General features: G+C 46.6%; 184 protein-coding genes, 2 tRNA genes, 1 other RNA gene and 2 pseudogenes (1 of these 189 cut by a window edge). 102 read left to right on the top strand and 87 right to left on the bottom strand.

The window, feature by feature from the left end:
• A protein-coding gene (gene katG, locus H8K52_RS07015; protein WP_186922172.1) for a catalase/peroxidase HPI crosses the window boundary here: on the top strand, positions 1-458 show its final stretch. It extends 1,759 nt beyond the left edge of the window; 458 of the gene's 2,217 nt are visible here — the last part of the coding sequence; the start codon falls outside the window, past its left edge; it ends in the stop codon at positions 456-458.
• Between the two features lie 111 nt (positions 459-569).
• Here katG and H8K52_RS07010 read toward each other — a convergent pair whose 3' ends face one another.
• Complete coding sequence (locus H8K52_RS07010) at positions 570-1,550, bottom strand: Stealth CR1 domain-containing protein (RefSeq protein ID WP_186922171.1); 981 nt, start codon at positions 1,548-1,550, stop codon at positions 570-572.
• A gap of 289 nt (positions 1,551-1,839) precedes the next feature.
• On the opposite strand from H8K52_RS07010, the gene H8K52_RS07005 reads away from it, so the two are divergent.
• The 8 genes from H8K52_RS07005 (at position 1,840) to H8K52_RS06970 (ending at position 10,286) form a co-directional block, all read left to right on the top strand.
• On the top strand, positions 1,840-2,541 hold the full coding sequence (locus H8K52_RS07005) for a pirin family protein (protein ID WP_186922170.1): 702 nt from the start codon (positions 1,840-1,842) through the stop codon (positions 2,539-2,541).
• Between the two features lie 61 nt (positions 2,542-2,602).
• A complete protein-coding gene (locus tag H8K52_RS07000) occupies positions 2,603-3,013 on the top strand; it encodes a DoxX family protein (protein WP_186922169.1) in 411 nt (136 codons plus the stop codon).
• Positions 3,014-3,164: 151 nt separating this feature from the next.
• Positions 3,165-3,950, top strand: a complete 786-nt coding sequence (locus tag H8K52_RS06995; RefSeq protein ID WP_186922213.1) for a LysR family transcriptional regulator — start codon at positions 3,165-3,167, stop codon at positions 3,948-3,950.
• Between the two features lie 142 nt (positions 3,951-4,092).
• Positions 4,093-4,674, top strand: a complete 582-nt coding sequence (gene ruvA / locus H8K52_RS06990; RefSeq protein ID WP_186922168.1) for a Holliday junction branch migration protein RuvA — start codon at positions 4,093-4,095, stop codon at positions 4,672-4,674.
• 193 nt (positions 4,675-4,867) lie between these two features.
• Entirely contained in the window at positions 4,868-5,935 is a 1,068-nt protein-coding gene (gene ruvB, locus H8K52_RS06985) for a Holliday junction branch migration DNA helicase RuvB (RefSeq protein ID WP_186922167.1), read from the top strand.
• Between the two features lie 272 nt (positions 5,936-6,207).
• Positions 6,208-7,326, top strand: coding sequence for an alanine racemase (alr, locus tag H8K52_RS06980; RefSeq protein ID WP_186922166.1), 1,119 nt, complete (start codon positions 6,208-6,210; stop codon positions 7,324-7,326).
• Positions 7,327-7,371: 45 nt separating this feature from the next.
• Positions 7,372-8,649 (top strand): D-amino acid dehydrogenase, encoded by a 1,278-nt coding sequence (locus H8K52_RS06975; protein WP_186922165.1) that lies wholly within the window; start codon positions 7,372-7,374, stop codon positions 8,647-8,649.
• 80 nt (positions 8,650-8,729) lie between these two features.
• A complete protein-coding gene (locus H8K52_RS06970) occupies positions 8,730-10,286 on the top strand; it encodes a sigma-54-dependent transcriptional regulator (RefSeq protein ID WP_186922164.1) in 1,557 nt (518 codons plus the stop codon).
• Positions 10,287-10,298: 12 nt separating this feature from the next.
• On the opposite strand, the gene H8K52_RS06965 is transcribed toward H8K52_RS06970, so the two are convergent.
• The 7 genes from H8K52_RS06965 to ispB all read right to left on the bottom strand — a co-directional run bounded on the left by H8K52_RS06965 (position 10,299) and on the right by ispB (position 17,121).
• Positions 10,299-10,490 (bottom strand): DNA gyrase inhibitor YacG, encoded by a 192-nt coding sequence (locus tag H8K52_RS06965; protein WP_186922163.1) that lies wholly within the window; start codon positions 10,488-10,490, stop codon positions 10,299-10,301.
• 27 nt (positions 10,491-10,517) lie between these two features.
• Positions 10,518-11,273, bottom strand: a complete 756-nt coding sequence (gene zapD, locus H8K52_RS06960; RefSeq protein ID WP_186922162.1) for a cell division protein ZapD — start codon at positions 11,271-11,273, stop codon at positions 10,518-10,520.
• Positions 11,274-11,372: 99 nt separating this feature from the next.
• Entirely contained in the window at positions 11,373-12,011 is a 639-nt protein-coding gene (coaE, locus tag H8K52_RS06955; RefSeq protein ID WP_186922161.1) for a dephospho-CoA kinase, read from the bottom strand.
• 1 nt (position 12,012) lies between these two features.
• Positions 12,013-12,879, bottom strand: a complete 867-nt coding sequence (locus tag H8K52_RS06950) for a prepilin peptidase (protein ID WP_186922160.1) — start codon at positions 12,877-12,879, stop codon at positions 12,013-12,015.
• Positions 12,879-14,111 carry a type II secretion system F family protein gene (locus H8K52_RS06945; protein WP_186922159.1) on the bottom strand — a complete coding sequence of 411 codons (1,233 nt, stop codon included), beginning with the start codon at positions 14,109-14,111 and terminating at the stop codon, positions 12,879-12,881. The genes H8K52_RS06950 and H8K52_RS06945 overlap by 1 nt, the downstream gene beginning before the upstream one ends.
• Before the next feature lie 18 nt (positions 14,112-14,129).
• Entirely contained in the window at positions 14,130-15,857 is a 1,728-nt protein-coding gene (pilB, locus tag H8K52_RS06940; RefSeq protein ID WP_186922158.1) for a type IV-A pilus assembly ATPase PilB, read from the bottom strand.
• A gap of 334 nt (positions 15,858-16,191) precedes the next feature.
• Positions 16,192-17,121 (bottom strand): octaprenyl diphosphate synthase, encoded by a 930-nt coding sequence (gene ispB, locus H8K52_RS06935; RefSeq protein ID WP_246464336.1) that lies wholly within the window; start codon positions 17,119-17,121, stop codon positions 16,192-16,194.
• Positions 17,122-17,447: 326 nt separating this feature from the next.
• Here ispB and H8K52_RS06930 point away from each other — a divergent pair, with 326 nt between their 5' ends.
• The 5 genes from H8K52_RS06930 (at position 17,448) to proB (ending at position 22,049) form a co-directional block, all read left to right on the top strand.
• A complete protein-coding gene (locus tag H8K52_RS06930) occupies positions 17,448-18,479 on the top strand; it encodes a glycosyl hydrolase family 18 protein (RefSeq protein WP_186922156.1) in 1,032 nt (343 codons plus the stop codon).
• A gap of 177 nt (positions 18,480-18,656) precedes the next feature.
• On the top strand, positions 18,657-18,968 hold the full coding sequence (gene rplU / locus H8K52_RS06925) for a 50S ribosomal protein L21 (RefSeq protein WP_186892095.1): 312 nt from the start codon (positions 18,657-18,659) through the stop codon (positions 18,966-18,968).
• 52 nt (positions 18,969-19,020) lie between these two features.
• Entirely contained in the window at positions 19,021-19,275 is a 255-nt protein-coding gene (gene rpmA / locus H8K52_RS06920; protein WP_186892094.1) for a 50S ribosomal protein L27, read from the top strand.
• Positions 19,276-19,638: 363 nt separating this feature from the next.
• Positions 19,639-20,748, top strand: coding sequence for an Obg family GTPase CgtA (cgtA, locus tag H8K52_RS06915; protein ID WP_186922155.1), 1,110 nt, complete (start codon positions 19,639-19,641; stop codon positions 20,746-20,748).
• A 179-nt stretch (positions 20,749-20,927) separates the two neighbouring features.
• A complete protein-coding gene (proB, locus tag H8K52_RS06910; RefSeq protein ID WP_186922154.1) occupies positions 20,928-22,049 on the top strand; it encodes a glutamate 5-kinase in 1,122 nt (373 codons plus the stop codon).
• A 77-nt stretch (positions 22,050-22,126) separates the two neighbouring features.
• Here proB and rocF read toward each other — a convergent pair whose 3' ends face one another.
• Positions 22,127-23,047, bottom strand: a complete 921-nt coding sequence (gene rocF, locus H8K52_RS06905; protein ID WP_186922153.1) for an arginase — start codon at positions 23,045-23,047, stop codon at positions 22,127-22,129.
• A 317-nt stretch (positions 23,048-23,364) separates the two neighbouring features.
• On the opposite strand from rocF, the gene H8K52_RS06900 reads away from it, so the two are divergent.
• From H8K52_RS06900 to H8K52_RS06875, 6 genes are all read left to right on the top strand, one after another.
• Positions 23,365-23,820: an Lrp/AsnC family transcriptional regulator gene (locus tag H8K52_RS06900; RefSeq protein WP_186922152.1), complete on the top strand. Its 456-nt coding sequence runs from the start codon at positions 23,365-23,367 to the stop codon at positions 23,818-23,820.
• Between the two features lie 181 nt (positions 23,821-24,001).
• Entirely contained in the window at positions 24,002-24,574 is a 573-nt protein-coding gene (locus tag H8K52_RS06895; protein ID WP_186922151.1) for an outer membrane beta-barrel protein, read from the top strand.
• A gap of 154 nt (positions 24,575-24,728) precedes the next feature.
• A complete protein-coding gene (locus H8K52_RS06890) occupies positions 24,729-25,034 on the top strand; it encodes a hypothetical protein (RefSeq protein WP_186922150.1) in 306 nt (101 codons plus the stop codon).
• Between the two features lie 537 nt (positions 25,035-25,571).
• On the top strand, positions 25,572-28,517 hold the full coding sequence (locus tag H8K52_RS06885) for a TonB-dependent receptor (protein ID WP_186922149.1): 2,946 nt from the start codon (positions 25,572-25,574) through the stop codon (positions 28,515-28,517).
• Between the two features lie 185 nt (positions 28,518-28,702).
• Positions 28,703-29,974 (top strand): pectate lyase family protein, encoded by a 1,272-nt coding sequence (locus tag H8K52_RS06880; RefSeq protein ID WP_186922148.1) that lies wholly within the window; start codon positions 28,703-28,705, stop codon positions 29,972-29,974.
• A gap of 158 nt (positions 29,975-30,132) precedes the next feature.
• On the top strand, positions 30,133-30,759 hold the full coding sequence (locus tag H8K52_RS06875; RefSeq protein WP_343044143.1) for a sulfite exporter TauE/SafE family protein: 627 nt from the start codon (positions 30,133-30,135) through the stop codon (positions 30,757-30,759).
• 84 nt (positions 30,760-30,843) lie between these two features.
• On the opposite strand, the gene H8K52_RS06870 is transcribed toward H8K52_RS06875, so the two are convergent.
• The 3 genes from H8K52_RS06870 to H8K52_RS06860 all read right to left on the bottom strand — a co-directional run bounded on the left by H8K52_RS06870 (position 30,844) and on the right by H8K52_RS06860 (position 35,633).
• Positions 30,844-32,679 (bottom strand): glycoside hydrolase family 28 protein, encoded by a 1,836-nt coding sequence (locus tag H8K52_RS06870; RefSeq protein ID WP_186922146.1) that lies wholly within the window; start codon positions 32,677-32,679, stop codon positions 30,844-30,846.
• Positions 32,680-32,959: 280 nt separating this feature from the next.
• Positions 32,960-34,195, bottom strand: a complete 1,236-nt coding sequence (locus H8K52_RS06865) for a DUF4861 family protein (protein ID WP_186922145.1) — start codon at positions 34,193-34,195, stop codon at positions 32,960-32,962.
• Positions 34,196-34,217: 22 nt separating this feature from the next.
• Positions 34,218-35,633, bottom strand: a complete 1,416-nt coding sequence (locus tag H8K52_RS06860; RefSeq protein WP_186922144.1) for a glycoside hydrolase family 88/105 protein — start codon at positions 35,631-35,633, stop codon at positions 34,218-34,220.
• Between the two features lie 269 nt (positions 35,634-35,902).
• Here H8K52_RS06860 and H8K52_RS21035 point away from each other — a divergent pair, with 269 nt between their 5' ends.
• Positions 35,903-36,049: a hypothetical protein gene (locus H8K52_RS21035; protein WP_222613712.1), complete on the top strand. Its 147-nt coding sequence runs from the start codon at positions 35,903-35,905 to the stop codon at positions 36,047-36,049.
• On the opposite strand, the gene H8K52_RS06855 is transcribed toward H8K52_RS21035, so the two are convergent.
• From H8K52_RS06855 to H8K52_RS06840, 4 genes are all read right to left on the bottom strand, one after another.
• Complete coding sequence (locus H8K52_RS06855; protein WP_186922143.1) at positions 36,038-36,736, bottom strand: FadR/GntR family transcriptional regulator; 699 nt, start codon at positions 36,734-36,736, stop codon at positions 36,038-36,040. The two genes, H8K52_RS21035 and H8K52_RS06855, sit on opposite strands and share 12 nt — an antisense overlap.
• Positions 36,737-37,786: 1,050 nt before the next feature.
• On the bottom strand, positions 37,787-38,452 hold the full coding sequence (locus tag H8K52_RS06850) for a hypothetical protein (RefSeq protein WP_186922142.1): 666 nt from the start codon (positions 38,450-38,452) through the stop codon (positions 37,787-37,789).
• Positions 38,453-38,579: 127 nt separating this feature from the next.
• Positions 38,580-39,134: a hypothetical protein gene (locus tag H8K52_RS06845; RefSeq protein ID WP_186922141.1), complete on the bottom strand. Its 555-nt coding sequence runs from the start codon at positions 39,132-39,134 to the stop codon at positions 38,580-38,582.
• Positions 39,135-39,224: 90 nt separating this feature from the next.
• Positions 39,225-39,293 (bottom strand) — tRNA-Phe (locus tag H8K52_RS06840).
• Positions 39,294-39,618: 325 nt separating this feature from the next.
• Between H8K52_RS06840 and abiEi the strand changes: the two genes are divergently transcribed.
• The 6 genes from abiEi (at position 39,619) to H8K52_RS06810 (ending at position 44,559) form a co-directional block, all read left to right on the top strand.
• Entirely contained in the window at positions 39,619-40,158 is a 540-nt protein-coding gene (gene abiEi / locus H8K52_RS06835; RefSeq protein ID WP_186922140.1) for a type IV toxin-antitoxin system AbiEi family antitoxin, read from the top strand.
• Positions 40,158-41,060, top strand: a complete 903-nt coding sequence (locus H8K52_RS06830; RefSeq protein WP_222613711.1) for a nucleotidyl transferase AbiEii/AbiGii toxin family protein — start codon at positions 40,158-40,160, stop codon at positions 41,058-41,060. Before abiEi ends, H8K52_RS06830 begins: the two co-directional genes overlap by 1 nt.
• A 633-nt stretch (positions 41,061-41,693) precedes the next feature.
• Positions 41,694-42,143, top strand: a complete 450-nt coding sequence (locus H8K52_RS06825; protein ID WP_186922138.1) for a hypothetical protein — start codon at positions 41,694-41,696, stop codon at positions 42,141-42,143.
• A gap of 337 nt (positions 42,144-42,480) precedes the next feature.
• Positions 42,481-42,735: a helix-turn-helix domain-containing protein gene (locus tag H8K52_RS06820; RefSeq protein ID WP_186922137.1), complete on the top strand. Its 255-nt coding sequence runs from the start codon at positions 42,481-42,483 to the stop codon at positions 42,733-42,735.
• A 3-nt stretch (positions 42,736-42,738) separates the two neighbouring features.
• The gene (locus tag H8K52_RS06815; RefSeq protein ID WP_186922136.1) at positions 42,739-44,064 is read left to right on the top strand and encodes a type II toxin-antitoxin system HipA family toxin; all 1,326 of its coding nucleotides are present in this window, start codon (positions 42,739-42,741) and stop codon (positions 44,062-44,064) included.
• A 108-nt stretch (positions 44,065-44,172) separates the two neighbouring features.
• Positions 44,173-44,559 (top strand): antitoxin Xre/MbcA/ParS toxin-binding domain-containing protein, encoded by a 387-nt coding sequence (locus H8K52_RS06810; protein ID WP_186922135.1) that lies wholly within the window; start codon positions 44,173-44,175, stop codon positions 44,557-44,559.
• A 380-nt stretch (positions 44,560-44,939) separates the two neighbouring features.
• On the opposite strand, the gene H8K52_RS06805 is transcribed toward H8K52_RS06810, so the two are convergent.
• Positions 44,940-47,627, bottom strand: a complete 2,688-nt coding sequence (locus H8K52_RS06805; protein ID WP_186922134.1) for a hypothetical protein — start codon at positions 47,625-47,627, stop codon at positions 44,940-44,942.
• 155 nt (positions 47,628-47,782) lie between these two features.
• On the opposite strand from H8K52_RS06805, the gene H8K52_RS06800 reads away from it, so the two are divergent.
• Positions 47,783-49,549, top strand: coding sequence for an MBL fold metallo-hydrolase (locus tag H8K52_RS06800; RefSeq protein WP_186922133.1), 1,767 nt, complete (start codon positions 47,783-47,785; stop codon positions 49,547-49,549).
• A 392-nt stretch (positions 49,550-49,941) separates the two neighbouring features.
• On the opposite strand, the gene H8K52_RS06795 is transcribed toward H8K52_RS06800, so the two are convergent.
• From H8K52_RS06795 to H8K52_RS06780, 4 genes are all read right to left on the bottom strand, one after another.
• On the bottom strand, positions 49,942-50,343 hold the full coding sequence (locus H8K52_RS06795) for a hypothetical protein (RefSeq protein WP_186922132.1): 402 nt from the start codon (positions 50,341-50,343) through the stop codon (positions 49,942-49,944).
• A gap of 481 nt (positions 50,344-50,824) precedes the next feature.
• The gene (locus tag H8K52_RS06790; RefSeq protein ID WP_186922131.1) at positions 50,825-52,477 is read right to left on the bottom strand and encodes a hypothetical protein; all 1,653 of its coding nucleotides are present in this window, start codon (positions 52,475-52,477) and stop codon (positions 50,825-50,827) included.
• Complete coding sequence (locus H8K52_RS06785; RefSeq protein WP_186922130.1) at positions 52,474-52,797, bottom strand: hypothetical protein; 324 nt, start codon at positions 52,795-52,797, stop codon at positions 52,474-52,476. Before H8K52_RS06785 ends, H8K52_RS06790 begins: the two co-directional genes overlap by 4 nt.
• A 282-nt stretch (positions 52,798-53,079) precedes the next feature.
• Positions 53,080-53,316, bottom strand: a complete 237-nt coding sequence (locus H8K52_RS06780) for a thioredoxin domain-containing protein (RefSeq protein ID WP_186922129.1) — start codon at positions 53,314-53,316, stop codon at positions 53,080-53,082.
• 195 nt (positions 53,317-53,511) lie between these two features.
• Between H8K52_RS06780 and H8K52_RS06775 the strand changes: the two genes are divergently transcribed.
• Positions 53,512-53,844: a hypothetical protein gene (locus tag H8K52_RS06775; protein WP_186922128.1), complete on the top strand. Its 333-nt coding sequence runs from the start codon at positions 53,512-53,514 to the stop codon at positions 53,842-53,844.
• Between the two features lie 184 nt (positions 53,845-54,028).
• Here the strand turns inward: H8K52_RS06775 and H8K52_RS06770 are convergent, their stop codons facing one another.
• The 3 genes from H8K52_RS06770 to H8K52_RS06760 form a co-directional block, all read right to left on the bottom strand.
• Positions 54,029-54,940, bottom strand: a complete 912-nt coding sequence (locus H8K52_RS06770) for a hypothetical protein (protein WP_186922127.1) — start codon at positions 54,938-54,940, stop codon at positions 54,029-54,031.
• Positions 54,941-55,076: 136 nt separating this feature from the next.
• Positions 55,077-55,553: an ATP-binding domain-containing protein gene (locus H8K52_RS21800; protein ID WP_222613710.1), complete on the bottom strand. Its 477-nt coding sequence runs from the start codon at positions 55,551-55,553 to the stop codon at positions 55,077-55,079.
• A gap of 111 nt (positions 55,554-55,664) precedes the next feature.
• Positions 55,665-56,705 carry an AAA family ATPase gene (locus tag H8K52_RS06760; RefSeq protein ID WP_186922125.1) on the bottom strand — a complete coding sequence of 347 codons (1,041 nt, stop codon included), beginning with the start codon at positions 56,703-56,705 and terminating at the stop codon, positions 55,665-55,667.
• A gap of 334 nt (positions 56,706-57,039) precedes the next feature.
• Between H8K52_RS06760 and H8K52_RS06755 the strand changes: the two genes are divergently transcribed.
• The 9 genes from H8K52_RS06755 to H8K52_RS06715 all read left to right on the top strand — a co-directional run bounded on the left by H8K52_RS06755 (position 57,040) and on the right by H8K52_RS06715 (position 70,620).
• Complete coding sequence (locus H8K52_RS06755) at positions 57,040-58,041, top strand: helix-turn-helix transcriptional regulator (RefSeq protein ID WP_186922124.1); 1,002 nt, start codon at positions 57,040-57,042, stop codon at positions 58,039-58,041.
• Between the two features lie 280 nt (positions 58,042-58,321).
• A complete protein-coding gene (locus H8K52_RS06750) occupies positions 58,322-58,519 on the top strand; it encodes a type II toxin-antitoxin system antitoxin (RefSeq protein WP_186922123.1) in 198 nt (65 codons plus the stop codon).
• A complete protein-coding gene (locus H8K52_RS06745) occupies positions 58,516-61,641 on the top strand; it encodes an anti-phage-associated DUF499 domain-containing protein (RefSeq protein ID WP_186922122.1) in 3,126 nt (1,041 codons plus the stop codon). Before H8K52_RS06750 ends, H8K52_RS06745 begins: the two co-directional genes overlap by 4 nt.
• Before the next feature lies 1 nt (position 61,642).
• Positions 61,643-62,269 carry an anti-phage-associated DUF3780 domain-containing protein gene (locus H8K52_RS06740; RefSeq protein ID WP_186922121.1) on the top strand — a complete coding sequence of 209 codons (627 nt, stop codon included), beginning with the start codon at positions 61,643-61,645 and terminating at the stop codon, positions 62,267-62,269.
• Complete coding sequence (gene darT / locus H8K52_RS06735; protein WP_186922120.1) at positions 62,266-62,916, top strand: type II toxin-antitoxin system toxin DNA ADP-ribosyl transferase DarT; 651 nt, start codon at positions 62,266-62,268, stop codon at positions 62,914-62,916. Before H8K52_RS06740 ends, darT begins: the two co-directional genes overlap by 4 nt.
• Positions 62,917-62,933: 17 nt before the next feature.
• Positions 62,934-63,992, top strand: coding sequence for a type II toxin-antitoxin system antitoxin DNA ADP-ribosyl glycohydrolase DarG (darG, locus tag H8K52_RS06730; protein ID WP_186922119.1), 1,059 nt, complete (start codon positions 62,934-62,936; stop codon positions 63,990-63,992).
• Positions 63,993-64,006: 14 nt separating this feature from the next.
• Positions 64,007-66,961 (top strand): anti-phage-associated DUF1156 domain-containing protein, encoded by a 2,955-nt coding sequence (locus H8K52_RS06725; RefSeq protein WP_186922118.1) that lies wholly within the window; start codon positions 64,007-64,009, stop codon positions 66,959-66,961.
• Positions 66,962-66,972: 11 nt separating this feature from the next.
• A complete protein-coding gene (locus tag H8K52_RS06720; RefSeq protein WP_186922117.1) occupies positions 66,973-69,726 on the top strand; it encodes a phospholipase D-like domain-containing anti-phage protein in 2,754 nt (917 codons plus the stop codon).
• A 3-nt stretch (positions 69,727-69,729) separates the two neighbouring features.
• The gene (locus H8K52_RS06715) at positions 69,730-70,620 is read left to right on the top strand and encodes a GIY-YIG nuclease family protein (RefSeq protein WP_186922116.1); all 891 of its coding nucleotides are present in this window, start codon (positions 69,730-69,732) and stop codon (positions 70,618-70,620) included.
• A 39-nt stretch (positions 70,621-70,659) separates the two neighbouring features.
• Here the strand turns inward: H8K52_RS06715 and H8K52_RS06710 are convergent, their stop codons facing one another.
• Complete coding sequence (locus H8K52_RS06710; RefSeq protein WP_186922115.1) at positions 70,660-71,697, bottom strand: metallophosphoesterase; 1,038 nt, start codon at positions 71,695-71,697, stop codon at positions 70,660-70,662.
• A 33-nt stretch (positions 71,698-71,730) separates the two neighbouring features.
• Positions 71,731-72,081 carry a hypothetical protein gene (locus tag H8K52_RS06705; RefSeq protein ID WP_186922114.1) on the bottom strand — a complete coding sequence of 117 codons (351 nt, stop codon included), beginning with the start codon at positions 72,079-72,081 and terminating at the stop codon, positions 71,731-71,733.
• A 135-nt stretch (positions 72,082-72,216) separates the two neighbouring features.
• On the opposite strand from H8K52_RS06705, the gene H8K52_RS06700 reads away from it, so the two are divergent.
• Both H8K52_RS06700 and H8K52_RS06695 read left to right on the top strand, forming a co-directional pair.
• The gene (locus H8K52_RS06700) at positions 72,217-73,623 is read left to right on the top strand and encodes a DUF2130 domain-containing protein (protein ID WP_186922113.1); all 1,407 of its coding nucleotides are present in this window, start codon (positions 72,217-72,219) and stop codon (positions 73,621-73,623) included.
• Between the two features lie 309 nt (positions 73,624-73,932).
• Complete coding sequence (locus H8K52_RS06695) at positions 73,933-75,468, top strand: hypothetical protein (RefSeq protein ID WP_186922112.1); 1,536 nt, start codon at positions 73,933-73,935, stop codon at positions 75,466-75,468.
• Positions 75,469-75,914: 446 nt separating this feature from the next.
• Here the strand turns inward: H8K52_RS06695 and H8K52_RS06685 are convergent, their stop codons facing one another.
• A complete protein-coding gene (locus tag H8K52_RS06685; RefSeq protein WP_186922111.1) occupies positions 75,915-76,313 on the bottom strand; it encodes a hypothetical protein in 399 nt (132 codons plus the stop codon).
• A gap of 1,453 nt (positions 76,314-77,766) precedes the next feature.
• On the opposite strand from H8K52_RS06685, the gene H8K52_RS06680 reads away from it, so the two are divergent.
• The 4 genes from H8K52_RS06680 (at position 77,767) to H8K52_RS06665 (ending at position 80,397) form a co-directional block, all read left to right on the top strand.
• Positions 77,767-78,060 (top strand): hypothetical protein, encoded by a 294-nt coding sequence (locus tag H8K52_RS06680; RefSeq protein ID WP_186922110.1) that lies wholly within the window; start codon positions 77,767-77,769, stop codon positions 78,058-78,060.
• Complete coding sequence (locus H8K52_RS06675; protein ID WP_186922109.1) at positions 78,047-78,943, top strand: site-specific integrase; 897 nt, start codon at positions 78,047-78,049, stop codon at positions 78,941-78,943. Before H8K52_RS06680 ends, H8K52_RS06675 begins: the two co-directional genes overlap by 14 nt.
• A 162-nt stretch (positions 78,944-79,105) precedes the next feature.
• Positions 79,106-79,315, top strand: a complete 210-nt coding sequence (locus H8K52_RS06670) for a DUF4224 domain-containing protein (protein WP_186922108.1) — start codon at positions 79,106-79,108, stop codon at positions 79,313-79,315.
• Positions 79,294-80,397, top strand: coding sequence for a tyrosine-type recombinase/integrase (locus H8K52_RS06665; protein WP_186922107.1), 1,104 nt, complete (start codon positions 79,294-79,296; stop codon positions 80,395-80,397). Before H8K52_RS06670 ends, H8K52_RS06665 begins: the two co-directional genes overlap by 22 nt.
• Positions 80,398-80,498: 101 nt before the next feature.
• Here H8K52_RS06665 and H8K52_RS06660 read toward each other — a convergent pair.
• Positions 80,499-80,574, bottom strand: a tRNA-Phe gene (locus H8K52_RS06660).
• A gap of 171 nt (positions 80,575-80,745) precedes the next feature.
• Between H8K52_RS06660 and H8K52_RS06655 the strand changes: the two genes are divergently transcribed.
• The 5 genes from H8K52_RS06655 to H8K52_RS06635 all read left to right on the top strand — a co-directional run bounded on the left by H8K52_RS06655 (position 80,746) and on the right by H8K52_RS06635 (position 85,795).
• Positions 80,746-81,951, top strand: coding sequence for an FAD-dependent monooxygenase (locus H8K52_RS06655; protein WP_186922106.1), 1,206 nt, complete (start codon positions 80,746-80,748; stop codon positions 81,949-81,951).
• A 30-nt stretch (positions 81,952-81,981) separates the two neighbouring features.
• Positions 81,982-82,731 (top strand): DsbC family protein, encoded by a 750-nt coding sequence (locus tag H8K52_RS06650; RefSeq protein ID WP_186922105.1) that lies wholly within the window; start codon positions 81,982-81,984, stop codon positions 82,729-82,731.
• Positions 82,732-82,754: 23 nt separating this feature from the next.
• A complete protein-coding gene (locus H8K52_RS06645; RefSeq protein WP_186922104.1) occupies positions 82,755-83,339 on the top strand; it encodes a nucleotidyltransferase family protein in 585 nt (194 codons plus the stop codon).
• A 165-nt stretch (positions 83,340-83,504) separates the two neighbouring features.
• Positions 83,505-83,960 (top strand): DUF3429 domain-containing protein, encoded by a 456-nt coding sequence (locus H8K52_RS06640; protein ID WP_186922103.1) that lies wholly within the window; start codon positions 83,505-83,507, stop codon positions 83,958-83,960.
• Positions 83,961-83,974: 14 nt separating this feature from the next.
• Entirely contained in the window at positions 83,975-85,795 is a 1,821-nt protein-coding gene (locus tag H8K52_RS06635; RefSeq protein WP_186922102.1) for a M61 family metallopeptidase, read from the top strand.
• Between the two features lie 259 nt (positions 85,796-86,054).
• On the opposite strand, the gene H8K52_RS06630 is transcribed toward H8K52_RS06635, so the two are convergent.
• Genes H8K52_RS06630 through H8K52_RS06620 form a run of 3 tightly spaced genes read right to left on the bottom strand, consistent with a single transcriptional unit; the run spans position 86,055 to position 89,073 of the window.
• Positions 86,055-87,209, bottom strand: coding sequence for an FAD-dependent monooxygenase (locus tag H8K52_RS06630; RefSeq protein ID WP_186922101.1), 1,155 nt, complete (start codon positions 87,207-87,209; stop codon positions 86,055-86,057).
• 52 nt (positions 87,210-87,261) lie between these two features.
• Complete coding sequence (gene murU, locus H8K52_RS06625) at positions 87,262-88,008, bottom strand: N-acetylmuramate alpha-1-phosphate uridylyltransferase MurU (protein WP_186922100.1); 747 nt, start codon at positions 88,006-88,008, stop codon at positions 87,262-87,264.
• A 12-nt stretch (positions 88,009-88,020) separates the two neighbouring features.
• On the bottom strand, positions 88,021-89,073 hold the full coding sequence (locus H8K52_RS06620) for an aminoglycoside phosphotransferase family protein (RefSeq protein WP_186922099.1): 1,053 nt from the start codon (positions 89,071-89,073) through the stop codon (positions 88,021-88,023).
• Between the two features lie 347 nt (positions 89,074-89,420).
• Between H8K52_RS06620 and H8K52_RS06615 the strand changes: the two genes are divergently transcribed.
• From H8K52_RS06615 to H8K52_RS06585, 7 genes are all read left to right on the top strand, one after another.
• Positions 89,421-91,640, top strand: coding sequence for an LPS-assembly protein LptD (locus H8K52_RS06615; protein ID WP_186922098.1), 2,220 nt, complete (start codon positions 89,421-89,423; stop codon positions 91,638-91,640).
• A 90-nt stretch (positions 91,641-91,730) separates the two neighbouring features.
• Entirely contained in the window at positions 91,731-93,179 is a 1,449-nt protein-coding gene (locus tag H8K52_RS06610) for a peptidylprolyl isomerase (RefSeq protein WP_246464330.1), read from the top strand.
• Between the two features lie 21 nt (positions 93,180-93,200).
• Complete coding sequence (pdxA, locus tag H8K52_RS06605; RefSeq protein ID WP_186922097.1) at positions 93,201-94,265, top strand: 4-hydroxythreonine-4-phosphate dehydrogenase PdxA; 1,065 nt, start codon at positions 93,201-93,203, stop codon at positions 94,263-94,265.
• Between the two features lie 55 nt (positions 94,266-94,320).
• Positions 94,321-95,094, top strand: a complete 774-nt coding sequence (rsmA, locus tag H8K52_RS06600) for a 16S rRNA (adenine(1518)-N(6)/adenine(1519)-N(6))-dimethyltransferase RsmA (RefSeq protein ID WP_186922096.1) — start codon at positions 94,321-94,323, stop codon at positions 95,092-95,094.
• A gap of 13 nt (positions 95,095-95,107) precedes the next feature.
• On the top strand, positions 95,108-96,754 hold the full coding sequence (gene pgi / locus H8K52_RS06595; RefSeq protein ID WP_186922095.1) for a glucose-6-phosphate isomerase: 1,647 nt from the start codon (positions 95,108-95,110) through the stop codon (positions 96,752-96,754).
• 336 nt (positions 96,755-97,090) lie between these two features.
• A complete protein-coding gene (locus H8K52_RS06590) occupies positions 97,091-97,483 on the top strand; it encodes an EamA family transporter (RefSeq protein ID WP_343044142.1) in 393 nt (130 codons plus the stop codon).
• A gap of 38 nt (positions 97,484-97,521) precedes the next feature.
• Complete coding sequence (locus tag H8K52_RS06585) at positions 97,522-98,967, top strand: UbiA family prenyltransferase (protein ID WP_186922094.1); 1,446 nt, start codon at positions 97,522-97,524, stop codon at positions 98,965-98,967.
• 65 nt (positions 98,968-99,032) lie between these two features.
• Here H8K52_RS06585 and gloA read toward each other — a convergent pair whose 3' ends face one another.
• The 6 genes from gloA to glyQ form a co-directional block, all read right to left on the bottom strand.
• Positions 99,033-99,431, bottom strand: a complete 399-nt coding sequence (gloA, locus tag H8K52_RS06580; RefSeq protein WP_186922093.1) for a lactoylglutathione lyase — start codon at positions 99,429-99,431, stop codon at positions 99,033-99,035.
• Between the two features lie 236 nt (positions 99,432-99,667).
• Complete coding sequence (locus H8K52_RS06575; protein WP_186922092.1) at positions 99,668-100,573, bottom strand: M48 family metallopeptidase; 906 nt, start codon at positions 100,571-100,573, stop codon at positions 99,668-99,670.
• Between the two features lie 100 nt (positions 100,574-100,673).
• Positions 100,674-101,408, bottom strand: a complete 735-nt coding sequence (locus H8K52_RS06570; protein WP_186922091.1) for a lysophospholipid acyltransferase family protein — start codon at positions 101,406-101,408, stop codon at positions 100,674-100,676.
• Between the two features lie 34 nt (positions 101,409-101,442).
• Complete coding sequence (gmhB, locus tag H8K52_RS06565; RefSeq protein ID WP_186922090.1) at positions 101,443-102,012, bottom strand: D-glycero-beta-D-manno-heptose 1,7-bisphosphate 7-phosphatase; 570 nt, start codon at positions 102,010-102,012, stop codon at positions 101,443-101,445.
• A 221-nt stretch (positions 102,013-102,233) separates the two neighbouring features.
• Entirely contained in the window at positions 102,234-104,318 is a 2,085-nt protein-coding gene (glyS, locus tag H8K52_RS06560) for a glycine--tRNA ligase subunit beta (protein ID WP_186922089.1), read from the bottom strand.
• Between the two features lie 31 nt (positions 104,319-104,349).
• Positions 104,350-105,312, bottom strand: a complete 963-nt coding sequence (gene glyQ, locus H8K52_RS06555; protein ID WP_186922088.1) for a glycine--tRNA ligase subunit alpha — start codon at positions 105,310-105,312, stop codon at positions 104,350-104,352.
• A gap of 252 nt (positions 105,313-105,564) precedes the next feature.
• Here glyQ and H8K52_RS06550 point away from each other — a divergent pair, with 252 nt between their 5' ends.
• The 7 genes and pseudogenes from H8K52_RS06550 to H8K52_RS06520 all read left to right on the top strand — a co-directional run bounded on the left by H8K52_RS06550 (position 105,565) and on the right by H8K52_RS06520 (position 113,396).
• On the top strand, positions 105,565-106,425 hold the full coding sequence (locus H8K52_RS06550) for a c-type cytochrome (protein WP_186922087.1): 861 nt from the start codon (positions 105,565-105,567) through the stop codon (positions 106,423-106,425).
• A 195-nt stretch (positions 106,426-106,620) separates the two neighbouring features.
• Positions 106,621-106,974, top strand: a complete 354-nt coding sequence (locus H8K52_RS06545; RefSeq protein ID WP_186922086.1) for a hypothetical protein — start codon at positions 106,621-106,623, stop codon at positions 106,972-106,974.
• A gap of 32 nt (positions 106,975-107,006) precedes the next feature.
• Entirely contained in the window at positions 107,007-107,780 is a 774-nt protein-coding gene (locus H8K52_RS06540; RefSeq protein WP_186922085.1) for a head GIN domain-containing protein, read from the top strand.
• A gap of 192 nt (positions 107,781-107,972) precedes the next feature.
• Positions 107,973-108,655 (top strand): annotated as a pseudogene (locus H8K52_RS06535) (ABC transporter substrate-binding protein).
• A gap of 34 nt (positions 108,656-108,689) precedes the next feature.
• On the top strand, positions 108,690-109,301 hold the full coding sequence (locus tag H8K52_RS06530) for a 3'-5' exonuclease (RefSeq protein ID WP_186922084.1): 612 nt from the start codon (positions 108,690-108,692) through the stop codon (positions 109,299-109,301).
• Between the two features lie 164 nt (positions 109,302-109,465).
• Positions 109,466-110,239 carry a hypothetical protein gene (locus H8K52_RS06525; protein ID WP_246464328.1) on the top strand — a complete coding sequence of 258 codons (774 nt, stop codon included), beginning with the start codon at positions 109,466-109,468 and terminating at the stop codon, positions 110,237-110,239.
• 34 nt (positions 110,240-110,273) lie between these two features.
• On the top strand, positions 110,274-113,396 hold the full coding sequence (locus tag H8K52_RS06520) for a S9 family peptidase (protein ID WP_186922083.1): 3,123 nt from the start codon (positions 110,274-110,276) through the stop codon (positions 113,394-113,396).
• A 109-nt stretch (positions 113,397-113,505) separates the two neighbouring features.
• On the opposite strand, the gene H8K52_RS06515 is transcribed toward H8K52_RS06520, so the two are convergent.
• Complete coding sequence (locus tag H8K52_RS06515) at positions 113,506-114,039, bottom strand: DUF6265 family protein (protein ID WP_186922082.1); 534 nt, start codon at positions 114,037-114,039, stop codon at positions 113,506-113,508.
• A 36-nt stretch (positions 114,040-114,075) separates the two neighbouring features.
• Complete coding sequence (locus tag H8K52_RS06510) at positions 114,076-115,218, bottom strand: site-2 protease family protein (RefSeq protein WP_222613709.1); 1,143 nt, start codon at positions 115,216-115,218, stop codon at positions 114,076-114,078.
• A 286-nt stretch (positions 115,219-115,504) separates the two neighbouring features.
• Here H8K52_RS06510 and H8K52_RS21230 point away from each other — a divergent pair, with 286 nt between their 5' ends.
• The 4 genes from H8K52_RS21230 (at position 115,505) to H8K52_RS06495 (ending at position 118,338) form a co-directional block, all read left to right on the top strand.
• Complete coding sequence (locus tag H8K52_RS21230) at positions 115,505-115,843, top strand: hypothetical protein (protein ID WP_246464326.1); 339 nt, start codon at positions 115,505-115,507, stop codon at positions 115,841-115,843.
• Positions 115,741-116,838: an APC family permease gene (locus H8K52_RS06505; protein WP_343044145.1), complete on the top strand. Its 1,098-nt coding sequence runs from the start codon at positions 115,741-115,743 to the stop codon at positions 116,836-116,838. Before H8K52_RS21230 ends, H8K52_RS06505 begins: the two co-directional genes overlap by 103 nt.
• Positions 116,839-116,994: 156 nt before the next feature.
• Positions 116,995-117,360 carry a hypothetical protein gene (locus H8K52_RS06500; RefSeq protein ID WP_186922081.1) on the top strand — a complete coding sequence of 122 codons (366 nt, stop codon included), beginning with the start codon at positions 116,995-116,997 and terminating at the stop codon, positions 117,358-117,360.
• Between the two features lie 408 nt (positions 117,361-117,768).
• Entirely contained in the window at positions 117,769-118,338 is a 570-nt protein-coding gene (locus H8K52_RS06495; RefSeq protein WP_186922080.1) for a hypothetical protein, read from the top strand.
• 186 nt (positions 118,339-118,524) lie between these two features.
• Here H8K52_RS06495 and H8K52_RS06490 read toward each other — a convergent pair whose 3' ends face one another.
• Positions 118,525-120,648, bottom strand: coding sequence for a sulfatase-like hydrolase/transferase (locus H8K52_RS06490; protein ID WP_186922079.1), 2,124 nt, complete (start codon positions 120,646-120,648; stop codon positions 118,525-118,527).
• Positions 120,649-120,920: 272 nt separating this feature from the next.
• On the opposite strand from H8K52_RS06490, the gene H8K52_RS06485 reads away from it, so the two are divergent.
• A complete protein-coding gene (locus H8K52_RS06485) occupies positions 120,921-121,394 on the top strand; it encodes an FKBP-type peptidyl-prolyl cis-trans isomerase (protein ID WP_186922078.1) in 474 nt (157 codons plus the stop codon).
• Positions 121,395-121,517: 123 nt separating this feature from the next.
• Here H8K52_RS06485 and H8K52_RS06480 read toward each other — a convergent pair whose 3' ends face one another.
• The 7 genes from H8K52_RS06480 to H8K52_RS06450 all read right to left on the bottom strand — a co-directional run bounded on the left by H8K52_RS06480 (position 121,518) and on the right by H8K52_RS06450 (position 132,112).
• A complete protein-coding gene (locus H8K52_RS06480; RefSeq protein ID WP_186922077.1) occupies positions 121,518-123,164 on the bottom strand; it encodes a methyl-accepting chemotaxis protein in 1,647 nt (548 codons plus the stop codon).
• Positions 123,165-123,670: 506 nt separating this feature from the next.
• On the bottom strand, positions 123,671-125,320 hold the full coding sequence (locus H8K52_RS06475; protein ID WP_186922076.1) for a sensor domain-containing protein: 1,650 nt from the start codon (positions 125,318-125,320) through the stop codon (positions 123,671-123,673).
• 15 nt (positions 125,321-125,335) lie between these two features.
• Positions 125,336-126,154 (bottom strand): alpha/beta fold hydrolase, encoded by an 819-nt coding sequence (locus tag H8K52_RS06470; protein WP_186922075.1) that lies wholly within the window; start codon positions 126,152-126,154, stop codon positions 125,336-125,338.
• Between the two features lie 1,415 nt (positions 126,155-127,569).
• Positions 127,570-128,547, bottom strand: a complete 978-nt coding sequence (locus H8K52_RS06465) for an alpha/beta fold hydrolase (RefSeq protein ID WP_186922074.1) — start codon at positions 128,545-128,547, stop codon at positions 127,570-127,572.
• 134 nt (positions 128,548-128,681) lie between these two features.
• Complete coding sequence (locus H8K52_RS21950; RefSeq protein ID WP_425507527.1) at positions 128,682-129,149, bottom strand: Mov34/MPN/PAD-1 family protein; 468 nt, start codon at positions 129,147-129,149, stop codon at positions 128,682-128,684.
• Positions 129,142-130,968 carry a ThiF family adenylyltransferase gene (locus tag H8K52_RS06455; protein ID WP_186922072.1) on the bottom strand — a complete coding sequence of 609 codons (1,827 nt, stop codon included), beginning with the start codon at positions 130,966-130,968 and terminating at the stop codon, positions 129,142-129,144. The genes H8K52_RS21950 and H8K52_RS06455 overlap by 8 nt, the downstream gene beginning before the upstream one ends.
• Positions 130,961-132,112 (bottom strand): ComEC/Rec2 family competence protein, encoded by a 1,152-nt coding sequence (locus H8K52_RS06450; protein WP_186922071.1) that lies wholly within the window; start codon positions 132,110-132,112, stop codon positions 130,961-130,963. Before H8K52_RS06450 ends, H8K52_RS06455 begins: the two co-directional genes overlap by 8 nt.
• Before the next feature lie 735 nt (positions 132,113-132,847).
• Here H8K52_RS06450 and H8K52_RS06445 point away from each other — a divergent pair.
• The 4 genes from H8K52_RS06445 to H8K52_RS06430 all read left to right on the top strand — a co-directional run bounded on the left by H8K52_RS06445 (position 132,848) and on the right by H8K52_RS06430 (position 136,196).
• Positions 132,848-133,429, top strand: a complete 582-nt coding sequence (locus tag H8K52_RS06445; protein WP_186922070.1) for a GNAT family N-acetyltransferase — start codon at positions 132,848-132,850, stop codon at positions 133,427-133,429.
• A gap of 523 nt (positions 133,430-133,952) precedes the next feature.
• Positions 133,953-134,357 (top strand): TspO/MBR family protein, encoded by a 405-nt coding sequence (locus tag H8K52_RS06440; RefSeq protein ID WP_186922069.1) that lies wholly within the window; start codon positions 133,953-133,955, stop codon positions 134,355-134,357.
• Between the two features lie 20 nt (positions 134,358-134,377).
• Positions 134,378-134,776, top strand: a complete 399-nt coding sequence (locus H8K52_RS06435) for a DUF2177 family protein (protein ID WP_186922068.1) — start codon at positions 134,378-134,380, stop codon at positions 134,774-134,776.
• A 319-nt stretch (positions 134,777-135,095) separates the two neighbouring features.
• A complete protein-coding gene (locus H8K52_RS06430; RefSeq protein WP_186922067.1) occupies positions 135,096-136,196 on the top strand; it encodes an SRPBCC family protein in 1,101 nt (366 codons plus the stop codon).
• A 182-nt stretch (positions 136,197-136,378) separates the two neighbouring features.
• On the opposite strand, the gene H8K52_RS06425 is transcribed toward H8K52_RS06430, so the two are convergent.
• Positions 136,379-137,269: a hypothetical protein gene (locus H8K52_RS06425; RefSeq protein ID WP_186922066.1), complete on the bottom strand. Its 891-nt coding sequence runs from the start codon at positions 137,267-137,269 to the stop codon at positions 136,379-136,381.
• A 256-nt stretch (positions 137,270-137,525) separates the two neighbouring features.
• Between H8K52_RS06425 and H8K52_RS06420 the strand changes: the two genes are divergently transcribed.
• Together H8K52_RS06420 and H8K52_RS06415 are read left to right on the top strand one after the other, a co-directional pair.
• Positions 137,526-138,320 (top strand): hypothetical protein, encoded by a 795-nt coding sequence (locus tag H8K52_RS06420; protein ID WP_186922065.1) that lies wholly within the window; start codon positions 137,526-137,528, stop codon positions 138,318-138,320.
• A gap of 62 nt (positions 138,321-138,382) precedes the next feature.
• A complete protein-coding gene (locus tag H8K52_RS06415; RefSeq protein WP_186922064.1) occupies positions 138,383-138,961 on the top strand; it encodes a DUF2272 domain-containing protein in 579 nt (192 codons plus the stop codon).
• 38 nt (positions 138,962-138,999) lie between these two features.
• On the opposite strand, the gene H8K52_RS06410 is transcribed toward H8K52_RS06415, so the two are convergent.
• The gene (locus tag H8K52_RS06410; protein WP_186922063.1) at positions 139,000-140,118 is read right to left on the bottom strand and encodes a hypothetical protein; all 1,119 of its coding nucleotides are present in this window, start codon (positions 140,116-140,118) and stop codon (positions 139,000-139,002) included.
• 290 nt (positions 140,119-140,408) lie between these two features.
• On the opposite strand from H8K52_RS06410, the gene H8K52_RS06405 reads away from it, so the two are divergent.
• The 12 genes from H8K52_RS06405 (at position 140,409) to H8K52_RS06350 (ending at position 155,559) form a co-directional block, all read left to right on the top strand.
• A complete protein-coding gene (locus tag H8K52_RS06405; protein WP_186922062.1) occupies positions 140,409-140,549 on the top strand; it encodes a hypothetical protein in 141 nt (46 codons plus the stop codon).
• An 857-nt stretch (positions 140,550-141,406) separates the two neighbouring features.
• A complete protein-coding gene (locus H8K52_RS06400; RefSeq protein WP_186922061.1) occupies positions 141,407-141,544 on the top strand; it encodes a hypothetical protein in 138 nt (45 codons plus the stop codon).
• A gap of 22 nt (positions 141,545-141,566) precedes the next feature.
• Positions 141,567-144,566, top strand: coding sequence for a TonB-dependent receptor (locus tag H8K52_RS06395; RefSeq protein ID WP_186922060.1), 3,000 nt, complete (start codon positions 141,567-141,569; stop codon positions 144,564-144,566).
• Between the two features lie 199 nt (positions 144,567-144,765).
• Positions 144,766-146,664, top strand: a complete 1,899-nt coding sequence (locus H8K52_RS06390; RefSeq protein ID WP_246464325.1) for a beta-galactosidase — start codon at positions 144,766-144,768, stop codon at positions 146,662-146,664.
• A gap of 327 nt (positions 146,665-146,991) precedes the next feature.
• Complete coding sequence (gene dgoD, locus H8K52_RS06385) at positions 146,992-148,140, top strand: galactonate dehydratase (RefSeq protein WP_186922059.1); 1,149 nt, start codon at positions 146,992-146,994, stop codon at positions 148,138-148,140.
• A complete protein-coding gene (locus H8K52_RS06380; RefSeq protein WP_186922058.1) occupies positions 148,140-149,117 on the top strand; it encodes a 2-dehydro-3-deoxygalactonokinase in 978 nt (325 codons plus the stop codon). Before dgoD ends, H8K52_RS06380 begins: the two co-directional genes overlap by 1 nt.
• Positions 149,118-149,269: 152 nt before the next feature.
• Positions 149,270-150,160: an SMP-30/gluconolactonase/LRE family protein gene (locus H8K52_RS06375; protein WP_222613708.1), complete on the top strand. Its 891-nt coding sequence runs from the start codon at positions 149,270-149,272 to the stop codon at positions 150,158-150,160.
• Between the two features lie 83 nt (positions 150,161-150,243).
• A complete protein-coding gene (locus tag H8K52_RS06370) occupies positions 150,244-151,242 on the top strand; it encodes an arabinose ABC transporter substrate-binding protein (RefSeq protein ID WP_425507526.1) in 999 nt (332 codons plus the stop codon).
• 13 nt (positions 151,243-151,255) lie between these two features.
• Positions 151,256-152,755: an L-arabinose ABC transporter ATP-binding protein AraG gene (gene araG, locus H8K52_RS06365; protein WP_186922056.1), complete on the top strand. Its 1,500-nt coding sequence runs from the start codon at positions 151,256-151,258 to the stop codon at positions 152,753-152,755.
• Positions 152,756-152,778: 23 nt separating this feature from the next.
• Entirely contained in the window at positions 152,779-153,780 is a 1,002-nt protein-coding gene (gene araH / locus H8K52_RS06360) for an L-arabinose ABC transporter permease AraH (RefSeq protein ID WP_186922055.1), read from the top strand.
• Between the two features lies 1 nt (position 153,781).
• On the top strand, positions 153,782-154,582 hold the full coding sequence (locus H8K52_RS06355; protein ID WP_343044144.1) for an SDR family oxidoreductase: 801 nt from the start codon (positions 153,782-153,784) through the stop codon (positions 154,580-154,582).
• 23 nt (positions 154,583-154,605) lie between these two features.
• Positions 154,606-155,559 carry a LysR family transcriptional regulator gene (locus tag H8K52_RS06350; protein ID WP_186922054.1) on the top strand — a complete coding sequence of 318 codons (954 nt, stop codon included), beginning with the start codon at positions 154,606-154,608 and terminating at the stop codon, positions 155,557-155,559.
• Between the two features lie 124 nt (positions 155,560-155,683).
• Here the strand turns inward: H8K52_RS06350 and H8K52_RS06345 are convergent, their stop codons facing one another.
• Positions 155,684-157,015 carry an MFS transporter gene (locus H8K52_RS06345; RefSeq protein WP_186922053.1) on the bottom strand — a complete coding sequence of 444 codons (1,332 nt, stop codon included), beginning with the start codon at positions 157,013-157,015 and terminating at the stop codon, positions 155,684-155,686.
• 372 nt (positions 157,016-157,387) lie between these two features.
• On the bottom strand, positions 157,388-158,470 hold the full coding sequence (locus H8K52_RS06340) for a MerR family transcriptional regulator (RefSeq protein WP_186922052.1): 1,083 nt from the start codon (positions 158,468-158,470) through the stop codon (positions 157,388-157,390).
• Between the two features lie 265 nt (positions 158,471-158,735).
• Here H8K52_RS06340 and H8K52_RS06335 point away from each other — a divergent pair, with 265 nt between their 5' ends.
• A complete protein-coding gene (locus H8K52_RS06335) occupies positions 158,736-159,581 on the top strand; it encodes a helix-turn-helix transcriptional regulator (protein WP_186922051.1) in 846 nt (281 codons plus the stop codon).
• Between the two features lie 74 nt (positions 159,582-159,655).
• A complete protein-coding gene (locus tag H8K52_RS06330; RefSeq protein ID WP_246464323.1) occupies positions 159,656-160,762 on the top strand; it encodes a serine hydrolase domain-containing protein in 1,107 nt (368 codons plus the stop codon).
• A gap of 393 nt (positions 160,763-161,155) precedes the next feature.
• On the opposite strand, the gene H8K52_RS06325 is transcribed toward H8K52_RS06330, so the two are convergent.
• Together H8K52_RS06325 and H8K52_RS06320 are read right to left on the bottom strand one after the other, a co-directional pair.
• The gene (locus tag H8K52_RS06325; protein ID WP_186922050.1) at positions 161,156-162,430 is read right to left on the bottom strand and encodes an RNA polymerase sigma factor; all 1,275 of its coding nucleotides are present in this window, start codon (positions 162,428-162,430) and stop codon (positions 161,156-161,158) included.
• Positions 162,431-162,441: 11 nt separating this feature from the next.
• Entirely contained in the window at positions 162,442-162,789 is a 348-nt protein-coding gene (locus H8K52_RS06320) for a YciI family protein (RefSeq protein WP_186922049.1), read from the bottom strand.
• A gap of 1,410 nt (positions 162,790-164,199) precedes the next feature.
• Between H8K52_RS06320 and H8K52_RS06315 the strand changes: the two genes are divergently transcribed.
• The gene (locus H8K52_RS06315; RefSeq protein WP_186922048.1) at positions 164,200-165,621 is read left to right on the top strand and encodes a glycoside hydrolase 64/thaumatin family protein; all 1,422 of its coding nucleotides are present in this window, start codon (positions 164,200-164,202) and stop codon (positions 165,619-165,621) included.
• A gap of 235 nt (positions 165,622-165,856) precedes the next feature.
• The gene (locus H8K52_RS06310; protein WP_186922047.1) at positions 165,857-166,144 is read left to right on the top strand and encodes a hypothetical protein; all 288 of its coding nucleotides are present in this window, start codon (positions 165,857-165,859) and stop codon (positions 166,142-166,144) included.
• Between the two features lie 70 nt (positions 166,145-166,214).
• Here H8K52_RS06310 and H8K52_RS06305 read toward each other — a convergent pair whose 3' ends face one another.
• Complete coding sequence (locus tag H8K52_RS06305; protein WP_186922046.1) at positions 166,215-168,590, bottom strand: M1 family metallopeptidase; 2,376 nt, start codon at positions 168,588-168,590, stop codon at positions 166,215-166,217.
• A gap of 798 nt (positions 168,591-169,388) precedes the next feature.
• On the opposite strand from H8K52_RS06305, the gene H8K52_RS06300 reads away from it, so the two are divergent.
• A complete protein-coding gene (locus H8K52_RS06300; RefSeq protein ID WP_246464321.1) occupies positions 169,389-170,708 on the top strand; it encodes a DUF3472 domain-containing protein in 1,320 nt (439 codons plus the stop codon).
• A 316-nt stretch (positions 170,709-171,024) separates the two neighbouring features.
• On the opposite strand, the gene H8K52_RS06295 is transcribed toward H8K52_RS06300, so the two are convergent.
• Positions 171,025-171,564, bottom strand: coding sequence for a DNA-deoxyinosine glycosylase (locus H8K52_RS06295; RefSeq protein WP_186922045.1), 540 nt, complete (start codon positions 171,562-171,564; stop codon positions 171,025-171,027).
• 841 nt (positions 171,565-172,405) lie between these two features.
• Between H8K52_RS06295 and H8K52_RS06290 the strand changes: the two genes are divergently transcribed.
• Together H8K52_RS06290 and H8K52_RS06285 are read left to right on the top strand one after the other, a co-directional pair.
• Positions 172,406-173,677: a porin gene (locus tag H8K52_RS06290; RefSeq protein WP_186922044.1), complete on the top strand. Its 1,272-nt coding sequence runs from the start codon at positions 172,406-172,408 to the stop codon at positions 173,675-173,677.
• 12 nt (positions 173,678-173,689) lie between these two features.
• Positions 173,690-174,112 (top strand): type 2 periplasmic-binding domain-containing protein, encoded by a 423-nt coding sequence (locus H8K52_RS06285; protein WP_186922043.1) that lies wholly within the window; start codon positions 173,690-173,692, stop codon positions 174,110-174,112.
• A 93-nt stretch (positions 174,113-174,205) separates the two neighbouring features.
• On the opposite strand, the gene H8K52_RS06280 is transcribed toward H8K52_RS06285, so the two are convergent.
• Entirely contained in the window at positions 174,206-175,237 is a 1,032-nt protein-coding gene (locus H8K52_RS06280; RefSeq protein WP_186922042.1) for a Leu/Phe/Val dehydrogenase, read from the bottom strand.
• A gap of 623 nt (positions 175,238-175,860) precedes the next feature.
• Here H8K52_RS06280 and H8K52_RS06275 point away from each other — a divergent pair.
• The 4 genes and pseudogenes from H8K52_RS06275 to H8K52_RS06260 all read left to right on the top strand — a co-directional run bounded on the left by H8K52_RS06275 (position 175,861) and on the right by H8K52_RS06260 (position 182,767).
• A complete protein-coding gene (locus tag H8K52_RS06275) occupies positions 175,861-176,316 on the top strand; it encodes a fasciclin domain-containing protein (protein WP_186922041.1) in 456 nt (151 codons plus the stop codon).
• Between the two features lie 351 nt (positions 176,317-176,667).
• On the top strand, positions 176,668-177,867 hold the full coding sequence (locus H8K52_RS06270) for an efflux RND transporter periplasmic adaptor subunit (protein ID WP_186922040.1): 1,200 nt from the start codon (positions 176,668-176,670) through the stop codon (positions 177,865-177,867).
• Between the two features lies 1 nt (position 177,868).
• Positions 177,869-181,075, top strand: coding sequence for an efflux RND transporter permease subunit (locus H8K52_RS06265; RefSeq protein WP_186922039.1), 3,207 nt, complete (start codon positions 177,869-177,871; stop codon positions 181,073-181,075).
• A 129-nt stretch (positions 181,076-181,204) separates the two neighbouring features.
• Positions 181,205-182,767, top strand: a pseudogene (locus tag H8K52_RS06260) (POT-type proton-dependent oligopeptide transporter).
• Between the two features lie 73 nt (positions 182,768-182,840).
• Here H8K52_RS06260 and H8K52_RS06255 read toward each other — a convergent pair.
• The 3 genes from H8K52_RS06255 to H8K52_RS06245 form a co-directional block, all read right to left on the bottom strand.
• Positions 182,841-184,550, bottom strand: a complete 1,710-nt coding sequence (locus H8K52_RS06255; RefSeq protein ID WP_186922038.1) for an alkaline phosphatase family protein — start codon at positions 184,548-184,550, stop codon at positions 182,841-182,843.
• A 264-nt stretch (positions 184,551-184,814) separates the two neighbouring features.
• A complete protein-coding gene (locus H8K52_RS06250) occupies positions 184,815-186,146 on the bottom strand; it encodes an acetamidase/formamidase family protein (RefSeq protein WP_186922037.1) in 1,332 nt (443 codons plus the stop codon).
• A gap of 201 nt (positions 186,147-186,347) precedes the next feature.
• Positions 186,348-187,232 carry an MBL fold metallo-hydrolase gene (locus H8K52_RS06245; RefSeq protein ID WP_186922036.1) on the bottom strand — a complete coding sequence of 295 codons (885 nt, stop codon included), beginning with the start codon at positions 187,230-187,232 and terminating at the stop codon, positions 186,348-186,350.
• Positions 187,233-187,353: 121 nt separating this feature from the next.
• On the opposite strand from H8K52_RS06245, the gene H8K52_RS06240 reads away from it, so the two are divergent.
• Complete coding sequence (locus H8K52_RS06240) at positions 187,354-188,265, top strand: LysR family transcriptional regulator (RefSeq protein ID WP_186922035.1); 912 nt, start codon at positions 187,354-187,356, stop codon at positions 188,263-188,265.
• 85 nt (positions 188,266-188,350) lie between these two features.
• On the opposite strand, the gene H8K52_RS06235 is transcribed toward H8K52_RS06240, so the two are convergent.
• From H8K52_RS06235 to H8K52_RS06115, 25 genes are all read right to left on the bottom strand, one after another.
• Positions 188,351-189,124, bottom strand: coding sequence for an enoyl-CoA hydratase (locus H8K52_RS06235; protein ID WP_186922034.1), 774 nt, complete (start codon positions 189,122-189,124; stop codon positions 188,351-188,353).
• Positions 189,125-189,432: 308 nt separating this feature from the next.
• Positions 189,433-190,629, bottom strand: a complete 1,197-nt coding sequence (locus H8K52_RS06230; RefSeq protein ID WP_186922033.1) for an acetyl-CoA C-acyltransferase — start codon at positions 190,627-190,629, stop codon at positions 189,433-189,435.
• 14 nt (positions 190,630-190,643) lie between these two features.
• Positions 190,644-193,043, bottom strand: a complete 2,400-nt coding sequence (locus tag H8K52_RS06225; protein ID WP_186922032.1) for a 3-hydroxyacyl-CoA dehydrogenase NAD-binding domain-containing protein — start codon at positions 193,041-193,043, stop codon at positions 190,644-190,646.
• 263 nt (positions 193,044-193,306) lie between these two features.
• On the bottom strand, positions 193,307-195,097 hold the full coding sequence (locus H8K52_RS06220; protein WP_186922031.1) for an acyl-CoA dehydrogenase C-terminal domain-containing protein: 1,791 nt from the start codon (positions 195,095-195,097) through the stop codon (positions 193,307-193,309).
• A gap of 77 nt (positions 195,098-195,174) precedes the next feature.
• Positions 195,175-195,777 carry a TetR/AcrR family transcriptional regulator gene (locus tag H8K52_RS06215; RefSeq protein WP_186922203.1) on the bottom strand — a complete coding sequence of 201 codons (603 nt, stop codon included), beginning with the start codon at positions 195,775-195,777 and terminating at the stop codon, positions 195,175-195,177.
• Between the two features lie 297 nt (positions 195,778-196,074).
• A complete protein-coding gene (locus H8K52_RS21545) occupies positions 196,075-197,778 on the bottom strand; it encodes a methyl-accepting chemotaxis protein (protein WP_186922030.1) in 1,704 nt (567 codons plus the stop codon).
• 210 nt (positions 197,779-197,988) lie between these two features.
• A complete protein-coding gene (locus tag H8K52_RS06205) occupies positions 197,989-198,381 on the bottom strand; it encodes an RNA-binding S4 domain-containing protein (protein ID WP_186922029.1) in 393 nt (130 codons plus the stop codon).
• Positions 198,382-198,387: 6 nt separating this feature from the next.
• Positions 198,388-199,548: a cardiolipin synthase ClsB gene (clsB, locus tag H8K52_RS06200; RefSeq protein WP_186922028.1), complete on the bottom strand. Its 1,161-nt coding sequence runs from the start codon at positions 199,546-199,548 to the stop codon at positions 198,388-198,390.
• Positions 199,541-200,368, bottom strand: coding sequence for an endonuclease/exonuclease/phosphatase family protein (locus H8K52_RS06195; RefSeq protein ID WP_186922027.1), 828 nt, complete (start codon positions 200,366-200,368; stop codon positions 199,541-199,543). The genes clsB and H8K52_RS06195 overlap by 8 nt, the downstream gene beginning before the upstream one ends.
• A 43-nt stretch (positions 200,369-200,411) precedes the next feature.
• Positions 200,412-200,876 carry a dihydroneopterin triphosphate diphosphatase gene (gene nudB / locus H8K52_RS06190; RefSeq protein ID WP_186922026.1) on the bottom strand — a complete coding sequence of 155 codons (465 nt, stop codon included), beginning with the start codon at positions 200,874-200,876 and terminating at the stop codon, positions 200,412-200,414.
• A 207-nt stretch (positions 200,877-201,083) separates the two neighbouring features.
• Entirely contained in the window at positions 201,084-202,886 is a 1,803-nt protein-coding gene (aspS, locus tag H8K52_RS06185; RefSeq protein WP_186922025.1) for an aspartate--tRNA ligase, read from the bottom strand.
• Between the two features lie 38 nt (positions 202,887-202,924).
• Entirely contained in the window at positions 202,925-203,557 is a 633-nt protein-coding gene (locus H8K52_RS06180) for a DUF502 domain-containing protein (protein WP_186922024.1), read from the bottom strand.
• Between the two features lie 23 nt (positions 203,558-203,580).
• A complete protein-coding gene (locus H8K52_RS06175; RefSeq protein ID WP_186922023.1) occupies positions 203,581-203,928 on the bottom strand; it encodes an FmdB family zinc ribbon protein in 348 nt (115 codons plus the stop codon).
• 289 nt (positions 203,929-204,217) lie between these two features.
• Positions 204,218-205,651 carry a high affinity choline transporter 1 gene (locus H8K52_RS06170; RefSeq protein ID WP_186922022.1) on the bottom strand — a complete coding sequence of 478 codons (1,434 nt, stop codon included), beginning with the start codon at positions 205,649-205,651 and terminating at the stop codon, positions 204,218-204,220.
• A gap of 194 nt (positions 205,652-205,845) precedes the next feature.
• Positions 205,846-206,247, bottom strand: coding sequence for a response regulator (locus tag H8K52_RS06165; protein WP_186922021.1), 402 nt, complete (start codon positions 206,245-206,247; stop codon positions 205,846-205,848).
• Positions 206,248-206,425: 178 nt separating this feature from the next.
• Positions 206,426-211,243, bottom strand: a complete 4,818-nt coding sequence (locus H8K52_RS06160) for a PAS domain S-box protein (RefSeq protein ID WP_186922020.1) — start codon at positions 211,241-211,243, stop codon at positions 206,426-206,428.
• An 88-nt stretch (positions 211,244-211,331) separates the two neighbouring features.
• Positions 211,332-212,483 carry a methyl-accepting chemotaxis protein gene (locus H8K52_RS06155; protein ID WP_186922019.1) on the bottom strand — a complete coding sequence of 384 codons (1,152 nt, stop codon included), beginning with the start codon at positions 212,481-212,483 and terminating at the stop codon, positions 211,332-211,334.
• Positions 212,484-212,695: 212 nt separating this feature from the next.
• Positions 212,696-213,346, bottom strand: a complete 651-nt coding sequence (gene pcp, locus H8K52_RS06150) for a pyroglutamyl-peptidase I (protein ID WP_186922018.1) — start codon at positions 213,344-213,346, stop codon at positions 212,696-212,698.
• A gap of 10 nt (positions 213,347-213,356) precedes the next feature.
• Complete coding sequence (locus H8K52_RS06145; RefSeq protein WP_186922017.1) at positions 213,357-214,346, bottom strand: DUF979 domain-containing protein; 990 nt, start codon at positions 214,344-214,346, stop codon at positions 213,357-213,359.
• Positions 214,343-215,050: a DUF969 domain-containing protein gene (locus H8K52_RS06140; RefSeq protein ID WP_186922016.1), complete on the bottom strand. Its 708-nt coding sequence runs from the start codon at positions 215,048-215,050 to the stop codon at positions 214,343-214,345. The genes H8K52_RS06145 and H8K52_RS06140 overlap by 4 nt, the downstream gene beginning before the upstream one ends.
• A 40-nt stretch (positions 215,051-215,090) precedes the next feature.
• A complete protein-coding gene (gene pxpA / locus H8K52_RS06135; RefSeq protein ID WP_186922015.1) occupies positions 215,091-215,864 on the bottom strand; it encodes a 5-oxoprolinase subunit PxpA in 774 nt (257 codons plus the stop codon).
• Positions 215,857-216,831 (bottom strand): 5-oxoprolinase subunit C family protein, encoded by a 975-nt coding sequence (locus tag H8K52_RS06130; protein ID WP_186922014.1) that lies wholly within the window; start codon positions 216,829-216,831, stop codon positions 215,857-215,859. The genes pxpA and H8K52_RS06130 overlap by 8 nt, the downstream gene beginning before the upstream one ends.
• Positions 216,821-217,483: a 5-oxoprolinase subunit PxpB gene (pxpB, locus tag H8K52_RS06125; RefSeq protein ID WP_186922013.1), complete on the bottom strand. Its 663-nt coding sequence runs from the start codon at positions 217,481-217,483 to the stop codon at positions 216,821-216,823. The genes H8K52_RS06130 and pxpB overlap by 11 nt, the downstream gene beginning before the upstream one ends.
• Before the next feature lie 34 nt (positions 217,484-217,517).
• Complete coding sequence (locus H8K52_RS06120) at positions 217,518-218,240, bottom strand: hypothetical protein (protein WP_222613707.1); 723 nt, start codon at positions 218,238-218,240, stop codon at positions 217,518-217,520.
• A gap of 117 nt (positions 218,241-218,357) precedes the next feature.
• Complete coding sequence (locus H8K52_RS06115) at positions 218,358-219,605, bottom strand: MFS transporter (protein WP_186922012.1); 1,248 nt, start codon at positions 219,603-219,605, stop codon at positions 218,358-218,360.
• A 263-nt stretch (positions 219,606-219,868) separates the two neighbouring features.
• On the opposite strand from H8K52_RS06115, the gene H8K52_RS06110 reads away from it, so the two are divergent.
• Positions 219,869-221,665, top strand: coding sequence for a S10 family peptidase (locus tag H8K52_RS06110; RefSeq protein ID WP_186922011.1), 1,797 nt, complete (start codon positions 219,869-219,871; stop codon positions 221,663-221,665).
• Positions 221,666-221,710: 45 nt separating this feature from the next.
• Here H8K52_RS06110 and H8K52_RS06105 read toward each other — a convergent pair whose 3' ends face one another.
• Complete coding sequence (locus tag H8K52_RS06105) at positions 221,711-223,129, bottom strand: MBL fold metallo-hydrolase RNA specificity domain-containing protein (RefSeq protein WP_186922010.1); 1,419 nt, start codon at positions 223,127-223,129, stop codon at positions 221,711-221,713.
• Between the two features lie 122 nt (positions 223,130-223,251).
• A complete protein-coding gene (locus H8K52_RS06100; protein WP_186922009.1) occupies positions 223,252-224,961 on the bottom strand; it encodes a thiamine pyrophosphate-binding protein in 1,710 nt (569 codons plus the stop codon).
• Between the two features lie 296 nt (positions 224,962-225,257).
• Here H8K52_RS06100 and H8K52_RS06095 point away from each other — a divergent pair, with 296 nt between their 5' ends.
• From H8K52_RS06095 to H8K52_RS06085, 3 genes are all read left to right on the top strand, one after another.
• Positions 225,258-225,872, top strand: coding sequence for a chalcone isomerase family protein (locus H8K52_RS06095; RefSeq protein WP_343044137.1), 615 nt, complete (start codon positions 225,258-225,260; stop codon positions 225,870-225,872).
• Positions 225,873-225,939: 67 nt separating this feature from the next.
• Positions 225,940-226,319, top strand: an RNA gene (gene rnpB, locus H8K52_RS06090) — RNase P RNA component class A.
• Positions 226,320-226,530: 211 nt separating this feature from the next.
• Positions 226,531-229,704: a bifunctional diguanylate cyclase/phosphodiesterase gene (locus H8K52_RS06085; protein WP_186922008.1), complete on the top strand. Its 3,174-nt coding sequence runs from the start codon at positions 226,531-226,533 to the stop codon at positions 229,702-229,704.
• A 31-nt stretch (positions 229,705-229,735) separates the two neighbouring features.
• On the opposite strand, the gene H8K52_RS06080 is transcribed toward H8K52_RS06085, so the two are convergent.
• Positions 229,736-230,455, bottom strand: a complete 720-nt coding sequence (locus H8K52_RS06080) for an ABC transporter ATP-binding protein (protein WP_186922007.1) — start codon at positions 230,453-230,455, stop codon at positions 229,736-229,738.
• Between the last annotated feature and the right edge of the window lie 231 nt (positions 230,456-230,686).

Raw genomic sequence — 230,686 nt, 5'->3', positions numbered from 1 at the left:
CCGCGGCAGATGGTTTCCGCAATTATGTTCGCCCGGGCTTGGAAGCGCATGCAGCTGAACTCTTAATCGACAAGGCGCAATTACTGAATTTAAGTGCACCAGAGATGACGGTATTGATCGGTGGCTTACGTTCCTTGAATGCTAATTTTGGACAAACATCACATGGCGTTTTCACTAGTCGCCCAGAAACCTTGAGCAATGACTATTTTGTGAATTTGCTTGATATGGGCACAAAGTGGCAAAAATCCAGCACAGCAGGCGTGCTTGAAGGTCGTGATCGTCATACTGGTGAAGTGAAATGGACAGGCACGACGGTGGATTTGGTCTTCGGTTCGAATTCGCAATTACGTGCGGTGGTTGAAGTGTATGCAAGCAGTGATGCGAAGGCGACTTTCGTGAATGATTTTGTAGCCGCTTGGAACAAAGTCATGAACGCTGATCGTTTTGATTTGGTGTAATTTAACAGCACGCATGCTGGGTTTTTAAATTCAGCATGCGTGATTGAGTGAAAGCAAACACTGAGTAACCATCGAGCGGCCGCTACTTACTAAGTCTCGCTTGACCCTTCACTAAGTGAGATCATCTTTTTCAAAGCGTGAAGCTAAGGGGAGTAATTGCGCCAAAGTCTCAGGAATTCTCAATAACTGCGGGTCCCCAGGATCCGCATTGTCACTTGTGTCGTTGATGCAGAAAAAAGCCAAGTTGCCAAAGCAGGCAAGCAAATTGTCAAATTGCTGCGCAGCATCGGCATCCCCACTGCAAATATAGCGATAGTCAATTTCGTGTAAATTGGCAAGGCCACGGTATAGCATCCAACGCGGCACCAGATCCGGCACGATGGGTGGTCGCTCCCAGTCACGAAAGACGGTTTGTCTGACTAATTCAAACAACTCAGGTGCTTCCCTTTCCAATTCGATCATGACGCTTTTTAACATCGGCCGCGGCGCATGGGCAAAAATGCGATGCACGTGTTGATACTGTGGGTAGCGTTGCTGCAGCCATTGTTTAGATAAGATCGAGGCATTGACTAATGCGGTTTCGTTTTTTTGCAGAACGCCGTAATCTGGGACCGCATTTTTTTCCTTAAATACTGCCACCCCGTCACTGCTAAACCAATGGTCGATATGCACCGGGGCACCAAAAAACACATCGTCATTGAGATAAATGAATCGCTCTGACAAATTGGGAATGTGATGCAGATAAGATTCGATATGACCGGAATCAAAAACTGGCAAAGCCTCAGTCGGCATGATGCTGGCATGATCGATCAGTGTTATATCCTGATTGCAGACTAACCAAGCAGGAATTTGTCTATCCGTTACGAGATAAATATGTCCGTGATCAGGAAAGAATTTTTCTAATGCGCGCAGATTAAAGCGCAGCTCTTGATTGTCACGATAACGTCCGGCGACATCGCCATGCATGGTCAATTGTTGGCGTTCTGGATCCGATGACCCTAATAGCGCGAGTTTGCGTTTTGCTCGCCAGACTGGATCCGCACCATCTACCCATAAATACACAATATCGATTTTTTTCGCAGACAAGTTCACGAGTACTTTTCCAAATTGACAACGGCAGAAACTTACTGGTTACGAGGTAAACAATGTTGCTGCGAAAGAGGCGCTACTTTACCCTATTTTTAGTAAACCATTTTCTGCTCTTCAGATAGTGAAGTGACTACAAACGCATGTTTAAACTTCTGATCATTCAGAAAATTTGAATGTTGCCGACAATTCTCTTTGACCTTTGATGCCATCATTGGTCGCATACTCTCTCATATCGCATCACGCCATTGGTACCAACAAGGATGCGTTGATTTATTCAATAGGAGAGAGAAATATGCTGACGTTAAGAAAATCCCAAGAGCGCGGACATGCTGATCATGGCTGGTTAAAAAGCCAGCATTCATTTTCATTCGCCAATTATTACGATCCGGCACATACGGGCTGGGGTAATTTACTCGTCATCAACGAAGACCGCATCGCCCCAGGTACAGGTTTTGGCACGCATGGTCATCGCGATATGGAAATTATTAGCTATGTGTTGTCAGGTGAGTTGGCGCACAAAGATAGCATGGGTAATGTCAAAGCGATCCCACCAGGCGATGTGCAACGTATGAGTGCTGGTACTGGTGTGCGACATAGTGAATTCAACCATGCAGAAGGTCAGCAAACCCATTTTCTGCAAATCTGGATACAGCCTAGCCGCCTCGGTGTGGTGCCGGGCTATGAACAAAAAACCATCCCCGTAGCCAGCAAACGCGGCAGCTTAGCTTTGGTTGCGTCGCCGGAAGGCCATGGCGATGCGGTGTCGATGAACGCTGATGCTGCTTTATATGCAGGCCTATTTGATGGTGAAGAGCATGCCGAACTGAGCTTAAATCCTAGCCGTAAAGCCTATGTGCATTTGATTCGAGGCGAGTTAAGCGTGAATGGTCACAGCCTAAGTAGCGGCGATGCTTTGCGGATAGAAAATGAAAGTCAATTAGTGCTCAGCGACGGTAAAGATGCCGAAGTTTTGGTGTTTGATCTGGCTGCATAATTTGTACTTAATGACCGCAAGCATAATTCAAGAAATTTTTATAATCTCATAAGGAATCATCATGTTCACGCAATTACAAAACCCATTGTCTTTGATCGCCCGCTTGCTTATGGCAGCTTTGTTTTTACCAGCTGGCATCGCTAAATTAACAGGGTTTGAAGGAACCGTTGGTTATATCACTTCAGTCGGCTTGCCAGCGCCGACCCTAGCTGCCTTAGCAGCCTTAGTGCTGGAAATTGTTGGTGGTGCTGCATTGATTGTCGGCTTAGGCACACGTTTCGCCGCATTGGCTTTAGCTCTCTTTACATTGGTTGCTTCATTCATTTTTCACGCATACTGGTCGGTGCCGGCAGATCAGGTTTTTGTCACACAATTGTTGTTCTTTAAGAATATCGCGGTGGCTGGCGGCTTGATGGCATTGGCGGCATTTGGTGCCGGAACTTGGAGTTTGGATGCGCGTCGTGGGAGTTGAGCTGACCGAATCCGTCGCGGGAACAAAGTTTAACTACAAATCCAAAATACTTTTCGTTGAACATCAACAGTAATTGAGAAATTTATGCCTCTTGAAGCATACAATGGCTGATGCAAATCAGCCTGATCAATTCAAAGACAAATCCAACAATATGAACTCTCCCCGCGATGTTCTAACTCCGGCATCATTGGCGATGTTACAAGCGATTGCCGACGAAGGAAGTTTTGCTGCTGCTGCGCGTAGTTTGACGATAGTGCCGAGCGCGCTGACATATCGTGTCAGGCAGATTGAGGACGCACTCGACGTCCTGTTGTTTGATCGCAGTTCGCGGCAGGCTAAATTGACTGAAGCTGGGGCGGAATTACTGCGTGAAGGGCAGAACCTGTTGGCGGAAGTTGATGCGATCGCCAACCGGGTTAAGCGGGTGGCAACGGGATGGGAGCCACAATTGACGATTGCGATTGATAGCATTATTGATCGTAGTACGGTGATGGAATTGTGTGAAAGTTTTTTTCAACTCAATCCACCGACGAAACTTAAATTACGTGCTGAGACTTTATCCGGAACCCTAGAGGCTTTGATCTCAGGTCAGGCCGATTTGGCCATTGGCGCGGTGATGGATGCGCATGCTAAAGGAGGCTTGCAGCGTGAGTTGTTGGGCAGCGTTTATTTTGCCTTTGCGGTGGCGCCACACCATCCTTTAGCGCAGTTTGAAGAGCCGTTGTCCGATCAGGTAATTCGTAACTATCGAGCGGTGGCGATCGCTGATAGCATCCAGCGTGGGACTAGTATGTCGATCGGTTTATTGACCGGTCAAGATGTGTTTACGGTGGCGGATTTGTCGGCCAAACTCGATGCACAGGTGCGCGCTTTGCAATGGTGGTTGGACCAGTTGCATGCGCCTGTGACGCGGGCGGCATTGTTGGGCGTGCGTTGATAGCTCAGATGTAGTTTACCCTATCGTCTCAAAAACTTGGTACAAGATTAATGAAGTCGCAATCACTAGCATCGTATCCTTCCCACAAGCCTTTGAGAATAGTTTACTATCACTGTTTATTTATACAGTGTGAGGTTTGAGCATGATAGGACGCATTGCGGGAAGCTTAATCGAAAAAAATCCTCCTCAAATCATGGTCGATTGCCAAGGTGTCGGTTATGAAATCGATGTGCCTATGAGCACTTTCTATAATTTGCCCGCAATCGGCGAGAAGGTGGCCCTATTAACTCATCTGGCGATTCGTGAGGATGCCCATGTTTTGTTTGGCTTTGGTACAGCCGAAGAACGCACGACCTTCAAACAGTTAATCAAAATCAGTGGCGTCGGTGCGCGCACTGCTTTATCGATCTTGTCTGGTATGTCGGTGGCGGATCTTGCCCAGGCGATTACTTTGCAAGAAGCTGGTCGTTTGACGCGCGTACCTGGTATTGGAAAAAAAACCGCCGAACGTTTATTGTTGGAGCTCAAAGGTAAGTTGGGAGCCGATCTTGGTGCAGCGGGAGTTGCCGCTGCGGCCGGCGATCATAGTTCGGATATTCTGAACGCCTTATTGGCTCTTGGCTATTCTGATAAAGAAGCACTGGCTGCATTGAAATTAGTGCCTGCTGGATCGGGTGTTTCGGATGGGATTAAAGCGGCATTGAAAGCTTTATCGAAGAGCTAATGCCGATGAACCTAGATAGGTTTTTGAGCTGTCATTCCCGTGAAGGCGGGAATCTAGCGACGTTAGGGGCTTTCGATGGTCAAGCATCAAGATAATGGGCTCCTGACTTCGCAGGAGCAACGCGAGAAGTTGTGTAGTCTCGATGAAATGACAAGAAATATTGTGGTCGCTACTTTATGTAGTAAAGAAAATTATGAGCATACAAACCGACAATCTCACCTCGCAACTCGTTGACACGCGCATCATCGCGGCGACGCCGACTTCGCCAAATGAAGAAGCGATTGAACGTGCCTTGCGTCCTAAGCAGCTCGATGAATATGTGGGGCAAGAAAAAATCCGGGATCAGCTTGAGATCTTTATCGGTGCGGCGCGCCAGCGTAAAGAAGCGCTCGATCACACGTTGTTGTTCGGTCCACCGGGCTTGGGCAAGACAACTTTGGCGCACATTATTGCGCGCGAGATGGGCGTGAATTTGCGTCAGACCTCTGGGCCAGTACTGGAGCGTGCTGGTGACTTGGCTGCTTTGTTGACCAATCTCGAAGCCAATGATGTTCTATTTATCGATGAAATTCATCGTCTCTCCCCGGTGGTGGAAGAGATTTTGTACCCAGCTTTAGAAGACTACCAAATCGACATCATGATCGGTGAAGGCCCAGCAGCACGCTCGGTTAAGCTCGATTTGCAGCCATTTACTTTGGTTGGTGCGACCACCCGCGCGGGGATGTTGACCAATCCTTTGCGTGATCGTTTCGGTATCGTAGCGCGCTTGGAGTTTTACACTTCAGAAGAGTTGAGCCGCATCGTGACCCGTTCGGCGTCATTGCTGGAGGTACCGATTAAAGAAGATGGTGCTTTCGAAATTGCCAAACGTGCACGTGGTACACCTCGGATTGCCAATCGCCTGTTGCGTCGCGTACGTGACTATGTACAAGTTAAAGGAGACGGTGAAATTACCAAACCGATGGCCGATGCAGCGTTGAAGATGCTTGATGTGGATACAGTTGGTTTTGACCTGATGGATAGAAAACTTTTGGAGGCGATCTTGTTCAAATTTGGCGGTGGCCCCGTCGGCTTAGATAATGTCGCCGCAGCGATTGGCGAAGAACGCGATACCATTGAAGACGTGTTGGAGCCATATCTGATTCAACAAGGCTATCTACAGCGCACACCACGTGGGCGTATTGCGACGGCTAGTGCCTATGAGCATTTTGGATTGACCGCGCCGCGCACGAATCCGAATGGGGATTTGTGGGGCGGATAACAAGCTCTTTATACTAGTTGTAGTTATTGGTGTATCGAAATCCATACTTTGTATTAATTCTGATACATCTAGCTAAATTTTCTGTCCCTCATAGTAGAAGTGATTTCTTTCTGAAGCTTCTGTTTTATTCTTGTATTTATTTCGATACAGTCTATTCTGTTAAAATTGTCGCGTGTAATGCTAAGTCCTTGATTTTGCAGCTTGTGCTGCGATTGAAAAACTTGGCATGGCAATTGCTAATTCACAGCAATTGATGATTTTTCGAGGTGACTATGCTGCAAGAAGCCGGGCGCGCTGGGGCGCTACTTACGATCGATTTGCGCGCATTGCGTGCGAATTACCGTTATTTGCAAGGGCGCTTGGGTAAAGCGGCCTGTGGTGCGGCGGTGAAAGCCGATGCTTATGGCTTGGGTGCGATTCCCGTTTCTAAAGCTTTGGTGGATGAAGGTTGCCGCCATTTGTTTGTCGCGCAACTGGAAGAGGCGATTAGTTTGCGCGCCCACATTCCAAGTGATGTGGCGATTTATGTCATGCACGGTTCGCCAGTTGGCTATGAAGCCGAGTTTATCGAATACGGCTGTACGCCAGTTTTGAATAGCCTTGATCAAATTGCTGCTTGGCGCAAGCTAGCCCATACACGTAAAGAAAATTTACCCGCTGTGATCCAGATCGATACGGGCATGGCTCGCATGGGACTGTCACAGGCGGAGTTGGTTACGTGGTTGAATGATTTCAGCATCACTGAAGGCATCGATGTTCGTTACGCGATGAGTCATTTGGCCTGCGCTGAAGATCAACTCGACCCCATGAATCAAATGCAGTTAAAGGGCTTTCAACATTTGTTGGAGCAATTGCGTCAACAATACCCGGGCTTAAAAGCTAGCTTCTCCAATTCTTCAGGCATCTTCTTGGGAACCGATTTCCATTTTGACTTGGCACGTCCAGGTGCGGCTTTGTATGGTGTTGCCCCAGTGGCGGGGCAGGCGAGTCCTATGCATTCCGTAGTGCAGCTGCAAGGACGGATTATTCAGACGCGTGAAATTCCGATGGGCGCGAGCGTTGGCTATAGCAAGACTTGGCGCGCTACTCAACCCTCCAAGATTGCCACCGTTTCAGTCGGTTATGCCGATGGTTGGTTGCGCAGTTTGAGTAATTGCGGCGTGGCGCATATCGCCGGCGTCGAAGTGCCTATGGTGGGTAATGTGTCCATGGATACGATTACCTTAAACGTCAGCCACGTCGATCCCCAGCTGTTATATCCGGGTGCCTTGGTGGATTTAATTTGTCCCAATAACACCGTTGATCAAGTCGCGAAACGCGCTGGCACCATCGGTTATGAAATTTTGACCAGCTTAGGTCCGCGCTACCAACGTCACTACATCGACGCTTGATCCCACTACCGAATTCACGCAATTAATTTATACAGGAACATACAAATGAAAATAGTCATCTTGGGAGCAGGCGTCATCGGTACTTCCACCGCCTATTACCTCGCCAAAGCTGGACATGAAGTCACCGTGATTGAACGTCAAGGCGGTGCTGCCTTAGAGACCAGTTTTGCGAACGCAGGAGAAGTCTCTCCTGGTTATTCTGCACCGTGGGCTGGCCCTGGCGTGCCGATGAAAGCGGTTAAATGGTTGATGATGGAACACAGTCCTTTGGCAATTCGCCCAAGCACCGATCCTGCGATGTGGCGCTGGGTGTTTCAGATGTTAATGAACTGCACAAGCAAGCGTTACGAAATCAATAAAGGTCGTATGTTGCGCATGGCGCAGTATAGTCGCGATGTCTTGCAGCAATTGCGTGAAGATACGGGCATTTCCTATGACGAACGCACTCAAGGGACTTTGCAGTTGTTCCGCAATCAGCAACAACTCGATGGATCGCAAGCCGATATCGATATTCTCAAACGCTATGGCGTGCCGTATGAAACCTTGAGCGGCGATGAATGTTTGCGGGTTGAACCTGCGTTGAAAAACGTGCGTGAAAAATTTGTTGGAGCCTTGCGTTTGCCAGGTGATGAAACTGGTGACTGCTTTAAATTCACGCAAAATCTGGCGAAATTGGCAGAAGGCTTGGGCGTCAAATTTGAATATGGCGTCAGCATAGAACGCATCATTGCCGAAGGTGATCAAATCAAGAGCGTGCAAACGTCCAAAGGTCAATTCACTGCGGATAAATTTGTGTTGGCACTAGGCAGCTATTCGCCAATTTTGTTGCGCGAACTAGGTATCAAGATTCCTGTGTACCCAATCAAAGGCTATTCAATCACAGTACCGATTACTGACGCTTCAGGAGCACCTGAATCGACGGTGATGGATGAAACATACAAAGTCGCGATCACGCGCTTGGGCGATCGTATCCGCGTTGGTGGTACTGCTGAAATCACTGGTTACGACTTACGTTTGCGTGAATCACGTCGTAAGACTTTAGTGCATTCGGTAACAGATTTATTCCCGCAAGGTGGTGATGTCAGCAAAGCAGAATTCTGGACTGGCCTGCGTCCAATGACACCGGACGGCACGCCGATTGTCGGTCCAACGCCTTATCGTAATTTATTCTTAAATACCGGTCATGGAACTTTGGGATGGACGATGTCATGCGGTTCAGGCCAATTCCTCGCTGACTTAATATCTGGCAAGAAACCAGCGATTTCGACTGAAGGCTTGTACATGGATCGTTATGGCAGCATGAATCGCCCGATTGCGATTTAAGATGAAATTCAAATTCCCTCATGGTCTCGGTATTGAGGGATTTAGTTTGGTATTGAAACCTGTAACAAGAAAGTCTAAGCATGCGCGTCAACATTCCCTTTGAAGATCGAGTCGGTATCGCTCACGAGATTCTCGCGGTATTGGCGCGTCAGGGCTTGAACGTGCAGGCGGTTGAAGTTGATCCGCCTAATATCTATATCGACATCCCCGAATTAAAACAAAGCATGCTCGCCAGTTTGCAAGCCGATTGTGATCAGGTCGCTGGGGTTGGGACGATAGAAGTCGTCGATATTTTGCCGGGTATGCGTCGCAGCCTTAATCTCGACACGATTATGGCGGTGATGGAAGATCCGGTGCTGGCGATTGATGCGCTTGGGCGTATCGTGATCGCGAATGCCGCTGCCGCTGAAGTAGCGCGTTGCAGTGAAAAAGAACTCTGTCAAAAATCCCTCTATCAAGTGCTGCAAGACAGTACGATTCAGCATGAATTGATCGCTAACGAGTTTTGCGCACCAACGCGCGAAGTGCTGTTGAATGGCGAGCCTTTCATGATGGATGTGACGCCTGTGTTTGAGCCACTGTCGGCAGGCACAGCCAGTGATGGTAAAGCGGTTGGTGCTTTATTGACACTGACTGCGCCTAAACGCATAGGCGAGCGCTTACATGCGATTTCACGTGCTGAGATTGGCGGCTTTGAAGCCATCATTGGCGACTCAGAACAAGTTCGTGTATTGAAAAAACGTGCTGCGCGAGTCGCTGTGGTGGATGCACCATTGTTGATCACCGGTGAAACAGGCACTGGTAAAGAATTGCTGGCACAAGCCTGTCATGGTGTCAGTGCACGAAGTAATGCACCGTTTCTTGAATTAAATTGCGCTGCCTTGCCTGAGAGTCTGGCTGAGAGTGAGTTGTTCGGTTACATGGCTGGCGCATTTACTGGTGCGAATCGTGGCGGTAAGCCAGGCTTATTTGAAATGGCCGATGGTGGTACGGTATTTCTGGATGAAGTCGGCGAGATGTCGCTGTACTTGCAAGCCAAGTTATTGCGCTTCTTGAACGATGGAAAGTTCCGTCGTATCGGCGGTGACAAAGAAATTCAAGTCGATGTCCGCATCATTAGCGCGACGCACAGGAATCTACGCAAGATGGTGCAAGAAGGAAGTTTTCGCGAAGATCTGTTCTATCGCTTGAACGTCTTGCACTTAGAAATGCCACCATTGCGTGAACGTTCCGACGATATTTTATTGTTAGCCCGTCACTTCATTGAACGTGCATGTACGCAAGCGCAGAAGCCCATTTCACGCCTCAATCAGGCGGCAACGACGGCGATGCTCAACAACCGTTGGCCTGGCAATGTACGGCAGCTTCAGAATGTGGTGTTCCGTGCGATTACCATGGCCGATCAGCGCGTGCTCGATGCTGCTGATTTGGATTGGGCGGAAGATTCTATGCAGGCGGAAGCGGTGGTCTTTGAAGAGGCAGAGACTTGGGAGGCCTCGGTCAATCAATTTGAATCGGCATTGCTTAACAAGCTCTATCAGGAATATCCATCCAGCCGAAAACTAGCTGCGCGCCTAGATACCTCTCATTCCATGATTGCCGCAAAATTGCGCAAGCATGGGATTCCTAAGAAATAGATCTGTTTGGATTTAGTTTAGATTGCCTAAATCGGGATTCTCAGGGTCTTCTGGTAGATTAACCGCGGGAATTGTATATTTTTCTTCAGCCCAAGCGCCTAAATCAATTTGCTTGCAACGTTCTGAACAAAACGGACGAAACGTGTTTTCATGAGACCAAACGACTTTCGCCGCGCAGGTGGGGCAGGATACGACAGTTGCCATAATTGGGTAAATTAAAAGTTACGTAGTTCAGAAGTTGCAGAGAGTCAGATCGAAAGGCACATCGCCTTCGTAAGGCTTTGGTTTCATATCGCCATCTTGTGACATGATGCGTATCCACAGCATGTACTTATTCGCTGAAATTTCGGGAATAGCGCCCATACCTTGATCGATTGAGACGCGCAGGAGTTGATAGACTTTGCCTTGTAACATTTGCTGATAGCTGCCAGCTTGTGCGATCACCTTGGTGGTGCCACCAGATTCACGCAGTAATCTTAAAACGACATTGATCGCGTCAAATAAGGGGGCAATCGGTGCAAACCAAGTGGAAATATCAGCAAAGCGTTTTTCTGCAGGCAGTTTTTTCCAGGCGTGATAACTCGGTAAATCAAATTCGCAGGCACCACCAGGAATGATGGTCCGACCACGAATGCTCATTAACCATTCATTATCCCGAATGTGTTGCCCAGTTTTTCCTGTAGATCCCATTAAATTGCCACTGGCACGTTCGACGTCACTGATGACTTGATCAAGCATATCGGCTTGCACGTTTGGATTTGATTTAAAGCCGATTAAGGTATTTTTCTGCCTATCCAATTCCTGCAATAAATCGGATTTTAAGTCAGCGCGGCCTGCCACTTCGAGCATCTCAAAAATGGTGGCAATCGCGACGTGATGTTGCAGTGGATCTGACTGGTGCAAGAAAAACGAAAACTTTTCGTACAGGTCTTCTAACCGCAATAACGTGCGAATACGCTCGTTGAAAGGGTATTCGTAAACAATCAAAATAAATTCCCTGGAAATATGGTGCTTATGCAGTGCGCAATGAGTATCTCGTGATTCTGAACCAAGCTGAGGAAAATTACAAACATTGCGTGTGTTTGTTTAGGCATGTTTGCATAATTTTAGATATTTTTGATGTAGTTGCTCGACTTGCTGCCTAACCAAACTTAAATCTTGCTCAGAATTGATCACATCGTCCGCATGTTCTAAGCGCTTTTCGCGCGTCACTTGCGCGCGCATGATATCCAAAACTTGTTCGCGATTAAATCGATTGCGCTTGATTACCCGATCTATTTGTGTTTCTTCGGCGCAGTCGACTACTAAGACTTTTTGTACTCGTTCTAACCAGTTCCCAGACTCGATTAGCAAAGGAACGACAAACATCAGATACGATCCTTGAGCCATCTGAGCTTCAGCTTCACATGACTGACGAATCTGTGGGTGCAGGATCTTTTCTAATTGCTGTTTAGCGTCAGGATTTTTGAATACGTGCTCGCGCATTTTTTGTCGGTCCATTGCGCCATCCTCGGCAATAAACTCGACACCAAACTCTTTTTGTATCGCAGGGATTGCCGCGCCGCCTCGTATAGTCAAGTTATGCGCAATCAAATCGGTGTCAATGATACTGACACCTAGTTCGGCGAAAAAATTGGCGACGGTAGTTTTACCGCAGCCTATTCCACCAGTTAGCCCGACACTGAAGCTGCTATTGACTGATATTGTCTTAGTGGTGTTTGACATCTCAATTGATTAAGCCCAAATACTGACTATTGATATGATGTCCCCAGACGAGAGCGATCAGTCCTGCAATGGCAAGATACGGGCCAAAAGGAATCGGTTTGCCTTTGCCAAGTTTGCCCAACACCATCATAGAGATCCCAATGACTGCGCCCACTGCAGAAGATAATAAAATAATCAGCGGTAACATACCCCAGCCCATCCAGGCACCAAGTGCAGCGAGTAATTTAAAATCACCATAGCCCATACCTTCTTTGCCGGTGACGAGTTTGAAAATCCAATAGACTGACCACAAAGAAAGATAACCAGCGATTGCACCGATGACAGCGCTATCAAGTGAAGTAAACGTACCATGTAGGTTAATTAAGAGACCCGCCCACATCAATGGAAGTGTTAGATCATCTGGCAGAAGTTGGGTGTCAGCATCAATGAACGTCATGGCGATCAAAAACCAGACGAATACGACTGCACCCATTCCCGCAATGCCGCTACCAAAATGCCAAACCATATAGCCACTTAGCAAACCAGTAATAGCTTCTATAATGGGATAGCGCTTTGAAATCGGCGCTTGGCAGCCACGGCATTTGCCCGCAATCATCAAATAGCTAATGACAGGAATATTTTCTAGCGCACTGATTGGATGTTGACAATGCGGGCAAGCTGATCGCGGTACGATCAGGTTATAGCGGGTGGTATGAACTGGCTCCTTGCCAGATTCACTGGCAACGTAATTGTCCGATTCTCGTTGCATCATAATCGGTAGTCGATGGATTACGACATTTAAAAAACTACCGATCAACAGCCCTAGTACGGAAAAGGCAATGGTGCTGGCCAGATTTTCTGGAGCAGCAAAAAAAATTAATTCAAGCATTAGACCACCGAACCAAGTTTGAAAATTGGTAAATACATCGCAACGACCAAACCGCCAATGATGACACCTAAAATCGCCATGATCATCGGTTCCATCAATGCAGATAAGTTAGCAACTGCCTCGTCGACTTCTTCCTCGTAGAAGTCTGCGACTTTGCCAAGCATGCCATCTAAAGCGCCGGATTCTTCGCCAATTGCAACCATTTGTGTAACCATGCTAGGAAAAACTCCAGAATTTTGCATGGCGACGGTTAGACTAGTCCCTGTGGTCACCTCAGTTTGAATTTTGATTGTGGCATCGAGATAGACTGCGTTGCCAGAGGCGCCACCGACAGAATCAAGCGCTTCCACTAATGGAACACCGGCTGAGAACATTGTCGCTAAAGTCCGAGTCCAGCGGGCAATGGTCGCCTTGCGTATGACCACACCAAAAATTGGGGCCTGAAGTAAAATTCTATCCATAAAACGCTGCATTTCGAGTGAGCGCCTCCACGATTGAATGAAAAAATATATTGCGCCAAAAATACCACCGAAAATGAAATACCAATTCGTCACAAAGAAATCTGATATCGCCATGACCATTAGTGTAGGCGCTGGTAAGTCAGCGCCGAAGCTTGTAAAAACTTCTTTAAATGCTGGCACGACCCAAATCATAATGACAGCAGTTACGATAAATGCGATCGAGAGAATCGCAATTGGGTAGGTGAGCGCGGATTTGATTTTTGCTTTGATTGCGAGTGTCTTTTCTTTGTAAATCGCTAATCGGGTCAGCAAGTCTTCCAAAATACCAGCTTGTTCCCCTGCTCCCACTAAATTGCAAAATAGAGGATCGAAGTACAATGGATATTTGCGAAAAGCCTGATTTAAGCTGGTTCCTGTCTCAATATCCCCACGAATATCTAGCAATAATTTGGATACCGAAGGATTGGCGTGACCTTTACCGACAATATCAAATGATTGCAGAAGTGGTACACCAGCCTTCATCATCGTCGCCAGCTGTCGGGTGAATAAAGTGATGTCTCTATCTGTGATTTTTTTACCTGAACTATAGTTTTTCTTTTTAATTTTCGTAACCATTACACCCTGACGGCGTAAAGTCGCACTGACAATCGCTTCACCGCCGGCACGCGTTTCTCCCTTGACGACTTTGCCTTGTCTATCCTTGCCTTCCCAGGAATACAGATGTTCTTTGATTTGTGCAGGTTTCGTACTTTTAGGTGCTGGCGTTGCCATCTCCGGTTCCTTTTATTGTTATTCGTTTGTACAGCCGAGAACTTCTTCCAAGCTCGTTAAGCCTTGACGTACTTTTTGCAATCCAGATCGGCGTAAACCTTTTACTCCTTCGGATTCTGATTGCTTACGTATCTCTAGTGCCGTGCCATTCGCTAATATAATTTTTTCGATCGCCTCGGTGATGGGCATAATTTGGTAGATACCAACCCGCCCTTTGTACCCAGAGCCATTGCAACGCTCGCAGCCAACAGGACCATTGGCTTTCCAAGTACCATCCAATTCTTCCTCTAAAAAGCCAGCTGCTAATAAAACTTCATCAAGGATTTCGACAGGTTTTTTGCAGGTGCAAAGGCGACGAGTGAGGCGTTGCGCTGTAATCAAAATAACGGAGGAGGCGATATTAAATGGAGCCACCCCCATATTCATCAGGCGCGTCAAGGTTGAAGGGGCGTCGTTGGTGTGTAAAGTGGAAAATACCATGTGACCAGTTTGCGCAGCCTTGATGGCAATGTCTGCAGTTTCTAAGTCGCGAATCTCACCCACCATAATGATGTCAGGATCTTGACGTAAGAATGACTTGAGGGCGACTGGAAAAGTCAAACCAGCCCGGTCATTAATATTGACTTGATTCACACCCGGTAAATTAATTTCAGCAGGATCTTCCGCGGTCGAAATATTGATACCCGGCTTATTAATTACATTTAAGCAAGTGTACAGAGAGACGGTCTTACCAGAGCCTGTAGGGCCAGTGACCAGTACCATTCCATAAGGACGCTGAATTGCCTCCATCAATATTTCTTTTTGGTCTGGGTCGTAGCCTAGTGCATCAATACCCATCTGCGCTTGTGATCCATCCAAAATACGCATAACGATTTTTTCGCCGAACAGTGTAGGCAAAGTGCTTACCCGGAAATCGATCGCTTTATTGGCCGATAATACTAATTTCATTCGACCATCTTGCGGCACACGTTTTTCAGAAATGTCGAGCTTGGAAATAACTTTAATACGTGAAACCAGTTTGTCCTTAATAGCCAATGGTGGTTGCGCAATCTCCCGCAATTCGCCGTCAACTCGGAATCGAATCCGATAAAATTTTTCAAATGGCTCGAAGTGAAGATCGGAAGCGCCTAGGTTAATAGCGTCGACTAACATTTTTTGCAGGAATTTAACGATCGGTGCATCGTCGACTTCCGCTGCTTGTGCGTCGGCGACGCCGGAATTGAGATCTTCTTCTTTAAATTCAATGTCGAAATCATCACCGCTAAGATCGGTGATCGATTGCTCCGAAGTTTTATTGATTTTCTCTATGAGCTTTTGCAACAGGTCGTGTTGCACGATCACAATATCAACGCTTAAACCAGTTTGAAATTTGATCTGATCGATAGCGATGGTATTTGTCGGGTCAGAAATACCCACCGACACTTTGTTACCCTTCTTAGAGAGTGCAATCACCCTTTGTGTTTGCATCATTCTGGCGTCAATGATTTTGTCAGGCAACATAGACTCATCAAAGACACTTAAATCTAATTGTGGATAACCAAAAGTTTCCGAGCAAAAAGTCGCTAAATCTCGTGCGTTGATCGCCCCATTCTGTAGCAAACCATCGAGAAAATTAGCTTTTTCGATTTGTACCTTTTTCTGTACAGCTTCAAGTTGTGCAGGTGTAAGTAAATTTGCCTGTATGAGTGCACGGGCTAAACCCGAAGCAGGTGGTGCGGAAGCAGAATTTGGTGGGACAGCTGACATAGTTTCTTTGTATCGAAGAGGATGTGTAAATGCTTGCTTTGTGATAATGCAACTAAGTAAGACTTTTGTAAACAGGCATCTTACTTGGTAATTAGGAGCGAAGCTCTGCCTAGTGCTGTCTTTATGTTGTAATTGGCGTCCTTCTCTTTGGAAAAGTGCTTAATTTTCAACTTTTCCCTGAAATATTGAGAGCTGGGGGGAGGTGTTACGTGAGGATGAATGTTTGAGATTGTCGTATAAACACGATAAATGCGCTGGTGTCCGCAGACCGGGTATTTGATGGGAGGTAAGAGTTGGCTGCAGCCAACATGGTGTTGGCTGCGCGCTGAGTATGTCAGTGATTGCGATTGACCGCCAGAAGTGCCAAATCGGTTAGAGCTTGCTTGAAGGCGGAATCAGGCAAATCTTGAATTGCCATTGCCGCACTTTGCGCAGCCTTTTTCGCTGCGGCTATAGTGTAATCGAGTGCGCCAGAATTCGTGATCGCGCTCAAGATAGCGTCAAACTTGGATTCATCGCCTTCTTTAATACAGGCTTTGACTAATGCTCGTTCTTCAGCATTGCCGTTTTTCATCAAATGAATCAAAGGCAGAGTTGGTTTGCCTTCGCGTAGATCATCACCGACATTCTTCCCGATTTCATCCGCTTTGCCAGAATAATCCAAGACATCATCAATGAGTTGAAATGCGGTTCCTAATGAACGGCCATACTCCCCGGCAGCTGCGATTTGTGTGGGGTTGGCGCCACTGATTAAGGCGCCAATTTCGGCAGCTGCCTCAAAGAGTTTTGCTGTTTTGCAACGGATGACTTCGAGATAGCGTTCTTCTGTGACATCAGGGTCATGCATGTTAAGTAGTTGTAAAACCTCACCCTCAGCGATGACATTCGTAGCATCAGCCAAAATGCGCATAATTTGCATACTATCGATCGATACCATCATTTGGAAGGCGCGTGAATATAAGAAGTCGCCAACTAAAACGGACGCAGCATTGCCAAATAGAGCATTTGCCGTTTGACGTCCGCGACGCAGTGAGGATTCATCCACGACATCATCGTGTAGCAAGGTTGCTGTATGAATGAATTCAACAATGGCGGCTAAATCGTAATGATGCTTGCCTTGATAGCTGTAGGCATTAGCCATCAATAGGACCAGCACTGGCCGGATGCGCTTGCCTCCCGCATTAATGATGTATTCCGAAATCTGGCTCACTAGCGCCACATCAGAATGTAATTGTTGGCGAATGACCAAGTTGACCGCATCCATGTCGGGCGCGATCAATTGATTGATGGTGTTTTGGTTAGGCGTGGCAGACAAGGGCGTATCCTGCAAAAGCAAAGTTGAAATGTGGCGTGATTATACGATGCCGTAAGAAGGCTGCACAGACAATGACCATTTCTGCACTTGCTGACTTTCATTTGCTCAGATTTGTTGACGTATTTAGCGTTGTTTCGACATGAGTCAGAAGGGTTTGGTGTGAATGCTAAGTGATCTTCCTTTGATCAATACAATAAAACACCAATTGCAAGTAATAGTTATTGGCGCAGAATGCATCAGTCGCTTTAATCTGCTTTGTATTGAAAAGGTACTGTATGTTGCTGAATCGAACTGTTATCGGTGTTTTCTTCTTGTTTGCCGCAATCCTGTCAAATACCTCTACCGCCAGAACAGTTGTTAGGGCACATGTGACTGGATGGATTCCAGTTTATGGCCTAGAGAAAACGACGCAAACGCTAGATAAAAATCCACATGTTTTGGCGGGTCTTACAAGGGTTGGTCTGCAGTTTTGGAATCCTTCCAGCGATGGCAAAAGTGTGGTGTTTGCTCCAACCAATAACGTTGGCGAACTATTACGTACGGAAGATGTCAGACGAGTCATTGATTTATTAAAGGCTCACAAGATACAAGTACTATTAACTGTTTATAACAATTCGCAGATCATTCAGCATTGGGACTGGGACTGGGCAAGACGGGCATTTAAAGATAATCCCCAGGATTTCATTACTTCTCTTATCGTCACCATGCAAGAGTACGGTTTGGACGGTATTGATCTTGATCTAGAGGGTGAGGGGGATTTCGATGTTGACAGAGTAGCTTATGCGCAGTTTGTCAAAAACTTAAGTGCGCAACTCAAACTGAAGAAAAAAATTCTTACCGTTGATAGTTTTCATAGCCCTTGCGCGAATGCGCCAAACATGAGTTGGTGGCGAGATTGGCAAGGTCAGATTGATGCCATTCATAGTATGGGATATCAAGATTTGTATGAGGGTAGTAACGCTAGTTTTACACCAAAGAATAAGTCGGTTTGCGAGGGCGGTGCGCCTATTTTTAAATACAGTTGGCAATTGGCTTATGGCAAGAAAGCAGGATATCGGGCTGATCAAATCTTGATGGGCATGCCAACTTGGTTAGATACGTGGGGTGAAGGAGGCTTGGGTTCTAGTATCTCAGCACACTTGCAAGAGGCTAGGGTGCTGGGAGTGGGAATCGCACTTTGGGATCTACAATTAAGTGCTACACAATGGCGTAGCGCCCAAACTTGGGCCGAGATCCAGCGACTGCACGGTGTTAAAGGCAAAGTGAAAGGACAAGCCAAGATCAATTTGAAAACAACCGTGCCTTAGTCGCTTGATATTTAAGTAATAAATTGAATACGACTGCTGAAAAATTATGCAAAAGTCTTTGACCGACCTCGCTAAGCTATGTATAATCCTCAGTTCCCTTGATTTTTTGTTGATAATTTCAGTAACTGTCAGTAAAAGCACTCGGGAATCCCTATTATTTATTTGATGAGGTTTCACATGTACGCGGTCATAAAAACCGGTGGCAAACAATATAAAGTTGTCGCTGGTGAAAAACTTAAAGTAGAACAGATACCTGCAGACATTGGCTCCGAATTCACTATCGATCAAGTACTCGCTATGGGTGCTGGAGAAACCATTAAATTTGGTACTCCATTGGTCGCAGGTGCAACGGTGCTGGTTAAGGTAATCGACCAAGGTCGTCACGACAAAGTTCGCATTTTCAAAATGCGTCGTCGTAAGCATTACCAAAAGCGCCAAGGTCATCGCCAAAACTACACTGAACTGCAAATCGTTTCTATCAACGGTTAATTCCGTTAAGAACGACGTAGAGCATATTCACTAGAATTCAAGGAGCTATTAAATGGCACATAAAAAAGGCGGCGGCACCACGCGCAACGGCCGTGACTCAGAGTCAAAACGCTTAGGCGTTAAAGTTTACGGCGGCCAAGCTATCAATGCTGGCGGTATCATCGTTCGTCAACGCGGTACTAAAGTACACGCAGGCGAAGGCGTTGGTATGGGTAAAGATCACACTTTGTACGCTCTGGTAACAGGCAAAGTACAATTTGCGATCAAAGGCGCGTTGAAGCGTCAAACAGTAATGGTTGTTGCTTAATTTATTAAGTTGACAATTTGCTGAACAAAAAGGCTCTGCCATAGGTAGAGCCTTTTTGGTTTTCAGAGGATTTAGAAGTAAGCATCACAATCAAGTGCTAAAAATTAGTATTAATTAACTGCCTTGTGAAAAACGATGATCGTAGCGATCGTCAAGCTTAATTGCCTTAGCCAATTAGCATATTTTGTCTTAGAACATTGTCTATTGCTGCTGGTGAAATAAAACAGCACAATAGCCCGTTCAGACTCTCAATTCGTAATCACCCAGTGTTCAGTTTTTAAGCGCGTCTAGATCACACCAGATGCCACCAAAAAGAAAGACTGGGAATCAAGGCTGAAAAGCCCTTTCGTTTAGGCGGCAAACATGAAATTTATTGACGAAGCAAGAATCGAAGTCATCGCAGGTGACGGCGGCAACGGTGTCGCATCCTTTTGTCGTGAGAAATTCCGCCCGTTCGGTGGTCCGGATGGTGGTGATGGCGGCAAAGGCGGCAGTATCTACGCTGTCGGCGACCGTAACATCAATACCTTAGTCGATTTCCGCTATTCCAAATTGCACAAAGCCAAAGACGGTGAAAACGGTCGTGGCGCAGATTGCTACGGCAAAGGTGCGGACGACATTCGCTTGCGCATGCCAGTCGGCACTTTAATTATGGACAGAGATACCGATGAAGTTATCGCCGATATCACTGAGCATGGCCAAGAAGTTTTGTTAGCGCGTGGCGGTGAAGGTGGTTGGGGCAATATCCACTTTAAATCTTCAACTAATCGCGCACCACGCCAACGCAGTGATGGTAAAGAAGGTGAACGCCGCGAACTGAAGCTGGAATTAAAAGTTTTGGCAGACGTGGGTCTCTTGGGTTTGCCAAATGCAGGTAAATCGACCTTCATCACGGCTGTTTCCAATGCGCGTCCAAAGATCGCCGATTATCCTTTCACCACTTTGCATCCAAACTTGGGCATGGTACGTGTCAGTCACGAAAAGAGTTTCGTGATCGCCGACATTCCAGGTTTGATCGAAGGCGCAGCTGATGGTATTGGCCTTGGCGTACAATTTCTCAAGCATTTACAACGCACCGGTTTGCTCTTGCACATTGTTGACTTAGCACCGTTTGATGATGATGTTGATCCAGTTAAAGACGCAAAAGCTTTGATTAAAGAATTAGCCAAGTACGACGAATCGCTGGCAGAAAAACCACGCTGGTTAGTCTTGAACAAGCTCGACGTTTTGAATGCAGAAGATCGCAAAAAACGCGTCAAAGATTTCGTTAAACGCTTCGGCTGGAAAGGCCCAGTATTTGAAATCTCGGCCTTGAATCACGAAGGTTGCCAAGCTTTGGTTAACGACATCTATGCGCATTTAGCAGAGAAGCGTCAAGCAGAGCAACGCTCACAAGAGACCCAGATGAAAGAAGAAGCTCAGGGGATTTTGTCGATTGATCCAGATGATCCGCGTTTTAAAGTGATTGATTAATTCGACTATTTCGAATTGATGCAAATGTAAAAAGAGCCGACTTGTTCGGCTCTTTTTACGTTTACTTTCATTTTCCTATAATATTTATTCAGAATAAAATTCTGGAAATTAAAATAAATTCAGAATAATGTATAATATGCGCGATTCAATTCCGAATGAAAACGCGATACAAAACCCCCATGCAATCCCTAATCCAAAACGCCAAACGCCTGATTATCAAAGTCGGTTCTTCTCTCGTCACCAATGAAGGGCGTGGTCTCGACCGAGTTGCTATCGCCAATTGGGCGCAACAAATTGCTGCGCTAAGAGCGATGGGTAAAGAGGTCGTGCTGGTCAGTTCCGGCGCGATTGCCGAAGGGCGACAGCGTTTGGGTTTTGAAACGCGCCCTACCGGCGTGCATGAGTTGCAAGCTTGTGCGGCGGTCGGGCAGATGGGTTTGGCGCAGATTTATGAGACTAGCTTTCGCGCGCATGATTTGGGAACCGCACAGATCTTATTGACGCATGCGGATCTGGCGGATCGTGAACGTTATTTGAATGCACGTTCCACGTTGTTGACCTTGCTTGGTTTCGGCATCGTGCCGGTAATTAATGAGAACGACACGGTGGTGACTGATGAAATTAAATTTGGCGATAACGATACGCTCGGTGCTTTGGTTGCGAATTTGGTTGAAGCCGATGCATTAATCATTTTGACTGATCAAAAAGGTTTGTACACTGCGGATCCGCGCAAAAATCCCGATGCGCAATTTGTACATGAGTCGCGGGCTGGTGATGTGGCGTTGGAGGCGATGGCAGGTGGTGCCGGTTCTAGTCTTGGGAGTGGTGGCATGTTGACCAAGATTCTTGCGGCAAAACGCGCTGCACGTTCTGGTGCGCATACCGTGATTGCTTGGGGGCGTGAAGACAATGTGCTGGTTCGTCTGGCGAACGGCGAGGCGATAGGTACGCAATTGAGTTCGGACATGGCGCCGCTGGCCGCACGTAAGCAATGGATGATGGATCATTTGCAGACTTCGGGGCAAATCGTATTAGATGCAGGTGCTGTGAGTAAACTGCGCGACGAAGGTAAGTCTTTGCTGGCAATCGGCGTGTCTGATGTGCGGGGTGAATTCGGTCGTGGTGCTGTGGTGAGTTGTGTAGACGTTGGTGGTCAAACCATTGCGAAGGGTTTAAGTAACTACAGCAGTGGTGACGCGCGTCGCATCATGCGCAAGGCGTCTTTTGAGATTGAAAGTATTTTAGGGTTTGTGGAAGAGCCGGAGTTAATTCATAGAGATAATCTGGTCTTGGTTTCCTAAGTGCCGATTGGTAGTTATTAACAAAAAAGCCCGCAAAACGGAACATTCTGCGGGCTTTCTTATTTTATGGTGATGATTTATTTATCAGCCATCCGTACCAAAGTGGATTTGCCGAACAAACTTTCAATTAAGTCGACCGCCAAGATCGCCGTTTGATTGCGCAAATCCAATGCAGGATTAAGTTCCACAATATCGAGCGAACCCAGTAAGCCAGTATCCGCAATCATCTCCATACACAATTGCGCCTCACGATAGGTTGGGCCACCAAGTACCGCAGTGCCAACACCTGGTGCGATGTCTGGATCGAGACAATCGAGATCGAAACTAACGTGGATATGGGTATTGTCATCAACACCTTCGAGTGCTTTTAACATCACCGCACGCATGCCATGTTCGTCGATATAGCGCATGTCGAAAACAGGAATGCCCATGTCGTGAATGAACTGACGTTCGCCATCATCGACACTGCGAATACCGATTTGACGGATTTCATTCGGCTGCATGGCAGGAGTGTAACCACCATAGGCGATTAATTGTTCTGGACCGTGGCCCATCAGGCAAGCAACCGGCATGCCGTGAATATTGCCAGTCGGGCTGATGGTAGAGAGATTACTATCGGCATGCGCATCAAACCACAAAACGCGCAATTTTTTGCCAGTGTCTTTGCAATGTTTTGCAACAGCGCTGATTGAGCCTATCGCCAAGCAATGATCGCCACCTAACATCATTGGCATATGGCCAAGCTTCAAGGAGCTGCTAACCTCATCGTAGACCGCTTGATTCCAGTCAATCGCTTCGTTCAGATGGCGCAAGCCATTGATCGGTGCTTGCCATGGATTTGCCGGACCATGCAAATTGCCGTGATCAATCACCGCTAATTCTCTGGCTTCCAGCGCTTGTACCAAACCCGCTACGCGTAGAGCGTCAGGGCCCATGCCCGCACCTTTAACACTAGCGCCAACGTCGGTTGGTGCGCCTATGAGTGAGATCGTTTTCATTCTTGGTTGTCACTTTCAAAAAACTGAAATGTAATTCTTAGTTTGATCATTAGCGCTTTATGTGTGATTGCGCTGACGGGCGTAATAGTACTGGCTTGCTGAACGATTGCGAACATTTTTTGCATAGTTTGGCGGTAAATTATGGCTATTTCACATCGATCAGGTGCACGAATTATAGACGTTCAGATAAAAATATGATTTCGTATTTGTCAGTTATAATCAAGATTATAGAAATTTAAAGTCGAATATTAGTATATTTTAGAAATATAGTGTCTAAATATCGAATTTTGGTAAAATTTGTGGGGGATTTGGGAAATATGGATAATTATGATCTGAGTATTTTGCGGCATTTACAAGTCGATGGCCGTATCAGCAATTTACAACTGGCAGAGAAGATACATTTATCACCACCGCAAACCTTGCGACGGGTGCGCGCCTTAGAAGAGGCTAACGTGATTCGAGCTTATACAGCGCAAGTGTCACCGGAGGCGATTGGTCTAGGTGTGATGGCCTTCGTTAGTCTATCGCTCGACAGAGAGCAATATCGTAATGTTCGCGAGATTGAACGTAACCTGATGGCTTTTCCTGACATTATTGAATGCCATACCATTTCCGGAGACTTTGATTACTTGCTCAAGGTGGTTGCTAGCGATCTGAAAGGCTTGTCGCAGTTTCTGACAGATAAATTGATGCAAGTGCCGGGTGTAGGGAATCTTCGTTCGATGATTTGCATGGAAGAGATCAAGCCGGTTAGTAGTTTGCCGATACGCTAACTCTAACTTTACACAACGAAACGTAAAGTTTTGCTGCGCATTGCGTAAGCATGCAGGTAGAATGCCAAATTAATACGAAATGCAGTGCCAATGGCGCTCGTGTCGTTGGTGATTCTGCCCGTAATTGATGCGTAGCGCATCATGAATCGGGTTTTTAAAACTCATTGAAAGGTGATCCTTCATGTTAAAGAAAAATATTCTGGCTGCGGCCTTGGTTATGGGTAGTGCATTGTTGAGTGCGCATGCCGCAGCGCAGACTAGCTATTTTGGTGGTTCTGTAGGCCGTTCTAAATGGAATTTTGATTGCGCGGGTGCAAACAGTTGCCATACAGCGGCTGGTAGCTGGAAGCTATTTGGCGGCTATGACTTCACACCTAATTTTGGCGTTGAAGGCAGCTATGTTTATTTAAATGAAGTTGGTGCGACTGCATCGTCTTTGAAGGCGACTTTTAATGGCCGTGGTGCCGATGTTGCGGCAGTTGCGAGAACGGCCCCAATGAATAATTTCATCGGCTTTGCCAAACTTGGTGTGGCATTTATGAAAGGTGAAGTCGTTGCTAGTGTGGGAAATCGTGCTGGTTCTGAGACGCATTATTCTGGACAGCCTTTGATCGGTTTGGGAGTTATGTATCAGATCGATAAAAAAGTGGCGATTCGTGCTGAGGTGGATCATCGCAATGTGAAGGTCGCTGGTATTGCTGAGACAACTTCCGGTGTCACGAGTTTTACTATCGGATTGCAATCTGAATTCTGATTGTGCTGATGGCAGTGAAGTTTGTTAGGCTGATCTTGATGGTCAGCCTTTTTTTTTGCTTTATTCATTTTGCTTCGATTTGAAACGGGCGTACAGTCTGTATTTATTTTGATGACGGTCCAGTTTTTTTAGGCCTCACTTCTTGGAGGGCAATATGCCAATTACCCCTGAATTGTTGCAGGACTTAATGCAGGCAATGGAGAGCGAAGGCGCTATTGATTTTGCAGGTTTGCCGTTTAAGCAAGATGAATTGCGTGAAATTGTTGCTAGTCACGTGTGCGAGCTTGCAATGAACATGGACAGCTTTAACGAGAGTGAGCGTTTCCTTATGTTGTTGGCGATCGTCGCCAAATTAAACTTAGAAAATCTGGTTTTGCATATGCAGCTGCAGCATGATCATCATATCCCCAGCAAGATTGCAGTCAATGAGCTAATGTTGAAATTCCGTAAAGCAGATTAGTACCTCAGTGTTCTGACGACTTTCTGCTATCAATCGAGGTGTAGTTGCTGCCCTTTTTATGCCGTATTCAGTACATTTTGGTATGACAGTGATGTAATCTGGATTGACCAAATTTGCTGTTTTGGTGAACCAAATTTATTATGTGGTAAGACCAATTGTTGTTTTTTGGCGTCTACAGGCAAAATATTTTTTCTCCTAAAAAGTGCTAAAGTCGATTTTCATAAGTAATTCTGGAAATGAGTTATTTCCTGTTTTTGTCTATTTTGGCGCGCTTTAGCCATTTTTTAGGCGAAATTTGTTGATTAATTAAAATTTAAGCTACTTTGCAAAAAGCACAATTTCCTGCTTTTCGATTGGGTATTGATAAATTGTCTATGTGAATAGTTCTCGCGTTGATCGCCCAATTACTTCTAGAATCGGTTCAAAGATAGTCGGACTGGAAAACCTTAGCCTTGTTTGTATTGATCGTTTTCAATCACCAGTGCTGTTTCCTGTGCCAACTAACCAAAAATTATCCGAGACAAAAGGAAGACGATCATGCGCAACAAAAATCTGCAAAAAAACATCAGACAGTTAGCATTCACGAGTTCGGTTTTAGCATTGGCGATTAGCAGTGCTTATGCCCAGGACGCAAAGTCAAAAGTTGACGAACTTCCCACCACCGTCACCATCACTGGTTTGCGCGCTTCTTTAGAGAATGCCTTGAATAAAAAACGGGATGATAACGGCATTGTCGATGTCATCAAATCGGAAGATATGGGCAAGTTTCCCGACACGAATCTGGCAGAGTCACTGCAGCGTATTCCGGGTGTGGTGATTGATCGTGATGCTGGCGAAGGTCGAAGCGTCACTGTGCGTGGTTTGGGGCAGGATTTTACTCGTGTTCGTATTAACGGCATTGAAGGTTTGGCGACTACTGGCGGCACCGATAGTTCAGGCGGCGCCAATCGTTCACGGGGTTTCGACTTCAATGTATTTCCCTCGGAATTATTTAATTCTCTGACCGTGCGTAAAAGCGCATCTGCCGATGTGGATGAAGGCTCGCTCGGGGCGACGGTAGATTTACAAACGATGCGCCCGTTTGATCTGCGCGGTTTCAATGCGACCGTAATGGCGAAGGGGCGGTACAACGATCTGTCACAAAAGACGGATCCACGGATTGGTTTCTTAATTTCGAATACGACGGCTGATAATTCTTTCGGCGTTCTTTTGTCTGGGGCATTTTCTAAGCGTCGTGTGTATGAAGAGGGTTTCAGTACTGTGCGTTGGGACAATGGACCCTCCTCTGGTGGTTGGTGCGCACCGATAGGTGTTACACCTGCCAATCCGACAACGTCGACCGCGACTACCTGCGGGCCGGCGGCGCAAGGCGTGTCGCGTTTGCCAAATACGCCCGAGAATATTGCGGCCTACAATCTCGCCAGTTCTGCGAATAATTTTGTCCCCCGCCTGCCACGTTATGGCCGCTTAACGCATGATCAAGATCGCCTCGGTTTAACAGCATCGCTGCAATATAAGCCGCAACGTGGCACGGTTTTTTCTTTAGATTTGCTGTACTCAAAATTGGATGCAACACGCCAAGAAGACTTTCTGGAAGCGATCTCGTTTAGCCGCAGCGCTAGCCAAGGTGGCAAGCCGCAAACGAGTGTGGTGAAAACAGAATATGCCTCGAATGGTGCCTTATTGTATGGCTTGTATAACGGTGTTGATGTCCGTGCTGAATCGCGTTTTGATGAGTTATCGACCACCTTCACGCAACCGACCTTAAGTCTTGATCATCAATTTAGTCAAACTCTGCGTATGAGTGCCAAGCTAGGTCGCGCTACCTCCAAGTTTGCCAATCCGGTGCAGACGACGACGACCTTGGATGCGATCAATGTCAATGGCTATGCCTTGGATTTTCGTAATAATGATCGCCTGCCCGTGATTACTTATCCGTTTGACCCTGCGTCTAGCACTGGCCCCATGACCTTGGCTTCGGTGCCGCAGGTAACCAGCGGAACACAGGCCGCAACCGTCGCTAATACAACGACCAGCGAAATTCGTATCCGACCACAAGGTGCGAACAATCGCAACGATGTGGCGCACGTCGATTTCGCCTGGGATGCGATCGAAGATAAGTTGACTTTGCGTGCTGGTGTTGATGTGAAGAAGTATGCTTTCGATTCGTATGAGTCTCGTCGCGTCAATCAAAATGACACCATTTTTGCACCTGCGGCTGGAACGACGATTGCCAGTTTAACGACACAACTCACCGGCTTTGGACGCGGGCAAAATTTGCCAGCCGGCACACCCACATCTTGGCTGATCCCTGATTTAAACGCCATCGCCAAAGCTTACGATATTTACTGTAATTGTTTAAAGAGCGGACCTGCTGGCGGTCCTGGTGATTTCACCTTGTCCTCCATTACCAATGGCAATGCACGTGGTAATAATCGTGCTGTCACTGAGAACGATAAGAGCGCATTTGTGATGGGTGACTTCACGAATAATATTGCAGGTTTCCCAGTGCGCGGCAATGCCGGTGTGCGCTATGTACAGACCGAGCAAATTGCAACTGGCTATCAAGCAAATGGTGGCGGTACCCAAGTCACGGTTCGTAATTCTTATATCGATGTTTTGCCATCCGTGAACATCGCTGTCAATTTATCAAAAGATGTCATTGCTCGCTTCGCTGCCGCAAAGGTGATGGCGCGTCCGCAACTAGGTAACCTCAATCCCGGCGGAACTATTTCCACCACCGGAACCTTGTCTGTGACCAGCGGCAATCCCTTGTTGGAGCCTTTCCGCGCGAATACGTTTGATTCAAACTTCGAGTGGTACTTTGGCAAAAATGCCTTTCTCGGTTTAGGACTATTCCAGAAGAATATCAACACCTACATCCAAAGCATACGCACCAACGTCGCATTTAAAGACACGGGTTTGCCTATGTCGTTATTGCCAGCCAATTTCACTGGGGAAGAAGTATTTCAGGTCACTGCGCCGATTAATACCAAGGGCGGTAAATTGAGTGGATTTGAATTGAATTACCAACAACCCTTCACTTTCTTACCAAGCTGGGGTAAGAATTTCGGTACGCTGCTTAACTACACTTATGTGAAATCTAAGATTGAATACGTGGTGTCACCAACGAGCGCAATAACGATCACCGATGACTTGTTAAATCTGTCGCCGAAATCTTGGAACGCAACGCTCTATTATGATGATGGTGCTTTCAGTGCGCGTGTGTCAGCATCCAAGCGGTCGTCTTTCTTGACTCGTGTTCCCGGGCAGAATAATAACGACGTCGAAGGCAAAAATAGTACGCTCAATGTCGACATGTCGGTCACTTATAAAATCAATGATAAGTGGGAAATCAGCTTCGAAGGTTCGAATTTGACCAATCAAACCAATGACCAATTCATCAGCCGTGCCCGCGATAGTGTGGTGGTGAATAACGTGACAGGACGTGAATTTTTAGTCGGAGCACGTTACAAATTTTGATATCGGCTTGGCGATCTAATTTGACTAGTCTGACGTAAAAATTACGCGGCTTAACGATACCTTGTTATGCCGCGTAATTTTTTTATGGGATTAATGTGCACGAAGGAATGACGATGTTTCACTTGTATTCAGCGAATAGAATTCATTGGCAGCGATGGCGCCTATTATTTTTTTGTTTCGCTCTCTTGATATCAGCCCACGTCAGTGCCGCCGATTTTTTATCGCAACAAAAGCAATATGCGTACTCCGCCGATATGCCGTGGCTAGCGTCTATACAAGGCGGGCGCGGTGGACAAGTATTACGTGTCACGAACTTGTACAAAGAGGGGCCAGGTTCTTTGCGTGCCGCGCTCGAGACGAAAGGGCCACGGATTGTCGTCTTTGAAGTTGGCGGAGTGATTGATCTTGAACGCAGTGTTTTGCAAGTGACTGAGCCTTACTTGACGATACTTGGGCAAACAGCACCAGCCCCTGGTGTGACTTTGATTCGTGGTGGTATCAATATACGTGCATCACAGACCATCATTCAACATTTGCGCGTGCGTACTGGCGCAGACGGCCAATCCAAAGCGAGCGGCTGGGAAGTGGACGGCATCAATATTTCGGCCGCGCATCATGTGTTGATTGATCATTGCAGCATCAGCTGGGCGATTGATGAAAACATGTCGGCATCGGGCCCGCGTTTTAAAGGCGAGACACCGAATGATTGGCGTAGCGGCACCAGCCACCACATCATGTTTTCGAACAATATCGCGGCAGAAGGACTAGCTGAGTCCAGTCATAGCAAGGGTGAGCATTCCAAAGGCAGCCTAGTGCATGACAATGTCACGCAGATCGTTTTTTACCGCAATATTTGGGCACACAATGTAGAACGCAATCCTCTACTCAAAGGCGGTGTACAAGCGAGTGTGGTGAATAATCTCATCTACAATCCGCGCGCAAAAGCGATTCATTACAATCTAATGGCATTGGAGTGGGGCGAGCATGCGTATCAGTTGGGTAAATTGAATGTGGTCGGCAATGTGATGCGCGGCGGCCTTTCCACAAAAAAAGGACTGCCTTTGGTCAGCCTCGGTGGTGACGGCGATTTAGCGTACTTTGAGAAAGACAATATCGCGGTCGATCAATTCGGTGTGCCTTTACCGATGTTGGGGCGCTATGGCCAGACGCGTGCACAATTATTGGTGAAAGAAGCGCCTATCGAGTGGCCAGAAGGTTTGCTAACAATGCCAACCAAAGATGTCGAAACAGAATTGCTACGTTATGCTGGCGCTCGTCCTTGGGATAGAGATGCTGATGATGTCCGCATACTTTTTTATATCGCCGAAGGTCGTGGAACGATTATCAATGACGAACGCGAGGTCAGTAGCTATCCGAAAGTCAAGATGACGCAGGCGGCGTTCAATGAACAAGATTGGGATATGGTTAATGGAATACCGAAAGCAGCATCGCGATGAATGAGCGCAAGTATCAACTCGCTCGTGGATGCCTGTTATGCATGAAATGAGTTTGCTAGCTTGGATAATTTGTGCCGCCGCTATTTTGATCACGGGTATTTCGAAATCTGCATTTGGTGGCGCATTGGGAGGAGTGGGCGTACCTTTGATGGCGATTTTTGCCACCGCGATTGGTTGTCGCAGTTTTATTGCCAATCCTGTGTGTGATGGACGTGTTCGGCGTGAAAGCGTATTGGAAAAAGTGGTCACTCGCGGAGTTAAAAGTTATCTTACCTGGTGGAATACTCGGTATCGTTCTGGGCTCGTTCGCGATGGGCGTGTTTTCTGACAAACTTATCAAAGGCATGATAGGCGTGATCGCTGTGGCGTTTATGTTGGACAGGATGTTTCAACTGCGCCAACGTCTGCGGTGGCAACAACAACCCGGTAAATTTTTTGCACGCGTCTGTGCCACGGTTTCGGGTGTGACCAGCACGGTGGCGCACGCCGGTGGGCCGCCCATTTTGGTTTATTTGATGGCGAAAAATTTGGCGAAGGAGCAATTCGTCGCGACCACAGCAGTGTTTTTTACCGTGGTGAATGCAGGTAAATTACTACCTTACTTCGCACTCGGTTTTTTCACTTTGGATAGTTTGCAAATCGCCGCTTGCCTGGCGATTTTTGCACCGCTCGGTGTATGGATGGGTTTGCATGTGCTGCGAGTGATTCCTGAGCGCTATTTCTATTCCTTGGCAACAGGTTTGCTAGGAATTTCGGGCATCAAACTGATTCACGATGCGCTGTGATTTGTTGAAGATTAGACTTTAGCCACTTTTATATCTTCATCATCGGACCGTGCGAGGTGCACGATCCGATGATATCGAGAGAAACTAAGTCGATAAAGTCTCGGTGTAAGTTTTACCGTTAATCTTGATGTTTTCCAACTGTAGATTCTGCACATGATGCAAGAACCAAGGTGCATTTTGATTACGCACGGTACCGAAATCACAGTTGCGTATACTGACATTCTGTATCGGTAAAATTGCTTGTTTCGTCTTGCCGTTATAACTCGATGCGACAGGGCCTAATAAGACGAACGCTTGGTAAGCAGAGTAATTACCACCATTGATATTCACCGTGCCGACTTTGACGTTGGAAATGTGAATATCGGAAATCACAGGAGGACGTATGCGTACGCTATCGTCAGCGGGTGCGTAATCGCAATCGATAGTGATGACTGCACCTGCACTAGAGGAAACCGTCTGCGCTGGAATTTGCGAATCGGGCAAAGGCTTATAGAATCCTGCAGTCGTTTTTACGCCATTCGGTATCGTGATATTGCGTACATAAAAATGTCGCAAAAAGCCACCGCGATTCATATTCGTTTTCATGCGGATCGCTGTATTTAAAGCATCCTTATCCCAATGCATATTGCGGAAGTCTAAATCTTGCGCGTAGATATGTTCGATGCCAGCCGCCATTTCACTGCCCAAGGTGACGGCGCCATGCCCGCTATTCATAACGCAATGTTGAATGACGATATTGCGCGTCGGGCCAAACTGGGTGTCGCGGTTTTTACCAGATTTGATCGCGATGCAATCGTCGCCCGTATTGAAGGTGCAATGATCGACAAGTACTGTGTCGCAAGCTTCAGGATCGAAGCCATCACTATTTGGACCCATGCTGTCCATGTTCACTTTACTGATGTGCACATTGCGGCATTTGACTGGGTGATGCAACCAGAATGGTGCTGCTTGGATCTTGTAGCCTTTCAATTCGACATTGGTACAAGATATCAGTTCTATCATGCAGGGGCGCAGGTAATGCCCGATGCCGAGAATACGCGCAGAAGTCGGGATGCCAAGTTCAGACAATGCCGGTAAAAAGCGCGAATCTGTGCGCCATTTATCACCGACGCCTTGTACTAGTTTTTTTGCTTCTTCGGTCAGCGATGGTGCCAATAGATCGAGATTTTCTGGATTGTTCGGGTTCACATTCACTTCAGAATTGAGGATAGGCTTCTTAGGATTTTTTCTCCCTTTCCAATCCCACCAATTGCCAGAACCATCTTCAAACAAAGTGCCACCTTGACCATCTAAAATACTGCTCCAATCTTCGCCCGTAATCGCAATATTGTTTTCACCGTAGGCATACACCATAGGTGAATAATTTAAACAGTCATTGCCTTGCCAACGCGAGATGACCAGCTTGCCATTTTTACCGCAATCGATATCGCCATATTTTGCATAGTCGGCTGGGTTGGCGCTGAAGAACACATGAGCATTCGCCGCCAGATGCAAGTGCACGTTGGAGCGCAAACGGATGGGACCTGCGCAATACCAATTCCCTGCTGGGATCAGAACGCGACCACCGCCCGCTTTATTGCATGCCTGTATCGCATGTTTAATCGCTTCGTAACAATCGTGGGAGTTAGGTTTTGGTGTCAACACTTCGCCATCAATAGCGCCTTCGGTATCGGATGCGATTTGCGCATTGACAGTGATGACGTCACAAGTCTTTGCGCCAAATTTCGTAATCGGAAAATCACGTTTGGCGAATTTGATTGGTTTAGAAAACTGTTTAACGATGCTCGCAGCACGCTGCCATGGATCGCTTTCTGTTGCTGTTGTCAGTTGCGACAAGCTGAGTGCTGGGATGCCAAACAGGCTGGCGGCGCTGGAGAAGCGCAGTATGCTGCGGCGTTTTATATTGATAGAGGTAGTCATGTTTTTTGAGTATTTATCTTGTTAAGTATTCTGTGGTGTTCAAAACTCCCTTCTCCCGCAAGCGGGAGAAGGGAAGGGGATGAGGGGTGTTCAGCATAGCTTTGAAAGAATTCCCAGCGTTAGAATGCTGAAGTTTTTGGTCTATGGTTAATTCGAGATTTTGCATCACTGAGCCACCCTCACCCTAACCCTCTCCCGCTTGCGGGAGAGGGAACAGTTCAGCGTTAATTTTATGAGTCGCGTATCGAGAAGTTTCAATTTCTGTCACGATGAAAATTGCTCATTTCTTACCACCACGCAAACTGACCTTAATCGGATCTTGATAACGCGCAGCCATCTTACTCAGATACGCATCCCACGCTTCTTTAGTTTTAATATCACCCCAACGCTCCCAAATCGCACCTGCGTAATAGGTCATGGTTTTGCCGCTGTGCACAGGAGCCAAAATTAAATGATTCAAATTGTCTTCGGCATATTCATTGGCAGCCGGCAAAATAATCGCTGTGCCGAATGCACCTTTAGTTGACTGTTGTATCCATTGTGAGAGTGAGGTTGATTTTAGATTTTTCTCTACGCTGATTGTTGGTTCTTGACCTTTGTCCGATGGGGTCTTATTTAATCCCACAGCCGCGGTCAATGCGGCACCACCTGTGTACTGAAAAGTGCTTTCTATTTTGTCGAGATAATGACCAGCATCTACTGTAAATCGTTTGGTTTCTGTGATCGCTACGCCCGCTGCATCCCAGCTTTGATAGCTGAGTTCGAACACGGTGCGTACCGGACCATTGGCCAGAATTTTCCATTTTTCATAATTGATGCTGGTATGGAGCTGCTTGCCATCCCAAATGCCAGTGCCGCCGCAACCGCGTGACTTACCGACGTTGTACATGTCTAAGCCTTCGCCTTCATCTTTATGATAATGGTCATGCCCTTTGTTGTACCAACGATCCACGATAGGGTAGGGCACGCGCTTAAACCAAATGTCGATGCCGCTAGTGATTAAGACTTCTTTGGTCACGCCCACTGGCGCTGGTGCGGCTAAGGCCAGACCATAGGTGCGATGGCCGATTTTGTCGTTTTCCCAGGCAAAATCATCGAGTCGTTCAGGTATATGGCGACCAAAAGCCTTGGTTTCAAACACCGGCGCTACCGTATCAATTTTCTCTATCGTGAAAACCGTTGTTTTTTCACCGGCGGCGAAGTTGTGTTGAAAGATCAATTCACCATAAGCGATACCCACGCCTTGCGGGTCTTTCGCTTGAGGCGCGACATTGGTAACTTGATAGGGCAATACTTTGCCGTTTTTATCCTTGACGGCGATTCTTTGAATTAAAGCATGAGGCAAATATTGATTCACCTGCGACCATGGAATCGTGATGGTTTCGGATGGGCGCGCATCGTTTAATTGATGCGTGACTGTGACCGTCAATTGTTCTTGTGCTTGGCTGTGCAGGGCAAATAAGCTAAGAGGAAGTAGACCTAAGCTGAGTACAATGGCTTTACATTGAAGACGCATAATGATTATCCTAAAGTGTGATTTAGTGATGTTCGCGATAGTCTGTCTTATCCGCACCAGTCGGTACGTAGTGATACGTTCTGACTTTATGCTCGACATTGAAAGCCGGATTTTTCAGCATCTGCAAAATCTCCGCGCCCGCCATCAGCATAGGTCCATAGCCGTGTAATGCTTCGACACTAGTCGGACGGTGATAGTAGTAAGTCTGATCGCTGGCAAAGGTCGTGCCGACGCAGATTCCTTCGATCTCACCTTTCTCGGTAATGCGAGTAGATAAACCTGTCCAACCCGCTTGGGCAATAGAACCCCAGGTACTAGGACTGATCCAGCCCTGATTCACTGCATGCGCAATCGCGTACACAAACATGGCACTAGCGGAAGTTTCCAAATAGGAGTCATGCCGGTCTAACATCTGATGCCACAAGCCTTGTCCTGATTGCTGTTCGGCGATGCCTTTCAAACTCAAACGCAATTGGTTTAATACTTTCGCGTAACCAGGATGATCTTTCGGTAAAACATCGAGTAAATCTGACATTGCTAACACCGCCCAACCGTTAGCACGTGCCCAATAGAAACGTGGTGCGTCGGGATTGTTTGCATTCCAGCCGTGCGTGTATAAGTTGTTTTGTTGGTTGAACATGTAAGTGGACATTTGCAATACATTACGCACTGCATCGTCAAAGTAGGATTTGTCGCCGATTAAACGACCGATTTCTGCCAATGCGGGAATCCCCATATACATATCATCCGCCCATAGAGAAACCGCTTGCGGACGTTTGCGCGCTAGCGTGCCATCACTTAAACGGAATTGCTGTTTGCTGACCCAATTGCTGCAAGTTTGTATCATGTCATTCAAATCTGGGCCAATTTTTGCAAGTCGAACGCGTATCAACGCGGCACACATGGAGCCGGCATCATCTAATGAGCGTGGATCTAAAAAACGCGAAAAGCTATTGCCACGTTCTAGGTGAAATTGATCTTCTTGGGCTTTGAAATAAGGCTTAGTTTGCGCAAAGAAGCTAAGATGACGCTCAGTCATATCTGTAAAGCGTTTGTCATTAGTCGCAGCACGCACCTTCAAGAGTCCCGAATGAACTACGCCCATCTCATAGACCATGATGCCGTAGTCACCTTTGCTCGGTTCGAAGATTGCTTCCTTAATTGGTTTTTTAAAATCAGTGATCGCTGCACCAGTGGATTTATTGATTACGCGGGTCGGTGTAGTCGACTCCAGATAAGTGCGAATTCTATGCAGAGCATCCGTAACTTCCTTCGCGACAGGTTTCTTGTATGGCACTGGGTAAGTGCCTTCGCCAGAGTCGGCCAAGTTGGGATTGTCGGGGTTGCGGAACTTGCGTTCCTTCTCATCTGCCAGCGCTGCATTCTGGATAAACAGAGTGCAAAGCACGGCGCACAACAATTTTGCTTGAAGTTTCATAGTCGTCTCGAGTTTAGTTTTTGAAATCGGTGAGATATAAATATTTGGTCAGGCCATTTTAATGTGGTAAGACCAAATATGCAATGTGGACTAGCCGAATGTGGTCTTTTTGAGGAAGAATATTTTCAAATAAGTATCTGATTTCTAAGCATAAGAGGCTTAGTTGTCATGATAGTCAATTTGCTGTCGGTGTGAGAGTCGGACTGTGCGAACGCTGCACAAATGGTGTCCCGAGATGAACGTTATCTGAGATTGATTGAACGGCTGTGATGAATGTTGACTACGAAGAAGCACAGGATGGTCGGGAAAATTGTAGGGCGGGTACAACCCGCGCCGCCAGCCCATCGAGCACCCCAGCAGCGCGGGTTGTACCCGCCCTACGAGATAATGTCTGTGAACTAAATTTAACCGCGTGAGAAAGTCCGGCTAACACGATCCAAATGGGCACGCATGGCTTGTTTCGCGCCGTTCGCATCATGCGCGGCAATTGCTTCTAGAATAGCTCGATGATCGAGCAGGGTTTGCTTGCGTAATTCTTCCGTCTGAAAATGCTCTTTCAACTTGTGCCACAAGCTGCCGCGTTGATTCCAAAGGTATTCAATCACACCCACCAGTGCACTATTACCCGTGGCACGCGCAATCGCGAGATGAAAATTTCTATCTGCCATTTCGTTCTCATTGCGATTATCGTGATGGCGTTCCATTTCAAGAACGGCTTTCAGGATGGCATCTATCGCCGAGTCAGTCGCATTTTTGGCAGCAATCGCCGCAATCTCGGATTCAATCAGACGGCGGGCAGACAGTACTTCAAAAGGACCGGGGCCGACTTCCAAAACATCTGCATCAGCCTTCACCTGCTCACTCACATACACACCAGAACCGCCACGCACTTCGACGATGCCACCCAGCTCTAAAGCGATCAAGGCTTCACGTAAAGAGGCGCGGCTGACATTGAGTTTGCTGGCTAAATCACGTTCAGACGGCAAGCGTTCACCGGCGGCGATGTTTTCCTCTTTGATCAGTTGTTGAATGCGGGCGGAGACAACGCGATACAAGCGTGGTTCAGGGGCAAGTGTTTCGACTGCTGCAGCAACTTTTTTCATTGAATCTAAGAAGGTAAGTGAGGTAGATGGGGATAAAAATGACAAGGTTTATTCTAAATTGGTCTGTCCAATGTCGCAAGCAATGTCGTCGTCTTGGGACGTCAATTCGCTATTAAATCAGTGTTTTATCCCTGTTATGCCGCTCCCGCTCCGATTCATGCAGATTGGCGACCCAGTTCTTGACGTCGTATAGCATTTTTTAAAAACGTACGTGCTGGTAGGATTTACCCGTATTTACTCCAAACAAATAAACGCGTGGCTTGGCTATTTTTTAAAGGCTGAGTATTTAAGACTAATAAATGAACTAACCCTTTTCATGCTCACATTTCCGCTTTACCGTTCACATGGGAAGTGGGGTGTCGGATGATAAATATGCGGCCGTTTGGAGCGTTGCACATTCAACAGTTTAGGACGCAATGGATTTGGCGTTGTGTACAGGCCAGCGCGCTGCTGACGTGCTTAAGATCGTTGTTTCAGATATAGCGGATGGGAATTTATCGATTTCACGAAACAAGACCGGGAAAAAAGCTGAGAATTATGATAGAGGGCGAGCTTAACGCTATGATCGACCGGATTCTGGCGAAACCTAGAGGCAAGATAAATCAAGCACTCTTGCAAGATCATTGTGGTCAAACTTTGACATATTTTGCCCGACGATCAAGATTTGACAAAGCGCGAGAAAAAGCCGGAGTGAGTTTTTAGATTCGTGATTTGCGCGCCAAGACCGCGACGGATACTAATGACTTGACACATGCTCAACGGTTGCTCGGGCATAAAAATCGAACGACCACCGAAATCTATACGAGAGATAGAAAAGTTGACTTAGTACAACCGTTGAAACGAAGTCAAAAAAAGGCGACTGTTTAAAGTAACTACGTGAGTTTTTGTGCAGTTTTTGTCGGCATATTTTCAGGGAAGCCACATACACAATTCAATCTAGGATGGATGTATTTTTTTGTCAATATTCGCAATTATACCGACCTTGCTGGGGCGCATCGCTTTACTAGCTATTAAAATGTGTTTGTATATACTTGTTTGGCGAAATTAAAATCATAACCCTGCTTGTTCAGAATACTTAGCGAGAACAGCATTTTGAAGATTTAACGCAGCAGTTCGAAACACAAGCAGCTCTTCTTTTTCGAATTTTTGAATGTCAATCTTATCTAAGTCGATAGTCGGATCCGTTTTAGATCGCCTCAATAAATATAATACATTGGAATTCCATTTCCATACTGCGTTTGCAGAATCGTTAAACTGATTCAGTTCATGCTCAATTTCAGGAAAGTAGGTCATTTTATAGACCAAAAGGCGGGACATTTGCGAGTTACTGAATTCAAGAATTTTTTCTTCGTTTTTCAATTGTTCATTGCGAGATTTTTCGAGCCAATGTTCAACGAAGAATGTTGTTTCAATAAAATTTTCCAGTTTCTCTCTGATGAGTGCTTTTCGTGCTGATGCTTCTGCAAAGTCGGAAGAGATTTTAACTTTTATGCTCTCAGTTGCTGTGGTGTTTATTTTTAGCTGTTGCAGTAAGTTATCGAAGTCTTCTTTGGTGGCTAAATTTTCACCACGTTTTTTTAAATAAGCAACACAAAATGCACTAATTGCGCCACTCACGATAGACACCGCAATAAGGGCTAAATAAAAAAAGGAATTCTTAAATAATGCATTTGTTATAATCTCTTCCGCAATTTTTTTTATTAATTCTTCAGGCATAGGTCTAGATCCAAGGAAAATTGTAGAGCAAGGCCGGTAATTGTAGAACAAATAATCAAAAAATAAGGCTTAGGCTTACATCACTGTAAGCCCTGGAATTTTTACGTGTGAGTCACATACGGTAAGATCAAGCTTTTCTAGACGTCAGCACAGAAGTAGTTTTCTTTGCTGCTGATTTGCCAACGGCTTTCGTTGCAATTGGCTTGGTAGTCGCTGTCTTCGCAATTGGCTTGGTAGTCGCTGTCTTCGCACTTGGCTTGGGAGTCGCCTTCTTCGCAATTGGTTTGGCAGCGGCTTTCTTCGAAAATATTTTAGCGGTAGCTCTCTTGTCGCCTTCGAACCTAAATGCATCCCCCCGTGGTGACGAATTTAACCCTTTTCGAATATCAGTCGAAGTGCTGACACTGATAGATCTTCTATTTTCTGCCTTTCGTAAATCCATTTTGATTTCTTTTGGGATGTTTAGTTCCGAAATGTCAATACCCCAATTTTTCAGATACGATAAAATCGTTTGTATTACAAGTGACTGAGCATCATTTCCTTGTAAGTATTCCGCTTGAATTTGTACGGAAAATTTCTTAGCCTGTTTTTCTTTTTCTTCTGATGTAATGTTTGCTTCTAGTTTTTCTAGTAGGCGATAAGAAGTTTTTAGGAGATTCCAAGTTGCGCTTAAAGGAAACATGATTGCACCACCCAGCTAAGAATTGTAGAAAAACGGTGAGAATTGTAGAAAAGCCGCTTAACAAATTTCTTCGTTAAGCGGCTTCTATATTGGTGGCCCGGGGCGGAATCGAACCACCGACACAAGGATTTTCAATCCTCGATTAAATCATTTAAAAACAACGGGTTAGATCTATTTTTGCTCCGCAATTCGCTATTTTTGATAAAAATTTTTACCCAGAGAAATTAGAGTTTTCCAAGAATTGCGGAGCAAGAAAAATATACTTTTGTATCGGGAAAAAAAAGCCCTGATTTTGAAGGGGGAAATCTACGTAACGATAAGGACTCTTATCAAATTTAAGAGAATGATGCTACAAATTTAATTATTCATGTTTTTACCCCATAAAAGTAGGGTTTATCATCACTTAATTGACATTTTTTGAATCTGACATATAATAAGTTTCATGTAACCCTATAAATAAGTAGGGAATATTGAGATTTCCATTATGAAATTACCTGAAGCCATTCGAAAATTTCAAGAGCTCGATCAAGCTGGTGTTTATGTCTTTTCCCGCGATGACATTCAAAAAATGTTCCCCGATGAAAAAGAGAAAGCATTAGAGAAGTCATTAGAGCGTCTGCGCGGTGCCGGCATTCTTGAATATCCGTGCAAGGGTGTGTATATCAATGCGCTGGCCAAGTCGAAGAAAGCGCGTGTCATTGAAGATATTGCCGCGGTATTGCGGCGAGGATCCTACTCGTATGTAAGCCTAGAATCGATTCTTTCGGAGTATGGAGATATTTCACAGATTCCAGTCAGCATGCTTACCCTGATGACGACTGGCCCGCGCGGTGTCTATAAAACAAATTATGGGACGGTGGAATTTACTCACACGAAGCGATCGCTTTCTGAGATCGCGCAGCGCACTGTTTTTGATAAAGAACGGCGGCTGCGTATTGCTACTCGTGAAGCTGCGCGCCAGGATCTACGGCGCGTAGGGCGTAACCTCTCGCTATTGGCACAACCTGAATATGAAAGATCATGATGAAAAGGGAAGACTTTAAGGCGCTGGTTGATCTCGCTATGACGCAACCAGGTCGACAAGCCATGCGACCAGTTGTAGAAAAAGAGATCCTTCATTACGATATTTTTGCCGCACTGGAAAAAGAAAATCTCTTATCCAGATTGGTATTTCAGGGAGGGACTTCTCTACGCTTGTGCTGGAACTCAAATCGTTTTAGTGAGGATCTAGATTTCGCTGGCGGTCGTGACTTTGATGCTGCCAAACTTAGCGCAATTAAGTCGGCAATCGAATCTCATATTGGCGAAAGGTATGGATTGTTAGTCGAAGTAAAGGAGCCAAAAGAGTCTTCTTTTGTCAGCAAATGGCAAGTGACCGTTGAAACCTCGCCTGGTGAGCGAAATTTACCTCGGCAGCGGATCAAGATCGAGATCGCAAATATCCCGGCCTACACCGAAGAGCTGCGGCCGGTCCTGCAAAATTATGATTTTCTGATGGGTTATGGCGCCAACATTTTAGTCCGTGTTGAGACGCTCGATGAAATTTTGGCAGATAAGGTTTTGGCCTTCCCTGCCAGCACAAAACATATCCGGTACCGCGATATTTGGGACATTGCATTTTTAACGCAGCGTGGTGCGCGCCTAAACTCAGATCTTGTCGTGAAGAAGATGGGGGACTACAGAACAGAAAATTACGAGGAATTACTCCAAAACGCGATCGTAGCACTTCCAGAGATCATTCAATCTAAGCGCTTCTTAGATGAAATGCGCCGCTTTATCGACGGACAGACGCTCGAAGGAACATTAGAGAAGCCAGGGTTCTTGACTTACCTTGAAACGACCGTTGGGGGCGTATTTAAAGGTATGCAACAGGCTTTAAAACTTGATCCCAATGTGGAAAACGAACGACAGACATTTCGAATGTAGTCTCTGTTTCAGAGTTAAGCTAAATAATCAGGGTTAAAGAATTTTTTAATATCCGCTGGAGGCATGTCCCCCTCTGGAAGCTTTGTAAGAAGGAAAGAGATCGGGGTCGACAAAGATAAGAATTTGAATAAGTACGTGATTAACGAAATCATATGTCGAAATTCTTTTGTCTCGTATTTTTTTCGGGGTGTCCATTTATGTGGAAACCCGGCACGCTATGGGACGATATTCGTAGACAGAATACGAATTGGTTATCAGATCGAAAAATACACACGTTACACCTTTAAAGTCTTCAGTCTTGCTGAAATCTGGCGCATCCATTTTTCGGCCGGTTACATGTGACAAAACTATTGCACAATTTCCTCGATTTGAATCGAGAATTGCTTGCAACAGCATAACCCAAGTGGCGAATTGTCGCTTTACAGCTGCTAGCAAGATTCAAATGAGTAAATGGACTCTCCTAAAATTAATCGACGATTTTATCCAGCCCCCTGATATTCAATTTTGAGTGCGCGCCAGCATTAAATAGACCATTTTTCGCAGTTTATACGATAGTGGCTTTTGAAAAAATTGAGATAGACTGGATTTGCTCTCTAAACAAACCGCAGGTTGTCGCTTGGTTTTGAGACAAACTTGAAATTTTCAATAATATTTTTAGGACAAATGAAAATGATAAATCGCACTGTAGTTAACCCTAGCATCATTAAACGTGAGTTGAAAAAATTTGTCACATCGTTGCGAGACGCTGAAGTACTTAGACTTTGCAGAAATGGCTCAATTTGGTTAAAGGTCGAATCTGTTTCGAGAGATAAGGTCACGCAAGATGACTTTTGTGCCTTGGGCTTAGCGCAGGACCAAAATACTATCCAACTTGGTGCCAGAAATAATTTGGTGTTGATGTCTAATTTTGATGGTTTGGCTGATGCTTTTTGTGAAGACCATTTTGGTAACGAAAATGACGCATTTTATGAGTCGCCTTCGCTACCAAAATACAATCCTGAATTTGGGAAGATACTTTTAGCTAATTGTATTGAATCGAGTTTTGATTCTGATTTTGACTCTCTTCTAGATAGGTTACTGTAAAAAGTTGCTCATTGAAGGCCTAAGGGCGCTAAATTTCTTGGCGCGCACTCAAATTCGACCTAGTCAATTTTGAATGCGCGTCAAGGGGGGGCGAATAAAATTTTTTCCTCGAGAATCTCGTTTGTTTGGGGAATTACAGAGCAGAAAAATGCCGATTTTTGGGTGCAAAGGTTCACTTTTTCGCTGCCCCTTCGCGTTAAAAATACCATTTAAACAAATAATTTGTATTTACCACTTATGGGAGTAAAATAAATTTATTCGTTAAACAGCTAAAGAGGGCTGGTTTTCCATGAGGGCGGTCCTTTGTATTGATCGCAATAACCAACAAGAGGTCGCAATGAAACAAGTGATAAGTGTACCCGATCAGCTCGGCCACATCCTGCAATCAAGCCGAAAATCAGCCCGAATTTCGCAAGCGCTCATGGCGGACAAATTGGGGATTAGCCAAAGCCGTATTTCGGCGATGGAGCTTGATCCAGCCTCAATCAGCCTCGGACAGTTACTCACAATGATGGCAGCACTCGACCTCGAATTGATCGTGCAATCAAAACCTTCTGTGACTCAAATCAGTGATCAAACAGCGGAGTGGTGAAATATGGGACGCAAATCGCATTCGAAGGGACTTTCAGCTTGGATTAACGGTGAACGTGTTGGTGTCTGGCTTATTCCAACACGAGGTCCGTCACAGTTCATCTATGAACAGTCGTGGATTGATTCGCCGAGCGGTCGACCCTTATCGCTATCCCTCCCATACACTAGCGGCGGTCAAGCTCTGAAGGGAGAGCGAGTCGATCATTACTTCGATAATTTATTACCCGATAGCGAAACGATCCGGCGGCGGATCGCGACGCGCATGAAAACCGCATCCACCGCTACCTTCGATTTGCTCCAAGCGATAGGGCGTGATTGTGTCGGCGCGGTTCAACTTTTGCACGAAGACGAAGTACCTTCAAATGTGAAAACAATCAGCGGAACTCCACTCACAGAAGATGAAATTGAGAGATTGATTAACTATACGGTTAGCGATAATCCTGGTTGGCGCGATGATGAAGATGAATTGCGGGTTTCGCTTGCCGGAGCGCAGGAGAAAACCGCATTGCTGTTTCACGATGGTCGATGGATGCGACCTCATGGGGCGACGCCGACCACACATATCTTGAAATTGCCATTGGGATTGGTCGGGCAAAGACGGGCGGATTTTAGTTCTTCAGTAGAAAATGAGTGGCTGTGCATGCATTTACTAGCTGCATTTGGTTTGCCCGTAGCTGCTACCAATCTACTTCAGTTTGGTGAACAGAAAGTGTTGAGCGTCGAACGTTTTGATCGTCGTCTGCATTCATCCGGGCAGTGGATCATGCGATTGCCTCAAGAAGATTTTTGTCAGGTCAAAGGACTACCTTCTTTCCTTAAATACGAAAGCGATGGTGGGCCTAGCCTCGCTGATTTGGCTACAATTCTTGGAGGATCAGTGCGCGCAAGAGAGGATCTCGATACGCTCTTAAAAACACAGATTTTATTTTGGATGTTTGCTGCTCCGGACGGGCATGCGAAGAACTTCAGTATCCGTTTGTTGCCAGAAGGGCGTTACTCACTTGCTCCCTTATATGATGTGATGTCGATTTGGCCAGTAGAGGGAGAGGGGGCAAATCAATTTGCCTATCATAAGACGAAAATGGCAATGTCGATCAGCGGAAAGAATAAGCATTATCACTTCAAAGATATCTTGCCACGCCACTTTCACCAAATGGCAGCGAAACACTTTCAGCGAAGTGATGCGACCGAACTCATCGACGAAATTATCTCAAAAACATCGGATGCGATTACGCAAGTTGCCAGTCAACTGCCGAAGACGTTTCCTGCTAAGGTAGCCGAATCAATTTTTGCGGGCGTTCAAAAATCTGCGAATCAACTAAAATTGTAACGAGTCGGCACGTTTCGATTGTCGCAATTGAAGACTAAAGTTGACCGTAGAACGCTTAGCCGTGTATCTACGTCGATATGAAAGACGGACGAAACATATGAGGTCACAATGAACAAATCGTATCTATCAGATAAACGCATCACGTCAGACTCGGTAGGTGTAAGGGTATTCCGTGATATTTGTAAACTTTGGGGCCTGTCTTACGAGCAATCGTTGATTCTGCTGGCAGGTCATCAGGAGCGCAAGAATCATCGGGAGGAAGCATTTCCTGAGTTGACTACCGAGTCGATGCAGCGTATTTCCTATATCTTGGGAATTTATGAAAATTTGCAATTGCTTCTTCCAGATTCGACGGCATCAGACAAGTGGATGTCTGCAAAGAATAATGCTCCTATTTTTAATGGAAAGTCGGCACTCGAAAAAATACTGTCTGGCGATATTCAGGATCTTAAGCAGGTTCACCAATATTTATATGCACTAAGCGTGGGCAATTGATGTAGAGAAATTATGGCTGAGATTTATTTAGTTCTCTGGCTTTCAAGTAGCAATAATCTGTAAGTTAAGAGTTGTCTGCAAAATTAGGGGAAGTCCACACCAACTACTATCATCTCCAGCGTATCTAACGCCGACACTGGTCGAGTATGGCAAAACAAGTAGGCCTTGGTGCGACCAATGCTGAAGAAATAATCGAAGAGGTAATTGCACAGGTCCCAAAGGTGGTTGAGTCCGTGTATGGAAGATTGCCCGCAAACTTCCCTCCTTCCCTTGTTGGGTCGATAATTGAGGGGCTACAAAAACAGGCAGCCATTCTTGCTAGTCAATCGAACCTCAGTGCAACGGCAAGTTAAATTTTGTAGGTGAAAAATAGTCAAGATCTAATAGACCTTAGATGTTATAGACCACGAATTGCCGCTTATAACAGACAATATGTGTCGAGCTCGGCGCCCCGATGTGCACAAATGTCTTTTGACCCAGCGAATGCGCTCCTCCTGATCCAGTAATTCGTGGCGCTTACAAAGTATGGATGAAATTTCGTATGCAAACTCCGATGGCGCGCAATGAATCATCTTTTTGGCAGCATCGATACTTAACGCATCAACGTCTTCAAGAATCCTTAATGCATAGTTGGGATTCGCACTCCAAATTTTCTTTTCAATATCAATATTAATACCATTATCAATGTCATAAAAAGAAATGCATGCTTCCATCCAACGGAGCAGCACGTCACAGCGCTGCTCCGGGCACCATTCAATTAAAGGTTTTACATGTTTATTCCATTCTATCGGAAGGGTATTCAATAAATGAATCCTAATGCTAGGGGGGAGGTCGGGTGCCCAAGCGCACAGATGTGCGATTTCTTGATCAGATCTTCCTTCAAGTATTTCTTCGGGCGATAATGTTGACATAATCCATTGCCAAACCTCGGACAAACACGGCCTATTGAATAATTTTTCTCTCCTAGTCAAAGCCGAAATAAACGAAGGCCATAACCATCCCGCAGCCTTTTTGTCTCCCGAAGTGACTGTGTGTACTAACAATTCTTCGGCCCATCGATGGTAAATTAAATGTTCCCACCACTCTGTTCGTGGTGTCCATTGTCCTTCCCATGCAAGTGTCAATGCAAAAAGAGGATCGCTACTTTCCTTTGAGCAGTGAATCCATATAGGATCGAACTTGTCACTAAGATCTATTGCCAGACGCATGAACTCTTTCCACTCAAGTGCCAAGGATGTATTTTCTTTATCACTTTCAATACTGGGGATGCTAGGTAGAACGGCTGGCCATATTGCCGAATCTGACCAACCGGGAAAATAATCAGCAGTGAGTCCTTCAATTCTAAGCGAGGCAGGACGCTGTGCTCCTAAACTCCAGCGCCAGCAGGTTTGCATCCAACGCCACTCTCCCAATTTATCCGAGTAAGGACGTGACCAGAGCCGCGGAGCATCGAATTGTTCGAAGGTTGTTTCGCGAGCCCAAATTGCTTTGAGTATGCGATCAACGATACTTTGTTTTAACTCGCTCTTCCAAGCATGACGGGAAAGCGCCTGAAAGAACGTTTCCTCTACCCCTATTGAAGCTGGTGACCATGGATCGCTTGTCGTAAGTCGGTCGACAGCCGATTCGAGGTCAGTAGTCTGTAGCGAATTGATAACCGTATCAATGATTTTCCTGCGTGGCTCATCAAAAACAGCGGCTCCCCACATTTCGATATTGCCATCGGCGATTGCTGATCGAACGAGATCCCGGGCAAGTAAAGAGGCGTGTAACGGCGTCGCAAACTCAAACAATCCGTTCGCCTCTTCATTTATAATACCAGCATCTAATGAGCGCTGGAGATCAATCTCAGTAAGCTGATCGCTGAGCACATTGAGGTTCTGATCGATTAAACTACGCCACTCATCCCAGCTTAATGCCCCATTCCAAGCCGTTTCAAGATTGAGCCAACGCGACGCTACTAGTCGCCTAAGGATGCCTAAGTCTCGACTGTTTAAGTCATGGCGAAATTTGTCGAGTAGTTTGTTTCCGGCACCTAATTCGATGAAATTTGGCAGTGCCCTTTCGCCACTATGATGACAAAGCCTCGCTAACGAAAAGATATCCAATGATTGACAAAACAAATTGCCATCGTTATCGAATCGGTTGAGCCAATCCATAATTTGGGAGACGTTGATTAATGAGTCCAGACCAAAGTGGCTAACGCGTTTTTCTATCCATGCCAACAAGTCTGTCCGCCAGCCTGTGTTGAACTGCCATACGAGGGGTTTAATATAATCGTGAAACCCTAATTTCGACGTTAGGCACCTTAATGCGCGCTCATCCTCCGAAGCTTGTCTTGCCTCCCAACACGCAACGTCATCACCATATCGACTGTCAGCCCGCAGTGGTGGGGGAAAAGGGGAAATGATCAATACCGCGCCCTGTTCATGGAGAGCCATTAAGGGACGTAGGTCTTCAGCATTCAGCCGCCGACTGAGGTTGATCACAACAGGAGTCGGGCGGCGGAGTCGAGCCACGATAGAAGACAAATCTGCTGTACAAAGAACTTCTCTTTTGAAGCGGATTTGCAAAAAATTAGTGAGAAGCTTGGTACAAAATTGATCAGAAATCTCAAGCCACGTTACGCCCGAAGGTGGGATAACGCGGCCAGATGAAGGTCGTAATTGATACGGCACCCAATTTTCAATTACGTCTGAGCCTACATATTTTCTTATTTCTATTTCATCGCTACTTCTTGCTTGCCCTAAGTTGGGCAATTCTTCTGTTAGGAAGTCAATGGGAGGAAGTTCTGGAAACTCTTGAACTTCGAATGAATGAGTTGACGTTGCCGTATGTAAACCGAGATCGGTAACATCGATCATTAAAATCGAAGCTAGTGCTTCGGCCCACTGAGGTCGCGTTCTCCACCAACCTGTATCACCCTTATCGAGTAAGCCGATCTTGGCCGACAGTGAACGCGATTTCATAGGGGGAAGTTCAGGATGTGCCTGAATGACCTCATGTGCGAGAGCATCATTAGAAGTAATGTGCTGCCTTTCGCGTGCTTGAGTAATAAGATTTTGCATGGTGCAAGCTGATGATGGCAATCCCATAGCATAAATCAAAAACCAAAATGCATGCAACGAATTATGCAACGATGCAATGCATTGCAAGGCTCGTTGCTTAACTTATCCATGTCTTTTACAGTATCTCCAGAAATTTTTTTATTGAGGAGATTGAAATGGAAGTTTGTTTTGTTGGACCGCTAGGAGTAGTGACTGGATCTTGCACATGGCTGCGCGACATCGAAAAAAATTGGAATTTTCTGATTGATTGCGGAATGCAGCAAGGTGAGACGACGGCAGATAAATGGAATTCTGGGGAATGGCCCTTTGATCCTGCCGAGATCAAATTCGTTGTGCTGACGCACGCTCATATTGATCATTGCGGTTTGATTCCCTTGCTTTACAGGAAAGGATTCAAAGGGCAAATTTATTGCACCAAGGAAACTGAAGAAATTGCCAAGTTTCTTCTGAAAGATGCTGCTGGTCAGCCAGGTGCGCCATTCAATCGATCTGATGTGGATGTAATCAAGTGGCAAGAGCCAGGTAGCGAGAAACAGCTTGGAACCTTTCTGCCGATCGATACCAATCTATTCCTTCAATTTTATCGCACTGGCCACGTAATGGGCGCGGTGTCAGTTGTTGTTCGTTGGGGCCCGCCGGGTGACCAAAAATCCATGGTTTTCTCTGGGGACTTGGGCCCAAGTGGCGAAAACGAAGAAGGCTTACCTCTTTTGCGTTTTAGAATGAGTCCAGTAGCTTGTGATTATGCTGTGGTCGAATCAACATACGGCGGAGTTGTGCGCGATAGTGTGCAGTCGCCAAATGAGATTCGGCGTTCTGAACTCAGGCAATTGCTGGATAAAGTGATCGAATCAAAAGGCACATTGATCCTCCCTTCGTTTTCCTTCGGACGAACGCAAGATGTGCTTTTTGATCTGCACTGGATTGTTGCCGAGAATCCAGAAAAATACCGACAGGCCACCTATATGCTGGACTCACCACTTGCTTGCAAACTCCAAAAAGTAATGTTGAAGGGTTTTGAAAGGCAGGAGCGCACAGTGTCGGGCAAGGTGCGTCCACGTTGGCTGGGAAAGCAGGTTTTTGACATATTCGGACTGGATGGCAGCGATGCATCTCAATATAAAGAATGTTTGCGCTTATTGACGGTAACCTTCGCTAGTAACACTACTTCTTCATTTATTCCATCGACTGCAGGTAACATAATTGCAAAGAACTGGCGTCCTATTCTTTCTCCGCTACCTAGCCGAATATCCGAATTGGAAGGACAGGCGGCGGGGCCACGTGTCGTAATAACCAGTTCGGGATCATGCGACGGAGGACCGGTTGCATCTTGGCTTCCCAAAATATTAGGTGCTTCGCAAAATATCGTGGCCATGACCGGGCATGTCGCGGATGCGTCTGTTGGTGGGCTACTTGCCAAAGTAATGAAAATGCCGCCATCAGAACGTACACGTGATACCGGAAATTTAGTATGGGCAAACGGTATAAATTTCCCTATTTCCAGAATTAAGGCGAGCATTACACTACTACGCGGGTATTCCGCACACGCAGATCAAAAAGGCCTTCTTGATTGGCTTTTCTGGGAATATAAGGGACAGCAACACGTTGCAGGACGGGCTATATTTATACAACATGGAGGAAATACGCAGAGGGAAAAGTTGGCTCGAGCAATACATGAGCGAGCATATTTGCATGAGACTAGCATTGATATCTTCCAGCCTTCGAACCCCCGAGATTGGTGGAATCTCGAGGACGGCGCCAGTATTATGTCCACTGAAGCAGAAGCGATTAAAATTGATGCTGAAATTGCTCGATTGACGAGGGCCAAGCAACGTTTGCAACTTGGGGGGGACTGTCAACTTAGTTGGCAGGGAATTGCACGTAAGGTCTTTGGTGGGATAGCGCAGCGGACATTCAAGTAGTGCACAAATTGGTGCCACCAATAATTTGGTGCTGATTTCTAATTTTTTCAAAGGATTGGCTGACACTTTCTAAGAAGATTGTATTGATGGCGAAGATGAGGAATTTTATGCGCCGTCTTCACTACAAAAATAAAATACAGCATACGGCGGAAGACTTTTAACTGACTGTATTGAACAGGATTTCGACTCAAGTTATGATTCTTTGTTTATGAGATTTGTAGCGAATAAGGGTCTGAACGACGCTCTGGCAAATCATTGAAGTGGACTTCCCCAAGCTTTCAAGCAATTTTAACTTGAATGATAAAAATTGTTTTAGAAAGTCAGGAGAAGTCCGCTCTTTATTAGTTTAGACAGTTGCGTCAATCTACGTTACGTGTATTGAAATTTATATTTCAACGATCACGCTCAGCTAAATAGAAATCGGCTGATTTGACCATGCCAGGTTTGTTCAGCCAAAGGCAAAGAATCTTGATGGCGTCTAATTTTCGATCAATATCGCGAATGGATTCCCCATCGTCGTACCAAAAAAAGACAAGTGCCTTCACATGCTTTGTTTTGATGTTACGTGGTTCCACAATGCCAAATTTGAGTGTTCTTCTCAATGTGTGAAATGAGTCGTCCAGAGTTTTGGCAAGCATAAATTTGTTAGGAAACTGATCGATTTCAGGACAGAAGATAACTGTCGACTCGTTTTCCTCGATGATCCACTTGAGTTTTTGGTGAAACGGAACGAATTGAGATTTTTTAACTAAGTTGGTTGGATTCAGCACTAGATTTTGTTTATCGGTTTTCATTTGTTGCTCCATATTCAAAAAAGTAAATTTTGGTTCGGTAAAAAAAGGGGGCGCGAGGCGTGCACGATTGAGCCGCAGGGCTTTTCGTGTGGGATTGATTGCAGAAGGCAATAGTTGATCAGGCAAAAACAAAGAAGAAAAGATGAGTGCGTTCAGCGAACACCACGAGTTTGTTATTTTTGCTGTGAAGATCGAATTTGAATGTCGACCCAAATGAAGATGCAGTGTGTATCGAACACGACTGGCGCGACCATCACTTGGTTAAGTAGAAGCCATAGAGTCGATCGCAGTGAAATCTGCAATCTGAAGTAGGCGACTTGATGAAATGATTTTGATGATAATGCTGATTACGTCAGCTCGTTTTCCCAAGAATAGTCCTGTCCCGCAAATTTCGCAACGTTGGTGTCGTGTTTTTCGCACATACTACGTTGAGAATGCTCGTCTAGCGAAGCGCGTGAACATCTCTAGAGATGGGAAGATCCTATAGCGCTAAAAAGAAAACCACCAAAAATGTCAATAAAGCGATAAAGAATCTTGAATGAAATGCTCCCAGTGTAGCAATCGATTGAATCTGTCGCGCCAACAAATATTGATTGCAAAAGACTTGTTTCATCCGCCTACTGTTTAGAAAATTCTCACACACCAGAATGCCGAGCAGCACGCATGGGAAGTAAGTGATAGTAGTGAAGTTGAAAACAATGTTTTCGCCGAGCTTGCTAAACACTGACTCAAGGTGATGAACACGCTGATTGAAGAAAAGTGACAACCCGAAAAGGATATATCCCAGTAGGCTACCCAACGTTACGAGCGTGAATCGCCGCAGGTTAATGAAGGCAAAAAGCGTTTTTGTATCGGCAATCATTTTTTCGATCAAATCAGGCGCGACGCTGGATTGAACTAATTTTGAGATGGTCTCATATGATTTAGCCTGATCCTCGGAGTGAAGCATAAATATTTTTTGCACAATCGGGAGCGAAAGCATTTGTGCAATTGCGTCATAAAGTGTTCTTCGACTCTGATTGTGAAACGCATTTCTTAGACCCTTGCGCGATCTTGCAAGATCAAGAGATCGACACATGACTGTTGGTCCAAGGATGTTATCTGCGTCCAGAAGAAAGTACTTTGCGCCAAAAATCTCGACGGTAGCATTCTGCCGGTGATCGCCGTGAGCAACCGTCGTGCAAAGCGTTATTGACGGTGCCGCAAAATGGGATATCAGCCGAATTGTAGTTTGCTCCTTGTCTATAACAAAAACTCGATCCAATAATTGCGCATGGTCAGCTGAGAGAGACTGAAATCCAAGATTGTCGATAAATTGGTTGGACAGGCAATTAATGCGATCAAGTACGCTGCCTGTTGTATCGCGGTGAGAGATTTCGTAGTTTGCGCGAGTACTAACTGAGAAAACTTCCGATATCCATCCAGTAGAGTCGCAATTGGTGCAGCTTACATAGCCGTTGGAGCAAGTAGTGCAAGGAGTTTCTCCGCATCCTCCACAGCTAGAACAGGTGTTTCGCCCACCATTGCAGTAGCACGACACGACCATCTCTTGGCGCACTGATTCCCCTCTTGAATCTCTATCGTACGCTACCTCAATATGATATCCACATCCGCCACAGTGTTGACATGTGCGATTGCCGTGACCTCCGCAGGAGTAGCATTGCTCGTATTGTGTAGTGTCGCACGAAGGGCAGGCGATCGCGCCATCGCCCGCGCAGATGTGACACGTGCAGTGATGCACAATGCGATGTTGATTGTGATGTACGGAAATCTCTCGCCGTTGAGATGAGAACTGTGCAAATGCGAATTTGCTGATTGTCGTTTTGCACTCGTTCAGAACTTCAGAGCTGGACTGCTCAAATTGCAGCAAGTCATTGCAGAGATGATGATAGCGATCAATGTTATTGACTACAAAGCTATCATATTCATCGACAGCAACTCTGCCAGTAAAGCATTTGGTGTTATTCAAAAGATAGAGTTCGAATTCTTCGATGACTTCGAAGCTAACAGAATGAAAGTCAAAGTCTTCAATGTAAACAATGGCGCCTACTGTTCCTGTTGATTGCGATACAAACTCGGTCAAAGTCGTGACTGCGTTTGAAAGATACATTTGTGAGTCGTAAGTCTGGTTCATTTTTTCTTTCCCTTTAGTACGATAAAGAGCAGTACAAATCCATAGTGTAGAAATACTAAAGGTCCAAGATGACGGCGATCTGTATTAAATTTTTGAAGGCGCTGCGAACTTTGAAGAACATCTGCATAGCGAGACATTGTCTGCTCCATGCTTGGTGGCGACTCGACATATCGACTGATTAGTAAGAAAGTGAGGTAGATCAGATGCCTACCATCGCCAGCACCACGCACCATGGCAATGACACTTCTCGAATCATTCTCAACCCAAAAACTGGCAGGTAACTGACTGATTTTCAGATGTTTTGTAAGTGCTTCATTCATAGATCAACCTTGAAATTGTCGAGATGGTTGATCAAAATTAACACGAGACGATTACTCGTCAAGTGCTAAGTCATGAAGCGTAGAAGTAAATTTCCCAGCACGACTATAGATAGTCTTGATTGTCCTATTAGGACATTCTAGGCAATAAATTTGTGAGCGCTTTGGGCGAATGGTTCCCGAGACTCGATATTTTTTATCACATCGTTAAACAGCGCATAGATCCCCACCCATCCTGATCACAATACGAGCAGGATATGATGCAATTTGTGAGACTAGATTCATCTAGTCAAATAAGGATTGAGTGAATACGACAGGGTGCTTCATTTCTTTATCTGCGCGCTCTTGCAAATAAGCACGATACTCGTCGGATAACGGACCGTCATCTGGCTCTTGTTTGATAAAGACCTCGTTGTGAAGCCGTTGAATCGCGATTGCTAAAATCTCGGTTTCTGATATTTTCAGATTCTCGGCGAGGTGGCGTAAAAGCTCTTTAGAATAATCGGATAGAGGCAAGGACATATTTTTATCTTATATATTGATTCCAACATTAAGAATGTACTCTGGTTTGAGGCCAAATCAAGTGCAATAGGAGTTGCGAAAAGTTTGCGTTGTGAGAAAGTATTACCTATTAGGGGTCATTAGCTACCCGACCATTGAGAACGTTAAACCTCATTTTGATAGTACTCATTTTCGAAGATAAAAAGGGAGAATCGTATGACTCAAATTTGGCAAACAATTAAGGAATCGGCGGTTGAGGCTTGGGATGAGTATTGGCGTCCGTTTCTCTGGTTGCTGCCAGTGAGCTGGCGATTAAAGCTATCAGTTTCGAATGCAGAAAATTCGCAGAAATTTTCGAGATCTGTTTTGTGGCTGATAACAACAACACTCGCTTCGGCGACGCTCGCTGGAGGCTTTCTGTATGCCCTCGTTACTTATGTTCCACTAGGAGTCTTGAGTGCGTCCCGAGCGAGTATCTTTGTGATAGTTGGAGCCATTGCAGTACTACGAATCGCGTTCTATCTTTTGATTATTGTTCTACGTAGATGAAACGAGCTGATTGTTATTCGTTCCTTCTGCATCATTCGATCAAATAGGCATCGTGGTAAAGAATGCTGTTGCTTTTGTGACGACATGACACTTCCAGATACTTGGAGAGCGTCGATGGTCATTCTCACCTGGTCAAAATTCGATGCGCATCAATGGACTTGTTTCCTAAAATTGGGCATAAAAATCAGTTTGTGTGAGACACCATTCGTCCCTCTGGCACGAATAATGCCGATTCTTTACCCAATTGCATGCGCCAGATACCCGTAATGAATTTCTTAAATCCAAAGAAAAAGAGAATTGGCAAAAGTATTGTCTTTAGAAAGAACAGTGTCATTAGTTGCAACATGCTTTCCACAGCCTTATCAAGGTTTGCTTTGATCTTTTGAAAATCAAATTTATTCCATATGTTCAATATTGGATCTATTGTTACTTGTTTTATTTCGGCTAGCACTCTTCCTGCGCTTTCTAGGAGACTATTTGGCTGAGGGCTATTGGCTGACAGCTGCGCAACCGAAGACTTCGAATCGACGAATTTTGTGGTTTGTTCTTGGATTTGAGCCACGTTCTTAGCCTCGACTTCAATCTTCTTCGTTATGAATGTCTCCGAGATAAGGCCATTGAGTAGTAATACGGCAAGGATAGAGAAGCGGCAAAAAACTAGTGTAAAAAATATTCTCGATGTAGCAGATCGAAGGAAGGGCTTGAATGCGAAGAGGCTTAGGATGAAGAAAAATCCAGAGCAGGCAAGCGCGTAACTAAACGCTATATGGCTTGTGATTTCAAGTAACATCTTTTGGAGAATCAATGAGCCGATTGAAATTTCTAAGAGAGTTGAAAATCTCTCGACTAAATCATCAATCGGGTCGAGCATCTCCCCAAAATCCGCGATTGGGGTATGAGCTGTTTTTGCAACGGAAATAATGGCATTTGTGGCTCTAGCAGTCGCGTAGACAGAGACACCTTGTTTTAGAGATTGGTTGACGTATTCATCTGCATCGGCTCTGAAAGTCCCCCTAAACGATGTGACAACAAGTCCTGCGACGATTAAGATTAAGGTGACTTTGAAAAAGCGGACCCAGCTTGGGGAAGTTGTCATTTCTTTGCTTACCTTTTTTTGTTTATAAGTTTTAGATACTCTACGAAGTTATCTTTTAAGATTGAACATCATATAGCGTACATTGAGTGGCCAATTCGTTTTCCATTTGGAATATCGTTGCGCTTTAACATTAAATTCAAGCGATCTGTGCCGCAAGCACAGCCTCCGCCTGTTTCGTCAATACAAAACTCAAACTCATTTGCGCCCTAGTGATGCCAACGAAAAGTTTGCGTTTTTCCATTAGGGTCAACTCGCTAAAATCAAGTTCGCTGATAATAACAGCAGCGGCACTACGGCCTTTGAATCGATATATCGAATCTACTAAGATCTCGCCTTCGTTCCAAATCGGATCACCGTCCATAGTGTATTTCCCGGTGAAATGCTGTAAGCGATATTGACCAATTGTCTCTAAGGCCAATAACTGTGAGCGTTGACGTCCTCTGCTGCTGAGTACAACGATATCTTTGGCATCGAAGCCGCGTTGCAGTAATTTATTAATGGCATTTTCGGTTTGCTTGATTAAGTCGCGCTCGTTACTGTAACGATAAAACTCAGGAACTTCGCCCTTAAACGGATTCTTACTGTTGATGGGACGTGCCGATAGTCTCCACACATTAATCAATGCACACAAGATCTGCGGACTACGATAATTGTCATCACATGTGATCTGCGTGGTGTTGGGTAAATCAAAAGAAGGTCTTTTATATAGTCGCTGATCATCGTCCTAGAGCACATAGAGGCGGCCATCGTCTTTTAGTTGTGCGCACAGTGCAGTCATCCAATCAGGATCGAAATCCTGTGCCTCGTCGATGATGAGAAGATCCCATCGTGGCGAGAAGTTTTCACTTTGTTCGATAAAGCTAACGACCGCCTGATCAAAGAAATCTGCCGATAAGAAGTTAGGTACTCCAACGTGACGCCGATAATGTTCGACGCATAGCTCGTGAAAATTGGTGATCAGCGGTCGCGTCGGAGCAATCGTACGTAGATGATCGGCCAAAGGACGGTTATAGCAAACGTATGCAGCACTTTGCATCTTGACGCAGGATTCTTCTAATAGGCTGAGAGCCAATTGGGTCTTTCCTGAGCCAGCAGTGGCTGAAATCCGATAGATCTGTTCTGGAGCTTGAATACGAGGCACCCATGTTGCCAGCCCATCAGATAAGTGGTGTACTGTGTTTGAAATTTGTTCGTGTAGTACATCTAGGGATAAGGAAACGTGAAATTCGTTGCGTAAGAAATGACGAAGTTTCTCAATATCGTTGCAGCCATGGCCTGCATTTAGAAACTCGCGTACGTAGTGACCGATCAGCTTAAATCGTGATGTATCGATAATCCTATCGTTTGGCATCGCAACAATATGGTCGTCGAGAAACGTGTAGTCTGGCAATACCAAGCACGAAGTCATAGTCGTTGAGAGGCCTGCCGCATCGAGTCGTGATCGCATTGCGCTGTATTGATAGTGGCGCTGTCGCGAAATATCGCGCTCTTCGTTGTCGTACAATTTGAATAGACTGCCGTTTCGCACAGCAACATCGCCGGCTTTTACCTCCATCAAAAGCAACTTGCCGATGGGGTCCACAATGACTATATCAATCTCATTGAATTGGTCGTAAGAATTAGTGATGTTATGGGTAATAACGGAGTGATAGATTTCGAAGCCATCAGGTAGCGCGCTTGCTAAATGTTGAACCACTTCGATTTCTCGAAATATACCGCCATGTGCGCGTTGATACTTTAAGTTTGTCGGAAAAATTACTGCCATCTTTTATCATCTCTCATCTACGGCATGCGACATTATTTGTCGCAACTATCGATTATCGTTGAACTTTTTTCTGTTTCAATTGACATAGTTCAAGCTCGCGCTATGCAACCATAATGACATAAAAAATCACATACGTGATTTACGCGTAAACACTAATTTGTATTGATTTTTTACGTGTAAAAATAGAGTGGAAAATGACCTGATCTGATCTATGAAAAATAATTGTCAGATAACTGCAAATGCGTCTAGTCAACACGTGGAGTCATCGCCTATGATGAGCGGCGATTTTTGGTTTGGTATGTATTTTTGTTGAACACTATGTTTTGGAGAGTGCATGTCAGAAGCATTGAAGCGCCAGTTTGATATTTTGAAGATGCTGTCGAAAGACCGCGCGCTCAAAACAAGTGAAGTGCACCAAAAATTAGAGCAACTCGGTCACACCATGTCGAAGCGTACGGTGGAGCGTGACTTGCAAAGCCTCTCATGTGCGTATCCCATCATCACCGACGAAAAAGAAAACTCCTTGTGGTGGAAGTATTCGCAAGGCGTGGCGATCAACCTCTTTCCTGGATTGAGTGAAGCAGAGGCGGTGAGCTTCATCATGCTCAAACAATTTGCTGAGCAATTGCTGCCTCAAAGCTTGGCGCAGGACCTCGGGCCGTATTTTCAAGAAGCCAAACGCACACTATCAAGTGGCATCACCAAAAGTGCAATTCGCTCGTGGCCCGACAAAATACGCACCGTGCCAGCAAACCAACCATTGATGAAGCCGCACGTGCCTCACGAGGTGCAAAAAGAAGTGCACGCGGCGCTGCTGCGTGATCATCAATTACGCGTTCACTACCAAGCCCAAGGTAAGCCAGAGCCGAAAGAATACGTCATCAATCTATTGGGTTTAGTCGAGCACGGCGCAGCGCAGTATTTAGTGGTGAATTTTGAAGGCCGTGAAGCGGAACGTATCATCGCACTGCACCGTATTCATAAAGCAGAAATGCTTCCAACTAAGACCAACAAGCCCAAAGACTTCGACCTCGACGCCTACATCGCCAGCGGCGCGTTCGGCTTTAGTGGTGACGCGCCAGAGATCAAGGTTGTGCTGCGCTTCTATAACGGTGCAGGGTTTCATCTTAAAGAGACGCCTCTTTCTGCCGATCAGCAAGTGAATGAGATCGATGAGCAGACTTTGGAAGTGACTGCGACGGTACTTGATAACCGGCGGTTTCGTTGGTGGTTGTTGGGGTTTGGGGAGGATGTGGAGGTGCTTGGGCCTTGTGAAATTAAAGCGGAATTGGGTCGGATTTTCGCGAAAAACACTTTGATATATTCGCAATTATGATTACCCGTTTGAGCTAACTAGTTAAGTGAGTTGGCTGTTTAATATCGCAGTTGCATTCGTTGTTATGAGGTGAGCGTACTTGTGTGTTTTGTGACTTGAAGTAAAGCTTTTGGTTGTTTTGTTTCTTGCGGAATTTCTAAATTGAAAGATGAATGAATGTTTAACTTTTTTGTGTTTTTTGATTCGCTGGTCGGTGTATTCAGACGGCCTCACCGAATTTGCCAAAGCTTATGGGATACTGTAAAGTGCAGTACATTTTTCAATGGTTTCCGGAGAAGCTATGGCTACCAGTAAATCCGCAACACTAACATTTCGAATCGCACCCGCTCTCAAAGAGGCGCTGCGTATTGCGGCTGAAAGGGAGCATCGTTCCATCGCTAACATGATTGAAATGCTAATCAAATCTCACTGCGAAAGCCATGGCATTGCAATTTTAAATTCAAACGAAACTGAAAGAAAGAACGGGCAAAGTTTATGATCAAGACGGTTAAGCAAGCTTGTAGATTTAATCCTGTTATTCGTGATTATCGAATGAGTCAAGGTATCGAAAATCTCGCTGACCTCATCAATGATGAGGGTGATGGTAGTGAATTTTTTACCAGAAATTTTGTTACACACGGCATGGATCAACTATTTCGTGAAGGATTATTGCGTCTGTCCGGGAAGTCTGACCAGGCGGTTTTCGAGCTTACGCAAGCGATGGGTGGCGGTAAAACTCACATGATGGTTGCTCTCGGCCTGCTTGCCCGCCACTCTCAGTTGAGAAAAAGTGTTCTCACCAACGAGCTAGCTGCACGAGTAGATTTTGGAAAGGCTAGAATTGCCGCTTTCAACGGTCGTAACAATCCAGATAATTTTATTTGGGGTGAAATTGCGACTCAGCTTGGTGCAGCTGAGGCTATTAAGCCATATTGGGCGAATGGTCCCAAAGCCGTAGATCAGCGCCAATGGAAAGAAATAATTGGCGATCAACCAACGCTAATTTTGTTGGATGAGTTGCCTCCATATCTTGACAACGCTAGCACACAGGTATTTGGGCAAGGAACACTGGCCAACATGGCTGTATATAGCCTCTCAAGCCTAATGAGTGCAGCGTTGGAGTTGCCGAATTGCGCCATTGTCGTGGCTAATCTATCAGGTAGTTACAAGATGCAGACGAAAGCCCTTGCAGACGCAATTTCTAACCTGCAACAGGAAACCCGTCGTCAGGCTATGACTATCACTCCTGTTCAGCTTGGAGGTAATGAAGTTTATGAGATCTTGAAGAAACGGCTGATTGATCAGTTGCCCGATGAGCGAGTCATTTCCGAAGTTGCAGAGGAGTACGCACAGCAAATCAAGAAAGCAGAAGATGGTGGATACATCATCGCGAGCAGTATTGAACAAATTGCAGAACAGGTGCGCGAAACTTATCCGTTTCATCCCTCCTTTAAACATTTGGTCGCGCTTTTTAAAGAGAATGAAGGTTTCCGTCAGACGCGCGGGTTAATGCAGTTCACAGCGCGTCTTTTGAAAAGTGTTGATGAGCGAGAAAACGATGATGTATTCTTAATCGGCACCCAACACCTTAATTTGAACGATGAACAAGTTAAAGATGAAATCGAACGAATAGCTCCCAAACTGATTCCTGCTATCACGCGTGACATAGCCGATTCAGGTAACGCTATTGCTGAAAATTTGGATGTTGAGTTGGCTGGGGACGCCGCGCAACAGCTTATGACACTCCTTTTGTCATCGAGCTTGTCTCGTGCTGTAGGCGGACGCATTGGACTCTCCGAAAGTGAATTGATTGAATTTCTGGCTGCGCCACAACGTAAGCCTGATGAGTTCTTACAGGCCCTCCAACGACTGCGTGAGTCGGCATGGTATCTGCACCGCGAAGATCAAAGATTCTTTATCAAAGAAACAGAGAATCTTTCTCGTCAAATAGAACGAAATGCAAAAGAAGTGCCTCAACCGAAAGTTGATCAAGCCCTGATCAACAGGTTAAGTGGAATACTCTCGCCAGTGAATCGCATCGCATATCAAGATGTTCAAGTGTTACCAAAGTTCGATGAGCTTAAGCTTGGTGGTCCTCGCACTCTTATTGTGATCAAGCCTGACGGCAAAGTACCACCAAATGAGCTACAAAACTTTTTTGATTATCAGCAGGAAAAGAATAATTTATTGGTTCTGACAGGCCAAGATAGTATGCTCGCTGATGCAGTTGAGGAGCGATTACGTGAACTGTACGCTATCGAGCAAATCCATAAGCGCCTGAGATCTGGCGATACGTTATTTGAAGAAGCTCGTGATCGTTTTGAAGATTCAGAAGATCGATTTAGTAAATCATTGTCTGCTGCGTATAATCGGCTTTATTTTCCCGCTAACGACCCGGTCGACGGACGTGATGTTCTTGCTGCAGTGACGATTGATCAAGGGCTTAAACTTGGTGAAGGTGAGCATTCAGCTGAAACGCAAATCGAAAAACTGTTAGCAAGTCCACGTGCTGACTATAAGCTTGTCTCTGATCTCGATAAAGATAATTTTGATGAGTATTTTGCACAAGCGGAAGAGTATCTTTGGCCATCAGGTAAAGAAAATCGCCGGATTCCGTGGAAAGATTTGGTAACGCGAGCAAAGTGTTCGCCGATCTGGCCTTGGATGCCAGGTGCTAGCGGTTTAGATGGGCTTAAAAGTGAGGCCCTGAAGCAAGGTCGTTGGCGATTGGGCGAGGATGGATATATCGAAAAAGGTCCATTCCCTAAAGACAAATCGACCGTGAATGTCTCTGTGGTGACAGTAAAACCGGACACAGGCGAGACCGTGTTGAGTCTGACACCAAGACATGCAGGTGATAGTCCAGTTGTCTATTACTCAAAAACTTCAGATGTTTCGGATTCAAGTAGTAGGGTCGACGATTTAGATAACTTCGTCACTGGCGAGGGCACTGTGTACTTTTTGGTCAAAGAGCCAACCGGTCGTTATGAAGTTGGAGCACCAGTTCGTTGGCTTGCTGACCTTAAGATTCGACATCAAGTTGAGCCAGCGGGCGACAAGCGGCGTGTGACCATTGCCACGACGCCGAGCGCCGAGATTTTTTATACGCTTGACGGTTCTAACCCGAGAGATGGGAAGCGCTACGACGCACCATTTGAGATAAGTTCAGCTAATTGTCGATTGTTAGTGTACGCTCGAGCAGGTGAAGCAAATAAGACCGCCGATTTTTCAATTCCGCAAAGTGGCGATAAGTCCGTGCAAATTGAAGATACTAGACCAGCACGTTTGCAAAGTAAGCGCGTCGCCCTTGATACAACTGAACGGGTATTTGGCGTGATAAACCGTTTTCGAGATCAGTCGAATGTTCGCTTTAAAGGGGTGCGAATCGAGATTGGTGAGGGTGAGAATACTGTAACCGTGCGCTTTCAAGAAAGGGAAGTCACTGCGGTCCTAATTGAGGGGGTGGTAAACAGCATGCGTGATGTACTCAATGAGCCAGACGCACAATTGAATATTACCATCGCGGATGGCATCTATTTCGATTCCGGTTTTGCACTCAAAGAGTTCGCACGTCTTGCCGAAATCGATTTGAAGCCGGGTGAAATCAATCAAGAGGAATAGAATGGCAAAGAAAGCAGGTCAACAAACGGTGTCTGAAGCGTCGGCAAAAGTCGTGCATACGCTCGGATTCGGTGTGCCTGCAATTTCCGATCCACATCATTTTAAAATTGTGATCCCAAAAGCTAACACTGGAAAGGTGCACATCAGTGAATATCTTGGTATGCAGGCTGCTAGCAATGAAAGTTCCATTGTAGATAGAGTGTTGTTAGAGCGGCAGCGATGGACTGTCATTCGATCTGAGGTACAGCGTGCATTTAATGCGCGGCTTGCGGCGCACGGTATAAAACCTAATGCATGGAAGGTCGGCGAGAATCTTGTTGATCGCTTACTCGGTAAAGAATTGTGCGTCTTAGCATGGGCAGTGGAGCAAATGGAACTTGAAAAAATTCCAGTTGCGACACGTAACTGGCTGGCACTGCGCCCAGAAGAGCGCTGGTGGCTTTTTGGAATGACTGCCATGAGCACCGGTGGGGTCTTGGATGCTGGGAAAGGCTGGCGTGAGGCACTTAAACATGCATTGGGTGATGTCGCTCAGAGCGAATTACTTTCACCTCGTGCTCGTTCAAGTAAACCGCAAACAGAAGTTACAAACGTATCTTTAGGTTTGTTTGGGGATGACACGATATGAGTGCCAATAATGTCCCGTTGCAACCAAAGATCTACCACATTGCTCACGTCGATCGTCTGCCCTCCATCGTGGCAACAGGTGGCCTATTGTCGGATGCAATGGTACAAGCGCAGGCGCTGGGCGGGACGATGATTGGGATGAACCACATCAAGCGGCGTCGTTTGACTGAGCTTCAGCTTGCAAGTCATCCCGGCTTGTTCGTCGGTGCCTGCGTGCCGTTTTACTTCTGCCCTCGATCCGTGATGCTTTATTTGATTCACCGACGCAACGAAGAACTGGCTTACCAAGGTGGGCAAGCGTCCATCATCCACTTGCAGGCGGATTTAGGCGCAGTTGTGGCCTGGGCCAACGCGCAACCCTCTCGCTGGGCGTTCACACTATCAAACGCCGGATCGTATTTTTTTGAAGATCGAAATGACTTGACGCATCTTGGTGAAATTAACTGGACGGCGGTGCAGGCGAACAACTGGAGTGGCGCCCTGAAAGAAGGCAAACAAGCCGAGTTCTTATTGGAGCAACATTTTCCGTGGCACCTGATCGAACGCATCGGCGTGCAGTCGGCCACAGTCTATCGACAAGTTGTAAACGCCCTTCCGACACACGGACACCGGCCTCTGGTCGATGTGCGCCCGGAATGGTACTACTAAATGAGAGGAGCACAGTCATGATTGAGTACACCTCAGGCGACATCCTTCAGTGTGAGGCCGACGCACTGGTTAACACCGTCAATTGCGTTGGTGTGATGGGGCGCGGCATCGCCTTGCAGTTCAAGAACGTCTACCCCGAAAACTTCAAGGCTTATGAAATGGCCTGCAAACGCGAAGCTGTGCAACCTGGTCGCATGTTCGTTTTTGAGACGGGGCAGCTCACCTTGCCGCGCTTCATCATCAACTTTCCGACCAAGCGCCACTGGCGCGGCAAGAGCCGTATTGAAGACATCGATGCGGGCCTTGTCGATCTGGTCAATGTCATCCGCGACAAGAGCATTCGCTCCATCGCCATTCCGCCCCTGGGCGCAGGCCTGGGCGGGCTGGACTGGAACGAGGTGCGACCACGCATCGAGCACGCACTGGCAGAGCTTGCCGAAGTGCGCGTGCTGGTGTTTGAGCCCAAGGGAGCCCCTGCCAACGACAAGATGGCACACGTGCGCGAGGTACCCAAGATGACGGCGGGTCGCGCCGCCTTGGTGGAACTGATGCAGCGCTATCTTGGTGGCCTACTTGACCCCTTTGTCACCCTGCTGGAAGTCCACAAGCTGATGTACTTCATGCAGGAAGCAGGCGAGCCGCTGCGTCTCCAATACGTCAAGCATCACTATGGTCCTTATGCCGAAAACCTTCGACACGTGCTGAAGGCGGTAGAAGGTCATTTGATCGCGGGTTACGCTGACGGCGGCGATGCGCCGGACAAGCCGCTCACGCTGGTGCCAGGTGCGGTGGAAGACGCCAAGGATTATTTGGATCAACATGACATCAGCCGCGCCCGTTTCGAGCGAGTAACCAAGCTGGTCGAGGGCTTCGAGTCACCTTACGGACTAGAACTCCTGGCCACAGTGCATTGGGTGATGAGCCGCGAGGGGGCCACCCAACACGACAGCGTTGAACGTCAGGTCTATAACTGGAACGCACGCAAGCAGCAGTTCACCCCACGCCAGCTTGCCATTGCCGAAGAGCGGTTGCGTTCGCACGGCTGGCTATCGCCAAGCATGGCTTCGGCCCATTAAGGATTTATCAGAGAATGCAAAAAACTAACATCACTCTCACACCTTTGTCCTTGAAAGATGCACCCGCGCTGATCGAAACGGTTTTCCCGGCCCAGAAAGTGTCGTTCGAGGCACAAAGCGAACGCAAGGCGGTTCAGAGCCAGACACTGACTGGGCTTGGCTCCTACTGGAAAGGCCGCAAGCCGCTGATTCTGGTGCGCGCCATCGTGCTGGCCAGCCTGCTGCCCGCCACTGACGATGCGGAGGCCGATCTCGCCATTTTCGAGAAGCTCATGGCTTTTGATGATGAGGGCTTGGCGCGACGGGCGCTGGCAGCCAACGCTTTCTCGGCATCCAAGTTGCAAGAGATGATCCCTATCTCGGACCCAGAACGCTACTTTGGTGGGCGTGGCTGGCGGCGGGATATTACCGACGACGACAAGCTGGCGCTGTACCGGGTGGCTCTGGGGACACTATCTAGCTATGAAGAAAAAGCAGGTATTGGCAAACGTCCAGAGGAAGTCGAACATAGCTGGCTTTATGCCCCGGTATGGCAGGCAATCAATCGCCACTACGCGCATTTGGGCATAAGCGTCCACTCGCTCCCGGAACTGGTCGAGCAACTCGGTATTCTGCGGTTCGGTCATCGCGCGCGCGTAGGCGATACCTTTTCGGGTGGTGGCTCTATCCCCTTCGAGGCTGCGCGCATCGGATGCGATGTCTATGCTTCTGATCTTAACCCTATTGCCTGCATGCTGACTTGGGGAGCCATGAACATCATTGGCGCCAGCCCCGAGCGGCGTGCAGAAATCGAGCAAGCGCAGAGTAAAGCTGCTGCAACGGTGGATCGGGAAATTACTGAGCTAGGCATTGAGCACGATGAGCAAGGTAATCGCGCAAAGGCTTTTCTCTACTGCTTGGAAAGCCGTTGCCCAGAAACCGGCTGGATGGTACCGATGTCACCGACTTGGGTTATATCCAAGACTCGCAATGTCGTCGCCAAGCTAAAGCCCGACTTCGTAAAAAGGCGATTCGACATCACCATCGTCAGCGGCGTATCAGTAGAGGATATGAAAGCCGCTGAGCAAGGCACTGTGCAAAGTGGTGATCTGGTCTACGAACTGGATGGTAAAATTTATAGAACGCCCATCAAGACGCTACGCGGTGACTTTAGGCAAGCGGATGGAACAACGGGCAATCGGCTGCGTCACTGGGAAAAGAGCGACTTCAAGCCACGTTCGGACGACATTTTCCAAGAGCGCGTTTATGCAATCCAGTGGATCAGCAAAAAAACACTCAATGCGGGCCGTCAGGAAACTTGGTTCGCTACGCCGACCGATGCCGACCTAAAGCGCGAGCAGCGAGTAGAAAAAATTGTCGCCGAAAACATGAGCCGCTGGCAGGACGAAGGGTTGGTGCCAGATATGGCCATCGAGCCGGGCGACGAAACTACCCGTCTATACCGCGAGCGAGGCTGGACTTATTGGCATCATTTCTTTAATTCGCGGCAGCTACTCACACTGGCTTATTTCAAACAGGCACTTCTTGAGTCGCAAACTCCGGCATATTTAATGCCATCTTTCGCGAAAGCCCTCGACTGGATCAATCGAGGCTGCTATTTCGGCACAGGCGCCGCGCGAGAATCAATTAGCCACCTCTTTGCCAACCAAGCATTGAACGTTTTCTGGAATTATGGGTGCCGTAGCGCTTATGCGTCCCTTCCACTGTGGGGAGTTACAAATACCGTACATGGCGAGATTTCAAGCCCTTGCATTACTGTAAAGTCTTTGGCTGCTGACGGGATAACGGAGGATGCTGATCTCTGGATTACCGACCCACCCTATGCCGATGCGGTGAATTACCACGAAATCACCGAGTTCTTTATCGCCTGGCTGCGCAAGAACCCGCCCCACCCCTTCGATGACTGGGTGTGGGACTCACGCCGCGCGCTGGCGGTCAAAGGCTCCGGCGAGGACTTCAGGCGTGGCATGGTCGCGGCCTACAAAGCGATGGCCGAGCACATGCCCGACAACGGCGTGCAGTGCGTGATGTTCACGCATCAGGACACCGCAGTATGGGGCGACCTGATCGGCATTTTCTGGGCGGCGGGTCTGCAAGTGATCGCTGCCTGGTATATCGCCACTGAAACCACATCCGAGTTGAAGAAAGGCGGCTACGTCCAGGGCACCGTCATCCTGATGCTCAAAAAACGCGCTGCGGGCGAGCGCACCGGCTTCAAGCAGCGCCTGCTGCCCGCAGTACGTCAGGAAGTGGCACGGCAGATCGAAACCATGATGCACCTGAACGACGCTGTGGAAGCGCACCACGGCGAGCCGGTATGGGGAGACTCCGACCTGCAGATGGCCGGGTACGCGGCAGCACTCAAGGTGCTGACTGCCTACACCCGCATCGGCGACGAGGACGTCACCACCTTCGCCTTGCGCCCGCGCGCACGCGGTGAAGTTACGGTGGTGGACGAAATCGTCCAACAGGCGGCGGAAACCGCATCCAGCCTGCTGGTGCCCGAAGATCTCACCGCTGACGCCTGGGGCCGCCTCACTGGCATCGAGCGATTTGTACTGCGAATGATGGACATGGAAACCGCAGGCGCGGGCAAGCTGGATAACTACCAGAACTTCGCCAAAGCATTCCGCGTAACGGATTACACCCGTGTGATGGGCGACATGCGGCCTAACAACGCACGTCTCAAGCGCGTCAGCGAATACGCTTCACGCGATTTGACCGATGCCACCGAGATCGGCGTGACGCGGCTGGGACAGCTCATCATCGCATTGCAGCAGCTGCTCAAGGACACCGAAGCGCAAGTCATCGTCGAGCAACTGCGCGCCGAGATGGCAGACTTCTTGGAAGTCCGCACCCTACTGGTAGACATGCTGGCCTTCATTGAGCGCAAAGCGCCTGAATCTGAGGTGCGCTCTGCCGCCGAGGTACTGGGTGCGCGCCTCAAGAACCTGCGCTTCGGCGACTGAGGTATTGAGCCATGAGCATTCGGCGCTTCTCTTCGCGTACCCATCGGCTGGATGCCAGCTTCCTGATGAAGCATCTGGCTGGGGCGCAGAGTTACAAGCGGATCGCGGGCTATTTCACCAGCTCGTTGTTTGAGGTGGCAGGCGAGGCGCTGGAGCACATCCCCGAGGTCAAGATCGTCTGCAACGTGGACATCCACCCAGATGACCTGAAAGTAGCACAACTGCGCGAGAGTCAGATGCTCGGTCGCTGGAACGAGCGCGCCATGGAAGCCGAGGCTTTACTAAACCGCGAACGCTATCGGCGGTTAGACGCCTTCCTTGCCAAGCATGGACAGGCGGTGCGGATCGCACCGGATGACATCTGCGGATTTGTGCACGGCAAGGCCGGTGTGATTACCCTGGCTGATGGCCGTAAACTGGGCTTCATTGGGTCGATGAACGAAACTCGTAATGGCTGGCAGCGCCACTACGAAATTTTGTGGGAAGATGAATCCCCGGACGGCGTAGATTGGATAGAAAAAGAATTCGACTTTCTGTGGAACGCAGCAAAACCATTGCCTCAGGCAGTGATCCGCGAGGTGCATCGGCGCGGCTATCGGCGAGAGATTGAATTCGTTGAGATCGACGATGACGCAAATCTTGCCCCTGCGGCGCTGATTGAGTCGCCTCTCTACCGAGAAGGCCAGCAGCTGCAGCCGTGGCAACAAGGGTTTCTGACCGAATGTCTGCGCCATCAGCGGCTTTACGGCACGGTGCGCCTGTTGTTGGCCGACGAAGTCGGGCTGGGCAAAACGCTGTCGCTGGCGACGGCCGCACTGACGCTCTGCCTGCTATCCGACAAAGACAATGGGTCACGCCGCCCGGTCGTTATTTTTGCCCCGGCCACACTGACCGAACAATGGCAGATAGAAATGCTGGACAAACTAGGCATCCCCACCGCGCGGTGGGATACCGTGAGCAAGGTCTGGCTGGACTCGGACGAGCGAGTGCTGTCGCCTCCTGGGCGCGAGCAGATTGCTCATTGCCCGCTGCGCATCGGCATTGTCTCGACGGGCTTGATGCTGCGCGATTCGCTGGAGAAGCAGCATCTGCTCGGTATGCGCTTCGGTGTGGTGATTCTCGACGAAGCGCACAAAGCTCGAACCCGTCAGGGTTTTGGTAAGGAAGCTGGAACACCGAACGAGCTATTGGCCTTCATGCGTGAGATCGCCGCGCGTGCCGATCACGTTCTGCTGGGTACGGCCACGCCGATTCAGACTAATCCCGTTGATCTATGGGACTTGTTGGGCATCCTGCACCAAGGCCCAGGCCGCTTCGTGCTTGGCCACGACCTAGCGCCGTGGCACCGACCTGACGACGTGCTCGATATTCTTGCGGGCCGAGTGGAAGTAGAATCACTCACTCATGCGTGGGAACTGTTGCGCTCGCCGCTCCCGCGCATGGAATCAAGTAGCGAGCCTCGTGCCCGACGTTTGTTCTCAGCTATCCGGCAAGACTTGGGATTGCAGAACGGGGAGTGGCAAACTAACCGTTCGCTTGCCGATCTGACGGAAGAAACACGGGAGATTCTAGAAGAGGAACTGGAGCGCCGCATATCAGGTGCAACGCTGTTCCAACGCGAAAATCCGCTGGTACGTCATGTAGTTTTACGCAAGCGCCAACAACTAGAAGAGGCTAAGGACAAAGATGGCAAGCCGTTGTTGTCTCCTGTAGGAGTGGATGTCCATCCTGAACGCGATCAAGTGTCAGATCAGCGAGCCTTCGATATGTTATTTGAAGGTAAGGCGCTGCGTACCTCCGAAGATTTTCGGCAGGCCTATGGCGAGGCCCGTGCCTTCAGCAAGGCACTTGCAAAACGCGGTAAAGGCAGCGGGTTCATGAAAAACCTCATGGAACAGCGAATTTGTTCTAGCGTTCACGCGGGACTCTCTACGGCCCGACGTTTGCTGGCGGGTGACACGGTGCATGAAGTAGATGAAGAGCAAGAAGTTGATCTTCAAGCCGAGACTGGTGAAGAACGAGAAGTTCTGCAACGCCTGATTAACCGACTCGAGCGGATGGAAGCCGATCCCAAGATGGAGGCGGTCGTTCACTTTCTTGACCAGGAGAAATGGCTGGAATTGGGTGTCATCATCTTCAGTCAGTACTACGATACAGCGAAATGGCTCGCAGATTCTCTGGCAGCGCGCTATCCGGAAGAGGCTGTCGGCCTGTATGCGGGTGCTGGTCGCAGTCGTTTGTATCAGCGAGGCGACAGCGTGAGTGTCGAGCGTGAAACTTTAAAGCGGATGGTGGCCGAACACCAGATTCGTGTGATGGTGGCGACCGATGCTGCGTGCGAAGGTTTGAACCTGCAAACACTCGGAACTCTGATCAATGTCGATCTACCTTGGAATCCTACACGCCTCGAACAGCGGATTGGCCGCATCAAACGTTTTGGACAAAAGCGCGAAATTGTCGACATGCTGAATCTCGTGTTTGAACAAACGGTAGATGAAAAAATCTATGAGCGTCTATCAGAGCGGATGAAGAGTCGATACGACCTCTTCGGCTCACTGCCGGATACCATCAAGGACGAATGGATCGATGACATTGAAGCACTCGGCGAAAGACTGGATGAGTACATCAACGCACAGAAAAAAGCGACAGGCTTTGATTTACGTTATACCGGTACCATGATGCCACCCGACAAAGATTGGCGCGAATTCACAGAAGTACTTTCACGACGGGATCTCACAGATCTTATGAGCAGCTCTTGGAATTAATCAATGCAACCATTCTCAATTACATTGTTCGCTACAACCGGAGATCCAGAGGGTATTCGACATTTGGATAAGTCTAATTGGTCTGGTTTTGGGGTCGTTTTTAACAAGGAACTTTTCGCCTCGTTGAAACACGAACCGGGCTTTAATCAAGCTGGAATCTATATTTTGTTCGGAGATGCCGCTGAAGAGACCATTTATATTGGGGAGGCAGATCCTGTCGGTGATCGTTTGAAGACACACGTTTCGAAGAAGGAGGGCTGGAGCTGGGGTGTTTATTTTGTCGACCGGAATCACAAGATTGGCAAAACAGAAGTGCAATATCTTGAATCGGAATTGATAAACCTTGCGAAGAAATATGATCGCGCAATTCTGATGAATAAAAATATTCCAAACCCACCGACTATGTCGCCTGTAGCAAAGGCAACCGCTCAAGCTTTTTTGAATGATATGTTGTTGATTCTTCCTATGCTTGGGATTAATGCCTTCACGCCGGGCCAGCAAAATGAGCAATTGGATGAAGTGCAACCAGTAAGCGAAGAAAGCGATGTATTTGATACGATTGTGGTGCCGGCAAGATCTGATGGCTTCAATAAGCGCTTCATAGAAGAGAACTGCTGGTTTGCTATTCGAATCGGCGCGAAATATATCCGGAAAATCAAATACATCGCTGCATACCAAGTGGCGCCCGTTGGCGCAATTACTCATTACGCTGAAGTGGACTCAATTGTGCCCTATGGTGAAACAGGAAAATTTCAATTGAACTTCAAGGGCAAGGCGATTGCGATAACCCCTATCCCTCGAACTGAGTCGAGCGAAATCAATATGCAATCACCGAGGTATGCGGTGCTCGAGAAAATTCAACGTGCGAATTGTTTGGATGATGTTTGGAAGTAGAAATTTGAAAAGCTCGGTGTATGCTCGTTCGAACATCGATTATTTTTCTGTTTCGCTAAATAAGAGGTTACCTTCAGGCCACCTCAAAGCCCCCAACCGAAAATGATGCGCGGTAGCTATATCATACTTCCGTGCAGACCATTTTCCACCAACTGAAAAGTCCACACAAAACACATTCCGATGTTTGCCATGCCAAGCATCAGGTTCAATATCCGCGAAGAGGTTGGCATCACCTTTGCCAATGATCGAGCGATCGATTTTGTGCGGTTGCCGCCAATAATGGCCAATCACGACGGGCGTGTCTTCGTTATATTCATTCCACCATTGCACACGCTCGGCGAAGCGCCATTTGCCGCTGGTGTAGAATGACTCTTCTGCTTCACGTTCTAAACCTGACGTCAGTACGCGTAATGGGTTGTGGTTTTGGTTGATGACGTCTTTTTGTGCATGCGCGTGCAGCATTGGTGGCGCATGATGCTTATGCTTAAGGTCGTGTGGCCATGTTTGTTTCTCTTGCTCGACTAAAGGCTTGATCTCCGTAAGTTTTACTTGTGTTGCGCTATGCCATTCTTGATAGAGTTCGAGTAGCGGTTTGTCTTTGGTGGCCCTCACTCGCGCTATCGCATCGCTGTCCCATGCTGCATGCACAATTCGAATATCGTTACGCTCGAGAGCGATGGGCAAGCTGAGGAGAAAGTTACGAATCTCTTGCCGTTCTTGTTCGCTTGCGCGTTGATAAGGGGCGAACTTTTCTTGATCGTGCGCGTCTTGCGAGTCAAAGTACCAACCCGATCCATCTTTTGCATCGTTGCGTAAGAGGTTGAGTTCATGATTGCCGAGTATGGCAAACGCACGTTTAGCTTTCACCAGCTTCGCCACCAATGCGATTACGGCTGGGCTATCTGGCCCACGATCGCAATAGTCTCCAACGAAGACGAGTAGCCGATTGTCTGGGTGGTTTCCTTCTTCGTCATAGTCTAATTCTTTGAGGAGCTGCCGCAGTGAGTCGATTTCGCCGTGGATATCGCCAATGATGTCGAGTGGGCCTAGTGGAAGTGTTTGGATAAGTTCTTGCATAGTCTTTTTTTTGTAGGAACTGTGGTTTTGATCTTAATACAGGTCAAGCGCCATGGATTGCAATTTGGCGAGCATTCCTGCAACGCTCATGGTGTTGCCTTCAAACTTCGCGTCACCCGTTAAGTCTAATCGATATTTGCCGCCACGATAGAGTCCAACCAGCGCTACCCCGATCAATTCTCCTGATTTCGCTTGCATTAGTAGAGTTTCGATGAGTGTGATTGTTTCTTGACAGCTCTGTGTTGGGAGCGGTGCGGGTTTGCAGAGACGCAGGACTCGCTCGTCTGGCGGTGTTCCAAAATCGCCGTTCTCGAGATCTATCGGGGCGACCGAATCATTATTTGAGTTAGGGGGATGATTAGTAGGGATCCAGCGGGATTCCATTGCTGCCTCCTTTGATTTGAATTCATTGGCCGCGGTTTGCGACCAATAATGTGTTCATTTTAGGGCATCATTGCGACAGCCCATGTCGCGTAGTTTGTGTATAGTGATCGTATTAACATTATTGAGGTGCCAAGAATGAACGAAATCATCTGCCCCCACTGCAGTAAAGCTTTTAAGATCGATGAAACCGGTTACGCCGATATTGTGCGGCAGGTGCACGATGCGGAGTTTGAGCAGGCTTTGCATGAGCGTTTGGCTTTGGCTGCGCAAGAGAAACAGACCGCGGTGGAGTTAGCGGAGGCGAGAAGTGCGAGTGAGGCGCAGCGTTTGGCAGCGAGTAAGGATGCTGAGATTTTGACTTTGAAGGCGAAGCTCGATGCTGTCGGTGTGGAGAAACAGTTAGCGGTGAACGAGGCTTTGAGCGATGTGCAGAAGCAGCGCGATGCTTTGTCGAATGAGCTAGCGCAGGCTAAGCGTGATAAAGAAGCGGCGGCGGCTTTGTTGGAAGCGAAGCTGCAGAACGAAGTGCATAAAGTCGCTGCGGAGAAGGAAGCGCAAATTCAAAATTTGAAGGCGCAGTTGGATGCGACGGAGATGAGCCAACAATTGACGATTAAAGACGCGGTGTCGCAGGTCGAGAAGCAGCGTGACGAGTTGAAGAATGGTTTGGAGCGTTCGCAGTTGGAACGCAATCTGGCGGAGAATGCGCTTAAAGAAAAATACGAAACGCAGCTCAAAGATCGTGATGAAGCGATTGAACGTTTGAAGGACATGAAGGCGCGTTTGTCGACCAAGATGGTGGGCGAAACTTTGGAGCAGCATTGTGAGATCGAGTTCAATAAAATTCGCTCGATGGCATTCCCGCGTGCAGACTTTGAAAAAGACAATGACGCCCGTAGCGGCAGTAAAGGTGATTTCATCTTTCGTGATTTCGATGACTCGGGAATCGAGATTGTGTCGATCATGTTCGAAATGAAGAACGAGAATGAAGAAACGGCGACTAAGAAAAAGAATGAAGACTTTTTGAAAGAGCTTGATAAAGATCGAAATGAAAAGGACTGCGAATACGCAATCTTGGTATCGATGCTCGAACCTGACAACGAGCTTTACAATTCAGGCATTGTCGATGTATTCCATCGTTATCCGAAAATGTACGTAGTGCGTCCGCAGTTTTTTATCCCGATGATCACCCTGTTGCGTAATGCGGCGATGAATTCGCTGCAGTATAAAAATGAGTTGGCGCTGGTGAAGTCGCAGAATATTGATATCACGAATTTTGAGAGCGAGCTCGATAACTTTAAGGCTGCTTTCGGTAAAAATTATGAGTTGGCTTCAGCGAAGTTTCAAAAAGCTATCGAGGAAATCGACAAGTCGATTGATCATTTACAAAAAACCAAAGACGCCTTGCTGGGCACTGATCGCAATTTGCGCTTAGCGAATGACAAGGCGCAGGATGTGACGATTAAGCGGCTGACGAAGGGGAATCCGACCATGGCGCAGAAGTTTGTGGATTTGCGTAGTGGTGGTGATTTGTTGGGATAGCTTTGCGCTTATTAAAACTCAAGTACATTCGTTTTGATTTTTATAGGCAGATCTAATTTGGCATGTTCGATTGGTCAATTTTTACATATAAAAGTGGAATCGATAGCTTCTTTGTTTTTGCGCTATTGCCTTATGCATTGAGTTGTTACTAGAATTGGCGTTATCTCAAATGTCACAAAAAGAATGTGTCGCTAGAAATGAGAGGTATTGTGAGCTTTGATTTAATCTGAATTTATCGGATCGCCCTTGGGAAAAATTGCACGGCGAGATGAAATTACATTTGAAACTGTTTCGTTAGGAAATTGAAATATGCCGTATGAAAGACTCTCCTCTCTTTTGTCTCAGCCGAGCAAAGAGCGATCTGCTTATAACAAGCTAAGGGAAACCTATTTGGATTTGGCAAGCCTGAAGAAGAATGAGTTCACGTCCTTGTACCGATCTTCCATATCAAATTTCGATGAACTTATTCAGCAGTTAGATTCGATTATGAGTCAATTGCTCGCCTCATCGGTAGATCATTGCATGACCGATTTGGTGAGCTTGGGTATTTACGACGTTAGTGACGAGACATTTATTTCCAAATTTTGGAGTAAATATAATACATGGGAGTCGGATACTTTCGAGGTCAGGAATATTTATGCGCAATTTATGCAGGCATCGGACTCATTTGAAACAGGGCGTCGTCTTGAAGGACAGGGTGGGCCAACGATTGTAGGCGGAGGATTTGGTGTCGACGGAGCAGTGCAAGGAATGGCTGTTGCAGGCGCAGCGAATCTCGCTATTTCTGCAATCAATAAAGTCGGAAATTCCATTGGTAGTGCAATTGATGGTGCAGAGTTAAAGGGTGAGAAAGAGAAGTACTTTAAGAATCCAGATCTGATCAAACATTTATCTGATCGTTTGGAAGCGATCGTTTTCTCATTGCATTTGGCGGTTGTTGATTTGGTCAATAGCCGTAGTTTTCCCGAGATCGTTTATCAGTTTCCTACGGAAGTTGATGTTGATCGTTCAAATGCTATATTGGCGAATTTAGAGAGTGGTCGCGTCGCAAATGATCAAGCAAAAATTTTGATTCCGCAAGCTTTGGAATTGAACCCGCACAATCCCAACATTTACAAATATTGGATCAGACAGTTCGGTGACGACGAGAACGATGTGGAGCAGGTCTCGATTGCGAACGTAGCGCCTGGCATTAAGGAGTATAAGATTGATTTGATAAAAGGCAAACTCAAAAGCTTGTCACTAGATACTCCTGAGGCATGCATCGATGCTGAGATGCAAATTACAGAGTTAGCACATTCGATCGGCATAGTGGAGATTGAAGGAGTCGTTTCTGAAATTCGAGGTCGCCTCGTGGCGCTCCAAGAACAGGCTGTAAAAGTGGCGGAGGCCGAGCGAATTGTTGCTAGCAAAGGTGTACAAGTTCCTATTAAGGAGATAGCACAGATTTCAATTGGAAGCGCATCCATGATTGCTAATGCGGCGATTGAGAAAGAGATTACGAGAAGAATGAAGCTTGAAGGGGTCAAGCTCCTCTATTTCTATGGAATTTGTGGAGTGATTTGCTTACTCGCAGGTTCTCCTCTTATGGTCATATTTGCTGCATTGTTTTTGTTTCGCTACTTTTCGACGAGACGTAGAATTTATCGTGAATTAGTTGCCGAAGAACAGGTGCAAAGAGAGTACTTGAGTTTTCCTAAAGGAATGCAGCATAAACAATATCCGAATGTCGTATGGGATGGCAAAGGAAGACTCGACCCAGCAGATGGATTTGAGTGGGTGAACGAGCAATCTGAGAATGACTATTCTGTTAGGCCAACCTCAGCAGGGATTGCTCATGACTAGTCTGATCATGACTTAGGTTTCAGTTACTTTGTTTGTTGTCGTAACCTATTTCTACGTCTTGAATTTCTCATACGGCGATATTGCTCGACGCCGAATTGCAGCGTATCCGAATAACTAGAGATATGTACCTATATAACTGTATGAGGTAATCAACGAAAATCGTGTCGATTACGTTCGAGATGAAGAACGAAAACGAAGAGGCCGCGAGCAAGAAAAAGAATGAAGATTTTTTTGAACGAAGTTGTTGAGCATTGCTGCATGCTAAGAGGGTTCCGTGAAAGAGCAGTGCATAAATAGGATCTCTGGGATTTCAAACTCAGTTACCACCGATCGAGGTGAAAATTTCTTTGGCTAAATCTTGCAAAGAAGGATGTTGAGTTTTGGTGTGTTCAACATCCTTCGGGTTTTAGCGATTCTTCGGGATGGCACTACTGCGATCAATATGACTATAGAGTGATTTCATTGCAAGACCATATATCCACGCCCTGCAAGGCAGCGTCGAATAATGTTGCGTTGATCCGTTTCGCCTTCTGCGGCACCGCTAACCGCGCCACTGAGAGCGCCAACGCGGGCAACTGCGCTGCGGTCGTTTCTAACACCAGCAGCCGCGGCCAGTCCAGTAATGCTCCAAAGATCGCGCCCGCAGCTGCACCAGCCGCGGCACGTTCCGCAGCGCCTGCTGTTTGTGCAGCGTATTGTCGGCATTCGCCCAAGTCTGCTTCGAACTTATTCATATCGACATTTTTGGTATCGACTATCGGGCGATAGTTCACTCCTGTTGTTGCGCAAGCGCTGAGTGTAAAGGCCGCGATCAGAGCGCAAATAGCGAGGCGGTTTTTCATCATAATTTTTCCTTTCGCAAAAACTGAATCCGATAAGACCATAGATATTTGTGTGAAACACTAAGGCCGCTTATACCCAGCTCAAATGGCACACTGGCTGGCGCAGAATTCGAAAGATAAGCGTTGTTCGCGACAAGCCATGTCGTGATAAATAGTTCTTGCTGAAGAGATTCAACTATTCGTGAAGAAACGTCGACTTTAGTTTCGGAGCAACTATGAATTTTTCGAATAAAGACTATCGCCAATATTTAATATGTGATTTGGGCGAACTTCAATGCCTAACTAGACCGGGCGAATGAGCCTAATGTATGAAATCATACCAACCTTTATTCCAACCAAAGGAGGGCGTCTTGAGATCTTGACGGTACGGGTTCGTCAGTCATTCAAATTGGGTGATGAGGGAAATTGGGGAATTCTAATGTGGGATCTTCAGTAAATTCGAAGGGATATTAATTTGATTTTAGAAAACCATTTTCTCAGCACTTTTCGGATTCTTTTGTAAAAGCAAATCTAGGTTTCGCAACAAAATTTTTTCTAAACCAAGTTGGTTTCTGAAAGCAGGTGGAAATGTCTATTTTTTTAGCGGAACGCTGCTCTGTAGCTCTAGAAAATTTGAGGAGAGCCTTACTGGACTTGGTTTTTCGCATTCTTTTACCCAAATCGCACGCCCGAAATTCAGCCTGGTTTACGCCCAAAAATATGCCCAAAATATGTTGTATACATCGTTTTTTTGCTTGAACTTCGCAGAAAAATGATCCAATATGGATCCAAGGAAAACACTTTGATGTGTTAAAAACGAATTCCAAACCATCTTGTATGGTTCCCCGCTGGGGGTACCCAGCATAATCAGACAATATTTTCAAACCTAAATAATTGCACTAGTTTCTCGCAATTTTTTAAAGTTAGTGTGTTCTAGCTAGAGTTAACTAGCATTTTCAGTGTCCCAAGAAAATTTCTGCATGCGAGAGTCTACCCAGATTTGGCTTGCTTATTTTTTTCGACTTATGGTACAGACATTTCTTTTATGGGAGGCTTTAATGCTCTCACAAAGAAAGTAACATTCATTTTTCTTATCACACTGGTTAGATCAGAATCTACTACCTGGTTCTGTGCTCTTTCCTATCAACTGCTGCTTTTCGACGACAGGTATTCTGTGACAAATATCTTGGTCTGACGTCTTCTCGCACGCTCAACGAAATGCTCAATCACCAATCATACCCTCTGCAATGCAAATCATTGCACGAAAGTAATTTGAAGCCATTTTTTTAAGAAATCTATTCTCCGTATCAAAAACAAGGCAGATGAGTCCGAGCCTTTTCCGTATCTCTTATGGAGCAAATGGGGGCCAGTCGCATTACCACATGCGCCAGTGTTTAGACATTGATGATCTTACTTTGAGCTAAATAATAAACTTAATTCATGTGTTTTTAGGTTATGACTAACTTTTGAGGATGCTATGAAAAAAATTTGTGAACTTCTTTGTGATGAGCAAATCGAGGAGATTCGTGTGCAAATGAAAATTGCAAAAAAGCCGCGGAAATCTCAAACAACTGAGTTATACCAATACAAAACCCAGATTTTGTCTTGGGCCAATCGAAAAAATGTGTCGAAGAAGATGTTGGTTTTACTCATTCAGAGGCATTTAAACGTTACGGTAACAACAGATAGGGTCTACCACTTTGTGAAAAAAAGTAATGGTGGGGTTTGGCCAAACTCAAGAAAAAAGGAGTTGAGTGATGACAAGTTTTAGACCAATCGAAGAGCAGGCTAAGTCTGCTGTAATTAAGCGCACTCGACATCATGTCTCACGCAGCCAAGAAATGCATTTCCTCGGTCGGAAGTTTATAAGATCACTTGGCACGGAAAACAAGTATAAGAGTTGCATATTGACTTTTTTAAAATGGGTGAGCAGTAGTGGATTTAATACCAGCCGAATTACGATTAATGTCGCACAACTTTTCTTATTGCAGGGTGCAACCAAATGGAGTCAAAAAACTTTGGACGGGTATCGGCAAGCGATTTGTTTAGTTTTTGATCTGCGTCTTGATTTTGTTGTAAGCGAAAAACCCACAATTTTGCTCCCACGTGCGTACCGTGACCAGCAAATTCAATTCTTGATTGAATCGTGTTCGATTCGTCTGAGTCTTGCTATCGAAATTGCCGCATTTGCAGGGCTGCGCGCTGTGGAGCTTGACACGATTTCGGCTGTCACAGAGTCCCGTGAAGATAAACGCAGTTGGCTTAGCGAGCGATTTGAAGGAATGAACGATGGTGTTCCTTATATCGTGATTGGAAAGGGCGGATTGAAGCGAACAGTATTTCTTAGTGTTGCACTTTCGAACCGTTTGGAGGTGTTGGCGTTTGAAAAGCCGATTCAAAAAACAAGTCGAAAAATCCATTATCTGAAACGTTATGACTTGATTGGAGGACAAATTTTCTCTCAACAATTTTCTCGGCTCTCAAAAAAGAAATTCGGGTGGTCTACCGGAGCGCACGGACTACGACATACGTATGCTCAACGTCGACTGAATCATCTGCAATCAAACGGATTCCTTTGGAAAGATGCTGTAGAAATTGTTAGTCAGGAAATGGGGCATTTTTCAATCTCAAATACATTGACCTATTTTCGATAATTCTCATTAATTTATTAAATAAACTTTTTTTGGCTCCGTATTTTAGCAAATTGGGTCGAATGATGTTCCTGTGTGTAGGTGTAGGCGCGAAATTGGGATTGACGTGTGAACGTTGTGTGGCATTCTCTTTTTGGGAGTTCAAAATATTTTGAGGTGGTATATATGGATAATTCTATTCTGCCTGAATCTGTGGTGTCAGACTTGACAGGCTATAAAAGTGCAAGAAAACAAATTGAGTATTTAAAAAAACAGGGTATTCCTTTTATCTTATCTTCCCGAGGCCAACCTAAAATCTTTCGTTCTTGGGTCGAAGGTGCGCCGATTCAAAGCGCCCTTAAAGACCATAAAAAATGGAGCCCGAGCCTGGGATAGATATGGGACGGAAAAGACATAAGAATTTGGATCTATTGCTTGGGTTAAGGCGCCGAGTCCAAAAAAGTGGGCGTGTCTATTATTACTTTGATGTAGGTGGGAAGCCTCGGAAAGAAATTCCGCTTGGATCAAATCTGGCGATTGCTATGCGAAAATGGGCCGAGCTTTGTCATCCGACAGAAGTGATCGTCGAGGTCGATCGAGCAACAATCGAGCAAGTCTGGGAACGTTTTTCACGTGACGAACTATCTAAGTTGGCATTGAACACGCAGCGTGATTATTCACGTCATATAAAAAACATTTTGAAATTTTTTGAGAGCGCGCCTCTCGATGAAATTGAGCCTCAGCACATATCGCGATATTTGCAGTGGAGGAAGGAAGCGCCAATCCAAGCTAACCGTGAAAGGGCTTTGTTTAGTTCCCTTTTTAATTCCGCGCGCGCCTGGGGGATGACTAAAAATGTGAACCCATGCATGGGAGTCAGGGGACATAAAGAAACAGGTCGAAAAATTTACGTTGAGGACAATGTTTTTCAATATGTTCTGAACAATGCTGATGCAGTCCTTCAGCGATATATTAGACTTTTATATTTAACGGCACAGAGAAGTTCTGACATATTTTCTATGTCGATTTGTGATCTAAGCGATGCTGTAATTTCTTTTGAACAAAACAAAACTGGCCAGAAGCTTAGAATGAATCTGCAGAATGAAAAAGGAGAGACCTACGAGTTGGGGGTTCTCATAAATGAGTTAATGGAGCTTCGAAAAAATACGAACTCGAAAGTTGATCAACTATTCGTTGATGAGGCCGGCAATGAAGTCACTTATTCAATGATGAGTCAACGATTTCGCCGTTTACGTAAGAAATTGGTGACGCAGCTGAAATCAGAAGGAAATGAAAACATGGCTGCTGCCGTTGCCTCATATCAGCTACGAGATCTTCGTGGAAAAGCGGGAACAGATACTGCACTCGCATCTGGTGATATTCGAACAGCGCAAAAGCAGTTAGGTCATAAAAATTTGGCAATGACTGAACACTATATTAAGAATCGGCGCGGCGATCGGGTAAATCCAACTAAGTAGAATTAAGTTGGAAATGGTGTAGAAAATGAAGAATTGCGGAGCGAGCGAAAAATTGCGGAGCAAAACAAAACGGCCCACATCGCTGTGAGCCGCATTATTCTTGGTGGCCCGGGGCGGAATCGAACCACCGACACAAGGATTTTCAATCCTCTGCTCTACCGACTGAGCTACCAGGCCAAGACCAAGAATTATAGACACCTATTCGGGAAAAAGCAAATATTTTCTGTTTTGACCTCATTGATGGCCTCACATCAAGACAAATCAAGGGGTTCTTAATAAGAGAATCAGCTCACGTATAATAGGCAGCTTGGGTGGGTTTTGCTGGATTCCGTTATATAGAGGTTAGCCATGAGTCATCAAATGATTCGTTCGGATATTTGTGTGGTTGGCGATGGGGTTGTTGGTAAGGCTGCCGCTTTGGGCTTGGCGCAGGCTGGGTTGTCGGTGACTTTGTTAAGTGCTGCGAAGACGCCCCCGAATGTTGGACGGACGCTTTCTAAGGAATGGGATGTGCGCGTGTTTGCTCTGAATCATGTCGCACATGCCTTGCTTGATAGTCTCAAAGTCTGGGGTGCCTTGGATGCGTCTCGGATAGCGCCCATTACAGGTATGGAAGTGAAAGATGCGGCTGAGGCGGTGGATGGTAAGCTCGACTTTGATGCCTATGGTGCGTATATCAATGAGTTGGCGTGGATAGTTGAAGATAGTAATTTGAACCATGCTTTGGATGCCGCTTTGGGTTTTGCGCCAAATATTCAATATGTCGTTGGTCAGGCAGAAAAACTTGTTACCGATTCAAGCGGCGCGCAGATTCATTTATCTGATGGTCGGCAAGTAGAAACGCAGTTGATTGTCGGTGCCGATGGAGCGCAGTCTTGGGTGCGAGGTCAGGCTGATATCGGTTTGGATTATCGTTCTTACGGACAGCAAGGCGTGGTGACCAACTTTGCTTGCGAAAAACCGCATCACGGGATCGCCCGTCAGTGGTTTGTAGAAGAGCAGGGCATCATTGCTTTGTTGCCGTTGCCTGGCAATCAGGTGTCCTTAGTGTGGTCCGCACCCGATGCCTTGGCTGCGGAGTTGATGGCTGGGACTTTGGATGCGTTGACACATCGACTTGCGCCATACGCGGCGTCAGATTTGGGGCAATTAACGCCTTTGCAGCCAGAATCGATTAAGTCTTTTCCATTGCGCTTGATTCGTCCGCATAGCATGGTGGCCGAGCGCGTCGCATTAATTGGTGATGCAGCTCATGCGGTGCATCCTTTGGCTGGACATGGAATGAATCTGGGCTTTGGTGATGTGCAGGTATTATTGAAAATTTTGAGTGAACGTGAAGCGCATCGAGATTGTGGAGACTCGCGACTATTGAGTCGTTATCGTCGAGCCCGCAGCGAAGAGGTCGCATTGATGCAAATCACAACAGACGGCTTGGCGCGTCTCTTTGGTAGTCCATTTCCTGCCGTTCGTCTGGCGCGCAATGTGGGAATGAACTTACTAAATAGCTTACCTGTCTTAAAAAGAAAATTGATTTCCCATGCCATGGGAAAATAATCTGAATATGAAATTATTTTGAAAGCGATTATGAAAAAGAGTGTTTTTGCATTGGCCGTATCGGCTCTTGTTTTTGTTGGAGCGATTGAATCAGCGTTCGCGCAGACACAAACTGAAGCCTACATAAAAAAAATGATTACGACCAATATTGCCGGTGGTGCCACGGTCGATTCTGTCACGAAAACACCGTATGGTGGCTTGTATGAAGTGCGGATGGGTAGTGAAATCGTCTACACCGATGAAAAAGCGAAATACGTTTTCGTTGGCAGTATTATCGATGTGAAGGGGACGGTTAACTACACGAAGCTACGCACCGATGAATTGAATCGCGTGAACTTTTCTGAGTTGCCTTTAGACGCTGCGGTGAAATATGTCAAAGGTGATGGTAAGCGCGTGATGGCGATATTTGAAGACCCTAATTGCGGCTATTGCAAAAAATTCAGGAAGTCTTTGCAGGCAATTGATAATGTCACTATCTACACATTCATGTATAACATTTTGTCGGATGACTCAGCCACTAAATCGCGTGATATCTGGTGTTCTGCTGATCGTAGCAAAGCTTGGGATGATTGGATGATGAATGGCAAAGTGGCGAATGCAGCCGCGGCTAGTTGTACGGCACCACATGAAAGAGTCTTGGCATTGGGCAGAAAGCTGAAGGTGACTGGAACGCCAACTGTGATTTTTACCGATGGATCGCGGTTGCCAGGCATGGTGGATATGAAAGCCTTAGAAGATAAATTTGCCAGCATCAAAAATCCATCGGTCGCGGCAAAGTAGTATCACCTATTTGATCAATCACGATGAACAACGCTTTTCTATGCTGCGGCATACTCCTGGCAGCCGGGCGGGGGAGGCGTTTTGATCCGACAGGTCAACAGCATAAATTGTTGCAAACCTTGAGTTCGGGTACTTCTGTTATCACGACTAGTGCACAGCATTTGCAACAAGCTCTGCCATTGAGTATTGCTGTGATTGCTCAAACCCCTGATGCAATCCGCTTGGCACTTGATGCGCTGCAAGTCCCTACTTATCCTTGCCTTGATGCCGATCTAGGTATGGCACATTCGCTACGTACAGGGCTGCAACATCTACCAGATGGTGTGGATGGATTTATCATCGCGCTGGCAGATATGCCTTTTGTGAGTGTGCAGAGTATTGAGGCCATTCGCGATTGCCTATCGGCTGGAGCTGAGATTGTGGTTCCCGTGTATGCCGGCCAGCGCGGCAATCCTGTTGGTTTTTCAAAAAAATATGTGGATCAATTACTTAGATTGGAAGGTGATCGTGGCGCCCGTCAACTATTGCAAAGCGCACCAGTGACGGAGATCGTTTTACATGATGCTGGTATTTTGCAAGATATCGATAGACCCGAAGATATGCTGTGATGCGTGTGGTGATGCATTCATAAGGTCGCAGTGTCAGGTATGTCAGTAAAAAGTTACGTCATTTTCATTGCTGTTCCTAGCAACTTCGAAGTATTCCCCTCAAATTTCGCCTAAAATAGCGTCTTTACTTCACTTTCGCATTTTCTGCGACCATCTCTTGTCTGTATGAATAATATTGATAAACAATTTGCCACGCGACTTGGTTTGCTTGGCCTGGTTCCTTTTGTCTTGCTGACTTTGTTATGTTGGATTGTGCATCCGGAATGGATGCAATTCTTCGTTGAAGCGCAGTTAGTTTATGGCATTGCCATTTTAGGATTTTTGGGCGGTTTGCATTGGGGACTGGCGCTGATTGGTAAAGACCGTAGCGCACAAGATGCGAAACGTGATTTGCTATCTGGCGTACTGCCAGTGATCATTGCGTGGTTTGCTTTGTCGCAAATCACTGTGGTCGGATTCTTGATTCAGATGGCGGCATTTATCTATTCCTATCAATACGATAAGCGTATGTATCAACGCTTTGCGATGCCATCTTGGTTCGTCGAGCTGCGTTTTCGTTTGACGGCAGTGGTGGTGACGACGCAAGTGTTTACCTTCCTAGCCGCCAATATTCGTTTGTAATCGTGGAGCTAAAGATGACTAAGCAACTCGCCGCTGTGCATTACAGCATTACCTCCGATGATTTAGCTGCCCATGTATTTCATGTGACTTTAACGATCACAAATCCTGATCCGAATGGACAAGTCCTGTCCTTGCCAGTGTGGATACCTGGCAGTTATATGGTGCGTGAATTTGCGCGCAATATTATTCGTATTAGTGCGCAAGCGAATGGCAAAAAAATTGCATTAAAGAAATTAAATAAGACCAGTTGGCAAGCCCCCGCTTGCGATGTTAACGCCAGTTTGCAAATCAGTTACGAAGTGTATGCGTGGGATCTATCGGTGCGCGCCGCGCATCTGGATCAATCGCACGGTTTCTTCAATGGCACCAGCGTGTTCTTGCAAGTGCATGGACAAGAGCAGCTTGCGCATATCGTGGATATTCAAAAACCAGAACATGCCGCAGCCAAGACTTGGCGTGTCGCCACTTCTTTGCCTGAATTAAAAGCCAAGCGTTATGGCTTCGGTACTTATATCGCGAGTGATTATGATGATTTGATGGATCATCCGGTTGAGATGGGTGATTTTGCGTTGGTGAGTTTTAAAGCGCATGGTGTGCCGCATGATTTTGTGGTCACAGGCAAAGTGCCTAATATCGACTTGGCGCGCATCGCTAAAGATGTGCAGAAAATTTGCGAAACCGAGATCGCATTTTTTGAACCGAGAACCAAGCAAGCACCGATGGATCGTTATGTGTTTATGACGATGGCAGTGGGTGAAGGTTATGGTGGTTTGGAACATCGTGCGTCAACCGCTTTGATTTGTAATCGTGCTGATTTGCCGACCAAAAATGATGCTAGTTTTAGCGATGGTTATCGTGGGTTTCTAGCACTGTGTAGCCATGAATATTTCCATACTTGGAATGTCAAGCGGATCAAACCAGCCGTGTTTGCCAACTACGATTTGAGCCAAGAAAATTACACCAATTTGCTGTGGTTGTTTGAAGGCTTTACTAGTTATTACGACGATCTGTTCTTGCGTCGCTGCGGTTTGATTGATGAAGCGGCGTATTTGAAATTGATCGAAAAAACTGTCAATGCGGTACAGCGTGGATCAGGACGTAAAAAGCAAAGTGTCGCCGATTCTAGTTTTGATGCTTGGACTAAATATTATCGCCAAGACGAAAATTCGCCGAATGCGATTGTCAGTTATTACGCTAAGGGTTCCTTGGTCGCACTCGGCTTGGATTTGACTATACGTCATGAAACCGAAGGTAAGAAATCACTCGATGATGTGATGCGCGCGCTGTGGAAAAAATACGGTAAAGATTTTTACGAGAAAGCGAAGTCTGGTAAGCAACAAGGTCTCGGTGAAGATGAGTTTGAAAGCTTGGTCGAACAAGTGACTGGCGTGAAGATTAAGCGCTTTATCGACAAGTACATCAAAGGTATAGAAGATGTGCCGCTGGCGAAATTGTATGCGGACTTTGCGGTGGATGTGAAAGATCAATCGACTGCGAAAAAAGCCTCTTTGAATGCGCGCTTAAGTAAGAGCGGTGCTGATTGCAAGTTGGCGCATGTGTACGAAAATGGCGCCGCGCATCGTGCTGGTTTGTCCGCTGGTGATGTCCTGGTAGCGATCAATGGTTTGCGTGTTACTGCTGCCGATGCGGGCAATGGTTTAGCGAATTTGCTCGCTGCTTATAGCGTTGGTGAAACAGTGCAGGTACATGCTTTCCGACGTGATGAATTATTGACAGTTAATGTGAAATTGCAGGCGGATGATGTGCCGACATTGACGTTTGCATTTGCTGCGAATCAGAAATTGGCTGGGGCTAAAAAGCGTCCGTCTTTGTAGTCCATTTGTAAGATATATAAATAGACTTAATGGTTAAAACCCCTCAACGCCGAGACTCGGAGGCGCAGAGAAGCGCAGAGAAAACCTTGATGCCTGTTTGCTTCCTCTCTTTTCGTTTTTTCGGCGTCTCAGCTCCTCTGCGTTGAGGGGTTTTGAATTTGAGATTTAGAGTAAATGGCTGTGATAGAAAATGAATACTAAGCGGCTTAATGATTCAGTTTTATCTTGAGTGAATAGCATGGTCTTTCATCGCGACGGCTCACCGCCAACCAAACATCATTTGTTCTGCGAGCGTCTTTTTTGCAGCTGGCAGCAAATCGACCGCGCCTAAACCCAAGCCGACCAAAGCCTGCATCAAGCTACCATCCGGACTGCTGGCAAATATTTTTGCCATAGTGTCGGTGAGTCTGATCGTAGTCTGTCTGTCTGTTTTGCGTTGATTTAAAAATGTCTGCAAAGCTAGTGAAGAGAAATCGCGACTCAGGCATTGCGCCAGACAAAATGCGTCGCGTAATCCCAAGTTGAGGCCTTGTCCTGCCACGGGGTGTAAAGTCTGTGCGGCATTACCTATGCGTACCGTACGTTGCCCTGCATGTGCTTGGGCGTTTAAGCCAAGCGGGTAGGAGACGCGTTTGCTCACTGAAGTAAATCGTCCTAGACGTTCACCAAACCCTTGTTGCAGAGCCTGTAAAAAGTCGGCGTCATCCATGGCTAGCATCGCTGGCACGATATCTGGGCGCATACACCAGACTAAGGAATAACCCTCATCTTGCGGTAACAAGGCAATCGGTCCTTGATCGGTAAAACGTTCGAAAGCGCGATGCGCAATCGGACTATCTACCAACACGTGGGCAATTAGCGCGGTCTGCTGATAATCGTGATGTTGCTGTCTTTGTTCTTGATCCGTAAACGTACCGCCTTCAGCTTGAATCACAAAGTCAGCACTATGCACGCTGCCATCTTGCAAATGAATATTGGCAGATTGATCGCCGTCATTGATAGCGATAACTTGTACAGGGCGATGAGTGATGATGCCAGCTTGCGCTAAACTGTTTTCTAAAGGACTAACAATATCGCCATATCGAGCTACATAGCCGAGTGCTGGTAATTGATAATCGGCTGCAGTCAAAAAACTACGTCCAAAATGACGACGGCGCGATACGTGAATTTCTGTGATCGCAGTCGTCTTTAGTGGTCGTGCATGTAGCTTACTGAGAATCTGATCGCTGCCATGGGAGAGCGCAATACTGCGGGCATCCTGGCTGGCTTGGTCACTGGTTTTTGCGTCGAACAAAACGATATCAGCAGCTGCAAATCCATGTTGGTGCAACATCAGAGCTAAGGCCTGACCAACCGGACCTGCGCCGCAGATTGCGATTTTGCTGCGTCGGTTTTTGGAGCTTGGATTCGACATGCTTTGCGTGTTTACTCAGTGTGACTTTAAAAAATCTAATCGGTGAATTAATTTAATGCGGATTATTTTGTGCTGTGATGGCGATCGGTGGCGCATTCAAAGCAGCCAATTGCTCTGGCGTCCCGACGTTATGCCATTCTCCGCGATAAAGCTCGCCACCGAGTTGGCCTTGATCAGCATATTTACGCAAGATGGGAGCGAGTTTAGCGTAGTCACCTGCTTGAATGCCAGCGAACATTTCGGGACGATACACACCGATGTTCCCAAAAGTGACGCGTTCTGCACCGGCATTGTCTTCGTTTGATAATCCCATTAGGCTTAAAGAAAAATCGCCTTTAGGATGAAAGCTAGGATTCTTCACCATGTACAACCAAGCCACATCGCGCTTGTCTAAAGGATGCGGATTGCCCCACATGTCTTCGGCTTCTAAGGTATTTAAACATTCAGCAAAGTTAAAGTGCGGAATGTAGATGTCACCAGAAACTACGATGAAGGGCTCTTCGCCATCCGTCAGTAGTGGCAATGCTTTGGCGATACCACCTGCGGTTTCTAAGGCAGTTTCTTCAGCGGAGTAAGACACCTGTGCCCCAAACTTGCTGCCATCACCGATCGCATCGACGATCATTTGTCCCAAATGCGCATGGTTGATGACGATCTCGGTAATGCCGGCTTTGACTAAATTCAAAATATGCCAAACGATTAGCGGGCGACCACGTACTTTCAATAGCGGTTTAGGACAAGTGTCGGTTAACGGACGCATGCGTTCGCCACGACCAGCTGCAAGGATCATTGCTTTCATGCTGCGATCCTTTTAAAAAGTGTAGCCGAATTGGGGAGCGGTTTCTTCCAACACATCCAATAAGCGCAACAGCGGGATCAGATCTTTATAGCGATGGGAAGTCTTGCGTACATAATCCATCACTGTTGGCATGTCGGCGAGATAATGCTGCTTGCCGTCGCGGTGGGCGAGACGGGCGAAGATGCCGAGTATCTTTAAATGACGTTGCAAGCCCATGAATTCGAAATCACGATAGAAACTATCGATATCGGGTGCGACTGGCAGGCCAGCTTTTTTCGCCTTTTCCCAGTAACGAATCGCCCAATCCAAGACCATTTCTTCATCCCATTGCACATAAGCGTCACGCAATAAAGATACCAAATCATAAGTCAGTGGACCGTACAAAGCCCCTTGAAAATCCAAAATGCCGGGATTGCCTTTGTCCATCAACATCAAATTGCGAGAATGATAGTCGCGATGCACGAAGACTTGTGGCTGCGCCATGATATTCGCCAGCAATGCGTCGAAGACTTTATGTAAATTGGCGTTTTGTTCGTCAGTGAGCGTCACGCCCAAATGCTTATTGATATACCACTCAGGGAATATCATCAATTCGCGTTTGAGAAATTCTCTATCGTATTCGGGCAACACATCAGGCTGGCTTTGGGTTTGCAGCAGTACCAAAGAATCGATCGCATCCATGTACAGTTTGTGTGCAGTGTCGCTGTTGAGCACGTGCGAGTACATGGTGGTGCCGAGATCGGTTAACAGCAAAAATCCTTGCTCGGTATCTTGCGCCAACACTTCTGGCACTGTTAAGTTGATCTGCTTAAACAATTGCGCGACCTGGATGAAAGGTTTGACATCCTCTTGCGGTTGCGGTGCGTCCATCACGATGAAGCTGTACTTTGTGCCTTCGGCTTCGCCGTCGATGCGGAAATAGCGGCGGAAGCTGGCGTCGGCGGAGGCGGGGCGTATGCTGCTTAGATCTAGTTTTGGGCTAGCGATGTTGCTTAGCCAGAGATGTAAGTCTTGCAGGCGCTGTGCGTCTTGCTCTGTTGTGGTGGTTTGAATTGGCAACGTCATTGGTGAGCTCGTATAACAAAAATAATCGGTGGTGTTGAAGAATGCGCTATTTAATCTTTAATAATTAATAACGAATGGAGTTCCTCGCTTGCTAATCTAGTCATGAAAATTCTTTGACCCAGTGTTTCCGCCTATAATAGACGCCTTATTGGCTATCGGATTTATTCGCTTCGCTCGCAGCTCAGTTGGTAATATTGGCAACGGCAAGTCGGCATGGGTATTATCCTTAGTATCTTTAGCGCAATCGCTATGAAACACTTAAATTAATGTCATCAAACAATCATTTCAGGCGTCGTAAAAGCCCTTCAACAAAAGCGCTATTATCGCATTCATCGCCATCGGTCGCTATGTTTCCAGCAAGTCCGGTATTTGCCAAGACGCTTATTACAGGCTGTTTGCTCGCCGCATTTGCACCAGTTCAGGCACAAACGCAATCAGCAAATCCGATTTCTCTTGTAAAAAATTCAGACAGTCTAGTTCTCAAAGTCGATCCGCAATTGACACTTAAACCCGGCACGACCGTCATTCAGGCGGAGCAAGTGAGTGGTCAGCCAGATCGCGTCGTGCATTTGGATCACCAGGTTGAGGTGACTCGTGGTGATTTGAATTTCACTGCCGATAAAGCGACTTATTTGCAAATTGAAGATCAACTAGATGCCAGCGGCAATGTCCAACTTCGACGCAATGGTGATTGTTACAGCGGCGATTTGATGCGCTTTATTTTGGAAACTGGGGTTGGTTATGTTCACAATCCTAGCTATTTTCTAGCCAAAAATAATGGGCAGGGACGCGCCGAAAAAATTGAATTTGAAAGCGAAGAAAAAGCCAAAATCACCAACGGTACTTACAGCACCTGTGATGGCTTATCGCCGGACTGGTATCTCAAGGCGGATACCATGAGTTTGGATACGGGGATCGATACTGGGGTTGCTGGTAAATCGGTCTTGTACTTTAAAGGTGTGCCAATTATGGGCACGCCGTCGTGGTTGAAGTTTAGCTTTCCTTTATCTGGTGCCCGTCACTCAGGCATCTTGCCACCAACGGTTGGGCACTCGAATAAAGGCGGCGTGGAATTTGGCGTGCCGTATTATTTCAATATCGCGCCCAATCGTGATTTGACTTTGCACCCTAAATTCATTGCCCGACGTGGTTTGCAATTGGGTATGGAAGGACGCTATTTAGGTGAAACCTACGCGGGCGAATCTGCGGTCGAAATTATTCGCGATAAATTGACGGAAACGACGCGTTATTTTGGGACCTCGATTCACCGACAAGCGGTAATGCCAAATTTAGTATTGTCATGGAACATGAATAAGGCATCGGATAATGATTATCCTGCTGATTTTTCGAATTCGACCAACAAGACGGCGCAGCGCTTATTAGTGCGTGATATTGGTTTTGATTACTACGGTTCTTTTTGGAATGCCTCATTGCGCTCTACTAGTTTTCAAGTGTTGCAAGATATTACTGCACCGATTACCGCGCCGTATGAGCGATTGCCGCAATTGACTGTCCATGCAGGGCAAAGCGATGTGTGGGGTATGGATTGGTCAATCGATGCTTTGGCAACCCAATTTTGGCACCCAACTTTGACTCGCGGAATCCGGACAGTGGTCAATCCACAATTATCCTATCCGTATATTCAGCCGGGGTTTTTTGTCGTTCCTAAAGTATCTTTACATGCAGCCAGCTATCAAATTGAAGATCCGCTGACCTCCAAAACGAATCGTTTGCAAAGAACCGTTCCCAGCGTTTCTTTAGATAGTGGTTTGATTTTTGAACGTCGTGCTAGTTTGTTGGGAACGAAGATGACGCAAACGCTAGAGCCGCGTTTGTTTTACGTGAATACGCCATATCGTGATCAAAGAGATTTTCCTTTATTTGATACGGCATTGGCTGATTTTAATTTTGCACAAATTTTCAGTGAAAATCGTTTTACCGGACATGATCGCATCGGCGATGCCAATCAGGTCACAACCGCGCTGGTGTCGCGTTTTATTGAGGATAATGGTGCTGAACGATTTAAATTTGCGCTCGGCCAACGATTTTATTTTAATACGCAAAAAGTCAGTCTGGATGGTAAAACCAATCCTAGCCGCTCCGACTTATTATTGGCAGGTAGTGGACAAGTTTCCGATACCTTGAATGTTGAAGCCGCATTACAGGTGAGTCAAAGTGACCGCCAAACCGAGCGTTCGAGTTATGGAATCCGTTGGCAACCCGCACCGAAAAAAATTCTCAACTTGCAATATCAATTTCAACGTGAGGTCTTAAAGCAATTGGAGTTATCCGGTCAATGGCCAGTAGCTCACCGTTGGTATGTGGTTGGTAAAAGCAATTACTCTTTGCAAAATAATAAAATGGTTGAGGGTTTAGCGGGATTTGAATATCGTGCAGATTGCTGGGCTTTGCGTTTTGTGGCACATCGCTTTGCCACCACCAATCTTTCGAATAATTCGGGGTTTTCTATCCAGCTAGAGCTAAATGGCTTAGCGAGAATTGGCTTCGGCTCAAATCCTGTGGAAACTTTGAAAAAGAATATTTCAGGTTATCAGGCCACGAATTAGCGTGTATATTGCAGCTTTCGCCAGAAAACGGCGATAAAAGACGGGGTAACTTAGCAAGCGCCTCATTTTTATTATGAATTTTGGACCACTATGCGACACAATTTGCACATGAATCAATGGAAACGCCCAGCAGCACTCTGTGTATCTGTATGCCTGACGGCTTTGTTCGGGCTCTCTTTTTCTAGCTCTGCTTGGACACAGTCAGCGACCGCTGCCCAAACGCCGGTCAATTCACCGGTGGCACCAATTGAAGACCCTTTGGCAAATAGCGCCAAAGCTGCCCCGAAAAAAGTCTCAAAAGCCAAAATAATTAACGGTATCGCGGTTGTCGTCAATGATGAAGTGATCACCAAAATGGAGGTAGAAGATCGTATCACTTCCATTGAGCGTAGTTTGAAAGCACAAGGCACACAATTGCCAGCGCGTGCAGATCTGGAAAAACAGGTTTTGGAGCGTATGATTATCGATCTTTTGCAAGTGCAATTGGCGAAAGAGCAGGGGATGCGGATTGACGACCTGATGCTTGATCGTGCTTTGCAAAGAATGGCGGAACAAAACAAGACCACCATGCAAGACATGCGCAATCAGATTGAAAAAGACGGCACGTCTTTTGCTGCCTTCCGTGAAGAAATTCGCAATGACATCATGATGCAACGCATACGTGAGCGTGAAGTGGAAAGCAAGTTGCAGGTATCCGAACTCGAAGTCGATAACTTTTTAGCGGCAGAAGCAGTCGCACCAAGCAAAAATCAGGAAATTAATCTGGGGCACATCATGGTGCGTATTCCAGAGAATGCAACCCCAGAAATCATTGCGCAACGAAATGCACGGATGCAAGAAGTGTATAAGAAACTGCGTATCGGCGATGATTTTGCCAAATTGGCCGCAACATATTCCGATTCGAATGAAGCCTTAAAAGGTGGCGAGGTCGGCTGGCGTGAACAAGATAAAATCCCACCGGTATTTATCGAGGCTGTGAATAAAATTAGTTTCGTCGGTGGTTTTTCTGAAATCGTGCGCAGCCCAAATGGTTTTCACGTTTTTAAATTGTTGGGCAAGCGTGATATCGCTCCAGTGGCAGCAACAGGAACGGTACAAGAATCCAATGTACGTCACATCTTGATGCGTCCTACACCGCTCTTAACTGCGGCGCAAATTAAAAATACCTTGGCAGAACTCAAGCAAAAAATCGTCAACAAAACCGCGACCTTTGAGGAATTAGCTAAAGCCAATTCCGTTGATACGTCTGCAGCTAAAGGCGGTGACTTAGGTTGGGTGCATCCAGGTGACACCTTCCCTGATTTTGAAGCAGCAATGAATAAATTGGCGATCAATGAGGTCAGTGATCCTATCGAAACGCAAATGGGTTTTCATATTTTGCAGGTCTTGGAACGTAAGGTCAGTGATGACTCTAAAGAGCGTAAGCGCGTTGCAGCGCGTCAATCCGTGCGCGCACGTAAATCCGAAGACGCTTTGCAAGACTGGTTGCGTCAATTGCGCGACCGTGCCTATGTTGAGTTTCGCAACGAACAGAAATAATCAGAGTCATCATCAAACATAATGGGATCGCGTCTACCTGTCATTGCAATTACGGTTGGTGAGCCAGCCGGCATCGGTCCAGAAATATCCTTGCTGGCGGCTTGGGAATTGCGTGCGCAGGTGCGGCCCATATTGATTGGTGACGCCGCTTATCTGGCGATGTTGGCGCATGATTTGGATAAAAATATTCGACTCATGGGCATCTCGCAGGAGGCGCTACGCAATAACGGTTTGCCCGGTTGTGGTAAAGATCAAATCACCGTTATCGACAGTCCACTCTCTGCGCATGTCGTCGCAGGTCAACTGGATCCACGGAACGGTCGCTCAGTGTTAGCGACTTTGGATTTAGCCATCGAATGCATACAGCAAGGCTGGTGTGATGCCATGGTTACCGCGCCGCTGCAAAAAAGTACGATCAATGATGCTGGCGTTGCATTTACCGGACACACTGAATACTTGGCACAACAAACCCATACGCCGCAAGTTGTCATGATGTTGGCGTGTGAAGCCTCGGCCCATTTGCCGCAGCCTTTGCGTGTTGCATTAGCCACTACGCATTTGCCCTTGCGTGAAGTTCCTGATGCGATCAAATTTGATGACCTGCTACGCAGCTTGCAGATTATTCACCGCGATTTGCAAGACAAATTTGGTATTGCCAAGCCCAAGATTTATGTCACTGGTTTGAACCCACATGCGGGTGAAAATGGTTACCTTGGACAGGAAGAAATTGACGTGATTAATCCTGTGATTTTACATGCACGTAATTTAGGGATGGATGTCCATGGTGCATTTCCCGCCGATACATTGTTTCAACAAAAGTATCTGAAAGACGCCGATTGCGTGCTAGCGATGTATCACGATCAAGGTTTGTCAGTGTTAAAGCATGCGAGTTTTGGTTTGGGTGTGAATATCACTTTGGGTTTGCCACTGATACGCACCTCGGTCGATCACGGTACCGCTTTAGATTTAGCAAAATTAGGCACAGGTTTAGCCGATGCAGGCAGTATGAAAGTCGCGATTCGTATTGCGGCAGAAATGGTGGCACGCCAGCATGCCAACTCCAATCCGGCGAATAGCCATCACTAAGTTATCCTCGCGTGTGAATGACATCGCTACGCCATAACGAAACAATACAAATAATATGAAACACATCGCCCGTAAACGCTTTGGTCAAAACTTCCTCACTGATCAGCAGGTCTTGAGTGACATTATTAGCGTCATTAGTCCCAAACCTGGTGAGAGCATGGTGGAGATTGGCCCGGGTCTGGCAGCGATGACACGTCTGTTGCTAGAAGGTTTGGATCAACTGCACGTGGTCGAACTCGATCGTGATTTAGTCGCACGTTTGAAGAAAAGTTTTGATCAAACTAAATTGATCATTCATGAAGGTGATGCCTTGCAATTTGATTTTGCATCGATCCCGGTGAACGAAGGCAAGAAGCTGCGCATCGTTGGCAATCTCCCATACAATATTTCTAGCCCCTTGCTATTTCATCTTGCCGAGTACGCCGAGCAAGTGGAAGACCAACACTTTATGCTGCAAAAAGAAGTCGTTGAGCGCATGGTGGCAGAGCCGGGTGGTAAAGAGTACGGTCGTTTATCGGTAATGCTGCAATGGCGCTATCACATGGAACTGCTCTTCATCGTCCCACCGACGGCGTTTGATCCGCCACCGCGCGTCGATTCTGCGATTGTGCGGATGATTCCCAAAAAAGAAAAACTGCCGTGCAAATTACAGAACTTGGAACAAGTCGTGACCAAGTCGTTTTCGCAACGTCGTAAGACCATACGCAATTGTGTCGCCGGTCTATTCACCGAGCAGCAATTGATGGAGGTCGGGATCGATCCGCAACTGCGTGCGGAAGCGATCCCATTAGAGCAATACGTTGCGCTTGCTAATCTTTTGCCTGCATAGACTGAACATAACAATGAATCTCACCAATACTCCTGAATGGCAAGCTTTATTGGTTCACAAAGCGCGCCTGCAAGATCAACATCTGCGCGATTTGTTTGCCGAAGACGAGGAACGGTTTAAGCATTTTTCCTTGGAACTTGATGGTTTATTGGTCGATTATTCCAAGCAGAGAATTGATGCCGCAGCTTTGAAAGACTTATTGGCATTGGCCGAACATTCCGAAGTCGCTGCATGGCGTGATCGTATGTTCGCTGGTGAAAAAATTAATTTCAGCGAAAACCGCGCGGTTTTACACACGGCTTTGCGTCATACCGATTTCACACCATTTCCCAATGCCGAAAATGATGTGATGCCTGAAGTCCATGCGGTGCGCAAACAAATGCGCGATATCGTTGAGCGCGTACGTAGTGGTTTGTGGCGCGGTTTCAAAGGTGACGCGATACAAACGATCGTGAATATTGGGATCGGCGGTTCAGATTTAGGGCCTAAGCTGGCAACCCGCGCGCTCTCTGCCTTACAACATCCGGGATTGAATTTCTATTACGTATCGAATCTCGATAGCGCACATTTAGCGCCGTTACTTGAGAAGCTCGACCCGCATACGACATTGTTCATCGTCGCTTCGAAAACCTTCACCACCCAAGAAACCAGTATCAATGCGCATACCGCGCGCACTTGGTTGTTGGCATCCGCGATGGAAGAGTGGGCCATCGCCAAGCATTTTATTGCGGTCACTTCCAATCCAAGTAAAGCACAAGAATTTGGCATTCCAGAATCGAATATCTTGCAGATTTGGGATTGGGTAGGCGGTCGTTATTCCTTGTGGTCAGCGGTCGGCTTGTCGGTTGCATTGGCGATCGGCATGCGTGGGTTTGAGCGCTTGTTAGAGGGCGCTGAAACCATGGATAAACATTTTTGCAGCGCACCGCTAGAGAAAAATTTGCCCGTCTTATTGGCTTTGATTTCTATTTGGAACACGAATTTTCTTGGTGCCGAAACCACCGCAGTTTTGCCCTACAACGAATCCATGCGTCATTTGCCAGGATTCTTGCAACAGCTAGAAATGGAATCGAACGGCAAGACAGTCGGGCGCGATGGCGCAGCTCTAAATTGCCGTGCAAATCCTATCGTTTGGGGTGAAATTGGCGTCAATGGCCAACATGCATTTTTCCAATTACTGCATCAGGGCGGTTGGCTAATTCCTTGTGATTTTGTGGTGGCTGCGAGCAGTGATTACCCATTGCCCGGACACCAAGCGCCGTTGTTGGCGAATTGTTTGGCGCAAAGTTCGGCCTTAGCATTTGGAAAAACTGAGCAACAAGCACGCATAGAGTTAGCGGCGACCGGTTTGACGGACGTAGCGATTGCGAAGTTATTACCGCATAAAGTCTTTGCTGGCAATCAACCATCGACGACGATCCTAATGCCGAGTCTCGATCCCTTCCAACTCGGTATGTTATTAGCTCTGTACGAGCACAAAGTCTTCGTGCAAGGTGTGGTGTGGGGACTGAATTCGTTTGATCAATGGGGCGTGGAACTGGGTAAGCAATTAGCCAATAGTCTATTGCCAGCCTTGGAAGGGAATCAAACTTACGACGCGCAACTTGATGATTCCACGCGGGGGTTGATCGCATATTTCCGGCGTTATGGGAATAACTAAACCCTTTATTGACTTAACTTGACTCGCCTTTGATGGATGGTTGGAGGGACGTCAAATGTCAAATCGATCCTGTCGCCAACTAAGTGTAATTTACACGCGATGATCAATTCAACTATATGGATTGTCACATTAAGACAGTATCATGCTGGCAATGCTGTTCAGTTAAGCTCAAAATATCGAGGCGTCATCGCTGCGAAGGCAGGGATCCAGTGTCTTTAGGCTTTTACGTCGCTGTATTCCCGCCTTCGTGGGAATGACGGTACGTGGAATTAGGCTTAACGGAACAGCATTAGTATCATGCTGGTTTCTTTCTTTTATTCATCCTAGGTGATTGCAGTGCTCAGTTCCCAATTTCAGATTTATTTTCTCATTTTGTTTAGTGTTTCCTCGTCTGCAGTGGCGCAACTATTGCTCAAAATAGGCATGTCTCAGCCCAGTATGCAAAACAGGGCGGCCGACGCCAATTGGCTCACATCGATACTCGCCCTGATGCAAAATTACTGGGTAGTGGGTGGACTCGGTCTCTATTTTTTTGGTGCTTTGGTTTGGCTCAAAGTCTTAGCGAAAGTCGAGTTGAGTTTTGCTTATCCTTTCGTAGGTCTAGGATTCATTTTGACCATGGTGTTTGGTAAATTATTTCTCGGCGATGCGATTACTTTGCAGCGCTTTCTTGGTACCTGTCTGGTGATCTCTGGCGTGTTGTTAATCGCGATTGATAGCAAAGCGTAGTGGTGTTTTTTCTCGCAATTTAGTTTCTCTTTTTCATAATGACTATTCATACCTCGCCTAATTTATCTACCGAAGTCCCATTAGTAGTCGATCTTGATGGCACTTTGATTCGCAGTGACATGCTACTTGAATCCGCGATTCGATTGGTTCGTCGTAATCCCTTGTATGTGTTTCTGATTTTTCTCTGGTTATGCCAAGGTAAGCGCCAATTGAAGACGCAAATTGCCCAGCGTGTAGAGATCCCTTGTGCCTTGTTGCCCTACCATCTGGAGTTTCTTAGTTATTTACAGGAACAGTTTCGCGCTCATAGAAAGTTGGTGTTGGCAACCGCCACTGACATGCGTTATGCACAGCAAATTGCCGCACATTTGGGTATTTTTTCTGATGTTTGGGGTACAACCGCTGAGCGTAATTTAGCCGGAGAAGAAAAGGCCAAAGTCTTGCTGCAAGCCTATGGTGAAAAAGGGTTTGACTATGCAGGCAATGCGACACCAGATTTGAAAATTTGGCAGCATGCGAGACGGGCCATTGTGGTGAACGCCTCAGCAGGACTTGAACAAAAAGCCAGATCAATTGCGGAGATCAGCCATGTATTTTCGTCGCCGAAGAATGTCGTCAAGTCAGTTCTCAAAGCAATTCGTGTCTATCAATGGGTTAAGAATTTGCTGATTTTTGTGCCGCTATTTGTCGCCCACCAGTGGTATCAAACGACAGCGATCTATTTTTCCGCAATGGCTTTTGTGGCCTTTTCATTGTGCGCTTCGGCAATTTACTTGATTAATGATTTGCTTGATTTGGACTCTGATCGCGCCCATAAGAGTAAGCGAAATCGTCCAATTGCCAGCGGCAATTTATCGATACTTACAGCGGTCTTTCTAGTCTTTGTGTTATTGCTGGTAGGGTTGTTAGTAGCTCAGTTAGTCTCAAATGAATTTTGCTTAATTCTTGGTACTTACCTGATTTTGACTAGTGCTTATTCTTTTTATTTGAAGCGCATCGTCTTAATGGATGTCTTGTTATTGGCTTTCCTGTACACCATTCGCGTGATCGCCGGTGCTATCGCGATTCAAGTAGAGCCATCCTTTTGGCTATTGGCTTTTTCTATGTTGATCTTTACCAGCTTAGCGTTGATTAAGCGTTGTGCTGAATTGAAATCCTTAAAATCACAAGAAAAGCATGCGGCACACGGGCGTGATTATGTTGTTAGTGATATTCCGCAGCTCACTAGTTTGGGGACTGCAGCGGGATATGGTGCGGTGGTGATTCTAGCTTTGTATATCAACAGCCCCGATGTCGCGCGACACTACCAGCACCCTAAATTTTTATGGTTACTGTGCCCATTATGTTTGTATTGGATAGGTCGAATGTGGATTACGACTGGCCGTGGGCTGATGCATGACGATCCTATCGTTTATGCAGCCAAAGACAAAGTGAGTTTGGTGATTGGCGCTTTAGGCGTGGCGATGGTGTTATTCGCTTTGTGATGAGGTAGAGATTCACGATTGAAATACGCCACCATCGTTGTTGATGCGACGGTGGCGTATTTGGTTCAGAGTTTGACTTCGCTTAGTCGTTCAATTAATTCGATTTTGTAGCCATCTGGATCTTGTACAAAGGCGATCACGGTGCTACCACCTTTGACAGGCCCAGCTTCGCGCGTGACGTTCCCACCACGCGCTTTGACCGCAGCACAAGCCGCTGCGGCATCTGGCACAGCAATTGCAATGTGTCCATAGGCGGTGCCCATCTCATAAGATTCAACGCCATAGTTATAGGTCAATTCTAATTCCGCATGCTCGGGATTGCTGCCAAATCCTAAGAATGCAAGTGTGTATTGATACTCTGGATTGTCAGAAGTTCGCAATAATTTCATACCTAAAATTTCGGTATAAAAATCAATTGAGCGTTGCAGATTGCCGACGCGTAGCATGGTGTGGAGTAGGCGCATGGTGAGTTTACCGTTAAAGTGAAAACGCTATTGTAACGCTGAGTTTGATGAAACGTTTTTGGACGCTCATTTCATAAAAATCCAATTACCTTGTCGAATATCTTGCGGACGCCAATTCATGCTTCGTCAGATCCAGTGTAAGAAGAGGATACACTTGATGTCAGAGCGATTTCTGCGATGTCCATCATAGAGAGTCGTGTAGAGGGCCAGTGTGTTTGGCCATGAAAGTGGCGTACTTAAAAGACAGGTAAATCAGCGCTCGCATGTTGACGCAATTTGCGTTTGGCGTGTTCATATTCAGGATAGATAGATTCCACAGTCGCCCAGAATTTAGCGCTGTGATTCATTTCGCGCAAATGCGATAGTTCGTGCGCAACTACGTAATCTATTATGTCAGGAGTGAAGTGAATGAGTCGCCAGTTTAAACGTATCTTTCCTTGTGATGTGCACGAACCCCAACGTGTCCCTGCCGATGACAAACTCATGGAGTGATAACTGACACCTAAGCGCTGCGCAAACACAGGCATGCGTTGATTGAAGATGTACTTCGCTTCTTGCTGCAACCAATGTTTTATCCGGTCTTTTAGCTGTTGCTCTTGAAAATCAGGCGGTAGAGTGATGTGTAAGATGTCTAGCTCATCGTCGTGCTTAATCGATACGCGAGCTTGATGCGTGATACGTAACGTCAGTTGCTTTCCCAGAAAGGGTAAACGTGCACCATCTTCCCACCGCATCGTGCTTAGTCTGCGCTTGTTTGTCTGCTCGCGTTTTTCACGTAGCTTACTGATTATCCAGTGCTGTTTTTCGTGAATCGCATTTTCAATATCCTTTAATGTGACCCAACGTGGCGCGGTAATGCGCAAGCCATCATCAGCAATTAAAAAGCCTATGCTGCGACGCTTCGAACGGCGTAACTCGTATTCGAGCACTTGATCTTGAATCAGGATTTGACGCTTGCGTGCTTGTGCAGTGCTGTCGGTGGCGTCGTTAGATGCATTTGGTGAGACAGCGTGATTGTCAATGATCACGTCATTGCTACCAAACAAATCGTTAAAGAAATCCAATTGCAGAGCACGTTGCAGACCTTCGATGAAGGAAGACTTGGTGGGTTTTGCTGCTTTAGGAAGAAGTGCGGCGGGCATAAGGATCTCTCAAAACGATCAAACTGTCGCGCCCTGAACCTTGAGTAATCAGGAGTTCAGAACGCGCGTTAAGAGTGTAGCACGGCTTTGATTTTGCGATTTATTTGTAGACTTGTGGCGAGATGACGCGCATTTCGGCCTCTATCCATTCTTCGACCTTGGCCATTAATTCCGTCGCATTCATGTTGCCAGGCGCAATGGGCTTGCCCACCGACACGGTGATAACGCCAGGTCGTTTAATGAAGGAATTTTTGGGCCAGCATTCGCCAGAGTTTAAGGCGATAGGAATTACTGGTGTGTTGGTTTCAATGGCCAGACGAGTACCACCACCTTTGTAATTACCTTTTTGACCAACTGGAATACGTGTGCCTTCTGGGAACATGATTACCCATTGACCATCAGCGAGGCGTTTGCGACCAATGGTCACGACTTGTGCGAAGGCGTCTTTGCCTTTGCTACGATCAATAGGAATCATTTTCATCAAAGAAATTGCCCAGCCAAAGAAGGGGATGTAAGTAATGGATTTTTTAAAGACAAACACCAGCGGACGTGGCGTCGACATTAATAGGAAAATCGTTTCCCAAGCGGATTGATGTTTGGATAAAACGATGACCGGACCATCTGGAAAATTCTCATATCCACGGGTTTGATAGCGTATGCCGCAGATGACTTTGGCCGCCCAGATGATGAACACGTTCCAGCGTGCTGTTGCCCAATAACGCTGGTTGTAGGGAAGTGGTGCGAACAAGAAACAAATAGGCGCCCAGATCACAGTGGCGAGGATCATCACTACCGCAAAAATCAAAGAACGGATAAAACAAAAAGCTGAAAACATTGCATGTCCTGAATCAAAATTTCAATAAATTACTTTAATCGATATTGTCGGTCTGTGCGTTAAGTAACGCATCCACCATCGTCGCCAAATCAGAATGGATTTGCGTCCCCGGTGGCAGCCCGCCTTTATCCATGGTGCCCTGGCCTTTACCGGATAATACTAAATTTGGGATGCAGCCAAGTACAAATCCCGACTGCAAATCACGCAGTGAATCTCCGACACAATGCACACCTTTGAGGGAAACATTGTAGCGCTTGGCGATCTCTTGCAGCATGCCAGGCTTAGGTTTGCGGCAATCACAATTATCATCCGCGCTATGCGGGCAAAAAAACACTGCATCGATCATGCCGCCCACTTGCTCAACTGTTGCATGCATTTTTTGGTGAATGGCATTCAAAGTCGTCATCGGAAACAACTTGCGCGCAACGCCCGATTGATTGGTCGCCACCACCACCGTATAACCAGCCTGATTCAAACGGGCAATGGCCTGTGCCGAACCTGGAATGACATGCCATTCATCAGGTGATTTGATGAAGGCGTCAGAGTCATGATTGATGACGCCGTCGCGGTCGAGGATGATGAGTTTGGTGGTGGGGGTCATCATAGCTTTCGTAAATTTTTCAACGCGGTTCGTAATATGTTTGGTTTTAAACTCCCTTCTCCCGCAAGCGGGAGAAGGGCGGGGATGAGGGCGGTTCAGATTCATCAATACATTTGAGAAATTTTGAACAATCAGTTTTTACGACTTAGATTCTGAAATATCTTTATCGCTGCTGAACCACCCTAACCCTCTCCCGCATGCGGGAGAGGGGATATCAAGCTGATTTACGCCGCCAACTTAGAAATATCCGCCACTTGATTCAACATGCCGTGCAATGACGCCAACAAGGCTAAACGATTATTACGTAAAGCCAGATCTTCAGCATTCACCATCACATCATTAAAGAAGCTATCCACGCCTTCACGCAAGGCAGCCAGCGTTTTTAATGCGCTGGTAAAGTCGCCAGCAGCATACGCCGCATCAACGCCAGGTTTGACATCGCCCATGGCTTTGTACAGCGCTTGTTCCGCAGCTTCTTGCAACAGAGCGGGATTGATGGCGCCCAGTGTGCCTTCGGCTTTTTTTAGAATATTCGTGATGCGCTTGTTCGCCGCAGCTAATGAAGCAGATTCTGGCAGTGCGGCAAAACTCTGTACCGCTTGCAGACGTTCTACGATGTTATCCAAAGTATCTGGATTTTGTGCCACGACTGCTTCGACTTCGTTTTGTGAGAAACCACGTTCACGTAATTGACCACGCAGACGGTCGTAGAGGAAAGTCAGCACATCAGCGCTTGGGTCTTTGAAATTCGCATTGCCCGCGAATAGATTTGCTGCTGCAGCGATCAGTGCTTGTAAAGAAATTGTCAGGCGTTTTTCTACCAACATGCGCAAAATGCCGAGTGCATGACGACGTAATGCGAACGGGTCTTTGTCGCCAGTTGGTTGCAAGCCTATGCCCCAGATGCCGACTAAGGTTTCAAGCTTGTCAGCCAACGCAACGGCAGTACCAGTTGCGGTCGCTGGCAGAGCATCCCCGGCAAAACGAGGCTGATAATGCTCAGAAGCAGCAGCGGCAACATCTGCATGTTCGCCATCATGTTTAGCGTAGTAAGTGCCCATGATACCTTGCAGCTCTGGGAATTCGCCGACCATATCGGTTAGCAAATCCGCTTTTGCTAACATTGCACCGCGCTCTGCTAAAGCAACGTCAGCACCGAGTAATTGCGCGATATGACCTGCCAGTGTTTTTACGCGTTGAGTACGTTCCGCCTGGCTTCCGAGTTTATTGTGATAAACCACATTCGCCAGTTGCGGCAAACGATCTGCCAAAGTTTTTTTCTTGTCTTGTTCAAAGAAAAATTTTGCATCCGACAAACGAGGGCGTACCACGCGTTCATTGCCTTGAATGATGTGTTCTGGCGTATCCGTTGCTAAGTTAGAGACGATCAAAAAGCGTGAACGCAATTTACCGGCAGCGTCGGTGACGGCAAAATATTTTTGATTGGTTTGCATGGTCAGAATTAGACATTCTTGTGGCACTGCTAAGAATTCTTCTTCGAAATGGCATTCGTAGACGACAGGCCATTCAACCAAAGCCGCAACTTCATCGAGCAAAGATTCTGGCATCAGAACTTGATCGCCATTCGCTTTTGCTTGTAATGCAGAACGAATTTTTTCTTTACGTTCGCTCACGTTAGCAATCACCTTGCCTTGCTCAGCTAAGTTTTGGCTATAGTTGTCGGCGTGAGCAATGGAGACTTCGCCAGCAGATAAGAAACGATGACCGAGTGTGATGCGACCAGCAGTTAAACCCAATGCGGCTAAAGGCAAAATGTCTGCGCCGTGTAAAGCGATGATGCTGTGTACTGGGCGTACAAAATGCACGGTTTCACCATCAGGACGTTGATAGCTCATGACTTTAGGAATCGGTAGTTTGCTAATCGATTCTTCGAGCGCCAGTTGCAAGCTGCCAACCAAGGCAGTGCCAGGTGCGGTGTAGCTGTAGAAAAAACTTTCCGCTTTGCCATCCACTGCGCGTTCCAAATCTGCCACTTGCAAATTTGGGAAGCCGAGCGCCGCGAGTTTTTTTGCCAATGGTGGTGTGGCGTTGCCATTGGCATCCAAAGCAACCGATACCGGTAAAACTTTTTCGCGCATTTGTTTGTCGGGAGAAGTCGCGCGTACTTTCGTAATGCTGACCGCCAAACGACGCGGTGAAGCAAAGCTAGTAGCGACAGAATCTGCTTCCAAAAAGTCACGTGACTTTAAGCCATTGACGATGCCTGCAGCAAAGGCGTCACCGAGTTTGGCGAGTGCTTTTGGTGGTAATTCTTCTGTAAATAACTCTAGTAAAAGTGTTTGATTCATTTCGATCTCGATCCTGTTCTTTTATTCTGACTTAAGCGGCTGCTGTTGTTGTAGTGATTGCAGGCTTATGTTTGTCATCCGCGGCACACATAGGGAAACCGAGTTTTTCGCGGGAGGCATAGTAGGCAGCGGCGACAGCGCGTGACAGATTACGAATACGTCCGATATAGGCAGCACGCTCCGTCACCGAGATCGCGCCACGCGCATCAAGTAAGTTGAAGGTGTGCGCAGCTTTTAAAATCATTTCGTAAGCAGGTAAAGCTAAAGATTTTTCTTCGACGTTTTCTGTAATTTCCAATAAACGCTTCGCTTCGGATTCGTAGTTGGTGAACAAAGAAAACAAGAAATCTGTATTGGAATATTCAAAGTTAAAAGTTGATTGCTCAACTTCGTTTTGATGAAACACATCGCCATAAGACAAACGCACAGTCTTGCCGTTTTCTTCGCGTTCAGTCCAGACCAGATCGTAGACGTTTTCCACGCCTTGCAAATACATCGCCAGACGTTCGATACCATAAGTGATTTCACCAAGAATCGGTTTGCAGTCAATCCCGCCAACTTGTTGGAAATAAGTGAACTGCGTCACTTCCATGCCGTTCAACCAGACTTCCCAACCCAAGCCCCAAGCACCCAGAGTTGGATTTTCCCAATCATCTTCGACAAAGCGGATATCGTTTTGTTGCAAATCGAGACCCAAAGCTTTCAAAGAGCCGAGGTAAAGATCGAGAATGTTTTCTGGTGCTGGCTTCAATACGACTTGATATTGATAGTAGTGCTGCAAGCGATTCGGGTTCTCGCCATAACGACCATCTTTCGGGCGACGTGATGGCTGTACGTAGGCAGCGCGCCATGGTTCTGGACCAATCGCACGTAAAAAAGTACCCGTGTGCGAAGTGCCCGCACCCACTTCCATATCAATTGGTTGTAACAGGGCGCAACCTTGTTTGTCCCAATAGTCTTGCAATGTCAAAATAATTTGTTGAAAAGTGAGCATAGCTCTTCTACCTTTTTTGCTGGATGGTGACTTAATTGACTCGTGCAAGCATCGATTTTCTGCACGAAATTAAGGATTTTATAAACCTTTGATTTTAACCTTTTTTTGCGGTGCGGCCATGGCTTTGACTGAGCTTTTCGCTCTAAAACTAGGCTTTTTGGGCGTTCGTTGGGTACTAAATCGATTCAATAAGATTTTTCCCCGCTTTGGCCTATACTTTTGTCTTTCATTGACATGCTTAGGGAGTTGGCGATGCACATACGGATTTCTTCGTGTATTGGCGTGGTATTGGTTTGGGTATTGTCGAATCTCTTGGTACCAGTGAGCGCGGCACAAGAACCGGTCTTGGAGGTGAGAAATGGCGAGCACTTGAAACTTTGGACCCGTTCGGCGCTGTTGGCCGAGGCGGTAGAGATACAGATAGATAAGGATTCTGCATACAAACGGCGCATGACTTATCGTGCGGTGCCTTACGCTAAGTTGATGCCGCAAGTGGAGCAGCATGTGTCGGTGCAATTTGTGGCATCGGATGGGTTTGTGGCGAATATTAGTGGTAAAGATTTAGCAGGAAAAGGGCAGGCCTACGTCGCCATAGAAACTGCTGAGCAGAGCTGGCCTGCGGTGAATCCAGATAATCCTCATAAGAGCGCGAGTGCAGGGCCTTTTTACCTGGTCTGGCTGACGCCAGAGGCTGGCAATATCAGCAATGAACAATGGCCATATCAAGTCGCAAAGATTAGCGTCACCCTGACTTTGTCGGAGCGCTATCCACAAATTGTTCCTAAATTGACGCCCTCAGCGACGACGGCGCAGATGAGTCAAGCAAAGCTCGCCGTGAAAGGCATGCAGGTGTACACAAAACATTGTGCTGTGTGCCATACGATCAATGGCGGTGGCGACGCGTCTATTGGACCGGATTTGAATCTACCTTTTAATCCGACTGAGTATTTTCAAGAAGCGTATTTGCGTAAGCTGATTCGTGATCCCGCCTCAGTGCGTCGTTGGAAGCTCGCTGTGATGCCAGGCTTTGATCGTCAAATAATTTCTGAGGATGATTTACAGAATTTATTGGTGTATTTAACACTAATGGCCAAGCAACGCGATCCGAAATAGCACTTGAATTAGGGTGTTTTAGACGCAAACTGCACTTTATTCCCCCGTTTTTGCAGTCTGTCGCAATTCGATGGAAGCGCCGAGCACTGCTGCCTACACTAGCATCATCGGATCAGCACTTGTTGGTTCTTAAGTCGAAGTCATTGAGTTGTAACTGCGTTGTTACTGAGTTGTTATATAAAAAGGGGAAATAAAATGAAAACTAATAATCGCAATATTTTTATCGCCATCGCTATTATCTTGAGTTTGCTCTTCATTAGCTATTTATCTATCGATGCTTCTCACATCGTGATTGATGGGGAAGAAATTGGCGACTTTGGTGGATTTACCGGATTTTTGATTGCATGTGTGGTTGGCTTTTGTGCTTTGTTCTTTGCATTGAGTATTACTGGAATTGTGTTGGCAGTGGTCGCTCTGGTCTTGGTGGTCGTGTTAGGTGCAGTATTAGGTTCGTTTGCACTTGCCTTGTTGCCTTTGCTGATTCCTTTCTTGATTTTGTATGGTTTGTTCGCCTTGATTACGCGTAACTCACGTAAAAAAGTTGCTTAATCAAGTCGCCTTAGCCCTTATTGGAGAATCTCATGTCTACCTTGAATTTAGCTCGTCGATTACATACTGCTAGCATCGCCATTGCATTGGTCGCCAGCGCTGGGGTGTCGTTGCCAGCATCTGCAAACTGGAGTAATTGGTGGAGCAAGGGAGTGGAAGGCTCAGGTAAGCTTGTCAAGCAAGAACATGCCGTCAAAGACTTCCGTGCGATACAAATTTCGGTTCCAGGTAAAGTCGAATTGAAGCAAGGTTCGTCCGAATCGGTGCAAATTGAAACTGATGACAATATTCAAGGACTGCTGGAAGTTGTCGTGGAAGGCAGTACCTTGAAAATTCGTTCGAAAGAAAAAAATGTCTATCCCAAAACACGTAATTTGGTGATCGTGGTGAATTTCAAGGATATCGATGATTTTGCTTTAGAGAGTTCTGGTAGCGTTAAGAGCGACAAAATCGTCGGGCATGACTTGCGGTTACGCATAGGTGGCTCAGGGGAGATGGAAGTCAATGATTTGCGAGCAGAGTCACTCAAGGTAGCAATTGGTGGTAGTGGTAATTTCACCGCACGTGGCAATGTGCCGCAAGTCTCTGGTTCGATTGGTGGCTCAGGTGAATTGAATTTAGCCAAGTTGGCGGCGAAGGACGTGCGTATTAGTATTGGTGGGTCTGGTTCAGTACAAACTTGGGTGACAGACAATCTGAACGTCAATATCGGTGGCTCTGGAAAGGTCAGTTATTATGGCGACCCGCGTGTCAGCAAGTCTATTGGTGGATCGGGTAGCGTTACCCGTAAAGGCTCCCAGCCTTAATCTAATCCATTGCACCGGGTAAGAACCAAAGGCGATTAAATGATCGCCTTTTTGCTTTCTATTGCCGGCAGGTGCTAGCGTTGCACTTTTTAGCATGAATCACTATCATGTTGCTCATGTCTCAACTTCCTACTTTTGCTGACCGTAGAGTCGCGCCTGTCCAATGCAATGTTGCAAAGGTGAGGTGCTCATTTGCTCAAAGCGTTGCTTCCAGCTTTTGAAGCGGATAATAAGCTCAAAGTTCACGTCATTGCCGTCGGTAGCGGTAAGGCTTTAGAGTTGGCCAAAAATGGTGATGTTGATGTCGCGTTGGTGCATGCACGTGAAGCAGAGGATCAGTTTGTCGCCGCCGTGCATGGCGTGAACATGCGCGACGTGATGTTTAATGATTTTGTCATTATTGGTCCTGAAGCAGATCCAGCTGGTTTAAAAAAAGAAAAAGATTTACTCGCGGCATTGAAGCGACTCGTCGAAATGAAGTCGCGCTTCATTTCAAGGGGAGATAATTCAGGTACTGATCAAATGGAGCAAAAATACTGGAAACAGCTAGGGGATAAACCTAGGGGAAGTGCTTATGTTTCGGCAGGTTTGGGCATGGGTGAGGTATTGAGCATGGCTGCAGAGATGCAGGCCTACACTTTGAGTGATCGGCCACTTTTGCTGCGTACAAAGCGAAAACAGGACTGCAAATTGTAGTGCAGTCTGATCCGCGTATGCTCAATCCCTATGGCATTATCGTCGTCAATCCGGCTAAGCATCCCGACATCAAAAATGCCGCGGTAATGAAATTAATACTATGGCTTACTTCTGATGCAGGAAAGAAGAAAATCGCTGAATTTAGAGCTAATGCCGAGCAAGTGTTCTTTCCGTATTAGACAAAAAATGCTGACAAGGGCGCAGAAAGACAATATGACTGAAGAAGTAACTAAGGAAGTAACTAAGGAAGTAATTTTGCCAGCTTATCCTGGCATCGCTCTGGCGCAGATATGTGTAGTCAGTAATGAGGAGCAGCTGGCGGCTGCAAGGCAAGATCTGATGCAGGCTAAGGTCTTGGGATATGACACCGAGTCGAAGCCGGTCTTCACGGTAGGCCAGCGTTCAGATGGCCCGCACTTAATTCAATTGGCGACGGAGACGCGAGCGTATCTATTTCCTATCGTGAATGCTGCGCAAATTGCTTTGTGTCAGAGCGTTTTGAAAGATGTTTTAGAGTCAACGCAGATTCGTAAAGTGGGATTTGGTTTGTCCGATGATAATCAGATGTTGCGAAACAAATTGGCGATCAATATCACCAACGTTCTCGACCTTTCGCGTAGCCTCAGTGATAGTCGTAAAAAGCAGATGGGCGCAAAACGCGCTGTTGAAAAATATTTTGGACAGGTGTTACAAAAGTCCAAGCGAGTTTCCACATCGAACTGGGCGACTGAGCATTTGCATGAGCGCCAGCTAAAATATGCTGCCGATGATGCGCAGTCAGCCCTCTTGGTTTATCTTGCCGCGACCGCACAATCGACTGTGTAGATAGTCTTAGTATCATCGCCTTGATTTTCGCCCGTGTTGCGAGTGATGTCACGAGATTTCATCCACATGCAAACCAGTAAAAATGAACTCACTTTGTAAAAAGTGGTCTTAGTCCCTTTGGTTTGTTGTAAAAAATTTTTCAACTTGAACAATAAGGGATTTCCATGTCAAGTCGACAGCAATTAATCGCGGGTGCAGGCTTAATCTGCCTTAGCACATATTTTAACCTCGCCCACGCTGACGGTTTAATCGATCTGAAGGCAGCGTTAGCGCGCTTGCAGGGGCAGACGCCATTGAAGGCGTTGGTGGAAGCAAAGACTTGGAATCGCCAAGGAGAAGGCAAAGAAGCCGAAGAAACTCATGGTCTGGCTTCTGTCAGCGTGGAGGAAACGCCACGTGGTTTGCAAGTGCTATACAGTAAAGATATGTTGGCAAAACTAGAGTCAGAAGAACGTCAAAAAGAAGCTGATAAAAAAGCCAAGACGCCAACGTTATCTGCGCTCAACGAAGTCAATTCTTCGTCCTTGCGGCCGATGATTTCTGCCGCTGGCGGTTTGAGCCGCAGCCTTGAGAAAGCTAATTTCAAAAGTGAAAAAATGGATGCCTACAACGGCAAACCGGCTCGCCTACTGAGCTTTGATTTATCCATGGATAAGCTGGGCGAAAAAGAGCGTAAATACATGAAGAAATTTGACGGGCAAATTCATGTTTGGATTGCCTCTGATGGTACGCCTTTGGCTAGCAAGACAAGTCAGGTGGTATCCGGACGCGCTTTTGTCGTGATTAGTTTCGAAATGAAAAGCGAAGAAGAATGGGTGTATGCCACGGTCGGAGATCGTTTAGTCGCCCTAAAAAAAGAGAGTAAAAATAGCGGTTCAGGTATGGGTGAAAAAGGTGAGGGAAAAGTGACTAAGACCTTGCAACTTCAAACCCTGTAATCGACCTATCAACGCGAATTATCAAGGAGAAATCATGTATCTCATCAATCAACAGACCGTATCGCGTCTTACTTCAAATTACCTGGCACGTCCTGTCAGTGCATTAGTGATTGTCTCATCTCTATGCGCTGCAAGTGTGCCGCAAACGTTGATGGCGCAAGAACGCACCACGAAGCTTAACAGCGCAGTGGCTGGCGCGACAGCAGAAAAAAAACTCATCACCTACGATATCTATGCCAATTGGCGCAGCATACAAAATGCGACTTTAAGTCGTGATGGCGTGTGGGCTGCTTATGCCTTGGTCGGACAAGAGTCTGACGGCGAAATCGTCGTGAAAAATGTGCGCGATGGTAAAGAATGGCGCGCGCCGCGCGGCCATACACCAGTGTTTAGTTATGACGGAAGATATGTCGCTTTCGCCGTTGCGCCGACCCGTGTCGAATTAAATAAAGCGAAGAAAGAGAAATTAAAACCGGAGGACGCACCGAAGCCGGGTGTCGGTGTGATTGATTTACAAACGGGTAAATTGGAAGTCATTGAACGAGTCAAACGCTTTAGTTTTCCTGAAGAGGGACACCACAATTTAGCAGTGTTGTTAGAAGCGCCGAAGGAAGCGAAGAAAGACGTGAAAAAAGAGGGCGATACGCCTGCTAAGGACGAAGATCAATTCCCGGATGAATCAATTGATGTTGATCAAGCCGTAGCTGCTGCCTCGGCCAATGCCCCCGCCGCGAAGAAGAAAGATGTTGGCACCGAATTGATCGTGTGGGATTTGGATACCAATACGCGGCAAACGATCAAACATGTGTGGGAAGCGAGCTGGAATAAAAGTGGAACCATGTTGGCATACTCAATCGCCTTAAAAGACGTGGTGACGAAAGATAACAAGGCAGCACCGAATGACAAGCCGGACGAGGGCTCCGTAGCAGCAAAAACGGATACAACTGTTCAGGCAGATCCTCAGGTATCGGAGGGTGTTTATCTGTTCAATCACCTTACCAAAGAAACTAAGCCGCTCATCGTTGGTGCCGGTAGTTACAAGCACATGCGTTTTGATGAAGTTGGCGAACAATTCGCCGTACTGACAAATCGAGATCAATTAGCGAAAAAGAAAAAAGCGGCAGAAAGTAAAAGCGCCGATGCCAATTCTGACAGCAATGTTTTTAGTCTGTACTACTGGAAATTAGACAGCGCAAAAAGCTATGTGTTAAACGCTGATTCCAATGGCATGACCAAAGGCTGGACGCCGAGTGAACATGCGGATTTGAGTTTTAGCAAAGATGGGCAGCGTCTGTTTTTGAGTACGGCAGAACTGCCGAAAGTCACGCCAAAAAATGCACCAGAGCCAATGAAGGTCGATCTTTGGCATTGGAAAGATCCCGATTTGCAGTCCATGCAAAAAGCTAATGTAGAACGAGATAAGCAAAAGTCCTATCGTGCAGTAATGCATCTTGCAGATGGCAAATTTGTGCAGCTTGCCAATACGCTGATTCCGCAGGTGATGGTCAATGACAATGCCCAATTTGCGATGGGACTGAGTAGTTTGCCCTATCGCCAGTTGTTGTCTTGGGACAGTCTATATTACGATGCCTACGTTGTTGATTTGCAGAGTGGTCAAGCCAAAATGCTGATAGAGAAAACGCGCTTTATGCCGCAGTTTTCGCCAGCAGGAAACTACCTCATTAATTTTGATTCTGACAAAAGCGTGTGGTACTCCTACGCGATGCAAGATGGTAAGAAAAGTAATTTGACGAGCCATATCAAAACGCAATTCGAAGACCAACAACGTGATACGCCAGAACCGAAGAATGCCTTTGGTGTAGCAGGCTGGACAGCCAATGATGCCAGTGTCGTGTTATACGATCAGTTTGATTTGTGGGAGGTGAATTTGCAAACCAAAGCGACTCGCAATCTGAGCGCGGGATTTGGGCGCAAAAATCAATTGGAATTACGCTACGTGCATTTAGGTGATCGTCGTCAAACGCCACAAACCACGGCACTTCCTTCTGACGCACCTTGGATATTGGCGGCCACGCATGACACAAATCAATCGACTGGTTACTACCGTATTGATCCGAAGTCGCCAGTACCTATGGAACCAACGCGCTTGATTCATGCGGATAAAGCCATCGCTGATTTGAGCAAGGCAAAAGACAGCGACACGATTTTATTTACCCAGCAAACATTCACCGAGTTTCCCGATTTATGGAGCGCCGATTTGACTTTTAGCGCACCGAAAAAAATCAGCTTCGCTAATCCGCAGCAAGCGCAGTACAACTGGGGAACGCAAGAGACCATTGAATACACCAGCGCCGATGGTAAAAAACTCAAAGCCTTATTAGCCAAACCTGAGAATTTTGATCCTAAGAAAAAATATCCGATGATGGTCTACATCTACGAAAAGATGACAGACAATTTGCATCGTTTCGTGTCACCAGCACCAGCACAAAATATTAACGTCACGCGTTATGTCAGCAATGGTTATATCGTGTTGCGTCCTGATATTGTGTACAAGACCGGTTACCCTGGTAAGAGCGCTTTAGATACGGTCGTGCCAGCGGTTCAACAAGTGATTGCCAAGGGCTATGTTGATCCTAAGCGTGTCGGTATTCAGGGACACAGCTGGGGTGCGTACCAGATCAGTTACATGATTACGCGTACGAATATTTTCCGCGCTGCCGAAGCTGGTGCGTCGATGGCGAATATGGTTAGTGGTTACGGCGGCATCCGCTGGGGCGCTGGTGTCAGCCGTGCTTTTCAATATGAAAAACAACAAAGCCGTATAGGTGGTACGCCATGGGATAGCACCGCGAAATACGTAGAAAATTCACCGATTTTCGCGATCGATAAAGTACAGACGCCATTTTTGACGATCCATAACGATGATGATGATGCTGTACCTTGGTATCAAGCGATTGAGTTCTTTACCGCTTTGCGTCGTTTGAATAAGGAAGCGTATTGGTTCAACTACAACGGCGAAAAACATGGCCTGCGTGAGCGTGACAATATGAAACACTTCACTGTGCATATGAACGAATTTTTCGATCACTACTTATTGAACAAACCGCGCCCTGAATGGATGGATAAACCTGTACCGTATTTGGAACGCGGTAAGCGTGATGTGATGGGACAGTTTGTGCCGGTAAAGTCGGAATAGGAGAATGTTCTATCGTCGTGTCGGATTGCCTCCGGCACGACTGCACATAGGAAACCTCGGATGCTATCTAATCAGTGTTGAAGTTGTTACGGGTTTGCGAAGAGATGAGTTACTGCGGCATGCGTTTGAATACATAATCCTCTTGCCAGACTACCGCGCCATCACGGATTTTTCTGATCTGTGCAATCATGCTGAGCGGACTTAAATTTGTATAAATTACGGTCGTGCCAGTTTCCGCATCGATGCCTTCACAAAGCAATTTTTCTCCATCCGCTTGCACAACTTTGAGGCGCAGTGGCTGATCTTTGCCGCGCGTTGCTTTTTCTATTGCCGGGCCAAAAAATCGTAAGCGCAATAGGTAGTCATTGTCTTGTTTTTCGATAAGCAATAACTCGACCGCTTTGCTGCGGTTTTCTTCTACGCTACGGGATATGCCAAGTAAAGAATCTCCCGCTAACGACCAATGTTCATCGATCGTTTGTTTCCCTTGGCTAGACTGCCAATCGCCCACGATCCAGCGCAGGTTTTGTAAATCGATCCCTGCGACTGTGGGTCTTGCGTGCTCCTGTGCGTTTGCATGGACAGGGAGAAAACCGCAAAGCATTAATGCGGTGCAAATGATAATCGCACGCAGACTAGCCATTATTTTCTCCCTGTTGTGTTCAGATCTTGTTGATGTTTAACTTCGCAGAATCTTCATCGGTGTCGATAAAACTTCATCACCACTATGGGCGAAATACCACATGATTGCGACCAAGGCGGCGACCGTGATCACATACCAGATGCTTGAGAAAATCTGTCCATAACGATCCAGCGGCAACAGATGACTTTGATGACGCAACTTCCATTCCATCGCAATTTCAACGGTACCGATGAGCATAAAGAAAGCCAGAAAACTTAATCCCAAGGTGTAGCTACCGAAAATACCGATTGCCGATCCAATTGCCATCGCCACCAAGCCAAATTTACCATTGATGGAAAAGCCTATGCTCTTGAGAATATGACCACCATCCAAGGGCAAGATAGGTAGCAAGTTAATCAAATTAATTAGGGCATTGAAATTCGCTAGTCCGGCAAAGAAAATATTCCCCGTCATCCAGTACACCAGCATTAAGACCAGTGACAGTAGTAGACCAAACACCGGTCCCATAATCGAGATCGTCACATCCTGCCAACGCGTATTAATTTTATCGTCCGATAACGCCAGACCGCCCAGAAATGGAATGATGTAAATGCCCTTGGTTTTCATCCCGAAATATTGCATGGCACGAATATGTCCATACTCATGCACCATCAGGCAAGCGATCAATGCGACAGCAAATTGAAATGAGAACAACCAAGAATAGGCCGCTAGACTCGCACCAGCCAACAAGACTTTGATGATCTTGGCACTTTTGAGTAATTTAAATCCGAGTGAGGCCAGTCCGAGTAAGCTGAATTTTTGTGGCGCCACCACTTCAACGGTACGCACCTGCCTCTCGATATCTTTGGTGTCTCGCTTGCCTTCGGCGACCATCTCATCGTTCACTAACAGACGATAGGTGATGGAAAACGGTTGCCATTGAAGATCACTCTCGAGGCGAATGATCAGCGTCTTGGTGATTGGCGACGGCGTAATCGCACTATCATTTGCACCCATATCTTGATTCTCGGCGCCAGATGTCACCCGTACTTCAAATTCATGCGCATGTAAGCCTTCATTGTCAGCACTGGCATTTTTTTGTGAGACTAAGTTGTTATCCCAAAATAATTGTTGCCAACCCGCCAGTGAGCCTTCCAGTCTGAGCGGCTTGCCCAGACAATCGATATTTAATAGTTCCAATTTGTTTCCAATTACCAAATAAAAAAGTAGTTCAATAGACGCGAATTCTATTAGATATTAGCCTTTCTTTCTGGGATTTTTTTCCTTGGCGATGTCAGGACAATGGCCTTGCAATCGTGATGGCGTGCTTTGGTGATACTTGACGCTTCGATTCTTGTGATGTCATTTACCAACAAAACGCGACTTTACTGGTCGCGGTGTGGTGAAGCCAGTAGCATGCACAGACTGCCGCTTTTATTCATATTGCCTCGGTCTGCTAAAGGCAATGACTTTTCAAGGAAAACCCGTGTCTTCAAAAAATCAAAACAAACCGATGGGTTTTTGGATGTGTACGGCACTCATTATTGGCAATGTGATCGGCATGGGAATTTTTATGCTACCAGCCTCGCTCGCGCCATATGGGATGAATGCGTTCATCGGTTGGGCCGTCACTTTATTTGGCTGCATTTTTGTCGCGCACGTCTTTGCTAATTTTTTGCCCGGGCATTTCCTCAGGCCGACGGCCCCTATGCCTATACCAGAATCGCGTTTGGTAATGTTTTCGCCTTCTTTATTTTGTGGTGTTATTGGGTGTCGGTATGTATCACCAACTCGACATTGGCGATCGGTATCGTTGGCTATCTGAGTAGCCTGTTCCCGGCTATTGCAGCGACCTGGTATCTCGCTCCTGCTTTGGCAATTACCTTGATCTGGGTGTTTGTGCTGATCAATTTACGTGGTTTGCAAACCTCAGGGCAAGTGCAGTTGATGACGACGATTTTGAAATTACTGCCCATGCTTGCGGTGCTGGTGCTGGGCTTATATTTGTTGCTGGCAGATCCAGGTGTGTTTACTGCGCAATTGCCGCGTACGCCGATTAGTTTAGAAGCGAGTGCGGCGGCAGGAACGATTGCCTTATTCGCGATGCTAGGGGTCGAGAGTGCCACCATTCCTGCGGGTAAAGTCGTCGACCCTGAAACCACGATTCCCCGTGCCACGATGTTCGGTACCATCATTACCGCGTTAATTTATATCGGCGTATCGGCGATTCCGTTATTACTGATTCCGCAGGCGGAATTGACGGTATCGAATGCGCCTTTTGTTGATCTGTTTCATCGTTATCTGAATGCCGATGCTGGTATGTGGGTGGCCTTGTTTGTGATAATTAGTGGGCTGGGTGCATTGAATGGTTGGACCATGATCGCAGGTGAGATGACGGTGTCGATGGCGAATCATGGTGTCTTTCCAGAATTCTTAAAACAACAAAGTGCGCGTGGTGCGCCAGCAGCTGCTCTAATTCTCACCGGTATTTTGGCAAGCATTATGATTGCGATGAACTATAGTCGAAGCTTAGCTCAGGGATTTACCTTTTTAAGTGTGATGGTGACTGCCGCGAATATGCCTTTGTATTTGATCGCTGCTTTAGGCTTATTGAAATTATGGTATCTGCGTCGTCTAGACGGTCTTAGTCCGTCGTCGGTGATTTTACCGCTGGGCGCGGTACTGGCTAGTTTGTATTGTTTGTGGGTGTTTTATGGTGTTGGTGCGGAGTCCATGATGTGGGTATTGGTCTTGGGCGCGTTTAGTTTGCCGATCTTTTTCTTTATGCAGTATTGGCATAAACGTCAAAGGTCGGCGTGATCCTAGGTTTGCTTTCTACGCTTCAATCTGGAAAAGTCATTGCTCGATCAAAACAAAAAAATTTTCTGTGTGTGTCAACAGCTTTGCAAACCACCTCGTTATGGACACACGTAGCGATTTTCTACGGCACATACAAACTTTAAGATTGGAAGCAAAATGAAAAACTCAATGAACAAATTCATGATGACAGTTGCGGTTGCCACAATCACTATGGGCACAGCTATGGCACAAACCCCAGCGCCTGCAGCAAAAGTTGAAGCCGCAGCGGCAAGTAAAGCAGATTCAGCCAAAGCAGCAGCGCCTGCCGCATCAGCTAGCGCAGCAGCGAGTGCAGTGAAGGCGCCACGCGATGTTGCGACTGGTATGGCAAGTGGTAAGCGTCAGCACGCTCCTGTGACGAAATCTGGAGCGGCAGTGGGGGCAGCAGCAGCGTCTGCGGCGTCAGCAGCGCCAGCCGCAGCACCAGCTGCTCCTGCAGCGTCCGCGGCATCCGCAGCTTCGGCAGCTAGTAAAAAAATGTAATTGAATAATCGTTGAGGCCATGTAATTTGGCAGTAAATGAGAACCAATAGAAACGGCAGCTAAATCAAAATTAGCTGCCGTTTTCTATTGGTGCAACGACTCGTAGGATTTTATCAGTGAAGGATTTTCCTAAAAAAATCACACTTGTTTCTTTTAGGACTTGTTGATACCGCATGTTGTTGAAATTCGTGATTAATCGACTCCAGAATTAGAAATTAGGCAGTCAAAACGCTAGTCGAAGACACTCCTGCCCTTGCACCGCAAATACTGCAAAATTTAAATCGCAGAGTGAGGAGGAAATTCACGTATAGTGAGTATCCAATCTTCATGTGTCACACGCTTGGCACATCCGGTTCTTCATCCACGAAGAACAAATTTTTGTTTTGATCCTCACCTCAAGGATAATCTATGAATCCCAAGAAAATCGCAGCCTTAATGGACCTGTTGGTACTTACTTGCAGCCGTCAGTTCCGTTTTAATCCGCGCCGTGTCGCTGCCGATATGCGTTACAAGGGGACTCAGGGTGAGGGCAAACATTTGGTGCATGTGTTCAAAGATATTCATACCCAATCGCAGATAGATTTAGATTCGCGCTCGATGGCGATTCTGCGGGAACAGCATGGTGACACGCCACATTGGGATGATGCTGAAAAAATGCGTTATTGCCAAACCGATGCTGAAATGGATGCGGAGATTGCCGCCAAAAAGGCTAGGCTAGAAGCAGCTACCAGCAGTGCTTTGTATCAAAATTATAGGGAGCATTTGTTGTCGCACTTTAAAGGTAGTCCACAGTATGAAGAAGGAAGACCGGTAGCACGCGACGTGGCACGTGATTTGATCGCTGCACTCAGTACGGCCAACGATGCTCGTTTAGCCGAGTTCGCAACGCAAATGCAAACACAGGATATCGACCAATTAGCGCATTTATTGCTAGCGCCATGTCATATCGAACGGGCTACCTGGACTGCTACAATTTGATTTGCGCTAACCATCCTAACTTAATTCGACGGCTGTCTATGTAAGCGATTAGGAGTGATAGACTTAAAGGTAAACTCTGGACACCGGATCAAGTCCGGTGTGACCAGAAGAGGGTTGTGGGGGCGTCATTTACGCTCGAATAGAACTCGCGTCGATACCTTGGCTTTCAAGGGAAAGAAGTGTTATCTAAATCAAGCTCGCACTCGGATATTGACTAGGATAGGGCGATAGCAAATGCGCTTCTTGTCTGGCTAATTCTGCCCGCAAATTCTCGGCGATATTGATCACCAACTTAGCATTCAGCTCACCCGGCAAATGATCAATCGGCGTGGGAAATACGCCGTCATACACCAGCAAGTTAATTGCTTCCACCGGATCAAGACGTAAATTGTACAGTTCCCATTGATCCGCGACTGGCCGTTCGCTCCAAGGATCACAATAGCGCACCAGTTTCCACTCCGCCGAGCGTAAGGCCCTTACGTGTGCGGGTTGCACAACTGGACCGGCAGTCAGTTCGGGTACATAAGGATGGGTGGAATTTGCTGTTGGCTCAGTGCGTAATAATTCCACTGTCGTTGCGTACACCGCATATTGCTGCCACGATGCTTGATTATGCGGATCGTCATCCATAGGCAGTGGCTCAGTAATCATGTCATCCGTCGCAAACAAGACGCCTAGTCGTTCACTACCATCGGGATTGCAAACAGGACCTTGGCCAGCCGCCATCACTGGTAAAAGATTGGCGCCGGGTAAAGGGGCGGCTTTATGCGTCTTGGCAAGATTGCGGCGAGCACGTTCGATTTGTTCTTGCTGCGCGCCGCTCAGTGCCAATAAGGTCGGCAACAGGTCAATGTGGCTGGTCTGTGCATCAATGGCAATTGGCGCATCGGCCGCGGTGTTATACGTCGGTGAACAAATCAAAAATGGGACATGCACCACCTCTTGATAAGCACCATGCCATTTCTCAATCTGCATACCGTGCGCGGCGCCAAATTCACCGTGGTCAGAGACGAATACCACGATGGTGTTCTCACGCAGGCCGGCTTGTTCCAGTGTTGTCAGTACATTCAAAATATGTCGGTCCACCATCGAAATCATATACGCGTAATACTGCAAAAAGCCCACGGACGCGGCGTCTGCATGCTTTTGCAATTGAAATGGAATGGTCGATGCCAGCGTCGCTTTTACCGCATTTTCCAGCACATCCTCCGGCGATCCACCTTTGCCTTGCGCCGCTGCTAAACCCGTCTTGGCAGCTAATCCCAAAGCCACTTTGTAAGAAGCATCAAATTGCGCGCGTGGTTTGTTATTCAGTAGGTTTTCGTTTTGCGTTGAAGTCGCGGTCGCGCAATGTTGCGGCAATCCCGTTGGATTTAAAGGAACACGGAATGTGCCATCTTGCGGTACCGCGCTGACTGTTCCCTGCGTTGGGATTGGCACCGAGCCCCCAGGCCCAATCAATTCTCGTAAGCTCACATTCGCATCGGGAACCGCTGGCATCAATGCTCGAGGCAAAGTTGGATAGGTCGCAATATCATGGGGATTGGTAAAGGAGCACACTGCAAAAAATGGCGCAGGCGTGGGCACAAAACTTTGATTCGGATGATGGTCACCAGCAGTGCTGCTAGCACGAGAATACGGCACGCCCAGTCCACGACGACGCAAGAAAGAACAAGCCAGATCCGCAAACTGATAATCGCGATACACACCCATGTTATTCGTCAACGACCCATGTGGCTCAGGCCAGGACATTTCCCAATCACCAAAGCCATATGCCTGCAAAGTGTGATCGGCCGGATCACTGACATGCCATTTACCAAAATAATGCGTGGAATAACCGAGCTCACGGAAGTAGTCTCCCGCTGTCGGCGCACCATTGGCGGGTAGCCACGGAAAGTTGGAAGCATCACCATTTTTAAACAAACCATCGGTCTGCGTCACACCAGTACGTGGTCCGTATTGCCCCGTCATGATGCTGGCGCGGCTAGGAATACAAGCGGATTCCGCAATGGTGTGATCGGTGAACACGGTCGCGTACTCGCGTAGCTTACAAAATCCCGGATAGTGCTGAACAAATTCATTGCCTTCCAAACTATCAACAAACGACAAAATAGATTTGATATCGGGTGCGAAACCACCCTGATCGGCAGCACGGTCGGCAGCACTACTGGCAGCACTACTTGGGTAGCATAATTGATCTACCATAATCATTAAGATATTCGGCCTGGCATCACGCTCGGCGGCGATTTGCTCAATTCGATCTTTGATTGGGTGGTCTTTGTTGGAAGCTTTTGGGGCGTGATCTTGCATGGTTTTCTCCTTGCGCTATGGGCTACATTCGCGGATACACCTGCAGACTGGGTAAGTCCAGGCTTTTCCGAATGTTTAGAAAAGTTAGCAAGTAGTATGCCAATCAGTCGCTCTTTGGACCGCTGCATAGCAAGTTGAAAATACGATAAAGAATACACAGCATTACACGTAAATCACACCCTAATCACACGCAAACAGGCAGGAAGTCACCTCGTCTTTACGTCTTAGGTTAAGATACCGCGTTTTCCTATTTAAAAACTGAGACCAGCATCATGATCATAGATAAAGACAGCGCCGTTACTATCCGCCTCACCGTCGTTGACGGCAAAGGCAAAGTCCTCGAAAACGGCAAAACCCCAGTCGCGTACTTGCATGGTTACGACAATCTGTTACCAAAAATCGAAGAAGCTCTGCAAGGGCAGGAAATTGGCTTTAAGGCGAATATGAGCCTGACACCAGAAGATGCATTCGGTGAACGTGATGAAAGCCTGCTCAGAACGATTTCCAAAAAAGATTTTCCGCCAGGCGTCAAAGTTGGTGCGTCGATGCAAGGCTATAACGATGCGGGTGAAGAGACTGTGTATACCGTTCTCAAAGTCAAAGGTGATCAAGTCATGTTAGATGGCAATCACCCACTCGCAGGTAGTTCTTTAAAAGTCAGCGTGCACGTGTTAGATATCCGTGCTGCGACACCAGAAGAAGTCGCACATGGTCATGTCCACGGAGAACATGGTCATCACCATTAATCGTGGTGAGATTTCCCGAAAAAAAACACCATGCTGAACATGGTGTTTTTTTTTAGATCAGGCTTGCGTCGACAGCTATTATTTTGGCATCGTGAGCATAGGGAAAAAAACCAATATGGCTTCTTAACTCAATCGTCGTAGAGTTGGTTCAACTGCATGATTCCTGACCGCAGAAGCGCGTGCAGGTTTGACCTTAGCGTTTGCATTAAAACCTATATCTGCTTGATTCACTTTAAACGCACTCACCACCTTTGCCAGTGTCACGGCTTGATCTTGTAACGCTTCGGCTGCAGCTGCTGCTTGCTCAACCAGCGCCGAGTTTTGCTGCGTGACTTGATCCATTTGCTCAACAGCTTTGTAGACTTCATCGATGCCTGTGCTTTGCTCTTTGCTGGCTTTACTGATCTCGGCGATGATATCGGTGACGCGTTTCACACCGCTCACAATTTCAACCATTGTTGTACCGGTATTCGCAACGAGCGAATTGCCCTCTGTTACTTTCTCCACTGAGTCATTGATCAGAGATTTAATCTCTTTTGCTGCCGCCGCCGAGCGCTGTGCCAGACTACGCACTTCAGACGCCACAACAGCGAAACCGCGTCCCTGTTCGCCCGCTCGTGCCGCTTCCACCGCGGCGTTTAAAGCCAAAATATTCGTTTGAAATGCAATACCATCGATGACGGAAATAATGTCCACAATTTTTTTCGAAGAATCATTGATGGATTCCATGGTGTGAATCACTTGGTCGACCATATTGCCGCCTTTGACCGCCACCTCTGAGGCTGACAGAGACAATTGATTGGCTTGTCGGGCATTGTCAGAATTTTGTCTGACGGTCGATGTTAGTTCTTCCATGGAAGCTGCGGTCTCTTCTAGAGAGCTGGCTTGATCTTCGGTTCGCGATGATAAATCTTGATTGCCCGCAGCGATTTCTGATGACGCAGTGACGATGTTATCCGTAGCGCTGCGTACTTCCGTCACGATGTTCAATAAATTATTGTTCATGACTTTTAAAGCCTCTAATAGTTGACCCGCCTCATCCGTCGAGTTCACAACAATGTCGCCGGTCAAATCGCCACTGGCAACACGGCGTGCAGCGTCCAATGCGGTATTAATCGGACCAACAATACTTCCTATCAGTAGCCATCCACTCACCAAGCCAAACAGCACGACCAAGCAAGCCAAAATTAAGATTAAGTTACGACTGGTGTTTGCAATGTCATCCACTTTTTTTGCTGTGGCATCGATACTACTACGTTGCATGCTGAGTAAATCGTTCACCATTTTTTGGTAGGTTGCAGCAACTTGAACAAAGGTATCTTTAAATACTCTGTCGGCATCGTCAGTCTGACCAGCCGCTTTGAATTTGGCAATTTCATCACGTGATGCAAGATAGAGTTTGCGTTGTTCACCGAGTTTTTCAAATAGTGCTTTTTCGGCGTCACTGCTAAGTAATAGTGCGATTTTCTTTTGAAGTTCAGCCGAAATTTGGGATGATTGTGCCGACTCCTCTTTGAAGTAGGTACTAAGTGAGGTATCTGTACTTTTGGCGATGGCGGTAGTGCGTCGAATCGCGCTATCAATTTTGCTATACCAATCGGCGATAAGCCGTTCTTTGGCGAGAGGCACCTGCATCATTTCTCGGGTGGCAGTGGCCACGGTTTGTAGGCGCCAAACGCCGATGACAGAAATCAAAATTGACAAGAGCAGCATAACGCCAAAGCCAATTGCCATGCGTTTGCCGATTCCTAAATTGTTAAGCGAAATCATAGAATTTGTACCTTTAATTTAGACGCTGCTTTGTTATGTAACGTGAGTGCTGAGAGTCAAACGAGAGTGGGGAAACTAATTCAAACGGGTGAAGCAAGTAAATTGTTCACATTAAGTCGGTCATCATGCCAAGAGCGGTACAGATGTCCGGTGTCTCGAAAGCGCAAACTTCATTTCGGCTAGGCACAATATCCAGCGCTCGCTGAAGCGGTCAATTCCCACTTTATTATTTCACGAATGAACACGTCATGCAGCCAATTTTTGATTTTTCTGCTTGAAAGTTCATGGCGAGCAATAACTAGTTTAGAGACACTTTTTATTCGTTGGATGATGCATGTTGGTGTTTCTAGTGGGAGATACTTAGTGCAACTCAGATTTGACAAGTAAGCGAGGTTTTTTGTTTCGAAGAGGATATGAGTCCTCAGGGCTACAAGCGATACCACGTAATAGCGACGATAACTGAACGTTGTTGGCAGAATCTTTGAATTCTTGAATCAATCAGCTTCCTATAAATTCGAATTATTGTAAAAAGAAAATTGATTCTTGCCCGATTTTTTTGCATGGTACATCGCGGCGTCTGCTTGTTTGAGTAGTTGTTCTACCTCGGCATCTGCATGATGGACGACCGTAATACCAATTGATGCACCGACTGTGGTTGGATTGCCTAGCCATTCGATTGGTAGATTGATTTCGTGAATCAGGCGTGCGGCAACCATAGCGATATCGTCGATGCAGTCTGGTTGATCTAATAAAATGACGAACTCGTCACCACCCAATCGAGCGACGGTATCGGCACTGCGGATTTGTTGTAAGAGGCGTGACGCGACGGTCTTCAATACATGGTCACCCATATCATGTCCCCAGCGATCATTCACTTCTTTAAATCCATCTAGGTCGAGGAATAAAATAGCGATCATTCGCTCCTGACGTTGCGCCATGCCGAGCAATTGTTTTAATCGCTCCATTAATAGCAATCGGTTAGGTAGCTTGGTCAAGCTGTCATGTAATGCTAAATGGGCTATCTCTTCTTGCCGTTCCCACTCAACTGTCATATCGTGAAAAACGCCGACGTAGTGACTCACCACCCCCGCATGATTTTTGATACTGGATAGTGTGAGTTTCGCCAAAAAATGTTGTCCATCTTTGCGCTTGGTCCAGACTTGCCCAACCCATTCTCCACTTGAGCGTAACTGCTGATACATGTTCTGGAAAAAAATTGCGTCATGACGTTCAGAATTGAGGGTGCTGGCGGGTTTGCCTAATACTTCCTCATCCCGATAACTAGTAAGTGTACAAAATGCAGGGTTGACCGATAGGATGTTGGAATTGGCATCGGTCACCATGATGCCTTCAGAAGTCGCATTGAAGACGCTTGCTAGCAGGCGTACCTTGCCGTCTGCTTTTCTCAATTCTGTAATGTTCGTTATGAGTACAAAAAAACCTTGTACCTCACCGTTACTGGCGCGTTCTGGGAAGTAATTGACTAAAATGTTGGTCACACTTCCATCGTCTTTTGGAATTTCGCGCTCAAATTCCTGTGCTTTGCCTGCTAGTACCGCGCTGATGTGGGGAGCGCTTTGTGTATAGAGGTTCTCCCCGAGAAGTTCTTGTAGCGTGATACCGATTACTTCGCTAGCTGGACGAGCAAAACCCTGCAAATAAGCTAAATTCGCAAATTGACAAATTAAATTTTTATCCCAATATGCGATCATGTTCGGGAAGCTGTCGGTGAGCGTGCGAATAAATCGCGTGTTTTTGACAGTCTCGTCCAATAAGCTTTCAGTTCTTTTTCTTGTTTCTAACAACTCTTGTTCGTAACGTCCTCGTTCCGTCGTGACAAAAAAGAGCCACGCATAAGCCTCGATGCCATCGATTGTGGTGCGTTGGCAGTTCATGAGTACCGGAATTTTGTCGCCGAGATGATGATTGATAGCCAGACGAATCTCACTGACTTTCCCTTCGCGCAGTAAGATTGGCCACACATGCGTTTGTAAAAAAATGCGACTTGCCAGCGGAAAGAAATTTTCCATCGATTGTGATTCGACATCCTCGCTAGACTTACCGACGATAGTGAGCAAGTCGCGATTAGCAAGTCGAATATTGCCCTGTGTATCAGTGAGCAACATCGGACAAGGGATGAGATCGAAATTAATCATAGCGATAGCGTATCGCTAGTCGATAAATTGGCGAATAGCATCAATCACTAAGTCAGGTGCGCTCATGTGAGCACAATGTCCCTGCACCTCTAAAATTGTTAACTGGCTATTTGGAATATGGGTATGAAGGTATTCACCCGTCGATACGGGGGCCAAGCTATCGGTGCGATGTTGAAGGATTAAACATGGCACGGTGACTTTGGGCAGGTCACTGCGGTTATCGGCGAAAAAGGTCGTTTTGGCAAACACTTTCATCGCAATCGGATCGGTTGAACAAAAACTATCAGTAAGTGCGAGCGTGGTGCTATCGGATGCTTGTTCTGCCGAAACAACAGGGGCGAGATAATTTGCCCATCCAATGTAATTTTGATCCATCAGATCGAGCAAATCTTCCAAATCACTTTTCTCGAAACCACCTAGGTAATCGGGTGGATGATTGATAAAACAAGGGTTAGGACCAACCAAAATGAGTTTGGCAAAGAGCCCCGGGCGCAGGATGGAAGCCATGATACCAATGCTGCAACTGACTGAGTGTCCAACAAAAGTGACATCGCGCGTGAGCTCAAGCGCATCGCATATCTCCAAGATATCTTGCGCATAACCAGCTAACTCAGCGTATCGCTGCGGATCAAAAGCCGACAGATCGGAACTGCCAGAGCCAACATAGTCAAATACCACTTGCTTATGACTCGATGCAAAGGCTGGCGTGATCGCATCCCACATGCCTTGATGACATCCAAAACCATGCGCATATAGGATCGTTTTCTCATGCGAACCAAATACTTTGACGTTATTTCTTGAAATGATATTTGGTACTTTTTGGTCGATCAGCATAGCGTTTTCCATGAGCAAAGTGTAATCCTGATGTGTCAGCAACGAATTTATGCATCATACAGACTTGCACCTCGTTAACATTGTAAATCATGTTGAAATAATGCTTAAAAGTATTGTTTTTGGGAAAAAAGCTACGTTGACTTAGTTACGTTGAATTCAGCAGACCACTTCATCCACGTCACAGTGAACTAGTGAAATACCTCTCTTTGTATGGCACTCGCAGAGAAAATACTGCAATTCGTCCGAGGAGTCGAGCCGTCTTGGGTTCCTATGCCTACCAAGACCCGCTAAAACATCAGTTAACAAAAAAACTGACGCCTCATTTATAACGCAAGGGCGAGTGCAACCCGCACCGCCAATACGTCAAATAACCATGTTCGACCCATTAACAGCGCGGCTTATACCTGCTCTACAAACCGAGATACTTTTAACGCCTTTTCCAGCAAGGTACACTTATCTATACAACTCGCTTTGATAGGATGAAACAAGAAAGCTGAAATACCAGCGTCGCATGTCATTCCTGCGTAGGCAGGAATATAGTGGCGTTCGCTGCCTAAGCAAAGACGCTGGACTCCTGCCTACGCAGGAGCGACATCAAAACGTTTATTCTTGTATTTGACTTGATTAGACACCAATGTCTTCGAGGAGAAGACCGGGATGGTGATGGATTTTCGTTGATATCTACGAGCTTTTTATTCTGCAATTACCAAGCGTTCACAAATGAAAAAAAGTAGGGCGAGTGCAACCCGTGCCGCCGCCACATCGAGCAACCTAGCTCGCCCAATGAACAGTGCGGCTTGCATCCTCGGTACTGCGCTTTTAATTCCTTCCCATTTCAAAGCATAGGCATCCACATAAGTTCAGTGAATAGCAAAATCCATTCACCGTCACTCCTGCGAAGGAGGGAGCCCAGCGTCTTTTGTCGATCAACGGACGCCGCTAAATTCCTGCCTACGTAGAAATGAAGAGTCTCGTCTATTCATAGGTATCCACACAAGTTCAGCGAATAGCAAAATCTATTCACCGTCGCTCCTGCGAAGGCACGAGCCCAGTGTCTTTTGTCGATCAACGGACGCCGCTAGATTCCTGCCTACGCAGGAATGAAGAGTCTCGTTTATTCATAGGTATCCACACAAGTTCAGCGAATAGCAAAATCCATTCACCGTCGCTCCTGCGAAGGCAGGAGCCCAGTGTCTTCTGTCGATCAACGGACGCCGCTAAATTCCTGCCTACTTAGAAATGAAGAGTCTCGTCTATTCATAGGTATCCACACAAATTCAGTGAATAGCAAAATCTATTCACCGTCACTCCTGCGAAGGCAGGAGCCCAGCGTCTTCTGACGATCAACGGATACCGCTAGATTCCTGGCCACGCAGGAAGAGTCTCGTCTATTGATCAAATCATGTTGACGACAACTACATCACAGGCAGCGTACCAATAATCACATTCTGAAACCGCTCAGCCTCATCTTGATGAATCTGATGCCCAGAATTTTCAAACATAAACAATGCTTTCTTCGGTGCTTTCAACGCTTTGAAATAATCCACCGTAATCGCTGTCGATGTTTGAATATCGTTCTTACCCACGAAAAAATAGATTGGGCATTCAACTGACTTTAAAGTTTTAGGCAAATCAATCCGCGTCACTTCGTTCCAAACTGGCGACCAAGTTTTTGACCATTGCAGAAAACCCGTCTTAAAACCCTCACTCGTTGCAAAGGATTTGCCCTCTTTAAAAAACAGCCACTTCCTTAAATAAAACATATCCTCATCCACGACAGAAGGCATACTCACCGTCGCTAATTCCTTAGTCGCGACCTCATTGTCTTTGAAGTGATTCTTCAAAATCACCAGCAATTCTTGCTCACTCGCGAGCTGGCTCACTACAGGATTAGAAGCGAAATAGCCATGCAATAACTCAGGATGATTCTTCACGATATAAAAGCCTAAAACATTACCCCAAGAGCTACCCAGCAAATAGATCTTTTCTTGCTTCAATTCTTTTCTAATAAATTGGATGACCTCCAGCGTGTCCTTCTCCATCAACGCAACGGAAGGCTGAGCAGGCGAAGGATTTAATTTCAAAGTCTTACCCGCATCACGCTGATCCCACTGCACTATCGTAAATCTGCTCTTCAAAAGAGAAGTAAAAGCAGGCGCACCATTGATCATCGAACTACCAGGTCCGCCAGATAAAAAGAGTAAAACAGGCTTACTCGCATCATCCGTTTTGATCTCTACAACCTGTTTGATGTCACCGATGTCGGGTGTCAAGGTTTTGTCGATTTGTATTGGTACGTTTTGAGATTGTGGTGCTTTTGTTTCTTGGGCTTTGGATTCGGTGATTGGGGTGATGATCGTGAATAAAACGGCTATTAGGATTTTATTGATCATGGGGTTTGGGTTTGGGTTTGGGTTTGGTTGATTGTTTACAAGGTTAGCCTGCCTTGGTGAGAGTTAGTATCTCTGTTTTAGTTCCTTTGACTTAACTAGTTTAATTTTAGGGCTTCGCTGCTACCTCTTTTGGTTTATATATGTCGACACGAATATAAATTATTCCCATCTGCAAGTGCGAGATAAGATTTAGAAAAATCTTTTTCTGATGACACGATAAGAAAAATTATGTAAAAGAGATGATGGTTAGATTTCCTGTATATGTCGCAAATTGTTTTTTTATCTTGTTCAGAAGGTGTTGGCACTTTTTCAGCATGCGTATGCCAATCACCTACATAATGATGACCTTGATGAAATTGTTTGTTGATTATGTCCTGCGAAGTTCTTTCATCTGACTTAAAAAAATATTTACTTCTAAGATCATAGATCGATGGTGACGAAATATAAGAAATATTTATGTGATTGGTATTCGGATTAGAACAGAATAGTAAGCCACCAGCCTCTTTTCTGAATATGGTTTGTCGAAATTTCATAAGATTTTCTACAACGCTGCTGGGAAATGTGATTGTGATATCGATCTCGTCACATCGGAATTCATACATATTTTTCCTTCCATTTTTGTTTTTCAAAAATAAGAGTAACTTCTTTATTTCCGAAGCCCGGATCTCCGAACGATGATATCCAATTGTGATTCCAATGACCGCCTAATTTTTCTAGTTCGCTACGATCACCAAGCCAAATTTTGATATATGGGAGAACGTCTTTTTCAGACGGATTTAAAACCAAAGATAGTATTGTTTTTGCAGCTATTGCTTGTAAGTGCGTCAAAGGAATAGCCCCGTATGGTTGAAACTCACCAGCGCATGCTGGTATCTTTTGAATCGTTTCATGTGGCCAAGTTGTACATGGTGTGATTAATGTTCCAATCTTATTGCCATTGACGTAGTGAATTGAATTGAATGCATTTGAGTTTGGTGGGTTCACAATTACATGTCCAGCGATTGCATGGGCTTCAACGAATGCAAAAACAATGACACCTAGTTCCTCTTCCGACTGAAACTGAAGTAATGATTGATCCGATTGCCAATCACCTGTGCAGCTCAGAATTATATCGGCGCGACTAATAGAAGTTCTTGCAATCGCATCTCCTTGCCATTGCTTGTTGATAGCGTTGATGGATATGTGAGGAAATTCTCTTCCTAGTTTATTTGCTAGTGCTGTCGCTTTGTAAGTGTCAAATGAATCTAGACCTAATATATGTCTCGAACTGTTCTCTGTGCCATATTTATCGAAATCGATTAGTACAACATCTGTGAAGCCAGACTGTATCAGTAATCTAATGATTGCTGCCCCAACTGAGCCACAACCAATCAAGACAATTCTGTGTTGGCCTACAATTTTGTGAGAAGGATTTGAGTCTCGACCTGCCAGCCAGTTCTTGTCAGCACGATTAATTGCTCCTCCAGTAATTTTTATCGTACTTGTGCGTTCAATGAAATGGCTTAGAGGCATTTCATTTCTAAAACCGTCTATGATCGCACGTCGATTCACTCTTCGAAATATACTCCGGGAGAAATGTATCGCAATTAAGGCAACACCGTTAGATGTATTGAACTGAACTAAGATGGTCGGAATTTCCGACGTTTTCTTCGTGAGTGATATCGCGAGCATCGTCGCAATTTCGAAGTATTGATCAGCGAATTCTTTTTTTATTATAGAAAATAGTTCTTTCGCCGTATTCGGAAAATCTGTTGGGCGCCACGTATGTTTAAGTTGAAGGAGAACGCTTTTTTCAATACGGTTCAGAAATTGGCGACGTATTTTCTTCTTTGAATGGGTTGGTAAAAGACCTTGGTTATCCAGCCAATTTTCAATTTGCGCGCTCGAGTCAGCCATGATGACTCCCAATTTCTTGGATTCAAACGTAGCGATTAGACGTGTAGAGGTACGTTCAAGATCGCATAGGCTTAATGTTTTTTTTGTACATTGGGGATGGTAGGCCCAATAACTTTGGAATTCATCTTCGAAATGAGTATCTAAGTTTCCGTCGAAAGCTTCTTTCAGCAATGCTTCAGCATCAGACAACAGTTCTAATATGTAACTATTATTCTTTTTATCCACGATGTATCGGCTTGGCCAAACACAAAGTCTTCCATGCTCCTCGATATGTGGTATTTCACAAGGCTCAATTTCAGGAGCCGCGACAGCAATTATTGGAATTTGTGATTCGGATTTATCACAGAACAAAAGGTTAATTACTACTGGTTCATTTTTGTAAACTAGTGAAGTAGTAATTTGCCATCCAAACAAAGCGCTCTGTGTGATTAAATTAGCTATTTCTTTACTGCTTAATCGCCGTGCGCCATAAGGCGACAACAATAAATCAATTTCATTGCATATCGCAGATGGTACTTTATGCATATCCGTCGCCACCCTTGCGGTTGACCGATGATTCAGATGCTCTATTTGACTGGGATAGACTTGATACCGCTAAAGCTTTAATACCATTTGAGGAAATTTCGATTTCTAGAGGAATATTTTTGTCATTTTTTTTGTGGTCATCGACGCATTTGAATGTCCCATTAACATTGTCGACAATTTTTTCGTACTCAATTTTTGCGCGGAAAGCTGGTGGGTCAACATCGTTATCTTCTATTTTTTGACTGCTTGCGATGATAAAAGCATTTTGCTTTGCTTGGCTAAGCGCTTCAAGTGCTTCAGGGGATGTTGCCGCACGCTCTTTTTTTTGCGAGAGGCTATCGTGAGATAAACAATGCCAGGAACAATGATGAGGCGCTTGTAAGATATCGTATTCTAGATCGGATATCCTTTTTGTATTCAGCAGACGTGTGTGTAATGTTTCCCAGCAAATTACCTCAGCATCGCCACCACTTAGAAAATTCGCAGAAGTATTTCCGCAAGTAAGTTGATAGTTCATTATTACGCTTGAGTGATTTTTGCCTAGATTTTCTTCATCTTCATCTATTTCTGATTTTGGAGACGGAGCTAATAGGTTAGCTAGAAACGAGCTATCCTCATCATTATTAATTTTAGATGTTTGGCTATCTAACTTAAGAACAATATCCAGAATTTCGTCTGTCTTACCATTTTCATCTTCACCCAAAATAAGAACTCCATTGCCATCGTTCTGAAATTTGTTTTGTTTAAAAAAATTCACTCTTCTCTTTATCTCTGTATTGAGTGCTTTCGCATCTTGACATAGCTTGTGATTATTACTTGCGCGGCGGTATACCAAGGGACTCGACCAAATTCCGTTAATGAATATGAGGTTTTTTTCCTTGTCCCATGTTTCTGGCGTATCCAAATGAAAATTGTCTTTAATACCTTGACAATGATCTTCGTCCGGATGGCTCCAAATTAGTAAATCAATATAGAGTCTCCCCTGAGAATCTGACGTTAGTTTTTCTTTTAATTGCTTTAAGACGTCTGGATAATCTTCACCCTTGCGTATCCTGCAATCAATTAATATTTTCTTATTGTTATCGGTTTCAATTAGCGTCATATCGCCATTTCCTACAGGGAAAAATGTAATTTTTGCGACCATTGTTAGCTCCGGTTATTTGGGATTAGAGTCTGAAGACTGTGAACTTCTCGATTTCTCGATACCAAAAATTGATTTCCCTACGTCTTCAATTTTGGCTATAAATTTATCCACGTTTAGGCCTGCGAAGAAAGCAAATGCAAGATATCCATACGACCCGGCTTCCTTGTTTTGTGACGCATCTAATATCACGAGCCCTGCCTTTAGAAAAAGGTAGGCCACTACACCGCAGATCGTACTTGTAAGTGGGCGAAGGTAGTACCAAACCTCCCATTCTCGGTCCCATCGATTATGAACACATCTATTTAGATAGACTGCTCGCAGGCAATACAGTAAGCCACCACTGTTGGCTACTAGTCCGCAGTAAATTGTCATTTTCATTTCTATTAGCCAAGCCGGAAGTACCCAAGTATTTAAGGTGATAAAACTCGCTATATTTAGAACTAGCGAAGCAATTAGATATGCGATTATTTTTTTCAAAATCTATTTCTCTATACTTAATGTGAAAAAACTGTTGAGATTAAAATTCAAGTCGCACAGACATCGAGATGTCCGTTAAATTGATTCCGCAAGCGCGCAATTTTTTTCTTTTTTTAGGATGCGGTGAAGCAATTTTGATGCCATGAGGTAATTTGATTACTTTCCATTGGTTTAATGTTATATGTAGAAAATTGAATTAAATTTCACATGTAAAGTTACACGTAAAATTTATCCCTAATTAAATCCAAAAAATAAAAAATGCCCCAAACCCGCACAGCCAAACCCTCAGACATCCCCGGCATCCTAGCTCTGCAAAGCCGCAACCTATTAAGCAACCTAAGCGAAGCAGAACAAAAGAACGGCTTCGTCACCACCGCATTTACTGTCGCGCAGATTGAAGTATTAATGGCGGATGGCGGTGTGTTCGTCGCTGTCGAAACTTCAGCAAAAGATCAAACAGAAACCGTGATCGGCTATGCTTTTGCGGGGAGCTGGGCTTACTTTGCGCAGTGGCCGATTTTTCCGTTTATGTTGGCGCGTTTGCCTGCTTTGGATTTTGATGGACGGGTCATTGCCGAGGCGAATTCTTTTCAGTATGGTCCTGTGTGCGTTGATGCGGCGTATCGTGGGCTGGGTGTGTTCCCGCGTTTGTTTGAGACTATGCGTTTGGGGATGTGTGAGCGTTATCCGATTGGTGTGACTTTCATCAATCGTCTTAATCCGCATTCCTATCATGCGCATACGAAGAAGCTGGGGATGACGGTGATTGATGAGTTTGAATTTAACGGACGACCTTATTATGGTTTGGCGTTTGATATGGCGCGGTCTGTGTTGGGGTAGGGTATTTGTTCCCTCTCCCGCACGCGGGAGAGGGCTAGGGTGAGGTTGGTTCAGTATTTGTGAAGTGTTTGAAAGGCATAAATCAATCATCAATTAGGTTTCAATGACTTTATTCCAATCTAAACGCCCCTCATCCCCGACCCTGCATTTGAAACCCGCCGCTTGCGGGAGAAGGGAGTTAAGAAACTTACTTGCTATCGATTCGAATGACGATGTCGCAATTTAAGATCCCTGCCTTTCGTGCTTTTCATTGATATGTTGTGTAGCACACTGATTCTGTCGCGGTGTCTATGTATGCTCGATGCTGTTTCAAACTACTGCATCAAGCTTCCCCCGTTTTCTGACGTAGGAACTTGGCATTGGAAGGCATTCAACATTTGTGCGATATAGTGAACACCTTTGATGCGCTAATGCTGGTAATGCTTACGGTGAATGCGATTCATGTGTAATCGCTGGCAAGCCGCACAGAGGTCGTGCATCTAGCGTGTCGGCATTATTTTATTGGAGTAAAAAATTGAATTCGATGAACACAGTTAACTGGTATTCGCAATTAGTTAAACCCACATGGTCGCCTCCAAGCTGGGTTTTTGGGCCGGTGTGGACCGTTTTGTATATGATTATTGCTGTGAGCTATGGCACTGTTTTTTATCGAGCGTTTACCGGAAAAATTTCGTGGTTCGTGGCTTTACCTTTTGCCCTGAATCTTGTTTTCAATATCGCCTTTACGCCAATACAATTTGGGCTCAAAAACAATCTGCTAGCAACTGTGGATATTTTACTTGTGGTGGCGACGCTCGTTTGGGCATTGGTCGCTGTGTGGCAGGCATCCCCTGATTTACGTTGGGTGGTTTATGCCAATATTCCCTACCTTTTATGGGGATTGTTTGCGACAGTATTGCAAATATCGATCACCTACCTCAATAGCTAAACATGCGATTACCCTTCAATATGTTCATCAAACTCTATGCGATCGCGCTGCCTGTTTTCTTTGTCATCGATATGCTATGGCTGGGGTTCGTGGCCACCAATTTTTATCGCAATCAAATTGGTTTTTTGATGCGAGATGAGCTCGATTGGGTAGCCGCAATTATTTTCTATCTCTTGTTTATTGTCGGGCTCGTGCTGTTCGTTATTGCGCCTGCCTTCGAGAAAAAATCTTGGACGGACGCGCTTTTATTTGGCGCACTGTTCGGACTCATCACCTACGCCACTTATGACCTCAGCAATCTCGCGACGATCAAAGACTGGCCACTGCTAGTGACGATCGTTGATCTCGTATGGGGCGCAACGCTGGCCGCATCAGTCTCAACCGCCACCTATTTCATCGCGCGTAAGCTCGGTTTTTAACTTAAGCGAAACCTTTCAGATACAGTGATTGCTTTGTCCCCTCTCCCGCGGCGGGAGAGGGCTAGGGTGAGGGTGGTTCAGTATCTTCGAAATGGCAGCAACATATAAGTCGATCAGCAATTAGGTTTCAATACTTTTATTGGAATCTAAAAGTCCAATTCCCCAACTCTGCATTTGACGTCCGCCGTCTGCCTTGCTCGTGCGGCTCAGTAAAACAAGCTCCTTAGTGAAATGAAGTAACGTAAAATATTGCCTTTTATGAAGCAATCAATTTTTACGTCTTCAATTTACCTAACCAAACGCTGACTGCCCACAATCCATGAGCCAACATAATTCCGATAATGCCAAACAAAATCCCGCGTCAGTCGCTGTTGATTCTGGCGTCGTACTAAGTGTCAATCCGATTCAATCGTCAGTGACTAATGAAGCGCACCCTAGGCCTCTGTACCAGACGTTGATGAAGGGGATCGCGTTTATGATTTGGGGTGCTGGGATTGCGAGTTTGGGGGCGTTTTATGGTGTGACCGCGTATACATTTTTTGTGAAATTTTTATCCGTTGGTAGTGGTGTGATGTTGACCTCTTTTTTGGTTGGCGTGCCTGTAGCGATGGGGATGTTGGTGGCGTATCTTTCTGAGAAAAAAAAGATGGGCGGGATGGTCGCTGCGAGTGGTGTTTCTGTGTTGGCTTTAAGTTTGTTTGCATTTGCAGTGGGCGCATTGTTTCGTGAGGGCACGATCTGTTTGGTGATGGCTTTGGGTTTGTTTATTCCTTTGATGTTACTCGGCGCTTTGATTTCTCTGATCGCATCGTGGGCTAGTCCTAAGCAGTCGGGCAAGTTGTCTGTGGTGGCGCTCATGTTGCCTTTTGTCTTTGGCAGTGTTGAGCAAAATATGGATTCGCCTACACTTAGACAGCAGACGCAGCGTTCTGTGTACATCGCTGCCAGCCCGGAAAAAATTTGGAACTTGATTAATTTTCCCTTGGATATCCGCCCTGAAGAGTTGAAAAATGGTTTCGCTTATCAAATCGGCGTGCCGTATCCGCTCGAAGCACGCACTTTAGAAGGACGGGTTGGTGGCAAGCGCCAACTGGTGTGGGAGCGTGGTGTACGTTTTGAAGAAGAGATCACCGAGTGGCAAGAAAATCGTCGCATCGCCTGGAAGTATTTGTTCACGCCTGGGTCTTTTCCAAGTGGCTCTTTAGATGATCATGTGGTGATTGGCGGTCAATATTTCGATATCGAAGATACCTCATACACACTCACTCCCGAAGGCAAAGGCACGCGTTTGACGGTGCAGGTTGGTACACGGGTGAGTACGCATTTCAATTGGTACGCCGATTTTTGTGCGCGCTATTTGGTTGGCGATACAGCCGAAGCGATTTTAAATTTTTATAAGCAACGTGCGCAGGCGATTTGAGTGGATTTTTGAACGAGAGACATTGCTGTTCATCGCTGAGTTTCTCTTGATTCAACCTTTTATGGGGGGATTTGTTTTTGCATCTTGCATATGGGAATACGCGAGCAGTATGCAATTAGCATCGTGTTCATCTGTGTCAAAACCCTTACATCAAAAAACGGAATGATTGCCGGTTCGCTTTCCTATTCACTTTTTTTACCAATGACGTAAACGATAGATTCAGTCGGATCGATGTGACAGCTAACAAGCGATAAACCTGATTTTGACAATATCGACTTCAAGTTTTCTGGTGTTCTATATATCAAGTCCCAATCCATCACACACTCCATAAAGCCAACATCTTGATGATGCGGAATGAAATTGGCTAGAAGAATCTGTCCATTTTTATTCAATAACTTCGCTAGGTTGGTCGTGAGTTTGACAGCGACATCGTCATTTAAATAATCATATAAACCCGCTGAATAGATGAAGTCGATGCCCTGAATTTCATTTGGCACTTTCCCCGCAATTATTTTTGCTACATTGCATTGAATAGGCGTGATCCCTAGGTGTCCATAATCCGATTCAACAACCTTTAGACTCTCGATGTCTTGGTCTAATGCGAAATATTTTCCTATGGTTCGTGATTGCACAGCCGTTGAAATTTCTGCTTCTCGGAGGTGACCGCAAGCCACGGATAAAATGTTCGCTTGTTTATGTTGGCAAACTGAATCAATAGTATTCGCAATCAACCGCCTTCTATGACGAACCGCTTTAGAGGCGGACGAGTTGGTCGTGAGCCTGAAGATTTCTTCCGCCGTCAAATCCAAGTTGTTGATAAACTCAGGTTCGTAAATACCGTAGATGAAATCCATCATCACAGCGTCCCCAGCGTAGCCTCTAGGCTTGGTTTTGGCACGAAAAATATACGGACACTTGTCCAGTATTTCCATCAGCGTCTCATTCGACCTGACATCGGAATAGACCTGCGGATAGCCTGCGAGAGAACTTTTGGCCTCTAGTAATTTGGCTCTCAAATTTTCAATTCCCAGCCATGCCTTATGGGTTTGCAGAAGCTGAACGACCTCTTCCATTGACTTTTCTCCGTGATAAATGCGATGTGTTCGATTGTGAGAATCGAATAGCCTAACTGTGAGTAAGACCATGAGATCTTACTGACCTCTATAGGGGCGACCTGAAGCTTAAGGTATCCAGCATATGGACGCATCCTTCAAATGGGGGATGTTTTGAACTACATAAATGTTTAAGCTTTGTTTTTGAAGAGTAGTTTAATTATCTTCTTTGAATTTAAATTAATGTTAGTAACTAAACACATAGGAGGTCTACCCAATGAACGCAAACATGAATCAGACCGCTGTATTCATTAGCCTACGCTACTTCGTCGTATTTGCAGCACTTTGCCTTAGTGGTTGTGCGAGCATTTTGGGTAACACTGGCCGTGAAAATAAAGCAGTCGACAAATTTTCTGCTGCTGATGTGTTTAAGAAACCAGTCGAGACAACCGATGTCATTGCTCTTTTGACGGATGGAAAAGTGAGTGGTCAAAAATTAGAAAATGAAGAATTCGCATTTGCGTTTGAACAAGCATTGAAAAATGCGCGAATTAAAGATGAAAATGGCAGAAATCATATCCAAGATAGGTTAATCCTCGCCTCTAATAGTCTATGTGAAGAGTACAAAACGGTGTTGAAGCGAAAACAGTCCAACATGAATTTTATACTAGGCTCAGCGGCAACAATATTTGGTGCTGGAGGTGCAATTGCGAATGGTGCACAGGCGGCCAAAAATTTTGCCGCATTGGCTGGACTAACAACAGGTATTAGGGCTGAATACAACCAAGAATACTATGCTGACGTGATGGCGCATGTGATTACTAAGGCGATTTCAAAGCGACGCAAAGTCATATTTGATGAAATACAAGAAGCTAAGACCGCTTCTATCAAATCATACAATATAGAAATGGCTTTAGCAGATGTCGCTACTTATCATGGCGCTTGTAGCTTGATTGCTGGTCTAGAAACGGCGGACGATTTGGTTTCGAAGCATAACGTCACTCTAGGACTTGATACCTTAGGAGCGACCATGGCTAAGCCTGCGCAGAACAATAAACCAGAAGAGAAATAACTAGCAAAGATTACGTACTCATCACAACTTATTGATAAGCAATTCTTTATTAGGAGCACGAAATGGAAGCGCCATCACCATTCGCATCTCAACTTGCCAATATTGCCAAAGGTCAGCATTCCCGTTTTCACCAAATAGATGAAAACGATGTGCCACTCTCGGATCAAATTAAGCATTATTGGCTAGATTTAGGTTTTGCTTTTCCGGGTCTAGAAGAGGCTTGGTCAGCTGTGTTTGTTTCTTGGTGCCTAAAGCAAGCAGGTGCAAATGCAAGTGAGTTTAAATTCGCATCGGCACACGCAAAATTTGTACACAAAGCGATCGAGAATAAAGTAAGCAACTTGGGTGTTTTCAGAGCATGGAAGATTAATGAATATGCGCCAAAAATTGGCGACATTATTCAAAATAATCGTGGCGGGAATACCTTTGACTATGCCTACGCAAGTGCACATCGCGATTACCCTTCGCATTCGGCAATTGTGGTTGAAACCGGAGTCGATTCCAATGGTCGATATGCACTAACGATTGGTGGAAATGAGTCAGACAGTATTCGTTCAAAAATAGTGAGAACCGATGTCAATGGACTCATTGTTCAGCGAACTAAATCACCTTTTATTTGTGTAGTACAAAACCTGAAATGAAGTGTTGTCTACGACATTAGGGAAAGTTCAGACAGCATTTAAGCCTGAATCGACAAAATCGGATACAAAATCTGCATCAATTCAGTCTGCTTCGTGGTACCAGTCTTACTAAAAATCGATTTCAACTGCGATCGTATCGTTGAAATGGCGACCCCTGAGTCGGTAGCGATTTGTTTCGGCGTGGAGCCCTTGAGTAGTGCACAGGTGACCCTCGCTTCCGCGACGCTTAAGCCATACATTTGGGTTAGCAAAAATTCCTTGGTATGCATGGGAATGCTTAAGTCTTGGACGACAATTAACGCGAAATTATTTGAAAAGGTGTGGTGTGGATGAAAGAACGAGGGAAGCGGCGTCACAATTAAATGCAGATTTAATTGGTTGTTCAGGCCTAGTTTTATTCCACTTGACACCCTCGGCCCTTTGATTCCACAAGCTGCGTTTATTGCGTTGACGACTTTGTTGGAACTACTGTTGGGAACCTCAAATTTATTGCCAGTGATTTTGATTTCATGTCTTCTGCGTAGGATGGATTCAGCGGCTTGATTAATGAAATGGACGATCCTGTTTTCACACACGATGATCATACCCAAACTACTGGCGTGTAAGCTCGATGCCAAAAGCTGTTTATCGAGTTTTAATGAGTCGAAATGGGATTGTAATTGCAGGCTGCGTTGAAGATGGGGAAGGAGAGATTTGATGTTTCTTAAGTCATTGCTTTTTTCTGATTTGTCGATGTTTTTGTATTGAACTGTTAAGAAGCAATCGAGATTTTGGTCACTTAAGAGAGGTGTTACAGAGAGTGCACCAAATCCATTTGGTCTCATAAAGTCTTGGTAAAACTCTGAGTTGGCCATGGCTTTTCTTCCGATTTGTTCATAGTCTACATACCATTGTCCGCGTACAAATTGATGAAGAAAAGCAAGACTTGGTTCTAACACGTGATAATAATTTTGGAATGCGAAAACTGCATCGTCTGACAATCCGCTGCTCTGAATAACACTTGTTGCCTTGTGCCGCTTATGCAAGCTAGTGATGGCTACATGCTCACTACCATATAAATCCGCGAGCTGACGCAAGGCATTGGTTTGTTTGCTGGGGTCAATGATCCCCTCGTAGAAGTTGCTGATGATATCGTCGATTCGGAGTACTAAATCCATAAGTGGAAGTGACAAGTTAGCCAATCGAAAAGGCAATATATCTATCTCCTAAGTCGATTGCAACCATATTTTTTACCCATACTGTCAAGCTCAGGAGTCGCTTTTACAAGAATTCCGCACAAATCGCCTCCTCAGAAGCGAGAATTTAATTCGATTCTTCCGGTTGTTTCCTGCAATTTTCTGTCAATTGAGGCAAACGGTTTTACGGCTCTGTGCAAAGTACAAAAAATGCTTTTAAGATTCATGAGTATTCAAAAGATAAATAGAACTTTTTGCGTCAACGAGCCAATATGCCCCGAACTCGCCCAGCCAAACATCCAGACATCCTTGGTATCTTAATTCTGCTAAGCCGCAATTTAAGAAGTAACCTAAACGAAGCAGAACAAAAGAACGGCCTCGTCACCACCGAATTGACCCTGCGTGCAGATTGAAGCCTGATTGACAGATGGTGGTGTGTTCGTTGCGGTTGAAACTTCGGCTGATGGCCAAACGAACACCGTGACTAGCTATGCCTTTGCCGCGAGTTGGGCTTGCTTTGCACAGTGGCTGATTTTTCCGCTTATGTTGGCGCGGTTACCAGCAAGATATTTTTCTAGGCTTTTACGATTTGCATGCAATTGATTTAAATCCCTAGCTCTTCAGCATCTTCTAATTCAAGATGTCATTTGCAACTTCGTACATTCATGAGTTGGACTTCGTTGCAAAGCTAGATTTTCTAGCGCTAGTCCTCTACCGCGCGCTCGGTTCGCCGTGCAGCGTGTCTCTCCAATATGACCTAAGACGTTGTCGATTTAGGTGAATTGTTTACCTCAATATTTTGTATTTATTGTGCAAATAAAAGGAATTTGCATGCTTTTCCCCGACTGTATTTATCGATTAGCGAATACCCTTGGATTCCTGCCGAAAGCATGCAGAAATGACGGCCAATTGTGGTCTCTGTTTGTTTTCTTTCTGAGATTTTTATCTCCTTAAAGAAGACAATTGCAAGCGCTATAAGCCAACAAGACAGCGGTCCTGACGCCATAAAACAACAAGCGCCGAACCGAAGTGTTCTGACGAAAATCCCCTTCCTGTATGGCGCATATCTATGTATCTGAAATAGATATAGCTCCACTGATATTTTTCATACTTTCTTAATTGTCACTGAGATTACTATCAATTTGCACCACTTCTTGCCATGGTGGACCGCAGTCCAGTCTGTGCAAAATCCAGTGAACGTTTGAAGCTGTATGGTCTGTTAAACGATAAATACAGGAAATAAGACGGCCATAAGTTGAAGGAGATGACGATGATAAAAAGTCTTAGTGGGGTGAAGCTGCATGTTTTTGCGTATTCGGCCCCCGTGAGCATGAATGGTCATGTGTCGAGTGTGCAAAAAGCAGCAGACAGTGCAATGTTTGAAACAGTACGTCAAACATTTTTCTAATAGACAGGAAAGGACTACAGAAATGAAAAAGACACATGAGACACGCGACTTCGTTTTCAAAAAGACGGTGCTCGTCCTAAGCCTCATGGCCGGCATGTCCATGATGCATGGCGCGCATGCTCAATCGATCACTGGCGGTCTCTATGGCTCGGTGCCAAGCGGCGATAAGGTGGGTGTGATTGTCACGAATTCTGAAACTGGCTTCAAGCGCGAGTTGCAGACCGATGCACAGGGACGCTACAAGACGTCAGGGCTCAACCCTGGCCTTTATACGATTAAATTTATGCAGGGCGACAAAGTCATCGCCGAGCGCGTGGTGAACGTAAAACCAAATAGCGAATCTGCGGTCGTGGCGATCACGGCAGAGGACGCTAGTGGCAAGAGTACGGCGCCCATGGTTGTCGTGAGCGGTCAGTCTGCGCAGACGGTGGTAATTCCTATTGACGTATCCACGCCTGAGTTGACGAGCTCCTACAGTCAAGAGCTGATCAATCATCTGCCGCTGGCAGCGGCGGCAAGTCCAGAAACCATTGCGCTGTTGCGCTCTAGTGTGCGCCACGACTCAAACACGACTGGGCTGGTGCAGCTCGGTGGTGCATCTCCGGCAGAGAATCGCTACTACCTGAACGAGTTCGATACGACCAACGATCGCACCTCATTGGGTTCCAACCGCCTACCACGCGAAGCGATCCAGAACACCGAGGTAATGGGTGGCAGCTTTGGTGCTTCGTGGACGAACGCCACAGGTGGCATTATGTCGCAGACCATACGTCAAGGCTCAAACCAATTCAAAGCAGGCTACTCGATGTATTTTACGCCAGCCACGTCGAGTACCTGGAGTCCACCTACTAAGGATATTTATGCTGGTGATGGTTCCTACTACAGTTACAGCAGAAACAACCGGAGTGATTCCAGCACGACGCATTATCTTTGGGGTTCGGGTGCACTGATCAAGGACAAGCTTTTTGCATTTGTTTTGTTGGGTGATGCGCGTCCGTCGATGAGTTATGGATTTAGTCAGAACCGCGAATCGATCACAACGAGAAGTAGTAGCAATGTTTTGCTGAATCTGACTTGGAACATCAATGATGACCACACGGTTAATCTTATTGGCTCACGCAATTGGTCACGCAGTAGTACCGACAACTACCGTTTGACGGAAGACTATTCCACTAAGGTTGGCGCATTTTCATCTCACTCCGATGCGCCAGTAGGACAGCGCATGCTCATTGCCAATTACCATGGCAACTTAACAAATGACTTGGATGTTCGCCTCATGGGTGGCTTTCTTGGTCAGATCAATGACCGCGCACATGGTGCCGAAGACGTTCCTTACGTTGACCAATACGACAGTAAGACGCAGAGAACGACCAATATTGGTGTTCAGGATCGCACTGTCAACTTCCGTCCAGATGATTATTGGCGTCGTGGGTTCAAGGGCGATCTGACTTGGCGTCTAGGGAATCATAAGATCGTTTTTGGTGGCGAGTATTACAAGCATTTCCTCGGGCAAGACTGGCATACGCCCAACGCGGGTTGGTACACCTATTACGATAGATCTAGTGCGGTTCAGTTGTCTAATGGTGAGAAAGTCAGTGGTCAGTACGTCGGCTACTATTTCAACCGCGAGTCTGGTCAAATGGTGTCGGAAAATAAGGCCATGTACCTTGAAGACTATTGGAAAGTTGTGGACAATGTCATCGTTTATGGCGGACTGCGATTCGATAAGTACGTGAATAAAGACGCATTGGCACGTCCCATGTTCTCATTCCCCATGACCTCCCCCCGTGTTGGTGTCGCATGGGACGTGAATGGCGACTCCAGCTTGAAAGTCGGCGGCAACCTAGGACGCTATTCGCTATCGATGCCATCTAACTTCAGCTTCGGCGTGGGTGAGTCGCACCTTGAGCAGCGCAAGTGGTACCGCTATACTGGGATTGACCCTGCAACCAAGGCACCGCTCGGACTGACTCAAATAGGTGCGACCTATACGGCACCGGGTCGCGATGGTATTCCGCCGCATGCTTATGAAGTGTCAACAACCAATTTGAAGGCACCTTATCAGGACGAGTTACAGCTTTATGTACAGAAGGCACTAAGTCGCAATTGGGTGGGACAGGTCGACTTCGGCTACGCCGACCTTAAGCGCGTCGTCAACACGACCTGTTACGGTCAAGGCATTGCGGCTTGGGCCAATTCCCATGGTTACCCAAAGTACCCGAGTGATTACGAGTGTTTTGTGCTTAATCCGGGAGAAGATGTGACGGTAATGCGTGATTTTCGTGGCGATGGTACGCTGACATCACTGACAATCCCAGCGAGTGCATTTGGTTTGCCGAAGCCTAAGCACAAGTACATTCACATGACGTTTGATGCTAGTCACTCGCGTAGTGCCGCTGAGCCATGGTACCTTAACATGAGCTACACTTGGACTCGCTCTTTTGGCAATGACAACGGCTTTCTCGATCTGGAACGGCGCAATGCTGGCTACATCGGTCAGACTGGTATCTACGACTTTCCTGAGACTATGAGAGGAGCCAACGGCAATTTGACCAATGACGTCAGGCATGCGGCCAGGGCATCAGGCGCGTACTACTTCAGTAACGGTATTCGAACCAGTGGCATGCTTAGCATGAATACGGGTCAGCCCATGAGCTGTATTGGTCTGAAGCCAGACGTGGATAGTCTCTCGTATAACTGGGGCTCTTGGGGTCATTACTGCGACGCCTCTAAGACGCCGGTGGGAGTCAAAGCAGCTGGCACAAGTGGGCGTTTGCCTTTCTTCTGGCAGTTCGACTTTGGTATCGGTTACGACGTGAAGTTTGGTGAACACAATAAGCTGAGCATAGACTTGAGTATTCAAAATCTGAACAACCGTCGCGGTATTGTCGATCGCTACAATACCTATAGTGCTGATGTCAATGCCGACAACACTATTGTTCAAGATATTAATTGGGGAATCCCGAGTCAATACCAAGCGCCGCGTCGGGCATCTTTGGTGTTGCGCTATTCCTTCTTTTAGGTCTGAAAAGTGGTTTAATTCAACATGCTTGAAAGTGGCAAGCGTTCGAAAGAATGCTTAAAAAAGTAAAGGGAAAAAGCGAAAATGAAACACGCTTTGATTACCCCCTTTTACTTCTTGCCTAAGCTTGGGGGCGGGGGAAACCGTACCCCAAGCTTTTTTTCGTATTGGTAAGTGCCTCAACATCGTAAGGTTTAATATGTTTAATAGAAGACAGTTCATCTCGGCCGCCGCGCTCATGCCCTTGGGCTTACATGCCGCTGCGACATCCAACAACGCGCAAAAATTCGCTTTTCATGCGACGGAAAATACCTTTTTATTGAATGGTCAGCCAGTGCAAATTCGCAGTGGCGAGATGCACCCGGCACGTATCCCAGCGCCATATTGGCGACACCGAATACAGATGGCAAAGGCGATGGGTATGAACACCATCGCGATCTACGTGATGTGGAATTATCATGAGACTGAAGAAGGCGTGTTTGATTTTTCGACTGAGAATCGAGACATTTCGGCCTTTATGAAAATCTGTCAGGACGAAGGTTTATATGTCATTTTGCGACCAGGACCTTATGTCTGTGGCGAATGGGATCTGGGCGGTATTCCTGCCTATTTATTACGCCACTCCGATATTAAAATCAGGGCTAATTCAAGTGAAGCGCCAGTCTATATGTCCGGCGTCAAGCGTTACTTCACACAACTTGCAAAGATCGTGAAGCCGTTGATGATCGACAATGGCGGTCCGATATTGATGCTGCAAATTGAGAATGAATTTGGCTCTTACGGTCGTGACGATAAGTATCTGGAAGAACTTCGCCAATATTGGATAAATTTGGGTATTGATGGACCATTTTATACACAGGATGGTTTGCCGCAGCTATTAGAAAATAAAACGTCAATCAAAAATGGCGCGATTGGATTGAGCGGTGGTGAGGTTGTCGATATCCACGCCGCGCGCCAGAAATATCCTCATGTGCCAGTGATGTCGGGTGAGTTATATCCAGGTTGGCTTACGCATTGGGGTGATCCGAAGTTTCAAGGTATGGACGTCGATGTCAGCGCTACCTTGGCAGGGATGATGAAGGAAAAAATTTCCTTCAATATTTATGTGATTCACGGTGGCACCAATTTTGGTTTTAGCGCGGGTGCCAATACCGAAAAAGGTCAATATCAGCCTGACATTACTAGCTATGATTATGGAGCGCCAATCAATGAACAAGGTGCACCGACGAAGGCCTATTTTGCCTATCGAAAAGTCATACAAGACAGTTTGCAGATTCAATTGCCTGCAGTGCCAAAACCTATTCCGACGATAGCATCTAGTGCGGCTGTTCCATTGTTACCGAAATTTTATGCCTCAATTTGGGATAACTTGCCAAAACCGATTGCAACCGAGCAGCCACAAGCGATGGAAATGCTGGGACAGCATTCCGGTTTTATTTTGTATCGGAAAATGCTGGGAAAACTGGCCGCTGGGCACTTAAAAATTGATGAAGTCAACGACTATGCAACGGTGCACCTCAATAAGACTTACCTAGGTGGATTTTCGAGGGCAAAAATCCCTAACGACATGTCGTCTGCGCTGAAAGTAGTCAATAAAGGCGGCAGTATCGCGCTCACTTCAGGCCAAGGCGTAGAGAACCAACTGGATATTTTGGTTGAAGCGATGGGACGTATTAATTATGGCAGATTTGGTGCGATCGACAGAAAAGGTATTTGTTCGGCGGTGACTGTTTTGGGTGACAACAAGCAAGTGGATACGATACAAGCTTGGAATACCTATTTACTGCCTGTCGATGAGCCATTTATCCAAAATTTGCGTCCAACAACGAGTAAAGACAATAAAAATCGTCCCGGTTGCTTTTTTAAATTACATTTGAAATTGGACGAAATTGGCGATACTTATATCGATATGAAAAATTGGACCAAGGGCGTGGTATGGATCAATGGTCACAACATCGGGCGCTACTGGAAATTAGGTCCGCAGACACGCCTTTATTGCCCAGCCTCTTGGTTGAAAAAGGGCGACAATCAAATTCTGATTTTCGACTTCCATCAAACACAAGCCAAAACAGTCTCACTGGAACGTACTTTGGCGTAATCATGTGAATAAAAAACGATTGTGAAATTCACTTCATCGTTCGAATTTTACTAGTGGTGAGCGCTGTAGCTGTTGGATGGCTACAGCCTCAGTCGTCACTATCCTGTCGTTTTTATTCTCCAAGTTTAAGGAATTGTGCGGCAATGTCGCATTGGTATCTGTGCCAGTATGTTGTGCGGAAAGATTGCCGTCTACCGCAATTGGCAATTCGTCTTTTTTAATGATTGTCGACCATTCCAAATTGATATAGCAAACCCTATTTATTTCATATTTTTGATCTGCATCTTAGTCATACACTTTAGACCGTCTTCCTCACATTATTGAATTATGCAGATTACTAAAATCACGACCTACCGCATTCCACCGCGTTGGATGTTATTAAAAATTGAAACTGATGCAGGCATCGTCGGTTGGGGCGAGCCGGTAATTGAAGGACGAGCACGTACCGTCGAAACGGCGGTGCATGAATTTACGCCAAATCTCATTGGCAAAGATCCGTCACGTATTAACGATTTGTGGCATGAGATGTACCGCGGCAGTTTTTACCGCGGTGGCCCAATATTGATGAGCGCGATAGCTGGGATTGATCAAGCATTATGGGATATTAAAGGGAAAGCTTTAGGGGTGCCTGTCTATCAACTCTTGGGCGGTTTAGTGCGCGATAAAATGAAGACCTATAGCTGGGTTGGTGGTGATCGCCCAGCAGATGTCATCAACAGCATCCGTAAATTGCGCGAAAGTGGCTTCGACACCTTTAAGATGAATGGTACCGAGGAGCTAGCGATGATCGATACGTCGATCGCAATCGATGCAGCTGTGGCTCGCGTTGCTGAAATTCGCAGCGCCTTTGGTAATGAAATTGAATTTGGCCTCGATTTTCATGGGCGAGTGAGCGCGCCAATGGCGAAAGTTTTATTGCGTGAACTTGAACCTTACAGGCCCTTGTTTGTCGAAGAACCCGTGTTAGCGGAAAACGCGGAGCATTATCCGCACCTGGCGGCTTGTACATCAATTCCGTTGGCCGCGGGTGAGCGCATGTATTCGCGTTGGGAGTTTAAACGGGTTTTTGAGCAGGGCGGTATCTCGATAGTGCAGCCAGATTTATCGCATGCCGGGGGTATCACAGAATGTCTCAAAATTGGCAGTATGGCGGAGTCTTATGATGTTGCCTTGGCACCGCATTGTCCGTTGGGACCCATCGCACTTGCAGCGTGCCTCCATGTGGATTTTGTTTCGCATAACGCCGTGCTTCAAGAGCAAAGTATGGGTATTCACTACAATAATGGGGCTGAGTTGCTTGACTATGTACTCAATCGTGACGACTTTAAAATGACCGATGGCTATATTCAACCATTTACCAAGCCGGGTTTGGGTGTAGAGATTAATGAAGAGCGAGTTATTGAAGCAAGTAAAAATGCTGAAGATTGGCGCAATCCGATATGGCGTCATCCAGACGGGAGCATGGCGGAATGGTAATGCCAATGAACTCAGCCGTGCAGCTTATCGGGATCGATTGGGGTAGTACTTGTTTACGGATATTTTTAATTTCGTCTAGCGGTGAAGTTTTGGCTACAAGGTCTAATGGACGAGGTATTTCAAGTATCAACGGCTCAGCAAATGACTACGAACAAAGTCTGAAAGAGTTGGCGGGTGATTGGTTAGAGGAATATCCAGCGATCCAAATTTTGGCCTGCGGTATGGTTGGCAGTAAGCATGGTTGGCTGGAAGTGCCATACGTCATCTGCGCGGCTGGCGACGTGGCGATTGCATCTGGTATACGCACCGTGAGTGACGGACAGAAGCGTCAAGTTCATATCGTTCCTGGTCTCGCTTTCATGCCAGCAAACGTGCCGCCTGATGTCATGCGCGGCGAAGAAACGCAGATTATTGGTGCTCTCACACTGCGTCCTGATTGCCATAAAAAGTCTTGCTTGATTTTGCCTGGCACCCATTCTAAATGGGTGCATATCGAGCATGGCAAAGTTCTTTCCCTTTCTACCCATATGACTGGTGAGCTGTTTGCCGTGTTGTGCCAGCATACTGTACTGGGCAGGTTGATGTCGCAATCACAAAATGCACTTGATCTATCCGTTTTTTTACGTGGGGTTGGAGACGCGTGCTCCGGAGGACACCTTGGATTGGCGCACCAATTATTTGCTGTTCGTACTCTAGGTTTGATGGAGATGTTGCCAGCTGCTTCTTTAGACGATTATTTGTCAGGTCTTTTGATCGGGCATGAAATTCAAGCGGGATTGGCATGGCGTTTGGCCGCGGGTTTGGCACAAGCGCCCTTGTTATTGATTGGGGATAGCAGCTTGTGTGGTCTCTACGCTCAGGCACTTTCCTACTGTGGTGTTGATGACGTGAGTATTTTGTCAAATACTGCACCGATCGGCTTGTGGGCAATTGCCAATTGTTGTGAAAAAAAGTTATTGAGGGACGTTTGCAAGTGAGCGAACAGTGACTATCATCTTAAATTTTTACTTCAGATATTTAACGAAATCCGGTAGCTGTTAATCGAATGAAGATAAGCAAAGGCGATTAATGTGTCAAAACGAAAACAAGAAAATGGAGATTGGGTAGCATGCAGCTGTTAGGCAAGTTTATGCATAGACATTTTTTGCACGAAGCGATTTTGGGTGAATGTCTCTTGTGGAATCCGCAACAGAGCGCTTGGTGGTGGACGGATATTGAAGCCTCCGCTGTGTATCGATTGCGTAAAAACGATGTGATGCCAACACGCTATCTCACTCCTGACAGAGTTGGTTCATTCGCTCATGGTCGTTCTGGTAAATTGCTATTAGGTTCGGTAAATAGCTTGACCAGCATGCAGATCGACAATGGCGCGATGCTATTTTCCGATTTATGTCAGGTGGAAGCGGATCAGAACCGTACTCGTATCAATGATGGTCGCACCGACAGGCGCGGTTTTTTTGTTTTTGGAACATTCGATCAAGACTCGCCAAAACAAGCGATTGGTAGTTTTTACCAATTTTCTATGCAACATGGACTAAGACGTTTAGCTCTTCCTAAGGTCGCTATTCCAAATAGCATTTGTTTTAGTCTTGATGGTAAAACGATGTACTTCGCCGATACCTTGGCTGGTGTAATACAACGGTGTGATTACGATGCAGAAAGCGCGATGGTAAGTAATGTCCGTTTTTTTGCAAAACCATCTCATCCGCAGGCAAGTCCCGACGGATCTGTCATTGATAGAAATGGTTGTTTGTGGAATGCGCAATGGGGTGCCGCACGAGTGGTGCAATATTCGCCGGATGGAATTGAAATGCGAGTGATCGAGGTGCCAGTGAAAAATCCTACTTGCCCGGCATTTGGTGGCGCTAAACTTGATCAACTGATGGTCACTAGTTCACGTAAAGATATGAGTGAAGAAGAGCTTTTTAAAATGCCCGATGCCGGCAGCTTATTTTGCATTACTTTAGAGGACGCCCTTGGTGTGCCAGAGGTGTTGTTTGATGACGAGATTAGCGATTGAAATCTATGTAGTGCTGATAGCACTGAAAATGCTTAGGACTTACGCAAAATTGCGCTGACAAAAATACAATGAGTGAGACGACGATGAAGTTAAGTATCAATAAAAGGAAATTGTTTCAATGGACATTACAACTGGGTATGGTCTTGTTGAGCAGTAGTTTGTATGCGCAAGATCCGATAAAAATTGGATTCCTTGTGAAACAAGCTGAGGAGCCTTGGTTTCAAGATGAATGGCGTTATGCTGAACAAGCTGCACGCGAAAAGGGTTTTAGCTTGATCAAGATTGGTGTCCCTAATGGTGAAAAACTAATGGCGGCGATCGACAACCTAGGCGCGCAGAAGGCGCAAGGCTTTATTGTTTGCGCGCCGGATGTGAAATTGGGAACGGCCATTGAACGCGCTGCAAAACGTAATAAGCTTAGAGTTTTTTCTGTCGATGATCAGCTGCAAAATGGTAGTGGCCAGCCGATTGAAACGATCCCGCACATGGGTATTTCCGCCTACAAGATTGGTCAGCAAGTTGGTGAAGAGCTGGCCGCGGAGATTAAGAAACGCGGCTGGAATATGGCGGATATCGGAGCAATGCGGATCGCATTCGATCAGTTGCCCACTGCACGTGAAAGAACCATGGGCGCAGTTGATGCACTAAAGGCGGCTGGTTTCCCCGTCAAAAATGTGATTGATGCTCCTTCGGTTAAGAGCGATACCGAAAGTGCCTACAATGCCGCCAATATCGTATTGACCAAACAAAGCAGCTTCAAGCGATGGATTATTTTCGGTATGAATGACGAAGCAGTGTTAGGTGCAGTGCGTGCTGCCGAAGGCCGTAAATTGGCACAAGATGCCGTCATCGCTATCGGCATCGGTGGCAGCAAAAGTACGCTAAATGAATTTGCCAAGCCAAAACAAACGGCATTTTACGGCAGCATATTGATTAGCCCAAAACGCCACGGTTATGAGACCTCGTTACTGATGTATGAATGGATAACTGCGAATCGTTTGCCACCAGCCTTGACTTTAACAAACGGTGCATTGTTGACGCGCACCAATCAAGCCGCTGTCCGCGAAAAATTTGGTTTGTAAGGTATCCCTGTCGATGTCTTCCTACCTTCAGTTTGAACATGTTTCCAAATTTTTCCCAGGTGTCGTCGCCTTGGACGATGTTTGTTTTGCGGCCGATAAGGGACGTGTGCATGGCCTCTTAGGTGAGAACGGCGCTGGTAAATCGACCTTATTAAAAATATTGGGCGGGCAATATCGGCCGGATGCTGGTCGTTTGTTGATCGATGGTCAAGAACGTCGTTTTCAATCAGCGGCGGATGCGATCAATGCCGGTGTTGCAGTCATTCATCAAGAGTTGCAATATGTTCCTGACTTGAGTGTGACGGAAAATATTTTGCTTGGTCGATTGCCACGCAAATATGGTTTCGTTGATCGCCATGCTGCACGTAGCTTTGTGGTGACACGTCTAAACGCTCTGGGGGTGGAGCTCGATCCCGACGCCACACTCGACAGTCTATCGATTGCGCAGCGTCAGATGGTGGAGATATGTAAAGCGCTGATGCAAGGCGCACAGGTGATTGCTTTTGATGAGCCAACGAGTAGTTTGTCGCATCGTGAAACTGAAGTCTTGTTTAAGATTATTCGCGACTTACGTGCTAGCGGACATACGCTTATTTACATCTCGCATCGACTGGAAGAATTGTATGCATTATGCGATAGCTGTTCGATTTTTCGAGATGGCAAACATATCGCTACCCATCCCGTCATGGTCAGCGTTTCTCAAGAAACGCTGATCCACGACATGGTTGGTCGCGAGTTGAGCGATATATATAACTACCAAGCGCGTTCGATAGGAGAACCGCGATTGTCTGTGAAGAATCTGTCTGGTTCTAAAATTGAACAGGCACAAAGTTTTGAGGTACACGCTGGCGAGGTGCTTGGTCTATTTGGTTTGGTTGGTGCTGGTCGTACCGAATTAGTGCGGCTATTGTATGGTGCCGACCGCCGTAAAGTTGACGGTGAAGTACGCATAGACGGCGCACTTATTCCTGCCAACAACATTGCTGCGGCGATCGCATCGGGTATGGTGCTTTGCCCTGAAGACCGAAAAGAGCAAGGCATATTGCCTCAGGCATCCATCACCGAAAATATCAATATTAGTTCACGCCGCCACGGCCTGAAAGCAGGTTTTTTCTTAGCGCATCAAGATGAAGCGGAACGCGCCGAACACTTTATTCAACAACTCAAAATTAAGACACCAGATCGGCATCAAATAATTTCACTACTGTCTGGCGGCAATCAACAAAAAGTGATTCTGGCGCGTTGGTTAGCGCAAAAGGATTTGAAGGTGTTGATTCTGGATGAGCCAACCCGGGGTATCGACGTTGGCGCGAAAAACGATATTTATCACATTATTTTTGAAGTTGCCAAACTTGGTTGTTGTGTGATTGTGGTATCGAGTGAGCTGCCTGAGGTACTTGGTATTTCGGATCGTATTTTGGTGATGCGTGAGGGCCAGATTAGTGGTGAGCTAAAAAGGGAAGATGCCAGTGAGGCTGCTGTATTAAAGCTCGCTCTGCCCGATTATGTCTGAGCACTCAATTTGGAGTATGAGGTATGTTATTAAATCATGGGGTTGGTGTGAGTAAACTTGAAAACCTGGCGACGCCCGGAGTTAGTCATAAATTGAAACGTCAAATACTGGCTCAAAGCATGCCAGTGACTTATCTTGTCTTATTCGTCGTATTGTCATTGACGGTGGAGAATTTTTTTTCCACTGGTAATTTGATCGGCCTGATGTTATCGGTATCGCAGATTGGCATGGTGGCTTGCACGATGATGATGTGTTTGGCTTCCCGTGATTTCGATCTTTCTGTCGGGTCTACAATCGCATTTTCCGGAGTATTGGGGGCTTTGATCTTAGAACGGACGGACAGTGTCGGCTTGGCGGTGGGGGGCGCTTTACTCTCTGGTGCCTTAATCGGTGCGGGTAACGGTGTTTTGATTGCCTATTGCAGAGTGAATGCATTGATCGCTACCTTAGCCACCATGTTGATGGTGCGCGGACTTGCTTTTATTGTGTCGAAAGGCCAAGCTGTAGGCATTGCCAATGAAGCGTTTATTAGTTTTGGCGAGCAGCGTATTTTTGGACTTCCCATGCCGGTGATTGTATTGAGTTTGTGCTTTATAGTTTTTGGTGTTTTGTTGAATCACACTGTATTCGGTAGAAATACCTTGGCAATTGGAGGCAATCCCGAGGCTGCGAATCTCGCAGGGGTGAATGTGAAATCTATGCGTGTCTGGATTTTCTTAATACAAGGTTTGGTGACAGCAATCGCAGGTTTGATACTCGCTTCGCGTATCACTAGCGGACAACCGAATGCCGCCCAGGGGTTTGAACTGGATGTAATTTCTGCCTGTGTTTTGGGTGGTGTATCGCTACAGGGTGGGAAAGCGAGAATTTCTGGCGTTCTTATCGGTGTTTTAATTATGGGAACTGTGGAAAACGTCATGAATTTGAAAGACGTAGACACCTTCTATCAGTACTTAATGCGAGGTGTGATTTTATTGGCAGCTGTTATGTTTGATCAAATGAAAATGCGAGGTCACCGTGACTGAAATTTCTCAAGTGAGTTTGCAAAAATATTCGCAGAAGCGATTGCAAGACAAGGTTGCTATTGTTACTGGGTCGACGCTTGGTATCGGCGCTGCCACAGCGCGTCTGTTTGTAAGAGAGGGCGCGAAAGTTGTCCTGAATAGTCATCTAGATGATGCCGCAGCGCTGAAAATCCAAACAGAGTTGGGCGAAGCGAATGCGATGTTTGTGCAAGCAGATGTGGCAGATGCTGATGCGATGCAAATGCTTGTTGATGAAGCGATAGCGCGATTTGGACGGGTCGATATCTTAATTAATAACGCTGGTATGAACGTATTCGCAGATCCATTGGAAATGACTCCGGAACAGTGGAAACGATGCTTTGCCGTCGATCTCGACGGTGTGTGGAATGCGACACGTTCGGTTTTGCCAGAGATGCTGAAACGCGGTGCTGGTGCGATCGTCAACATCGCCTCTGTTCATGGGCATAAAATTATTCCCGGATGTTTTCCCTATCCTGTTGCCAAGCATGCCTTGATCGGTCTAACGCGTTCCTTAGGAATTGAATATGCATCACGAGGAATTCGCGTGAACTCTATCTCACCGGGTTTGATCATGACGGAAGCGATTCAGAATTGGTTTGCAAGTTGTTCCGATCCAGAAGCTGAACGAGAACGTCAAGCAGCGTTGCTGCCATGTGGTCGTATTGGTCAGCCAGAAGAGGTTGCATACACCGCATTGTTCCTAGCAAGCGATGAAGCACGTTTTATCAACGCCACGGATATCTTAATCGATGGTGGACGTTCTCAGCTGTACCACGAATAGAAAAAGAAAATAGAAAAACCAAAATGAGAGACCCTATTGCAGATCGTTTTGTCCGGACTCACCTGAAAACCAAGCATTTGGTTTTACTCGTTGAATTAGGGCGACACGGCTCAATACTGCGCGCCGCAGAGGCGGCACACATGACACAACCAGCAGCGTCCAAATTACTGGCCGATTTAGAGTATGCCTTAGGGGTACCATTATTCGATCGTTTGCCGCGCGGTATCGTTCCGACTTGGTATGGCGAAATCATGATAAGGCGCGCTGGATCAGCGCTGACTGAGATGAACACCGCACACCAAGAGGTGATGGAAGTATTTTCTGGTTTGAGAGGGCAAGTATCAATTGGTTCTGTGATGACGCCATCAACTAGTTTGATTCCTCAAGCGGTACGACTTTTTAAGCAAACGCATTCGCGGGTCAATGTTTCAATTAGTGTGGATACTAGCTCGAATTTGCTGCAGCAGTTGCGTGGTGGCGAACTTGATCTGATGATAGGGCGCTTGATTTCTGTTGGCGAAATGAATGATGAATTAAAGTTCGAAGTATTGCAGGATGAGCCGCATCGTTTGATCGTCAGAGCGGAACATCCATTGGTAAAAAAAGACAATTTAAGTTTTGAGGATTTATCGAAGACGGCATGGATACTTCCCCCGACTGGTAGTGTGTTGCGTGATCGCTTAACCGCTCTATTTTTGTCGCAAGGTGTGGATATGCCAGTTGAAGCAATTGATACACACGCGATCCCAGTCATTACAAGTCTTTTGTTGGGAGGGGATTTTGTGGTGGCACTGCCTCCAGAATCCGTACAATATTATTTAAGCTCTGGATTGTTGGTTGAGCTCGACTTCAATTTTGGTTTGCGTATGGATGCTTATGGCATCATCACTCGCAAACAACATCGTTTATCTCCCAGCGCCCAAGCCATGTTAGATCTGGTTCGAGAAGTCGGCGGGCATGTAAATAAAGTCCGGTAAATTTTCATAAAGTCATGTAGGTCGTGGTGTTTTCACATTAACCAATAAACCATCGCCCCCCTTGAAAGGGAGGAGACTTTTTAGTGGTGCTTTGGCACAACACAACACAACACACCACGCCACGTCAATTCACTCCGCCAGCATCACGCATCTGCCGTATCGGTGACATCAGCAAAGCGAAAACCACGATCACAATCAACAGAGCACCGCTGCCTGCGAACAATTGGGTGAGGCTGATGCTGTGCATTAGCCATCCCGTCAATGCTGCCGAAACAGGGCTAATGCCCATAAAGATGAACATAAAAATACTCATCGCGCGCCCTAGCATGGCGGGTGGTACTTGACGTTGTATCCAAGTGAATACCGCTACATGCAAATAGCCGCCGAGTGCGCCTATGACTAACAAAGCCATAGCACCTTGCCACGCTACATGGATTAGTCCCATAGGCATAAATAGCAGCGCAACCAAAGTGTCTATCAGCAAGATCGTGCTACCCAAACTACCAAGTCGCAACTTGGGAAAGATGGATGACATCGCCATGCCCAACAGCGTGCCTGCGCCATGTGCACCGGCCAAGAGTCCGAGCACACCTGCGTTGTTGCCGAGTTGTTGCGCTAATAAGGGCATGGCGATTTGCATTGGACCCATGATTAAAAAAGCGATGGCAGACCAATATAAAAAGCAGGTGCGCATCATGGTGTCGTTCCAGCAATGACGCAGCCCGCTCATGGTCGCGCTGAGTAAGGATTGTTTTGATGATGTCGAATGGTCGGGGGCGATGGGTAGCATGTTCACATGCGATAAAGTCCATGCAGAAAATCCATAACTAAAGCAATCGACAAAAAACGCCATCGCCAAGCCTTTTTTGTCGGCGATATCCATCATGTTTGCAGCATTCAACGTCGTTGCTACTCCAGCTTGTGATGTAGTAGCGTGATCACCCAACAGCGCGATTAAACCACCCGCCATCAAAGGACCTAAAAAGAAGGTGATCTGACGTAAGCCCAGCATCATGCCATTGGCTGCTTGTAAGTGGTCTGCCGCGACGACGCGTGGCAGCATCGAGGTTCCCGCCGGAATGCTAAATGCTGTCGATAGTCCCAATAATAAAGCGATCAAATAGACCATCCATAAACTCAGACTGGAAGTCAGTAGCAGCACGACCAGAACCGCGAGTAAAACGGTATTGATGTACTTGGTAATCATCATCACCGACTTGGGATCATAGCGATCAACGACGGCACCACCAATCAACATAAATAGCGCGCGCGGGATGCCCAGTAGTGCCAGCACGATGCCCAAAGTAAGCGTGTCATGAGTCATTTGTAGTACCAACCAAGGTAGGGCGATGAGCGTAAATTGATCGCCTAGCATCGAGGTGATGCCACCCGTTAGCATCCACAGAAAATTACGGTCACGCATAAAGCCGCGTGCTGGCCTTGAATCCTTGTTCATAAAAACTCCAAATAAAGGGATAGCCTTGTCCGCCGGACTTGGCTGGTTTATGTAATGTGATATTTAAAGGACTTACGCAAAATTGCCCTAGTGTCGTTGCAGTCGCCTCGCCCCCTGCTTTCGTAGGTATCGGTGTCGACACAAGTCGACTCAAAGAGTAAAGCTATTTGTGTCTCTCCTGCGTAGGCAGGAGCCCAGCGTCTTTGGTTGAGCAACGGACGCCACTAGATTCCTGCCTACGCATGAATGACATGCGATCCTGTTAATTTGCTTTCCCCCTTCTTGCATCATGTCAAATGTCTTGTGTTGAACCCTATGCTTCGCAGGGACAGGACAAGAAATCGCACTTTCTTCGGCGATACGCTTATCGTTTCATCGGCTTTTGGTAATCTTTTTAGCGGTCTTTGGTGAAGTTAGCATAGCCAAATTCTGCGTTTCCATATAACGCATTCCTGCCACGGCATAATCAAGCACATCCTGCGACAGGCCACCACCTATGGTGAGTCTGGGTTCTTTTTCATGGACTTGTCTCACCTTTTGTATCGTCTCAACCCGGTTACCCCAAGCATCAAGAAACATCGCGCGCCAGTCTTGAATACGCTTTAATGCCAGCGGATCACTGAATGCAATTCCAGCGTCAATGAATTTTTTGAGATCGATAAATAACTCGGTCCAGTTATTCACGTTGCGCATAAATGAGGGGCGAAAGTATTGGCATTCCTCTTCACTCAAATAGCGGCGATAGATTTGATAACGTATCTCGATTGCCGCAACGTTGATGTAATCCATCATGGCGTTATCGACCCCGCTCATGGCTTGCATAGAGGGCTCGTCTCTATGCATGTCAGCGAATTTTTTTAACAAGCTTGGATTTGGCACGGATTGATGCACAGTTTCTAGCCATTTTTGTACTTGGACCAAAACTTGTGGCGCACTTGGCGTAATTTTGGCGTCCATGAATTCGCGGATTTTTGCCACGATAGGCTGCATCGCTAATTCCATTTTTCCGCTAATGAGATCCTTTTGTTGACGCCACAAAGCGATGTCTTCAGGGCTGAAATATTTAGAGCGAAGGCTCATCATTTCTAAAGTCGATAACCAATAATCCATATTGAGATCATCGTTTTGGTCAAGTTGCTCGCCCAATTCCAACAAGCGCTCGCGCAGTTCTTGGTTTTGTTTGATCTGTTCTTCTAGGCTGAGAATTTGCTGGCTAATTACACCACGCAAGTCGGCAGTGTCGCCCTGAATTAACTCACCGATTTCTTGTAGGGTTAAATCCAAACGGCGTAACGCCTGAATACGATGCAAGCGGGCGATGTCGTGGCGATTGTACAAGCGATAACCAGCCTCTGACCGGACCGAGGGCGTGAGTAAGCCCAGCTTGTCATAGTGATGCAAGGTGCGCACCGTAATCCCGGTGCGTTGGGCTAATTCGCCAATTTTTAACAACATAGGGTGCCTCTTTGATCGAACATCAATAGAATATTTAGAACCTGAAGCGCACTATAAAGCCTGACGTAGTGTGAGGGTCAAGAGATAAGATGAAGTTTTTTTATTTTTAAACAGAATTGTGCTTTACGCTCAATTTTTGCAGGCTATGCATCCGATTTGCCGTTTGATCTGATGTTGATGGAAGGCTTATTCGCTTGTCTCTAAGATCATGCTTTTCGTTCAGACTTTGCATGAACGTATTTTCAAGATCATTGAGGCGTTGTGTATGAAAGACAAAGTAGATAAATTTCCAGCAGGGCAGTATTACGGTACGAATGCATTTGATCGGCGTTTTCCGCGTATTGGTTTGAGTCATTTGCGTGCCACAGTGCCTGAGCATGAGGTGAAAGAGCATAGTCATGCGGGCGCGCATATGGTGTTGGCGACACGGGGTCGTTACGTGACTTCGGCGGCAGGGGCGCAGCGTGAGGGACCTGTGTTGGTTTATAACCCGCCGGATGTGGTGCATCGCGATCGATTTGCGGGCGAAGGCGGTTGTTTTTTTGCGATTAGTTTTGATGCGGAAGAATCGCGAGAACTCTATGAACAAGTCAAGCTGCCCGATTTTGCACTTCGCCATCATGATTCACTAGTCATCAAACAAGCGTTTGGATTGCTCAAAGCCGCGTCTTCTCGTGACGCGCTTAAGCTTGATTTGGAAGCCCTTACCCTGAATGTGTTAAGCAGCATCAACACGCAAATTCCCTTGTCGATTAATCCGCCACCGTGGTTGCAACGTGCGCAAGAAATGATCGCCGATTTATCGGATCAGGATTTGGGGATTGCGGATATCGCGGAGGCTATTGGTGTACATCGCGTGTACTTGGCGCGCCAGTACCTGCGGCACCTGGGTTGTACGCCCGGAGATGATTTACGTCGGCGTCGTGTGGAACGCGCAACCCAGCTGATGATGACGAGTGATCAAACATTGACTGACATTGCGCTCAATTGTGGGTTCTGTGATCAAAGTCATTTAAATCGGGCATTCATGCAGCATTGGGGTTTCACGCCAACATGGTTCACGAAACAGAGTGGTTTGAAAGCAGGTTTCAAATATCCAAGACTTCACTGAACTCTTCGTTCAAGATTTGCCTTATTTACACGAATGAATTAACAATTTAGCGACTTAGCGAATGGAGATTTGATATGAAACGTAGACCTGCCATAGGATTTTTGATCTGCACAATGCTGTTGAACGGCTATGCATTTGCAGCGCTGCAAAATGACAAAAACGATTGGGTGAAAGCATCACCCGCCACACAAAAATTAGATGCGGCGAAATTGGCAGCGATGGATGAGGCGATCAAGAAGGGCACGTTTCAGCAGATCACCAGCGTATTGATCGCCCGAGGCGGTCAGCTGGTTCATGAGTCTTATTATGATGCCGATGGCGTAGAAGGATCGCGCAATACCCGCTCTGCGACGAAGACAGTTACTGGGATGCTAGCGGGAGCCGCAATTGATCGTGGTCACATGGCGCTCACGACGCCTATCCTTAGCCAATTAAAGCCAAAGAAAGCATTAGAAAATCCTGATCCGCGCAAGTCCAAAATTACCGTCGAAGATTTATTGACCATGAGCTCGATGCTGGAGTGTGATGATCAAAATCAGTTCTCTCGCGGGAATGAAGAGCGTATGTATTTGATCGAAGATTGGGTGAAGTTTTATCTCGACCTGCCGATTAGGGGCTTTCCAGCTTGGATTCCAAAACCTTCTGCGTCACCGTATGGCCGCTCGTTTAGTTATTGCACGGCAGGCTCAACAACTTTAGGTGCTGTGGTACAAAGCGCGACTAAAATGCCGTTGCAGGATTTTGCCCAGAAAACTCTATTTGCGCCCTTGGGTATCACGAAAGCGGATTGGCAATTTTCGCCCTTAGGTTTAGCGCAAGGAGGTGGTGGTTTGGGTTTGCGTAGTCGCGATCTCTTGAAGCTTGGACAGTTGCTTGCCAATGGCGGCACATGGCATGGGCAGCAGATTTTGCCAGCGGCTTGGGTAAAAGCATCTGTCTCTCCACAGGCGCAAGTCGACGAAGAACGCAATTACGGTTATCTGCTTTGGTTGTATCCGTACAGCGCAAAAGGCGTGAAGCATCAGTCCTATCAAATGGCCGGAACAGGTGGCAACAAGGTGGTGGTTTTTCCTGATCTCAATATGGTGGCATTGGTGACGACGACCAACTATGGTGCGCGTAATCCGCATCAGATTACAGATAAACTCATTACTGAACATATACTTGGTGCGCTTGAATAAGGTGCTTGTTTATCTGATTGAAATTTATCCCCGCCTTCACCTTCGAAGGCAGTAGCATCTGCACAAGTCAAACCAAGTGCGATGCCTATTAACCGTCACTCCTGCGTAGGCAGGAGTCCAGCGTCTTTTGGTGAGTAACGGACGCCGCTAGATTCCTGCCTTCGCAGGAATGACGAGCCTTGCTGTTGCTTTGGCTTTCTTACTTCCTCATGCTGCAGAAGAACTTGTGTAGATGCCTTCCGCTTGCGGGAGAAGGGAATATTTGCGTAAATTTTGCCGCGCTAATCGGTTTGGTTAAATACCATTGTTTAGAATAGTGCGGAGTGAAGCGGCGGAATGAATATCTTCTGTAGCACATCAGTGAGTTTCGCTTTTACTTCTACATATTCGAGATTAGTTTTTGTTTGGTGCAGAATCCAAGTTCTTCAAACGCATCTGCAAAAATCCCCGAGCTGCCTGATCTGTGCAAAGACCAATGGCTAGCTGGTAGGCATGTTTTGCAGCATCGTCATTCCCGCATCGTTGATGCAAATACGCGTTGGCCGCCCAATAAGGTTGGTAGTTTTGGAGCCTTGCTTTCAAATCCTTGTCATGGCATAGCTGCTCTAATTGGGCGAGTGCGATTTGCGGTTCTATTATTTCTGCTAGTGCCACTGAATGATTAATCGCCACTACGGGTGAGGCAGTAAGTTGGTAGAGTTGGGCGTATAGCTTGTTGATTGCCTGCCAGTCAGCTTTGCCTTGGTGTCGGCGCACAGTGTGAGCGGATTGGATGGCAGCTTCGATTTGGAAACGACCATATTTGCGCATGTGGCTGGCATGGCGTAAGCATTGCTCAGCCTGATCAATCTTATCGTGATCCCAGTGTTGGCAATCTTGTTCTTGCAGTGGCACATAATTGCCTTGTGCATCGTGACGAGCTGCGCGACGTGATTCTGCATAAAGCATTAATGCGAGCAAACCAAATACTTCGGGCTCTTGCGGTGCTAGTTCACTCAGGAGTTTTGCAAGCCACAGTGCTTCTTCTGCCAGATTGCCTTGCAGAATGTCGCCATCGCTCGACTGCGACCAAGCGGCGGTATAGACGCTGTAGATCGCATCGAGCACTGCATCTAAGCCATCGCTAATTGCGCTTTGGTCTGGAATGATTAAGCGTATTCCTGCGAGACGAATTTTGTTTTTTGCTCTTACTAAGCGTTGCGCCATATTGCTAGGTGCGATTAAGAATGCCGAGGCGATGCTGGCGGCATCAAATCCTAGCAAGGTTTGTAGCATGAGCGGTGCACGTATGCTGCGGTCAATCGCGGGATGGGTGCAGGCAAACATTAACGCCAGCCTTTGATCCGGTATCGCGAGCGGGTCACATTCGGCGGCCGCTTCATCGACCAGATAGCTGAATTCTTCCTGATGACGTTGTTGTGTCTGTGCGCTGCGTGCCTGATCAATCAATTGGCGACGTGCGACAGTAAATAGCCAAGCTTCTGGATTACTCGGCACGCTTTGTTCTGGCCAGTTCTTTAATGCCATCTCAAACGCTGTGCCAAGCGCATCTTCTGCGCTTGTTAAATCGCCAGAACGCATTGACAGCATCGCTAACAAACGACCATAGCTACGCCGCACTATTGACTCAATCAGGCGCGGATTGCTGTGGTCGATTTGCGTTTGCATGTAACTTTGCCTTACATCGGCCAGATGGGGCGAACTTCGATAGAACCAATGTGCGCGCTAGGACAGCGTGCTGCCCAACTGATCGCCGTATCGAGATCGGGAACCTCAATAATATAAAAGCCACCTAGTTGTTCCTTGGTGTCGGCATAGGGACCGTCAAGCACAATCGGTTTACCATCGCGGATACTAACCGTCGTGGCGGTTGTGGATTCGCGCAAGCGTTCTCCGCTAACTAAGACGCCTGCTTCTATCATGGCGTTCGTGTATGGGCCATAGGCGGCAATGATTTCGCCCAATGTGCTTTGATCCATGGCGGCCTCGACGGCTTCGCTGGTGGCGATGAGTAGCATGTATTGCATGTTGTTCTCCTAAAAATAATCAAAAAATCATACTCAGTAGGAAGCTGGCTTTTGTTTCTATCGTGTTCAGGATTGGTATGAAGCGCCATGAAGTAACATGAAGCACCATTACACTCCATCGATCTTTGCCAGTTTCAAGACAATGACGTTTGAGTTGACATGTAATCGACAGATTAGCGCACTTTATTTTGCCTGCCGAGATTCTAGAGTGGTGATTTGAATGTGTTTTTGTTTATTACTGTCTGGCGGCATGTAATTTTCGTATGTAATTTTCCACAACGGTTGGAATGCAAATACAAAAAGTCGAGGGCGAAGCATTAGTACAGGGGAAATTCATGAGAACGCAAAAAGTCGAAGACGAAGATTTGGAAAACAAATCTATTAGGTTCCAGAAAAGTGATCGGTGTGGTGCGCGAAGCGGCTGATTGTTTCGAGCAAAATAAGCATGAAAGAGCCGAACAATGTAACGGTTGCGCTGGCCGCTGGAATATCAGTGATGGAGCCGACCAAAAACAGCTGTTTTTGGATGACCCCAGATTCTTCACTTATATTGATACCAGAACCGAAGATCCATATTTGTCTATGCAAATGACGGTAGGATCATCTTCGTTGGCCTTGGATGCTGCGCGCCTTGCGCCTTCACATATAGTTACGGTAGGTGGCTGGGTCAATGCGCGATAAACCGATAATGCGCCGGTTGGACGAGGCCTTTTCCCAAGTCAACGTTGGCGATTCATTTGCACTACTCGCTGGTCTTGGGGAACTTGCGGTTGGACAACTAGCCCAGCTCGACTAGCATGGTTTGGATAAGGCAAGTCAAATGATGCGTGGTGTGACGGAGGCATGGCTGAAAAATTGCGCTGCAACGGTCCGCAAACTATCCGAGGTGCCTAGCGTTTTCCAACAATCGGTCAACGCATTGAAGACGGTAGAGGGCAGTCGTTAAGACGATTTCTTCGTTGTGGTTTTCTGTTTTAAGACGCTTGCGCACATTTTCTTCGCACGTAAAAACTACTTTTTACATGTCGCTACAAAAAAATAGCGGAACTCACTTTAGTATCTTTTGGCGCACCTAAGTCGCGCTACATATCTTCAATTTAATTCACGGATTTTCAAATAATCATGACCTAAAAATTGTCGCAAGCATCGTCATCTATTGTTAAAACTGAAGGAGGAAAGAGACTACGTATTCTCACTTTTAGGGCTGATCTGAGTGATCGGGCATGGCAATTGCTAGTTGAGGTAGTGCTGCTGATCATAGGGATGGCTTAACGCCATTTCTATGATTGGGCTCACAAGCATGAGTTGTGTGGATTGATCCATACATGACAATGACTCATTGATCGTGTGATCAATCTTTGCACTGCGTTTAGCTGTTTGCGACTAAAAAATAACCGAGGGAATGCAATCATGAAAAAAAATTTGATAAGGTACGGCTGTACGATGTTAGTGGGTTTGCTCTTAATGGGTTTTGCTACTGCAAGAGCGGCGACGCAAAATTATTTGATGTGGCAAATGCCGGGGTCTAGCATTTCATTGCCAGTGTATGTCTACAGTGGTGGCTCGCAAGTGAGCTATATCCCTAGCGATTCACTGCAGGTGTTTGTAGGACCATATACGAAGGGTAAGACCAATGGCAGTTATCAGTTGTATTATCAAAGTAGTTCGACTTGGTACTCCTGTAATTTGGCATTGAAAGCGGGCAGTATTGACGCCAAAAATACGACGTGTCCAGGCGCTGTGATTAATCCACCTGCATCGCAAAATGGTGCCAATTCTAATGTGTACACAGTGGGATTGGCGGCGACATCTTGGACTGCACAAACCAATGGGCCAAACAATCCCGTCGCAACGGATTACAGTAAGAGAACCCTGACATTCACCAACAGCACGCAATATGCCAAGATACAAATCGGTGAGTCATGTAATCCAGCAAACGCCACTAATTCGGCACCATCATGCCAAAATTCACCAATTATCGCTACCATCGCGCAAGGTGCTTCGCACACTGTTACCGTAGGTTTACAGGGGTTAAATTCTGCTGCGTTTTATATGTCTAGCTATTGCACTAGTGCCGCGGCTGCTTGCGGTACACCGCCAACTGTGGCGCAATGTTCGAGCACACCAACGCCGACACCGCCTGCAAACTGGGTGTGTACTGGTGGCTATTTCCCCGGTCAGGTGCCTTATGCGACCAAGATAGAACCGACTATTTTAGCGGTCACAAATGGTGTGCCAAATGGTGCCAGTAATGTTGATGTCTCGGCGGTTGATGGTTACAGCATAGGGGTGAAATTTTATCCAGCATCGCCGGCGTATTGCACCTACACAGTCCCGCCAGAAAATTCAAATGTATTAGGAGCTGGCTATTACAGCCAACAATCGCCATTGGCACAGTTGGTGCCGACTAGTGGCACAGCATTAGCGAAAATGTGTGCCGCCAGCTCACAGTTGCCCGCAAAATTGGCGCCTAGCCGAAAAAAACGCACACCACCAACGCCATGGAACTTAGTCAAGGCATCGACATCGGGCCAATTTGCTGGTTGTATGAGTCCTTGTACTTACGCCACCGCCAATCTTGGGAGCAATGGCATTACGCAAGATACGGTGAATCAATTTTGCTGCACTGGTTCGTACAACACACCTGGGACCTGCGATGTTCCTCCTGGAAGTATCGGTGCCAATACGTCGACCTACAACACGAATATCCAAAAATCATCCCAATTTAAGAATGTGTATGGTTTTGCCTATGGCGATGCGGGCAGTGATTATGCATGCCCAGCCGAAACCAATTTTGTTGTCGAGTTTGTCTCCGGTCCTGCGAGTAAATAGTGGTGTTTTGCTTTTGTCTCGGTGGGTTGTTGTCATCGAGAAGTTGTGCATATTGTGTGAATTATTGTGTCTTAATTAAAGCAAGACTTTATATTAATTGTAGTCGGCAAGATAATTCATTGGGGCTAGAAAGCGTAGTAGGTTTGTTTAGCTAGCCTGATTTGGAGGGACATTTTTCGGTGTAATCGAGAGAGGAAACCGGATGATTTTTAATTAACTATAAAGGAATAATTTAATGAAAACCAAGAATTTACGTACGATATTATTAGGTGCAGTATTGAGTGCTGCAGCATTCACAGCCATCGCTGCGACAACGGGAACCGGCGTGCCAAAAGATCCAGGTCCTGCGCCGTTTGGTAACTGGGTTGGCGTTTATAAATTCATTCAGCCTCATGCCGGGCCAGATGGTCGTTACTACACTTATACCTATGTGACCGTTACAGGTACTACGCAGCAGTATTGTCAACAGCAAATCCCTAGCAATGGCAACGTCTCTGTCGTACAGTCATGCCATCTCGCATAACGTGAGTTGATGAAAAAAGCGCGTCAAGGATTGGTCTCCTTGACGCGCTTTATTTCGATCAAATCGATACTTATTTTTCTGTTGTACCGTCGGCTTTTGTGTCGTCCTTTTTTTCATCCTTTTTCAAAAGCGTATTGAAGTCGATCATCATATTGCCAGCGGGAGGAGTCATCTTGAATAATTCCAAGCGAGATCTCGTGATCTTGCGTGGCCATGAATTATTATTCATATCGATGTCGGCCGTTTCCATATACGGATCTTGCGTCAGGCTGACCATCGGTTCATTCGTTACTACCAACTTCGTCAACTTTTTCGAATTGTAGCGCCATACTTCCGCAGGAATGCGTTCGATGACTTTTTTACCGCTTTGTAATTCGATTTCTAAAATCAAAGGCATGACCAAACCGCCAATATTGGAAAAATCAACCAAGTAATAATATTTACTTGATTTGAGCATCGCTTTTTCATCTTCATCCAAAGACTTGATCAACTCATTGTAGGTATTGCGATCTTTATTGGTGACAGTGAAATCATCATGCTCGTTGTAAAAATCTTTTAAGCCTGGTTGGGTATCAATGCGACGCGTCAATGTGCCTTTATTGCGCTGTACGGCGGTTGATGTTGGCTCGGCATTTTTCTGTTCACGTCGCCAAGCTTTTTCCACTTCCGGATCTTTGCTGGATACTTGATATTGTGCGATGCCATCGATGCTGATATCGGTGGCGTCGGTAGTGTAGAACCAACCGCGCCAGAACCAATCGAGATCCGTGCCAGAAGCGTCTTCCATAGTGCGGAAAAAGTCTGCTGGTGTCGGGCGCTTAAATTTCCAACGGCGCGCATATTCTTTGAATGCGAAATCAAACAACTCGCGACCTAAAATTGTCTCGCGCAAAATGTGCAAACCAGCAGTTGGTTTGGCATATGCATTATTGCCAAACTGCAGAACAGACTCTGAATTGGTCATGATCGGCGTTTGATTTTTACTACGCATGTAATCGACGATGCCGCGTGGTTCACTTGGAAAGAGATCGAGATAATTTTCTTCCCACGCACGTTCTGCTAAGGTCTGCATGAACGAATTGAGACCCTCATCCATCCACGACCATTGACGCTCATCTGAGTTGACGATCATCGGGAAATAGTTATGACCAACTTCATGAATAATGACGCTGATCATCGCGTATTTAGTTTGTTTGGAATAAGTCAGCTCGCCAGTCTTTTTATCTTTGGTTGGACGACCGCCGTTGAAGGCAATCATCGGATATTCCATCCCGCCTTGCGGGCCATTCACTGATTGTGCGACTGGATAGGGATACTCAAGGCTGTATTTATTGTATTGCTCTATCGTGTGAATGACCGCTTGTGTGGAATATTGTCCCCACAATGGATTCGCTTCTTTCGGATAAAAGGACATTGCTAAACCTGAGCTGCTGCCAGTTTTGTAGCCTTGTGCGTCCCAGATAAATTTGCGTGACGAAGCCCAGGCAAAGTCACGCACATTTTTGGCCTTGAAATGCCATGTTTTTTGCGCAGTGGAGCGGGATTTTTCTGCTTTTTCTGCTTCTGCTTGGGTCACGATGACGATCGGTTTCGATGCCGTACGTGCCTGTTTCAATCGTTCACGCTGAACCGCTGTTAATACATTGTCGGCATTGCTTAACTCGCCTGTGGCGGAAATGATGTGATCGTCAGGTAAGGTGATTTGTACATCGTAATCACCAAATTCCAAGGTGAATTCACCGCTACCTAAAAACTGTTTGTGCTGCCAGCCATACACATCGTAGTAGGCAGCCATGCGTGGATACCATTGGGCGATTTCAAAGATATCGTTTTTATCTTCTTTGAAATGTTCGTAACCCGTCCGTGCCCATAACACCATGCCGTCATTGATGTTGTATTTCCAATCCAGATCGAAGACAAATTTTTCACCAGGTTTCAAGCTTTGTGGCAGATCAATCCGCATCATGGTGCGGTTGATGACGTATTTGAGTGCTTGGCCATTCGCCGCTTTCACCGTACCGATTTTGAAGCCGCCATCAAACTTGGCATGCTCGTTCAGGCTATGCATCGCCGTGAAGCTCATGGCATTGGGATTTTTCCATGCATCGCGCGAAGGATAGGTGGCCGTGGTATTCGCATCGGCGTCTGGTTTGAAAATATTCTGATCTAATTGCAGCCACAGATAATTCAGCGTGTCAGGTGAATTATTGTGATAGGTGATGGTCTCGGCACCAGTGATCGCGCGCTTGTCCTCATCTAAACTGGCGCGAATCACGTAATCGGCGCGTTGCTGCCAATAGGCATGACCCGGTGCACCTGAGGCGGCACGGATCGATGTCGGGGTTGGTAAAAGATCTTCTAACTGTCGAAACTTGTCGTCGGATGGCGATTGGGCAATCGCCGGTACGCTGATGCAGAGTAGCATGAGCAATGAACTTAAACGCATTTGATAGTCTCCAAAAAGGGGTGTGAAATGGTAATGCTGTTCAGTTCAGCTCAAAATGTCGAGACGCCATCCCTGCGAATACAAGGATCCAGTGTCTTTCGGCTTTTACGTCGCTGGATTCCCGCCTTCGTGGGAATGCCGATACGTGGAATAAGGCTTAACTGAACAGCATTAGGGATGAAATGGAAATTTATTGTTATTGCAATCCCTCTAGCTTGGAGTACCAATGATGAAATTAGTTCGATGCTGGTATCGCTAGTGTTCGGTTAAAAATCAAATAAATTTAATTGATTCGCTGTGGGTGCCATTTCAGGAATGTCGCCATCCATCTAAAAGGCGTATGAAATCTCGGTTTTCTCAAATATCTACATTAACGAACACCAGTGGTTAAAGATATTGTTGAGATTTCTAATTGCGTTGTTGAATACTAGCATTGCGTTTTCAGTATTTGTTATTTGAAAATCCGCAAAAATTATCAGGCATTTGGCACATTTCAAAGTGACTCAATTTGAACTATGACCATCAAAATTAACGGCTTTTATCCGTGCCAGTAGGGAATAGTTAATTCGAAACTTCAGCAGTTTATTAAGGTATTAATTCCTCAATTTTTTGTACACGTCGCGCCAAAAATATGTCGCTGTCAGGCTCGTTGCCATCTCTCTACAATCCAGTCTGGAAATAATTATTAAAAAATCAAACCTGCGCAGACAAGGGATTTTTCTTTAACAGCAATTATTTCTCGCATCGCAAAGTCAACTTGGTGTTGCCTTTGCAAATTCAAATCTATGGGGGAGACACATGAAAGTGAAGCAAAGAATGGGAATCGTTTTCGTAATCGGTAGTCTGTTTAGCCTAATAGCGGCGTGTGGCGGTCAAACCGAATCTAACAATGCCACAGGTAGTAGCCCTTTAGCTCCACCTGCGGCGACTGTCTATAACGCCACCGTCAATCTCGGCGGCAATGCCTTTATTACCAGTGCCAGTAACTCTGCATCGGAAATTATTAATGATAGCGGGCTAGCGAATTGGACTAGCGCGTCGACAGTGACCAGTGTGTATTTTCGTTTGGCGCAGGCGGGCCAACTAAAATTGGGTTTAGTGGCGCGACTGACTGGCTCCACAGCAAGCACCGTTAAAGTGACGATTAACGGCACACCTTTCAATGTGAGTTTGAGCGGCGCTTCATCAAAAACTTACGATGTAGGGACGGTCAATATCGCTGCGGCCGGCTACGTCAAAGTTGATATTCAAGGCGTCAGTAAAAATGGTAGTTATTTTGGCGATGTATCTGCCGTCAAGATTGCTGGTACTGCTGCAACTACCGGCATGAATTACGCCGATGACGCCGCCAATTATTATTGGTCACGCCGTGGCCCTTCCGTGAATATTGGGTATGTAACGCCCGCCAATACCGAGTATTTTTATAACGAACTGACGGTACCCGCTGGGGAAGATAAAATCGGTTCTTATTTCATGGCAAATGGTTTTGGTGAAGGTTATTTCGGCATACAAGTCAAATCAACGACGGAGCGCTGGATACTCTTTTCAGTGTGGGATGCGGACAATGGCGCAAAAACCACTTTGGTTAGAAAAGGGCCGAATGTGGTCGACAATAGTTTTGGTGGTGAAGGCACAGGCGGTCAAGCTTACTTGGTCTATAACTGGTTAGCGGGCAATACCTACAAGTTCATCACAAAGGCAACACCTGACGGCGCTGGCAGCACGATATACTCTGCTTGGTTTTACGCGCCAGAAGCCGCCGTTTGGCGTTTTATGGCGAGTTGGAAACGCCCTAATATTTCAAGCTACTTAACTGGTTCACATTCTTTCCTCGAGAATTTTATCGACACCAAAGGTTATCTTGGACGGAAAGTTTTGCTAAACAACCAATGGGCTCGCAATACAGCGGGAGTCTGGTCCGAAGTCACTAAGATGACATTTAACGGTGATGCTACCGCAGCTAACAAGCAACGCATGGATTTTGCAGGTGGTTTAGAGAACGGTAAATTCTATATGCGCAACGGCGGTTTTTTTGCCAACTATGTGACTTTGGGGCAAAGCTTTACGCGTCCTGTTTTAGGCACTGCACCTAATGTGAACGTCGCTACGTTGCCTTAGTTTCTTATTGATCCATTGGTAGAAGAATTTGGTCGTTGTTAGTCGTCATAGATTGGGCGACAAATACAATGGCCAAATTTTTTCTCAAAAAATCAGCCCAACGCAGATTCCTTAGACCAGCGCCGTCATCGTGCCGATCGACGGTGCCGCTAACACTTTTCCATATTGTAAATTCTCTCACTAGCGCATGCCGCGTTTTGCCCACGTTCATCCTGAATCCCAGTTTTCAGAGATCATCCAAAATGGTCAATTTCAAATTCAAATCGTGGCCCTCTTAGGCCTGTCAAAACTGTTGCCAGTATTCGCTTTTCTGGTTTTACTTATCAATTTCGCCGAACACATCATGTTGAACGCGAGGCGTTTTTCTATCGACTTGTCTCAGTGCCAGCCAGGCTTGTCGTTTTAATGCGTAAGGCAGCGTGTATGCTGGACTGCTAGAGGGCAGGCTAAGGACCTGATACTGGTTGGCGATATTTCCTAATAGTTTGCTGCCTATTTTGGTCGCAGTCGCACCATTAAAGGCGATTGCCCTTAAGTGCGGCAAAGTGCCGATCAAGGCTAGCAAATCATTATCCGCGCGCGAACGAATCTGACTGTCTAAGCTACCACGACGTTGTGCACGGGCGATGACATCCCACAAGCCTACGTGATGGATACGCAGACTTTGTAAACGGTCTTCGTAACTTTGCTCTACTAGCTTGAACTCCAGCACATCAGACAATAAATGCCAGAAGCGATTTTGCGGATGCGCATAGTACTGTTGCTGCTTTAAAGAGACATCTCCGGGCAAACTACCCAAAATTAACAGACGCGTTTCTTGATCAACAACTGGTGCGAAACTTTGTTTGGTATGCATGAATTGCTTCAGTGACGATGGGTCGGTGAGGTGTCGTGTTTGTGTTTTGATTGTATAGCGCAGAGCAGGTTGACGCTGAATTGGTATCGCTGAAAATGTGTCGATAAATATGGAGAATGATCCTAGAGCTTGCTCTATTTTTCTCTTGTAACAATACCAGTTGCCTGATGGAACTTTTATTTGGGGGCCGTTTTATTCCTTCGAATATCAAAATTGTGAAATGAATATTGTTGCTTTTTCGATTTAGGTCCTGTCGACGAGATGTCTTGTTGTATGAATGATATTTTCTAGCTGTTATTGATCGATATCAATGTAAATTATTGATTTGTATGGGTAAATGTTCTTTCTGTGCATGAATTTCTTTCTGGATTTTGAATGAGTTTCAGCAATTGGTGTTCGACTTTTTTATGATACTTCGGATCTACAGGTACCGTTCAATTGTGAAAGAACGTTAAAGATAAATAGATGATGCACGGCAACAATTTCCTTCTGTTATCATTCTTCTTGAGCGTTGGATGAATACCAATTTGCGCAATTGAATTTGTCTGTACGTGTTGTCGTGAGCTTGATCGAGCGAAAGAAAAATGGTTTTTTCTTGGTGCGGAACTAACAAAATGTTGCTAAAAAATAGCAAAATAGTTTTTGAATGGAAATATCTTTGACGAATTTCTGATTGTTGCTAGTATGAATTCAGCGTCATGAAAAGTTCACCTCAGTGCTAGTTTCGGTTTTTCCGCATTTCTTATTCTAGATTCAATTTTTTTTGTCTTTGGTTTTTTGTCTATCTCTTAAGCCCCGTCAAGACTTATGCCGTTTGCTTACAAAAATAAAGGAAAGCAATATGAAAGCGCAATTTATCTACCCGTTAATTTTAGCAAGTGTAGCCAGTATCTCGGTCATGCCAGTAGCGCACGCCGATGAATTAAGCGATTGGTTAAAAATCGATGGCTTTGGCACTATTGGAACTTACAAAGGAAGTAGCGATGTCGCAGGTGTCCGCACCGACCAACGTCAACGCGTTGTGTCGTTTAACGATTGGCGTTTTGATGGCGATAGTCAAGCGTCGATTCAGGCAACGCTAAATCCACATGGCAAGCTCAAGGCAGTATTGCAATTGATCTCGAAAAAAGATATCAATGGCAGTCATAAGCCAACTGTGGAATGGGCCTATGTATCGTACCCAGTGACTTCAGAATTTGATTTTAAAATTGGCCGCACAGTAGCGCCGATTTTTATGATGTCTGACTATCGGAATCTGAATTACGCCCAAACGATGGCACGTCCTCAGACCGAAATTTATCAGGTCAACCCTATCACTTTTCAAGACGGCGTAACCGCACGATGGGAGAAGAAAGTTGGCTCTGGCATGCTGCAATTTGAAGGTTTTTTTGGTAAAACCAAAGTCAGTGTTTCAGGCGGCGACGTTGATTTAAGTCGTGTGAAAGGACTGTCAGCAAAGTGGGGCCAGGACTCATGGAGTGTGCGTGCTGGATACTCATGGTACGACGCTTCGGTCATTGCACCGACGGTCGAAGCAAATATTAAAACGTTGATTTCTCTACCGTCAGTGTATTGCACGAACTGTGCATCCGTGATCGCCAATCAAGCGACACGTACGGGGATTGATGCGAAGATCTCGACCATAGGCGCAACGTTTGACAATGGTGAATGGATAGGTCAGGCGGAATGGAGCAAACGTGACACGAACAGCGTGGTCATTGGATCGGTCTCAGGCTGGAATGTGATGGGTGGCTACCGTTTAGGTGACTTTACACCATACGCTGGTTTTAGTAGTTACAACGTGGATGCTAAGCGCACTGATCTGGCAGCAGGCGTCGCCGCACCGGTGGCTCTGAAGGCGCAGTTAAATTATCTCAATCAGTCGTACATGGGAACAGGCGACCCTTCACGTGATGCGATGACAATCGGTGTGCGTTGGGACTTCGCTCGTAACCTCGCTTTAAAGGCACAGTACGAACGCATGAAAATGAAGTTGCCTGCCGTTGGTGCTTCTTCGGGTTTTCAAAGTTATGAGACTTCTCTGCTTGGCAAACCAAACGGTTTCGACGGTCGCGTATCGATGTTTACGCTCAATCTTGATTTCGTATTCTAAGCGAGGCCTGACATGAAATTATTCACTAAGACATTATTGGGACTCGCTCTATTGACGAGTGCTCATATCGCGCATGCAGAGCATGTTGTTGTGGTCTCATCCAAGAGTAGCGTCGCTAATTTGAGTAAAGATCAGATTGCCGACATCTTTTTAGGCAACAGCAAGGAGTTTCCGGGCGGTGGCCAAGCCTTACCATTATTGGTTGGGTCTGGTGCAGTACGGACTGAATTCTTTGAAAAAGTATTAGGCAAAAACGAAGCGCAAGCAAAAGCAATTTGGTCGCGCCTAGTGTTCAGCGGCAAAGGCAGTGCTCCTCGTGAGGTCGGCGATTCGGCTGAGATTTTGAAATTGATATCCTCAAATCCGAATTGCATCGGCATTATGGAGAAGAGTGCCGTCAATGCCAGCGTGAAGGTGGTTTATACTAGTCCGTAGTTGGGAATTTGTAGCGCGAAAAAAAACCCGCAGCATGATTCATGCTTCGGGTTTTTTTATTCTGTCATGACCTCGAAATCGGTCAATCTAGGTTTACTTCTTAAACTTCTCTTCAGCCAAACGATCAGCGATCACGCTAGTCGGTACACCTTCTGCATCTGCACGAGCAAACACTTCAGATAATGTATCGCCGATACGACGTACGTGCGCATCCATGCCATCTTCTGGGGTGTTGTTGTACTCGTAGCAAACTTTGATAATGCCACCCGCATTGATCACGAAATCTGGCGCGTACAAGATACCTTTTTGACGGCAAACTTCGCCGATTTCTGGTGTCGCTAATTGGTTGTTGGCACCGCCTGCAACGATCTTGACTTTCAGACGATTCATGGTGTCTGGATTCAAGGTTGCACCGAGAGCACATGGGGCGTAGATGTCAGCTTCCACGTCGTAGATGGCATTGACGTCGACCACTGTTGCACCGAATTCTTCTTGTGCGCGCTTCAAAGAATTTTGATCGATATCGGCAACCACCAATTTTGCGCCAGCTTCGTGCAGGCGGCGTGCGTAGTCGTAACCAACGTGACCCAAACCTTGTAATGCAACGGTCAAACCGTCAAAGGAATCGCGTTTGAAATGATGTTTTACGGCAGCCTGTGCCCCAACGAAACAGCCTAATGCGGTGAATGGGGAAGGATCGCCACGATCGCCAAGACCTGCGACGTATTTGGTTTTGCTGGCGACGTTTGCCATGTCCGCTGGACTAGTACCGACGTCTTCTGCGGTGATGTAACGGCCACCGAGACGTTCTAAGGCTTCGCCGAGCGCTTCAAACAAAGCGGGTGTTTTATCTGTTTTTGGATTGCCGATAATGACGCTCTTACCGCCGCCAATAGGCAGGCCAGCTACGGCGTTTTTGTAAGTCATGCCGCGGGAGAGGCGTAAAACGTCGCGCACTGCTTCGGCTTCTGTGGCGTAATTCCACATACGGCAACCGCCCATGGCAGGACCTAAATTTGTGTTGTGAACCGCGATGATGGCGCGTAAGCCAGACTTAGGTTCAGAGGCGAAAACTACTTGTTCGTGATTGTCAAAATTGACTTCGTTGAATACAAAGGCGGTCATGCTTATGGCTCCGCGCGGATGTGGTGCAATTTGGCAGATGCGCCAGTTTGATCCAGTGCCGCAAAAAAAATGAATGGATGAAAAGGAAAAATGGTTGGTAAATCAAGTTTTCACCAAGCGGGTAGCCGGCGAAGAAACGGTGATTGTGTCACGCGCGCAGAAGTATACGGGTAAGACCTTATAAACTCAAGTTGGATTCGTGATTGAGTTCGACGAATAGTGCTTTCTATTGAGGCGCCTTTCATGGGTGCTGTTGCGAGATTCGTCGTTCGTTTCCGGTAAACACGAATCCCTTATGTAGTCGATATGTTAACTCAGAGGGCACCAAGCTTCGCTTTCTATTGGCTTATTTGAAACGTTGTCGACCTGCGCCGTTGCGCCAAACTCCACTGGAAACTATGCGTTCCATAGCGGTTCAAAACGACGCGATACTTAGCGGTATTAAATGATACTAATCGGTAGACAATTTTACTGATTAGTATAAGATTCGATGGCGTTGTAAATCAAGTAGCGCAAAAACGGAGAGATTGCAGATTCGTGTTGATTCTCCATTAGGTACAAATCCAAATAATTTATATTCAGTTTCTGTTGTTAAGCTAAATCCATCTACTAAGGGGTATGTTATGAAACGTATTATTCTCGCTTCCATTTTGAGCATCGCTGCAACTTTCTCTGTGCAAGCTAAAGACATCGTTGACACTGCTGTTGGTGCCGGCAACTTCACTACACTAGCGACTGCGTTGAAAGCTGCTGGTCTGATCGATACTTTAAAAGGTAAAGGTCCATTCACTGTATTCGCTCCAACTGATGCGGCATTTGCCAAGATTCCAAAGGCGGATCTCGATGCTTTGTTGAAAGATAAAGCAAAACTGACTGCCGTATTAACGTATCACGTCGTTGCTGGCAAGGTGATGGCTGCTGATGTGAAAGCAGGCAAAGTGAAAACAGTGCAAGGCGCATCTTTCACAGTAACAACTGCTGGCGGTGTGAAAGTTGATAATGCGACGGTCACAGCAACAGATATCGTGGCTGACAATGGTGTTATCCACGTAATTGATACCGTAATCATCCCAAAATAATGGTATTCGTATAGCCACTTTCTGCTAGCGAATGTTTTACACCTTGCTTGCTAGGTCAACATCGTTGAGTAAATTTGATTGGCTAATTTGCAAAACGTATCGTGTAACGACATATACTAGTGGAAGAGCGTGACAATTTATAGAAAAAACGACCGTCAATATTGATGGTCGTTTTTTTGTTCTATTAATTCAAAATCAATTTTTGTTTTGGCGGGTATTCTGTAAGGTCTTGGTTTTTTACGAATATTTTGTGTCGACCTAGCCAATTGATCAAAGGTTCTCGTGACAAAATATTGAACTTTACGTATGGTAGCGGGTTCAAAGACTGATTCTATTTTCGGAGGTTTTAATATGTCGCGACCAAGTTTACTTATCCTCACTTTATGCCTTGCTTTAGCGGCATGCGGACAAGGGGCAAAGGATAGTAAAGTATCTGATAAGACTGCAAATGTAGAACGACCTCTACAGATTACCGCCGAAGATTATGTCACGATACAAAATAATGCACTCGCCTCCGGTCCGGTGATTACAGGTTCAATTCAGCCTGAGCGGAAAGCAGATTTACGCGCTGAAGTGTCAGCCATCGTGATGCAAGTTTTGAAGGAAAATGGTGAAGCCGTACGCAAAGGCGATTTGTTGGCGCGTCTTGATGACACTAGTTTTCGCGATCAGCTTGCCTCTAGTGAACAGGCCGCCCGTGCTGCACAACAGAGCTTGGATCAATCGGAACGCCAGTTAGAACGATTAAAAACCTTGCGCGCGTCGGGCATGACATCAATGCAAGCATTAGAAGATGCGGAGATTCGCCGTAATAATTCACAGAGCGAATTAGTCGCTGCCAAAGCACGCGCGGTCGCTGCTCGTCAACAGACGCAACGTACCGAAATCCGCGCGCCTTTTGATGGCATCGTCAGTGAGCGTAAAGTTTCCAATGGCGACACCGCGCAAATCGGTAAAGAAATCATGAAAGTGATTGATCCCAATAGTTTGCGTTTTCAAGGCTTGATCTCCGCTGATGCGGTGACCTCGGTTAAAGCCGGGCAGGCTGTGAGCTTTCGTATCAATGGCTACGATCAACAATTCATCGGTAAAGTTCGACGGGTAGATCCAGCCGCGAATGCGACCACACGTCAGGTCGAAGTCTTGGTTGATTTCGTTGGCAAAGACCAGCCTCACGTCTCCGGTCTGTATGCCGAAGGACGTATTGAAGCTGGCAGTACCGAAGCCTTGACCATCATTAATTCGGCGGTAATCCGTGATGGTGATAAGAGCTATGTGTGGGCGGTACAAGAAGGAGTGTTGAAGCGGGTTGCCGTTGTGCTGGGCGAGCGTGACGTCCGCCGTGGTGACTTTGCAATTACCGCTGGTTTGCAGAAAGGTGACAAAGTCTTACGTCAGCCTCTCTCAACCTTTAAAGACGGTACAAAAGTGCTATTTGTTGCCTCTGCAGGTAATGCCGCCGCTGCAAGTCCCATACCTGCCGCAGCTAGTAATGTAGCTGCATCGGTTCCAGCTAGCGCTTCCGCACCCGCCTCTGCGACAGGAAAATAATATGTTCTTATCCGACTTTAGTATTAAGAGACCGGTTGCGACTATTGTCATTATCATCGCCCTGATGTGCGTTGGTTTACTGGCCTTGTCGAAACTGCGGGTCAACGAAATTCCGAACGTGCAAGAACCTGTGCTGGGCGTCTCTGTACCATATCCAGGTGCTTCGCCTGAAACGGTAGAGCGTGAGATTGTCAATCGTATCGAGAAATCTTTGCAAAGCATTTCTGGCGTTACCCAATTGAATGCGTCGGCTAGTGAGGGTGGTGCGTATTTTTCTTTGCGCTTTAACTTCGACCGTAACATGATCGAGGCGTCGGATGATGTGCGCAATGCGATTGCTTCCGTACGTTATAAATTGCCGACTGAAATGCGCGAGCCAATTATTGAACGGCGTGATCCGAATGATCAACCCATTATGCAATTGGCCTTGTCGTCGAAAACTAAGACGCATGCTGAGATTTCACGTTTAGCTGAAGATGACTTATCAGATCGATTCCGTGGTGTCGATGGCGTCGCCGTGGTGACGGTCAATGGCTCACTGAAACGCGAATTGAGTGTGTTATTGCGAGCCCAAAAACTGCGTGAATTTAATGTGTCGGTTTCGGAAGTGGTTTCGGCTTTACGCACCCAAAACTCGACTGCACCAGTTGGTAAAGTGCGCGGAACGATGGATGAAAAAAGCATACGCTTGGTCGGTCGTTTAGAGTCTCCAGCAGAATTTGAACAAATCGTGGTCAAACGTCGTGGTGGTGAAGTAATCCGATTGGCTCAGGTGGCAACGATCAAAGATGATTTTGCCGAAATCAATGGTTTTAGCGTCCGTAATGGCAATCCGAATGTCGGTATCATGGTGATGAAGTCACGTGATGCGAGTACCGTTTCTGTTGCTAACAAAATTCGCAAGCAAGTCGATGAAATCAATAAAACTCTGCCCGAAGGGACCAAACTTGAGATTACCCAAGATGGTGGTAAAAACGCGCAGAAAAATTTAAATAACGTCATTGAGTCATTGATCTTTGGTGCAGTTTTGACGATCTTTGTGGTCTACGTATTTTTGAATTCATGGCGTTCGACTTTGATTACTGCATTGAGTTTGCCTACCTCTGTGATCGCTGCATTTATCGCGGTTTGGCTGTGTGGCTTTACACTCAATTTTATGACTTTGCTTGGCCTGTCTTTAGCAATTGGTGTGCTGATCGATGATGCCATTGTGGTGCGGGAAAATATTGTACGCCACATGGAAAATGGTTCGGACCGTCGCACTGCCGCCTTAAATGGTACGGCTGAAATTGGTTTGGCAGTTGCCGCGACGACCTTTTCGATTATGGCAGTGTTTATTCCGGTGGCGTTTATGCCCGGCGTTTCTGGTGAATGGTTCCGCCCTTTTGCTTTGACGGTGACATCATCAGTCATGGTGAGCTTGTTTATCTCCTTTACGCTTGATCCTATGCTGTCGGCGTTCTGGGGTGATCCGATCGGCCATCATTTACAGCCAAAAACAGGCATCAGTGCCGTATTGGAACGCTTCAATAAATGGTTCGACAGTAAAGCCGAAGCCTACGGCAGCGTGATCGCCTGGGCATTACACCATCGTCGTTGGATGGCAGTCATTGCGATGTTGAGTTTTGTCTCTGCACTGGTATTGCATGGCATGTTTGGTGGCACCAGTTTCTTACCAGCCTCTGATAGTGGCACCATCATGATCAGCGTACGTACACCTTCTAGTTCCAGCCTCGAATATTCTCGTTTGAAAGTGGAAAAAGCAGCAGAGCTGGCGCGGACCTTACCTGAGACGGTAGCGACCAATAGTAGTATCAATATCACGGGTGGTCGGGTGTATGTGGATATTGGTAAGAGTACAGAACGTAAGCGTTCAGCAGCACAAGTCGCAGTGGCTTTGCGCGCCGCCGTGGGCACTTTGGTTGGTGCGGAATATGTGGTGCAGGACGATTTGAATAACGGTGGTGGTAAGCCAGTACAGATTCGTTTCTCTGGTGAAGACTCACGCAAATTAATGGAGATCACCAGCGACTTTATGGAAAAATTACGTAAAGTCCCGGGCGCTGTCGACGTTGGTTTGTCGGAACAAGATCCTAAAGATGAGCTGCAGATTGAATTGAACCGTGGTCTGGCGAATTCATTGGGCATCTCCTCCAGTGATGCGGCACAGGCTCTGCGCGTCGCTTTCGCCGGGGTAGAAGTTGGTGATTGGGTTGATCCAACTGGCGAAACTCGTGACGTATCAGTGCGTTTGCATCCTGAAGATCGCGTCAGTGCCGACAACATCGAGACCTTACCGATCGCGGTGACTGGTGCCGATAAGATGGTGCCGTTAGAACAAATCGCCACGATCACCATGGGCAAAGGTCCTTCAAGGATTGAACATGCGGACGGCAAGCGCATGATCGCGGTCTCTGCCAATGTCCAAGGTCGTTCGCCAGGTGAAGTGACATCTGAAGCATTAAAGATCGCCAAGGCGATTAATTTCCCAGCAGGTTACGGGATTGAGTTAGCGGGTTCTGCACGTAATCAAAGTGAATTGTTTACGGAAATGACGATAGCGCTGGTCATGGGTATCGGTTTAATGTATTTGATTTTGGTGATGCAGTTCGGTTCATTTACCGCACCTGGTGCAGTCATGTTGTCTTTGCCATTGAGTCTGATTGGTGTTGTGGTCGCTTTGTTATTGACCAACGGCACACTCAATCTAATGAGCTTCATCGGTATTATTATGTTGATGGGCTTGGTTGCGAAGAATGCGATTCTCTTGCTCGACTGCGCGCGCAAACGGGAAGCTGAGGGAGTCGGTCGTGAAGAGGCTCTAATGTATGCAGGTCGTATGCGTTTGCGGCCGATTTTGATGACCACGTTTGCGTTGATTGCCGGTATGTTGCCAGTGGCGATTGGGGTTGGCGAGGGTGGCGAATTTTATCGTCCTTTGGCGATTGCGATTATCGGTGGCACGATTACCTCGACGTTACTCACGCTGTTGGTCGTGCCAACTTTTTACGACAGTATCGAGATTGCACGTGATCGCATGATTGCCAAGTATGGACGTCGAGCGCAACGCTGGAATGCGTTCTTTGCCTTCATCGTGACTTTGATCGAAGCGATCTTGACATTGATTTTCGTGCGTTTGGTGTATCGTTTGTTGATGGCCTTATTCGGAATCATTTCTGGTAAAGGGCGCTATAGTCACCAAAAATAAGATGTCAGATTGACGTCTTCACTGACGTTTCTGCAAATGTGTAAGAACAGAAAAATGTTCTGTAACGGCCTCTTCAGAGGCCGTTACGCTATCTAATATTAGTACCAAGAAGAGAAAGAAAACCACAATATGAGTACTTCAGTGCTACCAAACTCAGCACCAACGATGCCTAAGCAAATTCCCTTCATCATTGCCAATGAAGGTTGCGAACGATTTAGTTTTTACGGCATGCGCAATATTTTGACCATGTTCTTGATGACCAGTTTGCTGTTGTCGATTCCAGAAGATATGCGCAAAGGCGAGGCCAAAGACATTTTTCACACCTTTGTTATTGGCGTGTATTTCTTTCCTCTATTAGGTGGTTGGTTGGCTGATCGTGTTTTTGGTAAGTACAACACGATACTTTGGTTAAGTCTGGTGTACTGCGCCGGACATGCCTGTCTGGCGATGTTTGAGCATAACAAAAATGGTTTTTACACCGGCCTGTTTTTAATCGCACTCGGCTCCGGCGGGATTAAGCCTTTGGTGGCGTCGTTCATTGGCGATCAGTTCGATCAGACCAATCGTTCCTTGGCGCAAAAAGTGTTTGATGGCTTTTATTGGATTATTAATTTTGGCTCCTTTTTCGCATCGCTGTTAATGCCATTTTTCTTAAAGAAGTTCGGTGCCAGTGTTGCGTTTGGGATTCCGGGCTTATTGATGTTCGTCGCGACGTTTGTATTTTGGTTAGGACGCAAAAAATATGTACGTGTAGCGCCTGTGAGTAATGATCCGCATGCGTTTTTGGTCGTTATTCGTCACGCTATCTTGTCACGTGGAATGAGTCGTGTAGATAGTCGCCCAGGCTTGTGGTTGACCGTCATTGGTTTCGCACTAGCCTTGGTCGGTCTGTATTTCATCCCACAGATCGGCGTAGTGTCGGCTTTGTGTTCTGCCTTGGTGTTGGTAATGGGTTTTGGTGGTGTCGGGGCTTGGATACAATTGGACCGTGTCCGTGGTCAACATCCTGATGAAGCGATTGACGGTGTGCGTAATGTGCTGCGCTTATTGGTGTTGTTCGCGTTGATTACGCCGTTTTGGTCCTTGTTTGATCAGAAAGCCTCGACTTGGGTATTGCAAGCGGATCATATGACTAAGCCAGAATGATTTCAGTCGTCCATGATGCAAGCGCTCAATCCTTTGTTGGTGATGATCTTGATTCCATTTAATAATTTTGTCTTGTATCCGATGCTCAATAGCGCTGGTGTCAAGGTTACCGCTTTGCGCCGTATGGGAACTGGCATTGCGTTTACTGGTCTGGCGTGGATCGTTGTGGGTGGATTGCAATTAGCGATTGATGGTGGCGATCCAATCACGATTGTCTGGCAAATTATTCCGTATGCACTGATGACTTTTGGCGAAGTGTTAGTTTCAGCGACGGGCTTGGAATTTGCTTACAGTCAAGCGCCATTGTCGATGAAGGGCGTGATTACGAGTTTTTGGTATTTGTCCGTGACGGTCGGTAATTTGTGGGTTTTGCTCGCAAACTCCAGTGTGAAGGGGGCGGCGGTCACGACTTATATTGAATCTTTGGGGCTTAGTGTGACGGCATTCCAGATGTTCTTCTTCGCGGGCTTCTGTCTCTTTGCTGCGTTCCTATTTGCGATGTATGCACGTAATTATCGAATGTTGGATAACTATCGCAAGGCATAAATATCGCCACAAAAAAAGCCGCAAGCGCTGCGTTTGAACGCGAAGAGCTTGCGGCTTTTTTACGTCTTTAAGTTTACTTCAAAGTCTCAGTCAATACGCGTCCTTCCGAACCTGATGGTAATCGGATGCGTAATAAATGGGACAAGGTCGGCGCAATATCCATCACCTCGGCATACTGGCCATATGCACCTGCTTTGATCCAAGGTTTGCCCATGATGATCAGCGGTACATTGGTGTCGTAAGTATATGGCGTGCCGTGTGACGTGCCAGAATTCGTGGAACCGAAGTACCAGTAAGGTTTGACGACGACCGTCAGGTCACCTGACAATTGTTTATGCCATGCTCTCTGCATCAGACGGCTGATGCGGTCATTCGGTAGTTGGCCGTTTTCGAATTGGGTACGTGTATAAGTTGCAGCGATACCGTTGTAACTCATCATGAAGCGAGCAGCTGTATTTTCTAAGTCAGCGCGCGAGATACCTTTTGCTTCCGCTTTGCTGTAATCGAAGAAGACGTAGGGCGCTGACCATTTACGGACGAGTTTTTCGACGCCGAATTTTTCTGTTAAATGCTGATTCAATGCGCTTGATATTTTGCTGCCATCGAGTCGATTCGCATCACGTTTGATACTCTTTGAGAATTCAGGGACGTTGGCGAAACCATGATCGGCCGTGAGGACAACTAAGGTATTGTCTAGCCCGACCTTCTTGTCAACATCACTCAAAAATTTCGCTAATAAACGATCCAAGCGTTGCAAATGATCGTGTGACATTTTGCTCTCTGGACCCCAGGTGTGATTGACATAATCATGGCTGGATAAACTGACGCCTAAGACATCGGTCACACCTGCTGGATTATTCCCTAATTGTTCACCATCAATCGCCGCACGCGCGAAATCTAAAGTGAGTTCATCAACGTAAGGGCCGGTGAATAATTTTTCGTAATATTCAGCATCGGGTTTTCCTGATGCACTGTCGTAGGTATAGGGAAAGCGTTTGCTGCTACTGGAATTGGCTGGTGCGACCAGATCATCGTGCGCATCACCGTGATAAGCCGCTTCGGGCAACATGGTTGTCCATTGTTTGCCATAAAAACGATCTTGCGGCTTATTCGCATGGAAGGTGGTGTGCCAGGCAGGATGCTGATTCATGTAATACGTGCTGCTGGCAAAACCACCGGTCTTCTTCATCAACATATACGCGGTACCGGTTTTTCCAGCCAATAAAATCGCACCGCGATCTTTGCCAGATACGGTCAATACTTTGGATTGATTGCCGGTAGCGTAGCGCAATTCATCACCAACTGTACTGACCTTCAAATTCGCGGGCGAGGTGCCATCACTGGCCTTTGTCTCCGTGCCAATATAGGTATGTTGTGTATCTTCGGTACAGTAAACTGAAGACGACGTGTTGGGATCGAACCAGCTATTTCCGATGATGCCATGCTGATAGGGATAAGCGCCAGTTAACACCGCGCTATGACCAACGGCCGTGACGGTAACACCATGTGCCTGATGTGCATTCCCATACCACGCACCTTGTTCCATCAAACGCTTAAAACCACCCTCACCAAATTGGTGGCGATATCGTTGTACCTGCTCATTTGGCAAACCATCGACGACCAATACCAAAATGAGTTTTGGTGCTTTGGCGATTTTTGGGCCATGCTCATTGGCGGCAAATGTGATTTGGCAAGTACTGCTAAGAGTAATCGCTACCAAGCTGCTTAGTAGAGCTCGGCGCAGCGTCGAGTGGCGGTGTTGTGAAATGGATTTTAGTGTCATGGGCGCTGATTAAAATGGAGAGTCGTTGAAATTCAAAGCAGCGCATAGGATACCGCAAGTAGGTGATTAGTTCGATTCATCATGTTCTATTTCATCGAAATTTAGTCTCGTCAGTATGCCTGTTGCATGCCATATTTATATAGCCTACTGATATTGCTTCCCGATATCACTACTTGCATCCTATCTCAAAGTTCATCTTCTGCTGAGCAAAATGTCCGCCGAATCATTCTTGTGAATGAGCTTATCGATGGTGGTCAAGTCAAACTATTTTACTTTCATCGGGATGTTCTTCAGCAAGCTCTTATTTAATTTTGCAGCCAGACCAACGCTACGCCCAGCCAGATTGACGACACGATATTCCATCGAGCTACCCAAAATTTGCGCACTCTCGGATAGATTCAAACCATAGTCTTCTGCCAGCCATTGCGTCATGCCACTAGTTGCAAGTTTGAGTGCTTCGTCCAAGGAGCCTGCCTGTCCCAGCGTCATGATGTGAGTTGGCGACACCACACGTGGCATGGCAATTTGTTTGTGCTTGATGACTTCGACACTGAATTCCACAGCCATTGAGGTTTCTAATGCATATTGCGAAGTCTCACCATCCCCTTGTAATGCGTGCGCATCGCCAAGGTAGAGTAGGGCGCCTGGTTGATTCACCGCTAGATAGATCGTATTGCCTTCGACGACTTCGTTGAAATCCATATTGCCACCAAAATTGCCAGCATCACCTGTCGATATCGCCGGCATGCCATTACCTGGTGCGACTGCCAAACCGCCCAACATCGGTTTCACAGGGACATTGAAATTCTTTAGCTTTTCACCAGCCTTATCTGGACTGGCTAGGCCATTTTTCAAATCAAGTTTCCAGCGTACGGCTTGTCCTAATTCTGTGCTGCGGGATGCTAAGCGCGTGGTTTGTGCTTTGTGTACGATCATGTCTAAACTATCCGCATAGTCGCGGTTTAAGCGCAGGCTTTTAATATGAATCGCAAGCACATCGCCGACATCGGCATCGGCGACATAGAAGGGACCGGTTTGTGGATTGCCATACAAGGCGACCGTCGCACCGTGCTCGTCGACGCCGCCAGAGTCGACAGTTTTCGTTTGTACGGTATCACCTGACCAGATGGTTAATACTGGCTGGCGATCAGGTGAAAAGGTGTTGGAATAGGAAGTCGGAACATAGCGATGGGTATGCGGAACCTTGCTGATCCGATCTGGAATTCTGTTTGCAGAAAATGTATGTTGAACCCGTACTTGTGGGTGATTACTATCTGGGAAATCAGCAGTGCCACGCAAACCGTCTGAGGTGATTTTGGCGTGATAGTTGTAAATGGTTTTATCTGCTGCCGTTGCTGTAAAGAGGTAAGTGTCGTCTTTGCGAACGCCGACAAAGGGATCACGATCAATATGTCCGCTGATCTTGCCGTCTTGCTCATCCAGCTCCAGGCTTTGATACGTCGTATTGCCCCAGCGGTCTAGTTTCATGACGTAGGAGTGATGCGCAGGAACTGTCGTTTGCGCATGTGTCTGTAAAGTGAAGATGGTCAAAATGCTCGCGATGAGCAAGGTGGATATGAATGTGCGTAAGCGCATAGATCGTTTTCCTGAGAGAGAATTTGAAATGACCGCATGTGAGTTGATTGATCTAACATCGCAGCAGATGCACTGCGCATAATTAGTGGCAGAATCGTAGTTTGAATTTGTGGAGAGAATGTGGAGACGAAAAAAAGCCCGGTAAATTTCCGGGCTTTTTCGCGTATTTCTAGTATGGCAAAGTGCTTAGATTTTCTGTGTTTACCACTTCATTTCGCCTTTGTTCACTTTGGCACCGATGTCCAGTGACAGTGCACCTTCAGTCAGTTTTGGGTAGGACTGCTTCATGGCATTGATCAGTGCAGCGCTATCTTTGCTTGTGACGAGATTTTTTTCAAACGTTTGCAAATAAGATTTTGTGAAACTGATCGCGCTCGCATCGACAGTTGTGCCCGCGCTCATGTGGCCAGGAACTACCAGTTCTGGCTTTAAGGCTGCCATGTCATCTAATTGTGCGATCCATGCTGCGCGTTCGGCGCTGCTCTGAGTATCTGCGGTCCACACATGCATATTGCCGACGACAGCGATATTGCCGACGATGGTTTTAATCGATGGAATCCACGCATAGGGACGGTGCGCCAATAAGCCAGTGGTACCGCGAATTTCTATGGACTGACCTTCGAGTGTAATAGTGTTGCTAGTTAATGCTTGTGGCGCGATTGGTGTGCGTGGCGCATTCAAGCCCATTTTTGGCCCCCAGAACGCGACCTTGCCTGCCATCTTCGCGCTGAGTTTTTCTAGCACTGCAGGCGTGGTCACGACTTGCGCTTGTGGGAAGAATTCTTTCAAGACTTCGACGCCGAAGTAGTAGTCAGGATCTGCTTGGCTAACATAGATGATGCTCAACTGTTTGCCGCTGTCGAGTACGTTAGCGGCAATACGTAAGGCGTCTGCACGGGTGAAGCCTGCATCAATCACCATCGCTTCTTTGTCTCCGTAGATGAGCGTGGAATTGACATTGAAACTACCACTACCGGCGTTGTAGATTTTGACGTTCAATGGGGCGGGTTGCGCTGCTTGTGCTGTACCAAGAGTGATGGCAAGTGTGGCGGCGATCGTGCTGGTAATTAAGTTCGTGCGAATCATGGTGTGCTCCTTTAGTCTGATAAAAAGTACGCATCATTGCGTTGGATTGCACTATAGTTGCTAATATCGCGCAGATAAACACCATAATTTGCGCATAACTATTTCATTTTTCGAGCAAATTATGGATAGATTAACTGCAATGCAAGTATTTGTGGAAGTCGCCACCAGCGGTAGTTTTAGTGCGACAGCCGATAAGTTAGAGATGTCACGCGCGATGGTGACGAGATATGTCGGCGAGATGGAACGTTGGTTGGCGGCGCGGCTACTGCAACGTACTACCCGCAGTGTGACCTTGACTGATGCTGGTGAAAATTGCTTGCGCCGTTGTCAGCAAATGTTAGCGTTGATGGAAAATGTGGAAGAGGAAACCAGTGATCGCGAAGGCGAATTGCGCGGGCAACTTCGTGTTACTTGCAGCGTATCGCTTTGTTATGCGCAATTGGCTGCCGCGATTGTTGATTTTTTGCGTTTGCATCCACAACTAAAAATTGATTTGAACGCGAGCGAAGGCGCTTTAAATCTGGTCGAAGCGCGGATTGATCTGGCAATACGCATTAGCGCGGCTCCCGATCCCACCTTAATCGGACGTGTTCTAGCGCCGTGTAGTTCGGTCTTAGTTGCGTCTCCTGCTTATATGGCAGAGCATGGTACCCCGCAAATTCCTAGCGATTTAACCACGCATCGTTGTGTCAGCTACGCGAACTTTGGAAAGAGCATTTGGAAGCTGAGTCGAGGCGACGAGGTTGCACAAGTCAGTGTCGGCAGCTATTTCAGTGCGAACGAGGCGACCGCTTTATTGCAAGCTTGTTTGGCGGGTGGCGGTATTGCCCTACAACCGACTTACTTAGCTAACCCGTATTTAAGCGATGGTCGCTTACAACAAATTTTGCCGGAATGGCGCTTGCCAGAAATGTCGATTTACGCCCTTTATCCGTCGCGCAAACACTTATCCCCTGCGGTGAGGGCATTGCTTGATTTTCTGGTGGAACGGTTCGCTGTCGTTCCCTGGCAAGATACCGCGTCAGGAATTTAGCTAATAAAAAAAGAGAAGTCTAAAAACAGACTTCTCTTTTCTATCTTACTAATATCGTTCTCGACGAAGATCGATTCTGAGTAAATTAATTGAATTGCTTAAAATCCGGTTTACGCTTTTGAAAAAAAGCCATCATCGCTTCGCGTGCTTCGGGTTGTGACAACATCGCGCCGAAGTGAGCATTTTCCTCGGTCATTTTTTCGCGAATGGCTTGCGGTTGATTGGCTTTCATCAAGCTCTTGGTCAAACGTATGGATTTCGCTGGCAATGCGGCGATCTTCGCTGCTTGTTTTTCCGCGTACGGCAATAATTCTTCGAGCGGCAATACTTTATTCACTAAGCCCATTTCATGTGCTTGTTGTGCGCTGAAGGCTTCGCCTAACAAGAGCATTTCTGCGGCACGTTGATAGCCAGCGATTTGCGGCAAGACCATGCTGGATGCAAATTCTGGACACAAGCCCAATTGCGTGAACGGCATAGAAAACTTAGCGTTGTCAGCTGCATAGACTAACTCACAATGCATCAACAAGGTCGTGCCGATACCGACTGCACCGCCCGAAACGGCAGCGATCACAGGCTTTTTTGCATCATTTAAAGCATGCATGAATTGATAGACGGGCGGCATTTCCTCAGACATTAGACTGCCCGCATGTTTCATAAAGTCTTCAAGATCATTTCCTGCCGTGAAAATTTCTGGCTTGCCTGTGATCAAAATAACGCTGACGTTTTTGTCCTCATTCGATGCATTGATCGCATTTGCCATTGCTTCATACATGCCAAACGTGATCGCATTTTTCTTTTCTGGACGATTGAAGTTGATGGTCAAAATACCGTCGTTGATTTGAGTCAGAATTTCCATGGTTTCCTAATTCTTTAAAATCCAAAACCTCTCGTAGGGCGGGTGAAACCCGCGCTGTTCAGGTGATCGATGGGCTGGCGGCGCGGGTTTCACCCGCCCTACAATTTTGATTAAAGTCAAAACCTCTTTGTCCAGAGTAATGCCGTTCAGTTAAGCCATATTCCACGTATCGTCATTCCCGCGAAGGCGGGAATCCAGAGACGTAAAAGCCTAAAGACACTGGATCCCTGCCTTCGCAGGGATGACGCCTCGCTGTTTTGAGCTTAACTGGACAGCATTACTGTGTCCAGATGGTTCTTTAAACGAAATCACATTCTCTCAAAAATACCTGCCGCACCCATTCCTGTTCCCACACACATCGTCACCATACCGTACTTCAATTTATTACGTTGTAAAGCATGGATAGTAGTCGCGGAACGAATCGCACCCGTCGCGCCCAGTGGATGGCCGAGAGCAATCGCGCCGCCCATAGGATTCACTTTGGCCGGATCGAGACCGAGGTCTTGTACCACAGCCAAAGATTGCGCTGCAAACGCTTCATTCAATTCAAACCAGTCGATTTGGTCTTGTGTAATGCCAGCTGCTTTACATGCTGCTGGGATCGCTTCTTTAGGACCAATACCCATGATTTCTGGTGGAACGCCGCGCACTGCGAAAGAGGCGAAACGTGCCAATGGCGTCAGGTTGAATTGCTTCAAGATTTTTTCGCTAACTAAAATCAAAGCACCTGCACCGTCAGAAGTTTGTGAGCTGTTACCTGCAGTCACAGAACCTTTGGCCGCGAATACCGCTTTGAGTTTTGCTAAACCTTCGAGTGACGTATCTGGACGGGCACCTTCGTCACGATTCACTGTACGTGTCTTGAGTTCGATTTCGCCTGTGACCAAATTAGGTACACGGTCGATGATTTCGAATGGTGTGGTTTCCGCGTCGAAGTAACCAGCTGCTTGCGCCGCCAATGCACGTTGGTGCGATTGCAAAGCGAAAGCATCTTGTGCTTCACGGCTGACTTTCCATTGTGCTGCGACTTTTTCTGCTGTTAAACCCATACCGTAAGCGATACCAGCGTTTTCGTCTTTCAGGATCGCCATGTTCATCGATGGATTGCTGCCCATCATAGGAACCATGGACATGGATTCCACACCTGCTGCGATCATCACGTCAGCTTGGCCAACGCGAATACGATCTGCTGCCATAGCGACGGCTGTGATGCCAGAAGCGCAGTAACGATTGATCGTCACACCGCCGATGGTATTTGGCATGCCAGCCAAAAGCACGCCCATACGAGCGATATTTAAGCCTTGCGCGCCCTCTGGGAAAGAACAACCAACGATAGCGTCTTCGATCAGTTTAGGGTCGAGATTTGGCACTTGCGCCAAAGCGGATTTCAATACACCGACCAGCAAGTCATCTGGACGTGTGTTGCGGAACATACCACGGCCCGATTTACCGATAGGGGAACGAGTTGCCGCGACGATGTAAGCGTCTTGTAATTGAGTAGTCATTGTCGTGTCCTCGATTAGTTACGTACTGGTTTGCCGGTTTGCATCATGCCCATGATGCGCTCTTGCGTTTTTGGATGGTTCAACAATTCCATAAACGCTTTACGCTCCATATCGAGCAACCATTGTTCGCTGACCATGCTGCCGTTGTCGATGTCGCCACCGGAAACAACTTCCGCAATCATTTTGCCGAGTTTGAAGTCATGCGCTGAGATGAAACCACCGTCACGCATATTGATCAATTGAGCACCGATCGTCGCAACACCATGACGACCAGTCACTGGTACCAATTTACGCATAGGTGGGCGATAGCCAGCGTCAAACATGGCGCGTGCTTCGACTTTAGCAACATGCAATAACTCATACGCATTGAAAACGATGACGTCGTTTTGATCGAGGTAACCCATCTTCTGTGCTTCTAAGGCTGACTTAGATACATTCGCTGTTGCTGCATTCGTGAAGTAGTTTTTCAAGAATTGCAAGAGGTCAGTACCTTTGGCATCTTTGGCTGCACGTACTGCGGCTTCTTTCAGACCGCCGCCGCCTGGAACCAGACCTACGCCTACCTCAACTAAACCGATATACGATTCCAAAGCTGCAACACGTTTCGATGCGTGCATCATCAATTCGCAACCGCCACCGAGTGCTAAACCAGCAACCGCAGCGACCACAGGAACATTCGCATATTTCAATGCTTGGTGCGCATTTTGCAATTGAGAGATTGCTGGTTCGATGGCTTTCACGCCACCAGACATAAACAATGGCAACATTGCTTGCAAATCTGCACCGGCAGAGAAGGCACCGCCTTCAGCTGCATCAGCGTGCCAGATCACCAAACCTTTGAAATTCTTCTCAGCTTCTGCCAAGGCTTTTTCCATACCAGCAACAACGCCTGGGCCAATCACATGCATCTTCGTTTTGAAGGACAGGATCAAGACATCATCATTCTGATGCCAGATACGTACAGATTCATCTTCAAAGAAGGTCACGCCAGCGGTGGCGCCAGTTGCTGCACCTTCACCCATTACTGGGGCACGGAATGCTTGACGATCGTAGACTGCCAAACCTGAACGTGGTGCGAAGGTGTTGCGGCTGATAGACCAAGAACCTGCGGAGCTATGTACGCCAGCGTTGTCAGCCACTGGGCCTTCGAATACCCAAGCTGGCAACGGTGTTGCGCACAACGCTTTACCCGCTTCGATATCTTCCTTGACCCAAGTCGCGACTTGCTGCCAACCAGATGCTTGCCATGTTTCGAACGGACCGACATTCCAGCCAAAGCCCCAACGCATAGCAAAGTCGATATCGCGTGCATTGTCAGCAATCGTTGCGCCATGAATCGCGATGTAGTGGAAAGCGTCGCGGAAAATAGACCACAAGAATTGCGCTTGCTTGTTCGTCGATTCACGCAAGGATTTCATCTTCTTGACAGGATCTTTTTCCTTCAAGATGCGACCGACCAAGTCGTCAGCCTTTGCGCCACCAGCAACATAAGTGCCGCTAGCGAAATCTAAACGCTGAATATCTTTACCGACTTTTTTGTAGAAGCCTGCACCTGATTTGGAACCGAGCGTGCCCGCTGCTACCAATTTCGCCAAGACTTCTGGTGTTTTATAGACAGCAAAGAACGGATCATCTTGCAAGTTGTCTTGCATGGTTTTGATCACGTGCGCCATGGTGTCAAGACCAACCACGTCAGCAGTACGGAATGTACCGGAAGAAGCACGGCCTAATTTTTTGCCAGTCAAATCATCGACGACGTCAACGCTCAAGCCGAATTGTTCTGCTTGGTAGATAGTTGCCAACATACCGAAGATACCAACGCGATTCGCGATGAAGTTCGGTGTGTCTTTTGCGTGAACTACGCCTTTACCCAAAGTCGTTGTCAAGAAACCTTCGAGTTGATCCAAGATGTCAGAACGCGTTGCTGCAGTTGGGATCAATTCAACCAAATGCATATAACGTGGTGGGTTAAAGAAGTGAACGCCGCAGAAACGCTCTTTCAAGCCTGCGTCGAAACCTTCGGACAATGCCGTGATCGACAAACCGGATGTGTTAGACGCGAAGATCGCATTTGGCGCGATATGTGGTGCAACCTTTTTGTACAGATCATGTTTCCAATCCATACGCTCTGCAATCGCTTCGATGATCAAATCGCAGCCAGCCAAAACGTCGAGATTGTCTTCGTAGTTAGCGACTTCGATCAATGCTGCATCGTCTTTGTCACCGAGTGGTGCTGGGTTGAGTTTTTTCAGATTCTCAATCGCTTTGAGAACGATGCCGTTTTTCGGACCTTCTTTAGCTGGCAGGTCGAATAAAACGACAGGAACTTTGGCATTGATACAGTGCGCAGCAATTTGCGCTCCCATCACACCTGCGCCGAGTACGGCGACTTTTTTGACGATGAAATTAGGCATTGACGTACCTTCTAATAAAATTGAAATACGAAATCAGACTTGGTTGGGGGTAAGGCGTATGTAAACCGCCTCGCCATTTTTTACATCTTTTATTCCCCTCTCCCGCAAGCGGGAGAGGGGCTAGGGGTGAGGGAAGTTCAGCATACGCAACAATTATTACTAGCTGATTGCTCATTCAATTCGAGAAAAAATAATCTTCATCTTTCTCAAACACCCTCACCCCAACCCTCTCCCGCTTGCGGGAGAGGGGGCTGAAAAACTATTTAAAACAAATCGGCTTCTAAGGACAACAAATTCGCAGAACCAGAACGTGCCTGACGGATGCACATCGCTGTTTCTGGATACAAACGTGCAAAGTAGAAACGGATCGTTGCCAATTTCGCTTTGTAGAAAGTGTCGTCAGAATCTTGTTTTGCCAAAGCGATTTTCGCCATTTGTGCGAAGAAGTAGCTGTACACCAAATGACCAGCAACGCGTAAATACGGAACTGCCGCAGCGCCAACTTCATCCGGATTTTGGAAAGCCTTCATACCAATTTCCATCGTCAGTTTAGTGACTTTATCGCCGAGCTCTGCCAACGGGGTGACGAACTCAGACATCGCTTCATCCGTACCGTTTTCTTCAACGAAAGCTTGTACTTTTGCACCGAATTTACGGAGTTTTGCGCCGTTGTCTTGCAAAATTTTACGACCCAACAGATCCAATGATTGCACTGTATTCGTACCTTCGTAGATCATGTTAATACGAGCATCGCGTACATATTGCTCCATGCCCCATTCAGCGATGTAACCGTGACCGCCGAATACTTGTAAGCATTCAGAAGTGGCTGTCCATGCGTTATCTGTGATGAAGGCTTTGATAATAGGTGTCAGTAAAGCGACTTCGTCGGCGCATTCTTTACGTACTTCTTCATCTGGGTGATTTAATTCTTTGTCGAGTTGCAAAGCGACGTAAGAGCAGAATGCGCGACCACCTTCGGCCCAAGCTTTTGCCGTCAACAACATACGACGTACGTCAGCATGAACGATGATAGGATCTGCTGGTTTGTCCGGTGCCTTGACGCCTGACAAACTACGCATTTGAATACGGTCTTTAGCGTAGATCAGCGCATTTTGATACGCAACTTCAGTCAAGCCCAAACCTTGCATGCCCACGCCCAAACGTGCGGCGTTCATGAACACGAACATCGCGTTCAAACCTTTGTGTGGTGCGCCGATCAGCGTGCCGACTGCGCCATCCAAATTCATTTGGCAAGTTGAATTACCATGAATACCCATTTTTTCTTCGATCGCGCCGCAGAAAATAGGATTACGTGCACCTAAGCTGCCATCAGCATTTGGCATGAACTTTGGTACCAAGAACAGGGAAATACCTTTAGAACCTTCAGGTGCATCTGGCAAGCGTGCTAACACCAAGTGAATGATGTTTTCTGCACAGTCATGTTCACCGGCGGAGATAAAGATCTTCGCGCCTGTGATTTTGTAAGTGCCGTCGCCTTGTGGTTCTGCTTTAGAACGCAACATGCCGAGATCAGTACCGCAGTGTGGCTCAGTTAAGCACATGGTGCCTGTCCATTCGCCAGAAGTGAGCTTCGGCAAGTACTGCGCTTTTTGTTCAGGTGTGCCATGTTCATGCAAACACTCGTAAGCACCGTGTGACAAACCTGGGTACATGGTCCAAGCTTGATTACCGGAGTTCATCATCTCGTACATGGAATTGTTCATCACCAGTGGCAAGCCTTGGCCGCCGTATTCTGGGTCGCAAGCAAGTGCTGGCCAGCCAGCTTCTACATATTGCTGGTAGGCTTCTTTGAAGCCTTTTGGTGTAGTGACAGTGTGGGTGGTTTTGTCGTGGTGGCAGCCTTCACGATCACCGGAGTGATTGATTGGGAAAATCACTTCAGAGCAGAACTTACCGCCTTCTTCCAACACCTGATTGATGATGTCGGCATCGACTTCAGCATACTTAGGCAATTCTTTCAGTGCTGCTTCAACTCCTAACAATTCATGTAAAACGAATTGCATATCGCGTAACGGAGCGATGTATTGACCCATGATTTATCTCCTCTGGACTAAAATAAGTTTTAAATAAGTTGTAAAACTAAAAACTGATAATGTGACTTTGTAATGTTTTAACCGCTTGATTTCAACGGCGCATAAGATTGAATCATTCTTTCAAAACCAAGTTCAGCGCGATTCACACTGCCTGACTTCTTTAAAAAACGGGCATCGTGGTGAAGTGCCAAAATAAGACCATACATCTCATACACGATCTGTTCAGGATCAACATCAGATTGCAAGTGTTTGAATTCCTGTGCTTGTATGGTGGCTCTTAACAAGGCACCTTGCCAAGCGTTAACCATACCGACCAATTCGTCGCGAATCGGTCCATGGCGGTCATCGTATTCCGTTGCACCACTAATATAAATACAGCCAGACGCAATTTCCCGAGTCACCCGTTTGACCCACAAGCCAAACATAGAACGCAGGCGTGGCAAGCCCCGTTCTTCTTTCATACTAGGATAAAAAACTTCTTGTTCAAATAAATGGTGATACAGCTTGAGTACAGCAATTTGCAAGTCTTCGCGTGAACCAAAATGGGCGAACACGCCAGACTTACTCATATTCATTTGCTCTGCCAGCAAACCTATCGTCAAGCCCTCGAGTCCATGGCGGCTAGCTGACGTCAGAGCCGTTTCTAATATCGCAGCGCGGGTGAGCTCACCTTTGCGCATAAACTTCGATGTGATATTCATGAATTCAAATGGGTTTCAAATTGCAGGCGACAAGTCATAGGGAGAGAATAATCATAAAGCAATAAAAGCAGTGCCTTAGAAAATAATCGAACGACCGTACTATTCAACATGCCACTTTAAAAGTCAATCAGAAAAAAGTCATTAGAATGGAATACCTACAACAGTGTGCGAGATCGCAACGGCATTTCAGATACTTACAAAAATGCCCACATGTCGCAAGTATTTCACATGTGGGCATTTTCATTAATTGGAATGGTCGATCGTGTCGGTGCGGATCTAGAATTCCTCCCAAGAATCTGCACTCGCGGCTTTTTCAGTGTGCTTCACCGGCGAGGCTTTAATACGAGGAGGCTGCACTTTGTTGCTACGAGTTGGACTACTGCTTGCCCGTCTTGGCGCTGCACTCGCTTTGGGAGCACTATAGGTGCCATTGTTATCGAGTTTGAACACGCTTACGACGTCAACTAATTTTGCTGCTTGATCTTGCATGGTCGCTGAGGCCGCAGCGGCTTCTTCAACGAGTGCAGAGTTTTGTTGGGTGATACTATCCATTTGAATGATGGCTTGATTAATTTGATCAATGCCACTGCTCTGCTCCTGGCCGGCTGCAGTAATCTCGCTGATCATGTCACTAACACGTTTGACGCTTTGAACAACTTCTTGCATGGTGGTGCCGGCGGCGTCCACCAAACGTGTGCCTTGTTCGACTTTTTCTACTGAATCATTGATTAGTTCTTTAATTTCTTTTGCTGCGCTAGCAGAGCGTTGTGCGAGGCTACGTACTTCAGAGGCAACGACCGCAAAACCGCGACCTTGCTCGCCTGCTCGTGCTGCTTCTACGGCGGCATTTAAGGCCAAAATATTGGTTTGGAATGCGATGCCATCAATCACGCTAATGATGTCGACAATTTTCTTGGAAGAGTCATTAATCGAGGTCATGGTGGACACAACTTCCGAAACCACGCTACCACCTTTTTCTGCGATCGAGGTGGCGGTTTGTGAAAGGATATTGGCTTGTCTCGCGTTATCGCTGTTATGTTTCACCGTAGCGGTAATTTCTTCCATCGATGAGGCGGTTTCTTCTAGAGAACTTGCTTGTTCTTCAGTACGGGAAGAGAGATCGAGATTGCCATTGGCGATTTCGGACGCCGCCTCATTGATTTGCTCTGTCCCCGCTCGTACTTCAGTGACGACATTGAGTAGGCTGTTGTTCATGTCTGAAAGTGCACGTATCAGTTGCCCAGTTTCACAGGTGCTTTCTGCCTCGACTTTCTGAGTCAGATCGCCTGAGGCAATAGACTGCGCTAAATCAACGGCGCTTTTAAGTGGCGATGAGACAATTTTTGCGAGCCACACGGCCATGATCAATCCAATCGCAATACTTGCGAGCATGACCCCGATGATCAAGTTACGGGCATGGGTAAATTTCACGCTGCTTTCGGCAAATGCTGTCTGCCCACCTTGGATATGATCGTCGACGATTTTGTCGAGCATGCTACGCATTTTTTTATTGCTGTCGGACGATTCCTTGCGCAAAACCGCTAGAGCTTCAGCAGTATTACCCTCTTTGGCGAAGTTGCCGATTTTTGACGAAATTTGCGCATAATCATTGAATGCACCAAGCAAATCATCCAAGGCTTTTTTTTCCTGAGAAGAATCGGCGGACTTCATTGACAAAGTATGATAGCTCCGAAACGCGTCTATGGCTTCATTGGTGCGGTCTTGATATTTTTTAACATCCTCACCATTTTCCGCGGTCGCTAATTGTGCTTCTTGGGAACGCATGCGGGATACGCTTTCCTTCATCCCCATGCCATTAATCGAGCTTGGCATCCAATCATTCCCGATTTCGTCTGCTGCACGATTTACCGCGGTCAATTGCGTAATGGAAAAAATTCCGAGAAAACAAGTCAGCAAGAGAACTGTAATAAAGCCGAGCATCAACTTGGTGGCAATTCTTAAATCATAGAACGCTTGCATTTGAATCTCCTTGGAAGATTTCTACAGTGCTTCGGATAAGTATTTAGGAATAAATGAGAGACCTGTTGCCAGCGGATAATATACGCTGAACTGCGCACCACCGCTTAAGAAATTTGATGTAATTGAAAGTTCAGTTGCGTAAATGCTGTAGCTTTTTTATGCATTCTTTTGGTTAATATGTGGTCGAAATGCCATCAAACTTTTATGCGCTCATTCAACTGACACATTGGCTAATTGCCGTCTCTGGCGCTTTGTCGGACGCTGTTGGAGTTGCGCTGCAGGTTCAGTATGTAAACGTTTATGTTCGGCTCTTTGTTGGCGCTTAGTGATACTTTCGGCGGTTTCTGCATACATCGTTTGCGCAATTGTGGCGGAACTACGTACTTCCATGATGCGTAAAACCTCGACCTGCCAGATTTGTTCGGCATGGTGAATTTCTAACATATCCCCAACTTTCACTGCATGCGCAGGTTTGATTCTCTGTTCGTTTTGCAGGATGCGCCCAAGTTCGACGGCGTTGGTGGCCAAGCTGCGGGTTTTAAAAAAACGCGCTGCCCACAGCCATTTGTCGATTCTGGTATTGGTTAAATTCGTGATAGTCATAGCAAATTAGCGGTATTGACCTAAAGTGGCGATGCGCATAATAGTACGATAAAACCAATACGCGACGCGATGCTTGAAACGGCGATGCCAGGATAAGCGAACTAGGCAGTTGGGATCGACTCGCACTGCGTCTTGTAATCCTTGTTGTAAATGTTGCTTTAGCTGGCCCGCAAAGGCTTGATCCACCACGATAATATTGGCCTCTTGATTGACAAATAGGCTCAAACCATCAAAATTGCTGGAGCCTACAGTAGCCCAGTCGTGGTCAATCACAGCGACTTTAGCGTGTAGCTTGGTTCTATGGTATTCATAAATTTTTACGCCAGAGGCTAATAGCTTAGGATAATACGACTGTGCCACTGCGTCTTGTAAGTGAAAATCCCCGACTCCTAATAGGAGGCTGACATCAACCCCGCGTTGTGCTGCTTTGATCAGGCCATTGCGAATTTTACGCCCTGGAGCGAAATAAGGATTCGCTAAAATAGCCGTGTGCTTGGCTGATCCTAGCGCCTTCAAGTAGGCTTTTTGTATGGTGCTGCGATTACGCAAATTATCGCGTATGACCAAGGCGGCCTGACTGGAATGACTGCTGGTGCTGACTGGTGGTAGGCGTAAAGTGACCGCGAGTTTTAATCGTTGTAACAACTGGAGTTTGCCCATTTTTAACCATTGGGCGCTCACTTCTTTATGTATGTTCAGTACTAAATTGCCGCTAACGCGCACGGCAAAGTCCCAGCGTGGATGAGGTAAGGGTGTATTTTTGCCATCATCGGAAAGATAATCATCGATGATATTAATCCCGCCAATAAACGCGAGCGCCTGATCCACTACGGCTAGTTTGCGATGAGTACGTGCCAGTCCGCGTTTAAACCAGGGATTGAAAAGACGGCATTGCACACCGGCTTGTTGAAACTGTGTCTGCAACTGTTGCGTGTGATTCGCGCCCCCAATCCAGTCGATAATAACTTGTACACAGACGCCGCGTTTCGCTGCATTGCATAGTGCTTGCGTGACCGTTTGGGCAGTTGCATCATTGGCGTAAATATAGGTTTCTAATAATATCTCTTGCTGAGCATGGTCGATCGCTTCGATCAAAGATGAAAAAAAATGCTCACCTGTGTGCAATAACTGGCACTGATTATTATCGCTAAATACGAGTTTAGCCATGATCTGAGCGTAGCGAATTCATTCGCAGATCAACACAAATAGGCACGTGATCCGAGAGTTGTGACCACGGTTTTCCACTGAGCACATTGGCTCGTTCAACCTGAAAACCGCGTAGGTAAACGCGATCCAGACTGAGCCAAGGCAATCCCGCGGGGAAGGTGCGAGCATGGGTAGAATTCGTTTGGAAAAACGTTTTTACTGCAGCTAGCGTATTGCGCTTGAGCGGCAATTCGGTGTGGCTGTGATTGGCAACATCGAAAGCTTCGATGACCCCTAACTCTCGATATAAAGTATGACTAAGACCTTGACTCCAATCATTAAAATCACCCGCAATAATCAAGGGTTGCTTGGCGTCGACCTCTGTTTGTATTTGCGCGATTAATGCCTGAATCTGACGTCTGCGGCTGGCTGCAAACAGACCCAAATGGATTACAAAGCAATGGGCCAGGATCTCGCCCAATTGCACTCGCACATGCAAAATGCCGCGCTGCTCATAGGCATGATCGGAAACATCGTGGTTGCTTGAATGCAGAATCGGTAAGCGGCTTAAGAGCGCATTGCCGTGATGTCCATGCTGGTAGACAGCATTCATGCCATACGCTGAAGCATGTGAATCGCCAGCCAAGAATTCGTGCTGCGCCAATTCCGGCCAGTCTGCGTGTTTTTTTGCATGATGATCGTGTTGACCTTGAACCTCTTGCAGAAACACCAAATCAGCATCGAGTAAATTGATGGCTTCTTTCAAGGCATGAATACGTGCTTTGCGTCCGAATGCACTTACTCCTTTGTGGATATTGTAGGTGGCAATACGTAGCTTCATGATCTTGCCCTTGATGGTGCGTTTGAATCGGATGTCGGATTTATCAATGCTCGCCGCTCGTTTTGTGACGTTGGCGCAACTGTAAAATTGCTTCAGCATTCGAGGCCGAAAAACACAAGTCAGCTGCTTCTTGCAGTGGTAACCATTGATAACGCAAATGTTCTCTTGGTGCTAGTGTAACCGAGGTGTCGCGTGGCACACAAAGGCCGAAGACGTATTCTTTGTTGTGGGTCACACCTGGTGCATAACGATGACGCCAGGTGGGATAAATTTCATAGACATTGGCCAGATGCCAATTGCTGAGTGCGTGAGCTTGTGTATCGATCCCTGTCTCTTCCATGACCTCGCGTTGCGCAGTGAATTCCAGTACTTCATCTAAGCTATCTTTTGAGCCAGTTACGGACTGCCAAAAGCCTGGCTTGTCTGCACGTTCAAGTAACAAGATTTCTAGGTCTGGCGAGTAGATGACGACTAAAACGGATTCGGGGATTTTGAAAGTGTTGCTCATGATTTTATAGTGTTGCTTCTAACTAAACGTGTCCGCAGTATGCCATAAAACCCTACGACGATAAGTCGGCAAGGGAGCCAAGTGCGTTGAGGGGAGCTTTGTAAGTCGTGACAGAACAATAAAAAACGGCAGAACTAAGTCTGCCGTTTTGGTTTTGTCGCGATATGTGTCGCTCCAAAGTCGTTTCAAACGTAGTTTTAAATTCCGTTAAACGACCTTGGGCTCCGCAGCACGCAAACGAATATGCAATTCTTTCAATTGCTTTTCGTCGACTTCAGACGGTGCTTGTGTCAATAAGCATTGCGCACGTTGGGTTTTCGGGAAAGCGATCACGTCACGGATGGATTCTGCACCCGTCATCATGGTAACGATACGATCCAGACCAAACGCTAAGCCACCATGCGGAGGCGCGCCGTATTGCAAGGCGTCGAGCAAGAAACCGAATTTCAATTGTGCTTCGTCGTCATTGATCTTCAATGCGCGGAAGACTTTGCTTTGAACATCAGCGCGGTGAATACGGACGGAACCACCACCGAGTTCCCAACCGTTCAAGACCATATCGTAGGCTTTAGCGATACATTTGCCTGGATCCGTTTCCATCAAATCTTCATGACCATCTTTTGGTGCAGTGAATGGATGATGCGTTGCAGTCCAACGATCATTTTCTTCATCGTGTTCGAACATCGGGAAGTCGATCACCCACAATGGTTTCCATGCATCTTCGAACAGACCATTGTTTTTACCGAATTCGCTATGACCAATTTTCACGCGTAGTGCACCAATCGCATCGTTGACCACTTTCGCTTTATCAGCGCCAAAGAAAATCAAATCGCCATCGTTTGCGCCGGTCAATTCCAGAATTTTTGCCAGAGCTGCGTCGTGCAAGTTTTTCACGATAGGCGCTTGCAAACCATCACGGCCAGCGGCTTTGTCGTTAACTTTGATGTAAGCCAAACCTTTAGCGCCGTAGATGCGCACGAATTGATCGTAAGCGTCAATTTCAGAGCGAGGCATGCTGCCACCGCCTGGAACTAACATGCCGACTACGCGACCATTGTGCATGTTGGCTGCGTTGGAGAAGACTTTAAAGTCGACGTCTTTCATCACTTCTGTCAAATCGGTGAAGCGCAATTTAACGCGCATATCCGGTTTGTCGGAGCCATACAGTCCCATCGCTTCCGCGAAGTCCATGACTGGGAATGGATTTGGCAAATCGATATCCAAAGTCTTTTTGAATACGCCGCGGATCATGCCTTCAAACATATCGCGAATTTCTTGTTCATTCATGAACGAAGTTTCGCAATCGATCTGGGTGAATTCTGGCTGACGATCAGCGCGCAAATCTTCATCGCGGAAGCACTTGGTGATTTGGTAGTAGCGGTCAAAGTTTGCGACCATCAACAATTGTTTAAACAATTGCGGCGATTGAGGTAACGCAAAAAAGTTACCAGCATTCACACGGGATGGCACCAAATAATCACGTGCGCCTTCTGGTGTGGATTTGGTCAACATCGGTGTTTCGATATCGATAAAGCCGTTTTCATCGAGGAACTTACGCACTTCCATCGTGACTTTATAGCGCAGACGCAAATTGTTTTGCATTTGCGGACGACGCAAGTCTAATACGCGGTGCGTCAAACGTGTTGTCTCTGACAGATTGTCATCATCCAATTGGAACGGTGGCGTGACGGATGGATTCAGAATTTCTAAGTCGTGGCACAAGACTTCGATCTTGCCCGACTTTAAATTATTATTAATCGTGCCATCTGGACGATTGCGAACGATACCGGTGATGCGCAAGCAGAATTCATTACGCACTGTTTCTGCATTCTTAAAGACTTCAGCGCGATCAGGATCACACACCACTTGCACCAGACCTTCGCGGTCACGCAAATCGATAAAAATAACCCCACCGTGATCACGACGGCGATGCACCCAGCCGCACAGGCTGACGGTTTGGCCGAGTAATGCTTCTGTAGTAAGGCCGCAGTAGTTGGTACGCATGGACATAATTTCTTACCTGTTTTCTAAAAAGTTAAAATCTTTGATTAAATTGCCTTATTTCGGGCTGTGTGTTCGGCCACCTTTTCGGTGACTTCAGGTGCAACGACTCCCATAGAAACTACGTATTTGAGCGCCGTATCGACACTCATATCGAGTTCAATCGCATCCTTTTTGGGGATAATTAAAAAATACCCGGAGGTCGGGTTTGGCGTGGTAGGAACATAGACACTGATGAAGTCTGCGCCCAGATGCTTCTCGACATCACCACTTGGTTTGCCAGTTAAGAATGCAATGGTCCACGAGCCTTGACGTGGGTATTCAATCAAGACCGCTTTACTAAAGGCATTGCCTGAGGAGGAAAACAGCGTATCGGAAACCTGCTTCACGCTAGAATAAATCGAGTTGACGATAGGAATTCGGTTCAACAGAGCTTCCCACGCGGCGACAACATAATTACCGATGAAATTCTTGGTCAAAAGGCCAGTGACAAAGATAATCAAAACTGTCAAAACGGCACCTAAGCCGGGAATTCTGAAACCGATTAGTGCCTCAGGCCGCCATTGTTCCGGTAACAGCAATAAGGATTGATCCATGGTGCTAATGACAGCGTGCAGTACCCAAGCGGTGATCGCTAGGGGAACTAAAATCAATAAGCCAGTTATAAAATATTTACGCATAGATCTGAGATCGCTTATTTGGTTTATGCTGCTTGGTCACTGCCAGTCGCCGGGGCGACACTTGTCGTACTCGCTGGCGCAGACTCAGTTGCTGCGGATGTTGTTGCACCGCTACTGTTATCTTTGCCTGCATCGTCGTTGCTTGCACTGACACCAGTAGCTGCACCAGTGCTATTAGCATTACCTGCACCGCCACGAAAATCGGTGACATACCAACCCGATCCTTTCAGTTGAAATCCTGCGGCGGTGACTTGTTTCTTAAAGTTAGCCTGTTGGCACTCAGGGCAAACCGTGAGTGGATCGTCCGACATTTTTTGCAGCACATCTTTGGCAAAGCCACAGGCATCGCAGCGATAAGCGTAGATAGGCATTTTTATCCTCAGGAAAACTTGTAAAACCCTGAATTATAACGGTTTACACCTCGAAATTACAAAAAAGGGCAGACGCTCAAGAGTAGCAAAGAAATATTTCAGGGATATGTAGGCTTTAAGCTAGATTTTCCATTAGGCGCAACTGCAATGCTATTTGTGTGCTGCAAGCCTATATTTGGACATTTTTATCACTCTTCGACGTCAATAACTCGTTATTGACGCCACTATCGCAACAAAATTATTTCCAAAGTGCTTCAGTAAGCACCACAAATCCAAATGGAAAATTTGGCTAGATAGTTTGCCCTTGTGGTTTTTCAGGCCGGATTTGTGGCAACAAAGAACCACATAACATCCCTGCCAAGCTCATTAGCACACCAACCAACTGTGGAGGCCAGAACTCCTCAGGTGCATTGATTTCGAGCAAAATCCAAGAGCTGAGTCCGAGAATAATAGACAAAAGCGCACCTTGTCGCGTTGCCCGCTTCCAATATAAGCCAAATGCCAGAGGGATAAACGCTGCCACTAACGTGACTTTATAGGCGTTCTCCACCATTTTGTAGATGCTCGCTTCCGTGTTCATCGCAAACAAAGTCACGACCGCGGTAAAGACTAAAACCACCACGCGCATCATGAACAAGAACTGTTTATCCGACTGATTTGGGAAGAAAGGTTTCAAAATGTTTTCAGAAAAAGTCACGGATGGTGCCAATAAGGTGGCACTGGCACAACTCTTAATTGCAGATAACAGCGCGCCAAAGAACATCACTTGAGCGAACAAGGGCATGTGCGTCATGATCAATGTTGGCAAGATCATTTGAGAATCGGTGTTGATCAGCTTAGCTACCATCGCAGGATCAATCAAGGTTGCGGAGTAGGCCAAAAACATAGGAATGAACGCAAACAAGAAATACAAGCTACCACCAAGTACTGCGGAATTAGCGGCCGCGTTTTCAGTTTTGGCAGAGGCAACACGTTGAAATACATCTTGCTGTGGAATTGATCCTAGCATCATAGTGATCCAAGCGGCAAAGAACCATAGAACCTCACGGGTAGTTGGCGCGGGCCAAAATTCCATCTTGCCAGCATTGACTGCATGCGTAATCACAGTGCCGGCACCACCAACCATGTTGGACACTTCCCAGCCCATGTACAACATGCCGATCATAATGATGATCATTTGTAAGAAATCGGTAATTGCCACCGACCACATACCTCCCATCAGGGTGTAGATCAAGACGCTGCCAGCACCGATCATCATGCCTGTATTCATATCAACGGCGCCGCCTGAGACGACGCTAAACACGAGGCCGAGTGCTTTGATTTGGGCGGCGACCCAACCGAGATAAGAAACAACAATACAAAGCGATACCAAAACCTCAACGGTACGACCATATTTGGCTTTGTAATAGTCACCTATGGTCAGCAGATTCATTCTGTAGAGTGGTCGAGCAAAGAAAAGCCCGACAAAGATCAGGCATAAAGAGGAGCCAAATGGATCAGCCACCACACCTTTTAAACCTTCTTTCACGAAGGTGGATGAAATACCCAACACGGTTTCGGAACCAAACCAGGTCGCAAATACGGTTGCGGTCACGATGTACATTGGCAAGGAACGTCCAGCGACCGCGAAATCTTTGGAGTTATTAACGTAACGTGCTGCATAGAGTCCCAGGCCAACCGAGATAACCCAGTAAATGACAACTAACCAAAGCAGAGTATTCATGGAGGTAGAAAAAAGTAAATGATATGAAAAATGCCCGCAAAGAATTTGCGGGCATTATAAGGCAATGCGCAAAGATATCGATAGTGACTCACCAGATCGGTGTTGGAACCTCGCTAATACGGTATGGCGTTGTTAAATTTTAACGTTCAAAAATGGATTCAAAGAACGTGGTCTTGCTCAATCGATATCGCTGATTATGAAGCAAGTATCTGTTTGATTTTATCTTCTAGGTCAGATTTGCTGACGGGTTTCTCAATATTACCGAGAAAATTTTGTCTGGACAATTGCGCGACCAGTGAAGCGGAGTGTAAGACCCGCGAACCCTGCCCAGACATCAGGATCACGCCACCGAAAAAATGGCGTTCACCCATCGCGCTCATAAACTCGAAACCATCGATATCTGGCATTTGTATATCGCACAATAATAGGTCTGGTTTGACTTTGGCGATATCAAAGGCCACTAGCCCTTTTTTGCCACCGTTCGCAGTCGTGATGTTTTTGACGCCAAGTTCCTGCAGCAAATCGGAAACGAATTCGACTTGGAATTCGTCATCGTCAACGATTAGGACGTTTAGATCTGAATATTGCTTACCCATGGTTTTTATCCTTTTTCATCATTTGTCTTGAAGCTGTCTCCAGGTCTCGAATATGCTGCTGAATCGGAGCCAAGTGAAAGCACTAAATCTTTGCTGTTTTATTGCTTAAAAAGTCATCTTTTCTTGTATTCATTGTGCCATAACTAAAGAATAAACCAAGTCGTTTTCGTCAGCTTGGTCATTTTTTTGCTCGTTTTTCCTGTTGTATTTTCCATTCGATAAATTGGTCTGCTGGCATGGCTTGAGCAATAAAATATCCTTGGACTTCGTCACAACCGGAATCGGCGATAAAGTCCCAATCTTGTTGAGTTTCGACTCCTTCTGCCACTATATTTAGATGAAATATTTTCCCTAACTGTATGCTGGAATTGAGAATCGCTTTAGATGCCTCATCATGACTGGCGCCATTGACAAAGGCTCGGTCGATTTTTAATTCTGTAAATGGGAGTTGTTTTAAATTTTCCATGGAAGAAAAGCCTGTTCCAAAATCATCGATCGACAATCCAAAGCCTTTTAAACGCAGACGTGTCAAGATTTCCAAGCTGACCGTCAAGTTTTCCATTAGACGTGTTTCCGTTAATTCCAAGATGAATTGGGATGGGCGGATGCCGACTTTTTGCAAGATAGATTCAAACTGCTCTGGTAAATGCAGTTGATTCAAATTGTCCATGGAGACGTTAACTGCGAGCTTTAGTTGATGCCCCTGGTTGTACCATTTGCGCAATTGAGCAGCACTTTTTTCTAAGATGATTTTACTTAGTTCATCGATCATGCCATGGGTTTCCATCACGGAAACGAAGACGTTCGGCCCCAATAGGCCATGGGTAGGGTGACGCCAACGTGCCAGACATTCAGCGCCGACAACTTTACCCGTTTTAAGGTTAATTTTGGGATGGTAAAACACCTCTATCCTGTCTTCTGTTAAGCCATTTTGTAGCTCGGTAAAACTCAATTGACTGAGTTTTGAGGTGTCTTGCAGTTTCTTAGGAAGAGGCACTTGTTTTGCTAAAGCTTGTAGTAACTCTTCCTCTGCGAGTGGTTTGCGCAGCGAGTCGAGTAAATTTAATCCATAGGCTTTAGCTAGATTTTCGGATGCTCGCATTACGCTTCTGTCGACCGCACTGAGAAGAATGACGCCACCTTTGTAAGAATTTTCCGCGGCCAATCTTAAAAAACTAATACCATCCATGCCCGGTAGGTTCAAATCGCAGATGAGGATATCTGGCTCGTAGGTGCGCAGCACAGCTAAGGCTTGATTTCCTTCGGTGCAATTAGAAATCCTTGCGACACCTAATTTCCGTAAGGCTCCGCAAGCGACTTCCATATCAATAGCCTCGTCTTCTAATACCAGTACATGCAAATTGTCTTTGAGCCTGACTTTTTCTGGAAGGGCAGCAATGGTGGCCTTAGCGGCTAGTGCGGTGCTGACGCCGGAGGCAGGATGTAGATTGCTCGTGAGATAGACCTCAACTTCTTGTTCTATCTTTGAGAACATCTCTTGCAGCTGGTGAATGAGACTGGCAGCGTCTTGTAAGGTGCCCTGATTTTTGAGCGCTTCTAATTGATGGCAATATTCCCCGAACTGCAACGCGCCTACCGTACGTGCGCTCGATTTTAGACGATGTCCTACAGCGCACAGACCAGTTAGATCTTTTGCTTGTTGTAGACCCTGAATTTCGAGCAGACTCGCGCGCGCCGAGTCGACAAATTTTTTCGCAAATTTACCAATTTTTTCAGGTGAATTACCGACTAGTTTTGCCAGTATGCTTAGGTCAATCGTCAGTCCATCACTGATAGTCGCTGCGAGCGGCTGAGCGCTTTCAGACTGTGCTGCTTGGGGATTGGATACCTCGTCGCTAAGCCAGCGTAAAACACAGGTATACAATAAATCTGGTGCAAATGGCTTGGCAATGAAATCGTTCATTCCTGCAGCCAGGCAATGAATTCTGTCTTGATTCATGGCATTTGCAGTGATGGCAATAATCGGCAATGTGGCAAATTCAGGGATCGTACGAATATACCGACTCGCTTCCAAGCCATCCATCACTGGCATTTGTATATCCATCAAGACGCAGTGAATCTCTTGTTTTTCCTGCTGTAGTTTTTCGATCGCCTCGCGCCCATCTCCTGCTAATAAAACGCGACAATGTGCAGCTTCCAATAACTCACTGCCGACTTGTTGGTTGAATTCATTATCGTCCACTAACAATATGCAAACCGGCGATTTCTCGCTCAGACTCTGGAGTCGTTTAAAAGCATTCTGATGTGGTGGCACCTCTTGTCTGTTTTTGATTTCAATCGGTGGCCCTTTAATTTGTTCTAGCATTGCCGTGAACCAAAAGCGGCTACCGCGACCGAGTTGACTCTCAACGCCAACGTCGCCTCCCATCAACACTGCCAGTTGTTTGCTAATTGCTAGACCTAACCCAGTTCCACCATATTTACGAGTTGTTGAACTATCGGCCTGTTCGAACGAGCGGAATAATTTACTTTGCTGTTCTTCGCTCATTCCTATGCCTGGATCTGCCACTTCAAAGCGTATCAGCCAGCCACTTGGCGTATCGTGCACCTTGGTAATTTTGATTTTTATTTCACCTTGCTCGGTGAATTTAATCGCATTATTCGTGTAATTAATCAGAATCTGATTCAGTCTGTGAGGATCGCCATGCATCTGGTGTGGTACGCCTGGGCCGACCTCAATACTTAGACTTAGTTGTCGTCCTGCGACTTTGCTATGCATCATTGCCGAGAGCTTGGCAGTTAATTCATCCAAGCTGAAATCCAAGCCTTCAATAGTCATCTTGCCAGCTTCAATTTTGGAAAAATCTAAAATATCATCGACGATATGTAAAAGATGTTGGCCTGATAAATGAATTTTTTGCAGATAGTCGCGTTGTTTGGTATCCGTCGCACTACTTAAGGCTAGGTAGGTCATGCCCAAAACACCGTTCATTGGCGTTCGGATTTCATGGCTCATATTGGCGATGAAATCGCTCTTGGCGCGGTTCGCCGCTTCCGCTAATTGACGGGCAATGGCTAATTCTTGTGTGCGACTGTCAACCAGCTCTTCGAGATGATGTCGGTGTTTTTCTAACTCTTCACCGAGTTTTTTCTTTTCATTGATATCTTCTTGAGTGGACACGAAATGGGAGATCGTGCCATCAGCTTGGCGTAGAGGAGAAATGGTGGCGTATTCGATCGATAGCGAGCCGTCTTTACGTCGGTTAATGAGCTCACCTTTCCAGGTTTCTCCTGCGCGAATCGTTCTCCATAGTGTGGTGAACGTTTCTTGAGGTGTCAGCCCTGAGTTGAGAATATTTGGGTAGCGGCCTATAGTTTCTTGTTTACTGAAACCCGACTTTTTGACAAAGGTATCATTGACGTATTCAATCTTGCCGATCACGTCCGTAATGATAATGGCTTCAGTACTTTGTTCTACTGCTTGAGACAACTGGTTGAGATGCGCTTCCGCCATTAATCTTTGTGTTATATCTTGAATCTGTGTGACAAAATTGACTGGCTCTCCTGCCGAATTTCTGACCAGCGAGACATTGACTTGTAGCCATACTAAGGTGCCATCTTTGTGATAGTAACGCTTGTGTATTTCGAAGCGTTCTATCTCACCCATCAGTAGTTGTTGTATCGCATGTTTGTCTAGGTTGACGTCGTCTGGATGGGTAAATTTTTTAGCTTCTTGGTACAACAGTTCCGTCTCGGTATAGCCAAACATATCACATAGAACGCGATTCACTCGCAGAAATTTTCCTTCAATATCGATCAATGCCATACCGATCGGAGAGCTGCCAAATGCCTGTTCCATCAAGGCATGATTTAAACGGCGCTCATCTTCGGCTTGGCGGCGTTCGGTAATATCTTGTACCGTTCCGGTCAGACGTATAATTCTTCCACTCGCATCTTTTTGCTTGCGACCAGTTTTCGCCCAGATCGTTCTTAAACGGCCATCCGGCAGGATAATTCGGTATTCAAATGGATCATATTCTTCCCGGTCTTCGAAAGCTTCTTTACAAGATGCGATGACGGTTGGCTGATCTTCTGGATAGGCAGTGTGTTTGATCATTTCAAACAAATCACCATCGAATTCAGCCGGATCACGCTGCCATATCCGTTTCATTTCATCAGACCAAACAATTTTATTGTTACTCGATTCCCAGATCCAATGCCCGACATGCGTTGAGCGTTCGGCTTCGAGTAAGTCGTACTCACTTTGGCGTAGCGCTTCGAGAGTGTGTTTTCTTTGCGTGATATCGCGTGTAATGCCAATGAAATGGGTTAGCTGACCTAATTCGTCGAAGGCTGGTGTAATGGTCAGTTCATTCCAAAAGATCGTCTGATCTTTGCGGTAATTTAAGATTTCGCCAAAATAAGGTGTATTGCCTTTTAAGGCTCGATCGATTGCAGCTATCGTCGCTTGATCGGTCAAAGGGCCTTGCAAAATCGCACAGGTCAGACCGAAAATATCTTGCGTGCTATACCCAGTTTGCTGGGTGAACGCATCATTGACAGAGACGATTTTATGATCTGGTGTCGCGACAATGACACCTTGCGAGATGGCTTTTAATGCTAAATCGCTGATTTGCAGTTTTGTTTCGGCCTGATGCCGATACAGTGTCATCTGTATGACAGCACGTAACTCTTGATCTGAGAATGGTTTGGTTAGGTAGGCGAAAGATTTATAGCGGTTAAGCTGTCCAATGATGTCATCGCAATTTTTGCCAGTGAGGAAAATAACGGGGAGGGAGTATTGACTACGGATTGTTTCTGCCGCTGTAATGCCATCAATGTCACCTTCCAAGTGCGTGTCCATTAAAATCAAATCAGGCCGTAGTTCACCCGCTAACGTGATCGCTTGTGCACCAGTTTTAGTTTGTCCTACTGTTTGGCAACCAAATAGCTCTAGTTTTAGCTGTACGAAGATGGCAATCAGCTCGTCGCATTCAACGATTAGAACTCTTGGTTTATTCAACGAGGACCACATTGAAAACTCCGTTGTAGCAGGGGAAAAGAATTGCTGTACGTGCGCTCGTCACGTACAGCCGTTGATAGAGTAGGCGCTGAAACGTCGCCTAAAAGAATGTGATTTCAGAATCTTGTGGCGTAGTTGCCGCATTTTTTTCGCCATGGCTGCGATGCTCATCATTCATGGTATAGGTGCTTTTAAGGTGATTCAACCAGACCTCTGTGGCCGGTAGTCCAGTTGTTCGCAGGTTCTGTGCGAGCTGTTCAAACTTGGATATATCATCGCGTACGACCTGTAGTATTTGGCTGACTCGGTCTTGAAATTGAAGAGCGACGAGCAAGTCTTCAACGTCACTGCGAATGATATTGCCGTGGTGGTGCATTTGTTGCGCTGAATCTCCCATCGTTTCGACATGGGACAACACATCTTTGACCACGGCACCAGATACTTCCAATATGCGTTTATCCTGTATCGCAGACCGATCCGCTACACTCAATGCGGATTTCATAATGTTGGAGATGTGGCCAACGTTTTCGGTCATACGCTTACCCGTTTCTGCGGACATCTGTGACAACTTCCTCACTTCGTCGGCCACCACTGCAAAGCCGCGTCCTTGTATCCCCACTCGTGCAGCTTCGATTGCGGCATTAATTGCCAATAAATTTGTTTGTGCCGCAATTTGACGAACTTCATTCGCCATATTGTTCATGTCGCTGGTCGTTTTGGCCAAGTCGCGAATACAGTTGAGTAATTCATCCTTGCTATTAATCATCTGGGAAAGCGAATTGATCAATGGTGCTAGTTCTTTTTTACATAGTTGTAATAGGGTGATGGTGGCTTCAGCATTGCGTGACGCATCTTTATCGACATTACTGACACCGCCAAAGCCGGCTTTGTCAAATTCGTCCACCATGGAAGAAAAACTCATGATTAATTGATGTACCGAGGCTTCGGTCTGACTTTTAACAGAGTCTATATGGGCTTCCCAAAGAGGCAAGACATTGGTTAGCAAGTCACGCAAACCATCCACGGTGTCAGCATCGTTCTGATTTTGTTGGCTGATATCTTCTAATGTGTCTTGCACGATATAGCTACGCAACAAACTTACCACCAACAAAATGACGCTGATTGCGATCAAGGCAAATAAAGAAAAACTAAGTAAACTCGCTTGCCGCCAGGCTAATGCTAAGGAGGAGGTGATAGCGATGAATCCAACAAGATAAGCAAAACCTGGTAGTCTAAAAAAATCTCTTTGCATAATTACTTATCCTAAACGAGATGTTAGTGAGTGACGCTGCGTTGCTAAGCTGTTTGTGTGTTGGTGGTGCTAATGCATTGTGGTTGATATGGGCAAATTCTAATCTTGCCTATTGCTGTATGACTGATTCTAAACAATATTTTGCGCTTCTTGCATTAAAAAAACTTCACAAAGGAAATATTTCTTTGTGGTAAATCTTATACGTCAGGTGATTAGCAAATTGTTCCAGTGCTCAGTTGAATATCCTTGGATTGCAATAAGCAAGTCTTTAAGAGGAGAAATAAAGCGTTTTCCATGGTTTCCAGAGACATACTGGGTGTATTTGCATGGTGACATGCCTGTTCCGGTAGGTAAGGAATATGGACAAACCCCGCGCGGTGTAAATCCGGATGAGTGTTGGCATAATGCATCAAACCATAAAAAACATGGTTACAAACATAAGTTCCAGCGCTCTGCGATACATTGGCTGGAATGCCGTGTTGCCGTAAGTTTTGCACAATGGCCTTGATTGGTAAGCTACTAAAATAAGCAGCAGGACCATCAGCGACGATGGCTTGATCAATTGGTTGTGCGCCATTGTTATCGGGAATTCTTGCATCATCAATATTGATAGCGACTCTTTCTACGCTGATTTCTGCACGTCCACCAGCTTGTCCCACGCAAACCACTAATGCCGGTTGATGCTGGTCTAGTAGTTGCTGTAGCTGATGAATTGCCAGTCCAAATTCACAAGCTAATTGGGCAACGACGATATGATGGGATTCGTTAACTTGTTTGCCCTCAAAGCGTCGCACGACTTCCCACGAGGGATTCATGGTTTCATGATCGAAAGGGGCAAAGCCAGTCAGTAAAATGGTAGGCATGCGGCTCACTTTAAATCAAAAAATACATTAATACGATATTGCAGGCCAACACAGCAAGTGCAGTTGGTACTTGATACTTGATCACCAGATATTTATCGTTCAATTCCAATAGCACTGCGGGAATGATATTGAAATTAGCAGCCATCGGCGTCATTAGCGTACCGCAATAGCCGGATAACATCCCTATCGCCACCAACGGAGCAGGATCGGCGTGGTGCTGCACAATCAAGAAAGGTAGCGCAATACCCGCCGCCATGACCGGAAAGGCTGCAAAAGCATTTCCCATAATCATAGTGAACATAGCCATGCCAACGCAGTAAATTACGACCAAGACCAATTTGCTGCTAGGGTCAACTAACATCGTTACCAAGGTTTGTATCGACTGTCCGGTTTTAGCGGCGACGAAGACGCCGCCCAACATCGCCAACATCATGGGCAAGATCAATGCCCATCCAATCGCATCGAATAGGCGACGAGATTCTTGCACGGCGACGATGGGGGTGCCACCAGTAATCTTGTACGCATAGACGATACTCAGCAGGCAAGCCACGGTTAGGCAAGCGAGCGTCAGGTTTTTTTGATCGAGTAAAAAAACATCGCCAATTTGGAGATTTTTGCCACCCAAAGTCAGGATGACAGTGATGACAGGAATGGCAATGGCGGGTAGAAACAATTTATTTTTTAACTTGTCAGCGAGTGCCGCTTTATCCCAAATGCCTTTTGGCTGATGCTGGCCGCCACCGAGTAAGTTGCCGCCTGCAATCAAGGCAAGCAGCATGACGATCACACCGAGAATTTTGTAGCTAAGAGGTTTACCCAAGGTGGCGATCATTAGGTCGCCAAATAAAAAACCGATGCCGAATAAAAACCAAAACAAGCCGGTGGTGTAACGCTTGGGATTACTGGTATCGCGCGTACTCATCCAGGCAATCGCCATGACAATACTGCCGATAAGATAAAACACGACTTGGATACTAAATAAGCTGTTGACATTGTTCATGCTGCACCGCCTTGCTGCCATTGCTGTACTTCACGGGCAATCTGCGCATCTAACCAAGACAGTCGAATTAAGTGGATGACTAAGGCACAAATAGCGGTGGGGATTGCCCATAGCCCTATCATTAAGGGTTCAACATCGGTGATGCCATTTTCCTTTAGAAAACTAGTCATTAAAAGAACCGCGCCAAAAGCGATGAAAATATCTTCACCAAAGAACAACGCAATATTGTCACAGGCGGCGGAGTGCGCCGCAATCTTATCGCGCAAGGCTTGGGGCAATTCGCCGTATTTGGATAGCGCCGCGCCTTCGGCCATCGGGAATAATAGTGGGCGTACGGTCTGCGCCTGGCCACCTAAGCTGGTGAGTCCCAGTGAGCAAGTAAATTGGCGCACGAACAGGTATAACATCAAGATACGACCGGTCGTGGCGCTACGTATGCTGGCGACCCAACTCTGTGCACGCTCCTTTAGGCCATACTTTTCTAGTAGGGCAATGATGGGCAGAATCAAGATAATGCTCGCGATCTGACGGCTATTCATAAATTTTTCGCCAAAGGTTTCGAGTAAGACACCGAGGTCCATACCAACCGCTAAACCAGTCGCTAAACCAGCGGCAACCACCACCATTAAAGGATTAAAACGCAGCGCAAAACCGGCGACGATAATGGGAATGCCGACTAAGGGCAACCATAAATTAGCATCCATATTGTGTGTCTCCTGTATTTTTGTTGGGCTATTTTTTAGGTTAATTCGCTGCGATGATAAAACCACGAGTAATGAGCTCGCTTCGTATCGATTCCAACAAACGTAAAGCGTGGATGCCATCACCATGTACACACAGCGTTTCGGCATGGATGTTAATCAGTTCACCGTCCACGCTACGCAGTTGATCATGTTCGACCAAACTTATAGTTTGTTGTACCGCTTCTGCCGCAGTATCGATACACGCATCGGCAAAAGACCGCGCACGCAAACTGCCATCGCTGTTATAACGTCGGTCGGCAAAAGCTTCTTGGATAACTTGAAGATTGGCTGCTTGGGCTTGTTTCACCAATTTGCTTCCGGCTAAAGCGACCAAGCGTAGCTGCGGATTGCAATGTTGAATCACACGAATCAAGACATTACCGAGGGCAGCATCATTGGCTGCTTGATTGTATAAAGCGCCGTGCGGTTTGAGGTGTTGCAGTACGCAGCCCTCCTGAGTGGCAACGCCGCTGAGTTGATCGACCTGTTCACATAATTGTGTGAACAATAAATCGAGTGGTGGATGTTGTGCGGTTCTGCCGAAATTGTCGCGGTCGACAAAGCTGGGATGGGCACCAATCGCAACGCCATTGGCTTTTGCTAATCGAACTGCGGTACGCATACTGTGTGTGTCACCGGTATGACCGCCACAGGCGATATTGGCCGAACTGACGATGGCTAGGATTGCTTCATCATGCACGCCGCCTTCGCCGAGGTCGGCGTTCAAGTCGATCTTGCGTGGTGCGGATACAGTGGCTGATATCGCCTCAGACATGTTTTCTCTCTGGCTTGTAATTGATTGAATTAACGCAATTAAGGCGGGCCAATTCGCGTTGCCATTTCTTTTTCGCGTCCAGTGCGGTGGCGATATCCACCTCCACAAAACAAAAATGCTGGCCTATCGGGGTTTGGGCAATTTTCCATAAATCCGCCTCGATCACCGTCGCGATACGCGGATAGCCGCCAGTCGTCTGGCAATCCGCCAATAATACGATCGGTTGGCCGTTGGCAGGTACTTGTACGACACCCGGTAAGACTGCGTGCGACAGCATGTCGCCGGATTCGCTACGCTGTAAACTGTCACCGCTGAGTCGAAATGCCATACGGTTACTTTGACTGCTAACTTTCCATGCCTCTTGCCAAAACTTTTTACGGGCGCAGGCGTCAAATTGCATAAATTCAGGACCACGGATTGCTCTCACTTCCGGTGTCCAGATGCGTTGTTGCACGCCGATAGAGCGGCCAATATTTTGTGGTGGCCCTAAGGGCAAGATATCTCCCTTACGCAAGGCGCGACCTTCATGTCCGCCAAAGCGCGCCTGTAAATCGGTTGCTCGCGCTCCCAATATTTCAGCTACGGCGATACCACCATCAATCGCAAGATATGCCCGCGCTTCCTTATGTGCACCACGCAGCAATAAACTCTGCCCTGCGCGGGCATAGTGACGCCAGGCTTTGGCGATGGATTTTCCATCTAGTTCGGCAGCAAAATTGGCTCCACACAACGCAAACCAGCTATCGCGATGAAATTGAATCTCGACTGGACCGATCACGATTTCTAGACCAGCGCAGTGTTCAGGATTGCCGACTAGTTTATTCGCCAGAATCAAAGATTGGCGGTCTAATGCACCCGCTTGACTAATGCCTAAATCACGTAAGCCAGTGCGACCAAGATCTTGCACGGTAGTTTGTATGCCCGCTTTCGTGATACTGATGCACGCGGTATTTGCATTATTCGACATCGCTGCGCTCCACCACGAAACGAACAATATCTCCCGCTTGTAATAAGCTGGGCTGTTTCTGTTGTGGATCGAATAAACGTAATTTTGTGCGTCCTATAATTTGCCAGCCACCAGGACTGGCAGCAGGATAAATGCCTGTTTGACTGCCCCCGATTCCCACTGAGCCAGCGGCAATTTGTAAGCGTGGTTCGGCGCGTCGTGGCGTATGGAGTTGTGGCATTAAGCCGCCGAGATAAGCAAAGCCCGGTTGAAACCCTAGAAAATAAACTAGGTATTCAGCTTGGCTGTGATGGGCAATCACCTCGGCTGGACTGAGTTGACAATGTCGCGCAACCAACTCTAGATCGGGACCATTGTCACCGCCATAGCTAACGGGAATGTGTATCTGTCGCGCTTGAAATTCTAAGGGTTCCGTTGACTGCGCCAGTTCTTGTAGAGTCTCCAATAAAGCGCTTGCACTTTGTTGTTGTGGATCGACGATCGCACTTAAATTATTCATCCCCGGAACGATATCGATGCAGGTGCCCATTTGCTTGAGCTGGTGTGCGATACCCGAAATGGTTCGTTGGCAATTGACATCGATTTGCGTCGATTTGGACTGCATGACTGCAGTCCGCTCACCCAGCAAATAAAATGAAAATTCGGGCTTCATCAATGTGAAATGTTGGCGCTAATAGTCGTCATGCCTACCAACGGAAACCAAGTTTAACGCTGACAGTATCATTGTCACCAGTGCGATCCACTTCTGCCGCCAGATTCATTAAACCAAAGTTCGCATTCACCCCAGCGAACACTTTATTGGCGGTTGGTGAAACTTTTTGTAAGCCATTCACATTCGGCGTCACACTACCCCAGACTTTGCCAGCACCAATATAAGGTGTGAACATGACAAAGCCCTTGGACACCAAGACTTCAACGCTGGTGCTATCAAATCCAAGTTGGCTGACACCGGATAATTTCGAATAGGCACCGCGAATGGCAATGGCGGGTAGGGCAACGTTGCCTTCTAATAGCGAATAACGCGCTTCTAGACCCATCAATTTGATATCGGAATCAGGTACCGCACTTAAGGATGCGCCGATGTCGATATTGAACGGCAGACCCTTATGCACATGCAGCTTAGGAACGATCAAGGTAGACACATCCGCTCCTGCTTTTTTCCAAACCGAACTATTAGCCAACTGGGTAAAACTTAATTCAGCACCGAGATCAAATCCAGTAATCCCAGTCGCCGCCGCTGGCGTTACACCTTTATAGCTGGCGGCAGAAGTGAAGTCAGTGGCGAGACGTCCAAATTCAGATTGGCTTAAGGTTTTTAATTGGGTAAAGTCAGTGCCTGCCGTGGCGAGTGCAGAGGCGCTGCACATGAGGCTGGCAGCGAGGACTTGAACAACATTTTTTGAAAACATAATGACTCCGGTCGACATAAGGTGTTGCTGGCAATTGCTAGGGTAAATCGCTAGGCGATGCCAAGTTTGAAAAACGGCAAATTTTAACCTGCTAAGGCGAGCTGCAGTGGATTTTTACTAATTTACCGTGTTGGCATTGGTGCTTGGAAAACGCTGTGAGAAAACGATTAGTCCCAACAAAGTTAAACCAGCAAACATAGCGCCAACATAGAATGTGAACGCGGGACCCAAACCTTCCCATAACAGTCCCGCAATGATACTAGCGAGTAAGAGTGCAATACCACTGACCAAATTAAAGAAACCAAAGGCGGTCCCCCGCAAATCAGCAGGCGCACATCCTGCGATCATGGCGGATAACAAACCCTGCGTCATGCCCATATGGATGCCCCACAATACCACACCAGCTAGTAAGCCAGACCAGTCAGTGCTGAGCGCCAGACAGAGGTCGGCCAGAATCAAAACAAAGAGGCCGATGCCCAGCAAGGTGGCAGGTGCCAGACGATCTGATAGTTTGCCAAAAGGATAGGCGCTGGCGGCATACACCATATTCATCGCTACCATCACCAAAGGGACGTAAGCCAGGGGGATTTGCAATTGCTGCGCCCGTAACAATAAAAAAGCTTCACTAAAACGCGCCAGCGTAAAAATGCCACCCAAGCAAACCACCCACCAATACGAAGAACCCAAACGCTGCAAATTGGCTTTACTGATAGGGTTGCTCGGACGTTTGCTGATATTCGTATTGGGCTCTTGCACGCCAAAAAACAATAGCGCCATGGCCGCGACACCGGGAATCACAGCCAGCCAGAAAATACTACGAAAATCATTTGCCCATAACAGCATTAAGCCGGTAGCGAGTAGGGGGCCAACAAATGCACCAACAGTGTCTAGGGATTGGCGTAAACCAAAAGCGGCACCGCGCATATGCGCTGGGGTGATGTCTGTGATCAAGGCGTCGCGTGGGGCTCCACGTATGCCTTTACCAATTCTATCCATCAGTCTGGCCGTGATTAATAAGCCCATGCCATTCGTAATCGCAAACAGAGGTTTGGTAAAAGCGCTCATGCCATAGCCAATCACAGCCAAAGTTTTGCGCTTACCGAGTTTGTCACTCAGCGCTCCCGAAAATACTTTTACAATTAAGGTAGTTGACTCCGCGATGCCATCGATTAAGCCTACGGCAAATACACTCAATCCCAAAGTGCTGACCATAAATAAGGGCAGCAGGCTGTGTATCATTTCTGAAGAAATATCCATCAGCATGCTGACCATGCCAAGTACCCAAATGCTCTTGGGGAGTTGCTGCTTAGTTGGGGGTGACGGATTGTCTGTGGCGTTTTTTTGGTTGTCAGCGGAAGAAGTCATTATGCTCAGTTGCTACGGTCAAGAAAGTAGGCTACTACTTTATGTCAGCAAGGTGTAAATTAGCAAGTGGCTTGATCGGACTGTCGTAATTCTTGTTGAAAGTGTGGACAATGGACAAATCGAGTTTGCGGCGCCCATCTGGCGTTCCTCAAACAGGGTCTGGGCTGGTAAATGTCGACAAGAAGATTGTGTGTCCGACTTCTTAAGAATTGCTTTCGAGGAATGACTGAATTTCCGCGGATTTATGTGCATGGAGGTGGAGGATGAATACATCGGTAAATCAATGCTTAAGAGCTAGTGCCTTGGTATTGTTGTTTGGACTGAGTGCCTGCGGTGGCGGGGGCAGTCAAAGCGGCAGTAGTACGCCTGATCCGATTGCACAATTACCTGGAACCTTGGTCGATCCTGTTAACTATTCCTCCAGTGCGAATGCCGCCTTAAGCTCGGCAGTGGAAACTAGTGCCAACACCTCGCACAGTATTACTTTGAATGGTACGACGATTCCCTACACCGCCAAAGCCGGCCATCTCACGGCAAAAGCGACGGGTACTGGGCAGGATCAGGCTTCGTTTTTTTATGTTGCTTACACGGCAGATAATGTACCTGCTGCGTCTCGACCCATCACCTTTTTCTATAATGGCGGCCCTGGCTCAGCCAGTGTCTGGCTACATTTAGGTTCCTACGGTCCCAAGCGCTTAGTGACCGGCATGCCGTCTACTAGCTTGGCGCGACCATTTGCCTTGATAGACAACGCCGAAAGCTTGTTGGATACGAGCGATCTGGTGTTTGTGGATGCGGTGGGCAGTGGTTTGTCTCAAGCAATCGCCCCATTTACCAATCGTAGTTTTTGGAGTGTCGATGCTGATGCTGCGGTGTTTCGTGATTTTGTGCAGTGTTATCTCACGGTAAATGCCAGGCAAGCCTCGCCAAAATACTTGTTCGGCGAGTCATATGGTGGGCCGCGTACCGCCGTGTTGGCGGCATTGCTTGAGAGTGCGGGCGTACAACTTACAGGCCTGGTTCTGCAAGCTCCTGTTTTGAATTACAACAGCAATTGCGGCCTAATTGGTCAAGCGACAGTAAGTTGTGGTGGCTATCTACCTAGCTATGCGGCGACTGGTCAATATCATCGTTTGAGTCGACCATCGGTAAGCGATTTGTCTGCCCATCTGGCACAAGTGCGTGACTTTAGTGCACAGCGATACACTCCTGCCGTGCAAGCATTGTTCGCAGGTGGGGTGCTACCTGTAGAGCTGCCGCAACTGCTTAGCGATATGACTGGATTGGCGCTTAGTCATTGGCGCAGCAATTTCAACATGCAAGCAAGTTTGTTTCGCAATCAGCTCATTCCAGGTAGCTTGATTGGCCGCTATGACGCCAGAGTGTCAGCCCCAGTTGGCAGTGCACTAGCTAGTGAAGGTGATCCGTCGAGTACGCTCATTAGTGCGTCTTTTTCCAGCGCCATCAGCGCTTACTTGCGCGATACCCTGCGTTACCGCAATGCTTCAACTTATGTTTTGTCCAGTAACGCGATTGAGATTTGGGATTTCCGTCATGCAGGAAAAAATTTGCCCGACACAGTGCCTGATCTCGGCGCTGCATTGGTGTTGAATCCACAATTACGTGTCTTGGCACTGAATGGCTATCACGACCTAGCGACTCCCTTTTATCAGACCGAACTAGATTTGGCGCGGCTCAACTTACCCGCACGCGTGCTGCTACGTAATTACGCTGGTGGTCACATGACTTATCTGGACGATGCTGCCCGGGTGGTAAGTAAGACCGATTTGCAGGCATTTTATCGTGGTACGTTGAAAGGAACTCAGGTAAATATCCAGGGGGAAATGGCGAGTGTACTGGCAGCACCACCTAGTTTTACAGAGATTGGCATCAACTCAGTGCCCTCGACTGAGGCACTGCAAACGCCATTGCGCGACCCCTGGATACCGCCAGCGCTTCGCCCACTCGTGCCTCCGCCACCACCTAGCGAAGGGCAGGTTTTGCGGCGTGAAATTGAAGCTCGGACACGTGACTTGCGTCAACGCGTTGGTGGCAAGTAATGGCAATCGCCAAAGGCGCGTTGCACCGCGTCGCGTGATCGGAATTTACAGAGCTTTCAATGCAGGCAAAGTGAAACTCTGGCCTTTCTCAGGGATCAATACAGACGTATTTTTCAAGCATGTAGCAAAGCTCTGCATCACAGTTTCTTCGCCATGCACCAAGATAGTATGTTCTGCTTGCGTTTTTTTCTGCCATGCGAGTAATTCATTGCGGTCGGCGTGGGCTGAGAAGCTATTGATGGTGTAAATAGTCGCGTTGACATCAATCTCTTCACCAAATAATCGTATGCTCCTAGCGCCGTCGATAATTTGTCTTGCTAGTGTGCCTTGGGCGGCAAAACCGACAAACACAACGCTGGCATTTTTGCGCCATAAATGATGTTTTAAATGGTGTCGCACACGACCACCGGTACACATGCCCGAGCCAGCCAAAATAACTGCGCCGCTAGTGATGCGATTGATCGCCATGCTATCAGCTGCATCGCGAGTAATGTGTAAATTATTTAGTTGAAATGGATCGCGTTTTTGTTGGAAGAGTTTGGACGCTTCTTCATCGTAGCACTCAGGATGTTGTCGGAAAATTTCAGTTGCTGAAATCGCCATCGGCGAGTCTAAAAACACATGCATCGCTGCTGGTAGTAAACCTTTTTCTACACCTTCGCGCAGATACCACAATATCTCTTGTGAACGTTCGAGTGCAAAGGTGGGAATGATGACGTTGCCACCGTGCTTAAACGTATCGTTAATCGCCAGATAAAATTCTTTGACGGATTCTTTGAGTGAGCGATGTAAGCGATCACCATAGGTCGTTTCCATGACCACGATATCGGCTGGTGGTGGCGCCACTGCGTCGCGCAGGATCTTACGACCATCGCTACCAAGATCACCTGAGAAGATGATGCGACAAGTTTTGCTACGTTCTTTCAGATCGATGGCAATGCTGGCAGAACCCAAGATATGTCCTGCATCGTAAAACGTGGCGGTGATGCCCGGTGCGACTTTGATCGCTTGTTCATAATGCGCGACACGCCCAAAAAAATCGAAGCAACGCGTGGCGTCGTAAATCGTGTACAGAGCTTCTTCGGGATGGTTTTGCTCGCGACTGTGTTTTCTATGTCGCTGTTGTCGATGTTGCTGCGACTTTGCATCGGCTTCTTGTAAATGTGCCGAGTCTAACAAGACTAAACGCGCTAAATCTTTACTGGCGGCCGTGGTGATGATCTCACCATGAAAACCACGTTTGACCAAGAGCGGTAGTCGACCGCAATGATCGAGGTGGGCATGCGTCAATAGCACAAAATCGATACTCGCGGCATCAAAGCCAAAATCCTCGGCATTTTCTTCTGATAAGTCTCGCCCACCTTGAAATAGACCGCAGTCAATCAGAATTTTTTTACCCGCACATTCGATTAAGTGACATGAACCCGTTACGTCTTTGTCTGCGCCATGGAAGGAGATTTTCATTGTCGTTTCCTGATGATGAATGGGTTTGCGCGTCAAGACGCCGAGTTAGATTTTTTAGTATAAGTCGAAAAGATGTTGCCAAGCGATGTCTTAGAACCCAAGACCTTAATCAAGATCAAACTTCATTTGCCTGCGTCGATTGCCGTTTGTCGTATCTTCTCTAAACTCGCACCGGGTGTAATCAAATTACCGTCATAGCGTAATTCGATCAAAGCTGGCAAATGCTGTTCTCGTGTATGCGTCACTGCGCGCTGTAAGGCGGCACAAAAGTCTTCGGTGCGTTCAACCACCTCGCCATGTGCGCCGTAAGCTCGAGCGAGGGCAGAGAAATCTGGGTTGTGTAATTGCGTGCCAGAGATGCGGCCCGGGTATTCGCGCTCTTGGTGCATGCGTATAGTGCCGAACATAGCATTATTAAATACGATAATGATGACGCCAGCGCGATACTGCATGGCTGTTGCTAACTCCTGTCCATTCATCATAAATTCACCATCGCCGGCGAAGGCGATCACGGTTCGATCAGGATCGACAATTTTGGCGGCAACAGCTGCTGGTACGCTATAGCCCATCGCACCTGAAGTCGGCGCTAATTGGGTACGAAAGCCACCATACAAAAAGTAACGATGTGCCCAGGTCGCATAGTTGCCAGCACCGTTGGTGATGATGGTGTCGGCTGGGCAGGCGGTTTGAATGTCATGTACCACTTGCCATAAATTGAGTGGCGCTTGTTCTTGCGCGAAGATGGCTGGTTCTTGTTGCCATGCGCTTAAGTCTACTTTAGCTTGTGCTAACTGATTTTGCCAGCCTTCGGCTTTGATATCGGGAAGGGCAGCGAGCATTGTCATGATTTCGCGCATGCCGCTATTGATCAGCATATCGGCCTGATAGACGCGCCCTAGTTCTAATGCATCGCTGTGGATGTGAATTAAGGATTGTTGTGGGCAAGGTGCTGTAAATAAGGTGTAGCCACTAGTGGTCATTTCGCCCAAGCGTGGGCCGATGGCGATCACCAGATCTGCGTTTTTAATTCTTTGTGCAAGTTTAGGATTAATACCTATACCGACGTCACCTACGTAATTCGGATGCGTATTGGCGATCAAGTCTTGAAAGCGAAATGCACAGGCCACTGGTAAATGCTGACGCGTAGCAAATTGAGCTAGTTGTTCGCAAGCCTGAACATCCCAACCGCCACCGCCGACCAGTAGCAACGGGCGTTTGGCTGCACTTAGGCGCTCGTGTAATTCTTGGAGTTGTCGATCAGAAGCACTGGCTTGCACTGCTTGATAGGAGCGAGTGTCGGCGATAGTCGCCTGTCCAAATAAACAGTCTTCGGGCAATGCCAAAACGACCGGGCCCGGCCTTCCGCTTGTGGCGACTTGAAAAGCACGCGCAATATATTCGGGAATACGATCGGTGCGGTCAATCTGCGCAACCCACTTTGCCATTGGTGCATACATACGACGGTAATCAATTTCTTGAAAGGCTTCACGTTCGACAAAGTCATTGCCGACCTGACCGACAAACAAGATCATCGGTGTGGAATCTTGGTAGGCGGTGTGCACGCCTATCGATGCATTGGTGGCGCCAGGGCCACGCGTGACAAAACATATTCCAGGCTTCCCGGTCATTTTGCCGTACGCCTCTGCCATAAAGGCGGCACCACCTTCCTGACGATTGACTGTGAAAGTGATCGCGCTATCGTGTAGTGCATCAAGCACTGGCAAATAACTTTCCCCAGGTACGCCAAAAATACGTTCGACACCATGAATAGTTAATGCATCGATCAGAATTTCGCCACCTGAGCGTGATTGCATAGTTTTAGTTAGCGCCATTTTATTGAATCCAAGTTATTTATTTTTAGTACATGCTTAACGTAGCAGACATCATGTTGAACGATGATTACTAACCAGACTTATGACAACATAGGCAGTCGTCAATGTTGTCGTTATTGTGGTTTGTTCGATTTTACTTTCTTTCAATGGATGTGAATTTAGTTTAGCTAATCGGTCGAAAAGTAAGGGAATCGCTTGCAAGACACCGAATTTAACACTATCGTAAAGGGAATAAAAAAAGCACGGTCGTTCAAATATTGTTTTGTAATGACTATTGACTTACGTTAGGAGACAACGTGAAAACTAGTACAAATATCATTTCAAAACTATGCCGTTTGGGAGCCGCGTGCGGGTTAGTGTTTTTCACGGGATCCGCGCTACCTGCCTTCGCCGATACGGTCACGATATCCGGCGTCAAATTGGAAGATACCGCACAAGTCGGCAACCAAACTCTCAAGTTAAATGGTGCTGGCGTTCGTTATAAAGTGATTTTCAAAGTGTATGTTGCGGCTCTCTACTTACCAGAAGCGAAATCGACCACCCAAGACGTTTTAGCACTACCAGGTGCCAAGCGTGTGACCTTGGTGATGTTGCGCGAGCTCAGCAATGATGATCTCGGACAGCGCTTTATGGATGGTCTGCGGAATAATTTGGATATTGATGAACGCGGTAAATTGATTAAGCCAATGATCACGTTTGGACAAATGTTTTCCTTAGTGCCGGTGTTGAAAAAAGGCGATGTGTTGACTTTTGATTGGATCCCAGGTACTGGAATCGTGTGTCAATTCAATGGTCAAAAAATCGGTGAAACGATCAATGACCCTACGTTCTATAATGCCGTCTTAAAAATTTGGCTAGGCAAACATCCAGCAGATGACGCTCTCAAAGACAAGATGCTCAACGCAAAATAATCTTCGGTAACAGGGATTTCTCTCGAAGCTTGAGTCCAATAGCCTGCTAACTGGTACAATGCCAACCGAAGCAGGCCAGACAATCGCTGGTTGCCGTGTTCACACGGTGACGGGAGGAAGGTCCGGACTCCATAGAGCGGGGTGACGGCTAACGGCCGTACGTTGAAAGCCAAGGCGCAAGCTGAGGTATAAGGCGAGGAATAGGGCCACAGAGACGAGTCTTTGGGGAGTAGCGGGCGCAAGCCTATGCTAAACCACAAAGGGTGAAACGCGGTAACCTCCACCCGGAGCAATTTCAAATAGGCACGCGTTGAGGTGGCTCGCTGAGCGTGCGGGTAGAAAGCTTGAGCGGCGGAGCAATCCGTCGCCTAGAGGAATGATTGTCATAGCGCGATGTAGCGATGCAAAGCGCCGTAACAGAATCCGGCCTATCGGCCTGCTTCATTTTTACCATCCCACCATCCCAGCACCACAGATACCTCGACTATTCAAGTCGGCTTCTCACCCGATTGCCCACACTTCCTACACATTCTTAAGTTCATTTGCGCAGTTTATTGGTGTACGGTGTAGGCAATGTTACACTTCGATCACAATCAATGAATGACGAATTGCGATTCAATTTAGAAGCGCAGAACCGTCAGTGAATCAGGGGTGATGCATGCCGAGTAGTAAGAAAAAAAACGAGATTCGGGAAGTGCCAGTTTGGCTGTTGATTAGTTGTGTTCTCCTCATCATAGCGGCAATCCTTGCCCAAACCTGGTGGTCGATTACCCAAGATCAAGCGATCACTGTCGCTGCCGCAAACAAGAATAGTTTATTGAATCTCAGAATTCTGGAAGAACACGCCAATCGCGTTTTACACGATGCGACCCGGGCAACGGTGGCAACTGCTGAGGAATTACAAACCAAAAATGAGAGTGTCCTGCGCGACGAGGCGAGTGTGCGCAGCATACTGAGTAATCAGCGTCGGGACTCGCAGTTTATCGCCGCGTTATCTTTGATTGATCGTCACGGCATGCTGTGGGCTTCCTCTTTGCGTTTCCCCATTGATCCCATCGACCTGTCTGCACATGATCATATCGCCTATTTGAATAAGTCCGTGAACGCTTATCAAAAGGGGATCCAAATTGGTTCGCCGTACACGCCTAAAAAATCTTCACAAGCGATCTTGCCTATGGCTAGAAACGTCTTTGACCCTAGTGGGCAACCGATAGGTCAGGTGCAGGCTGAAATTAGTCTAAGTTATTTTCAAGAATTTTATGAGCGCGTGGCGAAAGACGCTGGTGCTAAGATTTCTTTATATGACAAAGAAGGGCGGGTGATTGTACAAGCCATGACGAATCATGCTGCTTTTAAAGCTGAAGTCGATAGTGCAGTGGCGCTTAGCATTAAAAATAGTTTTGCTGAAGAAGGGCGTTTTGAAAGTGCGGTGATTGGCGCAGATCATGCGACTAATTATACTTACTTGAAAATGAGTGATTTTCCCTTGGTCGTCGTGTTTGGTCGTGATCTCAATACGATCTTATTAGAGTGGCATACACGCTTGGAACAACGCTTGGTTTTCGCCGCCTTGTCGATTATCTTTACCCTTTTGCTGGCGCTGTTGTTGTACAAAAAAGTGCAACATCTCAAACTTTCCAGAGAAAAATTGACAGACAGCGAACGGCGTTATCGACTGCTGTTTCAAGACGCTCAAGATGGGATTTTGTTGATTAATAAGACTTACCATTTTGTTGATGGTAATCAAAACGCGCTAGAGATGTTGGCAGTCGATAATAAGTCGGATTTACTAAGTCTCGATATTGGCGAGTTTTCCGCCGATTGGCGCTACACACAACCAACCGTGGCGGCAAAAAAAGCTGAGTCGATCAGAAAATTTGTCGACCTTGCGTTTAAAGGAACGGTGCAGAAATTCGAGTGGATGGCGCATCGACGGGGTAAAGACTGGTTTAGTGAAGTCACCTTGAGTCGCATCAAAATCTCCAACGACGTCATCGTATTTTGCGTGATGCGCGATATCTCACAACGCAAACATGCTGAACGCTTATTGCAGGGACAAAATCAGCTTTTGCAACTGATTGGTAGTAGTGAAAGTCTCGAGTCGATTTTGATTGATACTTGCCATTTTGTGGAAAAAAATAATCCACATTGGCATTGCGGCGTCCAGTTACTATCAGTCGATCAACGTCTGTTTACCGAAACGATTGGTCATCACTTCCCAGACATTTTGCGTCGCCAATTGACCGAGGCACCAGTCTGTCATGGTAATGGCGTGTGGAGTGAGGCAGTACTTGAAATGATTCCGGTGTGGACCCAAGAAATTCCTAAATCGTCGGCGATGGAATTTATCGCGCAGCGCAAATTGCTGGCCAATTATGCTGCTGTCGGGTCGTGGCCTATTATGGGTAAGACGGGAGCGATTCTAGGAACCTTCACCTTGTTCACGGAGTCCACGGCGGCATTGAGCAACGAGGATTTGAGTTTAATCAGCATTGCGACCGATGTCTCCAGTATCGCGATTGAAGGTAAACGTGCCGAAGAAAAAGCGATCCGATTGGCGCATTATGATGACATCACCAAACTACCGAATCGTTTTTTGTTTAGCCAATATGTTTCCAAAGCTTTGCTCTACGCGGAAGCCAGCCGGGATAATTTAGCGGTATTTATGTTGGATTTAGATCGCTTTAAAGCGATTAACGATAGCTTCGATCATGAAGCTGGTGATCAGGTTTTGCGTGACGTCGCGACTCGATTGAAGGCATGCATCTCCGAGTCAGAAACGATTGCGCGAGTGGGTGGTGACGAATTTATGTTGCTGTTGGATCGCGACAAGAGCCCGCGTGAATTGACAGAAATCGCCGATCGTTTATTGCAGGCTGCGGCCATGCCTCTCGAGGTCGCCGGACAAGAATTGCAAATCAGTGCCAGCATTGGTATTGCGGTCTATCCTGACGACGGTAAAGACGCGCAGGTCTTGATGAAGAACTCTGAAATTGCGATGTATCGCGCCAAGCACAACGGTAAGAACAATTATCAGTTCTATGATGCCAATATGAATGTGCACACAATCGAATTATTGGCTTACGAAGCGCAATTGCGTAGAGCGCTGGATAACCGGGAATTTGTGGTGCATTACCAACCTAAAGTCAGCGTCGCCACTGGCAAGATTGTCGGCGCCGAGGCATTGGTGCGTTGGCATCATCCTGACAATGGCATGATTTATCCTAGCGACTTTATTGGTCTCGCCGAGCAAGCAGGTTTGATCGGTAAGATAGGCATGCAAGTGTTGGATATTGTGTGTCGCGATATTGCGCATTTTCAAGCTGTCGGCAAACAGTTTGGCAGGATCGCCATTAATTTGTCCGGTGCTCAATTTAACGATGAGGGCTTACTGGAAGTCCTGCAAAAAGTGATTGCCTTTTGGAAGGTACCTAGTAGCGCGATTGAGTTTGAGATCACCGAAAGTATGGTGATGAATAATCATGAGCAAGCCATAGGACATATGGACGCCTTGAAGGCGGCAGGATTTACGCTATCGATTGATGACTTTGGTACTGGTTATTCATCGCTCGCTTATTTAAAACGATTCCCGGTCGATAGTTTAAAAATTGATCGTTCGTTTATTATGGATATCCCTGGCGATAGCAACGACACGGCGATTGTCTTGGCAGTCGTGGCAATGGCGAAAACCTTAGGTTTGAAGGTGGTGGCAGAAGGTGTAGAAAACGTCACGCAACTGCAGACTCTGCTGGCATGTGCTTGCGACGAGTATCAAGGTTTTTATTTTTCTAAGGGGGTGCCAGTCGATGATTTCTCGCGACTCTTGGGCTAATGTAAATCGTGGACTTTGATTCAAGACGAAATTAAGACGAAATACAGCGCATGTAAGCCTGCTCCAAACTCTCGGCCGCATATTGTTCACGACAGGCTTGCGGTGAACCGACAAAGCGTAGATGTCCCTCGTGTAAAATCGCCATACGATCACAAAGGCCTTCAACGTCCGCCAGTGCATGAGAACTAAAGAATAAAGTGCCACCTTGTTCGCGCAGTAATTGTAAGCGCGCGCGTAATAATGCGCGCGCTTTGGGATCCAAGCCACTCATAGGTTCGTCTAAAACATAGAGTTTTTTCTGCGCCAAAAAACAAGCGACTAAACCTAACTTTTGCGTCATGCCTTTTGAGTAGGAACGCACGGGCTTGCTCAATGCGGATAAATCCAAATCTAAGTCGTGCATAGCCTGCTCCGCGAGCGCCTGTTGATACGGTATATTCTGTAAGCGCAGCATATATTTGATGAAATCTTTGCCAGTCAAATAGTAGGGAGGCATAAAGCGTTCGGGCAAGAACGCCAAGGATTCACGGGCATGGGTGAGTTGATTACTGACGCCAAAAATTTCTATGCTGCCTTGGTCTAGTTCACAGAAATCTAGTAGACATTTAAGTAGGGTGGTTTTGCCTGCACCGTTCATACCAACCAGACCAAAAAACTCACCAGGCGCGATCGCCAAGTCGATCGATTTTAAGACGGTTTTTTTGTCGTAATGTTTGACGACTTGTTGCAGATTTAGGGCGAGCTGAGTCATGTGATTGGCAGAAATGACGAGAGCGTAGATGATAGCATTGTCAAGCTAGCTGCAAACATCACTTGTCCGTGCGGACATAAAAAAGCCGGAAATATTTCCGGCTCCAGACTGCTGACAAACCCCAAAAGGCCTCGCCAAGTGCGAGGCCTTTTGGTTTAATAGCGGCATGCTAAAAACACCGACACCTTTCCAACACGAATTAGAAATGGTCACCTTGGAACAACTGGTTCC

The sequence above is a fragment of the Affinundibacterium seohonense genome, from assembly GCF_014284305.1.
GTDB classification, from domain to species: domain Bacteria; phylum Pseudomonadota; class Gammaproteobacteria; order Burkholderiales; family Burkholderiaceae_D; genus Undibacterium; species Undibacterium seohonense.
The sequence above is the reverse complement of the archived record's forward strand: the minus strand, read 5'-3'. Positions and strand labels throughout refer to the sequence as shown.

Excerpts from the sequence above, each read along its gene's own strand:
- H8K52_RS07005 (WP_186922170.1), top strand. The coding sequence starts at position 1,840 with ATGCTGACGTTAAGAAAATCCCAAGAGCGCGGACATGCTGATCATGGC.
- H8K52_RS07000 (WP_186922169.1), top strand. The coding sequence starts at position 2,603 with ATGTTCACGCAATTACAAAACCCATTGTCTTTGATCGCCCGCTTGCTT.
- H8K52_RS06995 (WP_186922213.1), top strand. The coding sequence starts at position 3,165 with ATGAACTCTCCCCGCGATGTTCTAACTCCGGCATCATTGGCGATGTTA.
- ruvA (WP_186922168.1), top strand. The coding sequence starts at position 4,093 with ATGATAGGACGCATTGCGGGAAGCTTAATCGAAAAAAATCCTCCTCAA.
- ruvB (WP_186922167.1), top strand. The coding sequence starts at position 4,868 with ATGAGCATACAAACCGACAATCTCACCTCGCAACTCGTTGACACGCGC.
- alr (WP_186922166.1), top strand. The coding sequence starts at position 6,208 with ATGCTGCAAGAAGCCGGGCGCGCTGGGGCGCTACTTACGATCGATTTG.
- H8K52_RS06975 (WP_186922165.1), top strand. The coding sequence starts at position 7,372 with ATGAAAATAGTCATCTTGGGAGCAGGCGTCATCGGTACTTCCACCGCC.
- H8K52_RS06970 (WP_186922164.1), top strand. The coding sequence starts at position 8,730 with ATGCGCGTCAACATTCCCTTTGAAGATCGAGTCGGTATCGCTCACGAG.
- H8K52_RS06965 (WP_186922163.1), bottom strand. The coding sequence starts at position 10,490 with ATGGCAACTGTCGTATCCTGCCCCACCTGCGCGGCGAAAGTCGTTTGG.
- coaE (WP_186922161.1), bottom strand. The coding sequence starts at position 12,011 with ATGTCAAACACCACTAAGACAATATCAGTCAATAGCAGCTTCAGTGTC.
- H8K52_RS06950 (WP_186922160.1), bottom strand. The coding sequence starts at position 12,879 with ATGCTTGAATTAATTTTTTTTGCTGCTCCAGAAAATCTGGCCAGCACC.
- H8K52_RS06945 (WP_186922159.1), bottom strand. The coding sequence starts at position 14,111 with ATGGCAACGCCAGCACCTAAAAGTACGAAACCTGCACAAATCAAAGAA.
- pilB (WP_186922158.1), bottom strand. The coding sequence starts at position 15,857 with ATGTCAGCTGTCCCACCAAATTCTGCTTCCGCACCACCTGCTTCGGGT.
- ispB (WP_246464336.1), bottom strand. The coding sequence starts at position 17,121 with ATGGATGCGGTCAACTTGGTCATTCGCCAACAATTACATTCTGATGTG.
- H8K52_RS06930 (WP_186922156.1), top strand. The coding sequence starts at position 17,448 with ATGTTGCTGAATCGAACTGTTATCGGTGTTTTCTTCTTGTTTGCCGCA.
- rplU (WP_186892095.1), top strand. The coding sequence starts at position 18,657 with ATGTACGCGGTCATAAAAACCGGTGGCAAACAATATAAAGTTGTCGCT.
- rpmA (WP_186892094.1), top strand. The coding sequence starts at position 19,021 with ATGGCACATAAAAAAGGCGGCGGCACCACGCGCAACGGCCGTGACTCA.
- cgtA (WP_186922155.1), top strand. The coding sequence starts at position 19,639 with ATGAAATTTATTGACGAAGCAAGAATCGAAGTCATCGCAGGTGACGGC.
- proB (WP_186922154.1), top strand. The coding sequence starts at position 20,928 with ATGCAATCCCTAATCCAAAACGCCAAACGCCTGATTATCAAAGTCGGT.
- rocF (WP_186922153.1), bottom strand. The coding sequence starts at position 23,047 with ATGAAAACGATCTCACTCATAGGCGCACCAACCGACGTTGGCGCTAGT.
- H8K52_RS06900 (WP_186922152.1), top strand. The coding sequence starts at position 23,365 with ATGGATAATTATGATCTGAGTATTTTGCGGCATTTACAAGTCGATGGC.
- H8K52_RS06895 (WP_186922151.1), top strand. The coding sequence starts at position 24,002 with ATGTTAAAGAAAAATATTCTGGCTGCGGCCTTGGTTATGGGTAGTGCA.
- H8K52_RS06890 (WP_186922150.1), top strand. The coding sequence starts at position 24,729 with ATGCCAATTACCCCTGAATTGTTGCAGGACTTAATGCAGGCAATGGAG.
- H8K52_RS06885 (WP_186922149.1), top strand. The coding sequence starts at position 25,572 with ATGCGCAACAAAAATCTGCAAAAAAACATCAGACAGTTAGCATTCACG.
- H8K52_RS06870 (WP_186922146.1), bottom strand. The coding sequence starts at position 32,679 with ATGACTACCTCTATCAATATAAAACGCCGCAGCATACTGCGCTTCTCC.
- H8K52_RS06865 (WP_186922145.1), bottom strand. The coding sequence starts at position 34,195 with ATGCGTCTTCAATGTAAAGCCATTGTACTCAGCTTAGGTCTACTTCCT.
- H8K52_RS06860 (WP_186922144.1), bottom strand. The coding sequence starts at position 35,633 with ATGAAACTTCAAGCAAAATTGTTGTGCGCCGTGCTTTGCACTCTGTTT.
- H8K52_RS21035 (WP_222613712.1), top strand. The coding sequence starts at position 35,903 with ATGAATGTTGACTACGAAGAAGCACAGGATGGTCGGGAAAATTGTAGG.
- H8K52_RS06855 (WP_186922143.1), bottom strand. The coding sequence starts at position 36,736 with ATGAAAAAAGTTGCTGCAGCAGTCGAAACACTTGCCCCTGAACCACGC.
- H8K52_RS06850 (WP_186922142.1), bottom strand. The coding sequence starts at position 38,452 with ATGCCTGAAGAATTAATAAAAAAAATTGCGGAAGAGATTATAACAAAT.
- H8K52_RS06845 (WP_186922141.1), bottom strand. The coding sequence starts at position 39,134 with ATGTTTCCTTTAAGCGCAACTTGGAATCTCCTAAAAACTTCTTATCGC.
- abiEi (WP_186922140.1), top strand. The coding sequence starts at position 39,619 with ATGAAATTACCTGAAGCCATTCGAAAATTTCAAGAGCTCGATCAAGCT.
- H8K52_RS06830 (WP_222613711.1), top strand. The coding sequence starts at position 40,158 with ATGAAAAGGGAAGACTTTAAGGCGCTGGTTGATCTCGCTATGACGCAA.
- H8K52_RS06820 (WP_186922137.1), top strand. The coding sequence starts at position 42,481 with ATGAAACAAGTGATAAGTGTACCCGATCAGCTCGGCCACATCCTGCAA.
- H8K52_RS06815 (WP_186922136.1), top strand. The coding sequence starts at position 42,739 with ATGGGACGCAAATCGCATTCGAAGGGACTTTCAGCTTGGATTAACGGT.
- H8K52_RS06810 (WP_186922135.1), top strand. The coding sequence starts at position 44,173 with ATGAACAAATCGTATCTATCAGATAAACGCATCACGTCAGACTCGGTA.
- H8K52_RS06805 (WP_186922134.1), bottom strand. The coding sequence starts at position 47,627 with ATGCAAAATCTTATTACTCAAGCACGCGAAAGGCAGCACATTACTTCT.
- H8K52_RS06800 (WP_186922133.1), top strand. The coding sequence starts at position 47,783 with ATGGAAGTTTGTTTTGTTGGACCGCTAGGAGTAGTGACTGGATCTTGC.
- H8K52_RS06795 (WP_186922132.1), bottom strand. The coding sequence starts at position 50,343 with ATGAAAACCGATAAACAAAATCTAGTGCTGAATCCAACCAACTTAGTT.
- H8K52_RS06790 (WP_186922131.1), bottom strand. The coding sequence starts at position 52,477 with ATGAACCAGACTTACGACTCACAAATGTATCTTTCAAACGCAGTCACG.
- H8K52_RS06785 (WP_186922130.1), bottom strand. The coding sequence starts at position 52,797 with ATGAATGAAGCACTTACAAAACATCTGAAAATCAGTCAGTTACCTGCC.
- H8K52_RS06780 (WP_186922129.1), bottom strand. The coding sequence starts at position 53,316 with ATGTCCTTGCCTCTATCCGATTATTCTAAAGAGCTTTTACGCCACCTC.
- H8K52_RS06775 (WP_186922128.1), top strand. The coding sequence starts at position 53,512 with ATGACTCAAATTTGGCAAACAATTAAGGAATCGGCGGTTGAGGCTTGG.
- H8K52_RS06770 (WP_186922127.1), bottom strand. The coding sequence starts at position 54,940 with ATGACAACTTCCCCAAGCTGGGTCCGCTTTTTCAAAGTCACCTTAATC.
- H8K52_RS06760 (WP_186922125.1), bottom strand. The coding sequence starts at position 56,705 with ATGGCAGTAATTTTTCCGACAAACTTAAAGTATCAACGCGCACATGGC.
- H8K52_RS06755 (WP_186922124.1), top strand. The coding sequence starts at position 57,040 with ATGTCAGAAGCATTGAAGCGCCAGTTTGATATTTTGAAGATGCTGTCG.
- H8K52_RS06750 (WP_186922123.1), top strand. The coding sequence starts at position 58,322 with ATGGCTACCAGTAAATCCGCAACACTAACATTTCGAATCGCACCCGCT.
- H8K52_RS06745 (WP_186922122.1), top strand. The coding sequence starts at position 58,516 with ATGATCAAGACGGTTAAGCAAGCTTGTAGATTTAATCCTGTTATTCGT.
- H8K52_RS06740 (WP_186922121.1), top strand. The coding sequence starts at position 61,643 with ATGGCAAAGAAAGCAGGTCAACAAACGGTGTCTGAAGCGTCGGCAAAA.
- darT (WP_186922120.1), top strand. The coding sequence starts at position 62,266 with ATGAGTGCCAATAATGTCCCGTTGCAACCAAAGATCTACCACATTGCT.
- darG (WP_186922119.1), top strand. The coding sequence starts at position 62,934 with ATGATTGAGTACACCTCAGGCGACATCCTTCAGTGTGAGGCCGACGCA.
- H8K52_RS06725 (WP_186922118.1), top strand. The coding sequence starts at position 64,007 with ATGCAAAAAACTAACATCACTCTCACACCTTTGTCCTTGAAAGATGCA.
- H8K52_RS06720 (WP_186922117.1), top strand. The coding sequence starts at position 66,973 with ATGAGCATTCGGCGCTTCTCTTCGCGTACCCATCGGCTGGATGCCAGC.
- H8K52_RS06715 (WP_186922116.1), top strand. The coding sequence starts at position 69,730 with ATGCAACCATTCTCAATTACATTGTTCGCTACAACCGGAGATCCAGAG.
- H8K52_RS06710 (WP_186922115.1), bottom strand. The coding sequence starts at position 71,697 with ATGCAAGAACTTATCCAAACACTTCCACTAGGCCCACTCGACATCATT.
- H8K52_RS06705 (WP_186922114.1), bottom strand. The coding sequence starts at position 72,081 with ATGGAATCCCGCTGGATCCCTACTAATCATCCCCCTAACTCAAATAAT.
- H8K52_RS06700 (WP_186922113.1), top strand. The coding sequence starts at position 72,217 with ATGAACGAAATCATCTGCCCCCACTGCAGTAAAGCTTTTAAGATCGAT.
- H8K52_RS06695 (WP_186922112.1), top strand. The coding sequence starts at position 73,933 with ATGCCGTATGAAAGACTCTCCTCTCTTTTGTCTCAGCCGAGCAAAGAG.
- H8K52_RS06685 (WP_186922111.1), bottom strand. The coding sequence starts at position 76,313 with ATGATGAAAAACCGCCTCGCTATTTGCGCTCTGATCGCGGCCTTTACA.
- H8K52_RS06680 (WP_186922110.1), top strand. The coding sequence starts at position 77,767 with ATGAAAAAAATTTGTGAACTTCTTTGTGATGAGCAAATCGAGGAGATT.
- H8K52_RS06675 (WP_186922109.1), top strand. The coding sequence starts at position 78,047 with ATGACAAGTTTTAGACCAATCGAAGAGCAGGCTAAGTCTGCTGTAATT.
- H8K52_RS06670 (WP_186922108.1), top strand. The coding sequence starts at position 79,106 with ATGGATAATTCTATTCTGCCTGAATCTGTGGTGTCAGACTTGACAGGC.
- H8K52_RS06665 (WP_186922107.1), top strand. The coding sequence starts at position 79,294 with ATGGAGCCCGAGCCTGGGATAGATATGGGACGGAAAAGACATAAGAAT.
- H8K52_RS06655 (WP_186922106.1), top strand. The coding sequence starts at position 80,746 with ATGAGTCATCAAATGATTCGTTCGGATATTTGTGTGGTTGGCGATGGG.
- H8K52_RS06650 (WP_186922105.1), top strand. The coding sequence starts at position 81,982 with ATGAAAAAGAGTGTTTTTGCATTGGCCGTATCGGCTCTTGTTTTTGTT.
- H8K52_RS06645 (WP_186922104.1), top strand. The coding sequence starts at position 82,755 with ATGAACAACGCTTTTCTATGCTGCGGCATACTCCTGGCAGCCGGGCGG.
- H8K52_RS06640 (WP_186922103.1), top strand. The coding sequence starts at position 83,505 with ATGAATAATATTGATAAACAATTTGCCACGCGACTTGGTTTGCTTGGC.
- H8K52_RS06635 (WP_186922102.1), top strand. The coding sequence starts at position 83,975 with ATGACTAAGCAACTCGCCGCTGTGCATTACAGCATTACCTCCGATGAT.
- H8K52_RS06630 (WP_186922101.1), bottom strand. The coding sequence starts at position 87,209 with ATGTCGAATCCAAGCTCCAAAAACCGACGCAGCAAAATCGCAATCTGC.
- murU (WP_186922100.1), bottom strand. The coding sequence starts at position 88,008 with ATGAAAGCAATGATCCTTGCAGCTGGTCGTGGCGAACGCATGCGTCCG.
- H8K52_RS06620 (WP_186922099.1), bottom strand. The coding sequence starts at position 89,073 with ATGACGTTGCCAATTCAAACCACCACAACAGAGCAAGACGCACAGCGC.
- H8K52_RS06615 (WP_186922098.1), top strand. The coding sequence starts at position 89,421 with ATGTTTCCAGCAAGTCCGGTATTTGCCAAGACGCTTATTACAGGCTGT.
- H8K52_RS06610 (WP_246464330.1), top strand. The coding sequence starts at position 91,731 with ATGCGACACAATTTGCACATGAATCAATGGAAACGCCCAGCAGCACTC.
- pdxA (WP_186922097.1), top strand. The coding sequence starts at position 93,201 with ATGGGATCGCGTCTACCTGTCATTGCAATTACGGTTGGTGAGCCAGCC.
- rsmA (WP_186922096.1), top strand. The coding sequence starts at position 94,321 with ATGAAACACATCGCCCGTAAACGCTTTGGTCAAAACTTCCTCACTGAT.
- pgi (WP_186922095.1), top strand. The coding sequence starts at position 95,108 with ATGAATCTCACCAATACTCCTGAATGGCAAGCTTTATTGGTTCACAAA.
- H8K52_RS06585 (WP_186922094.1), top strand. The coding sequence starts at position 97,522 with ATGACTATTCATACCTCGCCTAATTTATCTACCGAAGTCCCATTAGTA.
- gloA (WP_186922093.1), bottom strand. The coding sequence starts at position 99,431 with ATGCGCCTACTCCACACCATGCTACGCGTCGGCAATCTGCAACGCTCA.
- H8K52_RS06575 (WP_186922092.1), bottom strand. The coding sequence starts at position 100,573 with ATGCCCGCCGCACTTCTTCCTAAAGCAGCAAAACCCACCAAGTCTTCC.
- H8K52_RS06570 (WP_186922091.1), bottom strand. The coding sequence starts at position 101,408 with ATGTTTTCAGCTTTTTGTTTTATCCGTTCTTTGATTTTTGCGGTAGTG.
- gmhB (WP_186922090.1), bottom strand. The coding sequence starts at position 102,012 with ATGATGACCCCCACCACCAAACTCATCATCCTCGACCGCGACGGCGTC.
- glyS (WP_186922089.1), bottom strand. The coding sequence starts at position 104,318 with ATGAATCAAACACTTTTACTAGAGTTATTTACAGAAGAATTACCACCA.
- glyQ (WP_186922088.1), bottom strand. The coding sequence starts at position 105,312 with ATGCTCACTTTTCAACAAATTATTTTGACATTGCAAGACTATTGGGAC.
- H8K52_RS06550 (WP_186922087.1), top strand. The coding sequence starts at position 105,565 with ATGCACATACGGATTTCTTCGTGTATTGGCGTGGTATTGGTTTGGGTA.
- H8K52_RS06545 (WP_186922086.1), top strand. The coding sequence starts at position 106,621 with ATGAAAACTAATAATCGCAATATTTTTATCGCCATCGCTATTATCTTG.
- H8K52_RS06540 (WP_186922085.1), top strand. The coding sequence starts at position 107,007 with ATGTCTACCTTGAATTTAGCTCGTCGATTACATACTGCTAGCATCGCC.
- H8K52_RS06530 (WP_186922084.1), top strand. The coding sequence starts at position 108,690 with ATGACTGAAGAAGTAACTAAGGAAGTAACTAAGGAAGTAATTTTGCCA.
- H8K52_RS06525 (WP_246464328.1), top strand. The coding sequence starts at position 109,466 with ATGTCAAGTCGACAGCAATTAATCGCGGGTGCAGGCTTAATCTGCCTT.
- H8K52_RS06520 (WP_186922083.1), top strand. The coding sequence starts at position 110,274 with ATGTATCTCATCAATCAACAGACCGTATCGCGTCTTACTTCAAATTAC.
- H8K52_RS06515 (WP_186922082.1), bottom strand. The coding sequence starts at position 114,039 with ATGGCTAGTCTGCGTGCGATTATCATTTGCACCGCATTAATGCTTTGC.
- H8K52_RS06500 (WP_186922081.1), top strand. The coding sequence starts at position 116,995 with ATGAAAAACTCAATGAACAAATTCATGATGACAGTTGCGGTTGCCACA.
- H8K52_RS06495 (WP_186922080.1), top strand. The coding sequence starts at position 117,769 with ATGAATCCCAAGAAAATCGCAGCCTTAATGGACCTGTTGGTACTTACT.
- H8K52_RS06490 (WP_186922079.1), bottom strand. The coding sequence starts at position 120,648 with ATGCAAGATCACGCCCCAAAAGCTTCCAACAAAGACCACCCAATCAAA.
- H8K52_RS06485 (WP_186922078.1), top strand. The coding sequence starts at position 120,921 with ATGATCATAGATAAAGACAGCGCCGTTACTATCCGCCTCACCGTCGTT.
- H8K52_RS06480 (WP_186922077.1), bottom strand. The coding sequence starts at position 123,164 with ATGATTTCGCTTAACAATTTAGGAATCGGCAAACGCATGGCAATTGGC.
- H8K52_RS06475 (WP_186922076.1), bottom strand. The coding sequence starts at position 125,320 with ATGATTAATTTCGATCTCATCCCTTGTCCGATGTTGCTCACTGATACA.
- H8K52_RS06470 (WP_186922075.1), bottom strand. The coding sequence starts at position 126,154 with ATGCTGATCGACCAAAAAGTACCAAATATCATTTCAAGAAATAACGTC.
- H8K52_RS06465 (WP_186922074.1), bottom strand. The coding sequence starts at position 128,547 with ATGATCAATAAAATCCTAATAGCCGTTTTATTCACGATCATCACCCCA.
- H8K52_RS21950 (WP_425507527.1), bottom strand. The coding sequence starts at position 129,149 with ATGTATGAATTCCGATGTGACGAGATCGATATCACAATCACATTTCCC.
- H8K52_RS06455 (WP_186922072.1), bottom strand. The coding sequence starts at position 130,968 with ATGCATAAAGTACCATCTGCGATATGCAATGAAATTGATTTATTGTTG.
- H8K52_RS06450 (WP_186922071.1), bottom strand. The coding sequence starts at position 132,112 with ATGGTCGCAAAAATTACATTTTTCCCTGTAGGAAATGGCGATATGACG.
- H8K52_RS06445 (WP_186922070.1), top strand. The coding sequence starts at position 132,848 with ATGCCCCAAACCCGCACAGCCAAACCCTCAGACATCCCCGGCATCCTA.
- H8K52_RS06440 (WP_186922069.1), top strand. The coding sequence starts at position 133,953 with ATGAACACAGTTAACTGGTATTCGCAATTAGTTAAACCCACATGGTCG.
- H8K52_RS06435 (WP_186922068.1), top strand. The coding sequence starts at position 134,378 with ATGTTCATCAAACTCTATGCGATCGCGCTGCCTGTTTTCTTTGTCATC.
- H8K52_RS06430 (WP_186922067.1), top strand. The coding sequence starts at position 135,096 with ATGAGCCAACATAATTCCGATAATGCCAAACAAAATCCCGCGTCAGTC.
- H8K52_RS06425 (WP_186922066.1), bottom strand. The coding sequence starts at position 137,269 with ATGGAAGAGGTCGTTCAGCTTCTGCAAACCCATAAGGCATGGCTGGGA.
- H8K52_RS06420 (WP_186922065.1), top strand. The coding sequence starts at position 137,526 with ATGAACGCAAACATGAATCAGACCGCTGTATTCATTAGCCTACGCTAC.
- H8K52_RS06415 (WP_186922064.1), top strand. The coding sequence starts at position 138,383 with ATGGAAGCGCCATCACCATTCGCATCTCAACTTGCCAATATTGCCAAA.
- H8K52_RS06410 (WP_186922063.1), bottom strand. The coding sequence starts at position 140,118 with ATGGATTTAGTACTCCGAATCGACGATATCATCAGCAACTTCTACGAG.
- H8K52_RS06405 (WP_186922062.1), top strand. The coding sequence starts at position 140,409 with ATGCCCCGAACTCGCCCAGCCAAACATCCAGACATCCTTGGTATCTTA.
- H8K52_RS06400 (WP_186922061.1), top strand. The coding sequence starts at position 141,407 with ATGATAAAAAGTCTTAGTGGGGTGAAGCTGCATGTTTTTGCGTATTCG.
- H8K52_RS06395 (WP_186922060.1), top strand. The coding sequence starts at position 141,567 with ATGAAAAAGACACATGAGACACGCGACTTCGTTTTCAAAAAGACGGTG.
- H8K52_RS06390 (WP_246464325.1), top strand. The coding sequence starts at position 144,766 with ATGTTTAATAGAAGACAGTTCATCTCGGCCGCCGCGCTCATGCCCTTG.
- dgoD (WP_186922059.1), top strand. The coding sequence starts at position 146,992 with ATGCAGATTACTAAAATCACGACCTACCGCATTCCACCGCGTTGGATG.
- H8K52_RS06380 (WP_186922058.1), top strand. The coding sequence starts at position 148,140 with ATGCCAATGAACTCAGCCGTGCAGCTTATCGGGATCGATTGGGGTAGT.
- H8K52_RS06375 (WP_222613708.1), top strand. The coding sequence starts at position 149,270 with ATGCATAGACATTTTTTGCACGAAGCGATTTTGGGTGAATGTCTCTTG.
- H8K52_RS06370 (WP_425507526.1), top strand. The coding sequence starts at position 150,244 with ATGAAGTTAAGTATCAATAAAAGGAAATTGTTTCAATGGACATTACAA.
- araG (WP_186922056.1), top strand. The coding sequence starts at position 151,256 with ATGTCTTCCTACCTTCAGTTTGAACATGTTTCCAAATTTTTCCCAGGT.
- araH (WP_186922055.1), top strand. The coding sequence starts at position 152,779 with ATGTTATTAAATCATGGGGTTGGTGTGAGTAAACTTGAAAACCTGGCG.
- H8K52_RS06350 (WP_186922054.1), top strand. The coding sequence starts at position 154,606 with ATGAGAGACCCTATTGCAGATCGTTTTGTCCGGACTCACCTGAAAACC.
- H8K52_RS06345 (WP_186922053.1), bottom strand. The coding sequence starts at position 157,015 with ATGAACAAGGATTCAAGGCCAGCACGCGGCTTTATGCGTGACCGTAAT.
- H8K52_RS06340 (WP_186922052.1), bottom strand. The coding sequence starts at position 158,470 with ATGTTGTTAAAAATTGGCGAATTAGCCCAACGCACCGGGATTACGGTG.
- H8K52_RS06335 (WP_186922051.1), top strand. The coding sequence starts at position 158,736 with ATGAAAGACAAAGTAGATAAATTTCCAGCAGGGCAGTATTACGGTACG.
- H8K52_RS06330 (WP_246464323.1), top strand. The coding sequence starts at position 159,656 with ATGAAACGTAGACCTGCCATAGGATTTTTGATCTGCACAATGCTGTTG.
- H8K52_RS06325 (WP_186922050.1), bottom strand. The coding sequence starts at position 162,430 with ATGCAAACGCAAATCGACCACAGCAATCCGCGCCTGATTGAGTCAATA.
- H8K52_RS06320 (WP_186922049.1), bottom strand. The coding sequence starts at position 162,789 with ATGCAATACATGCTACTCATCGCCACCAGCGAAGCCGTCGAGGCCGCC.
- H8K52_RS06315 (WP_186922048.1), top strand. The coding sequence starts at position 164,200 with ATGAAAAAAAATTTGATAAGGTACGGCTGTACGATGTTAGTGGGTTTG.
- H8K52_RS06310 (WP_186922047.1), top strand. The coding sequence starts at position 165,857 with ATGAAAACCAAGAATTTACGTACGATATTATTAGGTGCAGTATTGAGT.
- H8K52_RS06305 (WP_186922046.1), bottom strand. The coding sequence starts at position 168,590 with ATGCGTTTAAGTTCATTGCTCATGCTACTCTGCATCAGCGTACCGGCG.
- H8K52_RS06300 (WP_246464321.1), top strand. The coding sequence starts at position 169,389 with ATGAAAGTGAAGCAAAGAATGGGAATCGTTTTCGTAATCGGTAGTCTG.
- H8K52_RS06295 (WP_186922045.1), bottom strand. The coding sequence starts at position 171,564 with ATGCATACCAAACAAAGTTTCGCACCAGTTGTTGATCAAGAAACGCGT.
- H8K52_RS06290 (WP_186922044.1), top strand. The coding sequence starts at position 172,406 with ATGAAAGCGCAATTTATCTACCCGTTAATTTTAGCAAGTGTAGCCAGT.
- H8K52_RS06285 (WP_186922043.1), top strand. The coding sequence starts at position 173,690 with ATGAAATTATTCACTAAGACATTATTGGGACTCGCTCTATTGACGAGT.
- H8K52_RS06280 (WP_186922042.1), bottom strand. The coding sequence starts at position 175,237 with ATGACCGCCTTTGTATTCAACGAAGTCAATTTTGACAATCACGAACAA.
- H8K52_RS06275 (WP_186922041.1), top strand. The coding sequence starts at position 175,861 with ATGAAACGTATTATTCTCGCTTCCATTTTGAGCATCGCTGCAACTTTC.
- H8K52_RS06270 (WP_186922040.1), top strand. The coding sequence starts at position 176,668 with ATGTCGCGACCAAGTTTACTTATCCTCACTTTATGCCTTGCTTTAGCG.
- H8K52_RS06265 (WP_186922039.1), top strand. The coding sequence starts at position 177,869 with ATGTTCTTATCCGACTTTAGTATTAAGAGACCGGTTGCGACTATTGTC.
- H8K52_RS06255 (WP_186922038.1), bottom strand. The coding sequence starts at position 184,550 with ATGACACTAAAATCCATTTCACAACACCGCCACTCGACGCTGCGCCGA.
- H8K52_RS06250 (WP_186922037.1), bottom strand. The coding sequence starts at position 186,146 with ATGCGCTTACGCACATTCATATCCACCTTGCTCATCGCGAGCATTTTG.
- H8K52_RS06245 (WP_186922036.1), bottom strand. The coding sequence starts at position 187,232 with ATGATTCGCACGAACTTAATTACCAGCACGATCGCCGCCACACTTGCC.
- H8K52_RS06240 (WP_186922035.1), top strand. The coding sequence starts at position 187,354 with ATGGATAGATTAACTGCAATGCAAGTATTTGTGGAAGTCGCCACCAGC.
- H8K52_RS06235 (WP_186922034.1), bottom strand. The coding sequence starts at position 189,124 with ATGGAAATTCTGACTCAAATCAACGACGGTATTTTGACCATCAACTTC.
- H8K52_RS06230 (WP_186922033.1), bottom strand. The coding sequence starts at position 190,629 with ATGACTACTCAATTACAAGACGCTTACATCGTCGCGGCAACTCGTTCC.
- H8K52_RS06225 (WP_186922032.1), bottom strand. The coding sequence starts at position 193,043 with ATGCCTAATTTCATCGTCAAAAAAGTCGCCGTACTCGGCGCAGGTGTG.
- H8K52_RS06220 (WP_186922031.1), bottom strand. The coding sequence starts at position 195,097 with ATGGGTCAATACATCGCTCCGTTACGCGATATGCAATTCGTTTTACAT.
- H8K52_RS06215 (WP_186922203.1), bottom strand. The coding sequence starts at position 195,777 with ATGCGCAAAGGTGAGCTCACCCGCGCTGCGATATTAGAAACGGCTCTG.
- H8K52_RS21545 (WP_186922030.1), bottom strand. The coding sequence starts at position 197,778 with ATGCAAGCGTTCTATGATTTAAGAATTGCCACCAAGTTGATGCTCGGC.
- H8K52_RS06205 (WP_186922029.1), bottom strand. The coding sequence starts at position 198,381 with ATGACTATCACGAATTTAACCAATACCAGAATCGACAAATGGCTGTGG.
- clsB (WP_186922028.1), bottom strand. The coding sequence starts at position 199,548 with ATGGCTAAACTCGTATTTAGCGATAATAATCAGTGCCAGTTATTGCAC.
- H8K52_RS06195 (WP_186922027.1), bottom strand. The coding sequence starts at position 200,368 with ATGAAGCTACGTATTGCCACCTACAATATCCACAAAGGAGTAAGTGCA.
- nudB (WP_186922026.1), bottom strand. The coding sequence starts at position 200,876 with ATGAGCAACACTTTCAAAATCCCCGAATCCGTTTTAGTCGTCATCTAC.
- aspS (WP_186922025.1), bottom strand. The coding sequence starts at position 202,886 with ATGTCCATGCGTACCAACTACTGCGGCCTTACTACAGAAGCATTACTC.
- H8K52_RS06180 (WP_186922024.1), bottom strand. The coding sequence starts at position 203,557 with ATGCGTAAATATTTTATAACTGGCTTATTGATTTTAGTTCCCCTAGCG.
- H8K52_RS06175 (WP_186922023.1), bottom strand. The coding sequence starts at position 203,928 with ATGCCTATCTACGCTTATCGCTGCGATGCCTGTGGCTTTGCCAAAGAT.
- H8K52_RS06170 (WP_186922022.1), bottom strand. The coding sequence starts at position 205,651 with ATGAATACTCTGCTTTGGTTAGTTGTCATTTACTGGGTTATCTCGGTT.
- H8K52_RS06165 (WP_186922021.1), bottom strand. The coding sequence starts at position 206,247 with ATGGGTAAGCAATATTCAGATCTAAACGTCCTAATCGTTGACGATGAC.
- H8K52_RS06160 (WP_186922020.1), bottom strand. The coding sequence starts at position 211,243 with ATGTGGTCCTCGTTGAATAAACCAAGAGTTCTAATCGTTGAATGCGAC.
- H8K52_RS06155 (WP_186922019.1), bottom strand. The coding sequence starts at position 212,483 with ATGCAAAGAGATTTTTTTAGACTACCAGGTTTTGCTTATCTTGTTGGA.
- pcp (WP_186922018.1), bottom strand. The coding sequence starts at position 213,346 with ATGCCTACCATTTTACTGACTGGCTTTGCCCCTTTCGATCATGAAACC.
- H8K52_RS06145 (WP_186922017.1), bottom strand. The coding sequence starts at position 214,346 with ATGAACAATGTCAACAGCTTATTTAGTATCCAAGTCGTGTTTTATCTT.
- H8K52_RS06140 (WP_186922016.1), bottom strand. The coding sequence starts at position 215,050 with ATGGATGCTAATTTATGGTTGCCCTTAGTCGGCATTCCCATTATCGTC.
- pxpA (WP_186922015.1), bottom strand. The coding sequence starts at position 215,864 with ATGTCTGAGGCGATATCAGCCACTGTATCCGCACCACGCAAGATCGAC.
- H8K52_RS06130 (WP_186922014.1), bottom strand. The coding sequence starts at position 216,831 with ATGTCGAATAATGCAAATACCGCGTGCATCAGTATCACGAAAGCGGGC.
- pxpB (WP_186922013.1), bottom strand. The coding sequence starts at position 217,483 with ATGAAGCCCGAATTTTCATTTTATTTGCTGGGTGAGCGGACTGCAGTC.
- H8K52_RS06120 (WP_222613707.1), bottom strand. The coding sequence starts at position 218,240 with ATGTTTTCAAAAAATGTTGTTCAAGTCCTCGCTGCCAGCCTCATGTGC.
- H8K52_RS06115 (WP_186922012.1), bottom strand. The coding sequence starts at position 219,605 with ATGACTTCTTCCGCTGACAACCAAAAAAACGCCACAGACAATCCGTCA.
- H8K52_RS06110 (WP_186922011.1), top strand. The coding sequence starts at position 219,869 with ATGAATACATCGGTAAATCAATGCTTAAGAGCTAGTGCCTTGGTATTG.
- H8K52_RS06105 (WP_186922010.1), bottom strand. The coding sequence starts at position 223,129 with ATGAAAATCTCCTTCCATGGCGCAGACAAAGACGTAACGGGTTCATGT.
- H8K52_RS06100 (WP_186922009.1), bottom strand. The coding sequence starts at position 224,961 with ATGGCGCTAACTAAAACTATGCAATCACGCTCAGGTGGCGAAATTCTG.
- H8K52_RS06085 (WP_186922008.1), top strand. The coding sequence starts at position 226,531 with ATGCCGAGTAGTAAGAAAAAAAACGAGATTCGGGAAGTGCCAGTTTGG.
- H8K52_RS06080 (WP_186922007.1), bottom strand. The coding sequence starts at position 230,455 with ATGACTCAGCTCGCCCTAAATCTGCAACAAGTCGTCAAACATTACGAC.